Origin of the sequence: Sphingopyxis sp. P1IMeth2, assembly GCF_900185685.1 — a bacterium.
Lineage (GTDB): Bacteria > Pseudomonadota > Alphaproteobacteria > Sphingomonadales > Sphingomonadaceae > Sphingopyxis > Sphingopyxis terrae_A.
The window spans coordinates 219222-411925 of sequence record NZ_FYAT01000014.1; the positions used below are offsets into that span (position 1 = coordinate 219222).

At 65.8% G+C, this 192704-nt stretch carries 182 protein-coding genes, 2 tRNA genes and 2 pseudogenes (1 of these 186 only partly in view); 105 read left to right on the forward strand and 81 right to left on the reverse strand.

The genetic code is table 11. The features are described 5' to 3' along the window. Window positions 1-43 carry the final stretch of a hypothetical protein gene (locus P1IM2_RS14585; protein WP_186402913.1) on the forward strand. Its footprint begins 1427 nt before the window's first position, so the window shows 43 of its 1470 coding nt (coding positions 1428-1470); its start codon lies beyond the left edge, outside the window; the stop codon is at window positions 41-43. 10 nt (window positions 44-53) lie between these two features. Then, the gene (locus P1IM2_RS14590; RefSeq protein WP_156000960.1) at window positions 54-320 is read left to right on the forward strand and encodes a hypothetical protein; all 267 of its coding nucleotides are present in this window, start codon (window positions 54-56) and stop codon (window positions 318-320) included. Between the two features lie 18 nt (window positions 321-338). Here the strand turns inward: P1IM2_RS14590 and P1IM2_RS14595 are convergent, their stop codons facing one another. From P1IM2_RS14595 to P1IM2_RS14615, 5 genes are all read right to left on the reverse strand, one after another. Further along, complete coding sequence (locus tag P1IM2_RS14595; protein WP_186402914.1) at window positions 339-1856, reverse strand: NAD(P)/FAD-dependent oxidoreductase; 1518 nt, start codon at window positions 1854-1856, stop codon at window positions 339-341. Between the two features lie 110 nt (window positions 1857-1966). Beyond that, window positions 1967-2422, reverse strand: a complete 456-nt coding sequence (locus tag P1IM2_RS14600; RefSeq protein WP_062768265.1) for a DMT family transporter — start codon at window positions 2420-2422, stop codon at window positions 1967-1969. 31 nt (window positions 2423-2453) lie between these two features. Then, complete coding sequence (locus P1IM2_RS14605) at window positions 2454-2933, reverse strand: nuclear transport factor 2 family protein (RefSeq protein ID WP_186402915.1); 480 nt, start codon at window positions 2931-2933, stop codon at window positions 2454-2456. After that, the gene (locus tag P1IM2_RS14610) at window positions 2930-3556 is read right to left on the reverse strand and encodes a glutathione S-transferase family protein (RefSeq protein ID WP_186402916.1); all 627 of its coding nucleotides are present in this window, start codon (window positions 3554-3556) and stop codon (window positions 2930-2932) included. The genes P1IM2_RS14605 and P1IM2_RS14610 overlap by 4 nt, the downstream gene beginning before the upstream one ends. A 2-nt stretch (window positions 3557-3558) precedes the next feature. Continuing rightward, on the reverse strand, window positions 3559-4182 hold the full coding sequence (locus P1IM2_RS14615) for a pyridoxamine 5'-phosphate oxidase family protein (RefSeq protein ID WP_062901760.1): 624 nt from the start codon (window positions 4180-4182) through the stop codon (window positions 3559-3561). 150 nt (window positions 4183-4332) lie between these two features. Here P1IM2_RS14615 and P1IM2_RS14620 point away from each other — a divergent pair, with 150 nt between their 5' ends. The 5 genes from P1IM2_RS14620 to P1IM2_RS14640 all read left to right on the forward strand — a co-directional run bounded on the left by P1IM2_RS14620 (window position 4333) and on the right by P1IM2_RS14640 (window position 8742). Then, entirely contained in the window at window positions 4333-5223 is an 891-nt protein-coding gene (locus P1IM2_RS14620; RefSeq protein ID WP_186402917.1) for a LysR substrate-binding domain-containing protein, read from the forward strand. 63 nt (window positions 5224-5286) lie between these two features. Continuing rightward, complete coding sequence (locus tag P1IM2_RS14625) at window positions 5287-5514, forward strand: hypothetical protein (RefSeq protein WP_003040979.1); 228 nt, start codon at window positions 5287-5289, stop codon at window positions 5512-5514. Window positions 5515-5560: 46 nt separating this feature from the next. Beyond that, window positions 5561-7489 (forward strand): 1-deoxy-D-xylulose-5-phosphate synthase, encoded by a 1929-nt coding sequence (gene dxs / locus P1IM2_RS14630; RefSeq protein WP_186402918.1) that lies wholly within the window; start codon window positions 5561-5563, stop codon window positions 7487-7489. Continuing rightward, window positions 7486-8046: an STM3941 family protein gene (locus tag P1IM2_RS14635; protein WP_186402919.1), complete on the forward strand. Its 561-nt coding sequence runs from the start codon at window positions 7486-7488 to the stop codon at window positions 8044-8046. Before dxs ends, P1IM2_RS14635 begins: the two co-directional genes overlap by 4 nt. Before the next feature lie 21 nt (window positions 8047-8067). Then, window positions 8068-8742 carry a hypothetical protein gene (locus tag P1IM2_RS14640; RefSeq protein WP_062901764.1) on the forward strand — a complete coding sequence of 225 codons (675 nt, stop codon included), beginning with the start codon at window positions 8068-8070 and terminating at the stop codon, window positions 8740-8742. Between the two features lie 50 nt (window positions 8743-8792). Here P1IM2_RS14640 and P1IM2_RS14645 read toward each other — a convergent pair whose 3' ends face one another. The 9 genes from P1IM2_RS14645 to purE form a co-directional block, all read right to left on the reverse strand. Beyond that, a complete protein-coding gene (locus tag P1IM2_RS14645) occupies window positions 8793-9212 on the reverse strand; it encodes a DUF3035 domain-containing protein (RefSeq protein ID WP_003040968.1) in 420 nt (139 codons plus the stop codon). A 27-nt stretch (window positions 9213-9239) separates the two neighbouring features. After that, window positions 9240-9764 (reverse strand): signal peptidase II, encoded by a 525-nt coding sequence (gene lspA / locus P1IM2_RS14650; RefSeq protein WP_062901765.1) that lies wholly within the window; start codon window positions 9762-9764, stop codon window positions 9240-9242. Next, window positions 9761-12775, reverse strand: coding sequence for an isoleucine--tRNA ligase (gene ileS / locus P1IM2_RS14655; protein WP_186402920.1), 3015 nt, complete (start codon window positions 12773-12775; stop codon window positions 9761-9763). Before ileS ends, lspA begins: the two co-directional genes overlap by 4 nt. Window positions 12776-12900: 125 nt before the next feature. After that, the gene (locus P1IM2_RS14660; RefSeq protein WP_062901767.1) at window positions 12901-13941 is read right to left on the reverse strand and encodes a glycerophosphodiester phosphodiesterase family protein; all 1041 of its coding nucleotides are present in this window, start codon (window positions 13939-13941) and stop codon (window positions 12901-12903) included. A 50-nt stretch (window positions 13942-13991) separates the two neighbouring features. Next, complete coding sequence (locus P1IM2_RS14665) at window positions 13992-14933, reverse strand: bifunctional riboflavin kinase/FAD synthetase (RefSeq protein WP_062901768.1); 942 nt, start codon at window positions 14931-14933, stop codon at window positions 13992-13994. 117 nt (window positions 14934-15050) lie between these two features. Further along, the gene (locus P1IM2_RS14670) at window positions 15051-16235 is read right to left on the reverse strand and encodes a dipeptidase (RefSeq protein ID WP_062901769.1); all 1185 of its coding nucleotides are present in this window, start codon (window positions 16233-16235) and stop codon (window positions 15051-15053) included. A gap of 37 nt (window positions 16236-16272) precedes the next feature. After that, on the reverse strand, window positions 16273-16770 hold the full coding sequence (locus P1IM2_RS14675) for a dihydrofolate reductase (protein ID WP_186402921.1): 498 nt from the start codon (window positions 16768-16770) through the stop codon (window positions 16273-16275). Continuing rightward, window positions 16767-17840 (reverse strand): 5-(carboxyamino)imidazole ribonucleotide synthase, encoded by a 1074-nt coding sequence (locus P1IM2_RS14680; protein WP_186402922.1) that lies wholly within the window; start codon window positions 17838-17840, stop codon window positions 16767-16769. Before P1IM2_RS14680 ends, P1IM2_RS14675 begins: the two co-directional genes overlap by 4 nt. 6 nt (window positions 17841-17846) lie before the next feature. Then, window positions 17847-18356, reverse strand: a complete 510-nt coding sequence (gene purE / locus P1IM2_RS14685) for a 5-(carboxyamino)imidazole ribonucleotide mutase (protein WP_003040942.1) — start codon at window positions 18354-18356, stop codon at window positions 17847-17849. A gap of 186 nt (window positions 18357-18542) precedes the next feature. Between purE and P1IM2_RS14690 the strand changes: the two genes are divergently transcribed. Further along, complete coding sequence (locus P1IM2_RS14690; protein ID WP_003040940.1) at window positions 18543-19184, forward strand: GGDEF domain-containing protein; 642 nt, start codon at window positions 18543-18545, stop codon at window positions 19182-19184. 49 nt (window positions 19185-19233) lie between these two features. Next, the gene (locus P1IM2_RS14695) at window positions 19234-19566 is read left to right on the forward strand and encodes a hypothetical protein (protein ID WP_062901771.1); all 333 of its coding nucleotides are present in this window, start codon (window positions 19234-19236) and stop codon (window positions 19564-19566) included. A gap of 31 nt (window positions 19567-19597) precedes the next feature. On the opposite strand, the gene P1IM2_RS14700 is transcribed toward P1IM2_RS14695, so the two are convergent. Both P1IM2_RS14700 and P1IM2_RS14705 read right to left on the reverse strand, forming a co-directional pair. Further along, entirely contained in the window at window positions 19598-19909 is a 312-nt protein-coding gene (locus P1IM2_RS14700; protein ID WP_186402923.1) for a hypothetical protein, read from the reverse strand. Then, complete coding sequence (locus tag P1IM2_RS14705) at window positions 19906-20163, reverse strand: hypothetical protein (RefSeq protein ID WP_186402985.1); 258 nt, start codon at window positions 20161-20163, stop codon at window positions 19906-19908. The genes P1IM2_RS14700 and P1IM2_RS14705 overlap by 4 nt, the downstream gene beginning before the upstream one ends. A gap of 143 nt (window positions 20164-20306) precedes the next feature. Between P1IM2_RS14705 and P1IM2_RS14710 the strand changes: the two genes are divergently transcribed. Further along, a complete protein-coding gene (locus P1IM2_RS14710; RefSeq protein WP_062903112.1) occupies window positions 20307-20948 on the forward strand; it encodes a helix-turn-helix transcriptional regulator in 642 nt (213 codons plus the stop codon). Between the two features lie 47 nt (window positions 20949-20995). Here the strand turns inward: P1IM2_RS14710 and P1IM2_RS14715 are convergent, their stop codons facing one another. The 3 genes from P1IM2_RS14715 to P1IM2_RS14725 form a co-directional block, all read right to left on the reverse strand. Further along, window positions 20996-21550 (reverse strand): DUF4402 domain-containing protein, encoded by a 555-nt coding sequence (locus P1IM2_RS14715; RefSeq protein ID WP_186402924.1) that lies wholly within the window; start codon window positions 21548-21550, stop codon window positions 20996-20998. Window positions 21551-21662: 112 nt separating this feature from the next. Further along, complete coding sequence (locus tag P1IM2_RS14720; RefSeq protein ID WP_062901775.1) at window positions 21663-21866, reverse strand: zinc-finger domain-containing protein; 204 nt, start codon at window positions 21864-21866, stop codon at window positions 21663-21665. Window positions 21867-21937: 71 nt separating this feature from the next. Beyond that, window positions 21938-22513 carry a DUF4402 domain-containing protein gene (locus tag P1IM2_RS14725; RefSeq protein ID WP_260834167.1) on the reverse strand — a complete coding sequence of 192 codons (576 nt, stop codon included), beginning with the start codon at window positions 22511-22513 and terminating at the stop codon, window positions 21938-21940. A 110-nt stretch (window positions 22514-22623) separates the two neighbouring features. Between P1IM2_RS14725 and P1IM2_RS14730 the strand changes: the two genes are divergently transcribed. Both P1IM2_RS14730 and nadB read left to right on the forward strand, forming a co-directional pair. Continuing rightward, window positions 22624-23547 (forward strand): ABC transporter ATP-binding protein, encoded by a 924-nt coding sequence (locus tag P1IM2_RS14730; protein WP_186402925.1) that lies wholly within the window; start codon window positions 22624-22626, stop codon window positions 23545-23547. Beyond that, complete coding sequence (gene nadB / locus P1IM2_RS14735; RefSeq protein ID WP_062901776.1) at window positions 23540-25126, forward strand: L-aspartate oxidase; 1587 nt, start codon at window positions 23540-23542, stop codon at window positions 25124-25126. Before P1IM2_RS14730 ends, nadB begins: the two co-directional genes overlap by 8 nt. 228 nt (window positions 25127-25354) lie before the next feature. Here the strand turns inward: nadB and P1IM2_RS14740 are convergent, their stop codons facing one another. Genes P1IM2_RS14740 through P1IM2_RS14750 form a run of 3 tightly spaced genes read right to left on the reverse strand, consistent with a single transcriptional unit; the run spans window position 25355 to window position 29026 of the window. After that, a complete protein-coding gene (locus P1IM2_RS14740; RefSeq protein ID WP_062901777.1) occupies window positions 25355-26575 on the reverse strand; it encodes a M20 family metallopeptidase in 1221 nt (406 codons plus the stop codon). A gap of 55 nt (window positions 26576-26630) precedes the next feature. Further along, the gene (locus P1IM2_RS14745; RefSeq protein WP_186402926.1) at window positions 26631-27857 is read right to left on the reverse strand and encodes a hypothetical protein; all 1227 of its coding nucleotides are present in this window, start codon (window positions 27855-27857) and stop codon (window positions 26631-26633) included. Then, on the reverse strand, window positions 27854-29026 hold the full coding sequence (locus P1IM2_RS14750) for an acyl-CoA dehydrogenase family protein (RefSeq protein WP_062901779.1): 1173 nt from the start codon (window positions 29024-29026) through the stop codon (window positions 27854-27856). The genes P1IM2_RS14745 and P1IM2_RS14750 overlap by 4 nt, the downstream gene beginning before the upstream one ends. 115 nt (window positions 29027-29141) lie before the next feature. On the opposite strand from P1IM2_RS14750, the gene P1IM2_RS14755 reads away from it, so the two are divergent. Next, complete coding sequence (locus tag P1IM2_RS14755) at window positions 29142-30401, forward strand: dipeptidase (protein ID WP_186402927.1); 1260 nt, start codon at window positions 29142-29144, stop codon at window positions 30399-30401. Window positions 30402-30435: 34 nt separating this feature from the next. On the opposite strand, the gene P1IM2_RS14760 is transcribed toward P1IM2_RS14755, so the two are convergent. After that, window positions 30436-30828, reverse strand: a complete 393-nt coding sequence (locus tag P1IM2_RS14760; protein WP_238929628.1) for a DoxX family protein — start codon at window positions 30826-30828, stop codon at window positions 30436-30438. Continuing rightward, complete coding sequence (locus P1IM2_RS14765) at window positions 30825-32117, reverse strand: FAD-dependent oxidoreductase (RefSeq protein ID WP_062901781.1); 1293 nt, start codon at window positions 32115-32117, stop codon at window positions 30825-30827. The genes P1IM2_RS14760 and P1IM2_RS14765 overlap by 4 nt, the downstream gene beginning before the upstream one ends. 175 nt (window positions 32118-32292) lie before the next feature. On the opposite strand from P1IM2_RS14765, the gene P1IM2_RS14770 reads away from it, so the two are divergent. The 5 genes from P1IM2_RS14770 to P1IM2_RS14790 all read left to right on the forward strand — a co-directional run bounded on the left by P1IM2_RS14770 (window position 32293) and on the right by P1IM2_RS14790 (window position 36826). Next, window positions 32293-32366: transfer RNA gene (locus P1IM2_RS14770), tRNA-Gln, on the forward strand. A 341-nt stretch (window positions 32367-32707) separates the two neighbouring features. Then, entirely contained in the window at window positions 32708-33550 is an 843-nt protein-coding gene (gene kduI, locus P1IM2_RS14775) for a 5-dehydro-4-deoxy-D-glucuronate isomerase (RefSeq protein ID WP_186402928.1), read from the forward strand. Next, the gene (gene kduD / locus P1IM2_RS14780; protein WP_062901806.1) at window positions 33550-34305 is read left to right on the forward strand and encodes a 2-dehydro-3-deoxy-D-gluconate 5-dehydrogenase KduD; all 756 of its coding nucleotides are present in this window, start codon (window positions 33550-33552) and stop codon (window positions 34303-34305) included. Before kduI ends, kduD begins: the two co-directional genes overlap by 1 nt. Window positions 34306-34314: 9 nt before the next feature. Continuing rightward, a complete protein-coding gene (locus tag P1IM2_RS14785; protein WP_062901807.1) occupies window positions 34315-35325 on the forward strand; it encodes a sugar kinase in 1011 nt (336 codons plus the stop codon). Between the two features lie 4 nt (window positions 35326-35329). After that, window positions 35330-36826 carry a carboxylesterase/lipase family protein gene (locus tag P1IM2_RS14790; RefSeq protein WP_238929630.1) on the forward strand — a complete coding sequence of 499 codons (1497 nt, stop codon included), beginning with the start codon at window positions 35330-35332 and terminating at the stop codon, window positions 36824-36826. 22 nt (window positions 36827-36848) lie between these two features. On the opposite strand, the gene P1IM2_RS14795 is transcribed toward P1IM2_RS14790, so the two are convergent. Genes P1IM2_RS14795 through P1IM2_RS14805 form a run of 3 tightly spaced genes read right to left on the reverse strand, consistent with a single transcriptional unit; the run spans window position 36849 to window position 39544 of the window. Continuing rightward, window positions 36849-37820: an alpha/beta hydrolase gene (locus tag P1IM2_RS14795; protein WP_062901809.1), complete on the reverse strand. Its 972-nt coding sequence runs from the start codon at window positions 37818-37820 to the stop codon at window positions 36849-36851. Further along, window positions 37821-38231: a cupin domain-containing protein gene (locus P1IM2_RS14800; protein WP_062901810.1), complete on the reverse strand. Its 411-nt coding sequence runs from the start codon at window positions 38229-38231 to the stop codon at window positions 37821-37823. It abuts the gene before it with no gap. Beyond that, entirely contained in the window at window positions 38228-39544 is a 1317-nt protein-coding gene (locus P1IM2_RS14805) for a polysaccharide lyase family 1 protein (protein ID WP_238929777.1), read from the reverse strand. Before P1IM2_RS14805 ends, P1IM2_RS14800 begins: the two co-directional genes overlap by 4 nt. 308 nt (window positions 39545-39852) lie before the next feature. On the opposite strand from P1IM2_RS14805, the gene P1IM2_RS14810 reads away from it, so the two are divergent. Together P1IM2_RS14810 and P1IM2_RS14815 are read left to right on the forward strand one after the other, a co-directional pair. Next, window positions 39853-42696, forward strand: a complete 2844-nt coding sequence (locus P1IM2_RS14810; protein WP_062901812.1) for a TonB-dependent receptor — start codon at window positions 39853-39855, stop codon at window positions 42694-42696. Window positions 42697-42807: 111 nt separating this feature from the next. Continuing rightward, window positions 42808-44388 (forward strand): family 43 glycosylhydrolase, encoded by a 1581-nt coding sequence (locus P1IM2_RS14815; RefSeq protein ID WP_062903117.1) that lies wholly within the window; start codon window positions 42808-42810, stop codon window positions 44386-44388. 2 nt (window positions 44389-44390) lie between these two features. Here the strand turns inward: P1IM2_RS14815 and P1IM2_RS14820 are convergent, their stop codons facing one another. Next, window positions 44391-45881: a UxaA family hydrolase gene (locus P1IM2_RS14820; protein ID WP_062901813.1), complete on the reverse strand. Its 1491-nt coding sequence runs from the start codon at window positions 45879-45881 to the stop codon at window positions 44391-44393. A gap of 33 nt (window positions 45882-45914) precedes the next feature. Continuing rightward, complete coding sequence (locus P1IM2_RS14825) at window positions 45915-46973, reverse strand: LacI family DNA-binding transcriptional regulator (protein ID WP_062903118.1); 1059 nt, start codon at window positions 46971-46973, stop codon at window positions 45915-45917. Between the two features lie 156 nt (window positions 46974-47129). Between P1IM2_RS14825 and P1IM2_RS14830 the strand changes: the two genes are divergently transcribed. From P1IM2_RS14830 to P1IM2_RS14850, 5 genes are all read left to right on the forward strand, one after another. Continuing rightward, window positions 47130-47927 carry a 2-keto-4-pentenoate hydratase gene (locus P1IM2_RS14830; RefSeq protein WP_313906815.1) on the forward strand — a complete coding sequence of 266 codons (798 nt, stop codon included), beginning with the start codon at window positions 47130-47132 and terminating at the stop codon, window positions 47925-47927. Between the two features lie 23 nt (window positions 47928-47950). Then, the gene (locus tag P1IM2_RS14835) at window positions 47951-49237 is read left to right on the forward strand and encodes an MFS transporter (RefSeq protein ID WP_062901814.1); all 1287 of its coding nucleotides are present in this window, start codon (window positions 47951-47953) and stop codon (window positions 49235-49237) included. Window positions 49238-49243: 6 nt separating this feature from the next. After that, on the forward strand, window positions 49244-50656 hold the full coding sequence (gene uxaC, locus P1IM2_RS14840) for a glucuronate isomerase (protein WP_186402929.1): 1413 nt from the start codon (window positions 49244-49246) through the stop codon (window positions 50654-50656). Then, a complete protein-coding gene (locus P1IM2_RS14845) occupies window positions 50653-51978 on the forward strand; it encodes a mannitol dehydrogenase family protein (protein ID WP_260834168.1) in 1326 nt (441 codons plus the stop codon). The genes uxaC and P1IM2_RS14845 overlap by 4 nt, the downstream gene beginning before the upstream one ends. Before the next feature lie 352 nt (window positions 51979-52330). Then, a complete protein-coding gene (locus P1IM2_RS14850; protein ID WP_260834169.1) occupies window positions 52331-54013 on the forward strand; it encodes a GGDEF domain-containing protein in 1683 nt (560 codons plus the stop codon). Window positions 54014-54019: 6 nt separating this feature from the next. On the opposite strand, the gene P1IM2_RS14855 is transcribed toward P1IM2_RS14850, so the two are convergent. The 3 genes from P1IM2_RS14855 to P1IM2_RS14865 form a co-directional block, all read right to left on the reverse strand. Continuing rightward, window positions 54020-54745: a hypothetical protein gene (locus P1IM2_RS14855; protein ID WP_234178506.1), complete on the reverse strand. Its 726-nt coding sequence runs from the start codon at window positions 54743-54745 to the stop codon at window positions 54020-54022. A 7-nt stretch (window positions 54746-54752) separates the two neighbouring features. Beyond that, window positions 54753-55964 carry a toxic anion resistance protein gene (locus P1IM2_RS14860; protein WP_062901818.1) on the reverse strand — a complete coding sequence of 404 codons (1212 nt, stop codon included), beginning with the start codon at window positions 55962-55964 and terminating at the stop codon, window positions 54753-54755. A 73-nt stretch (window positions 55965-56037) separates the two neighbouring features. After that, window positions 56038-56997: a bile acid:sodium symporter family protein gene (locus tag P1IM2_RS14865; RefSeq protein WP_062903121.1), complete on the reverse strand. Its 960-nt coding sequence runs from the start codon at window positions 56995-56997 to the stop codon at window positions 56038-56040. Between the two features lie 30 nt (window positions 56998-57027). Here P1IM2_RS14865 and P1IM2_RS14870 point away from each other — a divergent pair, with 30 nt between their 5' ends. Further along, window positions 57028-57759: a 5'-methylthioadenosine/S-adenosylhomocysteine nucleosidase gene (locus tag P1IM2_RS14870; RefSeq protein ID WP_238929632.1), complete on the forward strand. Its 732-nt coding sequence runs from the start codon at window positions 57028-57030 to the stop codon at window positions 57757-57759. Here P1IM2_RS14870 and P1IM2_RS14875 read toward each other — a convergent pair. Next, the gene (locus P1IM2_RS14875) at window positions 57749-59506 is read right to left on the reverse strand and encodes a hypothetical protein (RefSeq protein ID WP_186402932.1); all 1758 of its coding nucleotides are present in this window, start codon (window positions 59504-59506) and stop codon (window positions 57749-57751) included. The genes P1IM2_RS14870 and P1IM2_RS14875 overlap by 11 nt on opposite strands. Window positions 59507-59642: 136 nt before the next feature. Between P1IM2_RS14875 and typA the strand changes: the two genes are divergently transcribed. Together typA and P1IM2_RS14885 are read left to right on the forward strand one after the other, a co-directional pair. Beyond that, the gene (gene typA / locus P1IM2_RS14880) at window positions 59643-61475 is read left to right on the forward strand and encodes a translational GTPase TypA (protein WP_003050854.1); all 1833 of its coding nucleotides are present in this window, start codon (window positions 59643-59645) and stop codon (window positions 61473-61475) included. Between the two features lie 184 nt (window positions 61476-61659). Beyond that, entirely contained in the window at window positions 61660-62217 is a 558-nt protein-coding gene (locus P1IM2_RS14885; RefSeq protein ID WP_062901821.1) for a pseudouridine synthase, read from the forward strand. Window positions 62218-62289: 72 nt separating this feature from the next. Here P1IM2_RS14885 and P1IM2_RS14890 read toward each other — a convergent pair whose 3' ends face one another. After that, window positions 62290-63258 carry an alpha/beta fold hydrolase gene (locus tag P1IM2_RS14890; protein ID WP_062901822.1) on the reverse strand — a complete coding sequence of 323 codons (969 nt, stop codon included), beginning with the start codon at window positions 63256-63258 and terminating at the stop codon, window positions 62290-62292. Window positions 63259-63330: 72 nt separating this feature from the next. After that, window positions 63331-63882: a carboxymuconolactone decarboxylase family protein gene (locus P1IM2_RS14895; RefSeq protein WP_062901823.1), complete on the reverse strand. Its 552-nt coding sequence runs from the start codon at window positions 63880-63882 to the stop codon at window positions 63331-63333. Between the two features lie 112 nt (window positions 63883-63994). Here P1IM2_RS14895 and P1IM2_RS14900 point away from each other — a divergent pair, with 112 nt between their 5' ends. From P1IM2_RS14900 to P1IM2_RS14910, 3 genes are all read left to right on the forward strand, one after another. Then, on the forward strand, window positions 63995-64927 hold the full coding sequence (locus tag P1IM2_RS14900; protein ID WP_186402933.1) for a LysR family transcriptional regulator: 933 nt from the start codon (window positions 63995-63997) through the stop codon (window positions 64925-64927). Between the two features lie 268 nt (window positions 64928-65195). Further along, a complete protein-coding gene (locus P1IM2_RS14905; RefSeq protein ID WP_186402934.1) occupies window positions 65196-66209 on the forward strand; it encodes a glutathione S-transferase N-terminal domain-containing protein in 1014 nt (337 codons plus the stop codon). Continuing rightward, complete coding sequence (locus P1IM2_RS14910; RefSeq protein ID WP_062901826.1) at window positions 66206-68038, forward strand: arylsulfatase; 1833 nt, start codon at window positions 66206-66208, stop codon at window positions 68036-68038. The genes P1IM2_RS14905 and P1IM2_RS14910 overlap by 4 nt, the downstream gene beginning before the upstream one ends. Here the strand turns inward: P1IM2_RS14910 and P1IM2_RS14915 are convergent. Next, complete coding sequence (locus tag P1IM2_RS14915; protein WP_062901827.1) at window positions 67958-68896, reverse strand: formylglycine-generating enzyme family protein; 939 nt, start codon at window positions 68894-68896, stop codon at window positions 67958-67960. The genes P1IM2_RS14910 and P1IM2_RS14915 overlap by 81 nt on opposite strands. Continuing rightward, window positions 68893-69537: a TetR/AcrR family transcriptional regulator gene (locus tag P1IM2_RS14920; protein ID WP_062901828.1), complete on the reverse strand. Its 645-nt coding sequence runs from the start codon at window positions 69535-69537 to the stop codon at window positions 68893-68895. The genes P1IM2_RS14915 and P1IM2_RS14920 overlap by 4 nt, the downstream gene beginning before the upstream one ends. 122 nt (window positions 69538-69659) lie before the next feature. Between P1IM2_RS14920 and P1IM2_RS14925 the strand changes: the two genes are divergently transcribed. After that, window positions 69660-70307, forward strand: a complete 648-nt coding sequence (locus P1IM2_RS14925) for a hypothetical protein (protein WP_062901829.1) — start codon at window positions 69660-69662, stop codon at window positions 70305-70307. A 19-nt stretch (window positions 70308-70326) separates the two neighbouring features. Then, a complete protein-coding gene (locus tag P1IM2_RS14930) occupies window positions 70327-71973 on the forward strand; it encodes a sulfatase-like hydrolase/transferase (protein WP_062901830.1) in 1647 nt (548 codons plus the stop codon). Window positions 71974-72002: 29 nt separating this feature from the next. On the opposite strand, the gene P1IM2_RS14935 is transcribed toward P1IM2_RS14930, so the two are convergent. Together P1IM2_RS14935 and P1IM2_RS14940 are read right to left on the reverse strand one after the other, a co-directional pair. Beyond that, the gene (locus P1IM2_RS14935; RefSeq protein WP_040590524.1) at window positions 72003-72449 is read right to left on the reverse strand and encodes an Lrp/AsnC family transcriptional regulator; all 447 of its coding nucleotides are present in this window, start codon (window positions 72447-72449) and stop codon (window positions 72003-72005) included. Further along, window positions 72449-74380: an isoaspartyl peptidase/L-asparaginase gene (locus tag P1IM2_RS14940; RefSeq protein ID WP_062903122.1), complete on the reverse strand. Its 1932-nt coding sequence runs from the start codon at window positions 74378-74380 to the stop codon at window positions 72449-72451. Before P1IM2_RS14940 ends, P1IM2_RS14935 begins: the two co-directional genes overlap by 1 nt. A gap of 184 nt (window positions 74381-74564) precedes the next feature. On the opposite strand from P1IM2_RS14940, the gene P1IM2_RS14945 reads away from it, so the two are divergent. The 5 genes from P1IM2_RS14945 (at window position 74565) to P1IM2_RS14965 (ending at window position 85223) form a co-directional block, all read left to right on the forward strand. Next, the gene (locus P1IM2_RS14945) at window positions 74565-77351 is read left to right on the forward strand and encodes a TonB-dependent receptor plug domain-containing protein (RefSeq protein ID WP_186402935.1); all 2787 of its coding nucleotides are present in this window, start codon (window positions 74565-74567) and stop codon (window positions 77349-77351) included. 86 nt (window positions 77352-77437) lie between these two features. Beyond that, on the forward strand, window positions 77438-78442 hold the full coding sequence (locus P1IM2_RS14950) for a LacI family DNA-binding transcriptional regulator (protein WP_062901832.1): 1005 nt from the start codon (window positions 77438-77440) through the stop codon (window positions 78440-78442). A 171-nt stretch (window positions 78443-78613) separates the two neighbouring features. Continuing rightward, window positions 78614-81526: a beta-phosphoglucomutase gene (gene pgmB / locus P1IM2_RS14955; protein WP_234178512.1), complete on the forward strand. Its 2913-nt coding sequence runs from the start codon at window positions 78614-78616 to the stop codon at window positions 81524-81526. A gap of 14 nt (window positions 81527-81540) precedes the next feature. Continuing rightward, complete coding sequence (locus tag P1IM2_RS14960) at window positions 81541-83910, forward strand: TonB-dependent siderophore receptor (RefSeq protein WP_062901833.1); 2370 nt, start codon at window positions 81541-81543, stop codon at window positions 83908-83910. 65 nt (window positions 83911-83975) lie between these two features. Then, window positions 83976-85223, forward strand: a complete 1248-nt coding sequence (locus P1IM2_RS14965) for a sugar MFS transporter (RefSeq protein WP_186402936.1) — start codon at window positions 83976-83978, stop codon at window positions 85221-85223. Here the strand turns inward: P1IM2_RS14965 and hutU are convergent. The 4 genes from hutU to hutI are packed head-to-tail and all read right to left on the reverse strand — an operon-like array spanning window position 85220 to window position 90415. Next, the gene (gene hutU, locus P1IM2_RS14970; RefSeq protein WP_186402937.1) at window positions 85220-86884 is read right to left on the reverse strand and encodes a urocanate hydratase; all 1665 of its coding nucleotides are present in this window, start codon (window positions 86882-86884) and stop codon (window positions 85220-85222) included. The two genes, P1IM2_RS14965 and hutU, sit on opposite strands and share 4 nt — an antisense overlap. Next, entirely contained in the window at window positions 86881-87684 is an 804-nt protein-coding gene (gene hutG, locus P1IM2_RS14975; RefSeq protein ID WP_186402938.1) for an N-formylglutamate deformylase, read from the reverse strand. The genes hutU and hutG overlap by 4 nt, the downstream gene beginning before the upstream one ends. Further along, window positions 87684-89231, reverse strand: a complete 1548-nt coding sequence (gene hutH, locus P1IM2_RS14980) for a histidine ammonia-lyase (RefSeq protein WP_409574541.1) — start codon at window positions 89229-89231, stop codon at window positions 87684-87686. Before hutH ends, hutG begins: the two co-directional genes overlap by 1 nt. Next, window positions 89210-90415 (reverse strand): imidazolonepropionase, encoded by a 1206-nt coding sequence (gene hutI / locus P1IM2_RS14985; protein ID WP_186402940.1) that lies wholly within the window; start codon window positions 90413-90415, stop codon window positions 89210-89212. Before hutI ends, hutH begins: the two co-directional genes overlap by 22 nt. An 85-nt stretch (window positions 90416-90500) precedes the next feature. On the opposite strand from hutI, the gene P1IM2_RS14990 reads away from it, so the two are divergent. The 3 genes from P1IM2_RS14990 to P1IM2_RS15000 are packed head-to-tail and all read left to right on the forward strand — an operon-like array spanning window position 90501 to window position 93658. Beyond that, window positions 90501-91856, forward strand: a complete 1356-nt coding sequence (locus tag P1IM2_RS14990; RefSeq protein WP_186402941.1) for a formimidoylglutamate deiminase — start codon at window positions 90501-90503, stop codon at window positions 91854-91856. Then, entirely contained in the window at window positions 91853-92557 is a 705-nt protein-coding gene (hutC, locus tag P1IM2_RS14995; protein WP_186402942.1) for a histidine utilization repressor, read from the forward strand. Before P1IM2_RS14990 ends, hutC begins: the two co-directional genes overlap by 4 nt. 12 nt (window positions 92558-92569) lie before the next feature. Next, the gene (locus P1IM2_RS15000) at window positions 92570-93658 is read left to right on the forward strand and encodes an alpha/beta fold hydrolase (protein ID WP_186402943.1); all 1089 of its coding nucleotides are present in this window, start codon (window positions 92570-92572) and stop codon (window positions 93656-93658) included. 1 nt (window position 93659) lies between these two features. Here the strand turns inward: P1IM2_RS15000 and P1IM2_RS15005 are convergent, their stop codons facing one another. The 3 genes from P1IM2_RS15005 to P1IM2_RS15015 form a co-directional block, all read right to left on the reverse strand. Then, window positions 93660-94568, reverse strand: a complete 909-nt coding sequence (locus P1IM2_RS15005; RefSeq protein WP_186402944.1) for an EamA family transporter — start codon at window positions 94566-94568, stop codon at window positions 93660-93662. A gap of 12 nt (window positions 94569-94580) precedes the next feature. Further along, on the reverse strand, window positions 94581-96281 hold the full coding sequence (locus P1IM2_RS15010; RefSeq protein ID WP_186402945.1) for a sulfatase-like hydrolase/transferase: 1701 nt from the start codon (window positions 96279-96281) through the stop codon (window positions 94581-94583). A 76-nt stretch (window positions 96282-96357) separates the two neighbouring features. After that, window positions 96358-98631 (reverse strand): TonB-dependent receptor, encoded by a 2274-nt coding sequence (locus tag P1IM2_RS15015; RefSeq protein WP_186402946.1) that lies wholly within the window; start codon window positions 98629-98631, stop codon window positions 96358-96360. 410 nt (window positions 98632-99041) lie between these two features. Here P1IM2_RS15015 and leuC point away from each other — a divergent pair, with 410 nt between their 5' ends. Next, window positions 99042-100469, forward strand: a complete 1428-nt coding sequence (gene leuC / locus P1IM2_RS15020; protein WP_186402947.1) for a 3-isopropylmalate dehydratase large subunit — start codon at window positions 99042-99044, stop codon at window positions 100467-100469. On the opposite strand, the gene leuD is transcribed toward leuC, so the two are convergent. After that, window positions 100466-101044, reverse strand: a complete 579-nt coding sequence (gene leuD, locus P1IM2_RS15025; RefSeq protein ID WP_186402948.1) for a 3-isopropylmalate dehydratase small subunit — start codon at window positions 101042-101044, stop codon at window positions 100466-100468. The genes leuC and leuD overlap by 4 nt on opposite strands. 131 nt (window positions 101045-101175) lie before the next feature. Between leuD and P1IM2_RS15030 the strand changes: the two genes are divergently transcribed. Both P1IM2_RS15030 and P1IM2_RS15035 read left to right on the forward strand, forming a co-directional pair. Then, on the forward strand, window positions 101176-101682 hold the full coding sequence (locus P1IM2_RS15030; protein WP_003049460.1) for a MarR family winged helix-turn-helix transcriptional regulator: 507 nt from the start codon (window positions 101176-101178) through the stop codon (window positions 101680-101682). A gap of 74 nt (window positions 101683-101756) precedes the next feature. After that, window positions 101757-102332: an NADPH-dependent FMN reductase gene (locus P1IM2_RS15035; RefSeq protein WP_186402949.1), complete on the forward strand. Its 576-nt coding sequence runs from the start codon at window positions 101757-101759 to the stop codon at window positions 102330-102332. A gap of 2 nt (window positions 102333-102334) precedes the next feature. On the opposite strand, the gene P1IM2_RS15040 is transcribed toward P1IM2_RS15035, so the two are convergent. After that, window positions 102335-102772, reverse strand: coding sequence for a MarR family winged helix-turn-helix transcriptional regulator (locus P1IM2_RS15040; RefSeq protein WP_186402950.1), 438 nt, complete (start codon window positions 102770-102772; stop codon window positions 102335-102337). 127 nt (window positions 102773-102899) lie between these two features. On the opposite strand from P1IM2_RS15040, the gene P1IM2_RS15045 reads away from it, so the two are divergent. The 6 genes from P1IM2_RS15045 (at window position 102900) to P1IM2_RS15070 (ending at window position 109806) form a co-directional block, all read left to right on the forward strand. Continuing rightward, the gene (locus tag P1IM2_RS15045) at window positions 102900-104558 is read left to right on the forward strand and encodes a long-chain-fatty-acid--CoA ligase (RefSeq protein WP_234178514.1); all 1659 of its coding nucleotides are present in this window, start codon (window positions 102900-102902) and stop codon (window positions 104556-104558) included. A gap of 123 nt (window positions 104559-104681) precedes the next feature. Further along, window positions 104682-105809, forward strand: a complete 1128-nt coding sequence (locus tag P1IM2_RS15050) for an alpha/beta hydrolase (RefSeq protein ID WP_062901848.1) — start codon at window positions 104682-104684, stop codon at window positions 105807-105809. After that, window positions 105810-106790 (forward strand): phosphotransferase family protein, encoded by a 981-nt coding sequence (locus P1IM2_RS15055; protein ID WP_062901849.1) that lies wholly within the window; start codon window positions 105810-105812, stop codon window positions 106788-106790. Further along, a complete protein-coding gene (eno, locus tag P1IM2_RS15060) occupies window positions 106787-108085 on the forward strand; it encodes a phosphopyruvate hydratase (protein ID WP_186402951.1) in 1299 nt (432 codons plus the stop codon). The genes P1IM2_RS15055 and eno overlap by 4 nt, the downstream gene beginning before the upstream one ends. Next, window positions 108082-109002 carry an NAD(P)-dependent oxidoreductase gene (locus P1IM2_RS15065; protein ID WP_062901851.1) on the forward strand — a complete coding sequence of 307 codons (921 nt, stop codon included), beginning with the start codon at window positions 108082-108084 and terminating at the stop codon, window positions 109000-109002. Before eno ends, P1IM2_RS15065 begins: the two co-directional genes overlap by 4 nt. A 111-nt stretch (window positions 109003-109113) precedes the next feature. Then, window positions 109114-109806, forward strand: a complete 693-nt coding sequence (locus P1IM2_RS15070) for an alpha/beta fold hydrolase (protein ID WP_186402952.1) — start codon at window positions 109114-109116, stop codon at window positions 109804-109806. Window positions 109807-109916: 110 nt separating this feature from the next. On the opposite strand, the gene P1IM2_RS15075 is transcribed toward P1IM2_RS15070, so the two are convergent. Then, on the reverse strand, window positions 109917-111074 hold the full coding sequence (locus P1IM2_RS15075) for a 5-methyltetrahydropteroyltriglutamate--homocysteine methyltransferase (protein ID WP_409574542.1): 1158 nt from the start codon (window positions 111072-111074) through the stop codon (window positions 109917-109919). Between P1IM2_RS15075 and P1IM2_RS15080 the strand changes: the two genes are divergently transcribed. After that, entirely contained in the window at window positions 111055-112620 is a 1566-nt protein-coding gene (locus tag P1IM2_RS15080) for a long-chain-fatty-acid--CoA ligase (RefSeq protein ID WP_186402954.1), read from the forward strand. The two genes, P1IM2_RS15075 and P1IM2_RS15080, sit on opposite strands and share 20 nt — an antisense overlap. 29 nt (window positions 112621-112649) lie before the next feature. On the opposite strand, the gene P1IM2_RS15085 is transcribed toward P1IM2_RS15080, so the two are convergent. Continuing rightward, a complete protein-coding gene (locus P1IM2_RS15085) occupies window positions 112650-113147 on the reverse strand; it encodes a DUF3237 domain-containing protein (RefSeq protein WP_186402955.1) in 498 nt (165 codons plus the stop codon). 124 nt (window positions 113148-113271) lie between these two features. Here P1IM2_RS15085 and P1IM2_RS15090 point away from each other — a divergent pair, with 124 nt between their 5' ends. Genes P1IM2_RS15090 through P1IM2_RS15100 form a run of 3 tightly spaced genes read left to right on the forward strand, consistent with a single transcriptional unit; the run spans window position 113272 to window position 116749 of the window. Then, complete coding sequence (locus tag P1IM2_RS15090; RefSeq protein WP_186402956.1) at window positions 113272-115515, forward strand: TonB-dependent receptor; 2244 nt, start codon at window positions 113272-113274, stop codon at window positions 115513-115515. Window positions 115516-115544: 29 nt separating this feature from the next. Further along, complete coding sequence (locus P1IM2_RS15095; protein WP_186402957.1) at window positions 115545-116042, forward strand: nuclear transport factor 2 family protein; 498 nt, start codon at window positions 115545-115547, stop codon at window positions 116040-116042. Then, entirely contained in the window at window positions 116039-116749 is a 711-nt protein-coding gene (locus P1IM2_RS15100; RefSeq protein ID WP_186402958.1) for a glutathione S-transferase N-terminal domain-containing protein, read from the forward strand. Before P1IM2_RS15095 ends, P1IM2_RS15100 begins: the two co-directional genes overlap by 4 nt. Window positions 116750-116809: 60 nt before the next feature. On the opposite strand, the gene P1IM2_RS15105 is transcribed toward P1IM2_RS15100, so the two are convergent. Further along, window positions 116810-117577, reverse strand: a complete 768-nt coding sequence (locus tag P1IM2_RS15105; protein WP_062901858.1) for an SDR family NAD(P)-dependent oxidoreductase — start codon at window positions 117575-117577, stop codon at window positions 116810-116812. A gap of 104 nt (window positions 117578-117681) precedes the next feature. On the opposite strand from P1IM2_RS15105, the gene P1IM2_RS15110 reads away from it, so the two are divergent. From P1IM2_RS15110 to P1IM2_RS15140, 7 genes are read left to right on the forward strand one after another with little or no spacing between them, the layout of a single operon-like run. Then, on the forward strand, window positions 117682-118977 hold the full coding sequence (locus tag P1IM2_RS15110; RefSeq protein WP_186402959.1) for a spinster family MFS transporter: 1296 nt from the start codon (window positions 117682-117684) through the stop codon (window positions 118975-118977). Continuing rightward, window positions 118974-119861, forward strand: coding sequence for an SDR family NAD(P)-dependent oxidoreductase (locus P1IM2_RS15115; protein ID WP_062901860.1), 888 nt, complete (start codon window positions 118974-118976; stop codon window positions 119859-119861). Before P1IM2_RS15110 ends, P1IM2_RS15115 begins: the two co-directional genes overlap by 4 nt. Before the next feature lie 10 nt (window positions 119862-119871). Further along, window positions 119872-120267: a nuclear transport factor 2 family protein gene (locus tag P1IM2_RS15120; protein ID WP_058812519.1), complete on the forward strand. Its 396-nt coding sequence runs from the start codon at window positions 119872-119874 to the stop codon at window positions 120265-120267. A 12-nt stretch (window positions 120268-120279) separates the two neighbouring features. Then, a complete protein-coding gene (locus P1IM2_RS15125) occupies window positions 120280-120927 on the forward strand; it encodes a carboxymuconolactone decarboxylase family protein (protein ID WP_058812518.1) in 648 nt (215 codons plus the stop codon). Beyond that, entirely contained in the window at window positions 120924-121838 is a 915-nt protein-coding gene (locus tag P1IM2_RS15130; RefSeq protein ID WP_062901861.1) for an SMP-30/gluconolactonase/LRE family protein, read from the forward strand. Before P1IM2_RS15125 ends, P1IM2_RS15130 begins: the two co-directional genes overlap by 4 nt. Before the next feature lie 48 nt (window positions 121839-121886). Beyond that, entirely contained in the window at window positions 121887-122504 is a 618-nt protein-coding gene (locus P1IM2_RS15135) for a glutathione S-transferase family protein (protein ID WP_062901862.1), read from the forward strand. A 19-nt stretch (window positions 122505-122523) separates the two neighbouring features. Further along, window positions 122524-123117, forward strand: coding sequence for a VOC family protein (locus P1IM2_RS15140; RefSeq protein ID WP_058812516.1), 594 nt, complete (start codon window positions 122524-122526; stop codon window positions 123115-123117). Window positions 123118-123180: 63 nt separating this feature from the next. On the opposite strand, the gene P1IM2_RS15145 is transcribed toward P1IM2_RS15140, so the two are convergent. The 3 genes from P1IM2_RS15145 to P1IM2_RS15155 all read right to left on the reverse strand — a co-directional run bounded on the left by P1IM2_RS15145 (window position 123181) and on the right by P1IM2_RS15155 (window position 124572). Continuing rightward, the gene (locus P1IM2_RS15145; protein ID WP_238929634.1) at window positions 123181-123612 is read right to left on the reverse strand and encodes an addiction module antidote protein; all 432 of its coding nucleotides are present in this window, start codon (window positions 123610-123612) and stop codon (window positions 123181-123183) included. 204 nt (window positions 123613-123816) lie between these two features. Next, window positions 123817-124299, reverse strand: coding sequence for a bacterioferritin (bfr, locus tag P1IM2_RS15150; protein WP_003049525.1), 483 nt, complete (start codon window positions 124297-124299; stop codon window positions 123817-123819). 99 nt (window positions 124300-124398) lie between these two features. Beyond that, window positions 124399-124572 carry a bacterioferritin-associated ferredoxin gene (locus P1IM2_RS15155; RefSeq protein ID WP_003049527.1) on the reverse strand — a complete coding sequence of 58 codons (174 nt, stop codon included), beginning with the start codon at window positions 124570-124572 and terminating at the stop codon, window positions 124399-124401. Window positions 124573-124769: 197 nt separating this feature from the next. Between P1IM2_RS15155 and purS the strand changes: the two genes are divergently transcribed. Together purS and purQ are read left to right on the forward strand one after the other, a co-directional pair. After that, window positions 124770-125000 (forward strand): phosphoribosylformylglycinamidine synthase subunit PurS, encoded by a 231-nt coding sequence (gene purS, locus P1IM2_RS15160; RefSeq protein WP_058812514.1) that lies wholly within the window; start codon window positions 124770-124772, stop codon window positions 124998-125000. 22 nt (window positions 125001-125022) lie between these two features. Continuing rightward, window positions 125023-125688, forward strand: a complete 666-nt coding sequence (gene purQ / locus P1IM2_RS15165) for a phosphoribosylformylglycinamidine synthase subunit PurQ (protein ID WP_186402960.1) — start codon at window positions 125023-125025, stop codon at window positions 125686-125688. Here purQ and P1IM2_RS15170 read toward each other — a convergent pair. Continuing rightward, window positions 125650-126039, reverse strand: a complete 390-nt coding sequence (locus P1IM2_RS15170; protein ID WP_062901865.1) for a hypothetical protein — start codon at window positions 126037-126039, stop codon at window positions 125650-125652. The genes purQ and P1IM2_RS15170 overlap by 39 nt on opposite strands. Window positions 126040-126044: 5 nt before the next feature. Next, window positions 126045-126791: a queuosine precursor transporter gene (locus P1IM2_RS15175; RefSeq protein ID WP_062901866.1), complete on the reverse strand. Its 747-nt coding sequence runs from the start codon at window positions 126789-126791 to the stop codon at window positions 126045-126047. A 72-nt stretch (window positions 126792-126863) separates the two neighbouring features. Here P1IM2_RS15175 and P1IM2_RS15180 point away from each other — a divergent pair. From P1IM2_RS15180 to P1IM2_RS15215, 8 genes are all read left to right on the forward strand, one after another. Further along, window positions 126864-126940 (forward strand) — tRNA-Arg (locus tag P1IM2_RS15180). A gap of 489 nt (window positions 126941-127429) precedes the next feature. Then, window positions 127430-129730 carry a TonB-dependent receptor gene (locus tag P1IM2_RS15185; protein ID WP_062900790.1) on the forward strand — a complete coding sequence of 767 codons (2301 nt, stop codon included), beginning with the start codon at window positions 127430-127432 and terminating at the stop codon, window positions 129728-129730. A 23-nt stretch (window positions 129731-129753) separates the two neighbouring features. Next, complete coding sequence (locus P1IM2_RS15190) at window positions 129754-131394, forward strand: carboxylesterase/lipase family protein (RefSeq protein WP_062900789.1); 1641 nt, start codon at window positions 129754-129756, stop codon at window positions 131392-131394. Further along, a complete protein-coding gene (locus tag P1IM2_RS15195) occupies window positions 131391-132950 on the forward strand; it encodes an AMP-binding protein (protein ID WP_062902985.1) in 1560 nt (519 codons plus the stop codon). Before P1IM2_RS15190 ends, P1IM2_RS15195 begins: the two co-directional genes overlap by 4 nt. Window positions 132951-132992: 42 nt before the next feature. Then, window positions 132993-133691: a TetR/AcrR family transcriptional regulator gene (locus P1IM2_RS15200; protein ID WP_234178523.1), complete on the forward strand. Its 699-nt coding sequence runs from the start codon at window positions 132993-132995 to the stop codon at window positions 133689-133691. 93 nt (window positions 133692-133784) lie between these two features. Continuing rightward, a complete protein-coding gene (locus tag P1IM2_RS15205; RefSeq protein WP_062900788.1) occupies window positions 133785-134684 on the forward strand; it encodes an SDR family NAD(P)-dependent oxidoreductase in 900 nt (299 codons plus the stop codon). A 70-nt stretch (window positions 134685-134754) separates the two neighbouring features. Beyond that, window positions 134755-136419 carry an MFS transporter gene (locus P1IM2_RS15210; protein WP_062900787.1) on the forward strand — a complete coding sequence of 555 codons (1665 nt, stop codon included), beginning with the start codon at window positions 134755-134757 and terminating at the stop codon, window positions 136417-136419. Beyond that, window positions 136416-137741 (forward strand): glycoside hydrolase family 1 protein, encoded by a 1326-nt coding sequence (locus P1IM2_RS15215; RefSeq protein ID WP_062900786.1) that lies wholly within the window; start codon window positions 136416-136418, stop codon window positions 137739-137741. Before P1IM2_RS15210 ends, P1IM2_RS15215 begins: the two co-directional genes overlap by 4 nt. Before the next feature lie 9 nt (window positions 137742-137750). Here the strand turns inward: P1IM2_RS15215 and P1IM2_RS15220 are convergent, their stop codons facing one another. Continuing rightward, on the reverse strand, window positions 137751-139046 hold the full coding sequence (locus P1IM2_RS15220) for a PA domain-containing protein (RefSeq protein ID WP_062900785.1): 1296 nt from the start codon (window positions 139044-139046) through the stop codon (window positions 137751-137753). Between the two features lie 169 nt (window positions 139047-139215). Here P1IM2_RS15220 and P1IM2_RS15225 point away from each other — a divergent pair, with 169 nt between their 5' ends. Beyond that, window positions 139216-140820, forward strand: coding sequence for a carboxylesterase/lipase family protein (locus P1IM2_RS15225; RefSeq protein WP_186402961.1), 1605 nt, complete (start codon window positions 139216-139218; stop codon window positions 140818-140820). A 63-nt stretch (window positions 140821-140883) separates the two neighbouring features. Here P1IM2_RS15225 and P1IM2_RS15230 read toward each other — a convergent pair whose 3' ends face one another. Beyond that, window positions 140884-141210 (reverse strand): DUF423 domain-containing protein, encoded by a 327-nt coding sequence (locus tag P1IM2_RS15230; protein WP_062900783.1) that lies wholly within the window; start codon window positions 141208-141210, stop codon window positions 140884-140886. A gap of 83 nt (window positions 141211-141293) precedes the next feature. Between P1IM2_RS15230 and P1IM2_RS15235 the strand changes: the two genes are divergently transcribed. The 6 genes from P1IM2_RS15235 to P1IM2_RS18980 all read left to right on the forward strand — a co-directional run bounded on the left by P1IM2_RS15235 (window position 141294) and on the right by P1IM2_RS18980 (window position 146441). After that, entirely contained in the window at window positions 141294-142508 is a 1215-nt protein-coding gene (locus tag P1IM2_RS15235) for a glycosyltransferase family 1 protein (RefSeq protein ID WP_186402962.1), read from the forward strand. Window positions 142509-142517: 9 nt separating this feature from the next. Beyond that, window positions 142518-143069, forward strand: coding sequence for a sigma-70 family RNA polymerase sigma factor (locus P1IM2_RS15240; protein WP_062900781.1), 552 nt, complete (start codon window positions 142518-142520; stop codon window positions 143067-143069). Then, window positions 143062-143781, forward strand: coding sequence for an anti-sigma factor family protein (locus tag P1IM2_RS15245; RefSeq protein WP_062900780.1), 720 nt, complete (start codon window positions 143062-143064; stop codon window positions 143779-143781). The genes P1IM2_RS15240 and P1IM2_RS15245 overlap by 8 nt, the downstream gene beginning before the upstream one ends. Window positions 143782-143933: 152 nt before the next feature. After that, complete coding sequence (gene ahpC, locus P1IM2_RS15250) at window positions 143934-144497, forward strand: alkyl hydroperoxide reductase subunit C (RefSeq protein WP_062769850.1); 564 nt, start codon at window positions 143934-143936, stop codon at window positions 144495-144497. A 136-nt stretch (window positions 144498-144633) separates the two neighbouring features. Then, window positions 144634-146217, forward strand: coding sequence for an alkyl hydroperoxide reductase subunit F (ahpF, locus tag P1IM2_RS15255; protein WP_062900779.1), 1584 nt, complete (start codon window positions 144634-144636; stop codon window positions 146215-146217). Between the two features lie 95 nt (window positions 146218-146312). Next, window positions 146313-146441, forward strand: coding sequence for a hypothetical protein (locus tag P1IM2_RS18980; protein WP_260834170.1), 129 nt, complete (start codon window positions 146313-146315; stop codon window positions 146439-146441). Here the strand turns inward: P1IM2_RS18980 and P1IM2_RS15260 are convergent. Then, entirely contained in the window at window positions 146438-147346 is a 909-nt protein-coding gene (locus P1IM2_RS15260) for an AraC family transcriptional regulator (RefSeq protein ID WP_062900778.1), read from the reverse strand. The genes P1IM2_RS18980 and P1IM2_RS15260 overlap by 4 nt on opposite strands. Before the next feature lie 94 nt (window positions 147347-147440). Here P1IM2_RS15260 and P1IM2_RS15265 point away from each other — a divergent pair, with 94 nt between their 5' ends. Next, window positions 147441-148187 carry an SDR family NAD(P)-dependent oxidoreductase gene (locus P1IM2_RS15265; protein WP_222103032.1) on the forward strand — a complete coding sequence of 249 codons (747 nt, stop codon included), beginning with the start codon at window positions 147441-147443 and terminating at the stop codon, window positions 148185-148187. Window positions 148188-148199: 12 nt separating this feature from the next. On the opposite strand, the gene P1IM2_RS15270 is transcribed toward P1IM2_RS15265, so the two are convergent. Continuing rightward, the gene (locus tag P1IM2_RS15270; RefSeq protein ID WP_186402963.1) at window positions 148200-149720 is read right to left on the reverse strand and encodes a glycerol-3-phosphate dehydrogenase; all 1521 of its coding nucleotides are present in this window, start codon (window positions 149718-149720) and stop codon (window positions 148200-148202) included. 187 nt (window positions 149721-149907) lie between these two features. On the opposite strand from P1IM2_RS15270, the gene zwf reads away from it, so the two are divergent. From zwf to P1IM2_RS15325, 11 genes are all read left to right on the forward strand, one after another. Then, window positions 149908-151311 carry a glucose-6-phosphate dehydrogenase gene (gene zwf / locus P1IM2_RS15275; protein WP_260834173.1) on the forward strand — a complete coding sequence of 468 codons (1404 nt, stop codon included), beginning with the start codon at window positions 149908-149910 and terminating at the stop codon, window positions 151309-151311. Window positions 151312-151322: 11 nt separating this feature from the next. After that, complete coding sequence (edd, locus tag P1IM2_RS15280; RefSeq protein WP_186402965.1) at window positions 151323-153164, forward strand: phosphogluconate dehydratase; 1842 nt, start codon at window positions 151323-151325, stop codon at window positions 153162-153164. A 104-nt stretch (window positions 153165-153268) separates the two neighbouring features. Then, a complete protein-coding gene (gene eda / locus P1IM2_RS15285) occupies window positions 153269-153892 on the forward strand; it encodes a bifunctional 4-hydroxy-2-oxoglutarate aldolase/2-dehydro-3-deoxy-phosphogluconate aldolase (RefSeq protein WP_186402966.1) in 624 nt (207 codons plus the stop codon). Between the two features lie 87 nt (window positions 153893-153979). Beyond that, window positions 153980-155518, forward strand: coding sequence for an HAD-IB family hydrolase (locus tag P1IM2_RS15290; protein ID WP_260834171.1), 1539 nt, complete (start codon window positions 153980-153982; stop codon window positions 155516-155518). Window positions 155519-155627: 109 nt separating this feature from the next. Next, window positions 155628-157979 carry a glycerol-3-phosphate 1-O-acyltransferase gene (locus P1IM2_RS15295; protein ID WP_062900772.1) on the forward strand — a complete coding sequence of 784 codons (2352 nt, stop codon included), beginning with the start codon at window positions 155628-155630 and terminating at the stop codon, window positions 157977-157979. A 140-nt stretch (window positions 157980-158119) separates the two neighbouring features. Beyond that, complete coding sequence (locus tag P1IM2_RS15300) at window positions 158120-159679, forward strand: wax ester/triacylglycerol synthase family O-acyltransferase (protein WP_234178528.1); 1560 nt, start codon at window positions 158120-158122, stop codon at window positions 159677-159679. 147 nt (window positions 159680-159826) lie between these two features. Next, the gene (locus tag P1IM2_RS15305) at window positions 159827-161275 is read left to right on the forward strand and encodes a DUF3336 domain-containing protein (RefSeq protein WP_062900770.1); all 1449 of its coding nucleotides are present in this window, start codon (window positions 159827-159829) and stop codon (window positions 161273-161275) included. A gap of 2 nt (window positions 161276-161277) precedes the next feature. Then, window positions 161278-162120, forward strand: coding sequence for an alpha/beta hydrolase (locus P1IM2_RS15310; protein ID WP_062900769.1), 843 nt, complete (start codon window positions 161278-161280; stop codon window positions 162118-162120). A gap of 33 nt (window positions 162121-162153) precedes the next feature. Then, window positions 162154-163089, forward strand: a complete 936-nt coding sequence (locus P1IM2_RS15315; protein ID WP_062900768.1) for an alpha/beta fold hydrolase — start codon at window positions 162154-162156, stop codon at window positions 163087-163089. A 147-nt stretch (window positions 163090-163236) separates the two neighbouring features. Beyond that, on the forward strand, window positions 163237-164238 hold the full coding sequence (locus P1IM2_RS15320; protein ID WP_062900767.1) for an NAD(P)H-dependent glycerol-3-phosphate dehydrogenase: 1002 nt from the start codon (window positions 163237-163239) through the stop codon (window positions 164236-164238). Between the two features lie 178 nt (window positions 164239-164416). After that, window positions 164417-164755 carry a hypothetical protein gene (locus P1IM2_RS15325; protein WP_082819802.1) on the forward strand — a complete coding sequence of 113 codons (339 nt, stop codon included), beginning with the start codon at window positions 164417-164419 and terminating at the stop codon, window positions 164753-164755. A gap of 156 nt (window positions 164756-164911) precedes the next feature. Here P1IM2_RS15325 and P1IM2_RS15330 read toward each other — a convergent pair. Beyond that, window positions 164912-165481 (reverse strand): annotated as a pseudogene (locus P1IM2_RS15330) (TlpA family protein disulfide reductase); the annotation flags it as partial. Here P1IM2_RS15330 and argH point away from each other — a divergent pair. From argH to P1IM2_RS15350, 4 genes are read left to right on the forward strand one after another with little or no spacing between them, the layout of a single operon-like run. After that, window positions 165414-166811, forward strand: a complete 1398-nt coding sequence (gene argH, locus P1IM2_RS15335) for an argininosuccinate lyase (RefSeq protein ID WP_234178532.1) — start codon at window positions 165414-165416, stop codon at window positions 166809-166811. The pseudogene P1IM2_RS15330 and the gene argH sit on opposite strands and share 68 nt — an antisense overlap. Before the next feature lie 3 nt (window positions 166812-166814). Next, complete coding sequence (locus P1IM2_RS15340) at window positions 166815-167075, forward strand: hypothetical protein (RefSeq protein ID WP_062900763.1); 261 nt, start codon at window positions 166815-166817, stop codon at window positions 167073-167075. A 16-nt stretch (window positions 167076-167091) separates the two neighbouring features. Continuing rightward, window positions 167092-168351, forward strand: coding sequence for a diaminopimelate decarboxylase (gene lysA, locus P1IM2_RS15345; RefSeq protein ID WP_062900762.1), 1260 nt, complete (start codon window positions 167092-167094; stop codon window positions 168349-168351). Next, the gene (locus P1IM2_RS15350; RefSeq protein WP_062900761.1) at window positions 168351-169127 is read left to right on the forward strand and encodes a bifunctional precorrin-2 dehydrogenase/sirohydrochlorin ferrochelatase; all 777 of its coding nucleotides are present in this window, start codon (window positions 168351-168353) and stop codon (window positions 169125-169127) included. The genes lysA and P1IM2_RS15350 overlap by 1 nt, the downstream gene beginning before the upstream one ends. Window positions 169128-169746: 619 nt before the next feature. Here P1IM2_RS15350 and P1IM2_RS15355 read toward each other — a convergent pair. The 9 genes from P1IM2_RS15355 to P1IM2_RS15395 all read right to left on the reverse strand — a co-directional run bounded on the left by P1IM2_RS15355 (window position 169747) and on the right by P1IM2_RS15395 (window position 177392). After that, entirely contained in the window at window positions 169747-170037 is a 291-nt protein-coding gene (locus P1IM2_RS15355; RefSeq protein ID WP_062900759.1) for a putative quinol monooxygenase, read from the reverse strand. A 36-nt stretch (window positions 170038-170073) separates the two neighbouring features. Further along, window positions 170074-170658 (reverse strand): carboxymuconolactone decarboxylase family protein, encoded by a 585-nt coding sequence (locus tag P1IM2_RS15360; RefSeq protein ID WP_062900758.1) that lies wholly within the window; start codon window positions 170656-170658, stop codon window positions 170074-170076. Between the two features lies 1 nt (window position 170659). Then, window positions 170660-171841 carry an acetyl-CoA C-acyltransferase gene (locus tag P1IM2_RS15365; protein WP_003038814.1) on the reverse strand — a complete coding sequence of 394 codons (1182 nt, stop codon included), beginning with the start codon at window positions 171839-171841 and terminating at the stop codon, window positions 170660-170662. A 70-nt stretch (window positions 171842-171911) separates the two neighbouring features. Further along, window positions 171912-172370, reverse strand: coding sequence for a MaoC family dehydratase (locus P1IM2_RS15370; protein ID WP_082813397.1), 459 nt, complete (start codon window positions 172368-172370; stop codon window positions 171912-171914). Window positions 172371-172465: 95 nt separating this feature from the next. Beyond that, window positions 172466-173617, reverse strand: a complete 1152-nt coding sequence (locus tag P1IM2_RS15375) for a mechanosensitive ion channel family protein (RefSeq protein ID WP_062900757.1) — start codon at window positions 173615-173617, stop codon at window positions 172466-172468. 33 nt (window positions 173618-173650) lie between these two features. After that, entirely contained in the window at window positions 173651-174673 is a 1023-nt protein-coding gene (locus P1IM2_RS15380) for a DNA topoisomerase IB (protein WP_062900756.1), read from the reverse strand. A 58-nt stretch (window positions 174674-174731) separates the two neighbouring features. Further along, window positions 174732-175859, reverse strand: coding sequence for an acyltransferase family protein (locus P1IM2_RS15385; protein ID WP_062900755.1), 1128 nt, complete (start codon window positions 175857-175859; stop codon window positions 174732-174734). Beyond that, window positions 175856-177214 (reverse strand): putative O-glycosylation ligase, exosortase A system-associated, encoded by a 1359-nt coding sequence (locus P1IM2_RS15390; RefSeq protein ID WP_062900754.1) that lies wholly within the window; start codon window positions 177212-177214, stop codon window positions 175856-175858. The genes P1IM2_RS15385 and P1IM2_RS15390 overlap by 4 nt, the downstream gene beginning before the upstream one ends. Further along, window positions 177207-177392, reverse strand: coding sequence for a hypothetical protein (locus P1IM2_RS15395; RefSeq protein ID WP_003038799.1), 186 nt, complete (start codon window positions 177390-177392; stop codon window positions 177207-177209). Before P1IM2_RS15395 ends, P1IM2_RS15390 begins: the two co-directional genes overlap by 8 nt. Window positions 177393-177496: 104 nt before the next feature. On the opposite strand from P1IM2_RS15395, the gene P1IM2_RS15400 reads away from it, so the two are divergent. The 3 genes from P1IM2_RS15400 (at window position 177497) to lepA (ending at window position 181890) form a co-directional block, all read left to right on the forward strand. Next, window positions 177497-178720 carry a TIGR04063 family PEP-CTERM/XrtA system glycosyltransferase gene (locus P1IM2_RS15400; RefSeq protein WP_062902982.1) on the forward strand — a complete coding sequence of 408 codons (1224 nt, stop codon included), beginning with the start codon at window positions 177497-177499 and terminating at the stop codon, window positions 178718-178720. A gap of 45 nt (window positions 178721-178765) precedes the next feature. After that, window positions 178766-179692 carry a hypothetical protein gene (locus P1IM2_RS15405; RefSeq protein ID WP_186402967.1) on the forward strand — a complete coding sequence of 309 codons (927 nt, stop codon included), beginning with the start codon at window positions 178766-178768 and terminating at the stop codon, window positions 179690-179692. Window positions 179693-180066: 374 nt separating this feature from the next. Then, complete coding sequence (gene lepA, locus P1IM2_RS15410) at window positions 180067-181890, forward strand: translation elongation factor 4 (protein WP_058812482.1); 1824 nt, start codon at window positions 180067-180069, stop codon at window positions 181888-181890. A 9-nt stretch (window positions 181891-181899) separates the two neighbouring features. Here lepA and P1IM2_RS15415 read toward each other — a convergent pair whose 3' ends face one another. Beyond that, complete coding sequence (locus P1IM2_RS15415; RefSeq protein ID WP_186402968.1) at window positions 181900-182250, reverse strand: helix-turn-helix domain-containing protein; 351 nt, start codon at window positions 182248-182250, stop codon at window positions 181900-181902. Window positions 182251-182430: 180 nt separating this feature from the next. Between P1IM2_RS15415 and P1IM2_RS15420 the strand changes: the two genes are divergently transcribed. After that, the gene (locus P1IM2_RS15420) at window positions 182431-183057 is read left to right on the forward strand and encodes a GNAT family N-acetyltransferase (protein ID WP_062900751.1); all 627 of its coding nucleotides are present in this window, start codon (window positions 182431-182433) and stop codon (window positions 183055-183057) included. A 240-nt stretch (window positions 183058-183297) separates the two neighbouring features. Here P1IM2_RS15420 and P1IM2_RS15425 read toward each other — a convergent pair whose 3' ends face one another. The 3 genes from P1IM2_RS15425 to P1IM2_RS15435 all read right to left on the reverse strand — a co-directional run bounded on the left by P1IM2_RS15425 (window position 183298) and on the right by P1IM2_RS15435 (window position 184443). Further along, complete coding sequence (locus tag P1IM2_RS15425) at window positions 183298-183573, reverse strand: hypothetical protein (RefSeq protein WP_062900750.1); 276 nt, start codon at window positions 183571-183573, stop codon at window positions 183298-183300. A gap of 184 nt (window positions 183574-183757) precedes the next feature. Continuing rightward, the gene (locus P1IM2_RS15430) at window positions 183758-184057 is read right to left on the reverse strand and encodes a DUF1153 domain-containing protein (RefSeq protein WP_003038785.1); all 300 of its coding nucleotides are present in this window, start codon (window positions 184055-184057) and stop codon (window positions 183758-183760) included. A 2-nt stretch (window positions 184058-184059) separates the two neighbouring features. Further along, window positions 184060-184443, reverse strand: a complete 384-nt coding sequence (locus P1IM2_RS15435; RefSeq protein WP_062769927.1) for a hypothetical protein — start codon at window positions 184441-184443, stop codon at window positions 184060-184062. Between the two features lie 144 nt (window positions 184444-184587). On the opposite strand from P1IM2_RS15435, the gene mnmA reads away from it, so the two are divergent. The 5 genes from mnmA (at window position 184588) to P1IM2_RS15460 (ending at window position 187575) form a co-directional block, all read left to right on the forward strand. After that, window positions 184588-185730: a tRNA 2-thiouridine(34) synthase MnmA gene (gene mnmA / locus P1IM2_RS15440; protein WP_186402969.1), complete on the forward strand. Its 1143-nt coding sequence runs from the start codon at window positions 184588-184590 to the stop codon at window positions 185728-185730. A 57-nt stretch (window positions 185731-185787) separates the two neighbouring features. Next, a complete protein-coding gene (locus P1IM2_RS15445) occupies window positions 185788-186204 on the forward strand; it encodes a hypothetical protein (protein ID WP_062900749.1) in 417 nt (138 codons plus the stop codon). A gap of 106 nt (window positions 186205-186310) precedes the next feature. Next, the gene (locus P1IM2_RS15450) at window positions 186311-186451 is read left to right on the forward strand and encodes a hypothetical protein (protein ID WP_186402970.1); all 141 of its coding nucleotides are present in this window, start codon (window positions 186311-186313) and stop codon (window positions 186449-186451) included. Between the two features lie 34 nt (window positions 186452-186485). Further along, window positions 186486-187184, forward strand: a complete 699-nt coding sequence (locus P1IM2_RS15455; RefSeq protein ID WP_186402971.1) for a DsbA family oxidoreductase — start codon at window positions 186486-186488, stop codon at window positions 187182-187184. A gap of 88 nt (window positions 187185-187272) precedes the next feature. Further along, window positions 187273-187575, forward strand: coding sequence for a hypothetical protein (locus P1IM2_RS15460; protein ID WP_062900747.1), 303 nt, complete (start codon window positions 187273-187275; stop codon window positions 187573-187575). Between the two features lie 12 nt (window positions 187576-187587). On the opposite strand, the gene P1IM2_RS15465 is transcribed toward P1IM2_RS15460, so the two are convergent. After that, entirely contained in the window at window positions 187588-188067 is a 480-nt protein-coding gene (locus P1IM2_RS15465) for a DsrE family protein (RefSeq protein WP_260834172.1), read from the reverse strand. 748 nt (window positions 188068-188815) lie between these two features. Between P1IM2_RS15465 and P1IM2_RS18985 the strand changes: the two are divergent. Further along, a pseudogene (locus P1IM2_RS18985) lies at window positions 188816-189064 on the forward strand (thermonuclease family protein); the annotation flags it as partial. On the opposite strand, the gene P1IM2_RS15475 reads toward P1IM2_RS18985, so the two are convergent. After that, window positions 189061-189735, reverse strand: coding sequence for a hypothetical protein (locus tag P1IM2_RS15475; RefSeq protein WP_186402973.1), 675 nt, complete (start codon window positions 189733-189735; stop codon window positions 189061-189063). The pseudogene P1IM2_RS18985 and the gene P1IM2_RS15475 sit on opposite strands and share 4 nt — an antisense overlap. A gap of 154 nt (window positions 189736-189889) precedes the next feature. On the opposite strand from P1IM2_RS15475, the gene P1IM2_RS15480 reads away from it, so the two are divergent. Continuing rightward, window positions 189890-190147 (forward strand): DUF2171 domain-containing protein, encoded by a 258-nt coding sequence (locus tag P1IM2_RS15480; RefSeq protein WP_062900741.1) that lies wholly within the window; start codon window positions 189890-189892, stop codon window positions 190145-190147. Window positions 190148-190244: 97 nt separating this feature from the next. Here the strand turns inward: P1IM2_RS15480 and P1IM2_RS15485 are convergent, their stop codons facing one another. The 5 genes from P1IM2_RS15485 to P1IM2_RS15505 form a co-directional block, all read right to left on the reverse strand. Continuing rightward, window positions 190245-190586 (reverse strand): TraR/DksA family transcriptional regulator, encoded by a 342-nt coding sequence (locus tag P1IM2_RS15485; RefSeq protein ID WP_186402974.1) that lies wholly within the window; start codon window positions 190584-190586, stop codon window positions 190245-190247. After that, entirely contained in the window at window positions 190583-190831 is a 249-nt protein-coding gene (locus P1IM2_RS15490) for a YdcH family protein (protein ID WP_062900739.1), read from the reverse strand. The genes P1IM2_RS15485 and P1IM2_RS15490 overlap by 4 nt, the downstream gene beginning before the upstream one ends. 172 nt (window positions 190832-191003) lie before the next feature. Next, window positions 191004-191456: a hypothetical protein gene (locus P1IM2_RS15495; protein ID WP_186402975.1), complete on the reverse strand. Its 453-nt coding sequence runs from the start codon at window positions 191454-191456 to the stop codon at window positions 191004-191006. Between the two features lie 138 nt (window positions 191457-191594). Further along, on the reverse strand, window positions 191595-191744 hold the full coding sequence (locus P1IM2_RS15500) for a hypothetical protein (protein WP_162928312.1): 150 nt from the start codon (window positions 191742-191744) through the stop codon (window positions 191595-191597). 120 nt (window positions 191745-191864) lie between these two features. Then, a complete protein-coding gene (locus tag P1IM2_RS15505) occupies window positions 191865-192434 on the reverse strand; it encodes a DUF4440 domain-containing protein (RefSeq protein ID WP_062900737.1) in 570 nt (189 codons plus the stop codon). Window positions 192435-192704: the final 270 nt, after the last annotated feature.

The following is a 192704-nucleotide window of genomic DNA, read 5'->3' on the forward strand; positions in this document are numbered from 1 at the left end:
ACGGGCAGAAATAAATCGCTATCTTGCCGATCGCGGGATGTAGGAGGATGCCGATGCGACCCGATCTGGACGATCCCGAGGCGCGCGCCGCCTATCGCCGTGAACTGCTCGGCGTCGGGCGCGGGATGCGGCGCGTCGGCTTTGCCGCAAGCCTGCTCGCGCTCGCGCTGCTGATGGGGCCGCGGATGGGCGGTCCGTGGATGCTCGGCCCGCTGCCGACGCAATATTGGGGCTGGGCGGCGCTGCTGCTCAGCTGGACGCTGTTCGTCGTCGTGATCGTGCGGCGCACCCGCCACCACAAGCGGCGGATGGCTGAATAGCCATCCGCCGGATCGCGATCAGGCGTAGCGGAATTCGTCGCTGCGCAGGTCGATGAGCGGGAACGCATCCTTTTCGGCCCAGTAATCCTGATTGTGCCGCCATTCGGGCTTGTCGCCGCGCCGCGGCATCGCATCGAGCCCGCGCATCAGATAGCCGGGATTGAAATTGTCCGCCTCGATCCACGGCATGATCGCCATCCCCTCGTCCTGCGGGCGCAGCACGACCTCGACCTTCTTTGCGCCGATATGGTCCATGTGGTTGAGCAGATTGCAGACGAAATCGCCCATCATGTCGACGCGCAGCGTCCAGCTCGCGCGGAAATAGCCCATCACCCACGCCATGTTGGGAACGCCGGTCATCATCATGCCGCGGTAGGTGACGGTGTCGGCCCAATCGACGGGCTTGCCGTCGACCTCGAACGGGATACCGCCCATGACCGAGAGGTTGAAGCCCGTTGCGGCGACGATGATATCGGCCTCGATCTCGGTTCCGTCCGCGGTGCGGACGCCCGTTTCGGTGAAGCTGTCGATCGTGTCGGTGACGACGGTCAGCTTGCCCGCCGTCGCGGCACGGAAGATGTCGCCTTCGGGGCAGAAGGCGAGCCGCTGCTGCCAGGGGCGGTATTTCGGGGTGAAATGCGGTTCGAACGAAAAATCCGGATCGCCCGAAAAGGCGCGGATCAGCTCTTTCAGCTCTTCGAACACCTGATCGGGTTCGGTCTGGCAGCGGCGCGTCATCAGATCCTGATCGTGCATGATCTGCGCGCGCACGACGCGGTGGACCGTAGGTTCGTCGATCCCGACCTCGCGCAGCCGGTCGGCAAGTTCGTTCTTGTTTTCGGAGCAGAAAAAATAGGTCGGCGAGCGCTGGAGCATCGTTACATGCGCCGCCTTCTCGGCAAAGGCGGGGACGATCGTCGCGGCGGTCGCGCCCGATCCGATGACGAGGATGCGCTTGCCCGCATAGTCGGTCGCGGGATCCCAGAGCTGGGCGTGGACGAACTGGCCCTTATAGTCCGAAAGGCCCGGCCAGTCGGGGATGTAGGGCTTCTCATGGTCGTAATAGCCCTGGCACATCCACAGGAAATTGGCGGTGAAGACGACGGCGGCGCCATCGGCCTTGCGCACCGCCTCGACCGTCCAGCAGTTCTGCTCGCTCGACCAGCGGCAGGCGGTGATGCGGTGGCCGTAATGAATATGGTCGCCGATGCCGTTTTCGTCGATCACCTCGCCCATATATTTCAGGATTTCATCGGCGCTGGCGATCGGCGCGCCGACCCAGGGCTTGAAGCGATAGCCGAAGGTGTAGAGATCCGAATCGGAGCGGACGCCGGGATATTTGTGCGTTTCCCAAGTGCCGCCGAACGTGTCCTTCATCTCGAGGATCGCATAGCTTTTGCCGGGGCACTGATGCTGGAGATGATAGGCCGAACCGATGCCCGAAATCCCCGCGCCGACGATCAGCACGTCGACATGATTGGCATCCTTGGCAGTGGTGGCTTCGCGCGCCGCGGCGCGCGCCGTCGTGGTCGTCATGGCTTGTCCGCTCCCATTTTCTCTAGTTAGGGTGATTACCCTATACTATCGAGCATGAGTCGCGCCAGTCCGCTTTGATGTGGATCAAAAGCGCCCGTGCCGACGCGCGGTCAGCCGGTGCGGCGTGCCAGCCAGACCCCTGCGACCATCAGCGCAATTCCGGCGAGCCGCGCGGTGTCGACCGGAAAGCGCTGGGCGCCGAACAGGCCGAAATGATCGATGATCGCGGCGCTCGTCAGCTGTCCCACCAGCACGAAGAAGATCGCATTGCCGACCCCGAAGCGCGGCGCGATGAAAGTCACGGAGATCACGTAGAAAGCAACGAACAGCCCGCCGAAATAGAAATGAAAGGGAATGTCGGCGGAAAAGCGGATGTCGCCGAGCGCGCCGGTCGCGACAGCCCCGGTAAGCGCAACGAGCAGTGCAAGCCCGAAGAGGATGACCGATGCCGCCATCGGGCTGCCAAGCCGTCCGCCGAGCCCGCCGTTGAGCGCGGCGAGGATCGGGATGCCGACGCCGGTGAGGAACATGATCGAGGCAAAGGTTGGGGCGGGGTTTGCGCTCATGCGGTCTGTCCTTGATTGCGGGGGGCGGAGGCTAGAGCCCCAGTTCGTCGAGGCCGGGGTGATTGTCAGGGCGGCGGCCCGTGTCGCCGCGATCCCAATGGAGCAAGCGCGCCGACTCGGCAATGGCGAGGTCGTTGATGCTCGCGATGCGCCGCGCCATCTGGCCGTCCACTGCAAATTCCCAATTTTCATTGCCGTAGGACCGCCACCATTGGCCGTCATGGTCGTGCCATTCATAGGCGAAGCGCACCGCGATCCGGTTGTCGGTGAAGGCCCACAGCGTCTTGATCAGGCGGTAATCCTGCTCGCGCTGCCATTTGGCGGCGAGGAAGTCGATGATGGCGCCGCGCCCGGCAAGAAAGATGTCGCGGTTCCGCCAGACGCTGTCCGGCGTATAGGCGAGCGCCACGCGCGCGGGGTCGCGGCTGTTCCATCCATCCTCGGCCAGCCGGACCTTGTGCGCTGCGCTTGCAGCGTCGAATGGCGGCAGCGGCGCGCGGGTGCCGGTCATTGTGCTGCCTCCCGCACCCATTCGTTCGTGGCGGGCCATCCGCGCATGGCGGGAAAGCCCGGGAGCGCAGCGATGCGGCGCGTCCAGTCGCGGATATGGGGCCAGTCGTCGAGGTCGATGCCGCCGTCGGGCGCGAGCGCCAGATAGGGGCTTGCGGCGATGTCGGCGATCGTCAGCCGGTCGCCGACAAGCCAGGTGCGCGCGGCCAGATGCGCATCGACGACCGGGAGGATCCGCATCGCCACGGCGTGCGCGCGCGACCGGTCGATCGTCCAGCCGAACAGCTTTTCGGCGCGCAGCAGCGCGGGGCCGTTGAAGATTTCATTGGCGGCGTGCGACAGCCAGACGGCAATCGCGCCGCGCTCTTCCGCCGTGTGGCCGTCCCAGTCCCCGGGCCGGTGGCGGGCGGCGAGATAGGCAAGGATCGCCTGGCTGTCGCGCAGGACGAAATCGCCTTCGGCATAGACGGGTATCTGCGCCATCGGATTGAGCGCGCGAAAGGCATCGCCCTGCCGCCGCTCGGCGTCGACCGTCTCTTCTTCATAGGCGAGTCCGAGGAAGGCGAGCGCCATGCGCACCTTGTGTGCATTGCCCGACAGAGGCGAACCATAGAGGCAGATCATTGTCATTCTCCCTTCTGGGCCGCGCGCAATGCGTCGACCTGCGCGCGCAGCTGGTTGAGCTCGGCAGCCATCGGACGGACGGCGGCGGAGATTTCGGCTTCGGTGAAGCGCGGCGTTATGTGCTGGGGGCAGTTCCAGTCGAAACCCGCGACGTCGATCACGAAGCCGCGCTCGGGGGTTGCGCGGTAGCCTTCGGGCATCAGCGAGGTCACGAGCGCGGGATCTTCGGCGATCTCGACGATCCGCCCCTCGCCGATCAGTTTGAGCCGCCGGCGGTTGGGATAGTCCATCAGGAACAGCGAGACGCGCGGATTTTCAGCGAGATTGGCGGTGCTGATAAATTGGCGGTTGCCCGTAAAGTCGGCGAAGCCGAGGCGGTTGCCGCCGAGCGGGCGCAGGAAGCCGGGCGGGCCACCGCGGTGCTGGATATAGGGCCAGCCGTCGGCGGTTATGCTGCCCAGATAGAAGCTGTCGCGGGCGGCAATGAAGTCGAGTTCGCGGGCGGTCAGCGTGTCGCTGCCGTCGCTGTCGGCCTCCATCCGTGCGTAGCTGGCGCGCGATCCGTGCCGCGCCTGCAGGCGCCGCGCCGCGTCGGTGAACAAAGTGCGGAGATAATGTTGCGCCATGCGGGGGGCCTTCCGACAAGAGGGCGCGAGCGGGGCGCCGGGATCGGGGGTTGGGGGCCTCCCTCGCTCGCAAACCCTATCTATCGTGTTGCTGTATGCGCGATAATCAGCGATTGATGGATATCTCTATTTCAATATGCGGAATAATCGATGGACCGGCTGCTGACTCTTGAGATGTTCGTGGCGGTGGCGGGCGAAGGCGGATTCGCTGCCGCCGCGCGCAAGATCGGCAGTTCGCCGCCCGCGGTGACGCGGGGCATTGCTGCGCTCGAGGAGCGGCTCGGCACGAGCCTTTTCCACCGCTCGACCCGCGCGGTCGCGCTGACCGACGAGGGCGCAGTCTTTCTGGGGCAGGCGCGGCGTATCCTGGCCGATCTTGCGGGGGCCGAGCGGGCGCTGCGCGGTGGCGAGGCCGAACCGCGCGGCCAACTCTACCTGACCGCGCCGGTGATGTTCGGGCGGCTGCATGTCCTGCCCGTGGTCGGCGACCTGCTCGCCCGGCATGATGCGCTGGCGGTGCGGATGATGCTGATCGACCGCAATGTCCGCATTGTCGAGGAGGGCATCGACATCGCGCTGCGTATCGGACCGCTTGCCGATTCGAGCCTGAAGGCGGTCCGCATCGGCGCGGTGCGGCAGATGTTGGTCGCGAGCCCCGGCTATCTGGCGCGGCGGGGCGCCCCCGCGACGATCGACGCGCTCGCCGACCATGATCTGATCATCTCGACCGGGCCGCGCGCGGCGGGCGAATGGAGTTTTGCCGAGCGTCGCTGGCGGGTCGAGCCGCGCCCGCGGCTGGTGGTGAACACCGTCGATGCGGCGATGGCGGCGGCCGAAGCGGGGATCGGAATCGCCAATCTGCTGAGTTATCAGGTGATGGACGGCGTCGATGGCGGGCGCCTGATCGCGCTGCTCAACGCCAAGCAGCCGCCGCCCTTGCCTGTCCATCTGGTCTTCGAACCGTCGCGCGCCGGCCTGCCCGCGGTCCGCCTTTTGATCGAGGCGATGCGGCGCCGGATGCGATCGGCGGGGCTGGGGTGACGCGGGCACCGCGCTCCGCTACGGCATGGTGATGACCGATCGTCTCTTTCCGACCGCGCGCCGATGAGCCGCGCTCCGCGCCTTGCCGGCTATGCGCTGATGGCGGCGGCGGTGCTGCTGGCGCTTGCGATGCGGCGCGGGCTGATCGAGAGCCTGGGGCCGTTTCCGGTCGCGGCGGTGGCACTGCTGATCGGGATGATCGGCGTGATGCTGGTGTTCACCGACCTGATGGTGCGCGGGCTTTATGCACAGATCGGTGCGGCCAAGCGAGCCGAGGACGAGGGCGAGTAGCGCCTTTTCGTTCGACACTATCGGCGCTTATCATTATGACGGGCCGATGACCGACCGTCCGCATACGCCGCTGCTCGACACGGTGGATGTCCCCGCCGACCTCCGCAAGCTCAAGCCCGAACAGCTTCGCCAGTTCGCCGACGAACTGCGCGCTGAAACCATTTCCGCCGTGGGAACCACGGGCGGCCATCTGGGGTCGGGGCTGGGCGTCGTCGAACTTACCACCGCGCTGCATTATGTCTTCGACACGCCCCGCGACAAGATTGTGTGGGACGTCGGCCACCAATGCTATCCGCATAAGATCATCACCGGCCGCCGCGACCGGATCCGCACGCTGCGCCAGGGCGGCGGGCTGTCGGGCTTCACCAAGCGCAGCGAGAGCGAATATGACCCGTTCGGCGCCGCCCATTCGTCGACCTCGATCAGCGCCGCGCTGGGCTTTGCGGTCGCGAACAAGCTGAAGAACGAACCCGGCCGCGCGATCGCGGTGATCGGCGACGGGTCGATGTCGGCGGGCATGGCCTATGAGGCGATGAACAATGCCAAGCAGGCGGGCAATCGCCTGATCGTCATCCTGAACGACAATGACATGTCGATTGCGCCGCCGGTCGGGGGCCTGTCGGCCTATCTGGCGCGGCTGGTGTCGTCGCGGCCCTTCGTCGAGCTGCGCGAAATCGCGCGGCGCTTCGCCCGCAAGCTGCCGCAGCCGCTGCACAAGGCGGCGAGGAAGACCGACGAGTTTGCGCGCGGCATGGCGATGGGCGGAACGCTGTTCGAGGAACTGGGCTTTTATTATGTCGGCCCGATCGACGGCCATAATCTCGACCATCTGATCCCGGTGCTCGAGAATGTCCGCGACAGCGACCATGGCCCGGTGCTGATCCATGCGGTGACGATGAAGGGCAAGGGCTATGCCCCCGCCGAGGCCGCCGCCGACAAATATCATGGCGTCCAGAAATTCGATGTCATCACCGGCGAGCAGGCGAAGGCGCCGCCGGGGCCGCCCGCGTATCAGAATGTGTTCGGCGAAACGCTGGCCAAGCTCGCCGATAGCGACCCGCGCATCGTCGCGATCACCGCCGCGATGCCGTCGGGCACCGGGGTCGACAAATTTGCGAAGGCGCATCCCGACCGGAGCTTCGACGTCGGCATCGCCGAACAGCATGCGGTGACGTTCGCGGCGGGGCTCGCGGCGCAGGGGATGCGGCCGTTCGCGGCGATCTATTCGACCTTCCTCCAGCGCGCCTATGACCAGGTCGTGCATGATGTTGCGATCCAGAATCTGCCGGTGCGTTTTGCGATCGACCGCGCCGGGCTGGTCGGTGCCGACGGATCGACCCATGCGGGATCGTTCGACGTCACCTATCTCGCAACGCTGCCCAATATGGTGGTGATGGCGGCTGCCGACGAGGCCGAGCTGGTCCACATGACCTATACCGCGGCCGAATATGACGACGGCCCGATCGCCTTTCGCTATCCGCGCGGCAATGGCACCGGCGTACCGCTGCCCGACACGCCCGAGAAGCTGGAGATCGGCAAAGGCCGCGTCGTGCGTGCCGGCAAAACGGTCGCGATCTTCTCGCTCGGCACCCGGCTTGCCGAGGCGCTGAAGGCCGCCGACACATTGGAAGCGCGCGGTCTGTCGACGAGCGTGATCGACCTGCGCTTCGCCAAGCCGCTCGACGAGGAGCTGATCCGCAAGACGCTGGCGAGCCACGAGGTGTGCGTGACGATCGAGGAGGGCGCGATCGGCGGGCTGGGCGCGCATGTGCTGACGCTGGCGAGCGACGCGGGGCTGATCGACGCAGGGCTGAAGCTGCGCACGATGCGGCTGCCCGACATGTTCCAGGACCAGGATTCGCCGCAGGCGCAATATGACGCCGCGGGGCTGAATGCGCCGCAGATCGTCGAAACGGTGCTGAAAGCGCTGCGTCACAATAGCGCGGGGGTCGAGGAAGCGGGCGCACGGGCTTGAGCGGCGCGGCGGCCTCTGGCGAGGTCTTCGAAGCATATTATTCGATTCCGCGGCTGCTGCTGGGGCTGGCCGGCGCTTTGGCCTTTGTTGCGGCGGCGCTGTTGATGGCAAACACCGGGTTCGTGTCGGGTTCATGGCTGGTCGCGGGGGCTGCGGTCGCCGGCATCGCTTTTTTCGGCTTTGTCGCCGCGATTATCGTCCGCCGCCTGTTCGACCGGCGCGTCCAGCTTCGCATCGATGCCAAGGGAATCATGGTGCGCGAATGGTCGGATCAGGTGATCGCGCATCGTTCGATCCGGCGCGCGAGCGACATGGGACAGTTCGTGGGGCTCTTCCTGCACAAGCCCGAAAAATATCCGACGACCAATCCGATGCGGCGCTTTCTGCTGCGCGTCGGGGGCGAATTGCAACGATCGGCGGGCGATATCTATATCGTGAAATATCAGTATGACCGCCGCGCGGAGGCGATTTTTGACGCGCTCGACCGGATGCGGCCACGCACGGCATTCGAAGAAGAGGTTGAGCGTCGGGTGGCTAAAGCGCGCGCGTCGAGCTGATCCGCAGGAAAGGGAGCGTCGATGGATTTTCTGAAACTGATCCAGTCGCTCGACGAACTGCTCTACGAGGTCATGTCGTGGCTGATCTTCTATCCGGTCACGCTGTGGCGGGCGCTCGCACAGCCGCTCAAGATGATGGATTATTCGGAGGCCGAACTGGGCGATCCGGCCGAGCGGCAATATACCGACACGCTGTCGCCGCCGCTGTTCCTGCTGCTGACGCTGGTAATCTGCCACGCGATCGAACTGTCTATCGTGGGGCAGAATGCGGTGATCTTGCGCCGGACCGGACTGGGCGGACTGGTCAATGACGATTCGACCTACATCCTGCTGCGCGTCGCCTTTTTCAGCCTCTTTCCGTTGATCATGGCGGCGCGGCTGGTACGCGCGCGCAACGTCAAGCTCGACCGGGTGCCGCTCAAGGCGCCCTTCTACAGCCAATGCTATGTGACCGCGCCCTTTGCGCTGATGGTGTCGACGAGCGGAATTCTGATGCAGCTCAAGCCTGGTGACAGTCCCCTCTGGGGCTTGGCGCTGCTCATCGCCGCGCTGCTGTGGTTCGGCAGTTTGCAGATATTATGGTTCGCACAGCATCTGCGGATCGGCCGGCTGCGGGCCGCGCTCCATGCCTCGCGCGCAATGGTCGAGGCGCTGATCGCTTTCGTCGCGATTTCGCTGATTTTCGTGGGGATATGAAAACGGCCCGGGGGTGCCGGGCCGTTTCGATCAATTGCCTGCGCGCAGAATCAGGCACCGGGGATCGACGCGCTGGCTTCGCGGCCGTCGCCCTGCGGCGCGGCGATGATGTCGCGGGTGACGAGGCCCTTGTCGACGACCTGCGTGTCGGGGCTGCCGACCTGGCTGCGGATGCCGGGGTCGGCGCGCGCGCCGTCGGCGCTGCCGATGATCGCGTCTTCGGCCGGGCTGCGCGGCGATTCGCCGCCGAAGAGCGCGCGCAGCGTCTGTTCGGCGGTGGTTTCGTTGCCGGGCCGCGCCGCGCCGGGGGCGGGCGGGGTCAGCGAGAAATCGGGCGGAACGACGAGCGGCGCCTGCCGCGACACCGCCATTTCGTCGGGGCGCTGGCGGCTGAACAGGCTGTTCGATCCGCAGGCCGACAGCGTCATCGCGACGATCGAGGCGGCAAGGATGGCTTTGGTCCGGTTCACTTCAAATAGACTCCCTATGCGCCCCGTTTACTCTTTCGCCGCCTGGTCGGCGGCCGTGGGGGTCTTTTCGCCGAAGAGCAGCGCGCGCGCAACCAGCAAAAGCACGCCGAGCGTGATGCAGGCGTCGGCGACGTTGAAGATCATGAAGGGGCGGAAGGCCCCGAAATGCAGATCGGCGAAATCGACGACATAGCCGAAACGCACGCGATCGATGATATTGCCGAGCGCGCCGCCGAGGATCATCGCGAGCGCGATGACGTCGCCGCGCGCCTTTTCGCGCGTCATCCACAGCGCGACCGCCGCCGCGACGATGGCGGTCACCGCGACGAGCGTCCAGCGCGTCGTATCGTTGCACTTGGCGAACATCGACAGCGAAATGCCGCAATTTTCTGCCCAGGTCAGGTTGAAGACCGGTAGCAGCTCGATCTGCCCATAGGGCTGGGTTTCGAGCGACAGCGGCACGACCACCACCCATTTGACGAGCTGATCGAGGCAAAAGGCGACCGCGGCGACGATCAGGCCGAAGCGCAGGTGGGGAGAACGCGTGCTCATTGCGCGTCCAATACCGTCTCGCAGCGATTGCACAAGGCGCCGTCGGCGGTCACTTCGGGCAGATGGCGCCAGCAGCGGCCGCATTTGTGGTTTTCGGTGCGCTTCACGTCCCAGTCGCCTTGATGGACGGTCGAGGTGATGAAGATTTCCTCATAATCGACGTCGCCGGCTTCGCTCGGGAGCCATACTTCGGCTTCGAGGCTGGAGCGGATGCGCTTTTCGCGGCGCAGCGGCTCGATGCGTTCGGTGACGAGAGCGCGGGTGCCGCGGATTTGCGCCCACTTCTCAATCAACTCGTTATTCCCGCGAAGGCGGGAATCCAGCTTTTCACCGTCGTTGGAAGCTGGACCCCCGCCTTCGCAGGGGTGACGGAGGAGGGCGGCGAAATCCGGCCACTCCAGCAGGTGGACGCTGCCCGCGTCGGGATAGCGCGTGCCCCATACTTCTTCGCTGGTGAACACGAGCACCGGCGCGGCGTAGCGGACGAGGGCGTGGAACAGCACGTCGAGGACGCTGCGATAGGCGCGGCGGGTGTCGGTGCCGAGCGGCGCGGCGGGGCCGAGGTCGCAGTAGAGGACGTCCTTGCGGATATCGAAATAAAAGGCCGACAGATCCTCGTTGCAGAAATCGGCGAGGAGGCGCGTGTAGGCGTTATAGTCGAAATCATCGACCGCTTGGCGCAGCTTCGCGTCGAGATCGGCGAGCAGCGAGAGCATATAGCGTTCGAGTTCGGGCATCGCCGCGACGTCGGTGATGCGTTCTTCCTCCGTAAACCCGTCGAGCGCGCCGAGCAGGTAGCGGAAGGTATTGCGCAGTTTGCGATACTGGTCGGCGACCCCGGCGAGGATTTCCTTGCCGATGCGGTGATCCTCGGTGAAATCGACGCTGAGCGCCCACAGGCGCAGGATGTCGGCGCCATAGTCGCGCATCAGGTCGATCGGGCTGATCGTGTTGCCGAGCGACTTCGACATTTTGAAGCCCTTGGCGTCCATCGTGAAGCCGTGGGTGAGGACGGCCTTATACGGCGCCTGTCCGCGTGTGCCGCAGCTTTCGAGCAGCGACGACTGGAACCAGCCGCGATGCTGGTCGCTGCCTTCGAGGTAGAGGTCGGCGCTGTGGGTGCCGCCGTCGTGGCGGACGAGCGCGGGCCAGCGGCCGCTTTCGAGGACGAAGGCGTGGGTGCAGCCCGAATCGAACCACACGTCGAGAATGTCGGTGATGCGCTCGTAATCGGCGGCGTTGTAGCTATCGCCGAGATATTCCTGCGCGCGCGCGTCGGACCATGCATCGACACCGGCTTCCTTCACCGCCGCGACGATGCGGTCGTTGACGAGCGGGTCGTTGAGATATTGCCCGGTCTTGCGGTCGACGAACAGCGTGATCGGCACGCCCCATGCGCGCTGGCGGCTGAGCACCCAGTCGGGGCGTCCTTCGACCATCGACCCGATGCGGTTGCGGCCCTTGGCGGGGACGAAGCGCGTGTCGTCGATCGCCTGCATCGCCGCCTGCCGCAAGGTCGGGGCGTCGCACAGGCCCTCTTCGGCGGGGTTGATCGCGCCGCCTTCGCCTTCCCAGCGCCGTTCGCCGCGCGTCTTGGGCTCGATATGCGTCATCACCTTGTCCATCGGCACGAACCATTGCGGGGTGCAGCGGAAGATGATCTTGGCCTTCGAGCGCCAACTGTGCGGATAGCTGTGCTTGTAGTCGGCGCTGGCGGCCAGCAGCGCACCGGCTTCGCGAAGGTCTGAGCAGATCGGGCCGTCGGGGGCGTTGAACTTGGGGTTGATCACCGATCCCTGACCGCCGAGCCAGCCCCAGTCCTCGCGATATTTGCCGTCGCCCTCGACCGCGAAGACGGGGTCGAGCCCATTCGCCTTGCAGAGGTCGAAGTCGTCTTCGCCGTGATCGGGCGACATATGGACGAGGCCCGTGCCGCTGTCGGTGGTGACGAAATCGCCCGCGAGGAAGGGGCGCGGACGCGCAAAGAAGCCCCCGAGTGCGTGCATCGGGTGGCGGGCGATGGTGCCGGCGAGGTCGCTGCCTTTGATCGTTTTTACGACGTCGCCCGGTGCGAACCCGTGCATTGAATGTTTGAGGCGCTTGTGGAACTCGTCCAGCAACGGTGCAGCGACTAGATATTTGAGATCTTCAACTAAGGGCATTGGATCGCCGGGGTTGAGCATTTTGGCTTGGCCACGCGCGGTAGCTACCAGCACATATTCAACCTCCGGCCCATAGGCCAAAGCCTGGTTCACCGGGATCGTCCAAGGCGTCGTTGTCCAGATCACCGCATGCGCGCCGACCAGCTCCGCGATCGGGCTTTCAACGATCTCGAACGCCACGTCGATCTGGGTCGAGACGATATCCTCATATTCGACCTCGGCCTCGGCGAGCGCGGTCTTTTCGACCGGCGACCACATCACCGGCTTGGCGCCGCGATAGAGCATGTCGTTGGCGGCGAATTTTAAGAGTTCGCGCACGATGGTCGCCTCGGCCTCATAATCCATCGTCAGATACGGATGGTCCCAGTCGCCGCCGATGCCGAGACGCTTGAGCTGCTCGCGCTGGGTGTCGACCCAATGCTGCGCATAGGCGCGACATTCGGCGCGGAACTCCTCGACCGGAACCTCGTCCTTGTTGAGCTTTTTCTTGCGATATTGTTCCTCGACCTTCCACTCGATCGGCAGGCCGTGGCAATCCCAGCCTGGAACATAGGGCGCGTCTTTGCCCTTCAGCGTCTGGGTGCGGACAACCATGTCCTTCAGGATATGGTTGAGCGCATGGCCGATGTGCATGTCGCCATTGGCGTAGGGCGGGCCGTCGTGGAGGATGAACTGGTCGCGGCCGCGGCGCGCTTCGCGAATCTGCGCCTCCAGATTGCTCTCGAGCCATTTCGCCAGAATCAGCGGCTCCTTCTGCGGCAGGCCGGCCTTCATCGGAAAGTCGGTCTTGGGCAGGAAGACGGTGTCGCGGTAATCGCGCTGATCGGGGGCGGAGGTGCTGTCGGTCATGGTCGCGGCGCTTAGCGCAAGTGAGGCGCGCTAGTCACGTTTAAGTTGATCGCGCCGTGTCCGGGGCGATTCGAAGGGCGTCTGGGGCCCGGCTTGCGCCGGGGTTCACTAGGCCCGAAACGGAGCTATTTCTGGCGCGGGCGGAGCGCCGGGCCGAGATTGTAGATGTCGTCGATCCACACATAGCCGGTAAAGCTGGCCGGGATGCGCGTAAGCTGGTCGACGCGCCACAGGCCCATGCCGCCCTGTTTGTCGCCGCGGGCGCCGGTCATCAGGACGCGGGTGCCGTGCGCCGCCGCGCGCGCCTGCAGGCGGTCGGGCCAGCCCCAATAGGCCCATTGATAGTCGAGCGGCACCATAATTGTGCCGCCGACGCAGCTCGGCGGATACCAGCCCGACCAGCCGAACTTGATGTAATCGCCGGTGCAGCGCTTGGCACCTTCGGGGTCGAGCGTCCAGGCGCGCGGCGCGCGGGCGCGGATCGGCTGGAGCACGCGCGCATTGCCGAAAAAGCCGAATCGCGGCTGGTTCGGATCGATCCCCGCGCGGGCAAAGGCGGCGAGCGCCAGCGCGCCTTCGCGCGGGTCGCGCGACTTGAAGTTGACGATCAGCGACGCATGGCCGAGGTCGCGCAGCACATCGTCGAGGCTGGGCATCAATCCCACCCCCTTGCCGCGCAGGGGGAAGGTTTTTCCGCCGTCGGCGGTATAGCCGTAGCCGATGTCGAGCCGTTTGAGTTCGGCCATCGTGCGGTCGCGAATATTGCCCTTGCCCTCGGTGCGGCAGTCGAGCGTCCAGTCGTGGAACACCGCAAGCCGGCCGTCCTTCGTCGCCGCGACGTCGAACTTCACCGCCCCGGCATCGCGGCCGATCGCGACCTTCATCGAAGGCAGGCTGTTTTCGATATAGGCATGTTCGGGCGGATGGATGCGCGTCGCGGTGCAACTGTCGTCGGTGACGCCGCGATGGTCGAAAAGCTGCGAAACGCCGCGGTGCGCGATCAGGACGCGCTTGCCGACGGGATCGGGCGCGAGCCAGGTCGCGTTCGACAGGGTGAGCCAGGCGACGAGCGCGGCGAAGAGCCAGAGGAAGATTTTGGTGCCGCGCTTCATCGGCTTTTTGGGCGGGCCGGAGAGGCCGGCGGCCCAGTCGTCGCTGTCGGTCATCTTTCCCCCGTCGTCAAGTTGGACCCGGGCCCCGGTTCATGGCGGGCATGTCAGACGTCGGCGAGCAGCCGCTTCGCCTCGTCACAATCCGCCGCAATCTGCGCCATCAGCGCGTCCATCCCCTCATATTTCGCCTCGGGCCGGATGAAGGCGCGGAATTCGACGTCGATTTCCTGACCGTAGAGATCGCCGTCGAAATCGAAGAAATGCGGTTCGAGCAATTCCTTGGGCGGATCGAAGCTCGGCCGGATGCCGAGGTTCGCGGCGCCTTTCAGGATGCGGCCCCCCGGCCCCTCGCTTAGCAGGCGGCCGGTGACGGCGTAGATCCCGTAGCGCGGGCGCAAATAGGTGCCCATGTCGATGTTCGCGGTCGGAAAGCCGAGCAGGCGGCCGTTCTTGTCGCCATGCTGGACGGTTCCGCGCACCGTGAAGGGGCGGGTGAGCAGGCGCGCCGCGGTCGCGCAGTCGCCCGCGCGCAGCGCGTCGCGGATGCGGCTCGACGAGATCACCTCGGTGCTGTCGTCGACCGGCGCGACCATCTCGGTAAAGAAGCCGAGGCGGCGGGCATGATCGGCGAGGGTCACGACATCGCCGCCCCGGCCCTTGCCGAAGACGAAATCGGCACCGGTGACGACCCCCGCCGCGCCATAGCGTTCGAGCAGCAATTCGGTGATGAAATCCTCCGCCGTCGTCGCGGCGAGCGCGGCGTCGAAGGGCAGGACGAGCATCGCGTCGGCGCCCGCCGCGCAGAACAATTGCTGCCGCTGGTCGAGCGTGGTCAGGCGGAAGGGCGGCGCGTCGGGTTTGAAGACGCGCACCGGATGCGGATCGAAGGTCGCGACGATCGCGGGGCGCCCGTCGTCCTTGGCATGATGCACCGCGCGGCCGACCACCGCCTGGTGTCCGGCGTGAAAGCCGTCGAAATTTCCAAGCGCGATGACGCCGCCACGCAGCGCACCCTCGATACGTTCGTGGCCGTCGAGGCGGATCATGGCCACCCTGTCTTCCGTTCGTGCTGAGCTTGTCGAAGCACTGTTCTTTCTTTCAACCTCGCCAGAAGGAAGGGCGGCCCTTCGACACGCTCAGGGCCGACGGATTTGGAAATCGAGTCATCGGGCCGGCGGCGTCAGCGGCACGATCCCCGCGCGGATGACGCGGAGCGCGTTGCCGCCCATCGCGGCGCGGATTTCATCGTCGCTGAAGCCCGCGTCGAGCAGCGCCTGCGTCACCTGAACCAGCTTCGACGTGTCGAAGCGGACCGTGGTCGCGCCGTCATAATCGCTGCCGAGCGCGACATATTGGATGCCGACGAGGTCGCGGACATGCTTCATCGCCCTGGCGACGCTGGCGGGCGAGGTGTCGCACACCGCCGCGTCCCAATAGCCGATGCCGATGACGCCGCCGGTCGCGGCCAGCCCACGGATTTCGTCGTCGGTGAGGTTGCGGTTGACCTTGCACGTCGCCTGCACCCCGCCGTGGCTGGAGACGACGGGACGGCGCGCCATCTTGAGGATGTCGACGACGCAGGCGTGGCTGCAATGCGCGATGTCGACGATCATGCCCTTCGCTTCCATCCGGCCGATCAGGTCGCGGCCGAGCGGGGTGAGGCCGCCCTTTTTCAGCCCGTGCATCGATCCGGCGAAGATATTGTCGAAGAAGTGGGTGATCCCCGCCATGCGGACGCCGGCGCCGTAGAGCTTGTCCAGATTGTCGATATTGCCGTCGAGATCGTGGAGCCCCTCGACACTGAGCATCGCGCCGACGGGCGGTGGGGTTTTAGTGCGCCGCGCGGCGAGCAGCGTGTCGAGTTCGGCGGGGCTCGCGACCGCCATCAGCTTGCCGTCCGACGCCGCGGCGGCGCGGTGCAGCTTCGTCGCGTGCCAGAGCGAGCGTTCGAGCAGCGAGTTCCACGTCCGCACTGGCTGCAGCTGCGCGATCACCAGCGGGGTGATATTGTCGCTGTCGTCGCCATTGGCGTCGTAATTCTGGCCCTTTGGCGATTTGGTGGTGCTGGAGAGGATCTGGAGCGCGACATTGCCCTCTTCGAGCCGCGGCAGGTCCATATGGCCGCGGGTCGCGCGGTTCAGGAAATTGCGCCCCCACAGCAGGCTGTCGCTGTGCAGATCGACGATCGTCAGCGTCTTGTGCAGCGCGGCGGCGCGCGCGCTGACCGTTGGCAGCGGCTTGCCGTCGACCTTGTTGAGCCCGCGCTCGATCATGCCGGGGGCGAGGAGGAAGAAGGCGGCCGCCCCTACGACGAGCAGTGCTAAGATGCCGATCAGCCAGCGGCGCATGTCAATTCTCCCCCATTGTCCCGCTTTGCGCGTGCCATCATCCCGCTTTGCGCGTGAAGGTGACGAAGCTGTAGGCCGGGCGCCCCCCGTCGTCGGCCGGATGATCCTCGCGCGCCACGACCTGCCAGTCGGCGGAATCGGGATAGGCGATGGTCGCATCTCCCGCGGGTTCGATCGCAACCTCGGTCAATTCGATCCGCGTCGCGAGCGGCAGGAACAGATCGTAGATTTCGGCGCCGCCGATCACCATCGCCTGCGGCGCATTGGCGAGGCGCAGCGCTTCCTCGACGCTGGCGACGGGCTCGGCGCCTTCGTCCTGCCAGCCCGCGTCGCGGGTGAGGACAATGTGGCGCCGCCCCTCCAGCACCGTGGGCAGGCTGTCGAAGGTCTTGCGGCCCATGATCATCGGGCGGCCCATGGTGAGCTGTTTGAAGCGACGCAGGTCGGCGGGCAGGTGCCAGGGAATCTTGCCCCCCGCACCGATCACGCCATTGGCGGCGCGTGCAAGGACCAGCGTGATATCCGGGCGGTTCATCGGGGAGAGGCTCCAACCCAAGTGACGTGGCCGAGCTTGCGCCCGTCGCGCACCTCGGTCTTGCCGTAGTGATGCACGTGCGCGGCGCCGTCGGCAAGCAGCGCCGGAATCTTTTCGATCTGCGCGCCGATCAGATTGTGCATCGTCACCGGCAGTAGCGGCACCGCCGTATCGCCGAGCGGCAGGCCCGCGACGGCGCGGATATGGTTTTCGAACTGGCTCGTCACCGCGCCCTCGATCGTCCAGTGGCCGCTGTTGTGGACGCGCGGCGCCATCTCGTTGAACACCGGCCCCGCGTCGGTGGCGAAAAATTCGCCGGTGAGCACGCCGACATAGTCGAGCCCATCGCCGATCGCCGCCATCATCGCGCGCGCCGCGGGTTGCTGGTCGAGGACGATGGACGGCGGCGGCAGGCTGGAGACGGCGAGAATGCCGCCTTCGTGGACATTCGCCGAACTGTCCCAAAAGCGCGTTTCGCCGTCGATGCCGCGCACCATGATAACCGAAAATTCATGGTCGAAGGCGACGAAGCCTTCGAGGATCGCGGGCTGCCCGCCGATCGCCTCCCACGCCGCATCGGCATCGGCGGGCGCGGCGATTCGCGCTTGTCCCTTGCCGTCATAGCCCATGCGCACGGTCTTGAGGATCGCGGGGGTGCCGATGGCGGTGAGCGCGCTATCGAGTGCCGCGCGCGTCGGCACCGCGGCAAAAGGCGCGGTGCGGCCGCCGAGATCGGCGACGAAGGATTTTTCGGTGAGCCGGTCCTGCGCGATTTCGAGCGGCTTGCCGCCCGGATGGACCGCGACATGGCCCGACAGGCAACGCACCGTGTCGACCGGGACATTTTCGAATTCGAAGGTCACGATGTCGCACGCGGCCGCGAAGCCCGCGAGGCGCGGTTCATCGTCCCACGCCGCCTGCGTGTGGTGGGCGGTGACTTCGGCCGCGACGCTTTCGGCGTCGGGGGCATAGACATGAACTTTGTAGCCGAGCTGCGCGGCGGCGACCGCGAGCATCCGGCCAAGCTGGCCGCCGCCCAGGATGCCGATCGTCGATCCGGGAGAAAGCAAAGCGGGTCAGCCTTCGCGCACGGGCGTCGGCGCGACGCTGTCGGTCTGTTTCGCGCGCCACGCGTCGAGCCGCGCGGCGAGGTCCGCATCGGTGTTGGCGAGCAACGCGGCGGCGAACAGCCCCGCGTTGGTCGCGCCCGCCTTGCCGATCGCAAAGGTCGCGACGGGGACGCCGCCGGGCATCTGGACGATCGAATAGAGGCTGTCGACGCCGCTGAGCGCCGCCGACTGGACCGGCACGCCGAGCACGGGAACGCGCGTCATCGCCGCGACCATGCCGGGCAGATGCGCGGCGCCGCCGGCGCCCGCGATGATCGCCTGGAGCCCGCGGTCGGCGGCGCCCTTGGCATAGGCGACGAGCCGGTCGGGGGTGCGGTGCGCGGAGACGATATGCACCTCGTGCGCGATGCCGAATTCTTCGAGGATCTGGACCGCATGCGCCATCGTCGGCCAGTCCGACTGGCTGCCCATGATTACGCCGATGCTGGCTTTCGCGCTGGCTGCGCCGTCGCCCATTCCGTCCCTCCTGCCCGGGCGATGAATCGCCGCTGCCTCCCCCTAGCGACTCGACCGCGCGCGGGCAATGTCACCAAAATGGCACCGCGTTTACGTCTTGGTATCAAGTCGTGGCTAACCTGCCTGCCATGCCCATCCTGCCGGCGTCCTGCCGGCGACCCACCGGATGCGCATCGGGGATAGGGAATGGATAGCGTAGGGGGGGCGCGGATCGCGGTCGAAAGGGCCGGTTTCGTATCCGTCGACTCCATCGAGGACCAGTTGCGCGAAATGCGCCGCGAACGCGATGCGTTGCGCCGTGAGAACCGCATCCTGAAGATCGCGGTCGCGGAGCTCGAACGCGTGTCCGAACGCGATACGCTGACCCCGCTGTTCAATCGCCGCTACTTCCTGACCGCGATTCACCAGCGCCTCGCGCGCTTCGAACGCCATGCCGAAAGCGCGGCGGTCGTGTTCATCGACGTCAATCAGCTCAAGCAGATCAACGACACGCTGGGGCATGCCGCCGGCGACTTCGCGCTCATGCAGATTGCGGGCCGCCTGTCGGCGTCGATCCGGTCGACCGATGTCGCAGCGCGGATCGGCGGTGACGAATTCGGGCTGATCCTCGATCAGTCGAGCGAAAAGGGCGCCCGCGCGCAGATCGAACGGCTGGCCGAGGTGCTGAGCGCCGAGCCCGCCAACTATGACGGGCAGGAGGTTCGCCTGTCGGCCTGCTTCGGCGTCGCGATGCTGCAGACCGGGATGAGCGAATCGGACGTGCTCGCCGCCGCCGACCGCGACATGTATCGCTGCAAACAGCGCGAAGTCGCCCGCACCCACCGCTAACCCGGCGTTAACCAAAGGCGCGCATCCTCCCTTTATGGACAGGGGGTGGATGATGCGTACCCAGGCCGATTTTTTCACCGATATCGAAAACCAGATTTCCGGGCAGATTGGCGCGCTTGCCGAAGCGCTCCCGCATTGTGCGTTGACCCAGATCGTGCAGGGGGTCGACGACATTCGTTGCCTTGCGCGCGATCATGGCTTCGCGATCGTCGAAACGCTGGCGAGCCAGCTCGAATCGGCAGTGGCCGGGGGCGGCTATCGCGCCGCCGTCCTGACCTATCTCGACGCGATGAACGATGCGGTGCGCGCACCGCGCGGCCCGATGCCCGCGGCCGCGCAGGAAGCCTGGCTCGCGTCGGTCGCGATGCGCCTCGGCCATTAAACCCGGCTATTCGCACACCGCGAGCTAGCGCTTAATCCTCCACGCTCAATAATTCGACCCATAGGCCGCCTGGCTGCGCTTCGACCGCGACATCGGCGACGATGTGGCCGGCCAGCCGCCAGTCGAAGGCGGCGAGCCGCGCCGAAAGATCAGTGAGGGCGGTTCCGGCGGGCAGCGTCAGCGCAAACCGGTGGCGCGCTCCGATGAAATTGGCGCTGGCCCAAGATCGCATCGTCGATGCGCCGAGCTGCGATCCCGGCGGCAGCAAGCGCGTCAGCAGGCGCGCGATGCGGCGGTGCGGGCAGGTGGGCCGCATGGGGGCGGTGGGCGACCAGCGGATCATGCGCGGCGGCTCTTGTTGGCGCGGCTGCCGACGCGGCGGTCGCCGATCGGCGTCACGCGGCCGGCCCGGAAGTCGGCACGCCATTTGTTCATGAAATGTTCCGCACGGCAGATCACCGCGCGGCCACAGATCCGCCCGCCGCGAAGGTCGCTCACCAGCCGCGGGTCGTGGACGGCGGCGCGGCCGAACACGCTCGGCGGCATATCGGCCTCTTTCAGAAAGGCCTCGATCCGTTCCAGCAAAATGCCCTGCATCGTCATCTCCCTGCCCGCGATTCGATCAATAGGATAATTCCTATTTGATTGGCATTTTCCTACTTGTCTAGGAAAAATCCTATTGCTAGAGATGAAATAGGAAGGACCAGTCCTTGACCGATATCGACGACGACCCGCGCCGGATGCTCGACCGGCTGCTGACCGAAAAGGGGGTGGATTATGCCCAGCTTTCGGCGCGCATCGGGCGCAACCCCGCCTATATCCAGCAATATATCAAGCGCGGATCGCCGCGGCGGTTGGGTGAACAGGACCGGGCGCGCATCGCCGCCTATCTGGGCGTGTCGGAGGCGCTGCTGGGCGGCCCGGCGCTACGCGTCGCCGCGCCTACGCCGCGCGCGCGCGGCCGCGACCTCGTGCTGGTGCCAAAGCTGGCGATCGGCGCTTCCGCGGGGCCGGGCGCGAGCGTCGATGGCGAAGCTGTGGAAAGTGAGGTCGCCTTCGATCCGCGCTGGCTGCGCGATCTGGGCGCCGACCCGCGCGCGCTGAGCATCATTCGCGTCGAAGGCGATTCGATGGCGCCGACGCTGGGCGATGGCGACGATATATTGGTCGATGGCGGCGACGCGGCCGCCCGGCTGCGCGACGGCATCTATGTGCTGCGGATGGACGATGTGCTGATGGTCAAACGCATCGCGCGCGCGCCGGGGCCGGGGCGCGTGTCGGTCATCAGCGACAATCCGCACTATCGTAGCTGGGACGATCTGCCGCTGTCGGCGATCCGGCTCGTCGGCCGGGTCATCTGGACGGGGCGCAGGGTGCGCTAGGACCGCTCGCTATCTTCTGATTGGTGATCGGCCCAGGGTCGAACCGGCTAGAGATAATTGACCGTCAGCGTGAAGGTGCCGCTGTAATCGCCCTCGGGCTGGTTCGCCGGGACGCTGAGCGTGCCGCCGACATAATAGGTTTGCACCCCGCTGGGCAGCAGCGTCGCGCTCGACCCGAGCAGGATAATGCCGCCGCCGCTTGTCGTCATCGCGCGGGTCAGCGTGGCGGTCATTGCGGGCGCGCCGCCGCCTGCGCGGGTCAGTGTCGCCGAATTGCTGCCGCTGACAGTGATCAGCAGCAGGCCGCCGGTACCCTGGAATACCCCGCGCTGCGCGCCGCTGCCGGCGAGCGTGACGCCGCCCGCCGAGCCGCGCGCATTGGTCGCCGGATTGACCGTCACCGTGCCCCCGGTCGCGCCGCTGACGATCGTGCCGAAATCGAGGTCGTCGGTCTTGATGAGCGTGTTCGGCCGCACCACCGCGGCATTCGGGGTGCCGGTCGTCTCGGCCGCCGATGCGGACGGCCCCATCAGCGCCGCTGCCGTGGCAGCGGCGGCGAGGCATAAGGCCATCGGTCGGAAGTTGGTCCCTTGAATCCCCACGATTCTGCTCCTGTCCGGCACACTATGCCAGCAGGGCATGAAGGGAGGATGCGCAGGCATGGTAAAGCGGGTCTTTACCTTTGCGCGGAGGCGGTGCGTCAGGCCCCCGACTCTATGCCTTGTCAGCGACCCCGCCGATCAGCACGAAACGCCGATCGCAATAGCCGCAATCGACGTACCCATCGTCGGGATCGATCTCCAGCCAGACGCGCGGGTGGCCGAGCGCGGCGTTGGCGAGCCCGTCGCCCGTGCCGTCGCATGCGATGCGGGTCTTGGACGTGCGGATCGTTTCGGGAGCGGGTGCAGGCTGGGTCATCGACGCGCCTTTAGCAAGCAGGTGCGGGCGGGGCAATCGGTCTCGATCGCTCCGCCCGCAACGGGCGACGCTTACAGATAGTTCAGCGTGATCGTGAAGGTGCCGCTGTAGTCGCCGGGCGCCTGATTGGCATTGACCTCCAGCGTCGCGCCGACTGGAAAATTATAATTGCCCAGCGCCGAGGTGATGCGGAAGCGCGTCGGCGAGGTCGAGAGGATCGCGGTCGGGGTGCTGCCGATCTCGAAATCGCGCACGCGCATCCGCTGGCCGGGGCCGGTGATCCAGATGCTGTTCGAACCGAGCGAGATATTGACCTGGCGATTGTAGCTGCCGAGCCCGGCGAAGCGCGCCGGTTCGCCCGAACTGCCCGCGAGCGTCGCGCCGCCGGTGCGGCTGCGCGTGCCGTCGGGGGCAAGCCGCACGGTGCCGGCGCTGCCCGAGGCGATGATGTCGCCGAAATCGAGGTCGTTGATCTTGAAGAAGGACAGCGGCCGCAGCACGATCGCTTCGGCCTGTGCCTGCGTCGTCGATTGCGGCGATGTGGTCTGGGCATGCGCCGCCGGTCCGATCGCCGGAGCCGTCAGCAGAGCGCACGCTGCGAAGCCGCGCAGTATGGCGCGCGGGTCGATGATGTGTCTGGTCCTCACGCATCCCCCCTTAGCGGTGAGGTCGCAAAATATGCTTACAGCTTATGGTAAAGAAAAGCTTGCCGCCGAGGCCCTTTCGCACCCGCACCGGCGCGGCTATGGAAGGCGCCATGAGTGAAGCCGCCATCCGCATCGACGCCGTTTCCAAAATCTATGCCGGGGGCAAGCAAGCGCTCGACAATGTCAGTTTCGATGTGCCGCGAGGTCAGATATTCGGACTGCTCGGCCCGAACGGCGCGGGCAAGTCGACGCTGATCAACATCCTCGCGGGGCTGGTCAACAAGACCAGCGGCCATGCGAGCATCTGGGGCTTCGACATCGACGCCGACCCGCGCAACGCCAAATATTCGATCGGTATCGTGCCGCAGGAAATCGTCTTCGATCCATTTTTCACGCCGTTCGAGACGCTGGAGAACCAGGCGGGCCTGTATGGCGTGCCGAAGGGCAAGCGCATTTCGGACGAATTGCTGGCGGCGGTGCACCTTAGCGACAAGCGCGATGCCTATGCGCGCACGCTGTCAGGCGGCATGAAGCGCCGCCTGCTCGTCGCCAAGGCGATGGTCCATTCGCCGCCGATCATCGTGCTCGACGAACCCACCGCGGGGGTCGATATCGAACTGAGGCAGCAGCTTTGGGAATATGTGCAAAGCCTCAACGACCGCGGCGTAACGGTGGTGCTGACGACGCATTATCTGGAAGAAGCCGAGGAGCTGTGCGACCGTATCGCGATCATTAACCACGGCAAGCTGATCGCCAACAAGCCGACGCGCGAGCTGGTCGACATGGCGCGCGAGAAGATCGTCGTCGTGACGCTGGATGCCGATGTCAGCGTGCTGCCGTCGCACTCTGCCTTCGACAAGGTCGAGCGCGAGGGCGAACGGGGGCTGGCGATCAGCTACAACAAGGATCGCACCAACGCGGGCGAGGTGCTCGCGGCGGTGAATGCGATGGGGCATGGCATCGTCGACGTGTCGACGCGCGAGGCCGACCTTGAGGATGTGTTCCTGAATTTGACGCGCGCGGCGAATGGCTGAGGCCGCGACCCACGACGTCATCATCGTCGGTTCCGGCGCGGCGGGGCTGACAGCGGCGATCGCGCTGGCGGAGCATTGCCGTGTTCTCGTGCTTGCGAAGGGCGAGCTGACCGGCGGGTCGACCGCCTGGGCACAGGGCGGGATCGCGGCGGTACTCGACGCGGGCGACACGTTCGAAAATCATATCAACGATACGATGATCGCGGGGGCCGGGCTCAACCGGCGCGAGACGGTCGAGTTCGTCGTCGAAAATGCGCCCCACGCGATCGAGCGGCTGATCGAAATGGGCGTGCCCTTCAACAAGGAGGCCGAGGCGCTGCACCTGACGCGCGAGGGTGGCCATTCGCACCGCCGCATCGTCCACGTCGACGATGCGACCGGCTGGGCGGTGCAGGCGGCGCTGCTCAAGACCGCCGAGGCGCATCCGAATATCACGCTGCTGCCGGGACAGGCGTGCATCGACCTGATCAGTGGACGTCATGAGCTACGCTATTCGGGGTCGGGCCATGTCTGGGGCGTCTATGCGCTCGACGAAAAGACGGGGAAGGTCCACGCGCATGTCGGCCGCGCGACCATATTGGCGAGCGGCGGGGCGGGGCGCGTCTATCAATTTTCGACCGCGCCGCGCGGCGCGACGGGTGACGGCATCGCGATGGCGTGGCGCGCGGGCGCGCGCGTTTCCAACATGGAAATGATGCAGTTCCACCCGACCTGCCTTTACAATCTGGAGGTCAAGAATTTCCTGATTACCGAGGCGGTGCGCGGCGAGGGCGGGATATTGAAGCATCCCGTCACCGGCCATCGCTATATGCCCGATTACGACCCGCGCGCCGAACTGGCGCCGCGTGATATCGTGGCGCGCGCGAACGACGATCAGATCAAGCGCTTCGGCCTCGACTATGTCCACCTCGACATCAGCCAAAAGGACCCCGATTTCGTCGCGGGGCATTTCCCGAACATCCACGAAAAGCTGCTGACGCTGGGTATCGACATGACGAAGCAGCCGATCCCGGTGGTGCCGGCGCAGCATTATACCTGCGGCGGCATCCTGATCGACCTTGACGGCCGCACCGACCTGCCGGGGCTCTATGCGGCGGGAGAATGCACCGAAAGCGGGCTGCACGGAGCCAACCGCCTGGCGTCCAACTCGCTGCTCGAATGTTTCGTCTTCGGCGAGGCGGCGGCGAAGGATATCATCGCCCGCTGGAACCAGCTCGAAACGCCGCCGCCGATCCGCGCGTGGGATGAAAGCCGCGTCACCGATTCGGACGAGGAAGTCGTCATCAAGCAGAACTGGACCGAGATCCGCCGCTTCATGTGGAACTATGTCGGCATCGTGCGCACGACGAAGCGGCTGGAGCGCGCGCAGCACCGTATCAACATGATGACGCACGAGGTCGAGGATTATTACGGACATTTCCGCGTGACGACCGATCTGATCGAGCTGCGCAACCTGCTCCAGTGCGCCGACCTGATCGTGCGCAGCGCCCTGCATCGCAAGGAAAGCCGCGGGCTGCACTATACGCTCGATTACCCGCGTCTGCTTCCTGAGGCACGCGACACGGTGCTGGTTCCTTAAACGCACAGCGCGCCGCGGATATTGCACCACGGCGCGCCGGCTTACGCCCTGCCTCCCCATGACCCCGCGATGCGGCGCGGGGCCGAAGGCCCCACCTCCGGGAGCGGCCAGAGCGGCCCGGAAGGGCCGCCGGCGATGAAGGGATCGCAGCGGTCGACCGGAACGCCCCCACCATGCGGCGCCAATTCCTGCTGCGCATTGACCGAAGTCAAAAAAAGCGCCGGTGCGTCAGGCAAAACCCTCGTTCAAAAAGCGTTCGGCGAGGGCGGCGTGGAGGGCGGCGCCGCGGGCCATGACCTTTTCGTCGAGTATCATGCGGTTCGAGTGGAGGCCGCAGCACTGGCGCCAGTCGCTGCCCGCCTCGCTGGCGCCGAGCCAGAACATCGCGCCGGGCACTTTTTCGAGCACATAGGCGAAATCTTCAGCCCCCATCACCGGATTGTCCATCGTCAGCCAGGCCGCCTCGCCGAATGCCTCTTCGACGACGCTCTGACCGAAGGCGGCGGCGCGGCTGTCGCACACGGTGACGGGGAAGCCCTCCTCGATTACGACCTCGGCGGTGCAGCCATGCGCTTCGGCGATCGCGGGGACGAGGCGCCGCAGTTCGGCGGCGACCATCGCGCGGCGATGCGGCGACAAGGTGCGGATCGTGCCCTGCATGTCCGCGGTTTCGGGGATGATGTTGTTTGTCGTGCCCGCGGCGATTTTGGCGATGGTGATGACGGCGGGATCGAAGACCGAGATGCGGCGCGTCACCATTGTCTGGATCGCGGTGACGATCGCGCAGGCGACGGGGATGGGGTCGATCGCATCCTGCGGCATGGAGGCGTGGCCGCCGGCGCCCTTGACGGTGATCGAGAGGACGTCGGACGAAGCGAGCAGCGGCCCGGCGCGCCCCGCGAAGATGCCGTGCGGCGCGTTGGGCATGATGTGGAGCGCGAAGGCCGCGTCGGGCAGCGGATCGATCAGCCCGTCGTCGAGCATAAACCGCGCGCCGTGATGCCCTTCCTCGCCGGGCTGGAACATGAACATCACCGTGCCGGGCAGGCGGTCGCGCGCCGCACAGAGCAGCTTCGCCGCGCCGACAAGCATCGCGACATGTGTATCATGGCCGCAGGCATGCATCGCGCCGCTGGTTTCCGAGGTGAATGCGAGGCCCGTATCCTCGACCAGCGGCAGCGCGTCCATGTCGCCGCGCAGCAGCACAGTGCGCGCGTTCCCGCCATTCCCCGCCAAACCCCCGCGCAGGATCGCGACCAGCCCCGTGGTCGACGGCCCTTCGCGAAATTCGAGCGGCAGGCCGGCGAGAGCGTCCTTGATCTTGGCGAGCGTCTTGGGATTCTGAAGGCCGAGTTCCGGCTCGCGGTGGATAGCGCGGCGCAGATCGACGAGATCATCAAGGAGGGTTTCGGCCTCGGCGGGCCAGCGGCTTGTTTCGGTCAGCGTCATCTCTCGATCCTCGACTGGGGGCGTCACGCGATCCTAGAACGTCGCCGCCGGCTTGTCAGCCTGCCGCGGCGCGGCCGAGGGTCAGCACGGCGAGCGCGATGGCGATGGCGCTGCCGTGCAGGACGATGCGGCCCCAGCGGGTCGGGGCGGGGTCGATCCATTCGACGACGAGTGCGGTCGCCGACTGGATGCCATAATAGAGAACGAAGGCTTTGGACGCCCAGGCGATGACGGTGAAGATGTCGCCCGCCCACACCACCGCGATCGAGGCTGATGTTGCGATGACATAGCCGATAGCGACGGGGATTCGCTGGCGCGAGGCGCCGGCGACGAGGCCGCTGGCGCCGTTGAGATCGGCCACCGCCGCCGAAAGCTGCGACAGAAGGGCGGCGACGATGATCGCCGGCGCAACGAGGGTGCCGACGGGGCGCAGCAGTTCGATGACATGGGTGTCGCCGCCCTCGGGCGGCAGGCGCCCGTCGAGCCACGGCGTCAGGAGGCCGATGAAGAGCATGTAGACGACGAAGGCGATCCACTGCGCATGGCGCATCGTGCGCACTCGCGTCGCGCGGTCGTAGCTGTCGCCGAGGTAGCGAGACGTCTCGAACCCCTGGACGAGGATGATGAGGCCGAGCAGGATGCGGACCGCGTCGAAACCCTCCGCCTGGTCGGCGAGCGGACGGACCGCGACCGTTCCCGCCGCGACTTCCGACCCCAGCGCCCAGGCGAGCGCGGCGATGAGCGCGACGATCATCGCCAGCTTAAGCCCGACCGAGCCCAGCTCGACATGCTCGAGCCAGCGCAGACCGCCGAAATAGCCGAGGGTGCCGAGCAGCGCGAGGATCGCGGTCGTCATCCCGTGCGCAACCACCGGATCGACGACGCCGAACGCCTTGAGCGCGAAATCGGCGAGCAGGTCGAGATAATAAGCGACCGAGACGAAATAGGCGAGGATCAGCGCAAGATCGGCGGCGCGGTCGAGCCAGAGCAGCACCGGCGGCGGCGATTCGGCCGCGAGCATCGGTTCGAGGCGACTGATATTGTCGCGCACCGCAAGGCCGAAAAGATAGGAAATGGCGCAGAGCGCCGCCATCGCCGCGACCGCATAATGGCCCGCGACATGGCCAAGGATCGGCCCCGCGACGAGGAAGCCTGACCCGATGATCGACGCGAGTGGCGTGACGGTCGCGCGCCAGTCGCGCGAGCGCAGCAGCGGCGGCGACAGCATCACCGCCGCGGTCGCGACGGCGACGACGAGCAGAACGAGGTTGGTCGAACTCACCGACCGCCGAAGAGCTGCCGCCCCGCCAGATCGAGCATGATTTCCTCGCTGCCGCCGCCGATCGCGTTGACGCGAACCTCGCGGTAGATGCGTTCGACCTTGCTGCCAGTGATGTAGCTCGCGCCGCCCAGCACCTGCGCCGCCTCGCGCGCGACCGCCTCGAGCATCCGGGTCGCCTGTACCTTGAGCATCGCGAAATCGGCGGGGCGGTCCTTGCCGGTCTTCACCTGCCAAGCGCAGAGGTCGACCCACGCCTGCGTCGCTTCGATCTGGCGTTCCATATCGGCGAGCTTGATGCGGATCGACTGGTGGCCGACGAGCGGCTTGCCGAACGTCTCGCGGTTCTGCGCCCATTCTACGGCCTCGGCGAGCGCGACGCGGGCATAGGCGCAGCAGCCCATCGCCATGCCGAGCCGTTCCGAATTGAAGTTGCGCATGATGCCGATGAAGCCGCCGTTCTCGGGCCCGATCAGGTTTGCAGCGGGGACGCGGACGTCCGCGAAATGGATCGCCGCGGTGTCGCTGCAGCGCCAGCCCATCTTGTCGAGCCGCGTGCGTTCGACGCCGGGTGCGTCCATGTCGATGAGCAGCAGCGAGATGCCGCCCGCGCCCGGACCGCCGGTGCGCACCGCGCAGGTCAACCAATCGGCGCGCATGCCGCTGGTGATGAACATCTTGCCGCCATTGACAACATAATCGTCGCCGTCGCGCACCGCCGTCGTCTTGAGGTTGGCGACGTCGCTGCCGCCGCCCGCTTCGGTAATGCCGAGCGCGATGATCTTGTCCCCAGCGAGCACGGGCGGCGCGACCCGCTGTTTCAATTCGTCCGAGCCCAGCGCGAGGATCGGCGGCAGGCCGATGCCGTGCGTCATCAGCGAGGCACCGAGTCCGCCCGCGCCGACCGCGGCGAGCTCCTCGGTCAGAACGAGGCCGTGGAAATTGTCGAAGCCTTCGGAATGGCCGCCATATTGCTCGGGGTAGCGCAGGCCAAGTATACCCGCTTCCGCCGCCTTCTTGTGCAGCGCGCGCGGCAACTCGCCCTCGGCCTCCCAGCGGTCGATGTGCGGTGCGATCTCGCGTTCGACGAAGCGGCGGACGCTTTGCGCCAGCGCCTCGTGGGTTTCGTCATAATAGGGGGAACGGGCGCACCAATCGTCGAAAGCAGTCATACCCCGATGCTGCGCCCGGTTGACGTAAACGTCAAGGGAAGCGCGACCTTGCGGTGGCGTACAGACGATAAATTTCGGCTCGATTTCCTCGCCATGCACCTTAAGGTCGCCATCTATGACGAAATCTATCCTGCTCGCCGGCCTCGCCGCGCTCGCCCTTGTCTCCACTCCCGCCGCCGCGCAGTCCTCGCCCGAGGCGGTGGCCGAGGCCGCGCTCAAGAAGGCGCCGGTCTTCGACGGGCATAATGACGTGCCCTGGGCGCTGCGCGAGCGCGCCGACAATATGATCAACGGTTTCGATTTCAACGACACCAGCCATACCGCGACGACCGATCGCATCGCGATGCACACGGACCTGATCCGATTGCGCAAGGGCCATGTCGGCGCGCAATTCTGGTCGGTCTATGTCCCGTCGAACAGCAACGAGGCGCAAGCGGTGCAGCAGACGCTGGAACAGATCGACGTGATGAAACGGCTCGTCCAGCGCTATCCGAACGACCTGATGCTCGCGACCAATTCGGCCGAGCTCGAAAAGGCGATGAAGGCGGGCAAGATCGCCGGCATGCTCGGCATGGAAGGCGGCCATTCGATCGGATCGAGCCTGGCGGTGCTGCGCGACATGTATGATCTTGGCGCGCGGTACATGACGCTGACCCACAGCCGGAACACCCCGTGGGGCGACAGCGCGACCGATGCGCCCGCGCACGACGGGCTGACCCCGTTCGGCGAACAGGTGGTGCGCGAGATGAACCGCATCGGCATGATCGTCGATCTGAGCCACACGAGCGAAGCGACGATGAAGGACGCGCTCGCCGTGGCGAAGGCGCCGGTGATGTTCAGCCACTCGGGCGCGCGCGGCGTCAACGACCATCCGCGCAATGTCCCCGACAGCGTGCTGCCGCTGGTCAAGGTGAACGGGGGGATCGTGATGGTGGTGCTGTTGCCGACCTTCCTCGATCCCCAGGTGCGCGCCTATGGCCTGTCGCGCACCGCCGAACAGGCGCGGTTGAAGGCGATGTATCCGGGCGACCCCGCCGCCGCCGACAAGGCGCTCGCCGACTGGGACAAGGCGAACCCGACGCCGACGACCGACGTCGCGAAGGTCGCCGACCATATCGATCATATCCGCAAGCTCGCCGGGATCGACCATATCGGGCTCGGCGGCGATTATGACGGAATGGATTCGGCGCCGGTCGGGATGGAGGATGTGTCGGGCTATCCCGCGTTGTTCGTCGAACTGGCGAAGCGCGGCTATTCGCAGGCCGACCTCGAAAAGATTGCGAGCGGCAACATGCTGCGCGTGCTGAAGGCGGTCGAGGCCTATGCGGCGAGCCAGAAGGGCCAGCCGCCGATCGAGACGCCAGTGGCCAAATGATTGCACGTCGCCGCCGCGACGGCGGAGGTGGCGGCTATTTCCTCTTGAACGGCCAGTCGATCGCGCCGCTCGCCCACAGCGCCCACCAGATGATGAGCGGCTGCGCGGCGAGGCGAGGGCCGTGGTACCACCAGCCGAGCGTCTGTCCGCCGATCGCGACATGCGCGAAGGCGTGATGGAAATTCGCCGGCCACACGCACAGCGCATAGAGGGCAAGGCCCCAGCCCGCCGCCTTGCGCGTCGCCGGGATCAGCAACCCCAGCGCGCCCGCCAGTTCGGCAATGCCCGTCGCGGCGACGACCAGCGCCGGCTGCGGCACCCAGGGCGGGGTGATCGCGACGAAGGGCGCGGGGGTGGCAAGGTGGCGGTAGCCCGCATAGCCATAAGCGAGCGCGAGCAGCCAGCGCAGCGCCGTGCGGATCGTCACCGCCCGATGGCTTCGATCATCGCCTCGACGCGCACGAATTTCTCGCGCGGATTGCCTTCGAGCGCGGCGGCGACCTCCGCCGCCTCTATCTTGCGCCAGTCGCGGAAGGTGACGGGCGCGATGCCGCGCCCCGCGAGCAGCGCGTCGAGTCCGGGACGGCCCGGCTTGCCGCCACCGCGGCCTATATCCTCCAGCACCATTTCGGCGATGCGCGCGCCGTCGGGCTTGTTGGTGCCGATCGTCCCCGATGGCCCGCGCCGCGCCCAGCCGACGCAATAAAGGCCGGGCAGGATCCGCCCCTCGTTATTGGCGAAGCGGCCGCGACCATGTTCATAGGGCACGCCGGGGATCGGCGGCGTCTGATAACCGATGCAGCTGACGACCAGACCCGCCTCGATCGCATAGGTTTCGCCGGTGCCATGGCTGCGCAGATCGGCATCGAGCCGCGTCCGTTCGACGATGACGCGCTGGGCGCGCCCGTCGCCCTCTATCGCGACGGGCATGGCAAAGAAGTCGAAGTCGATCGTCACCGGCTTGGCAACCGGATTCGCCGCGAACTGCCGTAGATGCGTCACCGACTTGCGCATGCCGGGTTCGAGCAGCGCATCGTCGCCTTCGTCGGGCAGATCGGCGGGGTCGACGCGCGGGCTGGCGCGTTCGAGATGGCCCAGCTCGCCCAGCTCTTTCGGTGTCATCGCGATCTGGTGCGGGCCGCGGCGGCCGAGAATGTGGATGTGCCGGATATTGCTCGTCGCGAGCAGGTCGCGCGCATGGGCGACGATGTCGCTGCCGGCGAATTCGGCGGGGGTCTTGGCAAGGATACGCGCGACGTCGAGCGCGACATTGCCGTTGCCGATCACCGCGACGCCGGGGCTGTCGAGCGGCGGGTCGAGGTCGGCGAAATCGGGGTGGCCATTGTACCAGCCAACGAAGGCGGCGCTGCCGATGACGCCGGGTAGATCGGCGCCGGGAATCCCCAGCGGCCGGTCATTGGGTGCCCCGGTCGCGAGCACGACGGCGTCGTAGAGCTGCGCCAGTTCGTCGATCCCGATGTCGGTGCCGACCGACACATGGCCGACGAAGCGCACATTGTCCGCCAGGGCGACACCCTCGTACCGCCGCGACACCGCCTTGATCGATTGGTGATCGGGGGCAACGCCGGTGCGGATCAGCCCATAGGGAACGGGCAGGCGATCGATCACGTCGACGGCGATATCCTCCGCCTTCTGCAAGGTTTCGGCGGTATAATATCCGGCCGGACCCGACCCGACGATCGCGACATGACGCATCAGCCCACCTCCAAGTGCAGGACCTGCGCCGGGGCGCGGCCCCTCTGTTCTTCTGTTCTGCGCGCGATGCTAGCGGCGAATTGGATAAGGGCAAGCCGCCTGTTGCGCGAACCCGACCGGGCGGTCGCACCGGCCTTGACAGACGGCCCACGCAATCATATTGCGCGCCCCTCATTGCCCCGTCGTCTAATGGTAAGACTACGGATTCTGATTCCGTCTATTGAGGTTCGAATCCTCACGGGGCATCCATTTTCCCGCTTTAAGACGCTGGAACGCGATGCCGCAGTAGCCGGGTAAAATCGCGCGCGCAGGTCTTTCGTGATTGTAAACCGTACACGCTCGATGCGAGTCGAGCTATGGTGCGAGCGGACTCCTGCATAGGATGCCGATCTTTGAGACTTTCTCCTCGCGTTGGAGGAAGCCGAGAGGATGGTGCTGCTTGCGTATTGCGCGTCGGCGCGCTCGAACGCCGAGGGTGGTAGTCTTTCTCCGGATATGATGATGGCCGGGGCGCCTTTTTGTCATCGATTGACACCGGTTACCTTATCAACTAACCCAGCTTCAGATCAATCAGACCTGAGGATGCCGCCATGTTCGATCGCACCTATTATGCTACTCATCCCTCCATGATGGAGGAGGTGTCGAACGCGGAACTTCGCGATCGCTATCTGATCCAGGGCCTCTTCCGCGAGGGCGAATGCGTCCTCAACTACACCCACGCCGACCGCTTCGTGATCGGCGGCGTCGCCGTGGGCAGCGCGCCGGTCAAGCTGCCGACGCAGACCGAGCCGCCGTCGGTCGCGGGGCACCCGTTCCTCGAACGCCGCGAACTCGCGATCGTCAACGTCTCGTCGGTCGAAGGCACGGTCACCGTTGACGGCGAGAGCTTCACGCTCGGCAACAAGGATTGCCTCTATGTGACGATGGGTGCGAAGGACGTCGAGTTCGCGGGCGAAGGCGCGCGTTATTATCTGGCGTCGTGCCCTGCGCACAAGGCGTTCACGACGCGCAAGCTCGGCATCGCCGACGCCAATGCGCTCGACCGCGGCAGCCTCGCCGAATCGAATGAGCGCACGATTTATCAGCTCGTCATTCCGGGCGTGTGCGACAGCGCGCAGCTCGTCATGGGGCTGACCGTGCTCAAGGAAGGCAGCGTCTGGAACACGATGCCGCCGCATATCCACGAGCGCCGCAGCGAGATCTATTTCTATTTCGAGCTCGACAATGTCGATACCGACCGCGTGATGCATTTCATGGGCGAGGGCGAGGCGACGCGCCACATCGTGATGCAGAATGAGGAAGCGGTGATCTCGCCGCCCTGGTCGATCCACATGGGCGCGGGCACGAAATCCTACGCCTTCATCTGGGCGATGGCGGGCGAGAATCAGGATTATACCGACATGAACGTCCTCGACATCTGTCAGCTGTCGTAATGGCGGGCCTCTTTGACCTGTCGGGCAAGGTGGCGCTCGTCACCGGTGCCAACACGGGCATCGGGCAGGGGCTCGCGCTCGCGCTCGCCGAGGCGGGGGCGGACATCGCGGCCGCGGGCCGCTCGCCCGCGGACGAGACTGTCGGCAAGGTGCGCGGGCTGGGGCGGAGGGGCGAGAATTTCGCCGCCGACCTGTCGAGCGTCGGCGCGGTGCAGCCGCTCGTCGACGCGGTGCTCGCCGAGTTCGGGCGCATCGACATTCTCGTCAACAATGCGGGGATCATCCGCCGCGCCGATGCGGTCGATTTCACCGAGGCCGACTGGGACGCGGTGATGGACACCAATCTCAAGACGCTCTTCTTCCTCTGCCAGAGCGTCGGGCGCCACATGATCGCGCGCGGCTCGGGCAAGATCATCAACATCGCCTCGATGCTCACCTTTCAGGGCGGCATTCGCGTCCCGAGCTATACCGCCTCGAAATCGGGGGTCGGCGGGCTGACCAAGCTGCTTGCGAACGAATGGGCGGCGAAGGGTGTACAGGTCAATGCGATCGCGCCCGGCTATATCGCGACGAACAACACCGCCGCGTTACAGGGCGACGAGACGCGCAACCGCCAGATCATGGAACGCATTCCGGCGGGCCGCTGGGGCGACCCGAGCGATATCGGCGGCGCGGCCGTGTTTCTGGCGTCGAGCGCGTCGGACTATGTGCAGGGCCATATCCTCGCCGTCGACGGCGGCTGGCTCGCGCGCTAGACTCGCGCGATGGGTAGCCGTCTTGTCTTTTTCGGCGAACTGCTGATCCGCCTGACCGCGCCGGGCAACGAGCTGCTGATGCAATCGCCCTCGCTTGCGCTCCAAGTCGGGGGAGCCGAGGCGAATGTCGCGATCGGCCTCGCGCATCTTGGTCACGATTGCGCGATGGTTGGCAAAATTCCTTCGAATGCACTGGGTCGCGGTGCAGTGGCGGCGGTGCGCGGCGCAGGCGTCGATTGCACCGCCGTCACGCTTCATCCGGGGCGCATGGGGCTCTATTTCCTGAGCGTCGGCGCCGGGCTGCGCGCCTCCGAAATCGTCTATGACCGCGCGCGATCGAGTTTCGCGGAAAGCGGGGCGGAGGATTATGACTTCGACCGGCTGCTGACGGGCGCCCGGCTGCTCCACCTGTCGGGAATTACCCCGGCGCTCGGGCCGCGTTCGGCCGCGGCGGCGCTTGCGGCGGCACGCGCCGCAAGGCGGCTCGGCGTTCCCGTCAGTTTCGACGGCAATTACCGCGCGATGCTGTGGGACGCGTGGGATAGCGATCCGCGTGCGATCCTGTCCGAACTGATCGGCAGCGCCGACATATTGTTCGGCAATCACCGCGACCTCTCGCTCGTGCTGGGGCGCGAATTTTCGGGGGAGGGCGAGGATCGTCGGCGCGAAGCGGCCGAGGCTGGCTTTGCCGCTTTCCCCGCGCTCAAACTCATCGCCTCGACCGCGCGCCACATTGTGACCGCCGATCACCACCGCATCGCCGCGCGCGTCGATTTGCGCGGGGGCGCGCATCAGACCGCCGAGGTCGATGTGACCGGCATCGTCGACCGGATCGGGGCGGGCGATGCTTTTGCCGCTGGCGTATTGCACGCGCACCTGAAGGGCGCCGACGTCAAGGCGATGGCCGAAACCGGCCTTGCGCTCACCTGCCTCAAACATTCGCTGCCGGGCGATGCCAGCCGGTTTGGTGAAACCGATATCGATGCCTTCCACGGCGGCGGACTCGATGTCCGGCGCTGAGAGGATGAGTCGTCGCGCGTTGCTGGGCGGCGCGGCGGGGCTGCTGGTCGTGGCCGCATCGCCAACGGCCCGCGCTACGCCCGTGCATGCTGTCATCGACGCCCCCGACGGGGAATATCGCAGTCTGGGCTGGGGAGAAGACGAGGTTGCCCCAATCCTAGCCTATCCCGGGATCCGTTATGCCCGCGCGGCGCGCTTTCGTGCGCCCGTTCCCGTCCTCCACGCCGAACAGCAGGATAGCGGCTTCGGCCCTGCCTGTCCCCAGACCGGCGATCGTTACCAGCCGCAATCTGAAGACTGCCTTTTCCTGAATGTCTGGACACCCGCGCTCGACGAGAAGCGCAAGCGCCCCGTCCTGGTCTATTTCCACGGCGGTGCCTATTCGACCGGCAGCGTCACCGACCCGATCAACGACGGCGCAAATCTGGCGGCGCGCGGCGATGTCGTCGTCGTTACCGTCAACCACCGGCTGAACGCGCTCGGCTATCTCTATCTCGCGCGACTCGACCCGCGCTTTCCCGACAGCGGCAATGCCGGGCAGCTCGACCTGATCGTCGCGCTGCAATGGATCCGGCGCAATATTGCGGCCTTCGGTGGCGATCCGGGCAATGTCACCGTCTTTGGCCAGTCGGGCGGCGGCGCGAAGATCGCGACGCTGATGGCGATGCCCGAAGCGAAGGGGCTGTTCCACAAAGCGATCACGATGAGCGGGCAGCAGGTCACTGCGTCGGGGCCGCTCAACGCGACAAAGCGCGCCGAAGCCTTTCTCGCCAGGCTCGGCCCCGGCGTCGATCCCGCGACCGCGCCGGTCGAACAGTTGATCGCCGCGCTGTCGGCGACCGATCCGGTCCTTGGCGGCGGCCTCTATATGGGGCCGGTGCTCGACATGACGCATCTGATGCGCCACCCCTTCTGGCCCGACGCGCCGGCGCAGTCGCTGGATATTCCGATGATGCTCGGCAATGTCGTGATGGAAACACGCGCCTTTTATGCGCCCGACAAGCCGCCACTTGCGGGGCTGACGATGGACAATCTGGCCGCCCGGATCGCGCCGCAGATGCGGATCGACATCTTGCCCGAATGGGTCGTGAGCGAATTTCGTGCCCGTTATCCGCAGGCGGAGGTGACCGAATTGTTCCACCGCATCGTCACCGCAGCGCGGAGCTGGCGCGGGCAGGTCGAGGAGGCCGAGGCGCGCGCCCGCGCCGGCGCGCCGGCCTTCGTCTATCAGCTCGATTTCGAGCAGGCGAAGCATACCGATGACATCGGGCTCAGCTTCGGCACCATATCCGATCCCACGCCGGCACAGCGGGCGATGAGCGACGTGGTGATGGGCGCCTTCGTGCGCTTTGCGCGCACCGGCAACCCGGGCTGGTCCGCCTATACACTGGCGCAGCGTGAGACGATGATCTTCGACACCGTGAGCCGCGTCGAAAACGATCCCCGGCGATGGGAGCGCGAGCTGTTCGCGCGTGTCCCCTATATTCAGCCCGGAACCTGATTCGGCCTGCAGCGTCGATGGATCAGACGATCTGTCGCCCCTTCAACCAGCCCCACAGCAATTCGGGCCAGATGGCGACGGGCAGGCCCGCCGTTTTCAGCAGGCCGAAGCCATGCTCGCCCTCGGCGAAATAATGTGCCTCGCACGACACGCCGACGCGCCGCGTTGCCGCCTGCAGACGCAGGCTGTTGTCGATCTTCACGACGCTGTCGTCCTCGGCGTGGAGCAGCCACAGCGGCGGCATGTCGGCGCGTGTGTTGCGCTCGGGCGAATAAAGCGCCTCGCGCGCCGCGTCGGGATGCGCGCCGATCAGCTTTTCGCGGCTGACCGCATGCGCGATTGCCGGGTCCATCGACACGACCGGATAAATGGCGGCGAGCGCGTCGGGGCGCGCTGACAGCGTATCGGCCCCATCGAGCGGTGCATAGACCTGCGCATCGAAGCGCGTCAGCAGACTTGTTGCGACCTGCCCGCCCGCGGAAAACCCGCCGAAAGCGACGCGTGCCGGATCGATGCCGTCGAGCGCAGCGCGGCGGCGCACGACCCGCATCGCCCGCTGCGCATCGGCGAGCGGAACGTCGGACCCGTTCGTCCAGCCGTCGCCGGGCAGGCGATAGAAGAGCACATAGACCGTCACGCCGCGCGCCTTCAGCCAGCGCGCCAGCTCATAGCCTTCCTTGTCGATCACGACGTAGCGATAGCCGCCGCCGGGCGCGAGGATGACCGCGGCGCCATTGGGTTTGTCGGGCCGGAAAATGTCGAGCCGCGGCCGCGTAATGTGCTGAAGCATCCGGTCACTGGCGTCGGGATCGTCGCTGCGCTGGACAATCTCTTCGGAAAGGCCCGGCGGCGGCTTGATATGCCCGCCCGGCCACAGCGGGATGCTGGCGTCGGGGACAAGGCCGGCGGGCCGCGTCCATACTTCTCCGGCTGCGGCGCCCGCAAAGGGCAGCGCAAGGCTGGCGGCCATCAGTTCGCGGCGACCGAGCACCATCTACGGTGCCTCCGGTTTCGGATCGGCGTCTGGATAAGCGATGATGAGCACCAAGGCCTCGTCGCCGGTCTGGCGGATGCCGACGCGGGCGCCCCGATAGAGCCACGCCGCCATCCCCGGCTTCAGCGCCTGTTCCTCGCCGTCCGAATGGACGATGCCGGTCCCCGAGACGACATAATAGATTTCGTCATGGTCGATCGGGTGGATGCCGATCGCCGCACCCGCGTGCAGCGCGCGCTTGCGAAATTCGAAACTGCGCGGGGCGGGGACGGCGTCGCTGATCCGCCACGCGGTCGACTGGCCGATGGCGCCGTGCGGCGGCGGCTCTTCCCGAATCGTCGCGGCCTCGTCGATGACCACCATCGCCGGTGCCGCGCTTCCGGCGAGCAGCAGCGCGAGCAGCGGCGTCATTTGACGCCGCCGCGCGAATCGAGGTCGCGCGCCGACAGATGTTCTTGCGGCATGGGGGTGGTCTGGCCCGGATAAGTGCCCGATTTGGGTTCCATCGTCGCCAGATCCCAATCCTTCTCTACGAAGGGCGCGCGTACGGGTTCGGTCACCTTCGGATAGGCGCTGACCTGCTTTTCGTCGTCGATGATGTCGCCGCGTCCTTCGGCGACGAAGAACAGGATGCGGATCTCTTCGGCATCGCGCGCCCAGGGCCGCGCGCCTGCGGTCGCCAGAACCGACGTTTCGACATCGTGGACCGGCAGGATTTTGTACCCATCGGTGGGCGCAAGCGGGGCCTCCGAGCGGATAAGCTGCGCGCGGGTTTCGCCATAGCGGCCGAATTCGGGCAGCGCGTTGCCGTGCCGGTCGACCGCAATATTGTCGCGGCCATAGAAGCGCAGGTCGCCATCGCCGCCGAGCATCAGAAAGGGCAGCCCCTCGTCGGTATGATTGCCGCCGCGCATGACATTGCCGATCGCGGTGATCTCGCCCGTCACATAGTCGTGGCCGACCCATTCGAGATTCATCAGATTATAGTGCACCGCGCGGTGGCCCGGATCGTAGATCAGATTGTTGATCATCAGCGCCTGCGCGCCGCCCTTGATCAGCGGATTGCGTTCGACATTGTGCGCCCAGACATTGCGATAGAAGACGATGCCCGTGGTGTTGTCATGGATCAGCGACCCCTTGCTATGCTCGCCCTTGGGGTGGCTGGCGTCGGCCAGCCCCTCGGCCGCCAGATTGTTCGAAAAGGTCACATTGCGGCTGGTCCCGTCGCGCCATTCGGCGACCGTCGCGCCCTTGAAGCGCGGACCTGATGCCGACATATTTTCGTCGAGCGCCCACAAAAAGGTGCAATGATCGACCACGACATCGTGCGCGGCGACCGTCGAGAAGGCATCGGCTTCCCAGCCGCTGCGCTTCGGCTGCCCGTCAACGCCGGTATAGATGCGCAGGTGGCGCAGCACGACATCATGCGCTTTCACGTCGATGCCGCCGCGAATGATCGTGATGCCGGGTCCGGGGGCCGTCTGGCCGGCAATCGTCAGATAGGGCTGGTCGATGGTCAGGGTACTGCGGCCGAGGTCGATCACGCCGCCGACCTCGAACACGACGATTCGCGGACCCGGCGTTTCGATCGCGGCCTTCAGCGACCCCGGACCGTCGGGGGCGAGCGTCGTGACGCGAAGGATTTTTCCGCTGCGTCCTCCCGGAGTCGCGGCGGCCGGTCCGACCGCGCCGGGGAAGGCGATTGCCTGCGCCTGAGCCGCCATCGCGGCGCCTCCGGGTACGGCCGCAGCCAGAAACAGCGCGGCAATCCACAGTTTTTTCGACATGGCATCTCTCCTTCGCATTGGGTCTTGACATAGACCGCTGCTTGCTTCAATCATTTTTGACACCGGTTACCTAAACCGGTCAAGAACATATTTTGGGGAGAGGGCGCTTGGGCCGACCGCAATGACGGCGGCCAATCCGCAACTCTCTATCGCAGGGGACGTGCAGTCGATCCGATTTTGCACTTCGACGAAAGTAACCGGTGTCATTCCTTGCCAAAGGCAGGAATGCGCTGCGAAAAGGGAGGATGACGATGGCTTTTCATAACGCGCGGGGTGGCCGCACTCTGGTCAGGCTGGCTTCGGGGGTTTCGCTTGCGGTGCTGGTCGCGACGCCGGCCTGGGCGCAGGACGCAGCAGATGCGGGCGCTGCCGACGATGCGGCAAGCAACGAGATTGTCGTGACCGGTTTTCGCCAGTCGCTGCAGGCCGCGCTCAACGTCAAGCGCGACTCGGTGGCGGCGGTCGACGCGATCGTGGCCGAAGACATCGCCAAATTTCCCGATCAGAATCTTGCAGAATCGCTTCAGCGCATTCCCGGCATCTCGATCCAGCGCGACGGCGGCGAAGGGCGCGCAATCACCGTGCGCGGTCTGGGCGCCCAATTCACCCGCGTTCGGCTGAACGGCCTGGAAACCGTCGCAACCTCGACCGACGGCGCCTCGGCCAATCGCGATCGCGCCTTCGACTTCAATGTCTTCGCATCGGAGCTTTTCAGCAGCATCGTCGTCCACAAGACCGCCGAAGCCTCGCTCGACGAAGGCTCGCTCGGCGCGGTGGTTGATCTCAACACCGGCAATCCGCTCGGCGGCAAGGCCGGGCTGCACGGCGCGCTGTCGGTCGTCGGTTCCTACAACGACCTGTCGAAGGATCTGGGGCCGCGTGTCGCCGGGCTGCTCAGCTGGCGCAACGATGCGGGCACCTTTGGCGCCTCGGTTTCCGCAGCCTATTCGAAGGGCAATACGCTTGAACTCGGCAACAATAGCGTGCGTTGGGCGCAGGCGCGTTTTGACTCGGTCGATGGTACCAATTGCTGGACGGCCCCGAACAGCGGCGGCACCTATGTCTCTGGTGCAGCGTGCGACGCGGCGGCTCTCGCATTTCATCCGCGCATCCCGCGCTATGGCGAGATCGAACACCGCCGCGAACGCCTCGGCCTGACCGGTTCGATCCAGTTCGAACCGACCGAAAGCACCCGGATTTCGCTCGACGCCCTCTATTCGCGCTTCCGCGAAGATCGCGAGGAAAAATGGGGTGAAGTGCTGCTGCGTTCGAATGAGCGGTCGATCAACGTCGTCGATCCCGTCTATGACTCGAACGGCAACATGATCTCGGCGACGCTCAACGATGCGTGGGTGCGCACCGAACATTATCTGCGCCAGTCGAAGACGAGCTTCTATCAGTTCGGCGGAAGCTGGGACCAGGATGTTTCGGACCGTTTCCGCTTCACCGTTCTGGGCGGCCTGTCGAAGTCTGACGCCGACATTCCCGTCGAAACGACCGTCGTGTTCGACGACCGCGATGCGCAGGGCTATTCCTACGACTACAGCGACATGAAGCACCCGGTGCTCACCTTCGGCACCAGCGTAACCGATCCGGCGAATTTCCAGCTCGCCGAAATTCGCGATCGTCCCTCGAACGTCACCAACCGCTTCAAGACCGCCCAGCTCCGTACCGAATGGGACGTGACCGACGGTTTTCAGGTCAAGGCCGGCGCGATGTGGCGCCGCTTCAACTTCGATGCGGTCGCCTTCACCCGCGACACGGCGGTTTGCGGCAACGGCGGGGTCGACCGCGTTCTGGGTACGTTGACCTGCTCGGCGTCGGGAGTCTTTGGGCCGACTGCCGTCTACGGCTTTCCGGTCACCTCGCAGCTTGCCGAACTGTTCACGCTCGGCAAGGCGGGTCAGCCGGCGGGAACGACGACCCAGTGGCTTATCCCGTCCTTCCCTGCGGCCACGGACTTCACCCAGCTTTACAGCCGCACCGCCAATCCGGACACGGGCAATACGCGTGCGGTTCAGGAAACCGTCTCGGGCGGCTATATCGAGTTCGATGCCAAGGGCGAATTGTTCGGGCTCGAATATGCGGGCAATGCCGGCATCCGCTATGCGCATACGGCGCAATCGTCGACCGGCGTCCTGTCGGGAACCACCGTCACGGTCGATCGCACCTATGACGACTGGCTGCCGTCGTTCAACGTGGCGCTCTACCCGAGCCGCGACGTGATTATCCGCGGTGCGATCGCCAAGGTCATCACGCGTCCGACCCTCGGCAATCTGACGCCAGGCGGCTCGATCGACGGCTTCAACTACAAGATCAGCTATGGCAACCCGCAGCTCGATCCCTATCGGGCGACCAATTTCGACCTTGGTGTCGAATGGTATTTCGCGCCGCAGGCGGTTCTGTCGATCGCCGGTTTCGTGAAGAAGGTTGAAAGCTTCCCGATCAGCCAGGCCTTCAGCGCCAGCTTTGCATCCACCGGCCTGCCGAAGGACGCGATCCCGCCGAGTTCGCCGGCTTTCCTCAATTTCGATCCCAATCAGATCTATACGATCACTGCCAACGTTAACGGGGCCGGGGCCACGCTGAAAGGCGTCGAACTCGCTGCGCAGGTTCCGTTCAGCGCCTTCACCAGCGGTGGTTTCATCAGCCACTTCGGGGTGCTTGCGAACGCGACCTTCATCAGTTCGGACGCAGATTATAATGTTCAGGGGCCGGCGGTGGTCCCGGGTGGGGCGCTGGTCAATGCGGTGCGCTCGGCGACGCTCTTTGGCGTGTCGAAGCGCGCCTACAACGGCACGCTCTATTACGACGACGGCGCCTTCAGCGCGCGCGTGTCGGCCAGCTATCGCAGCCGCTACATCGATGCGAACAGCGGCACCGGCAACGTCTTCGAAGGCTATGGCGCGACGTGGAACATGGACGCCTCGATCCGGTACAAGTTGACCGATTGGGTCGAACTGTCGGTCGAGGGCAATAATCTGCTCGACACCTATCGCTATCGCTACACCGATTTCGATGCTGACCGGAATTACGAGAATAATCATTTTGGCCGCACCATCCTGTTCGGCGCGCGCTTCAAGATGTGATCCATCAGAATTAGTCCCGGAAATAGGCCCGGTCTTCGCGCGCGAGGGCCGGGCCTTTTTCTTTGGCGCAAGAGGAGGACGCCTGTGACCGATCGCCGCGACCTGTTCAAAATGGCTGGCGCCGGCCTGCTGGCGGCCGGGCTCGGTCCGGCGCCGGGCAAGGCGCGGGCCATGTCGGCTCCCGCGGACCCGGCATCGGAGCCGCAATGGGGGCGGGGTGCCGATGGGCAGCGCCGCGCCGATTGCGGCGACGGCCGCTTCCTCAACCCGATCATGGCCGGTGATCATCCCGATCCGTCGATCCTCAAGGACGGCGACGACTATTACATGACCTTTTCAACCTTCGATTCCTATCCCGGCCTGGTCATCTGGCATTCGCGCGATCTGGTGAACTGGCGCTCCGTCGCCCCGGCGCTCACCCGCAATATCGGATCGGTCTGGGCGCCCGAGCTGTGCAAGCATGACGGCCGTTATTTTCTCTACATTCCGACCAAGGGACCGAACACGAGCTGGGTGATCTGGGCCGACCACATCGAGGGTCCGTGGAGCGATCCCGTCGACCTCGACCTGCCCGATCATATCGACCCCGGGCATGCCGTCGGCGAGGATGGTTCGCGCTGGCTGTTCCTGTCGGGCGGCGACCGCGTGCGGCTGTCGGACGATGGCTTGTCGCGGATAGGCGAACCCGAGCATGTCTATGATCCCTGGCGCTACCCCGCCGACTGGGTCGTCGAAGGATTTTCGCCCGAGGGGCCAAAGATCGTGCGCCGCGAGGGCTATTTCTATCTGATCACCGCGGTGGGCGGCACCGCGGGACCGCCCACCGGCCATATGGTCATCGCGGCGCGCGCCCTCTCGATCCACGGGCCATGGGAAAACTGCCCTGCCAATCCGATCGTCCGCACCGTTTCGCGCGACGAGGCTTGGTGGTCGCGCGGCCATGCGACGCTTGTGGAAGGTCCGTCGGGCGATTGGTGGAGCGTCTATCACGGCTATGAGAAGGACTTCTGGACGCTGGGGCGCCAGACGCTGCTCGATCCTGTCGAATGGACCACCGACGGCTGGCCGCGGATGACAGGGGGCGACCTGTCGCGGCCGCTCGCGAAGCCGCTTGGCGGCGTTGCCGGTCTGCATGGCATGGCGCTGTCGGACGATTTCACGTCGCTGGCGCTCGGCGCAAAATGGAATTTCTTCAAGCCCGCACGCGACGAGCGCGCGCGTGCCGCCGTTGCGGACGGCGCGCTGCACCTTGCGGCGCGCGGGCGGGCGCCGTCCGATTCATCGCCGCTGCTCCTAATCGCGGGCGACCGGTCCTACCGCTTCGAATGCGATATCGATATCGACTCTGGCGTGACGGCGGGCCTGATCCTCTTTTACGACGAGCGTCTCTATTGCGGACTGGGTTTCGATGCCGACCGCTTCGTGACGCATCAATATGGGATCGAACGGGCTCAGCCCGTCAATCCGCATGGCTGCCGGATGCGCCTACGGGTTACCAACGATGCGCATATCGTCACCTTCGACACCAGCGGCGATGGTGGCGAAAGCTGGACCCGCTTCGATCGCGGGATGGAGGTGTCAGGTTATCACCACAATGTCCGCGGCGGCTTTCTGATGCTGCGCCCGGGGCTGTACGCAGCGGGGTCGGGGCAGGCGCGTTTCCGGAATTTCCGCTTCTCGGCGCTGAGCTGACCCTAGAGCGTAACGCCAGATTTCCAGATCGCGATATCGCGTTCGCCATTGGCTTCCGACCGCGTTGGGCGTCCCGATGCCGTCTCGATCACCAGATCGAGCAGCGCGTCGGCGGCGCCACCGAAGCCTTCGTCGAGCACCCGGCCGGCATCGAAGTCGATCCAGCCGCTCTTGCGGTCGGCGAGGGCGGTGTTGGATGCGATCTTGAGCGTCGGGGCGGGAAAGCCGAGCGGCGTTCCGCGGCCCGTTGTGAACAGGATCAGCGTCGCACCGGCCGCGGTCAATGCTGTCGACGACACGGCATCGTTGCCGGGCGCTTCGAGCAGGGTCAGGCCGGGGCGCGTCGCCCGACCGCCATAGCGCTGCACATCGGTCAGCGGAACCTTGCCGCCCTTCTGAACCGCGCCAAGCGACTTTTCCTCAAGCGTCGTGATGCCGCCCGCGACATTCCCCGGCGAGGGATTTTCGCTCACCGGTTCGCCATGGCGTACGAAATAGGCCTTGAAGTCGTCGATCAGTGCCACCGCGCGATCGAAGACGTCGCGCGATGCCGCGCGGCTCAGCAGCATGGGCTCGGCACCGAAGATTTCGGGAATTTCGGTCAGGATCACCCGCCCGCCCGATGCCGCAATGCTGTCGCCCGTACGGCCGACCAGCGGATTGGCGGTCAATCCGGACATGCCGTCCGACCCGCCGCATTTGACCCCGAGGACGAGCTCGGAAAGCGGCGCTTCGCTCCGTTCGGCCTGCCCCGCGATGCCGACCAGTTCCTCGATCAGCGACAGGCAGGCCGCCTCGTCATCCTCGACCGACTGGGCGGCCAGACTGCGAATATGCGTCCGCCTCGCTGCGGGAATGGATTCGATCAACGCCCCGAGCTGATTATTCTCGCATCCCAAGCCGACGATCAGGACACCCCCGGCATTGGGATGCTGCGCCAGCCCGGCCAGCAGCGCACGCGTGTGCGAAAGGTCGTCGCCAAGTTGCGAACAGCCGAAAGGATGTTTGAAAGCGTGGATGCCATCGACGCTTCCGGCGTGTTTTGTCGCCGCAATCCGCGCGACCCGTTCGGCGAGATTGCCGACGCAGCCGACGGTCGGGATGATCCAGATCTCATTGCGTGTCCCAACCCGGCCATCGGCGCGCCGATGGCCGCGGAAGGCGCGGTCCGCGCCGCGGACGGACCTGGAATCGGTCTGCGCGAACATGGGAAGGGGGGCGGTGTCGGCGGTGAGCGCGGTCGCCAGATTATGGCTGTGAACATGGTCGCCGGCTTCGATCGCGACCGAGGCGCGCCCGATCGGAAAGCCGTATTTGGTCACCGCGTCGCCCCGCGCTACAGCCGCGGTAGCGATTTTATGCCCGCGCGGAATGGCGTTCGCCGCGACGATTCGCCCGCCATCGACGGCGACGCTGTCGCCCGCCGCGGCGTCGGCCAACAGCGTGGCCACATTGTCCTCGGGCGCGATCCTGATAGCGGTTACCGGTGTCATATGCGCGTTTCTCTCTGCCATCCGCCGGAAGGCTCAGGCTGTGGTGGGAGGAGCGACCGACTGGCGCTCGACAAAGGTGGACGCGAGCACCGGGCTTTCGTCGGCCGCTGCGGTGCGCGCTGCCCCGTCGAGAAAATCGGGGACCAGCGTTCGCGCGGCGCGCGCGCCCATTTCGCGGATCGGCCAGCGGACGGTGCTCAGCGCAGGCCAGATATGCGTGGCAGTCGGCGAATCGTCGAACCCGATGATCGACAGGTCGCCCGGCACCGCGATGCCCTTGCCGTGCGCCACGCTCATAACCCCGGCCGCCATCTCGTCATTCGAGCAGAAGAGCGCAGTTGGCGGTTCGGCGAGCGACAGCAGCTTTTCGCCCGCCTCGACCCCCGCCGCATAGCGATAATTACCCGGCGCGAAATAATCGGGCGGCAACGTCAGGCCGGCTTCGCGAAGGGCCGCGTGAAAACCCTCCTCGCGCTCGGCGGCCGACCGGAACCCGACAGGGCCGCGCACGAAGCCGATGCGGCGATGGCCGAGGCTGATCAGCTTGCGCACCGCTTCGGCCACGACTTCGCGGTCGTTCGACGAGACGCAATGCGCGGCATCGTCGAGCGGCGCCGAGCCGACGCGAACATAGCGCACCCCCAATTCGCTACACAGAGCGGCGAGCGCATCATTCTCGGAAATGGGCGGGAGCAGCATCGCGCCGATCGGGCGCTGCTTTTCCAGGAAGACGCGGACATCCTCGAGCATCCGGTCGGACCCGCGATCGACCGGGCGGACGAGCAGCGCCAGGTCGCTGTCCTTGATCGCGTCGAGCACGCCCTGCTGAAAATTCAGCACCGTCTGGGCATTGGGATTGTCGTGCAGAAGCGCGATCAGGAAATTGCGCCGAAAGGCGAGGGCGCGCGCCTGCGGATTGGGCACGAAGCCCAGGGTTTCGATCGCTTCCTGAACCGCCTTGCGTGTCTTTTCGGCGATGAATTCGGACCGGTTGATGACGCGGCTGACGGTCTTTTTCGACACGCCGGCAAGCGCCGCGACGTCGTTGATCGTCGGCTGCTTCGTACCCTGTCCGCCCTTCGTCGCTGGCATATTGTCTGCACTCCGCTCGCTGCCCCGCCGGATGTTCCGCAGATCGGCACCATTTCCCACCTAGTGAGCGTTCATGGCGCCGAAATCAACCGGGTCGGCGGCTATTCGCTTGCTTTTGACACCGGTGTCTTTTAGAGCGAAAGCCGGAAGAGGGAAATGACAAAGATGAGCGCGAACAGCGAAGCGGAAAATGTGGCCCAGGCGCTTCTCGCCGCGCGCGCCAAAAAGACACCGCTTACCTCCTATCCCGGCGTCATGCCGGACAGCCTAGCCGACGCCTATGCGATCCAGGATCATGCGATCCGGCTCGACGGGCGGCAAATCGGTGGCTGGAAGGTGGGGCGGATCGCGGCCGAGCTCGTTGGCCGCTATGGCGGCAATCGTCTGACCGGGCCGATATTCAGCGACGAAATCCGCGACGGATCGGCGGGCGACCGGCCCGTTATGCCGGTCTTCGTGCCGGGATTCGCCGCAGCCGAGGCCGAAATCCTTTTGCGCTTCGGCGCCGTCGGCGACGGTGATTATGACGCCGATACGATTCGCGACTGCATCGACGAGGTGCGCACCGGAATCGAGATCGCGAGTTCTCCTTTCGCCGAAATCAACCTGCACGGCCCCGCAGTTACCGCGTCCGATTACGGCAACAACAAGGGGCTCGTACTCGGTCCGCCGATCGCCGACTGGCGCGACGCCGATCTGATCCGCATGCCCGTCGCGATGTTCATCGACGGCGCGCAGGTCGGCGCGGCGACGATGGAAACGATGCTCGACGGGCCTTTCGGGTCGGCGGCATTCCTCGCCCGCACCTTGCGCGCCCGCGGCATCCCCATTGCGCCGGGAACATGGGTGTCGGCAGGCGCCATCACCGGCGTCCATGAAATCCGGGCGGGTCAGACCGCCGAAGCACTGTTCGACGGAAAAATCCGCGTCGGCTGCCGCATCGAAAGCCTCTAGAAGGCAGGAAAAGGGAGAGAGAAATGGCACAGGCAATCGCAGAGGGAGGCGCGCCGCCGCAGCCCAATGTCGGACGCTATCGTTGGGTGATCGTCGGCCTGCTGTTTCTTGCCACTGCCATCAACTATGTCGATCGGCAGATGATCGGTGTTCTCAAGCCGACGCTGCAACAGGAAATGGGATGGACCGAAGGCGACTTCGCGAACATCGTCTTCTGGTTTCAGGTCGCCTATGCCGTCGGCTACATCGGCTTCGGCCGCATCGTCGACATGGTTGGCGCCCGCATCGGCTACACCGTCGCGATCATCATCTGGACGATCAGCCATATGGCGCATGGTCTGGCGTCGAGCGTGACGCAATTCGCGCTCGCGCGGTTCGGGCTGGGCATCGGCGAATCGGGGAACTTTCCGGCGGGTATCCGGGCCGTCACCGACTGGTTCCCGCAAAAGGAACGCGCCTTTGCGATCGGGCTGTTCAACGCCGGGGCCAATGTCGGCGCCATCGTTACGCCGCTGCTCGTTCCCTTCCTCGTCCTGATGTTCGACTGGCGCGTGGCCTTTTATGTCACCGGCCTGTTCGGGGTGCTGTGGCTGATCGCGTGGTGGCTGATCTATCGCCATCCCGACGAGCATCCGAAGCTGTCGGAAGGCGAGCGCGCCTGGATTCAACAAGACCCGGCCGACCCGGTGACGCCGATCGGTTGGGGCCGCCTGCTCGGTATTCGCGAGACATGGTCCTATGCGCTCGGCAAATTCTTCATCGACCCGATCTGGTGGTTCTTTCTTTTCTGGCTGCCGGGCTATCTGTTCGAACGCTACGACATGGACCTCAAGACCTTCGGTCTGCCGCTCGCCGCCATCTATCTCATCTCCGACTTCGGCAGCATCGCGGGCGGCTGGATGTCCTCGCGGCTGATCAAGGCGGGGCGCACCCCCAATTTCGCGCGCAAGTTCACGATGTTCGTGTGTGCCTGCTGCGTCGTGCCCGTCTATTTCGCCCAAGATATCGACAGCGTGTGGACCGCGGTCCTGATCATCGGTCTCGCGACAGCCGCGCATCAGGCCTTTTCCGCCAATCTCTATACGTTGCCGTCGGACATATTTCCGCGCGGCGCAGTGGGGTCGGTGGTCGGGATCGGCGGCACGGTCGGCGCGATCGGGGGGATGAGCATGGCGTTGTTCACCGGCTACATCCTCGAGACGACGAACAATAATTATCAGATATTGTTCGGCATCTGCGCCAGCGCCTATTTCATTGCGCTACTCGCGGTGCATCTGCTGTCGCCGCGGCTCGATCGCGTCGAGGTCTAGACGCCGATGACGCGGCCGCTCTCCCTCCATCCCGACCGGCTCTTTCCGTCGGACCCGGTTCCGCGCGCCATCGCGCGCCGCCTTTATGCCGAGGTCGCCGACCTGCCGATCATCAGCCCGCACGGGCATACCGATCCGTCATGGTTCGCCGGCAATGCGCCGTTCGGCAATGCCGCCGAACTTCTGCTGCATCCCGATCATTATGTGTTCCGGATGCTCTATTCGCAGGGCATCGCGCTCGATGCGCTCGGTATCGGCAATCCGGACGCCGATCCGCGCGAAAGCTGGCGGCTGTTCGCGCAAAATTACCATCTCTTTCGCGGCACCCCCTCGCGGATGTGGATGGACTGGGTTTTCGCCGAAGCCTTCGGCTTCGACGTGCAATTCTCGTCCGAAACGTCGGACCTATATTATGACCGGATCACCGAGGCGCTTGCGACCGATGCGTTCCGGCCGCGCGCGCTTTTCGATCGCTACCGAATCGAAGTGATCGCGACGACCGAAAGTCCGCTCGACACGCTCGATCATCATCGGGTCATCAAGGACGCCAATGTGCGCGGCGAGTGGGGCGGGCGCGTCATCACCGCCTATCGCCCCGATCCGGTCGTCGATCCCGAATATGAAGGGTTCCGCGACAATCTCGCGCGCTTCTCTGATATATCGGGCGAAGACGCTTTCAGCTATGCCGGCTATCTTGCCGCGCATCGCAACCGCCGGGCCTTCTTCGCGGGCATGGGCGCGACCTCGACCGACCATGGGCATCCGACCGCGGCAACCGCCGATCTGTCGGACGCGGAGGCCGAGGCGCTGTTCGTGCGCGTTACACGCGCCGACGTCAGCGCCACCGACGCCGAGCTGTTCCGAGCGCATATGTTGACGGTGATGGCGGGGATGAGCCGCGACGACGGCCTTGTCATGCAGATCCATCCCGGCGCGCTGCGCAACCACAATTCGTGGCTGTTCACGCATTATGGCCGCGACAAGGGCGCCGATATTCCGACGCGCACCGACTATGTCCGGGCGCTGCGGCCGCTGCTCGCCCGTTATGGCAATGAAGCGGGGCTGACGATCATCCTCTTCACGCTCGACGAAAGCAGTTATGCGCGCGAGCTTGCGCCGCTGGCGGGCCATTATCCGGCGCTGAAGCTTGGCCCCGCCTGGTGGTTTCACGACAGCCCCGAGGGCATGCGCCGCTTTCGCGCCCAGACCACCGAGACGGCGGGCTTTTACAACGGCGTCGGTTTCAACGACGACACCCGCGCCTTTCTCTCGATCCCGGCGCGCCACGATGTCGCGCGGCGCATCGATTGCGGCTTCCTCGCTGCGCTGGTTGCCGAGCATTGCATGGAGGAATGGGAGGCGGCCGAGCTGGCGGTCGACCTCAGCTACAATCTCGCCAAGGCCGCGTACCGGCTGTGAGGCTGTCGGCGCAAACCGCGCTGCCGGCAGCCGTGCGCGCGCCCGCTTACGACCGTCGCCGGCAAGCGGCAGGGATCGTCCATTTCGGTATCGGTGCCTTTCACCGCGCGCATCAGGCGGTTTATACCGACGATGCGATGGGCGCGGGCGATCGCGACTGGGGCATCGTTGGCGTGTCGCTGCGTTCGGGCGATGTCGCGGCACAGCTTGGCCCGCAGGACGGGCTTTATACGGTGAGCAGCCGGACCGCTGCCGGACCTGAAATTCGATTGATCGGGGCGGTTCAGCGCGTGCTCGTCGCGGCGCAGGAACCGCAGGCCGTCATCGACGTCCTCGCTGCTCCGACAACGCATATCATCAGCTTCACCGTGACCGAGAAGGGCTATCTGCGCACCGCCGATGGCCAGCTCAATCTTGACGCGGCAAAGGGGCCATCGAGCTTCTATCGCTTCGTCGGGGCGGCGCTGGCGGCGCGCAAGGCGGCGGGATTGCCCGGCCTGACGTTGCTCAGCTGCGACAATCTGGCGAATAATGGCGCAGTGCTGCGCGCGCTGATGCGCCAATATCTCGCCACCGACCATCCAGACGTGGCCCTATGGTTCGATGCGACGTGCCGATGCCCCGCGACGATGATCGATCGCATCGTGCCCGCGACGACCGATGCCGACCGTGCGGCTGTCGAGGCGGTGCTGGGCGTGCGCGATGAAGGTGCGGTGGTCACCGAAGCATTCAGCCAGTGGGTGATCGAGGATGATTTCGCTGGCCCGCGTCCGCGATGGGATACGGTCGGGGCGGAATTCGTTGCCGACGTCGCGCCCTATGAGACCGCGAAGCTGCGCATGCTCAACGGCGCGCATTCGGCGCTGGCCTATATCGGACTGCTGGCGGGGCATGAGCATGTCCATCGGGCGGTCGCCGATCCCGCTATCCGGCCGCTCGTCGAACGGCTGATGCGCGAGGAGGCCGCACCGACCATCGACGCCGCGCCGGGGCAAGACCTTAATGCTTATGCCGATGCGCTGCTCGATCGCTTCGCCAACCCGGCGCTCGATCATCGCCTGATCCAGATCGCAATGGACGGCAGCCAGAAGATCCCGCAGCGCTGGCTCGAAACGCGGGCCTGGCATCAAAGGCGCGGCGGCACCTGCCCGTCGATCGAATACGCCATCGATGCGTGGATCGCGTTTCTGAACGATGGTCGCTGGCCGATCGACGATCCGAGGGCGGACGCGCTGCGCGCAGCGGCGGCGCAGCCCGACGCGCGCAACCGCTTGTTCGGACCCGAAGGCCTGATGCAATATGGTCTGGCCCGGCGCGGCTAGGCCTGCCCGTTTCCTTGTTCTGACGCGCCCGGGCTTCATCACCCATAGGATATTGATAGCCTAGCCATCGCACGATCTCGAGGACGCCTCGCATTGCGGCAATCTCCCCGTGGATTGAGGGAGCGAACGCCTGAAGAACCCGAGCGCGAGAAGCCGAGGCTGGGCGCCTCCCTTGCCGCCAACCGGCCGCGCCAGTGATTGCGGCCACAGCGTGATCGGGGCTGGGCGGTTACGCTTTCCCAAGATATTGGGGTCTAAAGGGAATCGCATGATCGGGGCGGAGGAAAATCGCGGACGGAGACGGGCGTCTTGGACGCTTGTTTTGCTGTGGCTTGCTGCCGCGCTTTGGGCCGTGCCCGCTGCGGCGACGCCGCTGCACATCAATGCGCCGCTCTGCCACTCGGTCGGACCGCTGGCCGCACCCGACGACGCGCTGTCCGCGCTGCGCTTTTCCTGCAGCGGCGAGCCGACGGGGTATCGCGACGGCAGCCTGTGGTTGCGGGCCGATGTCGGCAATCGTTCCGAGGATCGCAACGGCGCCGCACTGATGGTGCATTTCTCGCGCTTCGACCGGGTTGCGGTGGGGTTCACCTATGCCGACGGACAAACGCGCTGGCAGACAGTGCGCCGCGGCGATTATGGCGCGCACTGGCGCGTCGGCGGCCAGATATTGTTCGAGGCCCCGGCCCGCGGCGCGCCGCTGACCGCGGTGACCATGCGCTTCGACCGCCTCGCCGACCACAGCCTGCTGCGCGCGCGCCTCATCCCCAAGGAAAATGCGAGCCTGCAGGCGGAGGGGATGGCGGCGCTCGTCGGCGCCTCGCTCACCCTGCTGCTCGTCAGCGGCATCTATAGCCTGTCGCTCGCGGTCGCGGTGCGCCGCCAATATCTGCTGTGGCAGGCGGCATGGTCGGGCGTAATGATCGTCTGGGGCGCCTTCTGGTCGCAGATTCATCTGGTGATCTTTCCCGCCATGGCGGGAACGGTCTCGGCGCAGGCATCGACCTTGCTCGCCTGCCTTGCCATCGGCGTCGCGACCGCCAGCGCGGTGACCGCGATCGACGCCCGGCATCTTCCGCGGGCTTTGCGCCGGGGAACCCTCGCGCTGGGGCTGGCGATCGCCATCGCTGGCGTGCCGCTGGCGTTGATTCGCACCGGCAATCTGCAGATGCTCGGCAATCTGCTGGGCATCGCGGTCCTCGTCGATCTGGTCGCGGTCGCGCTGTGCATCGGCTGGAGCTGGCGCAAGGGATCGGTCGAGGCGCGCGATTTCGCGCTCGCCTGGTGTCTGCCGATGGCGACGCTCGCGATCATTCATCTGGTCGATGTCGAGGACGGATTCTGGGGCGGGGGGTCGAAACTGGCGGTGCTGGTCGCCGCAACCTGGCAGGCGCTGTGGCTGTCGGCGGCATCGACGCGGCGGCTCGCGCATCTGCGCATCGAACGCGACGATGCGCTGGCGGCCGAGGCGCAGGCGAACGAGCTTGCGCGCCGCGATCCGCTCACCGGATTGCTCAACCGGCGGGGCTTCGTCGATGCCGTCACCCCGCTGCTCGATCAGGCGCGCGAAGGGGCGCTGCCGGCGGCGCTGCTGCTCGTCGATGTCGATCGCTTCAAGTCGATCAACGATATCTACGGCCATGAAGCCGGCGATGCGGTCCTTTGCCGCATCGCCGAACGCATCGCCCGGTGGGAAGGGACGATGTGCAGCGTCGCGCGGCTGGGCGGCGAGGAGTTCGGCCTGCTGACCATCGGGATGGAAGGCATCATGCTCGATCGCTTTGCCGAGAGCATCCGCCGCGAAATCGCGCTGTGCGATCATAGCGACACGATGGGCGACCGGCCGGTGACCGCCAGCGTCGGCGTCGCCGAAGTGCGGCCGGCCCCCGATTTTCAATATCTCTATCGGATCGCCGACGAGGCGCTCTACGATGCGAAACGCGCCGGCCGGAACCGGATCAATGTCCAGCGTGTGCCGCCGCGCGGCGACGGGGAACCCGGCGCCGACGATCGCGGAGTAGCCTATCCCGCCTGAGGCGGATCAGGCCGCGCCCGGCGTGTCGTCGGCTTCGAGACCCTGATATTTGAGCTGGAGATAGCGTTCGCGCGTCGCCAGCTTGTCGATCTCGCCAGCCGCCAGGCTGCGCGCCGCGTCGCCGATCTCGCGTTCGAGCATCTTGAGCCCGCCAAGCAGCGTTTCGTCGGGCGTACGTCCCGCATGCGCTTCGCCGCGCAGCCCCGCGGGGATACGCTGATAGCCCGCGACGAGTTCGGGCAGATCCTCGCCGACCAGCTTACGGATATTAGCTGCCGCCGGCGTCGCGGCGTCGAGCGTCTGGAGCTGCGGGGCGAGCAGGTCGAGCTGGACGCCGATCCCGTCGACGAGCTGGCGTGCCGGGGCGGGAAGCGCCGGACGCTGCGCCTCGAGCCAGATTTCGGTGCGGCCGGCGAGCTGCTTAAGGTCGGCCTTGGGCAGATCGGTCTGGCGCGGTTCGGGAAAGGGCGGCCATTTGCCGAACAGCACAGCGACACCGATCAACAGCACCGTGAGCGCGAGCAGGCCCGTGAAGCCGAGCGGCTTGATGAGCGCGCCGAACAGCGCCGCGCCGATCAGCACGATCCCGCCTGCAACAAGGACGCGACCGAGCTTCTTGTAGAGATGCTGGCGGCGCAGCGCGACGCTCTTGGTGCCGATCGGTCGCCGCCGTTCGCGCGAGCGTTCGATCGCGGCGTTGCCGAGCGCGCTAATCTTGTCGACCTCGCTCATGCTCATCCTAGCCCTCGATCGCCGCCAGCGGGCTCTCGGCGCCGCCGACGCTTGCCTGCGCCTGGCTCGCGCCTTCGGCGCGCGCGATATAGCCCTTTGACTTGGCGACCTCGCCCTCGAGCGAGGTCACGGTCGTCTTCATCGTGTCGAGCGCCTTGAGCTTGAAGGTATCGATCGCGTCCATCGTGTCGTAGATATTCTGGAAAGCGCGGCTGAGCGTCTCCATCGGGATCGTGCTCGACGCCGCCTGTTCGTGGATGCGCGCCGTATTGTCCTTCAGCATCTTCGAAGTGCCATCGATGATGTTGGCGGTGGTCGTGTTGAGCGCGGTAATCTGTTCGAGCACGAGCTTCTGGTTCGTCATCGCCTGTGCGACGGTGATCGCGGTCTTGAGCGCGCCGACGGTGGTGGTCGAGGCGCGATCGACGCCCTTCACCAGCTCGACATTATTCTTTTTGACGAGATCGAGGGCGAGATATCCCTGTACCGTCACCGCCATCTGGGTCAGCAGATCCTGCGTGCGTTGCCGCGCATAGAACAGGGCATTTTCGCGGATGACCTTTGCCTTGGCGGGATCGCTGCCGTCGAGTTCGGCCGCTTTCGCCTCTAGCCGCTGATCGAGCGTGCCCGCGATGTGGATCATCTGTTCGAGCTTGCCCATCGATTCCCACATCTTGCGGCGCTCGACGTCGATGGCGGCATTGTCCATCAGCAGCTCGTCCTTGCCGTTGGCAAGCGCGGTCAGGATGCCGCCGATGTGGGTCTGGGCGCTGCGGTATTGCGCGAAATAATTGTTGATCTTGCTGCCCAGGATCTTGTCCAGAAAGCCGCGTTTGGTCAGCAGCTTGCCGTTCGCCGAGGGATCGAGACGTTCGACCGTGGTACGCAGTTCGATCAGATTCTGGCCGATGTCGGTATCGCGATCCATCGCCTTGATCGGGCGGTCGAGGAAGCGGTTCGAATGATTCGCCGCCTCCAGCATTTCCTTGCGCCCCATATTGGTGATCTGGTCGATGCGCTTGCCGAACTCGGGCGAATTTTCGTCCTGTGCCACCAGATCGTCGATGAAGCTGTCGACGCGTTCCTCGAGCTTAGATTTCTGCTCGGTCGAGAGCGGAACAAGGCCGGCGGCCTTTTCGGGCGCGACGGCGGGGACGGGTTCGGGCGGCGTCAGTTTCAGTTCGTCGGTTGCGGTCGCCGTCGCGGTCTCTTCGCTCATAACAATCCTTCCAGCCCCAGGTCGATAGTGGGCCGCCTGCCTATATGACATGCGGACCTGTGTTATTCAAGCACTACACCTCTTGGTGGCGCGCCAGCGCCGGCGCGATCCATGCCGAGAGGATCAGTTGCGCCATATGATAGACGAGGATCGGCAGCAGCACCATGCCGGCGATCGGCGAGGGAAAGAGCGTCGCGGCGAGCGGCGCGCCGACGGCGAGGCTCTTTTGCGCGCCCGAGAACAGCAGGGTGATCCGGTCGGATCGGCGGAGCGCGAGCAGCCAGCCGAGCAGCCAGGCACCGCCGAAGGCGCTACCGAGCAGCAGCGCATCGACGCCGAGCACGATCGCGATCTCGCGCCCGTCAAGCTGCGTCCAGATGCCGCCAACCACGGCCGCGGAAAAGGCGACATAAACCGCTGTCGCAATCGCGGTGCGATCCATCAGCGTCGCGAGGCCGCGGTGCCGTAGCACCAGCGGGCGAAGCCAGCGCTGCGCCGTTTGTCCGGCCAGAAAGGGAAGCAGCAGGATTGCGACGATGCGCAGCGCCGCGGCACCGTGGATCGCCCCCGCCTTGCCCGCGAGTGCGGCAAAGAGGAGCGGTGACAGAAACACGCCGGCCAGATTGAGCAGCGCCGCCGCGACAATACTTGCGGCAACATTGCCGCCCGCCATCGAACTGGCGGCGGTCGCCGACTGGACGGTCGAAGGCAATATGCCGAGAAAGAGGAAGCCGAGTGCCAGTGTCGGCGGCAGGAGCGGCGCCGTCAACGCCTGCGCGCCGAGCCCGAATAGTGCCATCGCGCCGAAACAGAAGGCGAAGGTGCCGCCCTGCAATTTCCAATTGCGGATGCCGTGCAGTACCTCTTGACGCGGCAGGCGGACGCCGTTGAGGAAGAAGAGCAGCACGATTGCCGCGGTCGAAATCCCTTGCGCGACCGGCACCGCGCTTCCGCGCACCGGCAGCAGGCTCGCGACGACGATGGTGGCGAGGAGGACGGGAACAAAGCGGTCGGGGAACAGGCGCGCGAGCATGGGGCGGAGCGATGGCCGGAAGGCGGCGCCTTGGCAAGTCCGCGCGTCGGTCGCGGCGGCGACAACACTCGACATGGCGCGAAAGAGGATTATGGCGCGCGGATGGCCCGCATCCTAATCCTCGCCGCGCTGCCCGAAGAGGCCGATGCCGTTTTTCCCGGCCAAGGCGCCGCCGAAGCGGCCGCTTTTGCGCTTCGTTCGCTGTCAGTGCATGAGCATGGCGTAACGATTGCCACCTGCGGTCTCGGAAAGGTCAACGCGGCGCTATGCGCCGGGATGCTCGGCGGCGCGGCCGATCTGCTGGTGATGAGCGGCACCTGCGGCTCGCTCGGCCCCGGACCTGGCGCCTATTGGATCGCCGAGGCGGTGCAGCACGATTATGGCGCGGCCCAGCCCGGTTTGTTCCGCCGCTATCGGGCCGGCGAATGGCCGATCGGCGAAGCGGGCGAGGCGCATTTCGCCGCGATGCCCGACCCCGGCCTGAACCTGCCACATGCGCGCATCGCAAGCGGCGACAGCTTCGTCGCCTGCCCCGACGCCGCGGCCGGACTGGTGCGCGATCTGGGCGCCGCGCTGGTCGATATGGAGGTCGGCGCAGTGGCGCAGGCGGCGATGCGGCTCGGCAAGCCCTGGGCCGCAATCAAGGCGGTGACCGACGACGCCAACGGCGACAGCGCGGGCGACTTCCGTGCCAATCTCGTGCGCGCGGCGCGCATCGCGGGAGCGGCGATCGAGCGTCTGGTCGCGCGGGTCAGCGGCTGAGCGCACCGATGCAGGCCTGCCGCGCGGCGGGAGGCGAAAGATCGTCGAGCGCGAATTCGCGCACCGTTTCGCGGGCTCGCCCCTGCGGCATATAGCGCAGCGTGCGCTTCGTGCCGCCATCGTCGACATCATAGGCGATTTCGCTCTGGCTGTTGCCGATCTCCCCGCCGCTGCGGCCGATCAGCGTCATGCCGTCGCGCATCCCGGCCTGCCATGCCGGGCCGTCCTGGGCGACGCCAGCGATAATGCGGTCGTTCGCGAGCGTCGCGTCGACATCGAAGCCGCGATCGAACACCAGTCGTTCGAATTGGCGCAACGTGCCGCACGCGGCGAGCATGTCGGCGGGCAGCGCAATCGGTTCGCCGCGATCGATGAATCGGGCGATGCCTTCGCCGATCGCCGCGTCGCGGCGCTGCGCCTCGGCACTGAACAGGGTAACAGCATCGCTGCGGGCTGCCGGAGCAGCTGCCTGCATCGCCAGCAGCAGGTTGCGCATCGACGATCCGCCTGGCGCGCGCCGCAGCCGGTCGTCAGCCCAGTGCGCGAAAAGCATCCCGCGCAAATAGGCGAGCCGCTGCGCCTTCTCGTCGGTCCAGAACAGCCGCGCCGCCTCCTTGTTGGGCGCGGCGCGAAGCGGCGAGGCATCATATTCGCGCAGCGCGTCGTTGAACTGCGCAAAATATTGTTCGGGCGTCCACACTCCGGCGCGGACCAGCGCCCGCCACGAGGTGAAATCGGTGAAGCCCTCCGACAGCCAGAATTGCTCGGCTTCGGGCACTGTGTCGGAAAAGCCGCCGATCCGGGCATTGACCCAGCTATGCGCCATTTCATGCGTCATCAGCCGGTCGAGCATCTCGGGCAGCGCGTTGGTCGTCGCAAAAAAGGCGAACGCATCGCCGCGTCCGGTGCCGCCGATCGAGGTTGCGCCGGGTCCCGGCGGCGCGAAGGGAATGATGGTGACGAGGTAGCGCCCGGCGTCGTTGCCCCAATATTCTGACATGGCTGCGGCGACGCGGCGGAAGCTTTGCGTCCAGCCGGCATCGTCGCGTGTTGCAAAGCTACCGCGCACTGCGAGCCGTGCGCCATGTCCTGCATCGATCAGGCGGAAATCGCCGCCGACGGCGATGCTTTCGATCAGGCCATCGACGGTCAGCCCGGGATGTTCGAGGTCGGACGCAAAGCGCGTCCCCGCCGGCATCCCGCGGACCGAAAAGCTTGCCGGGGTATCGCCATCCAGATGTTCTGGCCGCGCCACCACCGCGTCGCCGATCAGGTGGAACCATGTCGGCTGGATGAGCGGGCGATAGTCATTGACGACTTCGCCGTCCTGCAATTGCTCGGCCCGGTTGGCACCGCGCACAAGGTAGCGCAGGACGATCGGGGCGCCGGGAGCGTGCCGCAACGCGATCTTGGCGGGGTCGGACGATGGGGCCAGCGTCGCGCCCTCGGCGCGGATGTCGCCCAGATAATTATAAAGCTTGTCAAAGCCCCCCCATTCGTCCGGCAGATCGACGATGGTGACGCCGCTCGCGGCGCCGCGAAAGCGCAGCGTCACTTCGATCGCGCGGAAACGGCCGTCGGCTGCGACGACCGGCTGATAGGTGAGCGCGAGGCCCGCATCGGGCTCGGCCGCGCTCGAAGGCGTGACGGCGGCGAGGGTGGCAGCTAGGGCAGCGGAAAGGGCGGCGGCGACGATACCGCGAGCGAGGGAGAGGCGCATCGATATTTCCTTGAGCTGAACGCCCATGGTGTATCGCTCGAGCAACACAGTGTCAAATCGGACGCCCGCGCCTCTCTTGTTGCGCCGCAGCACCGCTTCTGTTAGGGGCGCGGCGTTTAGCGGCGCTCCAGGCGCTGCCCCCTTCCATCAAGGCTCCTACCGCATGTCTTTGCGCAATATTGCGATTATCGCACACGTCGACCATGGCAAGACGACCCTCGTCGATCAGCTTTTCCGCCAGTCGGGCACATTTCGGGACAACCAGCGTGTCGAAGAACGAGCGATGGATTCGAACGACCTGGAAAAGGAACGCGGGATCACGATTCTCGCCAAATGTACTTCGGTCGAGTGGGGCGAAGGCGCCGATGCGACGCGCATCAACATCGTCGACACGCCGGGCCACGCCGACTTCGGCGGCGAGGTCGAGCGGATCCTGAGCATGGTCGATGGCGTCATCCTGCTCGTCGATGCCGCCGAAGGCCCGATGCCGCAGACCAAGTTCGTCACCGGCAAGGCGCTGGCGCTCGGCCTCAAGCCGATCGTCGTCGTCAACAAGATCGACCGCAGCGACGCGCGCGCAGCCGAAGTGCTCGACGAAGTATTCGAACTGTTCCTGACGCTCGACGCCAATGACGAACAGCTTGATTTCCCGATCCTTTATGCCTCGGGTCGCGGCGGCTATGCCTCGGAAAGCCCTGACGCGCGCGAAGGCACGCTCGAGCCGCTGTTCAAGACGATCGTGTCGCATGTTCCGACGCCCGGCCTCGACGAAGAGGCGCCCTTCACCTTCCTCGCGACGCTGCTCGACCGCGACAATTTCATCGGCCGCATCCTGACCGGCCGCGTCCAGTCGGGCACGGTCAAGGTCAACCAGCCGATCCACGCGCTCGACATGGACGGCAAGGTCATCGAAACCGGCCGCGCGTCGAAGCTGCTGGCGTTCCGCGGGCTCGACCGCGTTCCGGTCGAGGAAGCGCGCGCAGGCGACATCGTCGCGATCGCGGGCCTGACCAACGCGACGGTCGCGAACACGATCGCCGACACGAGCGTCAGCGAGCCGATCGCCGCGCAGCCGATCGACCCGCCGACGCTGTCGATGCGCTTCGCCGTCAACGACAGTCCGATGGCTGGCCGCGAAGGCAGCAAGGTGACGAGCCGCATGATCCGCGACCGCCTGTACCGCGAAGCCGAAACCAATGTCGCGATCCGCATCACCGAAAGCGCCGACAAGGACAGCTTCGAAGTCGCGGGCCGCGGCGAGCTTCAGCTCGGCGTGCTCATCGAAACAATGCGCCGGGAAGGCTTCGAACTCGGCATCAGCCGCCCCAAGGTGCTGTACCAGACCGACGAGAACGGCCAGCGCACCGAGCCCTATGAAACCGTCGTCATCGACGTCGACGACGAGCATAGCGGCACGGTTGTCGAGAAGATGCAGATCCGCAAGGCCGAGCTGACCGACATGCGCCCGTCAGGCGGCGGCAAGACTCGCATCAGCTTCAGCGGCCCGTCGCGCGGCCTGATCGGCTATCACGGCGAATTCCTGTCCGACACGCGCGGAACCGGGATCATGAACCGCCTCTTCGAAAAATATGGCCCCTACAAAGGCGCGATCGAGGGCCGCAAGAACGGCGTCCTCATCTCGAATGGCGCGGGGGAAGCCGTCGCCTATGCGCTCGGCCCCTTGGAAGAACGCGGCATCCTGTTCGTCTCGCCCGGCGAGGCGCTCTATGAAGGGATGATAATCGGGGAGAATGCGAAGCCCGACGACCTTGAGGTCAACCCGATGAAGTCGAAGCAGCTCACGAACTTCCGTTCGACGGGCAAGGACGATGCGATCCGCCTGACTCCGCCGCGCCGCATGACGCTGGAACAGGCGATCGCCTATATCGACGACGACGAAATGGTCGAAGTGACCCCCGCGAACATCCGCATCCGCAAGGCGATCCTCGATCCGCATGAGCGGAAGAAGGCGAGCCGCAAGAAGGAAGCGGCGTAAGATCAAGGGGGCGGCCAGCGATGGTCGCCCTCTTTCTTTTTGACGGCTTGTCCCAGTCTTTTCCTCGCCTTCGTCATCCCGGGCTTGACCCGGGATCCATCGCAGCGCTGAAGTCATGGACCCCGGATCAAGTCCGGCGTGACGAAGGAAGAGGGAGGCGGGAGGCCATGCGAGGAAAGACGCGGTGAACCGCCTGATCCTGTTCAACAAGCCGTATGGCGTGTTGTCGCAATTTACCGACAAGGGCACGACCGCGCCTGCCGACGGCCCGCGCGCGACGCTGTCAGACTATATCGACGTACCCGGCGTCTACCCCGCCGGCCGGCTCGACCGCGACAGCGAGGGCTTGTTGATCCTGACCGACGACGGCGCGCTGCAGGCGCGGATTTCGTCGCCGCAGCACAAGATGCCCAAAACCTATCTGGCGCAGGTCGAGGGCGAGCCCGACGACGCCGCGCTGGCGGCGCTCGCCCGCGGCGTCACGCTGAACGACGGCCCGACGCGCCCCGCGACCGTCCGCCGCATCGACCCGCCCCAGCTATGGGACCGCGATCCGCCGGTGCGATATCGCAAAAGCGTGCCCGATAGCTGGATCGAACTGACGATCACAGAGGGGCGCAACCGCCAGGTCCGCCGCATGACCGCCGCGGTCGCCTATCCGACGCTGCGGCTGGTGCGGTGGCGGATCGGGGGGTGGGAGATTGGGGATTTGGCGCCCGGAACGTGGCGCGAGATCGCCTGATCGCGCCCGAAGATGCCGGGCGGACGGCTGCGCGCCGCCCACCCGACATCAACCCTTTGCCTGCCTTGCCGCTCAGCGGCCGGCGAAGCTCGCCTTGATTTCGCGGCCGATGGTTGCCGCATTTTCGTCGATCACGAAATGGCCAGCGTCGAGCCAGACGAGGCGCGCGCCGGGCAAGTCGCGCTTGTAGGCCTCTGCCCCCGGTGCGATGAAGATCGGATCGCTTTTGCCCCACAGGATAAGCGTCTTCGGCTGATATTGGCGGAACAGCGCGTGCCATTTGTCATAGGACGCGACATTGGACCGATAATCCTCGAACAGGTCGAGCTGGATGGCATCATTGCCCGGCCGGTCGAGCAGCGCCTGGTCGATCACCCAATTGTCGGGATTGATCGCCGCCGGGTTTTTCGCGCCATAGCTATACTGGAACTTGGTGGTGTCGAGCGTGAGAAGCGTGCGCGCCGCGGCTTCCGATGCAGCGTCACGCTGTTGGCCGATGGGGAGCAGCGCCTGCTTCACCGGGTCGCCGACGCCGTCGAGATAGGCATTGGCGTTCTGGATCACGAACCCTTTCACATGCGTTGGCCGCTGCGCGAAGAGGCGAAAGCCGACCGGCCCGCCATAATCCTGCATATAGAGAACATAGGATTGGAGCCCGAGCTGATCGATCAGACCGGCGACATGCGAGGTGAGATTGTCGAAATTATAATCGAACTCTGCGGCGGATGGGGCGTCGGACTGGCCGAAGCCCACATAGTCGGGGGCGATGATGTGAAATTTGTCGGCCAGCTGCGGGATCAGGTCGCGATACATCTGGCTGCTGCTGGGAAAGCCGTGAAGCAGCAGGATCGTGGGCGCGGCCGGGTCGCCGGCTTCGCGGTAGAATATTTTGCGGCCGTTGACCGTCGCAAAATGATAGCTGGTGGGATGCGCGGACGCGGCTGTCGCGGCCGGAGCAGCTGGTGCCGCCTCGGCGGCCAGCGGGGCTGCGGCAGAAAGCGCGACCGCGGCCGCGTGGATCAGTTTGGAAGATTGGGTCATGAGAATTCCTGTTGATGGAATGTAGGGAGGGCACGGACCGGATACCGGGTTGCGGAGCCCGTTACCTGAAGATCAGGCCGAGGTTCGGGCGCGCACCACGGGGAAGTCGATTTCGGTGCCGAAGGCTTCGTTGACGTAGTTGGTGAAGCTGTTGAGCGCGACGTGCAGGACGATTTCCAGCGCCTGCGCGTTGGTGTAACCGGCCTCGCGAAGCGCCAAGACTTCGGCCTCGGTGACATGGCCGCGGTTGTGCGCGAGCGCTGCAGCGAAGCGAACGGCGGCATCGGCAACCGGATCATTCGAAGCCCCGCTCCGGTTTGCGGTCATTTCGGCATCGTCGAGCTTGGCGAGATTGCGACCGAGATAGCTGTGCGCCGACAGGCAATAGCTGCAGCCGTTGATCTCTGCGATGGCCAGCGCGATACGCTCGCGCGTTGCGGCGGGCAGGCTTCCCTTGCCGAGCGCGCCCATCAGGCCGACATAGCCTTCGAGCGTCTCAGGGCTGGTCGACACCAACCGGAACAGGTTGGGTACACTGCCGAGTTGGGCCTGCACGGCCTGGAGCATCGCCTGCGATGCGACCGGGGCGGCTTCGACAGTGGCGGGGGTGGGAATCAGGGACATTAGGTGGACCTTTCGTCTGGGCCGGATTTGGCCTGGCCGCGAAGTAGGTCCTCCTGATTTTCGAGAGTATGGGTCAATTGCGCAAACCATCCTTCCGTAATATGGAAGGAAAATGGATCGTTTCGAGGCTATGCGGACGCTTGTCGCTGCCATCGACGGGGGCAGCCTGTCGGCGGCCTCGCGTGCGCTCGGCATCCCGCTCGCGACCGTGAGCCGGCGGGTATCGGATTTGGAGGCGCGGCTCGGCACCCGCCTGGTCGTTCGCACGAGCCGCAAACTGATACCGACCGAGGAGGGCGCCGCTTTCCTCGTGGCGGCGCGGCGCGTTCTGGAAGATCTGGGCGAGGCGGAGCGCGTTGCCTCGGGCGAATATCGGGCCCCGCGCGGGGAGTTGCTGGTCACGGCACCGATCATGTTCGGCAAATTGCACGTCGCGCCGATCGTCCATGACTTCCTGTCCGCCTATCCCGAGGTCACTGTGCGACTCGTGCTGGCCGATACGCTGGTCGACCTGGTCGAAAATCACGTCGATGTGGCGGTGCGGATAGGAAAGCTGCCCGACAGCAGCCTGATTGCGCGGCGGGTGGGCACGGTGCGATGGTTGATCTGCGCCAGCCCCCACTATCTTTCCTATAACCCGGCGCCGAGCGCGCCGGGGGATTTGGTCCGCCACGACTGCATCGCTTTCGAAGGTTTCCAGACCTATCGCCAATGGCCATTCCTTGCCGGGACGCATCCATTGTCGGTGACGATCCGGCCGCGTTTTTCGGTCAACACCGCCGACGCGGTCATTGACGGGGCCATCAACGGACTGGGGATTGCCCGAATCATATCCTATCAGGCGTCGCAAGCCGTCGGTGACGGCGCCTTGGTGCCGGTGCTCCAAACCTTCAGCCCGCCGCCGATCCCCGTCCATCTCGTCCATGCCGCCCAGACGCTGCAACCGCTGAAGCTGCGCGCATTCATGGATTTCGTCATTCCGCGCCTCGAACGCGCGCTCGCGCGCATAGACCGGGTTCTTGACCCGCCGGGCAAATCTGATTGAGCCGAGGGAGCGGCAGCGTACCTCACGCTCTCTTCTGCAAAGCGCCGCTATGCGAATGCGAGGGACCGCTCAACTGAGGGTAGTTCATGCCTTTGACGCAGGAAATTCGAGTGCGCGCTGAATATGCGGCCCTCGTCACCCTTTCCGGCGCCATGCAGGGCCGCGTCCCACACGCTCCCCTGATTTGTCCGTGTGGCTGTCCGGGACGCCGCCCATTGCGCTCGCCGATATATTGGCATAGCATATGTCAAAACATGGGGAGGGACGGGTGAACGAACGGCCTTATGAAGTCCATGGTGCGCTGGGTTCGCCCTATTCGATGAAGATTCGCGCGGCGATGCGCTATCGCCGTTTGCCCCATATCTGGGTGCATGGCGCCGCGACGCAGGGCGGGGCGCTGGCGCATGTCCGCGCGCCGGTGATCCCGGTGGTGCGCTTTCCCGACGATAGCTGGCACAATGATTCGACCCCGCTCCTCTATCTGCTCGAGGATCGCCATCCGGGCAGCCGTTCGGTGGTGCCGCCCGATCCCGCGCGCGCCTTTCTGGCGCATCTGATCGAGGATTTCGCTGACGAATGGCTGACCAAGGCGATGTTCGGCTATCGCTGGCTGGCCGAGGTCGACCAGCTTCAGATGAGTCGCTGGCTGGCCTTCGACGCGTTCAAGGGCGGCGGTGCGGAGCAGCGCGAGCGCTTTGCGGCGAGCTTTCGCGAGCGGCAGGTGGGGCGCCTGGCGATCGTCGGCTGCACGCCGGCGAATTTCCCGCTGATCGAAGCGTCGACCCGCGCGGTGCTCGCGGCGCTGGAGACGCATGTCCAGGACCGGCACTGCCTGTTCGGCACGCGGCCATCGCTCGCCGAATTCGGCCTCTTTGGCCAATTGTCGCAGTTCGGCGTCGATCCGACCGCGCAGGCGATGATGCGCACCGACTATCCCTTTGCCTATCGCTGGCTTTCGCACATCGATGACATGTCGGGGATCGACGGCGAATGGGACGCGGCCGATGCGCGGCTGCCGCCCGTGGTCGATGCGCTGCTGGCGGTGGCGGGCGCGGTCTATCTGCCCTTCTTGCGGGCGAATGCGGCGGCACTGGAAAAGGGGGAGGCGATGATACGGTTCGAGGCGATGGGGCATGGCTATGACCAGGGGGTGTTCAAATATCAGGCGAAATGCCTTGCCGACCTGCGCATGCGCTACGCGGCGCTGAACGACGCGGCGCGCGCCGCGGTCGATCCGCTGCTCGAGCGGACTGGCTGCCTGCCCGCGCTGGTGTCGGCATGAGGCGCGCGTTCGCCGCCGGGATCGCCGCTGCGCTGGTCGCGGCGCCGCTGGCCGCGCAGACCGCGGTGCCGACCGCGCCCGCAGCGCCGCGCCATCCCAATATCGTCATCCTGCTGGCCGATGACTGGGGTTTTTCGGATGTCGGCGCTTTCGGGGCCGAATTCGCGACCCCGAACATCGACGCGCTGGCGCATGCCGGGATGCGCTTTTCCAATTTCCATGTGTCGGGTTCCTGCTCACCGACGCGCGCGATGCTGCAGACGGGGGTGATGAACCACCGCGCCGGGTTGGGCAATATGCCCGAGACGATCCCCGACGCGCACCGCGGCAAGCCGGGGTACGAGACGGTGATGAACCACAGCGTCGTCACGATCGCGGAAATGCTGAAGGCGGCGGGCTATCGCACCTATCTGACCGGCAAATGGCATCTGGGCAGCGATCCGACGCGGCTTCCCGAAGCGCGCGGCTATGATCGCGCCTTCAGCCTGGCCGATGCGGGCGCCGACAATTTCGATCAGGAGCCGATAAAGGGCCTCTACGACAAGGCGAACTGGACCGACAATGGCAAGCCGGGGGTGCTGCCCAAGGATTATTATTCGTCGCGCTTCGTCGTCCAGAAGATGATCGATTATATCGACTCCGACCGCGCGAGCGGAAAGCCGTTTTTCGCGTCGGTCAATTTCCTAGCAAACCATATTCCGGTGCAGGCGCCCGACAGCGATATCGCGCGCTATCAGGCGATGTATCGCGAAGGCTGGACCGCGCTGCGCGCCGCACGGGCCAAGCGCGCCGCGGCGCTCGGCATCATGCCCGCGGGCGCGCCGATGGTGACGATGGCGACCACCCCCGACTGGCAAAAGCTGGACAGCGACGAACGCAAGGCGGCGGTCCGCGTCATGCAGGCCTATGCCGGGATGGCGACCGCCGCCGACCGCGAGATCGGGCGCCTTGTCGCGCATCTGAAGGCGACGGGCGATTACGACAATACGATCTTCGTCTTTCTGTCGGACAACGGCCCCGAACCGACCAACCCCTATAACCGGCTGCGCAACCGGCTGTTCCTGGGGATGCAATATAACACGTCGATCGGCAACATCGGCCGCCGCCACAGCTTCAGCGCCATCGGTCCGGGCTGGGCCAGCGCGGCTGCGGCGCCGCTATCGGGGTACAAGTTCAGCGCGACCGAGGGCGGGCTGCGCGTACCGCTGATAATCGCCTGGCCCGGCCATCCGCAGGTGCGCGCGGGCGCGATCTCGAAGGGGCTCGCGCATGTCACCGACATCGTCCCGACGCTGACCGACCTCGCCGGCGTGCCGGGTCACGGCGGCAGCTGGAGCGGGCGGACGGTCGAGCCGATCGCGGGGCGCAGTCTGGTGCCGATGCTGGCAGGCGGCGCGGGCAGCGTTCATGGCGACGCGCCGATTGGTTATGAACTGTCGGGCAATGCCGCGCTGTTCCGGGGGGATTACAAGTTGGTGCGCAATCTGCCGCCGACGGGCGACGGTCAATGGCGACTGTTCGACATCGCCAGCGACCCCGGCGAGACGCGCGATCTGGCCGCCGCGATGCCCGATCGCTTTGCGGCGATGAAGGCCGATTATGCGGCGTTCGCCAAGACCAACCAGGTGCTCGAAATGCCGGCGGGTTACACCGCCGACGAACAGATCAACCTTTATGCGTGGCGGCAACAGGGCCGCAAGCGGGCGATCCAGGCCGGACTGGTGCTCGGCGGGGCGATCGTCGCGCTGTCAGCCCTCTTGTGGCTTTTCGTCCGGCGGCGGCGGGCGCGCGGTGTCGATCAGGCGAATGCCAACATGATCGGTACCTAGCGAGCGTTCTTGAAACTGGCGCGCGGCGGGGCGATAGCGCGCGCAATAATTCGCCGCGCACAGAAAGCTGCCGCCCTTGATGACATTGCGGTCGGGGTCGATCGCGCTTGCCGTCCATTCCCAGACATTGCCGATCAGGTCGTGGACGCCGTGCTTGTCGGCGGGGAAGCAGGCGACGGGCGCGCGGCTCTTGAAGCCGTCGGTGCCGAGGTCGCGGACCGGGAACACGCCCTGATAATAGTTGGCGGTCGGCTTGCCGTTTGCATCGACGGGAACATCGCGCCGCGCGCCGCCGGTTGCAGCGGCAAGTTCCCATTGCGCCTCGTCGGGCAGCGCCTTGCCCTTCCAGTGCGCGTAGGCGAGCGCGTCCTCGTAGCCGACCTGGACCACCGGGTCGCGATCGCGGCCGGCGATGCCGGTCTTCGGTCCTTCGGGATGCCGCCATTCGGCCCCGACGACCCAGCGCCACCAGTTGGGATTGCCGTCAGTCGGCGCTGTAAACACCGCCGATCCGGGGATCAGCATGTCGGGCGGCGCACCGGGCAGTTTCGGCGGGTCTTTCTCGGCAAGCGTCTTGTAGCCGGTCGCCTTCACGAATTCGGCGAATTCGGCGTTCGTCACCTCATGCGTTGCCATCCAGAAACCCTTGACCGAAACCTCGCGCGCCGGTGCCTCTTCGGGCAGCGTCGCGTCGGCGCCCATGGTGAAGGTCGCGCCGGGTATCCAGACATAGTCGCGCGCCGGCATCGGCGGGCAGGTCGGGGTCTGCGCTTCGGCATGCTGTTCGGTCTTTTTGGCGCCGCATGCGGCCAGGGCGCCCAGCGCGGCGAAAGCGATCAGCGCTGCGCTGCGCTTCACCGATCGCCGCCTTGCGGAAGCGCGGCAAGCAGCGCTTCGACCATATGCGCGGTGACGGTCCCCGCTTCTTCGGCCGGCAGGCCCTGGTCGTGCCGCAACGCGCGCCAGTTCTGGAAGGAGAGGGTGGCACATAGCGCCTCCGCCGCCACCTTGTTCGCAAGGACAGGCGCGGGCAGCAGGCGCATTACCAGTTCGCGCTCGACCGTGATGACGCGGCCATATTCGGCCATCAGAAAGGGCGACTGATAGCGCTTGATATTGGCCGCGAGCCGGAACGGCAGCATCGTTTCGAACACGCGGACGCGGCGGCGGGCGAGATCGCGCATGTTCGCACGCCAGTCGTTGTCGAGATAGGGGGCGGTGACGATCGGCATCACCCGTTCGGCGATCGTCGCCGAAATCTCGCTATAGAGCGAATCCATATCGTCGAAATGGCGGAAAACGGTGCGAATGCCGATCCCGGCTTCGTCGGCGACGCGCGCCGCGCTGGGCATCAGGTCGCCGCCAGCGATCAGCTCCATCATCGCCTTGACGATGCGTTTGTGGCTCGACCGGCTGCGTTCGCGCCGACCATCGATCCGGGGCGTCTCGCTCGCCGGATTCGCCTTTGCCTCGCCCTCCGCTTTCGCCGTTGTCGTCATGTCCTCCCCGCTGGCGCAGCTTGGCGCCGTGGTCAATGCCCGCTTCGAAGCATCTTGCGCCGCGCCCGATATAATGACACATATAGTGCCAATAGTTTCGGGGCAACCGAAGAGTCGGGGGAATGATGGGGGAGCAGGCTTTTCTTGTCGGCGCGATTTGGGCGGGCGCGTTGCTGCTCTGGCTCGCCTTCCTGCTGTTCTACGATGGGTTCCGCCGCCCGCTGACGCGCGCCGAGATCGACGCCTTTCTGGGCACGCTCGGCGATCGCATGGAGGAAACGGGCAACGACAGCGCCCGCCTGCGCGCTTTTCTGGAGGACGACGACGGACGCGAATTCGTCATGGTCAATCTTGTCCGCACGCGGCCGGGCCAAGTCACCGATCCCGCCAGCGGCGAGACGCGCGCGGGCAGCGAATGGCTGCGCCGCTATTCGGACCCCTTCGTGCGCGGGCTGATCGCGCGCGGCGGGCATCCGCTCTATGTCGGCGCCAAGGTCGGCGGCTATATCGACGCGTGGAACACACCCGCCGACCCCGGCTGGTCGCTGGTCGGCACGATGCGATACCGCAGCCGCCGCGATCTGATCCGCATGGCGGCCGATCCGGCCTTTCGCGCCGTGCATCCGAACAAGACACTGGGGATCGAGACGACCTTCTCTTTCCCGACGCAGCGACAGATCGCCTTTTATGCCAGCCCGCGGGTCACGGTGGGGCTGGGGCTCGCGCTCGCTGCGGCGCTTGCGCATATCGCGCTTTTGACATGGGCTTAGAGGGGGCCGGAGGGGACCGATGAAGAAACGCTGGATTGCATTGGGCGTCGTCGCGCTGATCGGCGCGGGTGGCTATTGGGGTTTTCAGGAGAATAAATATCGTCTGCCCGGGATGATCCAGGATTGGCGCGACCCGGTGCAGCCGAACCACGCGGTGGTCTGGCAGCAGGGGCCGGGTGCGGCCCCCGTCACCGCGCCGGGGACCAAGCGCCCGCCCAACATCATCCTGATCGTCGCCGACGATCTGGGCTGGAACGACATCAGCCTGAACGGCGGCGGCGTTGCGGGCGGGATCGTCAAGACGCCCAACATCGACGCGCTGGCACGTCAGGGGCTGAACTTCACCACCGCCTATGCCGCGAACGCCACCTGTTCGCCGTCGCGCGCGGCGATGATGACCGGCCGCTATCCGACTCGCTTCGGTTTCGAGTTCACCGCGGTGCCGACCGCCTTTGCCGAGAATCTGGCGCATGGCGGCGGCCTTGGCCCGCTGAAGGCGGTATTCCACAAGGAACTGATCACCGACGATATTCCCGACTATCCCGACATGGGCGTCCCGCCGAGCGAAATTACCATTGCCGAAGCGGTGAAGGCGGCGGGATATCACACCATCCACATCGGCAAATGGCATCTGGGCGAAGCGCCGCGCTTGCAGCCCAATGCGCAGGGTTTCGACGAAAGCCTCGCGATTCTGGCGGGGGGCGCGAAATTCCTGCCCGACGACGATCCCGATACGGTCAACGCCAAGCTGCCGTGGGATCCGATCGACCGTTTCATCTGGGCCAATCTGCGCCACGCCGTCACCTTCAACGGCGGCAAGCGCTTTCATCCCCAGGGGCATATGACCGACTATTTCGCCGCCGAAGCCGAAAAGGCGATCGAGGCGAACAAGAACCGGCCCTTCTTCATGTATCTGGCGTTCAATGCGCCGCACACGCCGTTGCAGGCAACGCGCGAGGAATATGACCGGCTGCCGCAGATCAAGGATCACAAGACGCGCGTTTACGGAGCGATGATCGCGCAGCTCGACCGCCGCATCGGCGATGTCATGGCGAAGCTCAAGCAGGCGGGGATCGACGACAATACGCTTGTCATCTTCACCAGCGACAATGGCGGGGCCTGGTACACCGGCATCCCGCACCTCAACGCGCCCTATCGCGGCTGGAAGGCGACCTTCTTCGAGGGCGGCATCCGCACGCCTTTCTTCATGCGCTGGCCGGGCCATATCGCGCCGGGTTCTACCCGCGCCGACGTGACCGGGCATATCGACATATATTCGACGATCGCCGCCGCGGCGGGGGCGAAGGTGCCGACCGATCGCATCGTCGACAGCCAGAATATCCTTGCCGGGCCGGCGCATCGCCAGGCGATGTACTGGCGTTCGGGCGACTATCGCGTCGTGCGCGCGGGCGACTGGAAATTGCAGGTAACGAAGCGGCCCGAAAAGGTTCGCCTCTATAATGTCGCTATCGATCCGACCGAACAGCATGATGTGTCGGCGCAGGAGCCGCAGCGCGTCGCACAGCTTCGTGCGATGATCGAGGCGCAGAACAAGGGGATGGCCAAGCCGATCTGGCCGGGGCTGATCGAGGGGCCGGTGCGGATCGACGTGCCGCTCAACGCGCCGTGGAAGGACGGGCAGGATTATATCTACTGGACCAACTGACCGGTTCGGTCGTCGCCGGAGGGAAGGGGTCAGCGTTCGATCTTGGTCACCAATATGACCGACGTCGTCGTGCGTTCGACCCCGTCGAGCAGGCCGATCTCGTCGATCAGCTCGTTGAGCAGGGCGCTGTCCTCCGCTTCCAGCATCGCGATGATGTCATATTCGCCGCTGATCGCGTGGATCGCCTGAACCTGGGTAAAGCCGGCGAGGGCGGCCTCGACCTCGCGGTGATAGCGCGGCAACGTCTTGATCATCATATGGGCGCGGACGCGGCCGGCGGCAAAGGCTTGTCCCAGCCGCACCGTATAGCCCGCGACGATATTATCCTCTTCCAGCCGCGCGAGCCGCGAATAGACCTGGCCGCGCGAGATGCCGAGTTCCTTCGCAAGCTGTGCGATGGTCTGGCGCGCATCGTCGCGCAGCAGGGTGAGCAGGCGATCGTCGATCTCGTCGAGACTGACGGTCATCGGCGCCATCAGTCCGCCCATGCCTCGTCAGCGAAGATCGCCGTCTGTGGTTCCGCCCCGGCCGTCATCCGGCCACGATACATGCCAAGGTCGTTGAGTGCAAAGACCGGGCGGCCGTCGGGGCCCATCGCGATCAGGCCGCCGTCGCCGCCGATCGCACCGACCGCCGCGATGGTCGCCTGCGCCGCGTCGTTCAGGCTTTCGCCTTTCCACGCGACGCGGTCGCAGACCTGCCGCGCCGCGCTTTCGCGGATGAAATATTCGCCCGATCCCGTCGCCGAAACCGCGCATCGGCCGTTGCTGGCATAGGTGCCCGCGCCGATGATCGGCGAATCGCCGATGCGGCCCCAGCGCTTGCCGGTCATGCCGCCGGTCGAGGTTGCGGCGGCGAGATTGCCGTTGGCATCGATCGCAACCGCGCCGACGGTGCCGAACAGATGCGTCGGGTCGAGCGCGGCCTGATGCTTCTTGCGCCAGGCGAGCAACTGCTGCCACCGCTGATCCGTCCGGAACCAGGCGGGGTCGACCTGTTCGAGCCCCTGTTCGACCGAGAAGCGGTCGGCGCCGTCGCGCGCCAAGAGAACGTGCGGGCTCTTGTCCATCACCGCGCGGGCAAGGTCGATCGGGTGACGGGTGCGCGTGACACCCGCGACGGCACCGGCCTTGAGCGTGGCGCCGTCCATGATCGCGGAATCGAGTTCGTTGGTCCCCTCGGCGGTGAACACGGCGCCGCGACCGGCATTGAAAAGCGGATTGTCCTCGAGCACGCGCACCGCCGCCGCGACCGCGTCGAGCGCCGGGCCGCCCTTGTCGAGCACCGCCGATCCTGCGCGCAGCGCGGCGTCGAGGCCGGCGCGATAGGCGGCTTCCTTGTCGGGGGTGAGCGAGCCGGGCTTGATGACCCCGGCGCCGCCATGGATCGCGAGCGACCAGCGCGGCACCTCGACCAGTTCGCCCGCGCGCGCGGCATAGTTGCGCACGAACACCGGCGCATCGACGCGGCCCGAGGGTAGGTGAACGACCGAGCCCGGCCCGACCCCCGTCACCTTCACCCGCGGCACATCGAGCGGCCTGCGGTCGCTGACGTTGCGCAGTTCCGATCCGTCCACGACCCAGGCATAGCCGTCGGGTGCGGTCGCATAGATGCGCCCCGACCCGTCGGGTTCGACCGCGAGCGCGGCGCTTTCATCGACGCCGAGCCCGATCATCGCGGGCGCGTCGGCAGCGCGTCCGACCTGCGCCTTGGCGACGAAGGCGAAAAGGCGGCCGAGCCGGTCGCGTTCCTTGAAATGCGTATCGGTGACGATGCCCTTGAGCAGCGCCAGGTGCAGGAATTCGCCTTCGATGGTGTTAGCGGGGCCGAGCGGATCGGCGAGCGCCTCAGGACTCTTGATGCTGCCGTCGTCCATCGCGCCATAGAGTTTTTCGCCCTGCATCGCGAGGCCGGCGCTGGTCCCGGCGAGCGGCTTGCCCGCCGCGACATGCGCGTCGATGATCTCGTTGACCGGCGTGCCGCGCCAGAAGCGCACATATCGCGACTGGTCGCCGCCGGCGATGAAGATGCCGTCGGCCTTGCGCAGCCGGTCGAGAATCTTCTTGTCGGTCGCTTGCGAACGCGCGTGGAAAACGAAGATTTCGACCGACTGGATGCCGCCGATGTCGCGATAGAATTCCTCGCCGATTTCCTTGCCGTAAGAAGCGCTGAGGACGACGATGTGGCCCTTTCCGGCCTTGCCGAAGAACCATTTCATCGCGTCGATATTCCGGTCGCCTCCGCCCATCAGCAGCAGTCCGCCCGATACCGGACCCGGCGTCGGCGTGTTCAGCGCGCCATAGACATAATGTTCGTAGGGCTGGTCTTTCGCCGCCGCTGGCGGCGCGGCGAGAAGGAGCGCGTACAGCAGTGCGGTGATCCATTTGAACAGTCTGATCGGCGGCATCAGCATATCTCCTTCGGCAACTCTGATCGATGGATGTTACATAATCGACACGCAAAATGACAATATGATTCCTGTTTTAGTCATAATGATTGAAATTTTCGGTCCGTTCTGGCTGATAGGGCGCGTCTCGTGACAGGGCATTGGGGGCGCCGATTCGCGCCGCAGACAGGATAGGGGCTTTTCGATGGAACATCTCGGCCGACGGTCGCTTCGCATCATTCTAGGGCTGGGCGTCTGCCTTCCCGCGCTCGCCACGCCGGCGCTGGCGCAGGACGCGTCGGACGAGGGCGCGGTGCAGGAGATCATCGTCACCGGTTCGCGCATTCCCACGATAAAGGATCAGGGGCCGTCGGCGGTCACGACCATCGATTCCGATGCGATCCGCGCCAACGGTTATACCAGCGTCCCCGAACTGCTCGCGGCGATGACCCAGAACAGCGGCGAGACGCAAAGCCCGCAGTCGGGCAGCAGCGCCGACTTCACCCCCGGCGCGCAGCAGGTCGACCTGCGCGGGCTTGGCCCCAACCACACGCTCGTGCTCGTCAACGGGCGCCGCATCGCCGATTTCCCGCTGCCCTATATCGGCCGCAGCAACTTCACCGACATTTCGAATATCCCGGTGGGGCTGATCGACAAGGTCGAGATATTGTCGGGTGCAGCCTCGGCCATTTATGGTTCGGACGCGATTGCGGGCGTCATCAACTTCAAGATGAAGGAAAATCTGGACGGCCTGACGCTCGACTATCGCCACGGCCGCACCCAGCATGGTGGCGGCATGTCGCATCGCTTCACCGCGACCGGCGGCTGGTCGACCGACCGTTTCAGCATCGCGGCCGGTATCGAATATCTCGACCAGCGTCCGCTGTGGGCTTATGATCGTTCGATCCAGGACAGCACCGACGACAGTCCCGGCAGCACGATCGCGCGCCGCACCTTCCTGCGCTACAGCATCGAAAACGACAGCTATATCGATCCGGGTCCGGCGGCCTGCGCCGGGGTTGCGAACCTCAACGGCGGTTCGACCATCTATACGTCGCGTCCGCGCTACGGCGATTATGATCCGGCGATCGACGATTACGGCCCCGGCTATTACTGCGGCAGCAAGACGTCGATCGGCTACGGCACGATCGTTTCGGGTCGCAAGGGCTTCAACAGCTTCGGCACGATGTCGTACGAGCTGTCGGACAATGCCAAATTGTTCGCCGAATTTCAGTTCGGAATCAGTAAGGTCCGGCTGATGTACGACGTCACGAGCTGGGCGTTCGAAAGCTCGTCGTCGAGTTCGGACAACAGTTTTTACAACGCGTTCGACGATACGATCGACGACTGGTCGCGCCAGTTTGCCCCGGAAGAAACCGGCGGGCTGGAAATGCAGCGCAGCAAGCAGACGACCTACAGCATCACGCCCGGTATCCGCGGCAATTTTGGCAATGCCTGGAATTACGAGGCATCTTTCAATTACAGCCGCTACCAGTCGGTCGTGCGCTGGCCCCAGATCGTCAATTCCAAGGCGATCGCCTTCTTTCTGGGCGAACAGCTGGGGGTCGACGAGGACAGCGGCTATCCGATTTTCAACGCCGATCCCGCGCGGCTCTACACCGCGCTGACGCCTGCCGAATATGACAGCATTTCGGCCGATACGGTCTATCGTCCGTATAGCTGGACCAGCAATTTGCAGGCGACGCTGACCAATGGCGAGCTGTTCCAGCTTCCGGCCGGCCCGGTCGGGGTCGCGGTGGTCGCCGAATATGGCAAGCAGGGCTATAATCTGCGTCCCGATCCGCTGGCGCTCACCGACTATTATTACAGCTGGAAAGACAGCGACGGTGCGGGCAAGCGCAGCCATGCCGCGATCGGCGGCGAAGTGCGCGTGCCGGTGCTCGATTTCGTGACGCTGACGGGTGCCGGCCGCTATGACACCTTCGGCTTTGCCGGCCGCGATGTCGGCAAGTTCACCTATAATGGCGGGGTCGAAGTCCGACCGACGAGCAGCCTGCTGCTGCGCGCCGCCTATGGCACTGCCTTCCGCGCGCCTGACCTCCACTATGTCTTTACGGGGCCGGGCAATGTGCAGAGCAGCGTCGATGACTATTATCTGTGCGCGGTCGAAGAGCCCGACGAGGATATCGGCGATTGCAGCTATTCGGGGACCGGCGTCGTCGTGAACCGGACCGGCAACCGCAACCTCGACGCCGAAACCGGACGAACGCTGACGGGAGGCATCGTCTTTTCGCCGTCGAGCCGCCTCCATGTTTCGGTCGATTATTTCCGCGTGACGCTCGACAATCAGGTCGACGATCTCAGCATCGACACGCTGGCCCGGACCGAGGCGGACTGCAGCGTGCTGACCGCGGGCGGCACGCCCAAGCTCGATCCCAATTCGCCGACCTGTCAGGATGCCTTCGCGCGCATCACGCGCTTTGCCAGCGGCGGCAATGCCGGGCAGATCTCGTCGATCCGCGTCAATCCGATCAACATTGCGCGCGAAAGGACGAGCGGGATCGATATCGCCTTCCGCGGCAGCCTGCCAACCGGTATCGGCAACTTCACCCTGTCGCTCGCGCACAGCCATGTGTTCAAGCACAGTTTCCAGCAATATCCGGGCGATCCGTTCGTCGACAAGCTCGCCGTCGATAGCGGCTATTACCTGCCGCGCGACAAGTCGAACGGCAGCATCTCATACGAAAATGAGGGCTTTCAGCTGACCTTTTCGGGCACCCGGCTCGGCAAGCTGCCCAATTATGACGAGGATGCGTTCATCAAGGCGAGCTACCTCTTCAATGCGACCATGCAATATGATTTCACCGATCATCTGCGCGGCTCGCTGACGGTGCGCAACCTGTTCGACACGAACCCCGTCAAGGACCCGACCTGGTCGAGCTATCCCTATTACAACACCAGCTGGTTCGACAGCATCGGACGCAGCGTGTTCCTGCAGCTCACCTACAAATTGGGAGGATCGGCGCTCTGACCGGTCGCGGCGGGGGGGGGCTTCCGTCCCCGCCGCCCTCCTCTTAGGCGCTTGTGAAACAAGGCGGACGCGCGTTAAGGGGAGCCATGGCTAATGGCACCGGTCCCCTTGGCGGCGGCAATGCGCGCCCGACGATGGCCGACATCGCGCGCGAGCTGGGCGTCGCGAAGATCACCGTTTCGCGCGCGCTTTCGGACAGCCCGACGGTCAAGGAAAGCACGCGCCGGCTGATCCGCGACACCGCCGAACGCATGGGCTACCGGCTCAATATTTCGGCGCGCAATCTGCGGCAGCAACGCACCCGGACCATCGCCGTAGTCATCGAAATGGCCCCCTCGCACGACCGCCTGATGAGCGAACCTTATCCGCTCTCGCTGCTCGGCGGGATCATGCAGGAACTGACTGCAGCCGGACAGAATATGGTGCTGACGACGATCGAGTTGTTCGCACAGCACCCGCCGTCGGCCGACGGGGTCATCCTGCTGGGGCAGGGCGTGCATGACGATGCCGCCGCGGCGATCGAGGCGACCGGGCTGCCGTATGTGGTCTGGGGCGCGGCGCACGGCCCGCCCGGACGCGTCGTCGTCGGCAGCGACAATCGCGCGGGCGGCCGGCTCGCCGCCGACTATCTGCGCGCGCGCGGGCGCCGCGCGCTGCTGTTCCTTGGTGAAACCCAGCATGGCGAGGTCGAGGATCGGCTCCAGGGCTTTGCCGACGCGCTGAAGGGCAGCGACGCCGCGGTGATTGAGCGGATCGCCTGCGCCTTCACCGCCGCCGCCGGGCGCGAGGCGATCGATCGGCTTCTGGCCAAGGGCACTGCCTTCGACGGCGTCTTCGCGGCGAGCGATGCCATTGCGATGGGCGCGATCGAAGCGTTGCAGGCGCGCGGCCTGTCCGTACCCGGCGACGTATCGGTCGTCGGCTTCGACGATTCCCCCGGCGCAGCGATCGTATCGCCCAAACTCACCACCATCCGGCAGGACTGGGCGGTCGGCGGCGAATTGCTCGCCAAGAAGGTGCTCGATCTCGTCGCGGGCAAGGGCGCCGATTCGCGCGCCATGAGCGTGGAACTGGTCGCACGCGAAAGCTGAATCACTGCGCGAACGCGCCGTAGTTCGCACGTCCTTTCCCGCAATGGTATCGATAACTTGACATCGATACCATTTTTGCACCACAAGATGGCTTCGATGGAGCGCGCGCCGGCCGAGCGTGCGCCGCGGGTGAGGATGACAGTGGCAATTTCCAGCGCAGCTTCTGATACGATGCGGCTTGTCCGACACGGCGGCGACGCCGTCGGCGATCAGGCGGCCGCGCTGTTCGCGCTCGCCAACGGCCTGGTCGGCGTTGAGGGCGTCGCCGACGAATGCGCCGCTGCGCCCTGCGCCTATCTCCCCGGCGCCTATGTCAGCCGCCCGATCGATTATCATGAAAGCTTTCCCGGCTACGCGACCGCGACTGACACGCGGATCAAATGCCCGAGCCCGGTGGCCCTGCGCCTGCGGATCGACGGCGCGCCGGTCGATTTTGCGGCTGCCGAGCGCCTCGAAGCCGAGAGCCTGCTCGATCTTGCCTGGGGACAGCTTCGCCGCCGCACCCGCTGGCGTCTCGCCGATGGCCGGACGATCGAGATTGCGGCCGTTCGCATCGTTCCGCTGGACGGCGATGCCTGCGTCGCAACGCGTCTGTCGGTCTCGCCGGTGGATTTCGCCGCGACGATCGAGATCGATCTGATCTTCGGCACCGATGCCGATGGCGGCAACGCCGATGCGGCCGACGATCCGCGTATTTCCGGGCGGCTGCGGCCGGTCTGGACCGTTCAGCCTTCCGAACCGGGCGACACCCCTTCCGTGGTCCGGTTTGCCCAGGGTGCCGTCGAACTCGCCTATCGCCAGCGGGTCGCCAGCCTCGATGCGCCGGTGGTGCGCATCGACGGCGGCCATATGGTGCGCGGCGCGTTGGTCGCCGGCGGCACGCTGAGCGTCGACCGGGTGGTCGCCATGACCTGCACCCGCGGCCACCCGGTCGACATCGATGCGCTGCCCGAACCGCAGCCGTTCGAGGCCATTGCGGCGGCGCAGCAGCGCGCGGTCGACCAATTGTGGGCGCATGCCGATTTTGCGATCGCGGGCGACGACGCGCTGACGCAGGCGCTGCGTTTCGACCTGTTCCAGCTCCACCAGTCGGCCAGCCGCGACCCGGACCACAGTATCGCGGCCAAGGGGCTGTCGGGCGAAGGCTATGAGGGCCATTATTTCTGGGACGCCGAATCCTTCATGCTCCCGGTGCTGGCGCTCCAGATGCCCGACCGGGCGCGCACCCTGCTGCAGTATCGCATCGGCAAGCTTGCGGCGGCGCGGGCGCATGCGCGCGGCATTGGCCATGCGCGCGGCGCGCTCTATCCGTGGCGGACCATCGGCGGGGCCGAATGTTCGTCACATTATCCGACGGGGTCGGCGCAATATCATATCAACGGCGACATCGCGCATGGCGTTGCGCTGTATGTCGCGGCGACGGGCGATAGCGACGTCCGCCGCGCTGCGGCCGAAATGCTGTTCGAAACCGCGCGCATCTGGCCCGAGATCGGCGCCTTCGACCCGCGCCGCGGCGGGGCCTTCTGCATCTATGGCGTGACCGGGCCCGACGAATATTCGGCGCTCGTCGATAATGATTATTACACCAACGCGATCGCGGCGCGGCACCTTGCCTATGCTGCCGACACCGCCGACTGGCTGGCGCACACCGATCCCGCGGCCTTCGCGGCGCTGGCGCAGGCCATCGGCCTCGACGCCGAAGAAGTCGCGATGTGGCGCCGCGCCGCCGAGGCGATGTGGTTGCCGGTCGATGCAGAGGCCGGGGTAAGCCCGCAGGACGACGCCTTTCTGGGACGGCCGAAGCTGGCTGATCTGGCACCGCTCGACGAGCGCGGGCCGCTGCTGATGCGCTATCACCCGATGATCCTGTTCCGGCACCAAATCGCCAAGCAGGGCAATGTGCTGCAGGCGATGGCGATGGATCTCGTGTCGTTGCCGCTCGCGTTGCAGCGGCGCAATTTCGACTATTACAGCCGCGTCACCGCGCATGATTCGACGCTGTCGTCGGTGGCCTTCGCAATTGTGGCGGCGCGGCTCGGCGAGGATGGGGAGGCGCTCGATTTCCATCGCGAGGCCGCCTTCGTCGATCTGGAAAATCGCCACGGCAACACCTCGCACGGCCTGCACATGGCGGCGCTTGCGGGAAGCTGGCTCGTGCTTGCGCACGGCTGGGGCGGTCTGTGGCTCGGCGGCGATTGCCCCGCCTTCGCGCCGCGCATCCCCGCCGGCTGGGCGCGCTATCATTTCCGCCTGATGTGGCGCGGCAGCGTGATCGAGGTTGCGGTCGATGCCGAAGGGGCGACCTATCGCCGCCTGTCGGGCGCGCCGGTCGATATTGTCGATCACGGCCGCCCGGTTCGTCTTGCCGACGCGGCGGTCCGGATGGCGCGCCCGGCGGTGCAGGGCGTGATCTTCGACCTCGACGGCGTGCTGACCGACACGGCCGAGGATCATTACCATGCGTGGCAGGCGCTGGCCGATCAATATGGCTATGCCTTCGACCGCGCCGCCAACGACCGGCTGAAGGGCGTCGATCGCGCGGGATCGCTGCGCCTTATCCTGGACGGCGCGGGCGCGTCGGTCGACGACGCGCGCTTCGAGGCGATGCTTGCAGAGAAGAATGCGCTCTACCGCGCGCGGCTGGCCGCTTATTCGCCCGCCAATCTGTTCGACGGCGTGCGCGCGCTTTTTGCCGCGCTGCGCAGCGCGGGCATCAAGATCGGCCTCGCCTCGGCGAGCCGCAATGCCGGCCACGTCGTTCGGTTGCTCGGCATCGCCGACCAGTTCGATTTCATCGCCGACGCGGGCGCGATCGCGGCGAACAAGCCGGCGCCCGACATATTCCTGGCCTGTGCCGACGGCATGGGCCTCCCCCCGGAACGCTGCATCGGTATCGAAGATGCGCAGGCCGGAATTTCAGCCATCCATGCGGCGGGCATGGTGGCGATTGGCATCGGGTCTGAAGAGGCGCTGCCCGATGCCGACGTGCACGTCCCCGCCATCGGGGCGCTTTCGGTCGACCAGATCCTGTCAGCAGAACGGGAAGCGGCGAGCGCGGGCAACCTTTCAAAGAAAACAGGATAAGTGGAGGAACAGCCATGTTGAAACGGACCTATCTGCTCTCGTCGATCGCGCTCATCGCGCTGCCGGCGGTGGCCCATGCCCAGGAAGCGCCTCAGCCCGCCGACGATGCGGCAGGCAATGAAATCGTCGTAACCGGCACCGCCGGCGGCGGGGTCAGCCGCCAAGCCGCGGCCTTTGCGATTACCAGCATTTCGGCCGATGCCATCGAACAGGCCGCGCCGAACAGCACCGCCGACCTGCTGAAGGTCGTGCCGGGCGTCATGGCCGAAAGCTCGGGCGGCCAGAATGGCGCCAACATCTTCGTGCGCGGCTATCCGTCGGGCGGCGACGCCGAATTCGTCACGCTGACGACGCAGGGCGTGCCCTTCTTCTCGCCGCCGACGCTGTCGTTCCTCGAAAACACGCAGCTTATCCGCATCGACGAAACGATCGCGCGGGTCGAGGCGGTGCGCGGCGGCACCGGCGCGCTGTTCGCCAACGGCCAACCCGGCCTGACCGTCAACTTCGTCCAGAAAGAGGGCGGCCCCGAATTCGAAGGGCTTGTGAAGGCCAGCGTCACCGATTTCGGCGACATGCGCGGCGACCTGCGCCTGTCGGGTCCGCTCGGCGACAACACGACCTTCATGGTCGGCGGCTATTATTCGAGCGGCCACGGCATCCGCAATCCGGGCTTCACCGCCGAAAAGGGCGGGCAGATCACCGCCAATATCCGCCATGACCTCGACAAGGGTTCGATCCTCGTCTTCGCGCGCTATCTCAACGATCATGGCCAGTGGCTGCTGCCGATCCCGGTGATCCGCGACGGCGACAAGGTGCGCCAGTTCGGCAATATCGACCCCGGCACCGGCGTGATCGCCGGCCCCGAAACGCGCCTGTCGGTGCTTCCCGACGGCACGCGCGCCGACCTTGGCGACGGTCGCGGCGCCAAGCTGATCAACCTTGGCACCAATTTCGATTACGAGATCGGCGACGGGCTCCAGCTGCGGTATCGCGCAAGCTATCTGAAGGGCGATGCCGATACGACCGGACTGGTTCCCGCGAGCACCGCGATGTCGGCCGCCGACTATGCGGCGAGCCTCGGCAGCACGATCGGCAGCCTGACCTATGTCAATGGGGGCGATGCGGTCGCCAATGCGGGCAGCCAGCAGGTGATCCGCGCCGGCACCTGGATCGTGCGCAAGCAGATCGAGGATTTCACCAACGACCTCAACGTCGAATGGGACAGCGGCAACAACAAGTTCACGCTGGGCGCCTATTTCTCCGACTTTTCGTCGAAGGACCAGTGGAACCTCGGCAACATCCAGCTGCTGACTGCCGAAAACAATGCGCGGCTGCTCAACCTGACGCTCGCCGATGGCCGGGTCGTGACCGATCGCGGCTTTACGCAAGGCAGCTTCTTCAACGTCAACGCCGCCTATGACGGCCGCGAATATGCCTTTTATGCGGTCGACGAGTTCCAGATCACGCCCGAACTGCGCTTCGACGCGGGCTTGCGCTATCAGCATTACAAGGCAACCGGCACGCTGGAAAACAACGCGACCGTGCTCGACGCCGACGGCGACCCGAACACGCTTTACGACCAGAATGTCGCGGTGCTCGACGGCACCTTCCGCAATATTTCGTACAGCAAGGGCGCCTGGTCATGGACGGCGGGCCTGAACTACGACTTCTCGTCGTCGGTCGGCGCCTATGTCCGTTACAACCGCGGCAACACCAATCCCTTCTTCGACAATCTGCGCGACGGCATCCGCGTCTCGCCGCGCGTCGACAATTTCGAAGGCGGGGTGAAGGTGCGGACCGACATGCTGTCGCTCTATGCCACCTTGTTCCACACGAAGTTCGAAGGCCTTGTCACCACTGTCATCCAGAATGGCGCACCGCAGGCGTCGATCGGCGGCGCGCGCAGCACGGGTGTCGAGCTGGAAGGACAGCTTCGGCCGGTCGACAATTTCACGCTCGCCTTCTCGGGCACGTGGCTCAACGCCAAATATCGCGACTTCTTCACCAACAACGGTGCGACCGACCTCAGCGGCAACCGCGTCCAGCGGCAGCCGAAGTGGCAATGGCGCGTGACCCCGGCCTATGAACTGCCGTTCGGCAACGACGGCAAGGTCGGCGTCTATTCGACCTTCACCTATATCGGCGATCGCTTCTCGGATACCGGCAACACCCAGTCGCTGCCGCATTATTTCAAGATCGATGCCGGCGTGACGGTCGACGTCAACCGTGCGCTCAGCTTTGCGGTCACCGCCGACAATCTGACCAACGAGATCGGTCTGACCGAAGGCGATCCGCGCACGCTGGGCCAGAATGCGGCTGAAGTGCTGAATGCCCGTCCGATCCTCGGCCGGTCGTTCCGCTTCAGCGCCGCCTATAAATTCTAGGTCATTCCTCCCTGGGTGGTCGCGGCCTCTTCGCGACCACCCCTCTTTGCGGCAAAGGACTTGGCATGGCCCGCACGCGTTTGATTGCCGCAATGATTCTGACCTATGTCGCCTTCGCGATGCTGCTCAACAGCGTCGGGACGGTGATCCTGCAGTCGATTTCCAGCTTTCATGTCACGAAGCCCGAGGCGAGCACGCTCGAAGGTTTCAAGGATATCACGATTGCGATCGTCTCTTTCCTGACCGCGAGCTATCTGCCGCGCATCGGCCTGCGTAACGCGCTGATCGGGGCGCTGCTCCTCGCGATCGCGGCGTGTACGGTCATGCCGCTCGCGGGAAGCTTCGGCGCAGCGCAATTGCATTTCGCGATGGTCGGCGCGGCCTTCGCGGTCGCCAAAGTCGTCGTCTATTCGATGATCGGCCTCGTCACCGACGACGCGCGGCACCACGCCAGCCTGACCAGCCTGATCGAAGGCATGTTCATGGTCGGCGTGCTGTCGTCCTATTGGGTGTTCAGCGCCTTCATCGACCCGATGGGCCTGCGCTGGCTCAACGCCTATTGGGTGCTGGCGGTGATCCCGGCGCTGGCGCTGGCCTTCATCCTGTCTGCATCGCTTGACGAGCGCCGCACCCATGCGGGGGAGGAGGCCGCCGACGAACAGGGGCCGCCGCTCGTCGCGATGCTGCGGCTCGCGGCGCTGCCGCTGGTGCTCGTCTTCATCGTCTGCGCCTTTGTCTTTGTCCTGATCGAGCAGGGCATCGGTACCTGGCTGCCGACCTTCAACAACGAGGTGCTGCACCTGCCGGCGCAGATGAGCGTGCAGGCGGCGAGTCTGTTCGCGGCGTGCATCGCGCTCGGCCGTTTCGGCGCCGGCGCGGTGATGGCGCGCTTCGACTGGTATCCGGTCCTGAATGCCTGCCTGGCCGTACTCGCGGCGCTGATCATCCTCGTGCTGCCGCTCGCCGATGGCCTGCGTCCGGTGCCGATCGAAAGCTGGCGCGATGCGCCGGTCGCGGCTTTTCTCTTCCCGATGATCGGCTTCGCGCTCGCGCCCATTTATCCGACGATCATTTCGGTGATGCTGAGCGCGATGCCGAACCGGCACCACCCGTCGCTGATGGGGCTGGTCGTCGTCTTTTCGGCGCTTGGCGGCACGACCGGGTCGCTGATTACCGGGGCGCTGTTCGCGCATCTCGACGGGCGCACCGCCTTCACGCTGATGCTGGTGCCGACGGCCCTTCTCGGCGCCGGGCTGTTCCTGCTCCGCCGCCGCATACGTGCCGGAGAAACGGTAACAGCGCAGCCCGCCTAACCGAGCGAGGGCAGGTCGAGTCCCTTTTCGCGCGCGCAGTCGATCGCGATGTCATAGCCCGCGTCGGCGTGGCGCATGACGCCGGTGCCGGGGTCGTTCCACAGCACGCGTTCGAGCCGCCTGGCCGCATCGGGGGTGCCGTCGGCGACGATCACCATGCCGCTGTGCTGCGAAAAGCCCATGCCGACGCCGCCGCCATGGTGCAGCGACACCCAGGTCGCGCCGCTCGCGGTGTTGAGGAGCGCGTTGAGCAGCGGCCAGTCGCTGACCGCGTCCGACCCGTCGCGCATCGCTTCGGTTTCGCGGTTGGGCGAGGCGACCGATCCCGAGTCGAGATGATCGCGGCCGATGACCACGGGTGCCTTGAGTTCGCCCGACGCGACCATCTCGTTGAACGCGAGCCCAAGCCGGTGACGATCGCCGAGCCCGACCCAGCAGATGCGCGCGGGCAGGCCCTGGAAATGAATCTTCTCACGCGCCATGTCAAGCCAGTTGTGCAGATGCGCGTCGTCGGGCAGCAGTTCCTTCACCTTGGCATCGGTCTTGTAGATGTCCTCGGGATCGCCCGACAGCGCCGCCCAGCGGAACGGACCGATGCCGCGGCAGAAGAGCGGGCGGATATAGGCGGGAACGAAGCCGGGGAAATCGAAGGCATTTTCGACGCCCTCGTCCTTCGCGACCTGCCGGATATTGTTGCCATAATCGGTCGTCGGCACGCCCGCGGCCTGAAAATCGAGCATCGCGCGGACATGCACCGCCATCGACGCCTTGGCCGCCTTCGCGACAGCCTGCGGGTCGCTTTCGCGCTTCTCCATCCATTCGGCGACGCTCCAGCCGATGGGGAGATAGCCGTTCACCGGGTCGTGCGCGCTCGTCTGGTCGGTCAGAAGATCGGGACGGATGCCGCGGGCGAACAGGTCGGGCAGGATTTCGGCGGCGTTGCCGAGCAGGCCGACCGACACCGGCTTTTTGTCGGCGCAGCTCTTTTCGATGATCGCCATCGCTTCCTCGATCGTCTGCGCCGCGACGTCGAGATAGCCGGTGCGCAGCCGCATCTCGATCCGGCTCGGCTGGCACTCGATCGCGAGGCACGATGCGCCCGCCATCACTGCCGCGAGCGGCTGTGCCCCGCCCATACCGCCAAGCCCGGCGGTGAGCAGCCATTTGCCCGCGAGGTCGCCGCCATAATGCTGGCGCCCCATTTCGACGAAGGTTTCGTACGTCCCCTGCACGATGCCCTGTGTGCCGATATAGATCCACGATCCCGCGGTCATCTGCCCGTACATGGCGAGCCCGCGCTTATCGAGTTCGCCGAAATGCTCCCAATTCGCCCAATGCGGGACGAGGTTGCTGTTCGCGATCAGCACGCGCGGCGCGTCGGGGTGGGTGCGAAAGACCCCGACCGGCTTGCCCGACTGGACAAGCAGCGTCTCGTCGTCTTCGAGGCGCTTCAGCGTCTCGACGATGCGGTCATAGCTTTCCCAGTCGCGCGCGGCGCGGCCGATGCCGCCATAGACGACCAGTTCCTCGGGGCGTTCGGCAACGTCGGGATGAAGATTGTTCATCAGCATGCGCAGCGGCGCTTCGGTCAGCCAGCTCCTGGCGTTGAGCCGGTCGCCGGTCGGTGCCTTGATGACGCGGCTGTTGTCGAGGCGGCTCATGGATATCCTTTCGCAAAATCGAGGGTCGCGGCGATCACTTGCTGCAGCGTCGGCAGGATCGCGGGATCGGAGTCGAGCGGGCTTGGCCAGTTGCCGGGGTCGAAAGACGCCGGTTCGACCATATAGCCGCGCTGGGCGAGCTCCATCTGGATCGCGTGGATGCCCGCGTCGGGGCGGCCGTAATGGCGCGTTGTCCAGCCGCCCTTGAAGTGGCCGTTGACGACATGGCTGTGGCCGCTCGCGGCGCAGATGCTTGCAACCACGGTTTCCAGTTCGGGCGCACAGGTCGCGCCGCTGTTGGTGCCGATGTTGAATTGCGGCAATTCGCCGTCGAACAGGCGCGGCACATGGCTGCGGATCGAATGGGCGTCGTAAAGAATGACCTTGCGATGCTGCGCCTTCAGTCGTTCGATCTCTGCCGCGATCGCATCGTGATACGGGCGGTGATAGAGGCCCAGCCGGCGGACGACTTCGGTCTCGTCTGGCGCGCCGAAGCGATAGAGCGGGTCGCCGTCGAAGGTCGTCGTCGGGCAGAGCTCGGTCGTCGCCTGCCCCGGATAGAGCGAGGCGCCCGACGGATCGCGGTTCATGTCGATCACGCTGCGCGAGATCGCGGTCGCGATCGTCGTCGCGCCCAGATCGAGCGCGAAGGCGTAAAGATCGGCGATCCACCAGTCGGTATCGAGCTGCGCGCGCCATGGCGAGACGAACTGATCATCGAGGCCCGCAAGATCGGTGCCGCCGTGCGGGAAGGCGACGATCAGCGGGGCGTCGCCGCGGTGGATGCGCAGCCAGTCCATCAGCCGATCCCCGGAAGCTCCGCGGCCACCGCGGTTGCAAGGCTGCCGGTGCGGATCAGCGCGGTCGCGGCTTCCATATCGGGATGGAAATGCCGGTCGTCGCCGAGCGTGGGGACGACCGCGCGCAGATGCCTGCGCGCCGCCTCGAGCGCGGCGCTCGATGTCAGCGGGGCGTGGAAGTCGATGCCCTGACAGGCCGCGAGCAATTCGATGCCGATCACTGCGCTGACATTATCGGCCATGTCGAGCAGGCGCCGCGCGCCATGCGCCGCCATCGAGACATGATCCTCCTGATTGGCAGAGGTTGGGATCGAATCGACGCTGGCGGGATAGGCGCGCTGCTTGTTCTCGCTGACCAGCGCGGCGGCGGTGACCTGCGGGATCATGAAGCCCGAATTGAGGCCGGGCCGCGGGGTGAGGAAGGCGGGCAGGCCCGACAGCGCGGGATCGACGAGCATCGCGATGCGCCGTTCGGCGATCGACCCGATCTCGCACAGCGCCAGCGCGATCATGTCGGCGGCGAAGGCGACGGGCTCGGCGTGGAAATTGCCGCCGGACAGCGCCTCGTCGCTATCGGCGAAGATCAGCGGATTGTCCGAAACGCCATTGGCCTCGACGTGCAGCGTCGTGCCGGCCTGCCGCAGCAGGTCGAGCGCCGCACCCATCACCTGCGGCTGACAGCGGAGGCAATAGGGATCCTGCACGCGCGGATCGTCTTCGGCGTGCGAGGCGCGGATCGCCGAACCCGCCATCAGGCCGCGCAGCGCATCGCCGACCTCGCGCTGCCCCGCATGACCGCGCAGCGCGTGGATGCGCGCGTCGAACGGCGCGTCGGAGCCTTTGGCGGCTTCGGTCGAGAGCGCGCCGGTGATCAGCGCCGACTGGAACAGCGTTTCGGCGCGGAACAGCCCGGCGAGGGCGTTGGCGGTCGAAAATTGCGTGCCGTTGAGCAGCGCCAGGCCCTCTTTGGGGCCGAGCTCGAGCGGTGCCAGATCGGCGGCGGCAAGGGCCTCGGCCGCGGGCAATATCTTGCCGCCGACCTCGATCGCGCCGACGCCGATCATCGCGGCCGCCATATGCGACAGTGGGGCGAGGTCGCCGCTTGCGCCGACCGAACCCTGCGACGGGACAACGGGGGAGAGGCCCTTGGCCAGCATCGCTTCGAGTAGTCCGACCGTTTCGCGCCGTACCCCCGAGGCGCCGACGCCGAAGCTGGCGAGCTTGAGCGCCATCATCAGGCGGATGACGGGCGTGGGTGAAGCGAGGCCGGTGCCGGCGGCGTGGCTGAGCACGATGTTGCGCTGCAGGATCGACAGCTCGTCGTCGGCGATCCGGACGCTCGCCAGCTTTCCGAAGCCGGTGTTGATGCCATAGACCGGGGCGCCGCGCGCGACGATGCGCGCGACCGCCGCGGCACTTGCGTCGATCGCGTCCCAGGCCGGCGCGGCAAGCCGCGCCGCCGCGCCTTCGTAAATGGCCCGCCAGTCGGCCAGCGTCATGCCGCCCGGCTTGATGACAATCTGCGTCACGTCGTCTGTCCCATCCATATCCGCTGGTGCAGCGGGTTGAGGCCCATGCGGCCGACCAGATCGGACGGCCGTTCGATATCCCAGATCGCAAGGTCGCAGCGCTTGCCCGCCTCGATCGTGCCGATGCTGTCCGACAGGCCGAGCGCCTGCGCCGCATGGCGCGTTACGCCGAGCAGGCATTCGTCGGTAGTGAGGCCGAACAGCACCGCGCCCATGTTCATCGTCAGCAGCAGCGAGGTGAGCGGCGAGGTGCCGGGATTGCAATCGGTTGCGAGGGCGATCGGCACGCCCGCCGCGCGCAGCGCCGCCACGGGCGGCAGCTTCGTTTCGCGAAGGAAGTAAAATGCGCCGGGCAGCAGCATTGCGACCGTCCCCGCATCGCGCATCGCGGCAATTCCCGGTCCGCCGAGATATTCGAGATGATCGGCCGACAGCGCGCCATGCCGCGCGGCGAGCGCCGCGCCATGCTGGTTGGAAAGCTGCTCGGCATGCAGCTTGACCGGCAGGCCCTGCGCGGCGGCGGCGGCGAACATCCGTTCGGTCTGCGCGGGCGTGAAGCCGATATTTTCGCAAAAGGCATCGACGGCATCGGCGAGCCCTTCGGCCGCGATGGCGGGCAACACTTGCTCGCATAGCAAGTCGATATAGCCGTCGGGGTCGCCCACAAATTCGCCTGGCAGCGCGTGGGCGCCGAGAAAGGTCGTCCGCACTGTGACCGGGCGCGCGTCGCCCAGCGCCCGTGCGGCGCGCAGCATCTTCGCTTCGTCGGTCAGGGTCAGGCCATAGCCCGACTTGATCTCGATCGTCGTGACGCCCTCCGCGATCAGTGCGTCAAGGCGCGGCAGCGCGCTGCGGACCAGCGCCGCTTCGCTCGCCGCGCGCGTCGCCGCCACCGTCGACGCGATACCGCCGCCCGCGCGCGCAATCTCTTCATAGGACGCGCCCTTCTGGCGCAGTTCGAACTCGGCGATGCGGTCGCCCGCGAAGACCAGATGGGTGTGCGCGTCGATCAGCCCGGGGGTGATCCAGCGACCGTCGCAGTCGATGACATCGGCGGCATTGGGGGCGTCGGCTGCGGGGCCGGCAAAGGCGATCCGGCCTTCGCGCAAACCGATCGCGCCGCCCTCGACGACGCCGAGACCGGGCAGGTCGGCGCGCATCGTGGCGAGACGGGCGTTGGTCCACAGGCGATCGCAGCGCATGCCCTCTCCTCCGGCTTGTGGCATCGACTCAATAATGTATATACATAAATCCGAACGCGGAAGATTGTCCAGACGGGATGAGGCGATGGCGCTTTGGTGCGAACAGGCATGGTTGGCGGAGGGTTGGGCTGAGAATGTCCGGCTGACGATCGCCGATGGCCATGTCGGTGCGATCGAGGTGGCGGCGCCGCCGCAGCCGGGCGACGACCGGCACGCCATTCTGATCCCCGGTCTGCCCAATCTGCACAGCCACGCCTTTCAGCGCGGCATGGCGGGCCTTGCCGAGCGCGCGGGCGAAGGCGACGACAGTTTCTGGACATGGCGCGAGGTCATGTATCGCTTCGTCGATCGCCTCGATCCCGACGGTATGCGCGCGATCGCGGCGCTCGCTTATGCCGAAATGCTGGAGAGCGGTTTTACCCGCGTCGGCGAATTTCATTATCTGCATCACTCGCCTGACGGCCGACCCTACGGCGATGTGGCGGCGATGGCACAGGCGATTGCGGCGGCGGCCGATGAAACGGGGATCGGGCTGACCCTGCTTCCCGTCTTCTATGCCCATTCGGGGTTCGGCGGCGCGGCGCCGACTGCGGCGCAGCGGCGCTTCGTCAACGACCTCGACAGCTATGCCGCATTGATCGAGGCTTCGCGTGCCGCGGTTGCGGGGCTGGGCGATGCCATCATCGGCGTCGCGCCGCACAGCCTGCGCGCGGTGACCGCCGCCGAACTGACCGCGGTTGCCGCGATGGCCGCCGCTGCGCCGCTGCATATCCATATTGCCGAACAGATCGCCGAGGTCGAGGCATGCCGCGCATGGAGCGGCGCGCGGCCGGTCGAATGGCTGATGGCGAACGCCGAGGTCGGCGCCGACTGGTGCCTCGTTCACGCGACGCATGTCACCGAAGCCGAATGGCGCGCGGTCGCGCAGAGCGGGGCGGTCCTCGGGCTGTGCCCGATCACCGAGGCCAATCTTGGCGACGGTTTGTTCCAGGCACGCGAATTTCTGGCAGGCGGTGGCCGCTTCGGGGTCGGCTCGGATTCCAATGTCGAGATCGACGCGGCGGCCGAACTGCGCCTGCTCGAATATGGTCAGCGGCTGGCGCATCGCGGCCGCAATCTGCTCGCGGGCGGTGCGGGGCGTTCGACCGGCGCCGCGCTCCACCAGGCGGCGCAGGCGGGCGGGGCACAGGCGCTCGGCCAGGCGGGGCACGGCATTGCGACCGGCGCGGGGGCCGATCTTGTCAGCCTGACTGCGGCCGACCCCGCGCTCGCCGCGCGGCGCGGCGATGCGATCCTCGATAGCTGGATATTCGGGCGTGGGGCGCGGCTGGTCGACTGCGTCTGGCGCCGCGGCGTCCAATGCGTTGCCGGCGGCCGCCATGTCGCGCGCGCGGCGATCGACGCGCGCTATCGGGCCGCGATGCAGGCGCTGCTCGCATGAAGCAGAGCGGCGCTCTCCATGCGCAGATCCGCCGCGATATCGAAGCGCGGATCATGTCGGGCGAATGGAAGCCCGGCGACCGCATCCCCTATGAACATCAATTGATGGCGACCTATGGCTGTTCGCGGATGACCGTGAACCGGGCGCTGCGCGCCTTGGTCGAGGCGGGGGTGATTGAAAGCCGCAAGCGCGCCGGCACCTTCGTTTCGCATCCGCGCATTCACCGCGCCGCGCTCGAAATCCCCGACATCCGCGACGAAGTGGCGCAGCAGGGCGCGGATTATCGGCTCGACCTCGACCGCCGGGAGATCCGCCCCGCGAACGAGGAGGATCGGCGCCTGCTCCAGATCGACGGCGGCTCCGTGCTCGCGATCGAGTGCCGCCACCATGCCGGCGGGCGGCCCTATGCGCTCGAGAGGCGCCTTATCAATCTGGCGGCGGTGCCCGGCGCGGCCGAGGTCGATTTCGCGGTCGAGCCGCCGGGATCGTGGCTGCTCGCGCATGTTCCCTGGACCGAGGCCGAGCATCGCATCACCGCGGTCAACGCCGGGGCGAAGGAACTGGTCGCGCTCGGCATCGCGGCGGGCGCGGCCTGCATGGCGCTCGAACGCTGGACGTGGCGCGGCGCCGAGCGCATCACCTATGCGCGGCAGGTCTATCCGGGCGACCGCTACGCGCTCGTCGCGCATTTTCGGCCCTGAAGAGGAATGGTCATGGATTTTTCGCGTCTCGAAACCAGCAGCAAGATCGGCGACGGCTGGCGTTATCCGGCGGCGGAGCCGCGGCGCAGCGGCTGGCTGGACGTCGATGCCGAGGCGGGGCACCGCATCTATTGGGAGGAATATGGCGCCGCGGGCGGCGAGCCGGTGATGGTTCTTCACGGCGGGCCGGGCGGCGCCTGCTCGCCCGAGATGGCGCGTTTTTTCGATCCGGCGCGCTATCGCATCATCCTGTTCGACCAGCGCGGCTGCGGCAAGAGCGAGCCCAATGTCGCCGCCGCTGGCCCCGCCGCGGCGCTGCGCCACAATGATACGCCGCACCTGATCGACGACATCAACCGGCTGCGCGATGCGCTGGACATCGCAGGGCCGATGCATGTGTTCGGGGGCAGCTGGGGCAGCACGCTGGCGATGGCCTATGCCATCGCCTTTCCGCAGCATTGCGCCAGCCTGATCCTGCGCGGCATCTTTCTGGGATCGGCCGAGGATCTTGACTATCTGTATCAGGGCAATGCTGCGACCTGGCACGAGGCGCCCTATGCGCTGACCGCGCCCGGCGCCTATATCAACTATCCTGACGAATGGGCCGAACTGCTCGGCGTGCTGTCGGTCGCCGAACGTCGCGATGTGATGGCGTCGTACAAGGCGATCTTCGACATGGTGCCGCAGACCGACGCCGAACGCGAGCGGCAGCTGCATGCCGCGCTCGTCTGGTCGCTGTGGGAAGGGAAGATTTCCAACCTGATTCCCGAACATGGCGCGACCGGCAAGTTCGGCGACGCCGACTTCGCGCTATGCTTTGCGCAGATCGAGGCGCATTTCTTTGCAAACGACCTGTTTCTGGAGCCCGGTCATCTGATCGGCGGCGCGTCTACGCTCGCGTCCATCCCCGTGCACATCGTCCACGGCCGTTTCGATGAGGTGTGTCCGCTGACGCAGGCGTCGCGGCTGGTCGCGGCGCTGCGCGACGCGGGGCGCGAGCCCGCCACTTACGTCGTCACCAATGCGGGACACAGCGCGATGGAGCGCGAAAATGCGCTCGCGCTGACCGCGATCATGGACGGATTGCCGCCGCTGCGCTGAATTATGTCGACAGCAGCGCGAGGATCACGCCGCCGACAACCAGCAGCAGCCCCAGCGTCTCGTGCCAGCGGACGGGCTCGCGCAGATAGAAATGCGCAAAGGCGATGGTGAACACCACCTCGACTTGCCCGACGACGCGGACCAGTGCCGCGGGGGCGGCGGCGAAGCCGGTGTACCAGCACGCCGATCCGAGCGCCGACAGCAGCCCGACCTGCGCCGAGGAGCGCCACGTCCGGCCGACCGCGGCGAGCGTGTCGCGGTCGCGCGCGATGATCCACGCAAGATGCAGCGCGCTTTGCATCGCCATCACCACGACGAGGGTGACGAGCGCCGATCCCACCGTATCGACGCCCTGCAGCTCGGTAGTGGCGAGCTTTATCGCGACCGCGGCGCAGGCGAACATCGACCCCGCGCCGAGCCCGAACAACGCCGCCGGCTGACCGAGCGAGCCCGCAATTTCGCGCAGCGTCAGCCCGCGTCCCGCAAGCGCGAGGATCAGTACCCCGGCGACCCCTGCAACGATACCCGCCCAGGCAAGCAGCGGCAGATGTTCGCCGAGGAACAATGCGGTGACGAGCGCCGCCTGCACCGCTTCGGTCTTGGAAAAGGCGGTGCCGACGACGAAGCCCCGGTGGCCGAAGGCGGTGATGAGCAGGATCGTCCCCGCCATCTGGGTCACCGCGCCGACCGCCGACAGACCGGCGAAGGCGAGGCCGAGCGGTGGCAGCGCCGCATGGCGCGCGCCGAGCCAGGCGGCCGCAAAGGCGAGCGCGAAGGGGAGGCCGTAGAGATAGCGGACCAGCCCCGCGCCGCTGATGCTCAGTTCGGCGCGCAGCCGCTGCTGCAGCGCAGTGCGCCACGCCTGAAAGAGCCCGCCGAACAGCGAGGCGGGAAGCCAGATGGGGTTCATGCGGCGGCGGCGTCAGGCAGGCTGATTATACATCTCCGTCGGTCCCGGATATTCGCGGCCGTCATCTTCGCCCACCTCGCGCGCGACCAGCGCGTTGACCATCTTGTTGAGCCGCAGCACATTCGCCTTCTGCTTGGGATCGTACGCCAGATTGACGATCTCGCCCGGGTCGGCGTGGGTGTCGTATAGCTCGAGATCGTTCATCGCGGCCAGCGTCTTCCAGTCGGTCGGCGTGTGATGATGCGCCGGCGCGAAATAGCGCGCGAATTTGTAGCGGCCATCGTGAACGCCGCGGTGCAGGCGGCGCTTCGACAGGTCATATTGCTTGCTGTAATCGGGCTCGCCGCTCGGCAGATTGGCGGCGCGGTCCTTGGTCGGCTCCCAATAATGGACGACCGCATAGTTGAAGAGGTGGCCCGTCCTGTCGCGCTGCGTTGGCAGCGTCGGCGATCCGAGCAGCGCCGACACGTCGACGCCGGGCAGGCCGGGGAAACGGTTCTGCTGTTGGTCGGCGGACAAGCCGGCGAGCGTCATCAGCGTCGGAGCGATGTCGATCGCGCCCATCAGCCCCTTGGTCGACCGCCCACCGGGGAAATCGGGGTGGGCGATGATCATCGGGATATTGGTTTCTTCGCGGTACATGGTCGCGCCCTTCTGGCGCATCCCGTGCGCGGCGGCGCGCTCGCCATGGTCGCTGGTGTAGATGATGATCGTATTGTCGATCTGGCCGCTTTCCTTGAGCGCCCAGAGCAACTGGCCGAGCCGACGATCGACGTCGCGCAGGCAGTTATAGTAATAATTGTTGAAGCGGTGCCACGAGGCGAGATCGTCGTGCGCCATCTTGCCGTAGAAGACGTCGTTCAGCCGTACGATCGCGCGATGCGCCTCGGGCTTCGTCGACAGATCGTCCTTGCTGAAGCTTTCGGGCAGGTCGAACTTGTTGTCGACCTCGTAGATCGGATCGCCGGGTTCGCGGCGCAGCGGCCCCAATATGTTCGGATCGGGGCGGCTTTCGGCCTGCTTGCCCGTCGCGTCATAGAACATGATGTCGTGCGGATTGACCAGACCGACGACCTGGAACCACGGCTTGCCGCCAGCCTTGTCGTTGCGCGCATAGTCGAAGATCGCGCGCGCCGCGTCGCCCGCGACATACATGTCGGCCTTGTAGCCATCCCATGTCAGCCCGACTTCCTCGCCGTCGAAGCCGTAATCGTGGAAGCCGTATTTCTCCATGGCATTTTCGGTCGTCGGATAGATGCCGCCCGGAATCCGCGTCCAGTTGCGTTCGTAATTGATCCGGCTGAGATGCCATTTGCCCTTGTAGCTGGTGTAATAGCCCGCCGCCTGCATCATGTGGCCGAGCGTCGGCATGGTTTCCGCCGCCACCGGATAGGGGGCGTTGTCGCTGTTGAGGAACAGGCCCGTCTGCTGCGTATGGTGCGCCTGAAAGATCGTCGAGCGCGACGGGGTGCAGGGGGTCGTGTGCACATGATAATTTTCGACGAGCATCCCGCGTTCCATCAGTTCGCGGTGCGCGGGGAGCTTTTCGAGCAGGCCCTCGGGATAGCTGGCGACGCTCTGTTCCTGATCGGTGACGATCATCAGGACGTTGAGCTTCTTGCCGTTCTTCGCATAGGTCGGCATCGAGAGACCCGCGGCGGCGAGCGCCCCCATTCCCCCGACGAACGTGCGGCGGTTCACATCCCAAGCCATCTCAATCTCCCTTGGCCAGCAGTCCCGAAATGCGATCCGCGGCGCTTCGGCAAGGAAGCGCCGCGGACGGATTGCGTCAGAATTTGAACGACAGGTCCACCCCGAATTCACGCGGCGGCTGATAGAATTGCGAGATCGGGGTCGCGCCGGCGTTGGTGGCGCCCGAAATCACCTCCTGATCGGTCAGGTTGGTGCCGTAGAGCGTCACCTTCCATTTGTCGTCCTGTCCCGCGACCGCGATGCTGGCGTTGAGCAGCACCACCTCGTCCCGGTAATAGCCGGGAAGGTTGCTGCGGCCCCAGGTGTTGAAGCGCGACGAATAGCGCGCGTCGCTGTGCAGCTTGATCGCGCCGAACGACATCGGAATGGCATAATCGACCGACAGGCTGCCGCTCCATTTGGGTGCATTGGCGAGGTCGAGGCCGCTCGAATCGGTCGGGACGGCGAAGGTTCCGTTCGGCACCCCGTTGATCAGGATCGGGACCGCCGGCCCGCACTGGCCGGGTTCGGGTGCGCCGTTGGTGAAGACCCCGTTTGTGTCCGCGCAGAAATCGGTATAGCGCGCATGCAGATAGGCAAGGTTCGCGCCGATGGTGAAATTGGCGGCGGGGCGCAGCAGCGTTTCGACTTCGAAGCCCGATATTTTGGCGGCAGCGATGTTGGTCGTGATATTCTCCGCCCGTACCGCTCCCATCTTCGTCACCGAGCTTTGCAGATCGCGATACTTGTTGATGAAGCCCGACACGTTGAAGCGCAGCAACCGGTCGAACAAGTCGGTCTTGGCGCCGATTTCGAACGCGTTGACGCGTTCGGGGTTATAGGGACCGATATTCTCGGGGATCGTCCCGCGCGAGTTGAATCCGCCCGATTTATACCCTTGCGAATAGTTGGCGTAGACCATGGCGGCGGGCGAGAAGCGATATTCGGCGGTCAGGCGCGGCGTGAATTCGGCCCATGACGCCTTCAGGCTGCTCGTGAAGGACGAGGCCTGGTTGCCGTTGACGAACACCTGCGAGGCGATGTCATATTTCTTGCGGTCGTGGCTGTAGCGCCCGCCGAGCGACAGCGTCAGCCCCTCGACCGGATGGGCGTTGACGAGCGCGAACATCGCATAGCTCTGCGTGTCCTGATGAAGCTGCGCGAGCGTCGTCGTGGTCGGGGTGGCGAGCACCGTGTTGAACTGACGCCATTTGTCGGCCTGATAATAGAGGCCGACGACGAAATCGACGGGCTCGCCGGCCGGCGACACGTAGCGCAGCTCTGCGCTTTTGGATTCGCCCGAAAAGTCGCGGGTCACGTCGAGCTGCGGCGCCGGATTGATCAGCCCGTCGAAGTCGCCGCGGGTGATATAGGTGAGGTGACGATAGCCGAGAACCGAACTGATCGTGCCCCAGCCCACGTCGAGGTTCGACGACCAGGATCCGCCATAGCTTTCGGTGTTGGCATAGGGATCGAACAGCACCGCCGCCTTGCGCACGTCGGTCTTCACCGCGTCGGGCAGCAGATCCCAATTGGGATCGCCATTGTCGAGGACGTGCGGCGCCGGACCGGTCGTCTTTTGCTTCAGCCAGTCGACGATCAGCGTCGAATCGAACGGCCCGCCATGATCATAATTGAGCGCGCCGCGCACCGCCTTCACATTGGCGCCGTTAAGACGGTTGCCGGTGATGACGTTGCGGCTGTAGCCGTCATAGTCGCGGAAATTGACCGAGATTTTGGCGGCCAGCGCGCCATCGGCGAAGCGGCCGCTGTTGAGCTTGCCGCGGAACTGCTTGAGCCCGTAGGATCCCAGGCTGACGCGCGCTTCGCCCCCGAAATCGTCGGTCGGGCGCGCGGTGATGACGTTGATCGTGCCGGCAAGGTTGTTCTTGCCGAACAGCACGCCCTGCGGTCCCTTCAGCACCTCGATCCGTTCGACGTCGAACAGGTCGAGCATCGTGCTCGACACGAAGGGAATATAGACGCCGTCGATGATCGTGCTGACCTTGGGGTCGGCGTTGGGATCGGGATCGGCGGTGCTCATGCCGCGGATCGAGATCATCGGCACATTGGCGACGAGGCCCTGCGTCTGCAGCACCACATTGGGCGCGAGGCCGTTGAGGCTGGTGATATTGGTGCTGCCGCTCGCTTCGACCATCTCGGCATTGAAGGCCGAAATCGCGATCGGGACATTCTGCACGCTTTCGCTGCGGCGCTGTGCGGTGACGACGATGTCGCCATAGCTATTGTCTTCGGCGCCGGTGGCGACTTCTTCCGCCGCGGCGGTTTCGCCGGTCTGGGCATGCGCCGCCGTCGGTGTGGTGCCAACCGCGACCATGGCGGTCGAAAGCAGGAACAAGCGCGTCGTCATCATATCCTCCCACATGGTGGCCGCACCGATCCCGTTCCCGCGCGCGCCAGCGCGGCGGAAATGCGGGTTCGCATCCGGCCTTGTCAGTCCATGAAACGGGGTGATGCTGTGGCAGATTGCCCATTTTGCCGCCGGCGCCGGGCATCGTCTTGTGCCCGAATATCGTGCCGGTGGAGCGACTCTATCCTCCGTTCCCACCGCATGCTTAGCAGGATTGAAAAATACTTCAACTACTAAGTATTATGATTCTGTGACATGCGGCTGCCACGCAAAACCGCTTGATTTGACGTGCTCGCTCACCATATAAGTTAGAATCCTAAGTAAATGGCGGTAGTGAGGATCTACCCGGCGGGGAGCAAGGACAGGGTGACGTCTTTCGAAAATCCGGGCGCGGTGCGGGCGCCGCATCGATGACCGGCCCGCGCACGCTTTACGACAAGATATGGGACGCCCACGCCGTTGCCGAGGACGATGGTGAAACCCTGCTCTATGTCGATCTGCACCTGCTGCACGAAGTGACGTCGCCGCAGGCCTTCGCCGCGCTCGAGGAGGCGGGGCGGGGGGTCCGCCGGCCCGAGCGGGCGCTCGCGCTGTCGGATCATAATGTCCCGACCGAAGGACAGGCCGCCGGGCCCGCCGGAGTGGCCGATATCGAAGCGCGCGCGCAGCTCGAGGCGCTGGTCAGCAACACGGCGCGGCACGGCATCGAGAATTTCGCCATGGGCGACCCGCGCGGCGGCATCGTCCATGTCGTCGGCCCCGAACAGGGGCGCTCGCAGCCCGGCATGACGATCGTGTGCGGCGACAGCCACACGTCGACGCACGGCGCGTTCGGCGCGCTCGCCTTCGGCATCGGCACCTCTGAAGTCGAACATGTGCTGGCGACGCAGACGATTCGCCAGCGCCGTTCGCGCAACATGCGGATCACCGTCGACGGCGTGCTGCGTCCCCATGTCCAGGCAAAGGATCTGGCGCTGCATCTGCTCGCGGCGATTGGCGTCGACGGGGCGACGGGGCATGTCATCGAATATGCGGGCAGCGCGATCGGGGCGCTGTCGATGGAAGCGCGGATGACGCTGTGCAATCTCAGCATCGAAATGGGCGCGCGCGCCGGATTGATCGCGCCCGACGACACGACCTTCGCCTATCTCGCGGATCGGCCGGCGGTGCCGAAGGGCGATGCCTGGACCGCGGCACTGGCGCGCTGGCGCGCCTTGCCGACCGATGCCGGGGCCGTCTTCGACCGCGAATTGCGCATTGATGCCGACGCGGTCGGGCCGATGGTCAGTTGGGGCACCAATCCGTCGCAGGTGATTGCGATCGACGGCGTCATACCCGATCCGGCTTGCCTGGCCGATCCCGATGCGCGCGCGGTTGCCGAGCGCGCGCTCGCCTATATGGGCCTGACGCCGGGCCGCCCGATCGCCGGGACCCCGATCGATCGCGTTTTCATCGGAAGCTGTACCAACAGCCGCATCGAAGATCTGCGCGTCGTCGCGGCGGTGGTCGAGGGGCGCCGGGTCGCGGATCATGTGCGCGCCATGGTCGTGCCGGGGTCGGGGCTGGTCAAGCGACAGGCCGAGGCGGAAGGGATCGACCGCATCCTGCGCGCAGCGGGCTTCGACTGGCGCGAGCCCGGCTGTTCGATGTGCGTCGGGATGAACGCGGACCGCCTTTTGCCCGGCGAACGCTGCGCCGCGACGTCGAACCGCAATTTCGAGAATCGGCAGGGGCGCGGCGGCCGCACCCACCTGATGAGCCCCGCGCTCGCGGCGGCGAGCGCGATTGCCGGTTGCATCGCCGATCCGGCGATCCTGACCGATGAAGGAACGGGCTAGGCCGCCGTTTCGAAACGGGTGATCGCGGCCTCGTGCCGCAAGGTGCGCGCGATGTCGTCGCGTCCGTCCAGCAGCGTGCGGCGATCGTCGGGGTCGATGGCAAAATCGATGCCTTCACCCGACGCCAGGGTGAGGCGCTGCTCGACCAGGTCGACGGTCATCGGCGCGAATTGCGCGAGCGCGACCTCGTCGCGCAGCCGGTCGCAGATTGCGGCGGGCAGCCGGATCAGCAGCAGGCCGTTTTTGCGCGCATTGTTCGAAAAAATATCGCCGAAGCTCGGCGCGATCACGCAGCGGATACCGAAGTCGCGGAGCGCCCATACCGCATGTTCGCGCGACGAGCCGCAGCCGAAATTGCGGTCGGCGATCAATATCTGCGCGCCGCGGGTTGCGCCGCGGTTCAGGACGAAATCCTCACGCTCCAAGCCATCGGGCGTGTAGCGCAATTCCTGGAACAGATGCCGCCCCAGTCCGGTGCGTGACAGGGCCTTCATGAAGCGCGCCGGAATGACCATGTCGGTATCGACGTTGGCGATCGGCAGCGGCGCCGCCACGGCGGTCAGCCGGTCGAACATCCGATTATCCTTTCCATAACTTAGAAAGCTAAGTATATGGGTTGCCCCTCCCTGTCCAATGATATTGGTATATCGAAGCATATTGCCGGGCAAATCATAGGCCCCTAAGGTTCGGGAAAAGGGGAAGAGAATTGGCGAAGAAGACCCAGACGTTTCGGCATCCGGCCGAATATTACACCAATCCCGAAAACAGCATCGGCTATCTGGCGCGCATCGTCTTCCGCTCCTTTTCGCGGCTGCTCGAGCGCGGAACGCTGACCTATGATGTGTCGGCGGGGCAATGGCGGTTCCTGCGTCAGCTGTGGCGCGAGGACGGCATCACCCAGCGCGAACTGAGCGAGCGTGTCGGCATGCGCGAACCGACGACGGTGGTCGCGCTCAAGGGGCTTGAGAAGGCGGGCTTCATCACGCGCAAGAAGACGTCGGACGACCGGCGCAAGACCTTCATCCATCTGACCCCGCACGCGCGCAAGCTCGAGCTGATCCTCGCGCCGATGAATGCCGAGGTCCATGAAATCGCGACCCGCGGCATGACCGATGAAGAGGTTGAAACGCTGCAGGCGCTCATGCGCCGCGTGATCGAGAATCTGGCCGACGAAACCGCCAAGCTGTCGACGCTGTCCGACATCAAGGCCTGACCCCTTTCGCAACGGGCTTGCGGACGTCCGCGATAATAGGTTAGTATTCTAATCATTATTGCGGGGAGGGTAAATTGCCGAAAATTGCCGTTGTCGTCGGAAGCACGCGCGAAGGATCGTTCAACCGGGCGCTGGGCAGGCTCGCCATTCGCGCGCTCGAGGCGCAAGGGGCTGAGGTCACCGACGTGGATCTCGCCGGCTACGACCTGCCGCTCTATTCGGCCGCGATCGAATCCGGCGCCTTTCCCGCCGATGCCGAGCGGTTGAAGCGTGTCTTTGCGGCGCAGGACGGGCTATTATTCGTCTCGCCCGAATATAATGGCTCGGTGCCGCCGCTGCTCAAAAATGCGATCGACTGGGCGTCGCGGCCGACGGGCGACGAGGGGCTTGTCGCGCTCGTCGCCTATCGCGGCAAGGCGGCGGCGATCATGTCGGCCTCGGTCAGCCCGTTCGGCGGGTTGCGCGGCCTGATCCATCTGCGCCAGATCCTGTCGACGGTGCAGACGCTCGTGATTCCTGAACAGGTGCTGATCCCCAACGCGCATGCCGCTTTCGACGAGAGCGGCGCGTTGAAGGACGCGCTGCCCGCATCGCTGGTCGACATGACGGCGATGCGGCTCGCCAAGGTGGCGGCCGCGCTCGCCTCCTGACCCTAGGCCGGGCGGCGTTCCTTGTTGTCGCCCCAGTCGGCCTCGAGCGTCGCGAGCAAGGCGTCGAAGCGGTCGTGGCCAAGCCGATCGGCCAGCTGGTCGGCGAGCTGATCCATCGCGCGCTGCGCGTCCTGACGCATCCGGGCGCCCGTTTCGGTGAGCGAGACGATCATGTGCCGCCGGTCTTCGGGATCGGGCGCCAGTTCGACCATGCCCAGCTTGACCATCTGGTTGATCGTGCTGTGAATCGCCTGCCGCGAGACGCCCAGATTGCGCGCGATGTCCGACGGGCGCACGATACCGCTGACGATATTCGTCATCACCATCGATTGCGGGCGGCTGATGTCAGGCCAGCCGCGATCGTGCAGCCGTGCCTGCAGCCCTTCGTCGAGCCAGCAGAAGCGTTGGAAAAGAGCGATGATAAGCTGGTTGGTGCGCATGGAGTGACGCGATATTCCCCGTTTTCGGCGGCACGCCGATGGTGCGCACGCTAGAAGAAGCGCGGGGGCTAGGCAAGGCGCGGCTGAGCGTGTAAAGACAAAATGCTTAGTATACTATGTTTTTGGAATGAGCGAGGAAGAGGCGCCGCCGATGGACGGATTGATGCAGAATGTCCCGCTGACGGTCGACCGGATTTTCGACCATGCGGCGGCCTGGCACGGCGCGCGCGAAGTCGTGTCGCGCGACGCCGAAGGGCGCGTCACCCGATCGACCTATGCCGCAATCCACGCCGATGCGAAGCGGGTATCGAACGCGCTGGTGGCCGCCGGGATCAAGCCGGGCGACCGCGTTGCGACGATGGGGTGGAATGGCGCGCGGCACCTGGCCGCCTGGTATGGCGCGGCGGGGATGGGGGCGGTGCTTCACACGCTCAATCCGCGGCTGTTCATGGAGCAGATCGCCTATATCGCCAATCATGCCGCCGACCGGTTGCTGATCGCCGATCCGGCGGTGGCCGATCTGGTCGGCGAATTGCTGGCACAGGTGCCGTCGATCGAGCAGGTGATCTTTTTCTGCGATCGCGCTGCGCTGCCGCAAACACCCTATCCCGCGCTGGCGTTCGACGACTGGATCGCGGGCTATCCCGCCGAACATGACGGGGGCGGGTTCGACGAAAACAGCGCCTGCGGCCTGTGCTACACCAGCGGGACGACGGGCAATCCCAAGGGCGTGCTCTATTCGCACCGCTCCAACTATATCCACATGCTGATGACGCTGCAGCGCGATGCGCTGGCGTTGTCGGCGCGCGACACGGTGCTGCTCGTCGTGCCGATGTATCATGCCAATGCGTGGGGCGTCGTCTATTCGGCGCCCGCGGTCGGCGCGAAGCTGGTGCTGCCCGGACAGCGGATGGACGGCGAATCCATCTATAATCTGATCGAGGAGGAGGGCGTGACCTATTCGGCCGCGGTGCCGACGGTGTGGCAGATGCTGCTCCAATATTTGCAGGAAAATGGCAAGCGCTTCACGACGCTGGAACGCGTCACGATCGGCGGGTCGGCGTGCCCCGAATCGCTGATCCGCACCTTCCGCGACGATTATGGCGTCGATGTCATCCAGGGGTGGGGGATGACCGAAACGTCCCCGCTCGGCACGGTGTCGGTCCCTAATGCCTCGGTCGCGGCGAAGGGGGACGACGCGCAGATGGCGTATAAGCTCAAGCAGGGGCGGTTGCTGTGCGGGCTGGAGATGAAGCTGGTCGATGATGCCGGCCACCGCCTGCCGCACGATGGCAAGACGCCGGGGCGGCTGATGATCAAGGGGCCGACGATCGCGCGCGGCTATTTCGGCGGGGAAGGCGGCGATGTGCTCGACGATGAGGGCTTTTTCGATACCGGCGATGTCAGCACGATCGACGGCGAAGGCTATATGCAGATTACCGACCGCGCCAAGGATGTCGTCAAATCGGGCGGCGAGTGGATCAGTTCGATCGAGATAGAGAATATCGCGACCGGCCATCCCGCGGTCGCCATCGCCGCGGTCGTCGGCATCGCGCATCCCAAATGGGACGAACGGCCGATCCTGCTATGCGAGCTCAAGCCGGGCGTGCACGCGGGGGCCGACGAAATCCGCGCCTATCTGGACGGCAAGATCGCCAGATGGTGGATGCCCGACGACATAGTGTTCGTCGACGCCATCCCGCTCGGCCCCACGGGCAAGATCGACAAGAAGGCGATCCGCGCCGGGCTGGAGGGGTATGAACTGCCCTTCGAGGTGAGCCGTTAATATGTTTCCCACGCTCGTCATCCCGGACTTGATCCGGGATCCATTCTCTCGACGCTGGTTAAATGGATCCCTGATCAAGTCCGGGATGACGATTATGAGATATAACAGGCAGGAGAGAGACTGATGGACCCGAACGGGATTGCAGGACTGGACGCACAATTCATCGGCCGCACGTCGCCGACCGCGCCGCGGATTCAGGCGGGCGGCCATCCCTGTCAGGGCATATATTGGACCGAGGCGGGCAAGCGGCCCAAGGTCGCGATCATCGCCACCCATTATAATGTCGATTTTTCCGAACATTATATCGCGCCCTATTTTGCCCGCGCCGGTTTTGGCTTTCTCGGCTGGAATACGCGCTATCGCGGGTTCGAGGACCAATTCCTGCTCGAACATGCCATCCTCGACATCGGGGTCGGAATGAAGTGGCTGAAAGAAGAGGCCGGGGTCGAACAGATCGTGATCCTCGGCAATTCGGGCGGCGGCTCGCTGATGGGCGCCTATCAGGCCGAAGCGATCGCGCCGACCTTGACCGACCGGCTGCCGTCAATCGGTCAGGATGCGCTGGCGCAGCTCATCAAGGGCAATCTCTATATCAGCTTCAACGCCCACCAGGGACGTCCCGAAGTGCTGACCGACTGGATGGACGCGTCGGTGATCGACGAAAATGATCCGACGCTGACCGATCCCGAGCTCGACCCGTTCAATCCCGACAATGGCCCGCCCTATTCGGACGCTTTCATCGAAAAATATCGCGCCGGCCAGCGCGCGCGCAACCAGCGCATCACCGATTGGGCAAAGGCCGAACTCGCGCGGCTCAATGCGGCCGGAATCCCCGACCGTATCTTTCCGATGTTCCGCTGCTGGGGCGACATCCGCTGCGTCGATCCGGCGATCGACCCGTCGGACCGCAAGCCCAACTGGTGCTATCGCGGCGACCCGGCAATCGCCAACCGCACCCCCAGCATCGGCCGCGCCAATACGATCAAGACCTGGCTCAACATGTGGAGCCTCGAAACATCGCCGTGCCAGGGGCAGCCGCACCTCGCCAAGCACGACACCCCCGCGCTGGTGGTGCAGGGGCTCGCCGACACCGGCGTCTTCCCCAGCGATGCGCGCAAGATCTTCGACTTCCTCGGCACCGCGGACAAAAGGCTCGAACTGATCCCCGGCGCGCATTATTTCGAGGATTCGATCGAAGAACGGCAAAATGCCGCCGATCTGGTCAGCAGCTGGATCCGGGAGAAGCTGTAAGTGGACACGGCGACCGCCGACATCATTGCGGGATTGCGCGCGGCCGGGCTGGCGGGCGAGGGCGAGGTCGTCCTCGAGCCATTGACCGGCGGCGTGTCCTGCGACGTGTGGCGGGTCGACGGCCCGGCGGGGCCGATCGTGGTCAAGCGGCCGCTCGAGCAATTGCGTGTCGCCGCCGATTGGCACGCACCGGTCGAACGCGGCGCGAGCGAGGTGCGCTGGCTGCGCCGGGCGCGCGGCGTCGATCCGCATCTAGTGCCCGAGGTGCTGGCCGAATTGCCCGGCCACGGCTTCGCGATGCGCTTCCTGCCGGATTGTCCGGTGTGGAAGGATGAATTGATCGCGGGCCGTGTCGATCCGGGGTTCGCGGCGGCTGTCGGTCGCGGCATCGTGGCGGTCCACGCCGCGACCGCGAACAGCGCCGCCGACCGCGACGCCTTTCCGACCGATGCGATGTTCCGCGCGCTGCGCGTCGATCCCTTTCTGCTGTTCGTTGCGCAAAAGGATGCGGAGTGCGCGCCGGCGCTCTACGCGCTCGCCGACGACCTCTCGTCGCGCAAGGTGGCGCTCGTTCACGGCGACGTCAGCCCCAAGAATATTCTCGTCGGTGCAGACGGGCCGGTGTTCCTTGACGCCGAATGTGCAGTCTATGGCGACCCGGCCTTCGACCTTGCCTTTTGCACCACGCATCTGCTGCTGAAGGCGGTGTGGCTGGGGAACGAACGGCTCGGCGAGGCCGCGGCGGCGCTGGTCGAGACCTATCGCGCCGGCATCGATTGGGAAGACGCCGACGCGCTGGCGCTGCGCGCCGGCAAACTGACCGCCGCGTTGCTGCTCGCGCGGGTCGAGGGCAAATCGCCCGCGCCCTATCTGACCGACCGCCATCACAAACAAATCGTGCGCGATCAGGCGCGTGCGTTGCTGCTCGCGCCGACGCCCATCGATGCGCTCGTCGCAAACTGGAAAAGGACCAAGGAATGACGTCGCCTATCGCTTCGGTTGCCGGCCGCCAGCTTTGGGATTCGCGTGGCCGCCCCACGGTCGAGGCGGAAGTTATCCTCGAATCGGGCGCGGTTGGCCGCGCCATTGCGCCCGCCGGTGCCTCGCGCGGCGCGCATGAGGCGATCGACCTGCGCGACGGCGGCCCGGCCTTCGGCGGCTATGGCGTCAATGGCGCGGTCGCCGGGATCGGGGCCGAGATCGCGCCCGCGCTGATCGGCATGGATGCGGGCGACCAGGCGGCGGTCGACAAGGCGCTGTGCGATCTCGACGGCACCCCGAACAAGGCGCGGCTGGGGGCGAACGCCGTCGTTGCGGTGTCGATGGCGGTGCTGCACGCGGCGGCCGCCGACGCGCGGCTGCCGCTGTGGCGCTACCTCGCCGGGGACCGCAAAGTCCGCATCCCGCTGCCCGAGATCCAGATTTTCGGCGGCGGCGCCCACGCCGGGCGGCGCACCGACGTGCAGGATTTCATGATCATGTGCCCCGCGGCGGGCAGCTTTCGTCGCGCACTCGAAATCACCGACGATGTGTATCGCGCCGCGGGCAAGTTGATGGAAGCCAAGGGGCCGCTGTCGGGGGTCGCCGACGAAGGCGGCTGGTGGCCGAATTTCGCCTCGAACGAGGATGCGCTGGGCACGCTGACCAAGGCGATCGAGGCCAGCGGGCACCGCGCGGGCGAAGACGTCTTCATCTCGCTCGACATTGCGGCGAACGAACTCGGCGATGCCTCGGGCTACAGCTTCGCGCTCGACGAGGGGCGATTGACGAGCGAGGACATGGCGGCGCGCATTATCGAATGGGCGGGACGCTATCCGATCCTGTCGATCGAAGACCCGGCGGGGCAGGATGACTGGACCGCGATGGCGGCGGTCACCGCAGCTATCGGCGACCGGGTGCAAATCATCGGCGACGATGTGCTCGTCACCAATGCGGCGCGCGTCGAGCGCGCGGGCGATGCAGCGGTGTGCAATGCGGCGCTAATCAAGGTGAACCAGATCGGCACCGTCACCGAAGCGAAGGCCGCGCTCGATGCCGCGGTCGCGCGCGGCTGGGGCGCGATCGTCTCGGCACGCTCGGGCGAGAGCGAGGATGTCACGATCGCGCATCTGGCCACCGGCTGGGACGCGGGGCAATTGAAGGTCGGCAGCTTTACCCGCTCCGAACGGATGGCGAAGTGGAACGAGATGCTGCGGATCGAGGAAGCGATGGGCGCCGAGGCCGAATTTGCCGGCTTCTCGGCCTTTGCGGGGTCGATCGGGCGGGTCGCGGCATGATCGTTCTCCACGCCCGCCCAAGCCCCGGCTTCCGCGCGGCGGTCGATGCCATCTTCGGCGCGGGCGTCGTGACGCATGTCGACGAAGCCGCACCGCTCGACGCGGTGGCTGGCGAGATCACCGCGCTGCTCCATGTGCTGACCCCCGTAACGGCCGACTTCATCGCTTCGGCGCCCAGGCTCAAGCTGATCCAGAAGCTCGGCGTGGGCGTGAACACGATCGCGCTCGACGCGGCGCGCGAGCATGGTGTCGCGGTGTGCAACATGCCGGGCACCAACAGCCAGGCGGTCGCCGAAATGGCGCTGTCGCTGATGATGGCCGTGCTGCGCCGCACCTGCTTCTTCGACGCGCGGACCCGCGCCGGTGAAGGCTGGACCGCCGATCCGTCCGAACTCGATTCGGTGGGCGAGGTCGGCGGGCGCACCGTGGGGCTCGTCGGGTTCGGCAATTCGGCGCAACTGCTCGCGCCGGTGCTCGCCGCGCTGGGGGCGCGGGTGGTCTATACGGCGCGGCGCGAGCGCGACGGGCCTTATGAATTTCTGCCGCTTGGCCAGTTGCTCGCGGAGAGCGATATCGTCTCGCTGCACATGCCGCTGACCGAAGAGACGCGCGCCAGCATCGACCCGTTCGCGATGAAGCAGGGCGCGATACTGGTGAACACCGCGCGCGGCGAACTGGTCGACGAGGATCGGCTGGTCGCGGCGCTGACCGCGGACCATCTGCGCGGCGCGGGGCTCGACGTGTTTGCGGAGGAGCCGTTGCCGCGCGGGAATCCGCTGCTCGGCCTGCCCAATGCGGTGCTCGCGCCGCATGTCGCATGGCTTACGCCCGAGACGCTCGTGCGCAGCCTGACGGTGGCGCATGAGAATTGCCGTCGGCTGGGGGCGGGCGAAGCGCTGCTGCATCAGGTGGTATGAAACATTTCGTCATTGCGAGCGGAGCGAAGCAATCCAGTGCGGTTTACGCCTGCTCTGGATTGCCGCGTCGCCTTCGGTTCCTCGGAATGACGACGCTTTAGGATTGACCCCATGACGCTTCCGATCGTCCTCATCACCGGCCAGCTTTTGACCGAAGCCGTGTGGCAACCGCTCCTTGACGCCTGGACCGACCGCGAGGTCATCGTCGCCGATAACCGCAGCGACGATACGATCGCGGGCTTCGCGCAGCGGCTGCTCGACAATGCGCCGCCGAAATTCGCGCTGGTCGCACACGCCATGGGCGGCTTCATCGCCTTCGAGGTGATGCGCCGGGCGCCCGGGCGGGTTGCGAAGCTGGCGCTGATCTCGACGCTCGCCTCCGCCGATGGTCCAGCGCAGACGGCGCGGCGGCAGGGCTATATCGACCTCGTGACAAGCGGCCGGTTCGATCAGGTCGTCGAGGAGCGCATCCCGATCCTGTTTCCGGAAGAAAAGCGCGGCGACGCGCGCCTGCTCGGCATCGCGCGGCAGATGGCGGCGGATACCGGCGCCGACACTTTCCTCGCGCAGCAGCGCGCGATCATGGCGCGCATCGACAGCCGCCCGCGCCTGGGCGAGATTGCGGTGCCGACCCTGCTGATCTGGGGCGACAAGGACGGCATCACCAGCCGCGCGCAGCATGACGAGATATTGGACGCGATTCCGGGCGCGCGGCTGGAGGTGATCGCGGGGGCAGGGCATCTGCCGATGGTCGAGGCACCGGAGTTGGTGGTGCCGTTGTTGGCGGATTTCATCGACGCATAACGGTCGTCATTGCGAGCGAAGCGAAGCAATCTCCAGCCATCGGTCTCGCACAAGGCCGGTAGCTGGAGATTGCTTCGTCGCTCCGCTCCTCGCAATGACGATGGGATAGGCTATTTCAACTCCGCCCGTACCAGCGCCGCCCCGTCGACCATCGCCTTTAGCTTGGCCTGGCTATGGTCGCGGCTGTGATATTTCATCCCGCAATCAGGCGCGATCCACAGCCGTTCGGCGTCAACATAGCGCAGCGCCTCGCGGATGCGGCCCGCGACGATTTCGGGCGTTTCCACATCGGGCGTCGACAGGTCGAGCACCCCGTACATGATCGTCTTGGTCGGCAGTTCGGCGAGGATCGCGGGGTCGAGCCCCGGCTGCGCCGCCTCGATCGAAATCACGTCGATCGCCGACGCTTCGAGTTCGGCGAGGAAGTCATAGGCCTTCGGCTTCGGCCCCGTCGCCCCCGCGCTGTGGTGCACCATCGCATAGCCGAAGCAGATATGCAGCGCGGTCGTGCCGCCGACGCCATCGAGCGCGCGGTTGATCGCCTCGATCGCATAGGCGTTCGCCTCGGCGGCGCGCGCCTGCAGATAGGGTTCGTCGAGTTGGACGACATCGACGCCGGTGGCGAACAGATCCTTCACCTCGGCATTGACCGCATCGGCATAATCCATCGCGAGCGATCTGAGGTCGGGATAATAGGCGTTCTCGGCCTGCTGGGTCATGGTGAAGGGGCCGGGCAGGGTCAGCTTGACCGGCTTGGTCGAATGGCGACGGAGAAAGGCGGCGTCCTGCGCCTCGATCGGCGCCACGCGGCGGATCGGGCCCGAGACGAGCGGCACCGGATTGGCGTTGCCGGTGCGGTCGATCGCGGTGCCATGCTGTTCGGTGTCGATCCCCGACAGCGCGGTCGCGAGCCGGTTCGAATAGCTTTCGCGGCGCATCTCGCCGTCGCCGACGATGTCGATGCCCAGCTCTTCCTGATCGCGGATCGCCATCAAGGTCGCGGCTTCCTGCGCATCCGCCAGCCAGGGTTCGGGGATGCGCCACAAAGTCTCGGCACGCACGCGTGGCGGCAGGCTGGCCTTCAATCGTTCGCGGTCGATCAGCCAATCGGGTTGGGGGTAGCTTCCGACGATCGTTGTCGGCAGGATGGGGTGATCGAACAAGGCGGATCCTCTCGCTTTTTTGCTGGCCAAGTATTTGCTTAGTATTCTATCTAATTCAAGATCAAAGTGACGATGGGAGAGCGAAATGATCGATCTGGAGGCCATTCGGACGCTGGCCGATATTCCGGCGGCGCAGGCGCGCGCGCGTGGGCAGGCGGTCGCGGTCAAATATGGAGATCGCGAAACGAGTTTTGCCGCGCTTGATGCGCAGTCGAACCGGGTCGCGAACGCGCTGCTGGCGTCGGGGGTGGGGCCTGGCGACCGGGTGTCGGTGCTGACCAAGAACCACGACGCCTGGTATCCGCTCTTCTTCGGCACCGCGCGTGCGCGCGCCTGCTTGGCGCCGATCAACTGCCGCCTCGCCGCGGGCGAGATCGGTTTCATTTTGGGCGACGCGGCGCCGAAGCTGCTCTTCGTGGGCGAGGATTTCTTCGACACCGCGCTGGCCGCGGTCGCCGGGTTTGCCGAAAAGCCGCGGTTGGTGGCGCTTTATGGCGCGCACCCCGACTTCGAAAGCTTCGACGCCTGGCTCGGCGATGCGGCCGCGACCCCGCCCACCGACGCGCCGCAACTCGCCGACGATGTGTTGCAGCTCTATACGAGCGGCACCACCGGGCGGCCCAAGGGCGTCGTGCTCGCCAACAAGAATTACCGCCGCTTCCTCGAAATGGCGACCGAGGTCGATGGCTTCGCCTATGGCGAGGACGAAACGGTGATGATCGTGATGCCGCTGTTCCACGTCGCCGGCACCAATGTCAGCTTTTCGGGGCTGGCGCAGGGCGGGCGGCTGGTGCTGGTCAAGGATTTCGTCGCGGACGATGCGGTGCGGATGCTGACGGAGGAACGCGTTGCGCACGCCTTCCTCGCGCCCGCGATGATCCAGATGATGCTGCAACAGCCCGCCGCAGCGACAGGCGACTATTCGGCGTTGCGGTCGATCGCTTATGGCGCCTCGCCAATCGCGGAGGATGTGCTGCGCCGCGCGCGCGCGACCTTCGGCTGCGATTTCGTGCAATTCTACGGCATGACCGAAAGCTCGGGCGGCGGCTCCTACCTTTCGCCCGCCGCGCACGACCTGCCCGGCAAACTCACCTCATGCGGTCAGCCCTGGCCGCAGACCGAGATGGCGATCCTTGATGGCGAGGGGCGGCCGCTCGGTGACGGCGAGATCGGCGAGATCGCGATCCGCGGCGACATCGTGATGAAGGAATATTGGAACCGCGCCGAGGCGACCGCCGAAACCGTGATCGGCGGCTGGCTGCACACCGGCGATGTCGGCTATCGTGACGCCGACGGTTTCTACTTCGTCCACGACCGGATCAAGGACATGATCGTGTCGGGCGGCGAGAATGTCTATCCGGCCGAGGTCGAAAGCGCGATCATGGGCTGCCCTGGTGTCACCGATGTCGCGGTCATCGGCGTGCCCGACGACAAATGGGGCGAGGCGGTCAAGGCGCTGGTCGTCCCCGCGCCCGGCGCCACGGTCGATCCCGCCGATGTCATCGCATGGGCGCGCGAGCGCATCGCTGCCTACAAGGCGCCGAAGAGCGTCGAGACGATCGACGCGCTGCCGCGCAATCCCTCGGGCAAGGTGCTGCGCCGCGAACTTCGCGCGCCCTATTGGGAAGGCCGCGACCGAGCCGTGGGCTAGGGGCGGGGCACTGCCTTAGGCATTTCGCCTCACAATATCTCGTGGATCACATGGCGCACGCCGAAGTCGGTGCGCTCGCCGACTCCGACGGCGAGCAGACCGTTGAGCCAGTCGTATCGGGGACTCGCGGTCTCGAACACGGGCGCGATTCGCAGATAATAGCGCGCAGGATCGACATGGGGCGCGGCAGGGTCGGCGAAGGCGGTGCGGACGTCGTCGGGAATCAGGCTGCGCCCCGTATAGCTGAGGTAGATGAGCGCGCCGTCGTCGGTCTGCCACACCGCGCGCGCATCAAAGGTGCCGACCGACGCCGCTTCGCCCAGCCGCCCGCCGCGCGACCAATTGCCGCCACCCGGCAGAACGATGCCGTTGATTCGCGGTCCGAAAAATCGTCCGCCGGTGATATAGCCGAGCCGCTGGTCGCCGAAAGGCGACGCGCCGATCCCGATCAGGCCGCCGCCGACCTCGAACTCCACGGTGCACAAGGGGCGGCTCGCAAGCGCGCTCTGGCGATTTTCGTCGGTCATAATGGGAATCCTCTCTTGAAACTCTGGACAAGCATAAAACCATTAGTATACTAAGGGTCAATCAGATTGACGGATCGGACGGAGAAACCGGTACCGTTGCACTAGGCTTTATGGGAGGGTGAAGATGAAGGCTCGACATTCGAATCTGCTCGCTGGCGTCGCGACGCTTGCGATGCTGGCTACCGCCGCGCCGGCGATGGCGCAGACTGCCGACGATGGCGCCGATACGTCCGCGGAAGCAAGCGTCAGCGGCAATGAAATCATCGTGACGGCGCAAAAGCGCGCCCAGAACATCCAGGATGTTCCGATCTCGATGGAGGTCGTCAGCGGCCAGCGGCTCGACGATTTCAACTCGAACGACATCAAGGCGGTGATGAATTACACGCCGAACGTCTTCGTCCAGTCGACCGCGGGCAATGACGTGATCTACATTCGCGGCTTCGGCTCGCCGCCGGCGAACTTCGCGTTCGACCAGTCGGTCTCGCTCTATGTCGACGGCGTCTACGCCGGCCGGTCGCGTCAGGCGCAGGCACCCTTCTTCGACCTCGCGCGCGTCGAGGTGCTGCGCGGTCCGCAGGGCGCCCTTTTCGGCAAGAACACCGCGGCCGGCGCGGTCAGCGTCGTGTCGGCGGGGCCGACCGACCAGTTCGAAGGCAAGCTGACCGCCAATTATAACTTCGATTTCAAGGGCACCGACTTTTCGGGCTATCTGTCGGGGCCGCTGACCGACACGCTGAGCGCGCGCCTCGCGATGAAGGTGCTCAACCAGCAGGGCTATATCCGCAACCTCGCGACCGACCATGACGATCCGGAGATCAAGCAGCAGCTTCTCCGCCTGACGATGAAATGGGAACCGTCGGCCAATTTCGATTACACCGCGAAGGTCGAATATGCGAACCGCGATGTCGTGGGCGGCATTACCGTGTCGAGCCCGCTGACCAGCGCGCAGGATCCGCACCTTACCCGCTATCTCGACAAGTCGGCGCTCGGCGATGAAGGGACCAAGACCAAATCGGTCATGATATCGGGCACCGGCAACATCGCGATAGGCGACTATACGCTGACGTCGGTGACCGGTTACAGCTGGTTCAACGCCAATATCGTCAACGGCTTCGATCAGACGATTCCGGGCGGCGGCGGCGCGTTTACCAACAATTCGGTATACAACAGCTTCCCCGAACGCTTCGAGCAATTCTCCCAGGAAATTCGCCTGTTGTCGCCGACCGGCCGCACCTTCGATTTCATCGTCGGCGCTTATTACGACCATGGCAAATACCGGCTCGACCAGCTGCAGGGCTTCAATATCGCCAACCTGTTCGGTTCGCCCTATTTCGGCCGCATCGACAGCCGCTTCAACCAGACGTCGGACAGCTGGTCGGTCTTCGGACAGGGTACGCTGAACCTGGCCGACACCTTCCGCGTGATCGGCAGCCTGCGCTACAGCCACACGAGCAAGGACGCCGATTTCGCCTCGCGGCTGGTCTATGGCCCGTTTGCGATCCGTCCGATCTCCAGCGCGGTCGGTTCGCTCAGCGAAGGCAATGTCGATCCGTCGGTGACGGTGCAGTTCGACGTCGCACCGCGCATCATGCTCTACGCGACCTATGGCCGCGGGTCGAAGTCGGGCGGCTTTGTGTCGAATACCCTCGGCACCACGAATGCGACCTTCGCATTCAAGCCCGAGCGCTCGACCAACTATGAAGCGGGCGTCAAATCGACGCTGTTCGACGGCAAGGTCGTCGCCAACGTCTCGATCTATGACACCCAGTTCAAGAATCTGCAGGTTTCGGTCTATCAGCCGGCAAGCTCCAGCTATCTGACCGGCAACGCCGCGAGCGCGACGTCGAAGGGCATCGAAGGATCGCTTGCGCTCTATCTGTCGCCCAACCTCGATATCACCGCATCGGGTGCGTATCAGGACATCAAATACGACGATTATCCGGGGGCTGCCTGCCTTGCGTCGCAGCCGAGTACCTGCACGCCGGCGACTAACAATCTCGCCGGCTATCGTCTCGCCTATACCTCGAAATGGACCGGCAATGTCTCGGCGCACGGCCGCGTGCCGCTGGGCGACGATCTGAAGCTCGACATTACGGGCGTCGCCGCGGGCCGCTCGAAATATTTCGACTCGGACAATCAGAGCCCGATTTTCGGCATCCAGAAAGGCTATGTGAAGCTCGACCTGCGCGTGCAGCTTTCGGATGCGGACGAGCGCTGGTTCCTGGCCTTCGTCGGCAAGAATCTGACCAACGAGCTGACGACGGGCAGCGCGTTCAACCTGCCGGCGCCGATCACCGCGGTTCCGCGCGCGATTCTCTATCTCGAACCGCCGCGCAACCTGTCGATCGAAGCCGGCTTCAAATTCTAGCAGTCCCGCTAGCTGGCAGTCCCACTAGAATGCCGACCGACGCGACCGCTATCGACGCTTTCCTTGACCGGGAAGCGGCGGTGGCGGTCGTGACCGCTTATGCCACCGAGCTCGATGCGCGCGACTGGGGCGCGTATCGAGCGCTGTTCGCCGACCGGATCGCGATCGACTATGGCGCGATCGGGTCGATCGTCGCGACGATCGATGCCGATGAATGGACGCGCCGCTGCCGCGCGCTCGAGGGTTTCGACGCTACCGCGCACCGGCTGCACAATGTGCGCGCCGAGATCGAGGGCGATCGCGCCGTGGTGACGGGAATCGTCGATGCGGCGCACTTCATTACCGTCGATGGCGCCGCGCTGATGGGCGACCTTGTCGGTCATTACACCCACCATCTGATTCGCGACGGGCGATGGCGGATCGCAGGTGTCACGCTCACCGTTGCGGGCTACCCGGCGGGGAAGCCTGCCTTCGACGCCGCATTTGCCGCCGCCCGCGCCCGTTTTGCCGAAAGAGGAATTGCATGATCGAGGTTTATTTCACCCCCACGCCCAACGGGCACAAGGTTTCGATCATGCTTGAAGAGACGGGCTTGCCGCACCGCCTGCTCAAGATGGATGTGCTCGCGGGCGATCATCTCACCCCCGACTTTCGGCGCATCAACCCCAACGGACGCCTGCCCGCGATCGTCGACCATGAACCGATCGGCGGCGGGGCGCCGCTGCCTGTCTTCGAAAGCGGCGCGATCCTGCTTTATCTTGCCGAAAAGAGCGGCAAGTTCCTGCCCGGAAATCCGCGCCGTCGCAGCCAGGCGCAGCAATGGCTGATGTGGCAGATGGCCAGCTTCGGGCCGATGCAGGGGCAGGCGCATCATTTCATCCGCTACGCACCCGAAGGCCAGACCTACCCGACCGAGCGCTACCGGAACGAGACAGTTCGCCTGCTGCACGTTCTGAACGGACGCCTGTCCGAGGCAGACTATCTGGCCGAGGAATATAGCATCGCCGACATGGCGGCCTGGCCCTGGGCGCGCGCGGTGCAGCTGATCGGGCTGACGCTCGACGATTATCCTGCCGTTGCCGACTGGTTCGCGCGCGTGGGCGAGCGGCCGGCGGTGATTGCCGGAACCGACGTCAAGAATGCCGCCAACCTTGCGAGCGCGCGGCCCGTGCTGACCGAGGAGCAATGGTCGAACCTGTTCGGCAAGAATATGCTCGCCGCGCCGACGCGCTGACCTCCTGCGCCATTGCGAAGAGCGAAGCGACGCGGCTTCGCCCGCAATGACGAGCGTGGATCAGACGGTATCGGCATGACCCCACTGATATTCGATCTTTCCGGCGAGCCGCCGCACCGCGAGCCAGTCGCCCCCGGCCAAACCGTCATCCTCGATCAGCGCGATGACGCCGCCGGCGATATCCCTGGGTTCGCAGGCTTCATTATTGGCCAGCACTTGCTCCATCCACTCCGATTTGCCGCCCGCGCCCGTGGTGTCGAGGATCGGTGTATCGACAAGGCCCGGCAGCATCCCCGCGACGCGGACGTTGCATTCGGCCTTCAGCGGCGCGCAGCAGCGGGTGAACATCATCACCGCCGCTTTGGTCGTCGCATACATCGTATCGTAAAATCCGGTGCCGAGCGCGACGGTCGACACGGTGTTGACGATCACCCCGCCGCCGCGGCGGCGCATCGCCTGCACGGCGATCTGCGTCGCGGCGATCAGCGAGGTCACATTGACGTCGATGATCCAGCGGATGCGCGCCGCGTCGACGTCGGGAAATTGCGGCAGTCCCGATACGACCCCGGCATTGTTGTGGAGAATGTCGACGTCGCCATGCGCCGCGAACCAGGCTTCGGTCGCGGCGATGTCGGACAGGTCGAGGCGGTGGACCGTCGCTCGCGCGCCCGCCGCCTCGACGCGACCCGCCGTTTCGCGCAGGTCGATTTCGTTGACGTCGACAAGTGCGATCGCGGCGGCGCCGCGCTCGGCAAGCGCGACGGCGGTGGCGCGGCCGATGCCGCTCGCGGCGCCGGTAACGATGGCGGTTTTACCCTTGATATCCATTGCTCTCTCCCGTTCGATGTCGCCTTACCGTAAAGCACATTGACAGATAAACTTAAATACCTAAGTATTTTGACCCGACAAGAATCACATGTTTGGGGAGAGCCATGACGCAAGCCACCGCCCTTGATGCGGGCGCCGCGCCGGCCGACCGTTCGATCGCCGTCCGCCGCAATTTTGCGCTCGCGATGCTGTTCCTGGTCGGCACGATCAACTTCGTCGACCGCCAGCTGCTGTCGGTGCTCGTCGAACCGATCCGCGCCGATATGCAGTTCAGCGATACGCAGTTCGGCTTGCTCACCGGCCTTGCCTTCGCGCTCTTCTATGCGGCGATGGGCGTCCCGGTCGCGATGATCGCCGACCGGTGGAACCGGGTGAAGCTGATCGGTATCGCCTGCGTGGTGTGGAGCGGCTTCACCGCCGCGTGCGGCATGGTGTCGAACTTCTGGCAACTGGCGCTGATGCGCTTCGGCGTCGGCGCGGGCGAGGCGGGGGGCACCGCCCCGTCGCTGTCGGTGATCGCCGATTATTACCCGCCCGATCGCCGGCCGCTGGCGATCGGCCTGTTCACGCTGAACGGTCCGTTCGGCGTGTTCGTCGGCGCCGCCTTCGGCGCCTGGGCGGCGGCCAACATAGGCTGGCGCAATGCCTTCCTGGTCATCGGCGTCGTCGGTATCCTTGTTGCGCCGCTCTTGATCTGGCTGGTCCGCGAACCCGCGCGCGGCGCCATGGACAAGCAGCAGACGGCCGACGAAGCGCTGCCCTTTCGGCAGAGCCTTGCGATGTTCGTGCGCCGCCGGTCGCTGCGCATGGTGATGGTCGGCAGCGGCCTTGCCGCCTTCGTCAGCTATGGCATGCTCAACTGGATCCCGGCCTTCCTGATGCGCACCCAGGGCATGCCGCTCGATGCGATGGCGACCTGGTTCGCGCCCGCCGCCGGCATTACCTTCGGGATCGGCATCCTCGGCGGCGGCTGGCTGGTCAGCCACGTCGCGAAGCGATCGCCGCGCGCCTATGGATCGATTCCCGCTTTGGCCACCGCCGTCCTGATCCCGAGCTTCGCCGCGGCGCTCCTCGTCGATAGCTGGCAAGTGTCGCTTGCGCTGTTGCTGATCCCGATGGCGGCCTGCACCGCCTATGTCGCCCCGGCGCTGGCGCTGGTGCAGAATCTGACCCCGCCGCGCAGCCGCGCGACGGCCGCGGCGGTGCTGATGCTGATGTTCAACATCGTCGGCCTCGGCCTCGGTCCGCTGTTCATCGGCGTGGTGAGCGATTACCTCAAACCGGCCTATGGTGATGAAAGCTTGCGCTGGGCCTTGCTTGCCATCCTTCCCTTTGCCGTCGCCGCAGGGCTGGCCCAGTTCGCGATGACGCGCCACCTCGATCAGGATTTCGCCGAATGACCGATGTTGCAGGCAAGACGGCGTTCGTCACCGGCGGCGCCAGCGGGCTTGGTCTCGCGACGGCGCGGGCGCTGGCGGACAGGGGCGCGCGGCTGGTCCTCGCCGATATCGACGGAGCGGGGGCGGAAGCGGCGGCGGAAAGCCTGCGCGCCGCGGGGGCCGAGGCGATCGGGTTGCAGCTCGACGTGACCGACGAGGCAAGCTGGGCCGATGCCGGTGCCGCCGCGCAGGCCTTCGGCCCGGTACGCATCCTGTTCAGCAATGCCGGTGTGGGCGGCGGTTCGGGGCCGTTCGAGGATTATGACACCGACGTCTGGCGCTGGAACTATGCCGTCAATGCCCATGCGCATCTTTATGCCTGCCGCACCTTCCTCGGTGCGATGAAGGCATCGGGCGAGGCGAGCCACCTCGTCATCACATCGTCGATGGTTGCGATCGTGCCGCCGCCGATCTCGGTCGCCTATATCAGTTCGAAATATGCGACGCTCGGCATCGCGATGGCGCTGCGCAACGAGCTTGCGGGCACCTGCGTCGATATTTCGGTCCTGATGCCGGGGATGTCGGCGACGCGCATTGTCGAAACGACGCGCGATCTGCGCCCGGCGCAGGTCGAGGTGGGCCGGGCGGCCGCGACCAGCCAGGCCATGCAGGGCGTGCTTGCGGGCGGAATGGACCCGGCAAAGATCGGCGCGCGCGTCGTCCAGGCGATCGAGAATGGCGACTATTGGATTTTCACCCACCCCGAATGGAAGGCGATGGCCGAACTGGTGACGCGCGACATGCTGACAGCCTTCGGCGAATCCGCCGATCCGGATTACAAGGGCGACGATATCGACGGGCTGATCGCGGCCAATGGCGGCCGCATGTTCGGCGCGCGGATTTGAGGAGAGACTGATGAACGAACAGGACGACATTCGCGCCATGGCGACGCGCTTCTTCGACGCGATCGAGCAGGGCGATATCGAAACGATGCAGAACAGTTTCACGCCCGATGCCGAGATATGGCACAATACCGACGAACTGATCGTGACCCCGGCGCAGACGGCGCAGACGCTGACCGGGATGGTCGCGCGCATCAAGGACCGCGAATATGCCGACCGCCGCCTGACCACCTTTCCGGGGGGTTTTGTCCAGCAGCATGTGCTGAAGGGGCGCCGCGTTCACGACGACGGCCCGGTGCGCCTGCCGTGCGCCATCATCTGCGAGGTAGAAAACGGCCGGATCACGCGCCTCGACGAATATTTCGACAGCGCGCACGTCGCCGAATTCCGCAAATTTGCCAACGCCTGAGGAGTCCGTTTCATGCCCGTCTTGCGCCAGGTTCCGCGGTCCGAAGTGACCGACGAGATCGTTCTCGCTTATTATCAGCGCCTGTTCGGCGACCGCGACCCGGTGGCCGAACCCGGTACCGCGACCGGCACGCCGGGCGATTGGTGGACCGTCTATGCGCTGTCGCCCGACATCTTCAAACATGCGGTCGACGGTTTCGCGGTCTATCGCAATCCGGCGCGTTCGATCGACCCGGTGCTGCGCGAGCTTGGGCAGACGCGCGCGGGCTGGGTGAAGGGCAGCCAGTTCGTCTTTTCGCAGCATTGCAAGTCACTGCGCGGTCTGGGGGTCAGCGAAGAGAAGATCGCATCGATCGCCCATTGGCAGGTCGCCGACTGCTATAACGATCAGGAACGCGCCGTCCTCGCCTATGCCGATTGCCTCAGCCAGGCGAACGGCCGCGTCCCGACGGCGGTGTTCGACAAGCTCAAGACCTTCTGGAACGACGAGCAGATTTTCGAATTCACCTACATCACCTGCCTCTATGACATGCACGCGGTCATCACCCGCGCGCTGCGCATGGAGTTCGACGCGCGCGAAGATCCGATCGTCGAGGTCGCGGCCCCCGAAGGCTTCGATGCCGCCGACTTCCTGAGCGCGCCGCGGTCGAAACCCGAATGAGCGACTTCGGCGCGCCCGAGGTCGTCGCCACCGGCCTGCGCTTTCCCGAAGGGCCGGTGCCGATGCCCGACGGGTCGGTGCTGCTCGTCGAGATTGCCCGCGGCACGCTGACCCGCGTCGCCCCGGACGGAAGCCTGTCGATCGTGGCCGAGCTGGGCGGCGGACCCAATGGCGTGGCGATCGGCCCCGATGGTGCTGCCTATGTCTGCAACAATGGCGGGTTCCAGTGGACCCGGGCGGGGCCGCTGCTCTTTCCGGGTCATGCCGCGCACGACGCCGCCTGCGGCTCGATCCAGCGGGTCGACCTCGCCAGCGGGGCGGCGACGACGCTCTACGACAGTTTCGAGGGCGAGCGGCTGAAGGGGCCGAACGACATCGTCTTCGACCGCGATGGCGGCTTCTGGTTCACCGACCATGGTCAGGTGCGCGGCAGCGGCCGCGATCATGGCGCCATCTACTATGCCAGCACCGACGGCTCCTCGATCACGCGCCAGCGCGCCGAGATGATCGGTCCGAACGGCATCGGCCTCTCCCCCGACGGCGGGACGCTCTACGTCAGCGAGACCATGACCGCGCGCGTCTGGGCGATGGAGGTGGTGGCACCGGGCCAGCTCGCGCCGCCGCCGCCGTGGGCGCCGGGGCGGTTCGTCGGTACGCCGCCCGCCTTCCGCCTGCTCGACAGCCTTGCGATCGAGGAAGGCGGCCGCATCTGTGTCGGCACGATGGTCGAAGGCGGCATCACCATCTTCGATCCTGATGGCGGCGGGTCGGAGTTTCTACCGCTCCCCGATATCGGCGTGACCAACATTGCGTTTGGCGGCGCCGATCGGCGCGACGCCTATATCACCGCGTCGACCACCGGGACGCTCTACCGCGTCCGTTGGCCGCGCTCCGGCATAACCGTCAATTAAGTTGACGGTTATGCCGGAAGCTGCTAGAAGGATACTGAGAGGATGGCCATGAAATTCTATAATAGCGTCGGCCCCAATCCCCGTGTCGTGAAACTGTTCATGGCGGAAAAGGGGATCAGCCTGCCCGAGGTCGAGGTTGACCTGCGCGGCGGTGAAAACCGGCGCCCCCCATATAACAGCAGCGTGAACCCGGCGGGGCAGACCCCGGCGCTCGAGCTCGACGACGGAACGGTACTGACCGAGATTACTGCGATCTGCGAATATCTGGAGGAGCGCTTCCCCGATCCGGCGCTGATCGGCACGACGGCCGAGGAGCGCGCGGCGACGCGGATGTGGACGCGGCGCGTCGACCTCAAGATTTGCGAACCACTGACCAACGGCTTTCGCTTTGCGGAGGGACTGCCGCTGTTCGAACCGCGCATGCGCTGTCTGCCCGAAGCCGCGGCGGGGCTGAAGGCGATGGCACAGGACGGGCTCAAATGGCTCGATCCGCTGATCGCCGATCGCGCGTTCATCGCCGGCGACCGCCTGACGCTCGCCGACATCATGCTCTTCGCTTTCCTCGATTTCGGCGCGAGCGTCGGTCAACCGCTCGACCCCGACAACAGGAATATCCTGCGCTGGTACCAGGGCATGAAGGCCCGCCCCAGCGCCAATCCGAACTGAGACGCAAAGGAGACGGACGATGGCAGAAGCGAACAAGGAATTCGAATTTTGCGGGGTCAACCACCTCGCGCTCGTGTGCAAGGACATGGCCAGGACGGTGGAATTCTACCGCGACATTCTGGGCATGCCGCTGACCAAGACGATCGACCTTCCCGGCAATCGCGGCCAGCATTTCTTCTTCGATATCGGCAATGGCGACAGCCTGGCCTTTTTCTGGTTCGACGGTGCGCCCGAAGCGGTGCCGGGAATCTCGGCGCCCGAAGCGCTGCCGACGCAGGGCAATTTCATGTCGGCGCACGGATCGATGAACCATATCGCGATCAACGTGCCCGCCGAGCGCTTCGATGAATATTACGACCGCCTCGTCGAAAAGGGCGTCAAGGTCACCAAGATCCTGAACCACGACAATTCGCCGACGCAATCGTCGGACGAGATGAACGATGATGTGTTCGTCCGTTCGGTCTATTTCTTCGACCCCGACGGCGTGTGCCTCGAATTTGCGGCCTGGACCAAGGTATTCGACGACAGCGACGTCGCGCATGACCCGGTCCGTGCGGACGGAACGAAGGTCGAAGGCATGATCACCGCGCGCAAGCCGGTTCCCGCCGAATAAGCCGAAACCGCGAAACACTCCTCGGGCCCGGCCGCTGTGCCGGGCTCTTTTTGTTGGCGAATCTTAGGCATTCGGCGCGCGGCGCGGCGCCCCGGCGCGGAGGAAATTGCCGAGCGCGACGAACAGCATTTCGCGCGCGTCGCCGCCCAGCAATTCGGCGCTAAGCCAGTCGAACGCCGCGCGGTCGTCGCGACCGGCGGCACCGACCAGCGCCGCGAGCAACGCTTCGTCGAAGCTGGCGCGCGGGCAGCAGGGCGGGGCGACCGCGAAGGGGTCGGGCCAGCAATGAACGATCGCCTCCACGACGAGACGGTAGCGGCGCGCCGCGAGGATGTTGCCCCAGCGCCGTTCGAGTTCGGGCATCGGGTCGCGCTCGCTGCGATGGCACAGCACGCAATAGCGCAGCGCGAGGACCGCCTGCGCCGCATCGACCGGCAGTTCGCGTACGAACGGCTGTTCGGTCAGGCGGCGGACAAGCGTGCTGGCTTCCATCATTCCTCCCATCGATGGCCCAAATCCGCGGCGCATCGGCATGCAGCCCGGTCCCTCCGAAAAAGATGCCGGCTGCCGCAGGGCCGCAGCAGCCGGCAGGAGGGGACTGCGTAAACAGAGCTATTGATAATCATTCGCAAAAACAAGCAAAAAATGAGGCGCCCGCAGGCGCCCCCAAAAAATCCGTGGATTTTTGTCGTTCCGGCGTCAGTCGTCGCCGGCGGGCTTCGACTGGAGCTGGACGTAATTTTCCATTCCCATGCGCTCGATCATCTCGAACTGCTTCTCCAGCTCGTCGACATGATGCTCTTCGCTTTCCAGAATGTCGGCGAACAGATCGCGGCTGACATAGTCGCGCACGCTTTCGCTATGCGCGATCGCGTCCTTGAGCAGCGGGATCGCTTCTTCCTCGAGCGCGAGGTCGGCCTTGAGGATCTCTTCGACCGTTTCGCCGACGCGCAGCCGTCCGAGCAGCTGGAAATTGGGCAGGCCGCCCAGAAAGAGGATGCGGTCGGCCAGCTTGTCGGCGTGCTTCATCTCGTCGATCGATTCCTCGCGCTCGAAATGCGCAAGACGCGCGACGCCCCAATTGTCGAGCATGCGATAGTGCAGCCAATATTGGTTGATCGCCGTCAGCTCGTTCTTGAGCGCTTCGTTGAGAAAATCGATGACCTTGGGGTCGCCCTTCATTGTCCGTCCTGTCCTTGTCGGGTGGGGTGAGAAGACAGGATTATAGGCCCCCCGACCCGTTCAAGCCAAGCTGAAAAGTGGCGGAAATCTTGGAAAAATTCAGGCGGTCGCCGTGATGTCGCTGATGATATTGCGAGCGAAAGGCAGGCATTGACCGCATTTGGGTTTGCGACCCAGTTGCGCATAGGCGGCCTTGGCGCAGCGCAACTGGCCGTCCTTTGCGACGTCGCGCAAATCGCGTTCCCTTATTGCGTTGCAGACACAGACGACCATGTGCGAATCCTTCTCAACAAGGCTGATCTAGGGATAGTGCGAGGGATTCGCAACAGGAAAGTTGCGAGCGGTTCGCATTTCCCTGATGCGGCCGATTTGCCGCGCTGGCCCCTTGCCCGCGCGGCGATTCGCGGGCATAGGCGCGCCCATCCTCCCCGGCCCGAACCCGCCCGGCCGAAACATGAAGGTACGCGCCCATGAAAGTGAATGTCTATGTGACGCTCAAGCCCGGGGTGCTCGACCCGCAGGGCAAGGCGATCCATCATGCGCTCGAAGGGCTGGGCTTCGGCGGCGTGGCCGATGTGCGCGCCGGCCGCTTCATCGAACTCGACGTCGCCGACGGCACCAGCGATGCCGATCTCGACGCGATGTGCGCAAAGCTGCTCGCCAACACGGTGATCGAAAACTACCGCATCGAACGCGCCTGACCACCGCGAAGGAGCCTTGCTCATGAAGACCGCCGTAATCGTCTTTCCCGGCTCCAACTGCGATCGCGACATGGCCGTCGCGCTCGAAACCGTGACCGGCGTCAAGCCCGCGATGGTTTGGCACCGCGAGACGGCGCTTCCGGACGGCACCGATTTCATCGCGCTGCCTGGCGGCTTCTCCTATGGCGATTATCTGCGCTCGGGCGCGATGGCGGCGCGGTCGCCGATCCTGCGCGCCGTCGCCGACGCTGCGACGCGCGGCGTGCCGGTGCTGGGCGTGTGTAACGGCTTTCAGGTGCTGACCGAGGCGCAGTTGCTGCCGGGCGCGCTGATGCGCAACGCGGGCCTCAATTTCGTCTGCCGCACGGTGCCGCTGACTGTCGCCAACAGCCAGTCGCTGTTCACCGCCGCCTATCGCGCGGACGAGACAATCCATATTCCGGTCGCCCATCATGACGGCAATTATTTCGCCGACGCCGACACGCTCGACCGTATCGAGGGCGAGGGGCGCGTGGCCTTTCGCTATGCCGACAGCGTCAACGGCTCGGCACGCGCCATCGCAGGCGTGCTCAACGATGCGGGCAATGTCCTCGGCATGATGCCGCATCCCGAACGCGCGATCGACCGCGCGCATGGTGGCACCGATGGGCTACGCCTGTTCGAAGCTGCGCTCGGCGTTCTCGCCTGATATAGCCGCCGGCGCTGGCGCATCGGCGCGCGGCCCCAGCCAGCGTCCGACGATCAACAGCACCGTCGGCCAGAACATCGTGTTCCAGATATCGTGCCAGTGCGCGGCGTCGGGCTGGATCGCCGAGCGGCCGATCTCGGCCTGAAGGTCGAGCCATTCGCCGCCGCACGCCATGACAAGTACCGCAACCCAGGCGATCAGTCCGCCACCGCGCCGCCGCCAGATCAGCCGCACCGCCAGAAACAGCGCCAGCCCGAAATAGATATGCAGCGCGTCCTTGCCGAGCCCGACCGAGGCGACGATCGACAGCTTGTGCTCCTCGAACAGCGCGGCGAGCAGGGTCAGCGTCACGCGGATCAGACCTTGGCGCGGAAGGGGGTAAAATCGGTTCCCTCGTCAAACACGTCGACGCCCTCGCGGCGCTTGAGCGTGCCGACCACCAGATAGGTGACGGGGGTCAGCGCCGCCTCCCAGGCGGTCTTGATGAACCATTGCGACAGCACGACCTGATAAAGCTGCTCGGGCGGCCAGCCGGCGAGTCCGTAAAAGGCGAGCGGGTAGAAGATCAGGCTGTCGAGCCCCTGGCCGACGATCGTCGAACCGATGGTGCGCATCCACAGATGCCGGCCCCCGGTCCACAGCTTCATGCGCGCGAGGACATAGCTGTTGGCGAATTCGCCGACCCAGAAGGCGGTCATCGAGGCGATGACGATGCGCCAGCTGTTGCCGAACACGAATTCATAGGCCGCTTGCCCCGGCCAGTCGCGCGCCGGCGGCAGCGCGACGACGACCCATGCCATGAACGCCATGAAGACGAGCGCGGCGAACCCGGTCCAGATCACCCGGCGCGCCCGCGCATAGCCATAAACCTCGGTCAGGACGTCGCCGATGATATAGCTGATCGGAAAGAAGAGCACGCCCGCGCCAAAGGCCCATTCGGTGCCCCAGGGCAGGGTGACATAGCTCGGTTTCGATGCCCCGATGATGTTGCTGAGCAGCAGGATCGCGACAAAGGCCGCCATCACCAGATCATAATAGCGGAACTGGTGCACGCTGGCGGCGCGGACGTGCACGGGATGGGCGGGCGGCGGAGACTCGGTCATCGACGCATTGCTTAACCGGCTTTGCAGCCCTCGCAAACCACGCTATTCGCGCGATCCACAGCCTTGGTGCACGCGCCCGTAGCTCAGCTGGATAGAGCACCCGCCTTCTAAGCGGGTGGTCGCAGGTTCGAATCCTGCCGGGCGCGCCATTTTCCGTTGCTCTTTATGGTGCGACATTGCCGCTGGCGTTCGGCTACGACATTTTCGCTCCCACCGGAAACGACCGAAGCGCGACATTCACAGCATCGTCATCCTGAACTTGTTTCAGGATCCATGGTCCGCCATTTCCTTTTGCGCTGCGCCGGACGAAAGCTCCGTCCAAGGATGCTGAAACAAGTTCAGCATGACGAGAAGCGAGGACTATGCGGCGCCACATTTCCGCTCACCCTGAGCTTGTCGAAGGGTGTTCACAGGCCACCCTTCGACAAGCTCAGGGTGAGCGGTTAGGGAAAGTGGCAACGTTCGCTTCCTACCCCGTTCGAGATATCCAGGCATCGCAACGGCGCTCGCCCGCTTCACCCGTGCGGCATTTCATTTATTCACGCACATGTGAGTGAGTGTTGACATCGAAGCGGGCCGCGGTCATAAATCCGGGGCAGAGACGGCTTCGATAAGGTCGTCCAGGAGGGAGAGGTTTCATGAAGGCACCGTTGCTCGTGTCCGCTTCGGCGGTCGCCCTGTTCGCGCTACCCGTTGCTGCCCAGGCCCAGTCGTCCGACGCGCCGCCGCCCGCCGACGAGGCGGCACGGGACGGCGCGCGGCCCAGCGAAGATATCATCGTCACCGCGACGCGCCGTAGCGAACGTCTGCAAGACGTGCCGCTCAGCGTCACGGCGTTCGGCCAGCGCGAGCTCGACGATCTGGGCATCGTCGGTTATGAAGGTATCGCGCAGAATACGCCCGGCATCGTCGTCAACCGTCCGACGCAGAATTTCAACAATTTCACTGCCCGCGGCATCAACACCAACGGCTATTCGGCGGGGCTGCAGAGTGCGGTTGCCATATATGTCGACGAACTGCCGATCTCGGCGAACGGCAATTCGACCATCCTCGATCCCAATCTCTACGACGTCGAGCGCGTCGAGTTTCTGCGCGGGCCGCAGGGGACGCTGTTCGGATCGAACTCGCTGGCGGGTGCGATGCGGATCATTACGAAGAGCCCCGACCTCAACGCGTTTGCCGCATCGGCGAGCGTCGATCTGGGGCTGACGGGATCGAGTTCGCTGCGCCAGCGCTATAATGCGATGGTCAACGTGCCGATCATGCAGGACGAAATGGGTCTTCGCATCACCGGCTATTATCGCAACGAAGACGGCTGGGTCGACAATATCGGCACCGGGATCAAGGATTCGAACAGCCTTGAAGCCTATGGCGGCCGCGCGATCCTGCTGATGCGGCCGAGCGACCGGATGAAGGTGAAGCTGCTCATTTCCTATGAGAACAGCAAGCCCGCCGATTCGGGCCTGATCAACCCAACGCTTGGCAAGTTCGTGCGCAATTCGGACCGGCCCGACCTGTTTCAGGGCAAGCTCACCAACTATAATCTCACGGTCAATTACGAGTTTGATTTCGCCGAGCTGATCAGTTCGACGACGCTGTCGACCTATGATGCGTCCTTCTATGTCGACCTGGCCGGCACCTATGCGCAGGCCTTCCCCTTCGCGCTCGACGCCTATGGTTATGACGATCTGTTCGTTCAGGAAACGCGGCTCGTCTCGCGCGGCGACGGGCCGTTCCAGTGGGTTGCGGGCTTCTTCTATTATGACAAGCGCCGGAGCGTCGATTTCGCCTACCGGTCGAGCCCCGAATATCTAGCAGCGAAGAATATCGTCGGGCTGCCGGACGAATATTATCAGCGCTTCAACAGCTATACCGACCAGAACGAGGTCGCGGGCTTCGGCGAGCTGACCTACAAGTTCAGCGACAAATTCTGGATCACCGGCGGGCTGCGCTACGGCAATACGCAGGTGCAAAGCTTCACCCGCGGCGGCGGCTACAATAGCAATTACCTGACCATCGCCTATTGCCTGTCCTTCCCGGCGGCGTGCGGCTTTTATGTGCCGCCGCTCGCGATCACCTCGATCCCCTATGCCGAGGGGCTGAAGGTTTCGGACGACCGCCTGTCGTGGAAGGCGAGCGCGTCGTGGAAGCCGAGCGAGGATCTGACGACCTATGTCACGGTGTCGACCGGCTTCCGCACCCCGGTGGTCAATGCGCGCGCTGGGCTGGTGAGCACGATCGACCCCAATGATATCGTCATCCCCAGCGGCGCCCGTTCGGACAGCGTGACCAACTATGAGGCCGGACTAAAGGGCCGGTGGCTGGGCGGCGATCTGACCGCCAATCTGGCCGCCTACTATATCGACTGGAAGAATATCCAGGTCCAGGCGAACCGCGTGTCGGATTCGATCCAGTTCGCGACCAATATCGGGGGCGCCGAAAGCTATGGTCTGGAGTTCGAGATCATGGCGCGGCCCATCCAGGGCCTCAGCCTCGCGGTCAACGGATCGTTCAATGAGGCGAAGGTTACCAAGCTGACGGCGGTCGAGGCGGCCATTTCGGGCGCCGAAGTCGGCACCCGGCTGGCCTCGCCCCATTTCCAGGGCTCGGCAACGCTGCGCTATGATTTCCAGATGGCCGGCAGCAACAGCGGCTTCGGCGCGGTGAACGTGTCGCATGCGGGGTCATTCCCCAACCAGTTCCCGAACGTGCCGGGCAAGCCCAATGTGGTCAGCCCGACCTTCGATTATACCGAGGCCTGGACCAACGTGAACCTTTACGCGGGGGTCAAGATCGGCGCGCTCGGGCTGACCGCCTATGTCGAAAATCTCTTCAACGACAGTTCGATCACCTACGTCCATCCCGAAGCCTTCCTCGACGGTCGCTACGCCCGGATGCGCCCGCGCACCGTCGGCGTTCGCGCGGACTATCGCTTCTGATCGGCCGGAGCAGGAGAGACATCATGCCCCGCTTGCGGATCTGCGCGCTCGCGCTCTCGCTTCTTCTCCCGGCCCCGATCGCGGCGGCGGCGGATGCCGATCCGCTGGTCGCGGCCCCCGCGGGCAGCGTGCGCGGCGTAGTGGAACGCGACGTCCGCATATTCCGCGGCATTCCCTATGCCCAGGCCCCCGTCGGGGAGCGCCGCTGGCGCCCCCCGGTGGCGGCGGCGGACTGGGACGGGGTGCGTGACGCAAGTCAGTTCGGTGCCGCGTGCATGCAGCCCAAGCCGCGCGCCGGGAATATCTATGCGGGAAGCTTGCCCGCGATGAGCGAGGATTGCCTGTCGCTCAACGTCTGGGCGCCCGAAAATGCGAAAAATGCGCCGGTGTTCGTTTGGATACACGGCGGATCGCTGATGGCGGGATCGGGTGCCGAACCGATTTATGACGGCAGCGCGCTGGCGCGGCGCGGGATTGTCGTGGTGACGATCAACTACCGGCTCGGCATGTTCGGCTATTTCGCGCACCCGGCGCTCAGCGCCGAGGCGCCCGATCATGTGTCGGGCAATTACGGCCTGCTCGACCAGATTGCGGCGCTGCAATGGGTGAAGCGCAACATCGGCGCCTTCGGGGGCAATGCGGCGAATGTCACCGTCGCGGGCGAATCGGCCGGTGCGCTCAGCGTGATGTATCTGATGACGGCACCCGCTGCGCGCGGCCTGTTCGCCAAGGCGGTGGCACAGAGCGCCTATATGGTGTCGGCACCCGCACTGCGCGACCGGGTCAACGGCATGGTTCCGGCCGAAGAGCAGGGGAGTGATCTGGCCGCCAAGCTTGGGGCGACCGATCTTGCGGCGCTGCGGGCGCTGCCCGCCGAGACGATCGCCGACAAGGTGCCGACGACGGGCTATTTCCCCTTTCCGGCGATCGACGGCAAGACGGTGCCGCGCCAGCTCGTCGACAGCTTCGATCGCGGTGAACAGGCGCCGGTGCCGATATTGGCGGGTTTCAACAGCGGCGAAATCCGGTCGCTGCGCTTTCTCTTGCCGAAGCCGCCGGCCGATGCGGCCGCTTATCAGGCGGCGGTTCGCGCTGGCTATGGCGAGTTCGCCGACATGTTCCTCGCGCGCTATCCGGCCAAGAACATCGACGAAAGCATGCTCGCGGCGACGCGCGATGCGATGTACGGCTGGACCGCCGAGCGGCTGGTTTCCGACCAGGCGGCGGCGGGGAAGGGAGCCTATTTCTATCTCTTCGATCATGGCTATCCCGCGACCCAGGAGTGGAATCTCCACGCCTTTCACGCCTCCGAACTGCCCTATGTATTCGGCACCGCGTCGCGGACCCCGCCGCTGTGGCCGAAAATTCCCGACACGCTGGCCGAGCGCAAGCTCAGCGAAGCGATGGGCGATTATTGGGCGAGCTTCGCCGCCACCGGCAAGCCCCAGGCCAAGGGTTGGCCGGACTGGCCCGACTATACCGACGATCGCGGCTTTCTGCATTTCGCGGATACACCGCGCGCTGGCCACAATCTCTTCCCCGGCACCGCGGCGCTGCACGAGGCGGTGGTCTGCCGCCGCCGCGCGGCGGGCGATATAGCGTGGAACTGGAACGTCGGCATCATCGCGCCGCCGTTGTCGCCGAAGGCCGAGGGGTGCCAATGATCGACGGTTCGATGCAGTCCTATGCCCTGACGCTCGACAAATTCCTCTCCCATGCCGCGAAATGGCATCCCGGCGCCGAAGTGGTGTCGGCGGGACTGGACGGCGGCGTGCGGCGCATTGCCTATGCGGTGCTGCGGGACCGTGCGCTGCGCGTTTCAGCGGCGCTGGCGGCGCTCGGGATCGCAATGGGCGCGCGCGTCGCGACGCTGGCCTGGAATACGCAGGGCCATGTCGAGGCGTGGTACGGCATCATGGGGATGGGCGCGATCTGTCACACGCTCAACCCGCGCCTGACCCCGGCGCAGCTCGGGTCGATGCTGCGCCAGTCGGAAGCGTCGGTGCTGCTGGCGAGCGCCGACCTTCTGGGTCTGGCGCGCGATGCGACGCGCGGCCTCGGCGCGCCGCCGCGCATTCTTTTGCTCGACGAGGCCGAAGGGGAGGATGCGCTCGAACCGCATATCATTGGCGCGGCCGCCGATGTGCCGTGGGGCGATTTCGACGAGAATACCCCGTCGGGGCTGTGCTTTACATCGGGCAGCACGGGCGCGCCAAAGGGCGTCACCTACACGCATCGTGGTTGCTATCTTCACACGATGCGCCAGCTTCAGGCCGACGTTCTCGGCATTACCGCGCGCGATGCGGTGATGCCCGTCGTGCCGATGTTCCATGCCAATGCGTGGGGAATTCCCTTCACCGCACCGGCCGTCGGCGCCAAGCTGGTGCTGCCCGGACGGCACAGCGACGGCGCGCATCTTGCCCGGCTGATCCGGGCCGAAGGCGTTACCGCGGCGGTCGGCGTGCCGACGGTGTGGCTGGGGCTAGTCGAGCATCTGGAGGCCGAGGGCGGCGAGGTGCCGACGCTTGAGCGTATCCTGGTCGGCGGGTCGTCGATGCCGCCGGCGCTGATGGACCGGATCGAACGGCGGCTGGGTGTCGAGGTGCAGACGAGCTGGGGCATGACGGAGTTGTCGCCGCTGGGGACGGCGGCGCTGCCGGGCGACCCGGCACGGCGACCGGATCTGTCGGGGCGCCCCGCGATGGGCATCGACCTGCTGCTCACCGACGGTAACGGACGGGCGCTCGCCGAGCAGCGCGGTGCCGAGGGGCATTTGCGCGTGCGCGGCGGTTCGGTCGTGGAACGCTATTTCGGGCAGAGCGAGCCGGCGACCGATGCCGACGGCTGGTTCGACACCGGCGACCTCGCGCGGATCGACGCCGGGGGCAATCTGACCATTACCGGGCGCGCCAAGGATCTGATCAAATCGGGCGGCGAGTGGATCAATCCCGCCGAGATCGAGGCGATCGTCGCGGGGCTGCCACAAGTGTCGCTCGCCGCGGTGATCGGACGCAGCGATCCCAAATGGGGCGAGCGGCCGATCCTGCTCGTCGAAACCTGCGACGATGCGATCAGCGATGCCGATCTGCTGGGTTCGCTCGATGGCCGCGTCGCATCCTGGTGGGTTCCCGATGCCGTCGTGCGTCTGGCCGCGATGCCGCTCGCACCGACGGGCAAGATCGACAAAATGCAATTGCGGGCGGAATATGGACAGGTGTAGGCCCACGCGGTCGCACCCGATTGAACGAAGCCCCGGAAGGAAGTGAATTTGGCGTCGAAGGCAAAGACTGCGGCAAAGCGGCCATCGAAGGCGGAACAGCGCGCCGAAATGATGGAGCAGATTCTCGACGTCGCCGAACTTCTGTTTTCGAAGCATGGCTTTCACGGTGTCACGCTGAAGGATGTCGCAAAGCAGGTTGGCGTGCACCACACGCTGCTGAACTATTATTTCGACGACAAGCAGACGCTGTTCGATGCCGTTTTCGCGCGCCGCGCCGTCGTTACGATCGATCGGCGGATGCAGGCGCTCGACGATTATGAGCGCGCCGCCGCCGGCAAGCCGACGGTCGAAGGTGCGCTGCACGCCTTTCTCGACACAGACCTCGACCTCTACATCCAGGGCGGCGAGGGGTGGAAGAATTACGGGGCCTTTGGTGCGCAGGCGTCGAACAGCCCCGAAGGCGCGGAATTCATGGACAAATATTTCGATCCCGTGGTCCTGCGGCTGATCGACATATTGAAAAAGGCGCTGCCCGACGCGGCCGAGGAAGATATTTTCTGGGGCTATCACTTCGTGACCGGCGCGCTGATGCTCACGCTCGCGCGGACCGGGCGTATCGACAAATTGTCGCACGGCCTGTGCCTGTCGGACGATTATGAAGCGGTAAAGCACCGGATGGCGCGCTTCATGGCGGCGGGTTTCCGCGAAATTTGCGAGCAGCGAAAGCGGGACAGGGGTTAAAGCCAGCGTGCGCTGCGTGTCTACCGCGGCTGACAGCGCACCAGCGTAAATTCACTCACAAGTGAGTTATGATTTGAAAGCGAGAGGGCGGCGATGAAGAAGGACTTGCAGGACCGGGTAGCGATCGTGACCGGGGCGGGCGGCGGGCTGGGCCGCGCCCACGCACTGATGCTGGCAGGCCATGGCGCGCGCGTTGTCGTCAACGATCGCGACGCCGCCGCCGCCGAAGCCGTGACGGGCGAGATCGTCGCATCGGGCGGGCAAGCGATCGCGGCGCCCGCTTCGGTTACCGACACCGCTGAGGTCGCGGCGATGGTCGATGATGTGACCGCGGCATGTGGCGGGATCGACATATTGATCAACAATGCCGGCATCCTGCGCGACAAGAGCTTTGCGAAGATGGACATCGACGATTTCCGTCTGGTCATCGACGTCCATCTGATGGGCGCCGCCATCTGTTCGAAGGCAGTGTGGGACCAGATGCGCGAGCGACGCTTCGGACGCATCGTGATGACGACCTCTTCGTCGGGGCTCTACGGCAATTTCGGCCAGGCCAATTACGGCGCTGCCAAGATGGCACTCGTCGGCCTGATGCAGACGCTCGCGCTCGAAGGCGAACGGCACAATATCCGGGTCAATTGTCTGGCGCCGACCGCTGCGACGGCGATGACCGACGGCGTACTCGCGCCGGAAGCGCTGGCGCGGCTGGCGCCCGAGGCGGTGAGCCCCGGGCTGCTCGCGCTGGTCGGCGATACCGCGCCGACGCGCGCCATCCTCTGTGCGGGGGCCGGGCATTTCGCGAGCGCGCATGTCACGCTGACCGACGGGCTGTTCGTGGGCCGCGGCGAGGATGCGGCCGCGCGCGTGGTTTCGGAATGGGACCGCATCACCGATCGCCGCGGCGAGGTCGTGCCGGCCTATGGCTTCACGCAGGCCGAGCGCGAACTGGCGAATGCGGGTTTCACGGCGCCGACGATGGCGGTGCAACGCTGACAATCCCCGGGGCGTGGCGGACGGGCCGGTCAAGAGCCCGCCGTCGCTGCCGGGATGAAGGGAGAAGGATATGACGACCGACAGCCAGGCCGCGCCCGAAGCGGGCAAGGGCCAGAATGAGAAGCTGGTGATCGCTGCTTCGTCGCTGGGGACAGTGTTCGAATGGTATGACTTCTATCTCTATGGCCTGCTCGCCACGGCGCTTTCGCATCACTTCTTTTCGGGGGTGAACGAAACGACGGGCTTCATCCTTGCGCTGATGGCGTTTGCTGCGGGGTTTGCGGTGCGGCCGTTCGGCGCGCTCGTGTTCGGCCGCGTCGGCGACATCGTCGGCCGCAAGAATACCTTCCTCGTCACCATGGCGATCATGGGACTGTCGACCTTCGCGGTCGGCTTTCTGCCCGGCTATGATACGATCGGGGTCGCGGCACCGATCATCCTGATGCTGCTGCGTCTGCTGCAGGGACTGGCGATCGGCGGCGAATATGGCGGCGCCGCCGTCTATATCGCCGAACATGCCCCGCCCGGAAAACGCGGCCTCTACACCAGCTTCATCCAGACGACGGCGATGATCGGGCTGATCCTGGCGTCGACCTTTGTCGTGTCGCTGCGATTGTTCATGGATGCCGATACCTTCAACGCCTGGGGCTGGCGGCTTCCCTTCATCTTTTCGATCGTGCTGCTGTCGGTCGCGCTGTGGATACGCCTGCAGCTTGAGGAAAGCCCGGTGTTCCAACGGATGAAGGCGGCCGGCGCGACGTCGAAGGCGCCGTTGAAAGAGGCCTTTGGCGAATGGCGCAATTTGAAGATCGTGCTCATTGCGCTGTTCGGGGCGGTGGCGGGGCAGGCGGTGATCGGCTTTGCCGCGCACCTCTATCCGCTCTTCTACCTCGAACGTATCGCGCGGGTGGACGGCGCGACCGCCAATTTCCTGGTCGCGACGGCGCTCCTCATCATCATTCCAAGTTTCGTCTTCTTCGGCTGGCTCAGTGACCGTATCGGCCGCAAACCGATCATGATGACCGCCTGCGTGATCGCGGTGTTCGTCTATTTTCCGCTCTACAAGGCGCTCGTTGTCGCCGCGAACCCTGCGATGGCCGCGGCGGTCGAGCGCGCGCCGGTCACGGTCGTGGCCGATGCCGGCGAATGCTCGTTCCAGTTCGACCCGATCGGCAAGAACAGCTTTGACCAATCGAGTTGCGACATCGCCAAATCCTATCTGGCAAAGAACGGCATCAACTATGCCAACCGCGATGCGCCGGCGGGAAGCGCCGCGTCGGTGCGCGTCGGCGACCGCGTGATCGCCGTCGCCGACCCGGTGGGGCTCGACAAGGATGCTCGGGCGGCGGTGGTCGCCGCCTTCGGGCGCGAGGCGAAAACGGCGCTCGATGCGGCGGGCTATCCCGACAAAGCCGATCCGGCGCAGGTCAACAAGACGAAGGTGATTCTGATCCTCTGCGTCTTCGGACTGCTCGCGACGATGGTCTATGGCCCGCTCGCCGCACTGCTCGTCGAGCTGTTCCCGGCGCGCATCCGTTACAGTTCGCTGTCGCTGCCCTATCACATCGGCAACGGCTGGATCGGCGGCTTCATGCCGACGATCGGCTTCGCGATGGTCGCGGCGACGGGCAATATCTATCAGGGGCTGTGGTATGCAGTCATCATTGCGGCGGTGACCGCGGTCGTCGGCATCCTGTTCCTGCCCGAAACCTACAAGCGCGACATCGAGGCATGAGCGGGGGCGATGCCATTGCGCGCCGTGCGCTGATCCAGGGGGCGGTCGGCGCCGCCGCCGCGCCGGTGCTGCTTGGCAACGCCCCGGCGTCGGCGCGGCGCAAGCCCGCGCCGAAGGGCTTTCTGTGGGGCGCGGCTATCTCGGCGCATCAGAGCGAAGGGAACAACACCAACAGCGACGCCTGGCTTGCCGAGAATATCGAACCGACGCTGTTCAAGGAGCGGTCGGGCGACGCGTGCGACAGCTATCACCGCTACGATCAGGATTTCGCGCTCGCGCAGCAATTGGGGCTGAACTGCTATCGGCTCGGTATCGAATGGGCGCGAATCGAGCCGAGCGAGGGGCATTTCTCGAACGCCGAACTCGACCATTATGCCCGGGTGCTGACTGCCTGCCGCGCGCGGGGGCTGGCCCCCGTCGTGACGCTGAGCCACTTCACCGTGCCGCTGTGGTTCGCGAAGCGTGGCGGGTTCGAGGTCGCCGACGCGCCGCAGCTCTTCGCGCGCTATTGCGCCAGGGTCGCCGAGCGGCTCGGCGGGCTGATGCATCTCGTCACCACCTTCAACGAAGCCAATATCGGCCTGCTCGTGTCGCTGTTCCCCCAGTCGGAAGCCGGTGCGGAGCTGCAACGGGCGGCGCAGGCGGCCGCGGTCGCCGCAACCGGATCGCCCAAATTCTCGCGCCTCGCCTTCGCCGATCCTGCGGTTACGACCCCGCTGATGCAGGAGGCGCATCGTCGGGCCTATGCGGCGATCAAGGCAGCGCGGCCCGAACTTCCGGTCGGCATCACGCTTACGACTCAGGATATCCAGTCGGCGGGCGCGCCGTCGCTCGTCGCCGATTATGAGCGGCGGCTCTACGGCAACTGGATCGATGTCGCCCGCGACCACGCCGACTTCTTCGGGGTGCAATGCTACACGCGGCTCGTCTTCGACGAAAAGGGCATGGTGCCGCCCCCGAAGGACGCCGAAAAGACGCTGTCGGGTTATGAATTTTATCCGCAGGCCTTGGCGAATACGATCCGCTGGGCGCACCGGACGATCGGCAAGCCCATCTATGTCACCGAAAGCGGGGTCGCCGTCGCCGACGATGCGCGCCGCGTGGCCTTCATCGATGCGGCGCTCGACGGCGTCCGCGCCTGTCTCGACGAAGGCATTGCCGTCCACAGCTATATCTACTGGTCGCTGCTCGACAATTTCGAATGGACGTCGGGCTATTCGGTGCCCTTCGGGCTGGCCGCGGTCGATCGCGACACTTTCGTCCGCGCCCCGCGACCCAGCGCGCATCACTTCGGCGCGATCGTACGCGCGAACCGGATCTAGAATCCTACACTATCTTGGCGCGGCCGCGGCAAGGAGCAGCTTCCGGAAGGCGGCGGTCGTCGCCGCGACCGCACCCGCATCGACGCAGCGCGCATCGTCGCCTTCGACATGATGGAAACGATGGACGCCGAAAATGCCTGCGACCGAGGTGTAGCCTGCGGCGATGATCGCGGTGAGTTCGCCGGCCGACAATTTGTCGCTGGGGTAAGGGCTTTCAAGTCCGGCAAAGCCCGCGAACAGGCGCCGCGCGGTCGCAAGGAGCGATGGGCTGACGACCAGATAGCGCTGCGAATCGGTACCAGCCAGCGGGGCGAGGCCGAACAGGCCTTCGTGCCAGTCACGCGCCGCGAGGTTGGCGCCAAGGTGGAGCCAGAAATGCGTCGCGTCGGGCTTGGGGGCCACCGCTTTCAGCGCCTCCTCGGCGCCCAGATTTTCATATTCATGGCCGCTGTTGCACAGGAAAGCGAGGTTGTGGTCGGGGAGCAGCGCCGGGATGCCGCGGGCCAGGTCCAGCCATGCGGCAATGCCGCCGCCGCGCTCGCCCGCACAGTCGGTCCAGCCCGAACGCGGCGTCGATACGACCACCCACTTCGCCTTGCCGCGGTCGAGGCGCCCGATGACATTGAAGGCGGCCCGCCGCCCGCCCTCGCCGGTCAGGCAAACAGTCGCCGCGGCATGGCGCATCGCTGCCTCCCAAAAAGGTGCGGCGTCGGCAGGCGCGAGCAGACCGACCGGACCCGCGAACATCGGCGCTCGGCCATCGGCATTGAGCGCGATGATCTTGCCCGTCGGCCCGTTGGTGACGATCACCGCCGCCCTGGCGCCCGCCGCGAAGGCGGTCTCGACGGGCGCGCGAATCGGTTTGGCGAGCGCCGACGACCAGCGGCCATAGGGCAGGTCGACGAGCGCGATCGCGCCTGCCAACGGCGCGTCGGCGCGGCCCTGCGCATCGACGCGCACCAGTGGCCCCGTCACGCCCCCGGCGGCGGTCGGTGTCAAGATCGGCTGCGGCATCAGCGCGGCGCGGGTGTCGCCGACGACCATGTCGCACGCTCCGGCGTCGAAATGGGGAACAGAGATGGCCGGCTTTTCAACCGCGTAGCCGGCGCGCGTGAGCTGATCGGCGAGCCAGTGGCCGCACGCATTGTCGCCGGCGCCGCCTGCGCGCTTGTTGCCGAAACCGATATAGGCGGCAAGGTCGCTCGCGATCGTGTCGGTCATCGCGGCGCCCGCGCTCGCGGCGCTGGCGGCGACGGGAAGGGCGGTCGCGGCGGTGATGAAATGGCGCCTCGTCGGATCGGTCATCGGCTCTCCCTTGCGGCTGTTCCCGCCGCTGTTTTCAGACCGCGGGACATTGTGACGCGGCGCCCGTGCCGGTCAATGCCGGCTGGCGGCTTGATATTCACTCACAAGTGAGCGTAGATACTCGGGTGGACGATGGCAAGCATCGCCGCCGGGAAGAGGAAATGCGCTGATGGGCCTGTCGCCGCTTGGAAAGATCGTCATCGGCCTGTGCGCCGTCCTTGGTCTGTCGGGGGCCGCACCCGCCCCCCGCGAAGCGCCGACGGCGACCGTCGGCGAAGGACGCGTCGCCGGCACATGGCAGGACAATGTGCGCATATTCCGCGGCTTGCCTTATGCCGCGCCGCCCGTGGGCGAGCGGCGGTGGCAGCCGCCCGAAGCGCCGCCATCCTGGTCGGGCCTGCGACAGGCGGCCGAGTTCGGACCCGACTGCGTCCAGCCCGCCTATCCCGCCGACAGCGTCTATTTCGAAGCGCCCCGCCCCCAGAGCGAGGATTGCCTGACGCTCAACATCTGGGCGCCGGCGGGGGCGAAGAAGGCGCCGGTGATCGTGTGGATTCACGGCGGGTCGCTGCAATTTGGCGGCAGCGCGAGCCTGATGTACGACGGACGCGAATTCGCCCGACGCGGGATCGTCTTCGTGTCGATCAACTATCGCCTCGGCGTCTTCGGCTGGTTTGCGCACCCGGGGCTAAGCGCCGAATCGCCTCAGAATGTCTCAGGCAACTACGGCCTGCTCGACCAGATGGCGGCGCTCCGCTGGGTGCAGCGCAATATTGCGGCCTTCGGCGGCGATCCTGCCAATGTGACTGCGATGGGAGAATCGGCCGGGGGGCTCAGCGTCTCCTATCTTCTCGCCAGCCCGCGAGCCCGCGGCTTGTTCGCCAAGGCGATCGTCCAGAGCACCAATATGCGCGCGATGCCGCGCCTGCGCGAAGCGGCGTTCGGTCTGCCATCCGCCGAAGCGAGCGGGCAGGCTTTGGGCGAAGCGCTGGGCGCTGCCGACATCGCCGCGCTGCGCGCCGTCGATCCCGATGCTTTGCTGGCGGCGGCGGTTCGCGCCCGTTTCCCCGCGCAGCCGGTCGTCGATGGCGTGGTCGTCCCCGACCAGCTCGTCAACATCCTCGACCGCAGCGCGCAGATGAAGGTGCCGCTGCTCGCCGGCTTCAACAGCGGCGAGTTGCGATCGCAGCGGCGGCTCGTGCCGGCCATACCGGGCGACCCGGCGGACTATGCGGCGGCGGCCGCGAAGCGTTACGGCGATCTCGCCGCCGCCTATCTCAAGCTGTATCCGGCGTCGGGCGGGACGGAGAGCATGCTCGCCGCGACGCGCGACACCATCTACGGATGGGCAACCGAACGTCTGGTCCGCGCGCAGACCGCGGCCGGAGCGCCGGCTTATCTTTACGTCTTCGATCATTGCTACCCGGCCGCCCGCGCGCGCGATCTTTGCGCCTTTCATGCGAGCGAGCTACCGTTCGTCTTCGGCATTGCCGGGCGTCCGGTCGCGGGGTCGCGCAACTGGCCTGCGGCGGAGGGACCGGCCGAGGTGCGGCTCGCGGAGCAGATGATCGACTATTGGACCAGCTTTGCCGCGACCGCAAAGCCGGTCGCGCCGTCGGCAGTCCGCTGGCGTCCCTACGGCGGCCAGGAATATGCCATGCGCTTCGCCGATCGTCCGCTACTCGAACGCAATCCCTTTCCCGGCACCTTCGAATTTCACGAAGACCGCATGCAGCGCCATCGTGCCGAAGGGCTGCAATGGTTCATACCCTAGCGCCATAGCCGAAGGGGGGGGCTGCGGCTCGCCCCTCGATCGAAGCGCCGATACAGGCACGCATCAGCCGCGCCAGTAGAACCACGCGGCCCACAGCCAGCCGGCGATCAGCAGGGTGCCGCCCACGGGCGTGACGGCGCCCAGCCAGCGCGGCCCGCCGAGCGCCATCGCATAGAGGGTGACGGCGAAAAGTCCGCCGCCGATCAGCAGCATGATCGCCGGGCCGCGTGCGGTCCCCATGATCGCGAGCGCCGCAACAGCGTGGACCAGTTGATACAGGCCGCCGGTGCGCAGCCAGTCGGCCTCCTGCGGTCCCGCCGCGCCATGCGCCCCGAAGGCCCCCGCCGCGACCGCCAGTGCCGCCGAAATCGCCGCGAACAGTCCGATCATCTCCGTCTCTCCTTTGCAGCCATAATCTTAGCGCGCCGAGCGCGCCGATGGAATAAGCCGCGCCGCGGGGGCGTAAACGGGGCATGAAGCATGATCTGGAATCGGGCCGGGTCGCGGGGCGTTCGCCCGCCGGCCGGCCGCTGCGCATCGCGCTCTTCTCGGGCAATTACGACTGCGTGCGCGACGGGGCCAATCGGGCGCTCAACCGCCTCGTCGCCTATCTGCTCGATCGCGCGGGCATGGCGGTCCGCATCTATTCGCCGACCGCGCCGACGAAGGCGTTCGAATCGGTCGGCGATATTGTCTCGGTGCGCTCTGCAAGCATCCCGGGGCGCCCCGAATATCGCCTCGCGCTTGGCTTCACGGGCGCTGCCCGCGCCGACCTTGAGGCATTTGCCCCGGATATCGTCCATCTCTCGGCGCCCGATATCTTGGGCCGCCAGGCGCAAAAATATGCGCGGGCCGCCGGCATTCCGGTAGTCGCGAGCCTCCACACGCGCTTCGAAACCTACCCCGAATATTATCATCTCGGCTTTCTGCGCCGGCCGATGGAGGCCTATCTGCGGCGCTTCTACGGCGATGCCGACCATATCCTTCTGCCGACGGCGCCGATCCTCGACGAATTCGCGGCGCTCTACGGCCGCGACAATGTGTCGATCTGGTCGCGCGGGGTCGACCGCACCGCCTTTCATCCCGCGCTGCGCAGCAACGCCTTTCGCGCCCGGCTCGGCTATGCACCCGGCGATGTGGTGCCGCTCTTCTTCGGGCGGCTCGTGCTCGAAAAGGGGCTCGGCGTCTTTGCCGACGCGATCGAGGCGCTCCGCGCGCGCGGCTATAATGTGCGCCCGATGATCGTCGGCGAAGGACCGGCGCGCGACTGGCTCGCGCGGCGACTGCCCAATGTCGCCTTCCTCGGCCATCTGGCCGGCGCCGACCTTGGCTGCGCGGTGGCGAGCGCCGACATATTGGTCAATCCCAGCGTGACCGAGGCTTTCGGCAACGTCAATCTGGAGGCGATGGCATCGGGGATCGGGGTGGTGTCGGCCGACGTTCCCAGCGCCTCGTCGCTGATCGTGCATGGCGGCACCGGCCTGCTGGTCCCGCCGCACTACGCCGCGGCCTATGCTGATGCGATCGCGCAGCTTATCGACGAACCCGCGCAGCTCGCGGTGCTGCGCCGCGCTGCTGCGGCGGCCGCGGACCGCTATTGCTGGGACGATATTCTCGCCGGGGTCGCGGCGCTCTATGGCCGGCTCGCCGGAACCGCTACTATCGCGGCGCTGGCGAGAGTCGCCTGAGGAGTTTCGATGCGCAAGGGCCGCGACGCCGACCCCGATATCGACGGCGATCTCGCCGCGATGCGGCGCTATGCGCGCGCGCTCGCGCGCGACGATCAGGATGCCGACGATGTGGTGCAGGATGCGCTGCTGCGCGCGATCGAACGGCGCGACACCTTTCGGGCCGAGGGCAACCGCCGGGGCTGGCTGCTCGCGATCGTCCACAATGTCTTCGTATCGGGCACGCGGCGCCGCGCGGCCGAGGCGCGGCGCAACGATCGTTTCGCCGATACGCTGGCGACGCAGGCCGACGCGGCTCAGGAACATCATGCGCGGCTGCGCGAGATTGCGCACAGTTTCGCCGCGCTTCCCGACCATCATCGCGCGGTGCTGCACCTGACCGCGGTCGAAGGCCTCAGCTATCAGCAATGCGCCGACCTTCTGGCCGTCCCGATCGGAACGGTGATGTCGCGCGTTGCGCGCGCGCGCGCGGCGCTCCGCGATCTCGAAAATGGACGCGAGGACACAGACGGACGGCGCCGCGCCGCGCCGCTGCGACTGGTTGGAGGACAGGATGACTGACGGGCCGAACGAAAGCGAACTCGCCGCCTATGTCGACGGGCAACTCGATGTCGAAGGGCGTTTCGCCGTCGAGGATCATCTGCGCCGTCACCCCGACCTCGCCGCACGCGTGATGGGCGATCTCGGCGCGCGCAGCGCCTTGCAGCTTCTGGCGCAGGACAAGCGCGCGATGCCCGCCGCGGTCGCGGCGCTCGGCCGCGATCTGGCAGAGCCGGTGCGGCGCTGGGGTCGCTGGATGTCGGTCGGCGGTACCTCGGTCGCCGCGGCGGTTGTCGCGCTGCTGTTCGTCGCAACCCAGGGACCGCCCGCCTACGTCGATTATGCGATCTCGTCGCACCGCATCGCGATGATGCGCGCCGGGCTCGATTCGCAGGCCGAAACGCCCCATTACGACGCGCGCGAGATTGCGAGTAGCACCAATATCGCGATCCCCAGCGTGCCGAAGAGCTGGAAGATCACCGACGTTCAGCTTTTCCCGACCGAGCGCGGCCCGGCCCTGCTCGTTGCGGTGCGCACCCAGGCGGGCGATCCGCTGTCGCTCTTTGCGCTGCACCAGCGTTCGGGGGCGCCCGAACGCCCCGACGCGGTGCGAGAAGGCGCGCAATCGGTGGCCTATTGGCGCCGCGGCGACATGTCCTATGCGCTGGTCGGCAATACCGGGCCGGGCGCGATCGACGCGACGGCGGAGAAGCTGGCGCGCAGCTGGTCCTGACAGTGATGCAAGCGGCGCGACATGTGTTCGAAAGATTGACAATTCAAGACCTTTTTGATCGATAAAATCGATCATGGCCGCGCGGATTTCCAATTTTCGCACTGCAACATAAATCGCTAGGGGAGGGCTCCACAAACAAAAGGAGGCTCTCCATGTCCGTGCTCAACACCACCATCAAGCCCTTTAACGCGACCGCGTACAAGGACGGCAAGTTCGTCGAAATCAGCGACGAAACCGTCAAGGGTAAGTGGGCCGTCTTCTTCTTCTATCCGGCCGACTTCACCTTCGTCTGCCCGACCGAGCTCGAAGACCTCGCCGACATCTATCCGACGCTGCAAAATATGGGTGTCGAAGTGTTCGCGGTGTCGACCGACACGCATTTCTGCCACAAGGCATGGCACGACACCTCGCCGGCGATCGGCAAGATCAATTACTATATGGTCGGCGACCAGAACCACAATCTGTCGAACAATTTCGAAGTTCTGCGCCAGGGCGTCGGCCTTGCCGACCGCGGCACCTTCGTGCTCGACCCGCAGGGTGAAATCCAGCTTCTGGAAATCACTCCCGAAGGCGTGGGCCGCAACGCCGCCGAACTGCTCCGCAAGATCAAGGCGCTGCAATATTGGGTCAGCCACCCCGGCGAAGTCTGCCCCGCAAAGTGGGAAGAAGGCGCCGAAACGCTCGCGCCCTCGCTCGACCTCGTCGGCAAGATCTAAGGTGTAATCGTCCGTGTGTCCCCGCGAAGGCGGGGACCCAGAGCGTTAGGTCGCTACACTTGCGCTCTACAGCGCTGGGCTCCCGCCTTCGCGGGAGCACACGGATTTTCTTTGAAACCAGGCAGGAACTCTCCCCATGCTCGACGCCAATATGAAGCAGCAGCTTCAGGGCCTCCTCACGAACCTTCGTGAACCGATCGAACTGCTCTCGTCGCTCGGCGACGATGCGAAGTCGGCCGAGCTGGCGGCGCTCCTCAACGATATCGCCGCGCTGTCGGACAAGGTCAGCGTGACGCGCACCGACGACGATGCGCGTCGGCCCAGCTTCCTGATCCGCCGCGCGAGCGACGCCCGTGTCGCGGTGCGCTTCGCGGGCATCCCGCTCGGCCATGAATTCACCTCGCTCGTTCTCGCGCTGCTCCAGGTCGGCGGCCACCCGCCGAAGGTGAGCGCCGAGGTGCTCGGGCAAGTGGCGGAGCTCGATGGCGACTTCCACTTCGAAACCTATTTCTCGCTGTCGTGCCAGAATTGCCCCGACATCGTGCAGGCATTGAACCTGATGAGCGTGGTCAACCCGCGCATCACCCACACCGCGATCGACGGCGGGCTGTTCCAGGCCGAGGTCGAGGAGCGCAAGATCATGGCCGTGCCGACGATCTTCCTGAATGGGCAGAATTTCGGTCAGGGCCGCATGGAGCTCGAACAGATCCTCGCCAAGCTCGACACCGGCGCCGAAGCGAAGGCGGCGGAAAAGATCGGCGCTAAGGAGGCGTTCGACGTGCTCGTCGTCGGCGGTGGCCCCGCGGGCGCCGCGGCTGCGATCTACGCGGCGCGCAAGGGTATCCGCACCGGCATCGCCACCGAACGCTTCGGCGGTCAGGTGCTCGACACCATGGCAATCGAGAATTTCATCTCGGTCCAGCACACCGAAGGGCCGAAGCTCGTTGCGCAGCTCGAGAGCCACGTCAAAGATTATGACGTCGACATCATGAACCTGCAGCGCGCCGAGAAACTGATCCCGGCGAAGGCCGAAGGGGGCCTGCACGAAATCGTGCTGGCGAACGCCGCGTCGCTCAAGGCGCGCACCGTTATCCTCTCGACCGGCGCGCGCTGGCGCCAGCTCGGCGTGCCGGGCGAGGATGCCTATCGCAACAAGGGCGTCGCCTATTGCCCGCACTGCGACGGCCCGCTCTACCAGGGCAAGCGCGTCGCGGTGATCGGCGGCGGCAATTCGGGCGTCGAGGCGGCGATCGATCTTGCCGGCATCGTCGCGCACGTCACGCTGATCGAATATGACAGCCAGCTCCGCGCCGACGCCGTCCTCCAGCGCAAGCTCGCGAGCCTGCCCAATGTCCGGATCATTACCTCGGCGCTGACCACCGAAGTGCTCGGCGACGGCGAAAAGGTGACCGGGCTTGCCTATAAGGACCGCAATTCGGACGCGCCGCACCAGGTCGAACTCGAAGGCATCTTCGTTCAGATCGGCCTCGTGCCGAACACCGAATGGCTCAAGGACAGCGTTACCCTGTCGCGCCACGGCGAAATCGAGGTCGACCATCGCGGCGAGACGAGCCAGCGCGGCATCTTCGCCGCGGGCGATTGCACGACCGTGCCCTACAAGCAGATCGTTATCGCGATGGGCGAAGGATCTAAGGCGGCGCTGTCGGCCTTCGATTACATGATCCGCCTGCCCGCGGATGTGGACGTCGAAGCGGCGTGAGCGCCATATTTTCGTCATGCCGGACTTGATCCGGCATCCATTCGCGGCGCAAACTCGCATGGACCCCGGACCAGGTCCGGGGTGACGAGAGAAGAATGACCGACAAGAAGAAGCCGCCCGCACCGATTCCGCTCTGCCGTTTCGAGGAACTGGCCGAGCGCGAGAACAGGCTGCGCGAGCAAGCGGCACGCAAGGCCGCAAAGCCGACGCGCAAACCGCGCTAGCCGGCCGTCATCGCAAAGCGCCGCGGCGGCACGCCCACCGCGCGCGCAAAGGCGGTGCTGAACGCGCTCGCCGACCCATAGCCCACACGCTCGGCGATTTCGTCGATCTTGCCCGCGCGGCGGCGCAACATGTCCTTGGCCAGGCTCATGCGCCAGCTTTGCACATATTCCATCGGCGGCACGCCGACGGTGCGCGCGAAACGGTCGAAAAAGGCCGATCGCGACAGCGCCGCTTCCTGCGCAAGCGCCGCGACCGTCCAGGCGTGCGCGGGGGCATCGTGGATGCAGCGGATCGCGCTCGCCAGCCGCGGGTCGCCTAGGCCGCGCAGCATCCCCGGCGGCGCCTCGTCACCGCCCGCGGCCCGCAGCGCCTCGACCAGCAGTATCTCGACCAGCCGCGCGAGCACCAGATCGCGCCCCGGCCTGTCGCCGCCCGCTTCGCTGCGCACCATCTGCACTAGCGCCGCCAGCCGCTCGGCCCCGTGCAAATGGATCAGGGCGGGAAGCTGCGATACCAGCAGGCCGGCGTCGGGCGAAGCAAAGGCGAAATAGCCGCCGAGCATCCGGACGTCGGGCTCACCGTCGGGCTCGCCATGCCGCATATCGCCCGAAAAGGCGGTGGTGTCATGGGGATCGATCGTGACCGGATCGCACGTAGCCCCTGCGTCGATGGCCGAAATGGTAAAGCCGGGCGTCTCAGGCAACAGCACGAAATCGCCGGCAATCAGCGTGACCGGATCGGCGCCATCGACCGTCAGTCGGCAGTGACCTTGCAGCACCGTGCAAAAGCTCGGGTCGCCGAAGGATGAATAGCGCACCGCCCACTGCCCGCGTCCGCCAATCCCTTTCGCGAAGACCGTGCTGGGGCGCAGCAGCGCGATGAGATCGGAGAGCGGATCGGCCATATCAGGACTATTGGTAAAGAAATGCGGATTTTACATTATAGATAGTATCTCTTCTGCTGACTAGATCCTTTCCATCACCCTGATGAAAGGAAGAATGATGAAACGGATTCTGATCACCGGCTGCTCGTCGGGCTATGGCCTCGAAACCGCGCGCCATTTTCATGCTGGCGGCTGGACCGTGATCGCGACGATGCGCAACCCGGCCGCCGCGCCGCTCGAACCTTCGGCGCGGCTTCGCCTGCTGCCGCTCGATGTGACCGATGACGACAGCATCGCCGCCGCCATCGCCGCCGCCGGGCCGAGCGACGTTCTGGTCAACAATGCGGGGATCGGCCTGTTCGGCGCGCTCGAACATGCGCCGCTGCGGCGCATCCGCGACGTCTATGCCACCAACAGCCTCGGCACTATCGCCATGACGCAGGCGGTGATCCCGCAGATGCGCGAACGCCGGTCGGGAACGATCGTCAACGTCACTTCGTCGGCGACGCTTGCCTCCTTCCCTTATGCAGCCGCCTATACGGGCAGCAAGACCGCGATCCAGGGTTTCACCGGCAGCCTCGCGCACGAACTCGAACCGCTGGGTATCGGGGTGAAACTCGTCGAGCCGGGCTATGGTCCGACCACCGCCTTTAGCGCGAACACCGATGTCGCGCTCGCCGACGTGCTGCCCGAACCCTATGGCAACCATGCCGCGCCGATCCTTGCGGGCATGGCGCAACCCGCGCTCTTCACGACCGAGGCCGACGTCGCGGCGGCGGTGTGGGACGCGGTGCACGACCAGACGGGACGCAGCCATTTTCCGGCGGGCGCCGATGCGCTGGCGATCGCCGCGGCGGCATAGGCGGGCGGGCGATTACTCGGGCAGCGCGGGCTTGACGGCGATGCCGTCCAGAAAGGCGTCGAGCCGCTTGATGTCCTCGGCGGTGAAATGCAGCCCCAGCTTGCTGCGCCGACACAATATGTCGTCGCTCGTCTGCGCCCATTCGCGGTCGATCATCCAACGGATTTCGGCGGCCGACAGTCCGTGCGCGATCTCGCCTCCCAGATCGTCCCAGCTTTGGGCTGTGCCGAGCCATGCCCGCGCGTCGGTGCCATACGCCTTGACGATGCGGTCGACCGTCGCGGCGGAGAGGAAGGGGTGGGCTAGCCGATAGTCGGCCTTCAGCGTCGCCGCGCCGTCGGTCCGAAAATCGCCGCCGGGCAGCGGCGCGCTGGCGGTCCAGCGCGCGCCGGTCAGCGCGGCGACATGCGCCGCCAGATCGTCGATCGCATGTTCGGCGACATGGCGATAGCTGGTGATCTTGCCGCCATAGATGGTGAGCAGCGGCGCGCCTTCCTCCATGTCGAGGTCGATGCGGTATCCGCGCGTTGCCGCCTCGGGCTTGCCCGATCCGTCCTCGACCAGCGGCCGCACCCCCGAATAGGTCCACACGACATCGTCGGGGCCGATCTGCGCGGCGAAATACTGGTTCGCTCCCTCGCACAGATAGGCGATTTCCTCGGCACTTGCATGCACGTCGGCCAGCGATCCCTCATGATCCTGGTCGGTCGTCCCGATCAGCGTGAAATCGCGCTCATAGGGGATGGCGAAAAAGATGCGGCCGTCGGGAAGCTGGAAGAAATAGGCGAAATCATGGTCGAACAGCTTGCGCACCACGATGTGCGATCCGCGCACCAGCCGCATCTGATAATCGGGCGGCGCGGCGGCGCGGCGCAGCAGATCAAGCACGGCGGGGCCGGCGGCATTGACAAGGCTGCGGCCGGTAAAGCGATAGGCTTGGCCGTTCGCGCCCGTCGCCTCGACCACCCATAGCCCGTCCTCGACCCGCATCAGGTCGGCGCGGGTGCGCGTCTTGATCCGCGCCCCGCGGTCGGCGGCGTCGCGCGCGTTCAGCATCACCAGCCGCGCATCGTCGACCCAGCCATCCGAATATTCGAAACCCTTGGCATATTGCGGCTGCAGCGGCGCGCCCGCCGGATGCCGCGCCAGGTCGATCGACCGCGTTGGCGGCAATTTCCGGCGCCCGCCGATATGGTCGTAGAGAAACAGGCCGAGCCGCAGCAGCCAGCGCGGCCGCAGCCCGTCGCGATAGGGGAGGACAAAGCGCATCGGCCAGATGATGTGCGGTGCGATGCCCCACAATATCTCGCGCTCGGCCAGCGCTTCGCGCACCAGGCCGAATTCATAATGCTCCAGATAGCGCAGCCCGCCGTGGATCAGCTTGGTCGAGGCCGAGGAGGTGCCCTGCGCCAGATCGCCCTGTTCGATCAGCAGCACGCGCGCGCCGCGCCCCGCGGCATCGCGCGCGACGCCGGCCCCATTGACGCCGCCGCCAATCACGATGACATCATAGGGGATGGGCGCGTCGGTCATGGCGCGTTCCTATGCCAGATGCGGGCGGCTTGCCAATGGCGATGCAAAGCTATGCGGCTTACGTATGCGCGTTGCAATCGCCAGGGGCTTTCGCCAGCGTCCCTGTCCGTTATCCAAGGGGATATTTGTGAGCGTCAAAGTCGAAACATTGGTGCTGTTCGGGGCGACGGGGGATCTTGCCCATCGCATGCTCTTCCCCTCGCTCTACAATCTGCACATGGACGGGCTGCTCGACGATGCGATGACGATCGTCGCCTCGGGCCGCTCGCAGATGGATCGGGCAGGGGCGCACGCGATGGTACGCGCCGCGCTCGACGATCACCTCGCGGGCGATCGCATCGACGAAGCGGTGATTGCCGCTTTCCTCGAGCGGATCGACTATTGCGCGGTCGATGCCGGTGCAGCGACGGGGTACGACCGGCTCGCCGAAATGCTCGGTGACCGGATGAGCCGCCCGATCGGCGCCTATCTGTCGACCCCGCCATCGATGTTCGGCCCGATCGCGCAGGGGCTCGCCGCGGCCGGGATTGCCTGCGCCGAATGCCGGATCGCGATGGAAAAGCCGATCGGCCACGATCTCGCCTCGTCGCGTGCGGTCAACGAACAGGTCGGCAGCGCCTTTGCCGAGGATCGCGTTTTCCGCATCGATCATTATCTGGGCAAGGAAACGGTCCAGAACCTGCTCGCGCTGCGTTTCGCGAATATGCTGTTCGAACCTTTGTGGAACGCGCAAGCGATCGACCACGTCCAGATCACCGTGGCGGAAACCGTCGGCCTCGAAGGCCGGGTGTCCTATTATGACGGCGTCGGTGCATTGAAGGATATGGTGCAGAACCATATGCTCCAGCTCCTCGCGATCATCGCGATGGAGCCGCCGGCGAGCGTCTCGGCGACCGCGGTGCGCGACGAAAAGGTCAAGCTGCTGCGGTCCTTGCGCAAGATGCGCGCCGACGATGTCAAGGCGCACAGCGTCAAGGGTCAGTACACGAGCGGCGCGGTGAACGGCGGCGCGGTCGCGGGCTATGCCGACGAGCTGGGCCATCCGTCGAACACCGAAACCTTCGTTGCGCTCAAGGCCTATATCGACAATTGGCGCTGGAAGGGCGTGCCCTTTTACCTGCGCACCGGCAAACGGATGCCGCAGCGCAAGTCGGAAGTGCTGATCCAGTTCAAGCCGGTGCCGCATAATATCTTCGCGCGCGTCGGCGCGGGGGGGCTCGACGCCAACAGCATGATCATCAACCTGCAGCCCGAAGAGAATATCCGGGTCAAGGTGATGGCGAAGCAGCCGGGACTCGACCGCGACGGGGTAAAGCTCAAAGAGGTCACGCTCGACGTGTCGCTCTCGCACAGTTTCGAGGGCGAGCGGCGGCGCATCGCCTACGAACGGCTGTTGCTCGACTTCATCGAGGGCGATCAGACGCTGTTCGTGCGCCGCGACGAGGTCGAGGCGCAGTGGGAATGGATCGATTCGATCCGCGACGCCTGGGCATCGGTCGATCTGGCGCCGCAGACCTACACCGCGGGAAGCTGGGGCCCGTCGAGCGCGATCGCGCTCATCGAACGCGACGGAGCGAGCTGGCATGATTGACGGGAATAGCCATGACTGATCTCCACCCCACGATCGCCGCCGTCACCGACCGCATCACCCGCCGTAGCGCGCCGCGCCGCGCCGCCTACCTCGATCTGATGCAGCGGCAGCGCGAGGCCGGAACCAATCGCGGCAATCTGTCGTGCGGCAACCTTGCGCATGGCTTCGCGGCGTCGGGCGAGGACAAGCCCGCGATCCGCGCGGGCGCCGAGATGAATATCGGCATCGTCACCGCCTATAACGACATGCTGTCGGCGCATCAGCCCTATGGCCGCTACCCCGGACAGATAAAGATTTTCGCGCGCGAAGCCGGCGCCACCGCGCAGGTCGCGGGCGGCGTTCCCGCGATGTGCGACGGAGTGACGCAGGGACAGGCGGGCATGGACCTGTCGCTGTTCAGCCGCGACAATATCGCGCAGGGCACCGCGATCGCTCTCAGCCACGCGATGTTCGAGGGCGCGCTGCTGCTCGGCATCTGCGACAAGATCGTTCCCGGCCTGCTCATCGGCGCGCTGCGTTTCGGCCATCTGCCCACGATCCTCATTCCGGCCGGGCCGATGCCGTCGGGCCTCGCGAACAAGGAAAAGGTCCGCGTCCGTCAGCTGTATGCCGAGGGCAAGGTCGGCCGCGACGCGCTGCTCGAGGCGGAGGCGGCCAGCTATCATGGCGCAGGCACCTGTACCTTCTATGGCACCGCCAATTCCAACCAGATGATGATGGAATTGATGGGGCTGCACATTCCCGGCAGCGCCTTCGTCAATCCGGGCACCAAGCTGCGGCAGGAACTGACGCGTGCCGCGACGCACCGGCTGACCGAAATCGGCTGGACCGGCGACGACTATCGCCCGCTCGCGCGCTGCGTCGATGAAAAGGCAATCGTCAATGCCGCGATTGGCCTGCTCGCGACCGGCGGTTCGACCAATCATGCCATCCACCTGCCGGCCATCGCGCGGGCGGCGGGGATCATCATCGACTGGCAGGATTTCGACGAGCTGAGCCGCGCCGTGCCGCTGCTCGCGCGCGTCTATCCGAATGGCGCGGGCGACGTGAACAATTTCCACGCCGCGGGCGGGATCGGCTATGTCGTGCGCGAACTGCTCGGCGCCGGACTGCTCCACGGCGATGTGCTCACGGTGGGCGGGTCAATGGCCGACTATTCGGGACAGCCGGTGCTGGTCGACGATGCGCTTCATTGGGAGGCCGCACCCGAGACGTCGCGCGACGAAACGATGTTGCGTCCCGTTTCCGCTCCTTTTTCGTCCGACGGGGGCATGCGGCTGCTGTCGGGCAATCTCGGCCGCGCGATCATCAAGACGAGCGCGGTTGCCCCGAATCGCTGGACGATCGAAGCCCCGGCGCGCCTCTTCGACGATCAGGATCAGGTGCTCGCTGCATTCAAGGCGGGCGAACTCGACCGCGACTGCGTCGTCGTCGTGCGCTTCCAGGGGCCGCGCGCCAACGGCATGCCCGAACTCCACAAGCTCACCCCGGCGCTCGGCGTGCTGCAGGACCGCGGCTACCGCGTCGCGCTGCTCACCGATGGCCGCATGTCGGGGGCGAGCGGCAAGGTGCCTGCGGTGATCCACCTCTCGCCCGAGGCGCTGCCCGGCCCCGACGGGGTCAGCGGCCCGCTTGCCTGTCTGAAGGACGGCGACATGGTGCGCGTCTGCGCGGTAAACGGCGAGGTGACGGCGCTCGTTGATCCCGCTGAATGGGCCGCGCGGTCGCCCGCCATCGCCCCGCCGCCCGCACTCGGCGTCGGGCGCGAGCTGTTTGCGCTGTTCCGTCACCACGCCGACGAAGCCGAAAAGGGCGGGTCGGCGATGCTCGCGGCGATGGAAACCGTCGTCTGATGCGAAAACCGTTTGTCCTGAGCTTGTCGAAGGACCGCTCTTCCTTTCAACGGATTCGGAATAGAACAGCCCTTCGACAAGCTCAGGGCGAACGGAGTTAGAAGATGTCCGACAAGTCCATCGACCAGATCATGGCGCTAGCCCCCGTCATCCCGGTAATCGTCATCGACCGCGTCGAGGACGCCGTCCCGATGGCCGAGGCGCTCGTCGCGGGCGGCCTGCCGGTGCTCGAGGTCACGCTGCGCACCCCTGCCGCGTTCGCTGCGATCGCGGCGATGAAGGCGGTGCCGGGCGCGGTCGTCGGCGCCGGGACCGTCCTTGATCCCGCGATGCTGGCGGGCGCGATCCATGCGGGCGCCGAATTCATCGTTTCGCCGGGGCTGACCGACAATCTCGGCAAGGCGGCGGTCGCGAGCGGCATTCCCTTCCTCCCCGGCACCGCCAATGCCGGCGACATCATGCGCGGCATGGATCTTGGCCTCTCGCATTTCAAATTCTTCCCGGCCGCGACAAGCGGCGGCATCCCTGCGCTCAAGGCGCTCGCGGGGCCGTTCGGGCAGGCGCGCTTCTGCCCCACCGGCGGCATCACCGCCGCGACCGCACCCGAATGGCTCGCGCTGGACGCGGTGCTGTGCGTCGGCGGCAGCTGGGTCGTCCCCGCGGGGCCGCTCGATCCGGCCCGGATCGAGACACTCGCGCGCGAGGCGTCGGCGCTTTCGCGCCATTGATTAACCCCATTTTACCTGTCATCGTGCAGGGATAAGGCGGTACAGCCGCCAGTGGGGGAGATGCGCGTGCCAAGGCCGCAGCCGCATTTGGAAGAAGTTCTCGCGTCCGAACCCGGATCGCATATCGCCGCGCTCTTCGATTTCGACGGAACGATCATCGCAGGCTATTCGGCGACGGCGATGCTGCGCGAAAAGCTGCAGCGCCGCGAAATGTCGGTCGAGGAAATCGCCGAGACCGCGAATGTCATCGCGCAGCACAGTCTGGGCGCGATCGGCTTTTCGGGGCTGATGAGCGGCGCCGCCAAATTCATGAAGGGCGTCGAGGAGGAAAGCTTCGTCCAGTTCGGCGAAGAACTCTACAAGAAGCATATCGCGCGCAAAATCTATCCCGAGACGCGCGCGATCATCGAGGCGCATCAGGCCAAGGGGCACCGCGTCGCGATCATCTCGTCGGCGACGATCTACCAGATCGAACCGACCGCGCGCGACCTCGGCATATCCGACATCAAATGCTCCGCCTATGAAATCGAAGATGGCGTGTTCACCGGCGACATCATCCGCCCGCTCTGCTTCGGCGAAGGCAAGGTGCTTGCCGCCGAGGAGCTTGCCGCAGACTATGGCTTCGACCTCGATCAGAGCTATTTCTATTCGGACAGCGACGACGACATCGAACTGCTCGAACGCGTCGGCAAGCCGCGGCCGCTCAATCCCAATATGAAATTGAAGGCGATCGCCGACGAGCGGGGCTGGCCGGTGCAGCGCTTCGCGAGCCGCGGCACGCCGTCGTGGGTCGACTATACGCGCACCATCTACGCCACCGGCTCGCTGATCGGCGCCTTCGCGGCTGGCCTGCCGATCTGGGCGCTGACGCGTTCACAGCGCGAGGCAGTCAATTTCTCGATGGGGCTGTTCGGCGACTTCGCGACCGCGATCACCGGCGTCGAGCTCGAGGTCGAGGACGAACGCCACCTCTGGTCGTCGCGCCCGTGCATTTTCATCTTCAACCACCAGAGCAAGGCGGACGTCATGATCCTTGCCAAGCTCATCCGCCGCGACATGGGCGGGGTGGGGAAGAAGGAGATCAAGGAAATTCCCATCTTGGGGAAGCTGATGGAATGGGGCGGCACCGTCTTCGTCGACCGCGGCGACGGCAAAAGCGCGATCAAGGCTATGGAACCGCTGGTCGAAGCCATTCAGAAGGAAGGCAAGTCGATCTGCATCGCGCCCGAGGGGACGCGCAGCCTGACCCCGAAGCTCGAACCCTTCAAGAAGGGCGCCTTCCACCTCGCCATGCAGGCGGGCGTGCCGATCGTCCCGATCGTCATCCACAATGCGACCGACGTCGCGCCGAAAAACGAATTCGTGATGCGCCCCGCGACGGTGCGCGTCACCGTCCTGCCGCCCGTCGATACGTCCGAATGGCGGGTGAAGACGCTGAACACCCATGTCCGCGACGTGCGCAACATGTTCCTGCGCACCCTCGGCCAGCCCGAGGAGACTGTCGCGGAATCGGTTGCGAAGGAGGCGGCGCCAGCGGCAAACCCCGAAAAGGCGCCGAAGAAAGCGGCTACCAAGAAGCCTGCCGCCAAGAAAAAGCCGACGCCCCGAAAGGTAAAGAAGGCCTAGCCCATGTTTCACCTCGTCATTGCGAGCGAAGCGAAGCAATCCAGGGCGGGTTACGCCGCGCTGGATTGCCGCGTCACTACGCTCCTCGCAATGACGGTGGTTTAAGGCCATGGCCGACGGCACGCCCCGCAGCGAATTCGTCGCGGAGCAGCTGGCCGACCGGCTCTACATCATTGACGCGCACAACCGGATCGAGCGGCAGATATTGCTCGACTGGATCCACGCGACCTCGGTCGATCCGGGCGGGGAGGGCGCGCCGATTTGGGTCAGCCTCGCGATCGCCGATGACGATCATGCCCTCGACCTCGATGCGCTCAAGGCGCGGCTGGCGGGCGACCCTGCGCGTACGGTGGTGCCGCTGCGCGTCGCGTGGCGCATCCCCGGTTTCGAGCGCGATCGCGCGCTGAAATTCCGGCATCTGATCTTCGGCGACCCGCGCCGTCCGGGGCCGCTGCGCGCGCGGTTCATCCTGTGGCGCGACCGGCGCCGGGCGCAGATCCTGGTCGGCGAAGCGGCAACACAGACAGAGCTGAAGGCACGCTATCTCGCGCAGACCGGCGGCGGTGACGGCTGCGAGGAGGGAAGCAGCGAATTTGCCGGCTTCGTCGCGCGGCAGGCGGGGCTCGCGCTCGACGTCGCCGAACGCGGCATCCGCGGCAGCCGCTACAAGGTGCCGCGCTTCGTTGCCGACTCGCTGCGCACCAACCCCAAATTCCGCGCCGCGCTTGCCGATCTTGCCGGCCAGCTCGGCCGTCCCGTCGCGGATCTCTACCGCGAGGCGCGCCCGCTGATGAAGGAGGTCATCGCGACCCCCAGTGCGCTGTTCCTCGACCTGCGCGCGCGGCTCGACCGGATGATGTTCGGCGGCTATGCGCCCGAGATGGAGGTCGACGCGGCCGAGCTTGCAAAGCTGCGCTCGGTGCTGCGCGAACATCCGACCGCGATCCTGTTCACACACAAAACCTATATCGACGGCGCGACCCCCAGCCGCCTCGCCTATGAAAATGACCTGCCGATGCTGCACAGCTTTGGCGGCGCCAACCTCGACTTCGCGATCATGGGCCAATTCTTCCGCCGCTCGGGAATGATTTTCATTCGCCGCAGCTTTCAGGATCAGCCGGTCTACAAGCTGGTGCTGCGCCACTATATCGCCTGGCTGCTCGCCAAGCGCTTCCCGCTGTCCTGGGCCTTCGAAGGGACGCGCTCGCGCCTCGGCAAGCTGATGCCGCCCAAATATGGCCTGATGAAATATGTCCTCGACGCCGCGCATGCGACCGGGACGCAGGGGGTACATTTCGTGCCCTTCGTCACCAGTTTCGACCTGATCCGCGATGTCGAGGAATATGCCGCCGAACAGACCGGGCGGACCAAGAAACCCGAAAGCCTCGCCTGGTTCATCGGCTATATGAAGAGCCTCAAGGAACCGTCGGGGCGCATCCGTCTCGACATCGGCGAGCCCGTCGTCATTCCGGAGGCGCCAGCCCCCGACGACCGGCGCGCGCTGGAGCGTATCGCCTTCGCCGTCGCGGTCGAGGCGAACCGCGTCACCCCGCTTACCGTCACCTCGGTCATGTGCCTCATCCTGCTCGGCACCGCGCCGCGCGGCGTGACCGAGGCAGAGATGATCGCGACGATCGCGCGCATCACCGCCTGGGCGCGCGAGCGCGGCATCCGCCTCAGCCGCGAGCTCGAAGGCGGCGACGCCGCGGCGCTCGCGGCGACGCTCGACACGCTCGTCGAGGGCGGCCTGCTCACGCGGTTCGAGGCCGGCAGCGAGACCGTCTATTCGATCGACCCCGCCAAGCATCCGATGGCGAGCTATTATCGCAACATCATCGCGCATCATTTCCTCGACCGCGCGATGATCGAGCTGGCGCTGTTCGAGCTGCGCGATGCCGACAGCAAGGATTCGACCGCCGCCTTCTGGGCGCGGATCGACCGGCTGCGCGATCTGTTCAAATTCGAATTCTTCTACCCGCCGCGCGGCGAACATCTGGCCGCGCTGGAGGCCGAACTTGCGCGCATCGACCCTGCCTGGGCCAAGCGACTGGCGAGCGGCGACCGCGGCGTTGCGCAGCTCATTCGCCGCTGTCAGCCGATGGTCGGCCATGCGATCCTGCTACCCTTTGCCGAGGCCTATTCGGTCGTTGCCGACATTCTGGCGCGCGCGCGCCCCGGCGATCCGGTCGATGAAAAGGCGCTGCTCGACGCCGCGCTGATCGAGGGGCGGCAGGCCTGGCTCTTGCGCCGGATCAGCAGCGAAGCGTCGATCGGAAAATTGCTCTTCGCCAACGCCCTGTCGCAGATGCGCCATATGGGGCTGGCGGAAACCGCGACCCCCGACGGATTGCGCGCGCGCCGCGCACTGCTCGTGGAACTCCGCGGGCTCGCCAACGTCATGGAATCGATGCGGCTGGCCACGCTCGCGCTCGCCGACCGATTGCCGGGGACGGGAGAATGACATGACACCGCGTTCGTCATGGCGAGGAGCCGCAGGCGATGCGGCAATCGCTCGCCTTTGTCCCGGCGCCCGGCCGGTGACGGGAGATTGCTTCGCTCCGCTCGCAAGGACGGGATCATCGATGTTGGATGGAGGTTCGCATGCTTAAGCAACTCAGCGCCCAGGACGCCCAGTTCCTCTATACCCAGACCGCGAATAATCTGACGCATATCATGGGTATCTACATCTACGATCCGTCGACGGCGCCAGGCGGCTTCGTGCGGTTCAAGGATATCATCGCGCACGTCCAGTCGCGCGTCGACACATCGCCGCTGTTCAAGCGCCGGCTCCACCGGCTGCCGCTCGATCTCGACCACCCCTATTGGGTCGAGGACGAACATTTCGACATCGAAGCGCATATGAGCCACGCGCGCCTGCCCGAACCCGGCGACTGGCGGCAATTCTGCATCGCGGTCGCGCGCTATTTCTCGAAGCCGATGGATATGAACCGGCCGCTTTGGGACATTTACATCATCGAGGGGCTCGACCGTATCCCCGGCATCCCGAAGGGCAGCTTCGCGATGCTCCACCGCGTCCATCACGCCGCGGTCGACGGCGCATCGGGCGCGCATGCCTTCATCGCGATGAGCGACATCGACGCCAAGGGGACGCCGGCAATCCCCGGCGCGCCGGTGGAGGATCTCGGGCGCGCGCCGTCGAGCGCGGAGGTCGCCACGCGTGCCTGGACCGCGTCGATGCAATCGCCGGTCAAATTCATGAACGCGCTGCTCAAGGTGTCGCCCTCGCTGATGACCGCGGCGCGCAAGTCGATGCTCAGCGATCAGGGGATGACCGCGGGCGTCCCCGAAACGCGCTTCAACGCACCCGTCGGCCCGCACAAGATGTTCGACGCGACCCGGGTTGCGCTCGCCGATATCGCGAAGGTGCGGGCAAAGGTGCCCGGCGCGACGGTCAACGACGTCATCCTTGCGACCTGCGCGGGCGCGCTGCGCAAATATCTTCAGGCGCATGGCGAACTGCCCAAGGAAAGCGTCGTCGCGGTCGCCCCGATCAACCGGCGCGGCAAGGGCGGCAAGGCCGACAGTCCCGGCAATCAGGTGACCGCGATGAGCGTGCCGCTGCGCACCGACATTGCCGACCCGCTGAAGCGGCTCGCGGCGATCCGTGACTATACGGTGGAGGCGAAGGAGGCGAAGGCGGGCGTCAGCGCGCGGATCATGACCGACCTGTCGCAGCATATTCCGGGCGCGACGATGGCGGCGGTTGCGCGCATCCTGACGAGCGAGCGCTTCGCGGTGCGCGGCACCAATCTTTTCATCTCGAACGTCCCGGGCGCGCAGGTGCCGCTCTATCTCGCGGGGGCGCAGCTTGTGCAGCAATACGGCGCAGGCCCGCTCGCCAACAATATGGGGCTGTTCATCGCGACCCCCAGCTATAACGGTCAGGTCGGCTTCTCGATCATCTCCGAACGCGCGATCATGCCCGACATCGCCTTCTTTCGCACGTGCATCGACGAAAGTTTCGCCGACCTGCTCGCCGCGCAGCCTAAGCCCGAAAAGGCGGCGGTCAAACCGAAGCCTGCAGAAAAGCCCGCTTCGAAGACAAAGACTTCATCCAAAACGACACCCAAGGCGAAAGCGAAACCAAAAACGCCGACGAAGCGGAAGAAGGCATCACCTCCTTCGTCACCCCGGACTTGATCCGGGGTCCATTCGCGCGGCGCCGGGTCAATGGATCCCGGATCAAGTCCGGGATGACGAAGGTGTGGAAGCTGGCGTCAAAACAGTTGCCAAAGGCAACGTAACCCGCAAGAATCACTGAAAATAGAAATAGTGCAGGACCACCGAATGATCTTTTCCCCGACGCTCAGCGTGGACGCCGATCTGGCGAAGGCGCCCGACTATGCCGCCTGGATCAGAGCGGCGATTGCCGCCGACGGCAAATCGGGGATGCAGGCGTGGCGCGACGCCGACGAAAGCAAGCATTTCGACTATCGCGCGATCCGCGCCCGCCTCGAACGGCTGCGCAAGCTGTCGGCGGCGGGCGATGTGAAGGGGCTGCTCTTCGTCCTCAACGAAGGCATTCACGGCAATATCGACGGCATGGGCCACGAACGCTTGTATCAAAAGGCGCGCTTCGGCACCAAAAGGCTGATCGAGGATTATGTGGCAGAGGTCGTCTCCGCGCTGGGCAAGATCGCCGCGGCGCGCAGCATCCCGCGCGACGAAAAGCGCGATTTCTTCCGCCGCGCCCAGCATTGCTACGGCCGCTCGGCGCTGCTGCTGTCGGGGTCGGGCAGCTTTCTCTATTTCCATGTCGGCGTCGTGAAAGCGCTGTGGGAGGAGGGCGTGCTGCCGACGATCCTCGCGGGATCGAGCGGCGGTTCGATCGTCGCCGCGGTCGTCTGCACGCGCAAGGATGCCGAGGTCGGCGCCTTCCTGGCCAGCGACAAGCTTGCCAGCGCCGACCGCGATCCCGAAGTGCGCCGCCTCGCCCCTGACGAGGTCGCCGCGCGCCTCGCCGAGCTCATCCCCGACCTGACCTTTCAGGAAGCCTATGAGGTCAGCGGCCGACATCTCAACGTGTCAGTCGCGCCCGCCGAAAAATATCAGAACGGCCGCCTGCTCAACGCGATCACCGCGCCCAATGTGCTGATCCGCGAAGCGGTGCTCGCCTCGTGCGCGGTGCCGGGCGTCTTTCCGCCGGTGATGCTGATGGCGCGCGACGAAGCGGGCAAGCGCGTGCCCTATCAGCCCGACCGGCGCTGGGTCGACGGGTCGGTGACGCACGACATCCCGACCAAGCGGCTCGAACGCCTCTACGGCGTCAACCATCATATCGTCAGCCAGGCGAACCCGCTCGCGCTGCCTTTCGCGACCGACACGCGCAAGCAGATGGCGCCGATAGAGGCCATTCAGCATGCCTCGATGGCGACCTTCAAGGCATGGCTCAACGCCAATATGGTGATATTCCAGAAGCCCCTCGAACTGGTGCCGCCGCTCAACAGCCTCGCCAATATGGCGCGCTCGCTGATCAATCAGGAATATACCGGCGACATCAACATCATCCGGCCGCCCAAATTCTGGTCGCCCACAAAGATATTGTCCGATCTGTCGCAGGAGGACATCGACGAGCTGATCGACACCGGCATGCGCACCGCCTGGCCGAAGATCGAGATGGTGCGCACCCAGACCGCGATAAGCCGCGCGCTCGACGCCATCCTGGCGCGCATCGACAAGGGCGGCGACGACGGCCCCGGCCACCGCAGCGCGGCGCTGAAAAAGCCGGTCCGGTGAGCATGGCGGGCGTGATGCTGCCGCCGGGATCGGCGGGCGCGGGCGCGACGCTGCACGTCACCCATTGGCTTCCTGCTGCGGCGCCCAAGGCCGTGGTGCTCCTCGCGCACGGCTATGCCGAGCACGCCGGGCGTTACGCCCATGTGGCAAAACGGCTGACCGACGCCGGCTATGCCGTCTATGCGGTCGACCATTGGGGCCATGGCAAGTCGGATGGCGAGGGGGGCTATGTGCCGCGCTTCTCGGCTTTCACCGACGGCATGGCCGAATTGCTCACGCTCGTCGAGGTCAACCATCCGGGCGCGCCGCGCCTGCTGCTCGGACACAGCATGGGCGGCCTGATCGCGACGCTGTTCCTGATCGATCGGCAGGACGCCTTTGTCGCCGCCGCACTGTCCGGCCCGGCGATTGTCCCCGGTACGCCGCCTTCGCGCTTCACCGTCTGGATCAGCCGCTTTCTGTCACGCTTTTTTCCGCGCCTCGGCGTATTGGCGCTCGATCCCAACGGGGTCAGCCGCGATCCGGCGGTGGTCACCGCCTATCTTGCCGATCCGCTTGTCTATACGGGAAAGATCGGCGCGCGGCTCGGCAAGGAATTCATGGACGCGATGGCGGTTGCGCAGGCATGCGCACCGAAAATCACGCTGCCGATCCTGCTCCAGCATGGCGACCATGACAGCCTCGCCTCGGTGGCGGGCTCGCACTATCTGTTCGACCATGTCGCATCGACCGACAAGCGGCTCGAAATCTATCCCGGCCTGTTCCACGAAATCTATAACGAGCCCGAACGCGATGCGGTGCTGGACGATCTGATCGGCTGGTTCGATGCGCATGTGTCAGCCTGAAGCCAACGGATCGACAGGGAAATTCCGCACGTCATGAAGCTCCTCCTCATTCTGCTTTTTGCGCCGCTGATCGCTCTGGCGATCTTCTATTTCGTATTCCCCGGCCGCCTCGTCGCGATCGGTCGCGCGCTGCTCCGCCGGCGCGGCGGCACGGTGCAGAAAAGCGTTACCGTCGACGGCCGCGCCTGGCCCTATCTGGAGGGCGGCGATCCCGCCAAGCCTACGCTGCTGCTCGTCCATGGCTTTTCGGGCGACAAGGATAATTGGTCCTTTCTCGCGCCCTTTCTGACGCGCGACTATTACGTCGTCGCACCCGATCTCCCCGGTTTTGGCGAGAATGAACGCAACCCCGATCTTGCGTATGACATCGAAGCGCAGACCGCGCGGCTGAAGGCATTCGTCGATGCGCTCGGACTGCGGCAGCCGCATATCGCGGGCAATAGCATGGGCGGCTGGATCGCGCTGCGCTACGCGCTCGACTTTCCCGATGCGCTCGCCAGCCTGATCCTGATCGACAATGCCGGGGTGGCGGGCGCGAACGAGAGCGACCTTCAGAAACAGGCGGCGAACGAGGATTATAACCCGCTCGTCCTGGCCGGTATCGAGGATGCCGACCGCCTCGTCGCGATGGTCGTCCACAAACCGCCCTTCGTGCCGTCGCGATTGAAGCCGGTGCTCTATGCCGACGCGCTCAAATATCGCGATCAGCTCGACACCGCCTTCTGGGTCATTGCGACCGAGATGCGCGACCGCCCGCTCAACGACCGGCTCGGCGAGGTGACGGTGCCGACGCTAATCATCTGGGGCCGCCACGACCGGCTGATCGACATCAGCTGCGTCCCCGTGCTCGAAGCGGGTATCGCAAACAGCCGCGCGCATGTCCTCGATCATGTCGGCCATGTCCCGATGGTCGAGGATCCGAAGGCCACCGCCGCGCTGATGAAGGATTTTCTCGGGCCGCTCGATTAGCCGCCGATTACGTCGGACTTGATCCGCTGGTCAAACCATGCGTCATTGCGAACCCGGCAAAGCCGGGTGAAGCAATCCAGACTGGCTCGAGCCAGCACTGGATTGCGTCGCTTCGCTCGCAATGACGGGCAGGGAGAAGGAGGGGCTATGCGCCTGAAAGTGGGCCTGCTCGGCGGGGGGAGCTGGGGGACGACGGTCGCCGCGACGGTATCGCGCAACGCGCCGATCACCTTGTGGGCGCGCGACGCCGAAATGGTCGATGGCATCAACCGCGATCAGGAAAACCGCAAATATCTGCCCGGCATCCGCCTGCCCGCGGCGCTGCGCGCGACGGCCGATCTCGGCGAAGCTGTGGCGGGCGCCGACGTCCTCGTCATGGGCGTGCCGTCGCACAGCTTTCGCGCGGTGCTCGAGGAGGCGCGCGATCATCTGCGTCCCTGGGTGCCGGTGATCAGCCTGACCAAGGGGCTCGAACTCGCGACGGGCAAGCGGATGACCGAGGTGATCGAGGAGGTGCTGCCCGGCCACCCCGTCGGCGTGCTCACCGGCCCCAATCTCGCGCGTGAGATCATGAGCGGCCAGGCGGCGGCGAGCGTGCTGTCGATGGAGGATGAAATCGTCGTGCGCGCACTGCACCCGCTTTTCCATTCGGGGCTGTTCCGCGTCTATACCAACACCGATCTGCTCGGTTGCGAACTCGGCGGGGTGCTCAAGAATATCATCGCGATTGCGGTCGGCATGGGCGACGGGCTCGGCGCGGGCGACAATACGCGCGCCGGGCTGATGACGCGCGGGCTGGCCGAAATCACCCGGCTCGGCGTCGCGATGGGCGGGCGCCCGGAAACCTTCGCCGGTCTGACGGGCATGGGCGACCTGATCGCGACCTGCACCAGCCCGCTGTCGCGCAACCGCCACGTCGGGGTCGAACTCGGCAAGGGGCGCCATATCGACGCGATCATCGCCGACATGCACATGGTCGCCGAAGGCGTCAAAAGCGCCCCCACGGTGATGGCGCTCGCCGACCGTCACGGCATCGCGATGCCGATCGCGCGCGACGTCTTCGACGTGACGCAGGGCAAACGGACCGCGCAGGATGTGTTCCGCGGGCTGCTCAAATCGAGCGTCGGTGACGAGGCGCATCCGGGGTAGGGGCAATCGTCGATGCCGCCGTCAGCTTCGGCGTCGGATGAAAGCGCCGCCTTGCCTGCGGGGACGGCCGTGGACGGTTCCGCCGCAAGGCGTGTCGAATCCTCGTCGGTCCGTGAAGAAAAGCCGGTTCTCTTTCGTTCTTTCTCCTGACCAGCAGGGTCCACCAAGGAGACGAACGATGAAAAAAAGGACGACTTTGGCGGCGCTTATGGCTCTTCCCGCCGGTGCTGCAATGGCGACGGTTCCCTATGGGTCGATTCCGCCGGGTTTCGATCGCCCACCGGTTCGCAGCGTGCCGATTGCGGGTGTCTATAATAAATATTGGTACAATTATCGCACCGATATTCTGGAGGCTGAAAAGGAGCTCAAGAGTGACTTGGGCCGCGCAACCGATCGCGAGGATCGCTGGGATGCATGGGACGAGTGGGCGACCGAAGTCGTCGACGCCGACAAGGATTATACCAAGGTGATGCGCAAGAAGGGCTACCCTGTGGGGCGCGTCTCGATCGAAGGCTGATCGTCGAAATGAGTTTCAAAAGGCGGCGGGCGCTATGCGTCCGCCGTCTTCATTCTACACTCCGCCTTCCGCCAGCAGCGCCTTCGCTTCCTCGCCCTGCCAGTCGATGGCGCCCACCACGCGCCACAGTTCGCGCCCGTTCGCATCGTAGAGGATGCTCGTCGGCAGCGCGGTATTCGCTGCGTCCAACAAAGTGTTCTGCGGATCGAGATAGGGTTGCAGCGCCTTCAGCCCCGCCTTCTGGAACCAGGGATCGACGACCGAAGCGCCTTGCAGATCCTGCGCCACCGCGACGACCGTCAGCTTGCCTGCCTTTTGCGCGGCAAGCGCATCGAGCGTCGGCATTTCGGCGACGCAGGGCGCACACCAGGTCGCCCACAGATTGACCAGCAGCGGCTTGCCGCGAAACGACGCGACGGTCACCGGTGCGTCGTCGGGGCCGCGAAAGACGGCGGCCGGTCCGGCCTTGCCGGCGTTGCCGCGCTCGACGACATGCTGAAAGGTGGCGGGGTCGCGGCCATGCGCCGCTTCGCCGGGCGAAATATTTGCTTGCCCCGCGCCTGCTTGCTCCGAGGCCTCCTTTTGCCTATCGCACCCCGCGAAGGAACCGGCGATCAGCAGGGCCAGCACGGCAAGACGAAGATTTGGAACGCGGCGGATGGCGAATACTCCCGATAGCAACAGCATGTGGGGCGGCCGCTTCGGTGGCGGACCTGCGGCGATCATGCAAGAGATAAACGCCTCGATCCCCGTCGACAAACGTCTTTGGGAAGAGGATGTCGCCGCCAGCCGCGCGCATGCCGCGATGCTCGGCGCGCAGGGGATCATTGCCGCCGCCGACGCGGCGACCATCGATCGCGGGCTGGCGCAGATCGCCGACGAGTTCGCCGCGAACGGTGTGCCGGTCGATCTTGCGCTCGAAGATATTCACATGACGGTCGAATCGCGCCTCAAGGAACTGGTCGGCGAAGCCGCCGGGCGGCTCCACACCGCGCGCTCGCGCAACGATCAGGTCGCGACCGATTTTCGGCTCTGGGTGCGCACCGCTTGCGACCGTATCGATTCCGGCCTGAAGGCGCTTCAGGGCGCCCTGCTCGCGCGCGCCGATGAACATGCGGACAGCATCATGCCCGGCTTCACCCATTTGCAGGTCGCACAGCCGGTGACGCTCGGCCACCATCTGCTCGCCTATGTCGAAATGTTCGGCCGCGATCGCGGCCGTTTCCGCGATGCGCGCGCGCGGCTCAACGAATCGCCGCTCGGCGCCGCGGCGCTTGCGGGCACCAGCTTCCCGCTCGACCGTCCGGCGACCGCGGCGGCGCTCGGTTTCGACCGGCCGATGGCGAACAGTATCGATGCCGTATCGGACCGCGATTTCGCGCTCGAATTTTGTGCCGCCGCCTCGATTGCCGCGATTCACCTCTCGCGCCTCGCCGAAGAGATCGTGATCTGGGCCAGCCAGCCCTTCGGTTTCGTCAGTCTGCCCGACGCCTGGTCGACCGGCAGCTCGATCATGCCGCAAAAGCGCAATCCCGATGCCGCCGAACTGGTGCGCGGCCGCGCAGGCCTGCTGCTCGGTGCGTTCCAGCGGCTTTCGGTGATCGTGAAAGGGCTGCCGCTCACCTATTCGAAGGATTTGCAGGACGATAAGGAAACGGTCTTCGGTGCCTTCGACGCGCTAGCGCTTTCGCTCGCCGCGATGACCGGCATGGTCGACGCGCTGGCCTTTCGCACCGACCGGATGCGCGCGCTCGCCGCATCGGGCTTTTCGACCGCGACCGATCTGGCCGACTGGCTGGTGCGCGAGGCGGGGGTGCCGTTCCGCGACGCGCACCATATCGTCGGTGCCTGCGTGAAACGATCGGAAGAGCTCGGCGTTGAACTGTCGGCGCTTCCGGCGGACGAAGCGGCGGCGATCCATGCCGCGGTCACGCCCGCCGCGCTCGCGGCGCTGACCGTCGAGGCGTCGGTCGCCAGCCGCATGAGCTATGGCGGCACCGCGCCCGAACGGGTAAGGCAGGCTGTTGCCGCGGCGCGCGCGGCGCTGGAGATTTAGGTGATGGCAAAGATCCGCACGACGATTTTGCTGGCCGCCTCGGGCGCTGCGCTCGTGGCGCTTGGCGCGTGCGGCAAGAAGGAAGATCTGAAGCCGGTGGCGGGTTCGGCCCCGCCCGCGCTACCCATCGGGGCACAGCGCCAGCCGACCACGGAGGAGCTCACGACGCCTGACGCGCAGGCCCGGCCCGCGCGCAGCGACGACCTTCTTAAACGATCCGAAAAGCGCGAACCCGACGATTTCGACTTGCCGCCTCCGGGCTGAGTTCAGGACCTTTTCCATGGATCATTTTGCTTATCGTGACGGCGTTCTCTACGCCGAAGACATCGCCTTGCCGCGCATTGCCGAGGAAATCGGCACCCCCGTCTATGTCTATTCGCGCGCGACGCTTGAACGCCATGCGCAGGTGTTTCGCGACGCGCTTGCCGACATTCCGCGCAAGCACATTGCCTTTGCGATCAAGTGCAACCCCAACCTCGGCGTGCTGCGTGTCCTCGCGCGGCAGGGCTATGGCGCCGACGTCGTGTCGGGCGGCGAGCTCGAACGCGCGATCGCGTCGGGGATGGCGCCCGAAGATATCGTCTTTTCGGGCGTCGGAAAGACGCGGGCCGAACTGGCGCTCGGTCTCGACCGCGGCATCGGCCAGTTCAACATCGAACATGAACCCGAAGGTGTCGCGCTCGCAGAGATCGCCGCACGAAAGGAAATGACCGCGCAGGCAGTGCTGCGCGTCAATCCCGACGTCGATGCGGGCACCCACGCCAAGATCTCGACCGGCAAGGCCGAAAACAAGTTCGGCGTCGGCATCGACGTCGCGCCCGAAATATTCGACCGCCTTGCGCGGCTACCTGGCCTCAAGCTGCGCGGCATTGCACTCCATATCGGCAGTCAGCTCACCAGCCTCGACCCGCTCGAGGCGGCGTTCGTCCGCGTCGGGCGGCTGATCGCCGATCTGCGAGCGGCGGGACACGACATCACCCATGTCGATCTCGGCGGCGGGCTCGGGGTTCCTTACAAGGAGGGCGACAACCCGCCGAGCCCCGCCGATTATGGCGCGATGGTCGCGCGCGTCACCCGCGACTGGGACGTCACCTTGATGTTCGAACCCGGGCGCGTCATCGCCGGCAACGCGGGCGTGCTGCTCACCGAAGTGCTGTGGGTCAAGCCGGGAGCGCAGAGCGATTTCGTCATCGTCGACGCAGCCATGAACGATCTGGCACGTCCGGCGCTCTACGATGCGTGGCACGATTTCCAGGCAGTGCGTCCGAGCGGCGAGACGATGACCGCCTCGATCGTCGGCCCGGTGTGCGAAACCGGCGACACCTTCGCGCGCGACCGCGTGATCGACAAGGTTGCGGCGGGCGATCTCGCCGTTTTCCGTACCGCGGGCGCCTATGGCGCGACGATGGCATCGACCTACAACAGCCGCAGCCTGGTTCCCGAAGTGCTCGTCGACGGCGACCGCTATATCGTCGTCGCCGATCGCATCGCCGCCGGTACGATCATGGCGGCCGAACGCGTCCCCGACTGGATCGACTGATGCGCCAGTTTCCTCTCTTCCTGAACCTTGCAGGCCGCACGGTCGTGCTGGTCGGGGAGGGGGAGGCTGCGGATGCGAAGGCGCGGCTGATTGCGCGCGCCGGCGGGCGGATCGTGCCGCAGTGGGAAGACGGCGCGGCGATCGCCTTTGTTGCGCTGGACGAGGGAGCTGAAGAAGCGGCGGCGGAGCTGCGCGCGCGCGGCCTCCTCGTCAATGTCGTCGACCGGCCCGATCTTTGCGATTTCACCACCCCCGCGATCGTTGATCGCGCGCCGGTGACGATCGCGGTCGGCACCGGCGGCGCGTCCGCCGGGCTTGCCAAGGCGGTGCGCCAGCGGATTGAGGCGTTGCTGCCCGCCACCCTCGGCAATCTCGCCGCCGCCCTGTTCGCGGCGCGCGGTGCGATGAAAGCGCGCTGGCCCGATGCCGCCGACCGCCGCCGCGCCATCGATGCCGCGCTTGCGCCCGGCGGCGCGCTAGATCCGGTTGCCGGGCCGGACCAAGGCGCTGTCGCTGCCTGGCTCGCCGCCGATCATCTGGCGGCGCCCGCGCGCCTTGAAATGATCGCGCTCGCCAGCGACGATCCCGACGATCTGACGCTGCGCGCGGCGCGCCTGCTGGGCGAGGCCGATCATATCTTCCACCCCGCTGCGACTCCGCCCGCGATCCTGGCCCGCGCGCGAGCCGATGCGGTGCGACACTGCACCGAAACGCCGCCCGCCGATCCGCCCCCCGGCCTGTCGCTCTGGCTCGCATCGGCGATTACGCGAAGCTAATTGGGCTTCGCTCAGTCGCCTTCCTAGCCCTGTCGCCGGCGGCATCGTCGCCGCCGTTTCAGCCAGGAGAGGTTATGGAATTTCCGCCCATTGCCATCGACGCGCTCCCGCTGCTCGACACCGCGGCGGGCCTGTACGGATCGACGGCCGACGGGTCGGTCTTTGACATCGCCGTGACCATCGCGACGGTCGGCTGCAACTGTCCGCGCGCTGACGCGGTGTACTGTCTCTGCGTCGGCCCGGATCGCACGCCATGTCGCGCTCGAACCGGCCACCCTGCACGCCGCTGCGATGGCCGACGCCGATCCGCGCCCCGAAGTTCGCGCCGCCGCCGGCGCGACGCCGCGCGGTGGGGCACGATCGCCAGCCGGCCGACGCTGACGCCCCCCAAAGCGTTGCTCCGCTGCGCAATCCGCCTGACCGACAATGCCCGCGACATCGCCGACCATATGGCGGTCAGCCATCCGGTTCCGCGGGCGCGCGCCAGCGCCATCGCCGCGCTCGCTGCTGTCGCAGACGATAAGGGGGCGAACGGCGGCGCTCGAGCTCGGCCGGCGCGACGCCGATGCGCGGGTCAGGGACGATTGCGAACGATGGCTGACGCTCTGACCCTGAGCGATCAGACCCCCGGCAGGCTTTCGATTTCAGGTGCTCCGGCGAGGCAGGGGCCGAGTTTCGCGCCGAGGGTGCGGAAATGGTCCGACGCGCGGTGCGCGGCGACCGCGGCCTCGTCGTCATAGCATTCGAGCACCTTGTAAACGCCGGCTTCCGCGGTACGGAAGAGCTTGTAGAAGCTGTTACCCTTCTCGTTCGCGCGCACCGCGGGGGCCAGCTCCGCAAACACGCCTTCGAATTCCGCTTCCTTGCCCGGCTGCACGCGCAGCGTGGCGATAATGCCGATTCCGCTCATATCGTCTCTCCCCAGAAAATAGTCAGGCTCAAATGGTTAGGCGTGCAGGTCGGGATCGACCTCCCAGCCCGCCTCGACCTGGATGCCGAAGCTGTTAAGCATCATCGAAACCTGTGTGTACTGACCGACGGTCATCACCAGATCCATGCGTCCCTTGTCGCCGAGCGGCGCCAGCGCCGCCCAGGTCGCGTCGGCAACGAAATGGTTCGCGGTCAACTCGTCGGTCGCGCGCAGCATCGCGCGGTCGATATCGCTCCAGACCGCAGCGTCGGGTCCGGCCTTGATCCGCTCGATCTCGTCTTCGGTCAGGCCGCAGTCGAGTCCGATGCGCTTATGCTGCGTCCATTCATAGCCCGACCGGCAATTATAACCGGTGCGCAGGATGACGAGCTCGCGATCCCGCGGGGTAAGCGCATTGCGCTTCGACAGGATATAATTGCCCCAGCCGAGGAAAGCGGTCAGCGCCTTGGGCGCCTGCGCCAGCGTGCGGAAGATATTGAGGATTCTGCCGCCGCCCACCTTGCCGCCATCGGAGGCAAGAAAGGGTTCAAGCGCCGCGCGCTGGTCGGCATCGAGCCGGTCGAGATCGACCGGCTCGACACGCGGAGCTTTCAGCCGCAAATCAGAAGACCTCGAACAGGCCTGCTGCGCCCTGGCCGCCACCGATGCACATGGTGACGACGGCATATTTGACGCCGCGGCGCTTGCCTTCGAGCAGCGCGTGGCCGACGCAGCGCGCGCCGGTCATGCCGAAGGGGTGGCCGATCGAGATCGAACCGCCGTTGACGTTGAGCAGGTCGTTCGGAATGCCGAGCTTGTCGCGGCAGTAGAGCACCTGCACGGCAAAGGCTTCGTTGAGTTCCCAAAGGCCGATGTCGTCCATCTTGAGCTCGAAGCGTTCGAGCAGCTTCGGGATGGCGAAAACGGGGCCGATGCCCATTTCGTCGGGCTCGGTGCCGGCAACGGCCATGCCGACATAGCGGCCCAGCGGCTGAAGCCCGCGCTTTTCGGCGACCTTGGCCTCCATGACGACGCAGGCCGACGAGCCATCCGAAAGCTGGCTGGCGTTGCCTGCCGTGATCGTGTGGCCTTCGCCCATCACCGGCTTCAGGCTCTGCAGACCTTCGAGCGTGGTGTCGGGACGGTTGCACTCGTCCTTGTCGGCGACGACATCCTTGAAGGTGACTTCCTTCGTTTCCTTGTTCACCACCGCCATCGTCGCCTTGCAGGGGACGATTTCGTCGTCGAACTTGCCAGCGGCCTGGGCCGCGGCGGTGCGCTGCTGCGACTGGAGCGAATATTCGTCCTGCGCTTCACGGCTGATATTGTAACGCTTTGCAACGACTTCTGCCGTGCCGATCATCGGCATGTAGATGTCTTTGTGCATCGCCAGCAGTTCCTGGTCGGCCTCGAAGAAGGTCTTGCCGCTGCCGCTGACTTTCGAGATGCTTTCGACGCCGCCGGCGACGCAAATGTCCTGGCGGTCGACGATGATCTGCTTCGCGGCGGTCGCAATCGTCATCAGGCCCGACGAGCACTGGCGGTCGATCGACATGCCGGGGACGGTGACGGGCAGGCCGGCGCGCAGGCCGATCAGGCGCGCGACGTTCATCGTCTGCGATCCCTGCTGCATTGCGGCGCCGAACAGGACGTCGTCGATCTCGCCTCCTTCAACCCCGGCGCGTTCGACCGCGGCGGCGACCGAATAGGCGCCCAGCGTCGGCGAGGTCGTGTTGTTGAACGATCCGCGCGCCGCCTTGGTCAGCGGGGTGCGGGCGGTGGAAACGATGACGGCGTCACGCATGATAAACTTCCTTCTGCTTGGTTCCGGTTGTCTTTTCGGGGGAGGTTCGGCCGGAATGCCGGTTTATATGTCAGACGAAGAACTGGCTGATCCATTCGGCCATCAGCGCGGGCTTTTCTTCGCCCTCGATCTCAACCGTGAATTCCAGCGTCTGCTGCCACTGGCCCGGACGCTTTTCGTCGAGCTCGAGCAGCTTGAAATGGCCGCGCACGCGCTTTCCCGAGCGCACGGGGGCAAGGAAGCGCACTTTGTTGCCGCCATAGTTGACGCCCATCTTGACGCCTGCGGGGCGCGGGCAGTCGGATTTGGCCATCAACATGGGGAAAAGAGAGAGGGTCAGAAAGCCGTGCGCGATGGTGCCGCCGAAGGGCGTCAGCTTAGCCTTTTCTTCGTCGATATGGATGAACTGATGATCGCCGGTCGCGTCGGCGAACTTGTTGATCATCTCCTGATCGACCAGCACCCATTCCGACGTGCCGAGCGGCTTGCCGACCAGTTCCTTCATTTCCTGCGGCGTCATCGCGCTCATCCTTTATCCCCTCTATGTCTGTCGAGGGGCGCGTTCTAGGCCCGCGGGGCGGGGTAGCACAAGAGCCTAGGGCTTTGCGCTACGGCGCCGTAGCGTCAGGACTGTGCGGACTTCGGCGTCTTCATCGTGACGCTTTCGGCATAGGGGAGAATCATCGTCCCGTCGGGCGCCGCGGTGAAGGTCGTCTGCGTCGGATAGGCGAAGTCGTAGCCGGCGTTGGTCATCTCTTCGAAGACGCGGATGCCGATCGCGGTGCGGGCCGCGATGACCTCGTTATAGTCTGCGCTCGGAATGTCGGCGACCAGTTCGAAGTCGAGGCTAGAGGCGCCGAAGCCGATGAAACTCGACCGGATGAACTCATGCCCCTCGGCTTCGACCTGCGCCTTCAGCAGGTCGGGCAGCGCGCGCAGCATCGCGGGCGTGGTCTGATAGATTACACCGATCGCGAACTGGACGCGGCGGCGTTCGAGATGGGCATAGTTGGTGATTTCCTTCGATAGCAAATTGGTGTTGGAAATGACCAGCAGCTCGCCGTTGACCGACCGCAGATGCGTGCTTTTCAGCCCGATGCGCTCGACGGTCGCGACGCTATTGTCATATTTGATCGCTTCGCCGACGCGGAAAGGCCGGTCGAAGATGATCGACAGCGACGCGAACAGGTCGGAAAAAATGCCCTGCGCGGCAAGGCCGATCGCGATGCCGCCGATGCCCAGGCCGGCGATCAGGCCGGTGACATTGACCCCCATATTGTCGAGGATGACGATCGCCGCGACCGCGAACAGCGCGATGCTGATGAGCAGGCGGATGATGCCCATCGCGTTGACCAGCGTCTCGTTATGCCCATCGGCGGCGCGGCGCTGGATCAGCCCGAGGACGATCTCGCGCGCCCAGATCGCGACTTGCAGCACCACCGCGACGGTGAAGACCAACTGGATGATATGCAGGACGACGACCGGCGGATTGGCCGATGCCGCGACCAGTCGGACCGAGACGATCGCCAGCACCAGCGATTTGGTCTTGTGGATCACCCGCCCGACAATGTCGGTCAGCGTGAATTGCCCCGGCGCCGACTGCGCTTTCTTGAGCGCGAAACCGCGGATCAGCGACAGCGCAAAATAGATGAGGAGCCCGGCGCCGATCGCGATGCCGATCTGCAGCCAGTGCGTATCGACCCACGCGACGCTGCTGGTCCACCAGGCGCGGATCTGCGCGGCGGGGTTGGCGGTCGCGGTGGCAAGGAAAGGCAAAGTCACGTCGGTCCTCTTGGTCTGGTCGGTCGGTCAGGCGGAACGGAGCAGCGCGCCGGCATCGGGCGCGCGCTCCAGATAGGTCAAAAATCCGCGTTCGTAACGCGAAAGATATTTGGTCGCGCGCGGCAGGCGCCCCGCGACCGCGGCAAAATCTCCGCGATCCTGCGCAGCGGCGATCATCGCCGGGTGGACATAGGCGCGCCGCGCAACGGCGGGCGTGTTGCCGAGCCGGTCGGAGACGCGCGTCAGCATCGCCTTGAGCGAGGGTGGCTCTTCGGCGTCGTACAGACAGGCGAACGCCTCGACGCTCGCCCACCAGGTGCGGAAATGCTTGGCGCTGAAATCGGCGCCCATCGCCTCGCGGATATAGGCGTTGACCTCGTCGGACCCGACCGCGCACGGGCCATCCGCATCCTCATATTGGAAAAGATGCTGGCCGGGCAGGTCCTGCAACCGGCGCACCAGGGTCGCCAGGCTGCGGTCGCTGATCGTCACCTCGCGCCGCGCGCCGCCCTTGGCGCGGTAGCGGAGCCGGAGGCGCTGCCCCTCCAGTCGCGCGTGACGCCGGCGCAGCGTCGTCGCGCCGAAGCTCTTGTTTGCGGCGACATATTGTTCGTTGCCGACGCGCAGCGCGGCGAGGTCGAGCAGGCGGACGACGGCCGCGACGACGCGATCCGCGCACAGCGATCGGCGGCGCAAATCGCTTTCCAGCCGCGCGCGGAGCAGCGGCAGGGCCTGGCCGAAGCTGGCGCAGCGATCATATTTGTCCGCCTCGCGCGCGGCCCGGAAATCGGGGTGGTAGCGATATTGCTTGCGCCCGCGCGCGTCATAGCCGGTCGCAAGGATATGCCCGTTCGCGGCCGGGCAGAACCAGGCATCCTCATAGGCGGGGGGCAGCGCGATCGCGTTGAGGCGCTCGATCTCGGCGCGGTCGCGGATCACCTTGCCCGCGGCGTCGCGATAGCGCCAGCCCGATGCGGCCCGTTCGCGGCGGATGCCGGGCAGGCTGTCGTCGACATGGATCAGGCGGGGGGCGGCACGCGGCGACGGCATGCCTTGTTAAGCGTCCTGGCCGGGCGATGGTTCCCTCCGCCGGCGCAGCGGGCAGGCGTCAGCTTTGGCGGGTTTGCGCCTGCCGCCCGGCCGCCAGCCGCGACAAGAGAGCGTCGCCGCCGCGCTGGACGATCCGCCGCGCCGGGACTTCCAGCCAGCGGTGGAGCAGGTGTGAGACGGCGAGCGTCAGCGCGACGAAGGCGGCGATCTTTATCGGCGCGACCATCGCCGGATCGTCGACAAGGACCAGCTTGAACAGGATCCACAGGAAGAAGTGCGACAGATAGACAGCGTAGCTGATGTCGCCGAGCCACTGGGCGAGCCGTCCCGACAGCAGCGGATGCGGTGCGAGCGACGCCTGGAGCGCGGTGATGACGACCGCCGCCATCGCCAGCGGGATCGCCGCAGGCTGGGGCAGGCCGGCGAACAGGATCAGCGCCGCGAGCAGCGCGAAGATCGCCGCGGTCGCATATATGACCCGGCTCCCGTCGCCGCGCGCGCGCTGCGCCGTCCACCACTGGCAGAGCGCGACCCCGAGGAAGAATTCGGCGAGGCAGCGGACGAGGCCGGTCGCCGCGATATCGTCGCCGATCCCCGCGCGCCCCGTCGCGGCGAACCAGCCGCCGAGCGCTGCCGCGAGCAGCAGCGCGAAGAGCGGAAAGCTCCACCGCCCCGCGGGCAATCGCGCCGCCCAGCCGCCGGTCGCGGCGAGCAGCAGATAGGCCGCCCATTCGGTCGAGATCGACCAGGCCGGGTCGTTCCAGCGCAGATCGGCGGTGAAGCCCCAATTCTGGACCAGCAGCGCGTGCGCGGGCAGCGTGGCAAAGCCGTAATGCGGCCCCGGATCGCGCCCGCTGGCGAGCAGCGCGACCGCGAACAGCGCCATCGCCGCCAGGATCGCGAGATGCAGCGGAAAGATACGCGCGATGCGGCGGACCAGAAAGCGCGGCGCGGCGCGCGTCCCCTCGGCAACGAACGCCGGACCGTAATTCCACCACAGCACGAAGCCCGACAGGACGAAGAAGAGATCGACCGCAAGATAGCCGTGCGCGAAACCGTCGATGACCGCGCCGTGCAGATAGCCCGCCATGCCGCCCCGGATATGATAGAACAGCACCGCGAGCGCCGCAAAGCCGCGCACCCCGGTCAGCGTCGGCAGCATGCGGGGCTTTTGCGCCGCGATCATGCGGCAAATCCCTGCGCGCGCGGCCGCATCCAGTTGCGTCCCGATTCCTGCTCGCGGCGGCGGCAATAGGTCGACAGCCCGATTTCGAGCGCCAGCATCATGTAGATGAAAGGCTGGAACGCGATTCCGACGAACAGCGACCCGACCATATAGACGATATGGCCGTGCTGGAGCGCGGTCGCGAGCGGCGCGATCCATTGCTCCTCGGCGCGGCGTGTCTTGAGGTAACGGCGGCGCACCCGCTCCATCTGGACGATGCCGGTGATGTGGAGCAGCAGCCACAGCAGCGTGCCGGGATAGCCCTGTTCGCCCAGCATTTCGAAATAGGCCGAATGATAGGCGCGCGACTGTTCGTCATGGATCACCGGATCGCCCGCGCCCGGACGACCCGCATCGGCGTTCGACCCGGTGGTTTCGACGCGCAGACGGTTCTGCATATAGGCCTCGAACCCGCCGCCGAACGGATGGTCCTTCGCATAGTCCCACGTCCACGCCCACACCGCGACGCGCGTCGATGCCGACTGGTCGGTGCGATAATCCTGCAGCGTTTCCATGCGCTGGGTATAGCTTTGCGGCAGGAAGGGGATCGCCGCGGCGACGAGCAGCACCGCCCCCATGATATATAGCAGCCGGTGCTTGACTGCGCGCAGCGACAGCAGCGCGAGCACGCCGAGGCAGATCAGCCCCGTGCGCGCCTGCGTCCCGACCGGCAGCAGCATGCAGGCAAAGCAGAGCGCGAAGCAGAACAGCGAGACGCGCCAGTCGGGCGGAAAGACGGTGCCGTGGCGGCGGAACCACAGGATCGCGGGGATGATCGACACCGCGACCGTCGACATGGTGCTGCCTTCGTACAGGCCGTAATTTTCGGACAGCAGCAGTTGCAGTTCGCCATAGCCGCCGCCGCCCGCCGCGGTCTTGATCCCGCCCGCGATCGCGATCGTCGCGGCCGACAGCAGCATGAAGAGCAACAGCGATTCGATGCGCAGCTTCGTGCGCAGCGTCAGCGGCAGGAAGATCGCCCAGACCAGCGCCTTCCAAACCCATCCCCATTTATCGAGCGCCTCGACCGGAAAGTCGGCGCTCATCGTCGTCATCCAGCAATAAAAGAGCAGGATTAGCATCAACGTCTGCCGCCCCGACCAGCGCGTGTCGCGCTTGTCGTCGAAGGCGAGCCAGCCGATGATCGCGAGGATGAAGACGATCAGCGAGATCGGAATCGAATTGATCAGGAAATAGCTGAGCCGCTGCGGTGCGACGATGTCGATGTAGCAAAAGCACAGCACGAACAGGAACGGCTTGCGAAAGCCGACCCCGATGAAGGCGAACAGAAAGGCGACGAAGGCAAGGTCACGCATCGGATCGGCGATCCTCCGCGGCCTCGGCCGCCATCGCCGCCATGCGTTCGGCGTCGCGCTGTTGCTGCCACAGCATGCGCGGGCCGACCTCACGGTCGAGGTCGTCGCGGTGCAGCAGGCGCCAGAGGGCGATCGCCATCAGCACATGCGTCAGGGCAATCGCAAAATTGTCGATCATCTGCTGCGCACCTGGCTTCCCCTCCGGCCCGCAGGCCCGTTTCGGCGGCTTTACCCGATCGGGGTTGACGCGGCGTTAAGGCTTGTATGGCAAAGGCTTGGCCGATGACCCGGATCCTGCACGTCCTTGACCATAGCCTGCCGGCGCACAGCGGCTACACCTTTCGTACCCGGGCGCTGATGAAGGCGCAGGCGGCGAAGGGGTGGGCGGTCGCTGGGGTGACGGGGGTCCGCCATCCCGACCCCGGACCGCCCGTCGAAACAGTCGACGGGCTGACCTTCTATCGCACGCCGCCGATCGCGCCCGCGCGCTCGCCGTGGCGCGAATGGCGCGAAATCGGCGCGCTGGCGGACCGCGTCGCGGCGCTGGTCGACGAATGGCGCCCCGATCTGCTCCACGCCCACTCACCGGTCCTCGACGGGCTCGCGGCGCTGCGCGTCGGCAAACGGCTCGGAATTCCGGTGATCTACGAAATTCGCGCCTTCTGGGAGGATGCCGCGGTCGGTAACGGCACGGGCCGCGAGGGCAGCGCGCGCTATTTTCTGACCCGTCAGCTCGAAAGTCATGCCGTCCGCGCCGCCGACGCCGTCGCGGTGATCTGCGAAGGGCTGCGCGGCGACCTCATCGCGCGCGGGGTGGATCCCGCCAAGATCGTCGTGTCGCCCAACGGCGTCGACCTTGACCTGTTCGGCGACCCGCCGCCGCGCGACGATGCGCTCGCCGCCGACCTCGGCCTCATGCCGGGCGACGCGGTGATCGGCTTCATCGGCAGCTTCTATGATTATGAGGGGATCGACGATCTGATCGCCGCGATGCCCGCGCTCGTCGCTGCCGAACCCGGCGCGCGGCTGCTGCTCGTCGGCGGCGGGCCGATGGAGGCGGCGCTCAAGGCCCAGGCCGCGGCGTCGCCCGTCGCCGACCGCATCCTGTTCGTCGGACGGGTGCCGCACCAGGCGGTCGAGCGCTATTATTCGCTGATCGACATCCTGGCCTATCCGCGCAAGAAGATGCGGCTTACCGATCTCGTCACGCCGCTGAAACCGCTTGAGGCAATGGCGCAGGGCAAGCTCGTCGCCGCATCCGATGTCGGCGGCCACCGTGAACTGATCGCCGACGGCGTCACGGGCACGCTGTTCGCGCCCGACGACCCACCGGCAATCGCCGCGGCCCTTGCCGGGCTGCTGCGCGATCGCGACATCTGGGATGAACGCCGCCGGACCGCGCGGGCGTTCGTCGAGGCCGATCGTAACTGGTCGTCAAACATTTTGCGTTACGAGCCCGTTTACCAGAGATTGTTGCGCCGCGGCGCTGCATCGCTCGCGGCTTGATGATATAGGACAGGCTCCTCTTCGGGAGCGACGGATTTGGACGATATGGACGATAGCGCCGACGGCTCCGACAAGGTTTCGCATCGCAAGGCCCGCGCCGCCGCCTGGATGCGCGCGCTCCGCCCGGCGATGCCGGCGGTCATCGGCGCCGCGGCGCTGACCTTCCTCTTCGCCGCGATCATGCCGATGGCCTGGGTATTCGGCATTGGCTGGAATCTCTATCTCGACCGTCTGTCGGACCTGTTCGTGCCGCCGGTCGGCAATGGCGCCCGTCTCGCGCTGGCGCTTGGCATGGCGCTTGTCGCCGCGCTGGTTGCGGCCTTTGTCGCGCTGCTGATCGCCGAGCCCGAGGCGTCGGGCCTTGCCGCGCTCGGGCGCCGTCTGCGCCGCCGCCAGGAGGCTGTCGACGATGATATTCCGGTGCGCCGCCGCGCCGACCTCCACCCCGATGATCTGCCGCGCGCGCCGCTGCGCGCCGGACGCGACCTTCCCGAACAGGGGCTGGGGCCGGTCGATGCGGCGCCCGAGGTCGCGGCGGACTATCTTCTTGAATATGAACCCGACGCGCTCGCCGGTGTCGATGTCGTCGAGGATGTGGACGCTGTCGAGATCGTCGAAGCGGCCGTGGCACCCTACACGCCGCCCGCAGCCGACGCTGCGCCGGACGAAGAGGATGAACTGATCCTCGCCGATCTTGCGCCCGTCGAGGTTGAAACACCCGGTGACGAACCCTGGCTTCAGCCCGCGAAGATTGCTGGACCGGCGATGCCCGATCCCGCCGACAAATCGCTCGGCGCGATGGTTGCGCGCTTCGAGGCAGGGCTCGCCCGGCGCCGCGAAACCAGGACGGCAACCGCCGCAGTCCCGGTGCCCGATGTCGCCGCCAACGAAGATGCCGACGAAGAAATCGACTTCGCGCTCGAAGCCGCGCTCAGCACTTTGCACCGCCTGAACCGCGGCACGACGGGCTGAACCGCCGCACCCGGCGGCCTGAAATCGCTTTCCTGCATTGTTCCGGCGTGTCAGCCTCGCCGCATGCCTTCCGTGCCATCCTTTCCTGCGCGACCATCGCGGCGGCTGCGGCTTCGCGCCCTACGCACTGCCGCAGCGTCTCCGCCCCGAAACGGCCTGCCCGGTGCAATCGCGCGTGAAGTAGCGCAATTTTCCGCCATTTTTCGAATGGCACCGCGCCGCGGGCATCGCCCGGTCCTGCGGCGCCTTCGGGACGCTGCGAGCGCTGCAATCGCGTGTGAAGTTACACGCTTTTCTGCGCCTTTCGCGCCGGTGGCTGCGCGCGGCTGCGCGGCGGTGCTGACAGCGCGCAATTCCCCTGCTAACGGCGCGCGATGACGACTCCTCTCTCGCATATCCGTAATTTCTCGATCATCGCGCATATCGACCATGGCAAGTCGACGCTCGCCGACCGGCTGATCCAGTTCACTGGCGGGCTGACCGAGCGCGAAATGTCGGCGCAGGTTCTCGACAATATGGACATCGAGAAGGAGCGCGGGATCACGATCAAGGCGCAGACGGTGCGCCTGACGTACAAGGCGCACGACGGCGAAACCTATCAGCTCAATCTGATGGACACGCCCGGCCACGTCGACTTCGCCTATGAAGTCTCGCGCAGCCTGGCGGCGTGCGAGGGCGCGCTGCTCGTCGTCGACGCGGCGCAGGGGGTCGAGGCGCAGACACTCGCCAACGTCTATCAGTCGATCGAGCATGACCATGAAATCGTGCCGGTCATCAACAAGATCGACCTGCCCGCCGCCGACACCGACAAGGTGAAGGCGGAGATCGAGGATATCATCGGCCTGCCCGCCGACGATGCGGTGCTGGCCAGCGCCAAGTCGGGGATCGGCATCGAAGAAACGCTCGAAGCCATCGTCGCCAGGATTCCGCCGCCGAAGGGCGATGCCGCGGCGCCGCTCGTCGCGATGCTCGTCGACAGCTGGTACGACCCTTATCTCGGCGTCGTGATTCTCGTCCGCGTCGTCGACGGGGTGCTGAAAAAGGGTCAGCAGATCAAGTTCATGCAGGCGGGGACGACCCATCTGATCGACCGCGTCGGCTGTTTCACCCCGAAGCGGACCGACCTTGTCGAGATCGGCCCGGGCGAGATCGGTTTCATCACCGCACAGATTAAGGACGTTGCGCAGGCGCGTGTCGGCGATACGGTCACCGACGCCAAAAGGCCCGCCGCGGCGCCGCTACCGGGGTTCAAGGAGGTTCAGCCGGTCGTCTTCTGCGGCCTCTTCCCGACCGATGCCAATGATTTCGAGAAGCTGCGCGAAAGCATCCAGAAGCTGCGGCTCAACGATGCGTCGTTCAGCTTCGAAATGGAGACGAGCGCCGCATTGGGCTTCGGCTTTCGCTGCGGTTTTCTGGGTCTTCTCCACCTCGAGATCATTCAGGAGCGGCTGACCCGCGAATATGACCTCGACCTGATCACCACGGCGCCGTCGGTGGTCTACAAGCTCAAGCTCACCCGGTCGAAGGAAGGCGGCCCCACCGAGATGGAGCTCCACAATCCGGCCGACATGCCCGATCCGAACCGGATCGAGGAAATCGAGGAGCCGTGGATCGAGGCGGTTATCTATGTCCCCGACGAATATCTGGGTTCGATCCTCAAGCTCTGTCAGGACCGCCGCGGCATCCAGAAGAATCTGACCTATGTCGGCGGCCGCGCACAGATCACCTATGAACTGCCGCTCAACGAAGTCGTGTTCGATTTCTACGACCGGTTGAAGAGCATCAGCCGCGGCTATGCCTCGTTCGACTATCACCAGATCGGCCACCGCCCCGGCGATCTCGTCAAGATGAGCATCCTCGTCAACAATGAGCCGGTCGATGCGCTCAGCATGATCGTCCACCGGGGCAGCGCCGAGGCACGCGGGCGCGGGATGTGCGAGCGGCTCAAGGATCTGATCCCGCGCCACATGTTCAAGATCCCGATCCAGGCGGCGATCGGCGGCAAGGTGATCGCGCGCGAAACCATCGCGGCGCTGCGCAAGGACGTCACCGCCAAATGCTATGGCGGCGACGCGACCCGCAAGAAAAAGCTCCTCGAAAAGCAGAAGGAGGGCAAGAAGCGGATGCGCGAATATGGCAACGTCAACATCCCGCAGGAGGCGTTCATCGCGGCGCTGCGAATGGGCGACGACGCCTGAGGGTGCGCGCTACATCTCGATGATGATCTTGACCTTCGCCGGCGTCGTGCCGGCGGCCTCGGCGATCTCGCGGCGCGCCTGCGCGACCAACTGGCCAAGATGCGCCGACTGAGGCGGACCGCCGAGGCCGTTCAGGTCTGCAAGCGGGGTGCCGAGCACATCGGCGAGCCGGCGCAGCCGCGCCGGCTTGGGGCGCGACCGGTCCTGCTCCCAATAGCAGACCGACGTCACCGCAACGCCAAGCTGGCGGGCAATATCCCGCTGCGTCAGCTGCCGCGCCTTGCGCAACTGCGCCAGCCGCCCGCCAAGCGTTTCGGGAAAGGCTGCCGCCCCCGACGTTTTGAGGGGATTGAGATCCATAATATACACGACCCGGCCTTTTTTGCTTTTTGGCCGCCCCGAATATCAAAGCCCGCCACCGGCTACTTTCAACTTCTCACGCAAAAATAAGGGGCTGCACCCTCCGGCAGGAGCGATTGTCTTTCGGCCCGGGCGGCGATAGCTTGCCGAACACCGACGACAGCCGGGAAAGGACGAAGCGTGCACGCTCCCGCAAGGCCGATCGACGACATCGTCGTGCACAGCGTGCTCAACGACGGAACCGCGGTATGCCTGCGGACGATCCGGCCCGACGACGCCGGCCTGCTCCGCGCCGGAATCCAGAAACTCTCGGCCGAATCGCGCTATCTGCGCTTCTTTTCGCCTGCGCCGGCCATGCCCGATGCGGTGATCGAGCGGCTGGTCGATGTCGATGGCCACGACCATATCGCCTGGGGCGCGATTTGCACCGAATGCGAAGGCGAGCCGGCGATCGGTGCGGTTCATGCCGTCCGGCACAAGGCAGGGGCCGGCGGGGGCGAGATGCGTGTCGGCGAATATTCGATCGCAATCCTCGACGCCTTTCACGGCCAGGGCCTCGCCCGGATGATGACCGCGGCGCTGCTCGTCGATTGTCTCGCCGAAGGGTTGACGACGCTCGACGTCAATATCCTGTCCGAAAATCACGCCGCACTGGGGCTGATCAAGGCGATGGGCGGCACGCGCAAGGAGGAATCGCGCGGCGTCGCCGAATATGTGATCGACGTCGCGGCGGCGCTGGAGGCGCTGCGCAGCGACGCGGACGCACGCGGGGTTCAGGATGTGCTGAAGCAGCTCGGTGCCGGATAGGCCGGTGGTCCTCCCCGCCGCCGGGGGTCGCGACCGGCGGCGGGAAGGTGAAGAACGCGGGTGTCGGAGCTCCCGTGTCCCACGCACATCGCTCTAGCGGCGCTGCCATGACGTCACCGTGACCGGCGTCACAGGGGCCAATCTTTTATGTCGCGAACAAGCGAAAGGGCGCCAGCGGCATGCGCTGGCGCCCTTTCCAGGCTGTCCGTGACCCGCGGGGGGCGCAGGTCGGGGACAGTCTTACTTCTTCTGCGTGTCGCCGACGCCGGTTTCGGACGGGGCAACCTCGCCATTGTCGTCCATCGCGTTGGCTTTTTCCTCGCCCATTTCTTCGACCCGGTCGGCCTTGTTTTCCATGGCTTCCTTGGCGGGGCCATCGGGCATGGTGTCGGCCTGATCATCAATGGCGTCGGCCCGCGATTCGGCCTGATCCTCGACACTGTCGGCGGCGGGGCTCTGGCAAGCGCCGAGCGCGAGAGCCGAAGCGGCGGTGAGGGTAAGAGCAATCTTGCGCATTATAACAGTTCTCCCTTGTTACAGGGGGGGCAACGCCGCGCCGCTGGCATCGGTTGCAACAAAATTTGCAAGCCTATGCTTTCGCAATGCTATTTTTTGATTCCACGCCGCTCCTGTCCCGCTCCGACGCAAAAAAGGGGGCGCCCGCAGGCGCCCCCTTCATCATGTATCGCACGCGATGCGATCAGAAGCGCTGCTGGCGCTCGTAAAGATCGCGGTAGTGCTGGATACGCGTGACGCGCAGGCCCGGCATGCCGCTGCGGTCGATCGACCGCTGCCAGCCGGCAAACTCCTCGAGCGTCAGCGAATAGCGCTCGCACGCTTCGTCCACGGTCAACAGGCCGCCATTGACGGCTGCAACCACTTCCGCCTTGCGGCGAACGACCCAGCGCGTGGTGTTCGCAGGCGGCAGACTGTCCAGCGTCAGCGGTTCCCCAAGGGGGCCGATGACCTGGGCGGGCCGGATTTTCTGATTCTCGATCATGCTCATTCCATAAAATCTTCGTCGTGGGGGATCGGCAAAGCCGACGTCCGTGCTTTTATAGAAGAGGGGTTCAGCATCGGCTGAAACCCTCTGGTAAACGCGCTGTTCACAGTTTCGGGCAGCCCGTTCGCTTCGTCGGACAAGTCGAAGAAGCGCGCGGGACGAAGCATTCCGTCGTCCAGTGCCTGCACCCCGCCGCCCAGCATTTCGCGCACCGCGCCGACCGCTGCGGCATGCGATTCGTCGGTCTCGCGCTCGCGCAGCAAGCGAACGGTCGGAAGCGCTGCCTGCCGCGCCCGCGACACCGCGAGCAAAATGTCGAAGCCGGGCTTCGACAGGCTCGTCGCATCGGCTGGATGCGGAAGGTCGGAGGGAAGCAAGTTCATGCTGCCTGTCTAGCGCGTGCGGCCTAAGGTCCAGTAAATGCCCATTTCATCGCTTGTTAGCGAAGCTTAACTCGCGTCAATATCTTGACACCCGCCGCGGAAAAGCTGGCATTTTGCCTGATCGCTCCCTAGATGGCGCGCATCATGGCAACCGTAATTTCACCCGCGGGCCTCGCCCAGGCCGACTTCCAGCTCGCCGGTCCGTTAAAGGATCGGCGAATCGTGGTCGCGATGTCGGGCGGAGTCGATTCGAGCGTCGTCGCCGCGCTTGCCGCGCGGTCGGGCGCCGAGGTGATCGGCGTGACGCTGCAACTTTACGACCATGGCGCCAAGGCCAAGCGCGTCGGGGCTTGCTGCGCGGGGCAGGATATTCGTGACGCCCGCGCGGTCGCCGACCGGCTTGGCTTCGCCCATTATGTCCACGACCATGAAAGCCGCTTCCGCGATACGGTGATCGATCAGTTCGCCGACGAATATCTCGCGGGCCGGACTCCGATCCCGTGCGTCCGTTGCAACATGGGTGTGAAATTCACCGATCTTTTCCAGCTCGCGCGAGATCTGGGTGCCGATTGCCTTGCGACCGGCCATTATGTCCGCCGCATCATGGGGTCGGCCGGTGCCGAGCTGCACCGGGCGGTCGATCCCGCCCGCGACCAAAGCTATTTCCTCTTCGCCACCACGCAGGAGCAGCTCGACTTTCTGCGTTTCCCGCTCGGCGGGCTCGAAAAGAGCGTGGTGCGCGAAATCGCCCGAGATCTTGGCCTTGGCGTCGCGGGCAAACCCGACAGCCAGGATATCTGTTTCGTCCCCGACGGCGACTATACGACGCTGGTGCGCAAGCTGCGTCCGGAGGCGGAAGATCGCGGCGAGATCGTGCATATCGACGGCACGGTGCTGGGCGCTCACAAGGGGCTTATCCATTATACGGTCGGCCAACGCCGCGGCATCGACATCGGCGGGCAGACCGAACCACTTTATGTCATACGCCTCGATGCGGCGACAACGCGCGTCATCGTGGGGCCGCGCCGCGCGCTGGCCGTCGCAGGCGCGCGGATCGGCGAAGCGAACTGGCTTGCCGAGGTCGATCGTCGCCCGGTTCTGGCAAAGGTGCGCAGCATGGCGAAGCCCGTGCCGGCGCAGATGAACGGCGACCGGCTGGTCTTCGCCGCGCCCGAATATGGCGTTGCGCCCGGCCAGGCGGCGGTGCTCTATGATGCAGCCGAACCCACGCGCGTACTCGGCGGCGGCTGGATAGAGGAAAGCTTCGCGGCCGAGCCGACGGAATAGATTGCACTTTCTGTCCCGATGCCGCAGCTTCGGCGCTAAGCAAGGGGAGAGACGATCATGGTCAATTGGGTGTTGCGCGGCGCGGTCCTGCTCTGGGCGCTGCTCTTTTTCATCGTCGGCATTCGCGGCGTGTTGAACCCTGCCAGCTTTACCGAAACCTTCGGAATCATTGCCGATGGCGTCGCCGCGAACACGGTGCGTGCCGACATGTCGGCCTTTTTCCTCGTGGCCGCCGGTGGCGCGGCGCTCGGGGGGCTGCTGCGCGGCTGGTCGCGCGCGCTGCTGGTTCCCGCTGCGCTTTACGGCACTGCGCTAGTCGGCCGCCTGATCGGGGTGGCGAGCGGCGACATGGTCAATGGCGGCATCGTGCAGGCGATGATTATCGAAGCCTTGTCGGTCGGCCTGATGATCACGGCCTATTATATGCTCTCGCGCGCCTCGGCTGCGGCTTCGGGGGTCGAGATTTCGTCATAATGAGCTGATCGGTAACGAGAAATTCGGTCCTGTTGTGTTGCGGGCCGGTTTATGCGTAAATTAATATCGGGTCGCGCTTCTGTTTCCTGTGTGAAAGGGGCCGCACATGACATCCGATGACGACAAGCGGGACCGTTCGGACCGGCGCCAGAGCGATCGGCGCGTCGCGGACGATCCCGACTACAATGGCCCCGAGCGCCGTCAGGGCGACCGGCGGTCGGGCAAGGAACGCCGTACCGGGGGCTGACCGATCCGGCAGGCTGGCGGCACGGTTCAGGAGAATGACCGTGACCCGAACAGAATTGCCGCGCCTCAGCGTTGATATCGTGTCCGACGTGATGTGCCCCTGGTGCATTATCGGCTGGCTGAAGTTTCAGAAGGTCATGGCGCATTTTGAGGGACGGTTGGCCTTCCGTGTCCAATGGCACCCTTTCGAACTCAATCCGCACATGCCCCCCGAGGGCGAAGACGCGGTCGAACACGTCATCCGGAAATACGGGATTACCCAAGCACAGAGCCGGGCCAATAGCGGGCGACTGGCGGCGATTGCGGCCGACCTCGGCTTTGCATTCAATCGGGGGCCGGGTTTTCGGATGCGCAACAGCTTCGATGCGCATCGTTTGCTCACCTGGGCCGGAGCGTTGGAAGAGTCCGATCAGGCGGCAGCGACCGGCGTTCAGACCGCGCTGAAACTCGCGCTGTTCCGCGCCCATTTCACCGACAATCGCGACGTCGGCGATCCCGCCGTCCTGATCGATGTCGCGGCCTCGGTCGGACTCGACGCGGCTCGCGCCGCCGCGATTCTGGACGGCGACGACTATGCCGAGATGGTGCGGATGGAAGAGGCTTATTGGGCAGACAATAATGTCACCGGCGTTCCGGCCTTCATCCTTGGCGGCCGCATGCTGATCCCTGGTGCACAGGATCCCGAAGCCTTCATTCGGGTCATCGAAAACAAGGTTCTGGCGAGCGCCGCCTGAGGAACTGTCCCCGCCGCACGGGCGTTTTCGATCCATTCCCGCCGCACAGGCTATTGGGGCCGATAGGCGCAATCAAGGAGATGGTTCGATGCCCGCTTCCCCCGACGAAGATGCCCCCGAAATGGTCAACCGCGAACAGGATGACGAACCCGCACAGGCGCAAACTGTCGCCGCGGCGGCGCGGCAGGCGCGTCCCCTCGAAGACAGCCGGAAAGTGCCCGCGCGCGACGAGGGCGACGACGCGCAGGATCTGGTCGATCATATGCGGCAGATGGAACGATCGGGCCGCATCGACATGGACGCCTATCGCGGCGAACGCAGCGACGATGACGAGGATGACGAATTGGGACCGGGCGGGGTAGAAGACGACGAACCGCGCGGCGCTCCCTGAATATCGGCGGTACTAAAAGGGATTGAGCGTATAGCCCTGCTGCTGAAGCAGCGCGTGGGCGGTCATCGCCGATAATGCCAGTTCGACGCCCGGGAGCAGATCGGTCTTTTTGACGCCCTGTCCCGCCGCGCTTTGGCCGCACACGATAATACGGACACCGGCCTTGATCAGGGCATCGACAAGCGCGGCGTTGGGATTTTCTGCGCTGGGATACTTACGCCCATAGGCTTCGGCGCCCGCCACATCGAAGGTTGCGGGGCCATGCACGACAATTGCGAGATGGATGCGTTCCGCCAGTACCCCGGCTTCGACCTGCATGTTGAGAAAGCGGGCGGCCGATTCCAGCGTGCGATTGAGTGTCGCCTCTTTCGCCGTGGCAACGTCGAACGCGATGTGAAATTCGGTTCCGGCGGGAATGCGCATATCGGCGTCGGTGACACTTGCGACCTTGCCGAACGCCGGGATGGCCGTACCGCTATGAAAAGATGCCATCGGGTCGGGCGACGCCTTACCCATATCAGCGGCATGCAACGGCGACAGAAGGGCAAGGCCGGCAACAGCGAAGGCAAGCGCGAGCGGGCGGGACGGTGACATCGTGAGGTTCCTCTCGGATCGGGATTGATGGCGCAGCCTACCGTTCCGCTTCAGGCTGCACCAGCCCGCGAGCCCGTCAATCGCGCCGTTTGCGCATCATATCCGCCGTCGCGAGGCCGCCGACGACGACGATGAAGCTCACCATCATCAGCGCGAAAAGAAGAACGGGGGTTTGGGTCAAGGGATCGGTCATGTCTGGGGCTCCTTGGTGGTTCGGAAGCCCTGACATGAATGAGCGGCGGCGCGGCGGCATTGATCCTGATCAATGTGGCGCCGCAGTGGCGGCGTCTGCCGGTCGTCGCTGGCGGTTCGGACCGCACTCGTCATTACTTTGGTATGCCTGCGCTGGCAAATTCGCCTGCATGCCGCACCCGACAGATATCCGTTCCGCTTCGTGTCGTCGCCGTATCCGCGCCCGCCGATCTGGGGGGGTGTGGGTGCTGGTGGCGGCAGCCGGAGCCTTTGCGGGAACTTTGGCGGCTTGCAGATGCAGGCATCCGCGCCGGCCCACGCCGAGCTGTCATGGCCCACTGCCGCGCCGGAACCGCATTCGGCGCATTTCGGATTTTGTCATACCGGAGGCGGGCGCAATTGCGTCGTCGATGGCGACACCTTCTGGTTCGAGGGCTAGAAATACCGCCTCGCCGACATCGACACCCCGGAGACGCATCCGCCGCGTTGCGCGCAGGAGGCGCGTTTGGGGACGCAGGCGACCGAGCGGCTGCGCGATTGGCTCAATTCCGGGGCCTTCCGGCTCGAAGAAAACGGACGCGACAGCGATCGTTACGGGCGCAAGCTGCGCATCGCCACCCGCGACGGGGTGAGCGTGGGCAGCGTGCTCATCGATGCGGGGCTGGCGCGGCCGTGGGAAGGGTATCGGCGCCCGTGGTGCTAGTCGCCGCCGGGCGCAGGGGGTAAGGCCTCGCGCAGCGGCTTGTTCGGTCCTGCAAGCTGCGCGTCGAGATCGTCGGCCAGCAATTGCGCGACGGGGTCGTCGCGGCGCGCGCGCAGCGTATCGCGGCGATCGGTCAGCGCCGCCGCGCGCTCGGCTTCAGGCAGCGCCATCACCTCGAGGTAAAAGCGCACCGCGGTAAGCCACGGCGCGTCGTCGCCGGGCACATCTTCGGCCCAGCGCGAGAAGGGGCCGCCCGCCGGCCCCCATTCTCCATCGTGGCGGTCAAGGAAGAAAAGCAGGCGCGAGCCGAGCGGCACCATGTAGCGGACGCAGCCGCCGATATAGGCGAGCGGATGGGCGTGCTGGAGCTCGTAGGGATTGCTGAGCGTGGCGAAGCGGCCGGTGGCGAGCGCGATCGGAAGCGTCTTCGGCGCGTCGGCAAGATTGCCCTTGAGCGCCGCGATCGGCCGGATGTCGAGGCGCATGTTGTCGGGGGCGCCGGCCGCGTCCATCGGGGTGCCGCCGGTGACGGTGGCGAGGAGGACCAACTCGGCTTCGGCGGTCAGTTCCATGTTGGTCGGCACCGCATAGCCTGGCGCGGGCGAGCAGGCGGCGGCGGGAAGCGGCGTGGCGAGGCAGGCGAAAACAGCGAGGAGAAGGGGGAAGCGCATGGCGGCCAGGCTAGCCCGCGTGTCGCCGCTTGGAAAGCCGGCGCGGTTTCGGAGCGCTTCGTCCAAGCCGATGGACCCGACTCGGCGCCCCATGCGTATCAACCCCGTCGCGGCCGCCGGATCAGCTGGCGACGGCGCGGCAAGGAGAAGAACCATGGCCGAACACGATCATAGCGCTATCAAGGAGCATATGGCCGTCATCGGCGCCGACGGCGTCCATGTCGGTACCGTTGATCATGTCGATGGCGAACGCATCAAGCTGACCAAGGCCGACAGCCCCCAGGCCGAAGATGGCGAAGGCGCCGGGCACCATTATCTGCCCGCCGGCCTCGTCGCCGCGGTCGAAGGCGATACGGTGCGCCTGTCGGCGACCGCCGCCAATGCGGCCGATTTGTTCGAAGAGGCGGATTGACCGACACCCCGATAACAGATGGCCGGGACGCAATCGGGCGCCCGGCACCGAAACTGGCCCGCCCAGCTGCCTCCGGGCGGGCCATTTCATGTGCGCATCAGGCCGAAAGCTTGCGCGCGCATTCGATGCAGAGCGCCGCCTCGGGCTTGGCGGCGAGCCGTTCCTCGCCGATATCCTTGCCGCAGCTGGTGCAGATGCCGTAGCTCCCTTCGTCGATGCGGGCGATCGCCGCCGTCACCGCCGCGACTTGGCGCGCCAGCAGCGCATCCTCGCTCGCCAGCGCATCGTCATCCTCGCGCTCGATCGCTGCATCTTCGGCGTCGGCGCTGATCGGCGCGGTAAGGTCGGCGGCGACCCCCGCCCCGCGCGCTCTGAGGTCGGCGAGGCGCAGGATCAGCCTGGTGCGCACCGAGGCGAAGCTGTCACCGCCGCGGCTCATGTCGTCTGCTCCGCCGCGATGATCGCGGCGATCTCGTCGAGCAGCGCCAGCCGCTGCCGCTTCAGTTCCTCGGCATGTTCGTCGGACACCGGCTCGACTTCGCTCTCGGCGCGGTGGATGGCGCGGTTGACGACATGGTAGTGCTCCGCCAGCGCCGCAAAATGTGCGTCGCTTTCCTTGAGCCGGTGGATTGCCGCGGCATCGTCGGGAAATGCGTCGGCCAGTTCGTGGGGGGTATGCGACATGGGGCCTTCCTCCTGCTTCGATAATCCGCCGATCTTACCCCCAATGCGCCGGCGTGCATTGCGCTGAGTCAAAAACGGAGCCGGGGCACATCGCCCGGCTCCGTTCCGGTCGCCGTCCCGCGACCCACGGGACGGCGATCATCGATTGTGGCCCCGAAAGGCCGACAGCGTTTCAGCGCGCTTCTGCGGCACCCGCCGCGCGGACCGACAGATCGGCCTTGGGCAGCTTCGTCACCAGCGGCCCGGTCACGCTGTCGGCCTGGCTGTAGAGCGCCGAAAGCGGGGCATTGTAGAGCTTGCCGCCGTCGACGACGATCGCATTGTCGCCGTCGATACCCTGCACCGTGCCGATGCTCGCGCCCTTGGCGTCGGTCACCTGTGCACCGGCGCGCACCTGTTCGCGCGTTGCGAGCGTCAGCTTCGCCGAATCGACCGCATCGTTCGCGGCGCCATCGACGCTGGCGACCGTCTGGCCGACGCGGTCGGTCACGCCGCCGACGGTGGTCGCGGGATCGAGTGCGGCGCCCGCGTTGACATTGGCCGCGCCGCCAAGGCCGACCTGCGCGACGGCGGGAACGGCGACGATCGCGGCACTAGCGGCGAGCGTCATAACGGTCTTGCGCATCGGGTTTCTCCTTATTGTCCGATCAAGGCCGCCCGGAGGGGGGAAGGGGAGATGGACGGCCTTGCCGACGACAAACCGGCGCGCCGGGCGTTCGTTGCCGCACGGGCGGCGGATCGACCGGCGCGCGCGACGGAGCGATCAGGCGGGGGTGGGCCGCCGCGCGATCAGCTTGTTGAGCGTCGCGATCCGCCGCCGAGCCGCGCTCCAGTCGCGTTCGGGATGCGCCGCGATCTGGCGGAGGAGAGTGCCGAGTTCCTTGCGACGGTCGCCTTCGGTCACGGGTTGCATGGGCTTTCTCCTTTCAGGCGCGCAGCATAGCATGGCGGCGGCCCGCCTGCGCACCGCTCACCCCGCGGGCGGGGCGGACCGGCTGGCGGCGCGCGGTCCCGGATTCGGAAGAACGACGGATCAGTCGGCCGCGGTCGGGGGATAGGGGGCAGCCGCGCCGTGGTCGTAGCTCAGGCTTTCCGACAGGCGGAAGCGGCCTTCGGCGGGCATCCATTGCCAGACGTGCATGTAGCGCGCGCCGCCGACCATGTCCCAGCGCGCGTCCTTGGCATTCCATTCGAAGAAGACATGCGCCGCCTCTTCGAGTGCGCCCCAGTCGCCGAGCGCGCGGATGACGCGCGATCCGGGGACGAGCAGGCGGCGGTTGCGATAGCCCGCCTGCGCACCGCCGGGCGCGCGTGCGGCGCAATTTTTCTCCATCCCCGCGACGAAATCGGCGCGGTCGGCGATAGCCAGCCCGTCCTTGTCGTGGAGCATCCGGTAATCCGGGGTGAGCAGATCGGGCAGCGCGGCGGGATCGCAGCCTTCGAACACCGCCCAGAACAGCCGCGCATCGTTTGCCGCAATCGCCGCGTCGAGCGCGGCGCCGGTCGGCATCGGCGCGGACTGCGCAGCGACGGCGGGCGGGGGTGCAGGTGGGGCCTGCGGCGCGGGCGCCAGTGCGGCGGCGAGGAGAAGGGCGAGGGACATGGGTCGAAGCTCCTTGCTGTGTTGTTTGTATAATACGGCTGGACTCGGCGGGGCGCAAGCGGCGTGTACGCGATCCCCCCTGCCGCGCAGCGATGGAGAATCGCAGACGGCGCGCAGCGCCAGCGGCTGCTCCGTCAGCCCTTGCGGGCTGCCACCTTGTATCTTGATAATGATGCATAAGCGCGTTTGCGGGAGGGTCCGCTAGCGGACCCTCCCGCGCCGTCTGCGAGCCCGTTGCCACCTAGGTTCTCGAGACCGCTGGGGAGCTTG

Bases quoted from the DNA above. Each gene is read 5' to 3' on its own strand.
- P1IM2_RS14590 (WP_156000960.1), top strand. From the start codon at position 54: ATGCGACCCGATCTGGACGATCCCGAGGCGCGCGCCGCCTATCGCCGT.
- P1IM2_RS14595 (WP_186402914.1), bottom strand. From the start codon at position 1,856: ATGACGACCACGACGGCGCGCGCCGCGGCGCGCGAAGCCACCACTGCC.
- P1IM2_RS14600 (WP_062768265.1), bottom strand. From the start codon at position 2,422: ATGAGCGCAAACCCCGCCCCAACCTTTGCCTCGATCATGTTCCTCACC.
- P1IM2_RS14605 (WP_186402915.1), bottom strand. From the start codon at position 2,933: ATGACCGGCACCCGCGCGCCGCTGCCGCCATTCGACGCTGCAAGCGCA.
- P1IM2_RS14610 (WP_186402916.1), bottom strand. From the start codon at position 3,556: ATGATCTGCCTCTATGGTTCGCCTCTGTCGGGCAATGCACACAAGGTG.
- P1IM2_RS14615 (WP_062901760.1), bottom strand. From the start codon at position 4,182: ATGGCGCAACATTATCTCCGCACTTTGTTCACCGACGCGGCGCGGCGC.
- P1IM2_RS14620 (WP_186402917.1), top strand. From the start codon at position 4,333: ATGGACCGGCTGCTGACTCTTGAGATGTTCGTGGCGGTGGCGGGCGAA.
- P1IM2_RS14625 (WP_003040979.1), top strand. From the start codon at position 5,287: ATGAGCCGCGCTCCGCGCCTTGCCGGCTATGCGCTGATGGCGGCGGCG.
- dxs (WP_186402918.1), top strand. From the start codon at position 5,561: ATGACCGACCGTCCGCATACGCCGCTGCTCGACACGGTGGATGTCCCC.
- P1IM2_RS14640 (WP_062901764.1), top strand. From the start codon at position 8,068: ATGGATTTTCTGAAACTGATCCAGTCGCTCGACGAACTGCTCTACGAG.
- lspA (WP_062901765.1), bottom strand. From the start codon at position 9,764: ATGAGCACGCGTTCTCCCCACCTGCGCTTCGGCCTGATCGTCGCCGCG.
- ileS (WP_186402920.1), bottom strand. From the start codon at position 12,775: ATGACCGACAGCACCTCCGCCCCCGATCAGCGCGATTACCGCGACACC.
- P1IM2_RS14660 (WP_062901767.1), bottom strand. From the start codon at position 13,941: ATGACCGACAGCGACGACTGGGCCGCCGGCCTCTCCGGCCCGCCCAAA.
- P1IM2_RS14665 (WP_062901768.1), bottom strand. From the start codon at position 14,933: ATGATCCGCCTCGACGGCCACGAACGTATCGAGGGTGCGCTGCGTGGC.
- P1IM2_RS14670 (WP_062901769.1), bottom strand. From the start codon at position 16,235: ATGCGCCGCTGGCTGATCGGCATCTTAGCACTGCTCGTCGTAGGGGCG.
- P1IM2_RS14675 (WP_186402921.1), bottom strand. From the start codon at position 16,770: ATGAACCGCCCGGATATCACGCTGGTCCTTGCACGCGCCGCCAATGGC.
- purE (WP_003040942.1), bottom strand. From the start codon at position 18,356: ATGGGCGACGGCGCAGCCAGCGCGAAAGCCAGCATCGGCGTAATCATG.
- P1IM2_RS14690 (WP_003040940.1), top strand. From the start codon at position 18,543: ATGGATAGCGTAGGGGGGGCGCGGATCGCGGTCGAAAGGGCCGGTTTC.
- P1IM2_RS14695 (WP_062901771.1), top strand. From the start codon at position 19,234: ATGATGCGTACCCAGGCCGATTTTTTCACCGATATCGAAAACCAGATT.
- P1IM2_RS14700 (WP_186402923.1), bottom strand. From the start codon at position 19,909: ATGATCCGCTGGTCGCCCACCGCCCCCATGCGGCCCACCTGCCCGCAC.
- P1IM2_RS14705 (WP_186402985.1), bottom strand. From the start codon at position 20,163: ATGCAGGGCATTTTGCTGGAACGGATCGAGGCCTTTCTGAAAGAGGCC.
- P1IM2_RS14710 (WP_062903112.1), top strand. From the start codon at position 20,307: ATGCTCGACCGGCTGCTGACCGAAAAGGGGGTGGATTATGCCCAGCTT.
- P1IM2_RS14720 (WP_062901775.1), bottom strand. From the start codon at position 21,866: ATGACCCAGCCTGCACCCGCTCCCGAAACGATCCGCACGTCCAAGACC.
- P1IM2_RS14730 (WP_186402925.1), top strand. From the start codon at position 22,624: ATGAGTGAAGCCGCCATCCGCATCGACGCCGTTTCCAAAATCTATGCC.
- nadB (WP_062901776.1), top strand. From the start codon at position 23,540: ATGGCTGAGGCCGCGACCCACGACGTCATCATCGTCGGTTCCGGCGCG.
- P1IM2_RS14740 (WP_062901777.1), bottom strand. From the start codon at position 26,575: ATGACGCTGACCGAAACAAGCCGCTGGCCCGCCGAGGCCGAAACCCTC.
- P1IM2_RS14750 (WP_062901779.1), bottom strand. From the start codon at position 29,026: ATGACTGCTTTCGACGATTGGTGCGCCCGTTCCCCCTATTATGACGAA.
- P1IM2_RS14755 (WP_186402927.1), top strand. From the start codon at position 29,142: ATGACGAAATCTATCCTGCTCGCCGGCCTCGCCGCGCTCGCCCTTGTC.
- P1IM2_RS14765 (WP_062901781.1), bottom strand. From the start codon at position 32,117: ATGCGTCATGTCGCGATCGTCGGGTCGGGTCCGGCCGGATATTATACC.
- kduI (WP_186402928.1), top strand. From the start codon at position 32,708: ATGTTCGATCGCACCTATTATGCTACTCATCCCTCCATGATGGAGGAG.
- kduD (WP_062901806.1), top strand. From the start codon at position 33,550: ATGGCGGGCCTCTTTGACCTGTCGGGCAAGGTGGCGCTCGTCACCGGT.
- P1IM2_RS14785 (WP_062901807.1), top strand. From the start codon at position 34,315: ATGGGTAGCCGTCTTGTCTTTTTCGGCGAACTGCTGATCCGCCTGACC.
- P1IM2_RS14790 (WP_238929630.1), top strand. From the start codon at position 35,330: ATGAGTCGTCGCGCGTTGCTGGGCGGCGCGGCGGGGCTGCTGGTCGTG.
- P1IM2_RS14795 (WP_062901809.1), bottom strand. From the start codon at position 37,820: ATGGTGCTCGGTCGCCGCGAACTGATGGCCGCCAGCCTTGCGCTGCCC.
- P1IM2_RS14800 (WP_062901810.1), bottom strand. From the start codon at position 38,231: ATGACGCCGCTGCTCGCGCTGCTGCTCGCCGGAAGCGCGGCACCGGCG.
- P1IM2_RS14805 (WP_238929777.1), bottom strand. From the start codon at position 39,544: ATGGCGGCTCAGGCGCAGGCAATCGCCTTCCCCGGCGCGGTCGGACCG.
- P1IM2_RS14810 (WP_062901812.1), top strand. From the start codon at position 39,853: ATGACGATGGCTTTTCATAACGCGCGGGGTGGCCGCACTCTGGTCAGG.
- P1IM2_RS14815 (WP_062903117.1), top strand. From the start codon at position 42,808: ATGGCTGGCGCCGGCCTGCTGGCGGCCGGGCTCGGTCCGGCGCCGGGC.
- P1IM2_RS14820 (WP_062901813.1), bottom strand. From the start codon at position 45,881: ATGACACCGGTAACCGCTATCAGGATCGCGCCCGAGGACAATGTGGCC.
- P1IM2_RS14825 (WP_062903118.1), bottom strand. From the start codon at position 46,973: ATGCCAGCGACGAAGGGCGGACAGGGTACGAAGCAGCCGACGATCAAC.
- P1IM2_RS14830 (WP_313906815.1), top strand. From the start codon at position 47,130: ATGACAAAGATGAGCGCGAACAGCGAAGCGGAAAATGTGGCCCAGGCG.
- P1IM2_RS14835 (WP_062901814.1), top strand. From the start codon at position 47,951: ATGGCACAGGCAATCGCAGAGGGAGGCGCGCCGCCGCAGCCCAATGTC.
- uxaC (WP_186402929.1), top strand. From the start codon at position 49,244: ATGACGCGGCCGCTCTCCCTCCATCCCGACCGGCTCTTTCCGTCGGAC.
- P1IM2_RS14855 (WP_234178506.1), bottom strand. From the start codon at position 54,745: ATGAGCGAGGTCGACAAGATTAGCGCGCTCGGCAACGCCGCGATCGAA.
- P1IM2_RS14860 (WP_062901818.1), bottom strand. From the start codon at position 55,964: ATGAGCGAAGAGACCGCGACGGCGACCGCAACCGACGAACTGAAACTG.
- P1IM2_RS14865 (WP_062903121.1), bottom strand. From the start codon at position 56,997: ATGCTCGCGCGCCTGTTCCCCGACCGCTTTGTTCCCGTCCTCCTCGCC.
- P1IM2_RS14875 (WP_186402932.1), bottom strand. From the start codon at position 59,506: ATGGGCGTTCAGCTCAAGGAAATATCGATGCGCCTCTCCCTCGCTCGC.
- typA (WP_003050854.1), top strand. From the start codon at position 59,643: ATGTCTTTGCGCAATATTGCGATTATCGCACACGTCGACCATGGCAAG.
- P1IM2_RS14890 (WP_062901822.1), bottom strand. From the start codon at position 63,258: ATGACCCAATCTTCCAAACTGATCCACGCGGCCGCGGTCGCGCTTTCT.
- P1IM2_RS14895 (WP_062901823.1), bottom strand. From the start codon at position 63,882: ATGTCCCTGATTCCCACCCCCGCCACTGTCGAAGCCGCCCCGGTCGCA.
- P1IM2_RS14900 (WP_186402933.1), top strand. From the start codon at position 63,995: ATGGATCGTTTCGAGGCTATGCGGACGCTTGTCGCTGCCATCGACGGG.
- P1IM2_RS14910 (WP_062901826.1), top strand. From the start codon at position 66,206: ATGAGGCGCGCGTTCGCCGCCGGGATCGCCGCTGCGCTGGTCGCGGCG.
- P1IM2_RS14920 (WP_062901828.1), bottom strand. From the start codon at position 69,537: ATGACGACAACGGCGAAAGCGGAGGGCGAGGCAAAGGCGAATCCGGCG.
- P1IM2_RS14925 (WP_062901829.1), top strand. From the start codon at position 69,660: ATGATGGGGGAGCAGGCTTTTCTTGTCGGCGCGATTTGGGCGGGCGCG.
- P1IM2_RS14930 (WP_062901830.1), top strand. From the start codon at position 70,327: ATGAAGAAACGCTGGATTGCATTGGGCGTCGTCGCGCTGATCGGCGCG.
- P1IM2_RS14935 (WP_040590524.1), bottom strand. From the start codon at position 72,449: ATGGCGCCGATGACCGTCAGTCTCGACGAGATCGACGATCGCCTGCTC.
- P1IM2_RS14940 (WP_062903122.1), bottom strand. From the start codon at position 74,380: ATGCCGCCGATCAGACTGTTCAAATGGATCACCGCACTGCTGTACGCG.
- P1IM2_RS14945 (WP_186402935.1), top strand. From the start codon at position 74,565: ATGGAACATCTCGGCCGACGGTCGCTTCGCATCATTCTAGGGCTGGGC.
- P1IM2_RS14950 (WP_062901832.1), top strand. From the start codon at position 77,438: ATGGCTAATGGCACCGGTCCCCTTGGCGGCGGCAATGCGCGCCCGACG.
- pgmB (WP_234178512.1), top strand. From the start codon at position 78,614: ATGCGGCTTGTCCGACACGGCGGCGACGCCGTCGGCGATCAGGCGGCC.
- P1IM2_RS14960 (WP_062901833.1), top strand. From the start codon at position 81,541: ATGTTGAAACGGACCTATCTGCTCTCGTCGATCGCGCTCATCGCGCTG.
- P1IM2_RS14965 (WP_186402936.1), top strand. From the start codon at position 83,976: ATGGCCCGCACGCGTTTGATTGCCGCAATGATTCTGACCTATGTCGCC.
- hutU (WP_186402937.1), bottom strand. From the start codon at position 86,884: ATGAGCCGCCTCGACAACAGCCGCGTCATCAAGGCACCGACCGGCGAC.
- hutG (WP_186402938.1), bottom strand. From the start codon at position 87,684: ATGGACTGGCTGCGCATCCACCGCGGCGACGCCCCGCTGATCGTCGCC.
- hutH (WP_409574541.1), bottom strand. From the start codon at position 89,231: ATGGATGGGACAGACGACGTGACGCAGATTGTCATCAAGCCGGGCGGC.
- hutI (WP_186402940.1), bottom strand. From the start codon at position 90,415: ATGCGCTGCGATCGCCTGTGGACCAACGCCCGTCTCGCCACGATGCGC.
- P1IM2_RS14990 (WP_186402941.1), top strand. From the start codon at position 90,501: ATGGCGCTTTGGTGCGAACAGGCATGGTTGGCGGAGGGTTGGGCTGAG.
- hutC (WP_186402942.1), top strand. From the start codon at position 91,853: ATGAAGCAGAGCGGCGCTCTCCATGCGCAGATCCGCCGCGATATCGAA.
- P1IM2_RS15000 (WP_186402943.1), top strand. From the start codon at position 92,570: ATGGATTTTTCGCGTCTCGAAACCAGCAGCAAGATCGGCGACGGCTGG.
- P1IM2_RS15005 (WP_186402944.1), bottom strand. From the start codon at position 94,568: ATGAACCCCATCTGGCTTCCCGCCTCGCTGTTCGGCGGGCTCTTTCAG.
- P1IM2_RS15010 (WP_186402945.1), bottom strand. From the start codon at position 96,281: ATGGCTTGGGATGTGAACCGCCGCACGTTCGTCGGGGGAATGGGGGCG.
- P1IM2_RS15015 (WP_186402946.1), bottom strand. From the start codon at position 98,631: ATGACGACGCGCTTGTTCCTGCTTTCGACCGCCATGGTCGCGGTTGGC.
- leuC (WP_186402947.1), top strand. From the start codon at position 99,042: ATGACCGGCCCGCGCACGCTTTACGACAAGATATGGGACGCCCACGCC.
- leuD (WP_186402948.1), bottom strand. From the start codon at position 101,044: ATGTTCGACCGGCTGACCGCCGTGGCGGCGCCGCTGCCGATCGCCAAC.
- P1IM2_RS15040 (WP_186402950.1), bottom strand. From the start codon at position 102,772: ATGCGCACCAACCAGCTTATCATCGCTCTTTTCCAACGCTTCTGCTGG.
- P1IM2_RS15045 (WP_234178514.1), top strand. From the start codon at position 102,900: ATGAGCGAGGAAGAGGCGCCGCCGATGGACGGATTGATGCAGAATGTC.
- P1IM2_RS15050 (WP_062901848.1), top strand. From the start codon at position 104,682: ATGGACCCGAACGGGATTGCAGGACTGGACGCACAATTCATCGGCCGC.
- eno (WP_186402951.1), top strand. From the start codon at position 106,787: ATGACGTCGCCTATCGCTTCGGTTGCCGGCCGCCAGCTTTGGGATTCG.
- P1IM2_RS15065 (WP_062901851.1), top strand. From the start codon at position 108,082: ATGATCGTTCTCCACGCCCGCCCAAGCCCCGGCTTCCGCGCGGCGGTC.
- P1IM2_RS15070 (WP_186402952.1), top strand. From the start codon at position 109,114: ATGACGCTTCCGATCGTCCTCATCACCGGCCAGCTTTTGACCGAAGCC.
- P1IM2_RS15080 (WP_186402954.1), top strand. From the start codon at position 111,055: ATGATCGATCTGGAGGCCATTCGGACGCTGGCCGATATTCCGGCGGCG.
- P1IM2_RS15075 (WP_409574542.1), bottom strand. From the start codon at position 111,074: ATGGCCTCCAGATCGATCATTTCGCTCTCCCATCGTCACTTTGATCTT.
- P1IM2_RS15085 (WP_186402955.1), bottom strand. From the start codon at position 113,147: ATGACCGACGAAAATCGCCAGAGCGCGCTTGCGAGCCGCCCCTTGTGC.
- P1IM2_RS15090 (WP_186402956.1), top strand. From the start codon at position 113,272: ATGAAGGCTCGACATTCGAATCTGCTCGCTGGCGTCGCGACGCTTGCG.
- P1IM2_RS15095 (WP_186402957.1), top strand. From the start codon at position 115,545: ATGCCGACCGACGCGACCGCTATCGACGCTTTCCTTGACCGGGAAGCG.
- P1IM2_RS15100 (WP_186402958.1), top strand. From the start codon at position 116,039: ATGATCGAGGTTTATTTCACCCCCACGCCCAACGGGCACAAGGTTTCG.
- P1IM2_RS15105 (WP_062901858.1), bottom strand. From the start codon at position 117,577: ATGGATATCAAGGGTAAAACCGCCATCGTTACCGGCGCCGCGAGCGGC.
- P1IM2_RS15110 (WP_186402959.1), top strand. From the start codon at position 117,682: ATGACGCAAGCCACCGCCCTTGATGCGGGCGCCGCGCCGGCCGACCGT.
- P1IM2_RS15115 (WP_062901860.1), top strand. From the start codon at position 118,974: ATGACCGATGTTGCAGGCAAGACGGCGTTCGTCACCGGCGGCGCCAGC.
- P1IM2_RS15120 (WP_058812519.1), top strand. From the start codon at position 119,872: ATGAACGAACAGGACGACATTCGCGCCATGGCGACGCGCTTCTTCGAC.
- P1IM2_RS15125 (WP_058812518.1), top strand. From the start codon at position 120,280: ATGCCCGTCTTGCGCCAGGTTCCGCGGTCCGAAGTGACCGACGAGATC.
- P1IM2_RS15130 (WP_062901861.1), top strand. From the start codon at position 120,924: ATGAGCGACTTCGGCGCGCCCGAGGTCGTCGCCACCGGCCTGCGCTTT.
- P1IM2_RS15135 (WP_062901862.1), top strand. From the start codon at position 121,887: ATGAAATTCTATAATAGCGTCGGCCCCAATCCCCGTGTCGTGAAACTG.
- P1IM2_RS15140 (WP_058812516.1), top strand. From the start codon at position 122,524: ATGGCAGAAGCGAACAAGGAATTCGAATTTTGCGGGGTCAACCACCTC.
- P1IM2_RS15145 (WP_238929634.1), bottom strand. From the start codon at position 123,612: ATGATGGAAGCCAGCACGCTTGTCCGCCGCCTGACCGAACAGCCGTTC.
- bfr (WP_003049525.1), bottom strand. From the start codon at position 124,299: ATGAAGGGCGACCCCAAGGTCATCGATTTTCTCAACGAAGCGCTCAAG.
- P1IM2_RS15155 (WP_003049527.1), bottom strand. From the start codon at position 124,572: ATGGTCGTCTGTGTCTGCAACGCAATAAGGGAACGCGATTTGCGCGAC.
- purS (WP_058812514.1), top strand. From the start codon at position 124,770: ATGAAAGTGAATGTCTATGTGACGCTCAAGCCCGGGGTGCTCGACCCG.
- purQ (WP_186402960.1), top strand. From the start codon at position 125,023: ATGAAGACCGCCGTAATCGTCTTTCCCGGCTCCAACTGCGATCGCGAC.
- P1IM2_RS15175 (WP_062901866.1), bottom strand. From the start codon at position 126,791: ATGACCGAGTCTCCGCCGCCCGCCCATCCCGTGCACGTCCGCGCCGCC.
- P1IM2_RS15185 (WP_062900790.1), top strand. From the start codon at position 127,430: ATGAAGGCACCGTTGCTCGTGTCCGCTTCGGCGGTCGCCCTGTTCGCG.
- P1IM2_RS15190 (WP_062900789.1), top strand. From the start codon at position 129,754: ATGCCCCGCTTGCGGATCTGCGCGCTCGCGCTCTCGCTTCTTCTCCCG.
- P1IM2_RS15195 (WP_062902985.1), top strand. From the start codon at position 131,391: ATGATCGACGGTTCGATGCAGTCCTATGCCCTGACGCTCGACAAATTC.
- P1IM2_RS15205 (WP_062900788.1), top strand. From the start codon at position 133,785: ATGAAGAAGGACTTGCAGGACCGGGTAGCGATCGTGACCGGGGCGGGC.
- P1IM2_RS15210 (WP_062900787.1), top strand. From the start codon at position 134,755: ATGACGACCGACAGCCAGGCCGCGCCCGAAGCGGGCAAGGGCCAGAAT.
- P1IM2_RS15215 (WP_062900786.1), top strand. From the start codon at position 136,416: ATGAGCGGGGGCGATGCCATTGCGCGCCGTGCGCTGATCCAGGGGGCG.
- P1IM2_RS15220 (WP_062900785.1), bottom strand. From the start codon at position 139,046: ATGACCGATCCGACGAGGCGCCATTTCATCACCGCCGCGACCGCCCTT.
- P1IM2_RS15225 (WP_186402961.1), top strand. From the start codon at position 139,216: ATGGGCCTGTCGCCGCTTGGAAAGATCGTCATCGGCCTGTGCGCCGTC.
- P1IM2_RS15230 (WP_062900783.1), bottom strand. From the start codon at position 141,210: ATGATCGGACTGTTCGCGGCGATTTCGGCGGCACTGGCGGTCGCGGCG.
- P1IM2_RS15235 (WP_186402962.1), top strand. From the start codon at position 141,294: ATGAAGCATGATCTGGAATCGGGCCGGGTCGCGGGGCGTTCGCCCGCC.
- P1IM2_RS15240 (WP_062900781.1), top strand. From the start codon at position 142,518: ATGCGCAAGGGCCGCGACGCCGACCCCGATATCGACGGCGATCTCGCC.
- P1IM2_RS15245 (WP_062900780.1), top strand. From the start codon at position 143,062: ATGACTGACGGGCCGAACGAAAGCGAACTCGCCGCCTATGTCGACGGG.
- ahpC (WP_062769850.1), top strand. From the start codon at position 143,934: ATGTCCGTGCTCAACACCACCATCAAGCCCTTTAACGCGACCGCGTAC.
- ahpF (WP_062900779.1), top strand. From the start codon at position 144,634: ATGCTCGACGCCAATATGAAGCAGCAGCTTCAGGGCCTCCTCACGAAC.
- P1IM2_RS18980 (WP_260834170.1), top strand. From the start codon at position 146,313: ATGACCGACAAGAAGAAGCCGCCCGCACCGATTCCGCTCTGCCGTTTC.
- P1IM2_RS15260 (WP_062900778.1), bottom strand. From the start codon at position 147,346: ATGGCCGATCCGCTCTCCGATCTCATCGCGCTGCTGCGCCCCAGCACG.
- P1IM2_RS15265 (WP_222103032.1), top strand. From the start codon at position 147,441: ATGATGAAACGGATTCTGATCACCGGCTGCTCGTCGGGCTATGGCCTC.
- P1IM2_RS15270 (WP_186402963.1), bottom strand. From the start codon at position 149,720: ATGACCGACGCGCCCATCCCCTATGATGTCATCGTGATTGGCGGCGGC.
- zwf (WP_260834173.1), top strand. From the start codon at position 149,908: ATGCTCTTCCCCTCGCTCTACAATCTGCACATGGACGGGCTGCTCGAC.
- edd (WP_186402965.1), top strand. From the start codon at position 151,323: ATGACTGATCTCCACCCCACGATCGCCGCCGTCACCGACCGCATCACC.
- eda (WP_186402966.1), top strand. From the start codon at position 153,269: ATGTCCGACAAGTCCATCGACCAGATCATGGCGCTAGCCCCCGTCATC.
- P1IM2_RS15295 (WP_062900772.1), top strand. From the start codon at position 155,628: ATGGCCGACGGCACGCCCCGCAGCGAATTCGTCGCGGAGCAGCTGGCC.
- P1IM2_RS15300 (WP_234178528.1), top strand. From the start codon at position 158,120: ATGCTTAAGCAACTCAGCGCCCAGGACGCCCAGTTCCTCTATACCCAG.
- P1IM2_RS15305 (WP_062900770.1), top strand. From the start codon at position 159,827: ATGATCTTTTCCCCGACGCTCAGCGTGGACGCCGATCTGGCGAAGGCG.
- P1IM2_RS15310 (WP_062900769.1), top strand. From the start codon at position 161,278: ATGGCGGGCGTGATGCTGCCGCCGGGATCGGCGGGCGCGGGCGCGACG.
- P1IM2_RS15315 (WP_062900768.1), top strand. From the start codon at position 162,154: ATGAAGCTCCTCCTCATTCTGCTTTTTGCGCCGCTGATCGCTCTGGCG.
- P1IM2_RS15320 (WP_062900767.1), top strand. From the start codon at position 163,237: ATGCGCCTGAAAGTGGGCCTGCTCGGCGGGGGGAGCTGGGGGACGACG.
- P1IM2_RS15325 (WP_082819802.1), top strand. From the start codon at position 164,417: ATGAAAAAAAGGACGACTTTGGCGGCGCTTATGGCTCTTCCCGCCGGT.
- argH (WP_234178532.1), top strand. From the start codon at position 165,414: ATGGCGAATACTCCCGATAGCAACAGCATGTGGGGCGGCCGCTTCGGT.
- P1IM2_RS15340 (WP_062900763.1), top strand. From the start codon at position 166,815: ATGGCAAAGATCCGCACGACGATTTTGCTGGCCGCCTCGGGCGCTGCG.
- lysA (WP_062900762.1), top strand. From the start codon at position 167,092: ATGGATCATTTTGCTTATCGTGACGGCGTTCTCTACGCCGAAGACATC.
- P1IM2_RS15350 (WP_062900761.1), top strand. From the start codon at position 168,351: ATGCGCCAGTTTCCTCTCTTCCTGAACCTTGCAGGCCGCACGGTCGTG.
- P1IM2_RS15355 (WP_062900759.1), bottom strand. From the start codon at position 170,037: ATGAGCGGAATCGGCATTATCGCCACGCTGCGCGTGCAGCCGGGCAAG.
- P1IM2_RS15365 (WP_003038814.1), bottom strand. From the start codon at position 171,841: ATGCGTGACGCCGTCATCGTTTCCACCGCCCGCACCCCGCTGACCAAG.
- P1IM2_RS15370 (WP_082813397.1), bottom strand. From the start codon at position 172,370: ATGAGCGCGATGACGCCGCAGGAAATGAAGGAACTGGTCGGCAAGCCG.
- P1IM2_RS15380 (WP_062900756.1), bottom strand. From the start codon at position 174,673: ATGCCGTCGCCGCGTGCCGCCCCCCGCCTGATCCATGTCGACGACAGC.
- P1IM2_RS15385 (WP_062900755.1), bottom strand. From the start codon at position 175,859: ATGATCGCGGCGCAAAAGCCCCGCATGCTGCCGACGCTGACCGGGGTG.
- P1IM2_RS15390 (WP_062900754.1), bottom strand. From the start codon at position 177,214: ATGCGTGACCTTGCCTTCGTCGCCTTTCTGTTCGCCTTCATCGGGGTC.
- P1IM2_RS15395 (WP_003038799.1), bottom strand. From the start codon at position 177,392: ATGATCGACAATTTTGCGATTGCCCTGACGCATGTGCTGATGGCGATC.
- P1IM2_RS15400 (WP_062902982.1), top strand. From the start codon at position 177,497: ATGACCCGGATCCTGCACGTCCTTGACCATAGCCTGCCGGCGCACAGC.
- P1IM2_RS15405 (WP_186402967.1), top strand. From the start codon at position 178,766: ATGGACGATAGCGCCGACGGCTCCGACAAGGTTTCGCATCGCAAGGCC.
- lepA (WP_058812482.1), top strand. From the start codon at position 180,067: ATGACGACTCCTCTCTCGCATATCCGTAATTTCTCGATCATCGCGCAT.
- P1IM2_RS15415 (WP_186402968.1), bottom strand. From the start codon at position 182,250: ATGGATCTCAATCCCCTCAAAACGTCGGGGGCGGCAGCCTTTCCCGAA.
- P1IM2_RS15425 (WP_062900750.1), bottom strand. From the start codon at position 183,573: ATGCGCAAGATTGCTCTTACCCTCACCGCCGCTTCGGCTCTCGCGCTC.
- P1IM2_RS15430 (WP_003038785.1), bottom strand. From the start codon at position 184,057: ATGATCGAGAATCAGAAAATCCGGCCCGCCCAGGTCATCGGCCCCCTT.
- P1IM2_RS15435 (WP_062769927.1), bottom strand. From the start codon at position 184,443: ATGAACTTGCTTCCCTCCGACCTTCCGCATCCAGCCGATGCGACGAGC.
- mnmA (WP_186402969.1), top strand. From the start codon at position 184,588: ATGGCAACCGTAATTTCACCCGCGGGCCTCGCCCAGGCCGACTTCCAG.
- P1IM2_RS15445 (WP_062900749.1), top strand. From the start codon at position 185,788: ATGGTCAATTGGGTGTTGCGCGGCGCGGTCCTGCTCTGGGCGCTGCTC.
- P1IM2_RS15450 (WP_186402970.1), top strand. From the start codon at position 186,311: ATGACATCCGATGACGACAAGCGGGACCGTTCGGACCGGCGCCAGAGC.
- P1IM2_RS15455 (WP_186402971.1), top strand. From the start codon at position 186,486: ATGACCGTGACCCGAACAGAATTGCCGCGCCTCAGCGTTGATATCGTG.
- P1IM2_RS15460 (WP_062900747.1), top strand. From the start codon at position 187,273: ATGCCCGCTTCCCCCGACGAAGATGCCCCCGAAATGGTCAACCGCGAA.
- P1IM2_RS15465 (WP_260834172.1), bottom strand. From the start codon at position 188,067: ATGGCATCTTTTCATAGCGGTACGGCCATCCCGGCGTTCGGCAAGGTC.
- P1IM2_RS15475 (WP_186402973.1), bottom strand. From the start codon at position 189,735: ATGCGCTTCCCCCTTCTCCTCGCTGTTTTCGCCTGCCTCGCCACGCCG.
- P1IM2_RS15480 (WP_062900741.1), top strand. From the start codon at position 189,890: ATGGCCGAACACGATCATAGCGCTATCAAGGAGCATATGGCCGTCATC.
- P1IM2_RS15485 (WP_186402974.1), bottom strand. From the start codon at position 190,586: ATGAGCCGCGGCGGTGACAGCTTCGCCTCGGTGCGCACCAGGCTGATC.
- P1IM2_RS15490 (WP_062900739.1), bottom strand. From the start codon at position 190,831: ATGTCGCATACCCCCCACGAACTGGCCGACGCATTTCCCGACGATGCC.
- P1IM2_RS15495 (WP_186402975.1), bottom strand. From the start codon at position 191,456: ATGCGCAAGACCGTTATGACGCTCGCCGCTAGTGCCGCGATCGTCGCC.
- P1IM2_RS15500 (WP_162928312.1), bottom strand. From the start codon at position 191,744: ATGCAACCCGTGACCGAAGGCGACCGTCGCAAGGAACTCGGCACTCTC.
- P1IM2_RS15505 (WP_062900737.1), bottom strand. From the start codon at position 192,434: ATGTCCCTCGCCCTTCTCCTCGCCGCCGCACTGGCGCCCGCGCCGCAG.